The organism is Holophagales bacterium, assembly GCA_016699405.1.
Taxonomy (GTDB): domain Bacteria; phylum Acidobacteriota; class Thermoanaerobaculia; order Multivoradales; family JAGPDF01; genus JAAYLR01.
In genome coordinates this window covers 287062-516188 of sequence record CP064972.1, presented here as the reverse complement: position 1 = coordinate 516188, position 229127 = coordinate 287062, and the positions used below count along the sequence as shown (strand labels likewise).

Annotated in this window: 189 protein-coding genes, 6 tRNA genes, 2 pseudogenes and 1 riboswitch (2 of these 198 only partly in view); of the genes and pseudogenes, 115 read left to right on the top strand and 82 right to left on the bottom strand. The window is 70.9% G+C overall.

From position 1 onward, the window contains the following. From IPJ17_02225 to IPJ17_02140, 18 genes are all read left to right on the top strand, one after another. Positions 1–502 carry the end of a LacI family DNA-binding transcriptional regulator gene (locus tag IPJ17_02225; GenBank protein ID QQR74432.1) on the top strand. The gene continues 554 nt to the left of window position 1, outside the view, so 502 of the gene's 1056 nt are visible here — the last part of the coding sequence; its start codon lies off the left edge, out of view; its stop codon occupies positions 500–502. Beyond that, entirely contained in the window at positions 499–3471 is a 2973-nt protein-coding gene (locus tag IPJ17_02220) for a TonB-dependent receptor (protein ID QQR74431.1), read from the top strand. Before IPJ17_02225 ends, IPJ17_02220 begins: the two co-directional genes overlap by 4 nt. A gap of 4 nt (positions 3472–3475) precedes the next feature. Then, entirely contained in the window at positions 3476–5011 is a 1536-nt protein-coding gene (locus tag IPJ17_02215) for a Tat pathway signal protein (protein ID QQR74430.1), read from the top strand. After that, positions 4987–6291 (top strand): sugar ABC transporter substrate-binding protein, encoded by a 1305-nt coding sequence (locus IPJ17_02210; GenBank protein QQR74429.1) that lies wholly within the window; start codon positions 4987–4989, stop codon positions 6289–6291. Before IPJ17_02215 ends, IPJ17_02210 begins: the two co-directional genes overlap by 25 nt. Positions 6292–6293: 2 nt before the next feature. Beyond that, positions 6294–7205, top strand: a complete 912-nt coding sequence (locus tag IPJ17_02205; protein QQR76065.1) for a sugar ABC transporter permease — start codon at positions 6294–6296, stop codon at positions 7203–7205. After that, complete coding sequence (locus IPJ17_02200; GenBank protein QQR74428.1) at positions 7202–8023, top strand: carbohydrate ABC transporter permease; 822 nt, start codon at positions 7202–7204, stop codon at positions 8021–8023. The genes IPJ17_02205 and IPJ17_02200 overlap by 4 nt, the downstream gene beginning before the upstream one ends. Then, on the top strand, positions 8020–11175 hold the full coding sequence (locus tag IPJ17_02195; GenBank protein QQR74427.1) for a discoidin domain-containing protein: 3156 nt from the start codon (positions 8020–8022) through the stop codon (positions 11173–11175). Before IPJ17_02200 ends, IPJ17_02195 begins: the two co-directional genes overlap by 4 nt. A 24-nt stretch (positions 11176–11199) precedes the next feature. After that, a complete protein-coding gene (locus IPJ17_02190) occupies positions 11200–13614 on the top strand; it encodes a glycosyl transferase family 36 (protein QQR74426.1) in 2415 nt (804 codons plus the stop codon). 261 nt (positions 13615–13875) lie between these two features. Beyond that, positions 13876–15297 (top strand): cardiolipin synthase, encoded by a 1422-nt coding sequence (cls, locus tag IPJ17_02185; protein QQR74425.1) that lies wholly within the window; start codon positions 13876–13878, stop codon positions 15295–15297. Positions 15298–15427: 130 nt separating this feature from the next. Then, positions 15428–16150 (top strand): TetR/AcrR family transcriptional regulator, encoded by a 723-nt coding sequence (locus IPJ17_02180; GenBank protein QQR74424.1) that lies wholly within the window; start codon positions 15428–15430, stop codon positions 16148–16150. Further along, complete coding sequence (locus IPJ17_02175; protein QQR74423.1) at positions 16147–18447, top strand: TonB-dependent receptor; 2301 nt, start codon at positions 16147–16149, stop codon at positions 18445–18447. Before IPJ17_02180 ends, IPJ17_02175 begins: the two co-directional genes overlap by 4 nt. 4 nt (positions 18448–18451) lie before the next feature. Beyond that, positions 18452–19228 carry a glucose 1-dehydrogenase gene (locus IPJ17_02170; protein QQR74422.1) on the top strand — a complete coding sequence of 259 codons (777 nt, stop codon included), beginning with the start codon at positions 18452–18454 and terminating at the stop codon, positions 19226–19228. A gap of 67 nt (positions 19229–19295) precedes the next feature. After that, positions 19296–20300, top strand: a complete 1005-nt coding sequence (locus IPJ17_02165) for a ketoacyl-ACP synthase III (protein ID QQR74421.1) — start codon at positions 19296–19298, stop codon at positions 20298–20300. Beyond that, complete coding sequence (locus IPJ17_02160) at positions 20297–21247, top strand: alpha/beta fold hydrolase (GenBank protein QQR74420.1); 951 nt, start codon at positions 20297–20299, stop codon at positions 21245–21247. Before IPJ17_02165 ends, IPJ17_02160 begins: the two co-directional genes overlap by 4 nt. Continuing rightward, positions 21244–22779: a long-chain fatty acid--CoA ligase gene (locus tag IPJ17_02155; GenBank protein QQR74419.1), complete on the top strand. Its 1536-nt coding sequence runs from the start codon at positions 21244–21246 to the stop codon at positions 22777–22779. Before IPJ17_02160 ends, IPJ17_02155 begins: the two co-directional genes overlap by 4 nt. Then, positions 22776–23591 (top strand): alpha/beta fold hydrolase, encoded by an 816-nt coding sequence (locus IPJ17_02150; GenBank protein ID QQR74418.1) that lies wholly within the window; start codon positions 22776–22778, stop codon positions 23589–23591. Before IPJ17_02155 ends, IPJ17_02150 begins: the two co-directional genes overlap by 4 nt. Then, the gene (locus IPJ17_02145; GenBank protein QQR74417.1) at positions 23588–24799 is read left to right on the top strand and encodes a thiolase family protein; all 1212 of its coding nucleotides are present in this window, start codon (positions 23588–23590) and stop codon (positions 24797–24799) included. Before IPJ17_02150 ends, IPJ17_02145 begins: the two co-directional genes overlap by 4 nt. 10 nt (positions 24800–24809) lie before the next feature. Continuing rightward, on the top strand, positions 24810–25667 hold the full coding sequence (locus tag IPJ17_02140; GenBank protein QQR74416.1) for an alpha/beta hydrolase: 858 nt from the start codon (positions 24810–24812) through the stop codon (positions 25665–25667). 357 nt (positions 25668–26024) lie between these two features. On the opposite strand, the gene IPJ17_02135 is transcribed toward IPJ17_02140, so the two are convergent. Genes IPJ17_02135 through IPJ17_02125 form a run of 3 tightly spaced genes read right to left on the bottom strand, consistent with a single transcriptional unit; the run spans position 26025 to position 28529 of the window. Beyond that, a complete protein-coding gene (locus IPJ17_02135) occupies positions 26025–27407 on the bottom strand; it encodes a beta-glucosidase (GenBank protein QQR74415.1) in 1383 nt (460 codons plus the stop codon). 5 nt (positions 27408–27412) lie between these two features. Further along, entirely contained in the window at positions 27413–28339 is a 927-nt protein-coding gene (locus IPJ17_02130) for a universal stress protein (GenBank protein QQR74414.1), read from the bottom strand. Between the two features lie 19 nt (positions 28340–28358). Continuing rightward, complete coding sequence (locus IPJ17_02125) at positions 28359–28529, bottom strand: hypothetical protein (protein ID QQR74413.1); 171 nt, start codon at positions 28527–28529, stop codon at positions 28359–28361. Here IPJ17_02125 and gltX point away from each other — a divergent pair. From gltX to IPJ17_02105, 4 genes are all read left to right on the top strand, one after another. Further along, positions 28528–30141 carry a glutamate--tRNA ligase gene (gene gltX, locus IPJ17_02120; GenBank protein QQR74412.1) on the top strand — a complete coding sequence of 538 codons (1614 nt, stop codon included), beginning with the start codon at positions 28528–28530 and terminating at the stop codon, positions 30139–30141. The genes IPJ17_02125 and gltX overlap by 2 nt on opposite strands. Positions 30142–30311: 170 nt before the next feature. After that, positions 30312–31979: a glutamine--tRNA ligase/YqeY domain fusion protein gene (locus IPJ17_02115; GenBank protein QQR74411.1), complete on the top strand. Its 1668-nt coding sequence runs from the start codon at positions 30312–30314 to the stop codon at positions 31977–31979. 23 nt (positions 31980–32002) lie between these two features. Next, positions 32003–32422 carry an aminoacyl-tRNA hydrolase gene (gene arfB / locus IPJ17_02110; protein QQR74410.1) on the top strand — a complete coding sequence of 140 codons (420 nt, stop codon included), beginning with the start codon at positions 32003–32005 and terminating at the stop codon, positions 32420–32422. 11 nt (positions 32423–32433) lie between these two features. Continuing rightward, positions 32434–32793: a hypothetical protein gene (locus IPJ17_02105; protein QQR74409.1), complete on the top strand. Its 360-nt coding sequence runs from the start codon at positions 32434–32436 to the stop codon at positions 32791–32793. 64 nt (positions 32794–32857) lie between these two features. On the opposite strand, the gene IPJ17_02100 is transcribed toward IPJ17_02105, so the two are convergent. Next, positions 32858–33775, bottom strand: a complete 918-nt coding sequence (locus IPJ17_02100; protein QQR74408.1) for a hypothetical protein — start codon at positions 33773–33775, stop codon at positions 32858–32860. A 368-nt stretch (positions 33776–34143) separates the two neighbouring features. On the opposite strand from IPJ17_02100, the gene IPJ17_02095 reads away from it, so the two are divergent. Beyond that, positions 34144–34217, top strand: a tRNA-Gln gene (locus IPJ17_02095). Between the two features lie 87 nt (positions 34218–34304). On the opposite strand, the gene IPJ17_02090 is transcribed toward IPJ17_02095, so the two are convergent. After that, positions 34305–34766, bottom strand: a complete 462-nt coding sequence (locus tag IPJ17_02090) for a hypothetical protein (GenBank protein ID QQR74407.1) — start codon at positions 34764–34766, stop codon at positions 34305–34307. Positions 34767–35059: 293 nt separating this feature from the next. On the opposite strand from IPJ17_02090, the gene IPJ17_02085 reads away from it, so the two are divergent. Further along, a complete protein-coding gene (locus IPJ17_02085) occupies positions 35060–35701 on the top strand; it encodes a transporter substrate-binding domain-containing protein (protein ID QQR74406.1) in 642 nt (213 codons plus the stop codon). Positions 35702–35947: 246 nt separating this feature from the next. Here the strand turns inward: IPJ17_02085 and IPJ17_02080 are convergent, their stop codons facing one another. The 5 genes from IPJ17_02080 to IPJ17_02060 form a co-directional block, all read right to left on the bottom strand. After that, the gene (locus IPJ17_02080) at positions 35948–37366 is read right to left on the bottom strand and encodes a CSLREA domain-containing protein (protein ID QQR74405.1); all 1419 of its coding nucleotides are present in this window, start codon (positions 37364–37366) and stop codon (positions 35948–35950) included. 304 nt (positions 37367–37670) lie between these two features. Then, positions 37671–38162, bottom strand: a complete 492-nt coding sequence (locus IPJ17_02075; protein ID QQR74404.1) for a VOC family protein — start codon at positions 38160–38162, stop codon at positions 37671–37673. A 96-nt stretch (positions 38163–38258) separates the two neighbouring features. Beyond that, positions 38259–39098: a nucleotidyltransferase domain-containing protein gene (locus IPJ17_02070; protein ID QQR74403.1), complete on the bottom strand. Its 840-nt coding sequence runs from the start codon at positions 39096–39098 to the stop codon at positions 38259–38261. 10 nt (positions 39099–39108) lie between these two features. Further along, positions 39109–39798, bottom strand: a complete 690-nt coding sequence (locus IPJ17_02065) for an NAD(P)H-binding protein (protein QQR74402.1) — start codon at positions 39796–39798, stop codon at positions 39109–39111. Between the two features lie 41 nt (positions 39799–39839). Next, on the bottom strand, positions 39840–40259 hold the full coding sequence (locus IPJ17_02060) for an SRPBCC domain-containing protein (GenBank protein ID QQR74401.1): 420 nt from the start codon (positions 40257–40259) through the stop codon (positions 39840–39842). A 302-nt stretch (positions 40260–40561) separates the two neighbouring features. Here IPJ17_02060 and IPJ17_02055 point away from each other — a divergent pair, with 302 nt between their 5' ends. Further along, positions 40562–41473 (top strand): transposase, encoded by a 912-nt coding sequence (locus tag IPJ17_02055; GenBank protein QQR74400.1) that lies wholly within the window; start codon positions 40562–40564, stop codon positions 41471–41473. Between the two features lie 287 nt (positions 41474–41760). On the opposite strand, the gene IPJ17_02050 is transcribed toward IPJ17_02055, so the two are convergent. From IPJ17_02050 to IPJ17_02025, 6 genes are all read right to left on the bottom strand, one after another. Then, positions 41761–42288, bottom strand: a complete 528-nt coding sequence (locus tag IPJ17_02050; protein ID QQR74399.1) for a DUF4199 domain-containing protein — start codon at positions 42286–42288, stop codon at positions 41761–41763. Between the two features lie 149 nt (positions 42289–42437). Next, positions 42438–42926 carry a DNA-binding response regulator gene (locus IPJ17_02045; protein QQR74398.1) on the bottom strand — a complete coding sequence of 163 codons (489 nt, stop codon included), beginning with the start codon at positions 42924–42926 and terminating at the stop codon, positions 42438–42440. 157 nt (positions 42927–43083) lie between these two features. Then, positions 43084–43611 carry a hypothetical protein gene (locus tag IPJ17_02040; GenBank protein QQR74397.1) on the bottom strand — a complete coding sequence of 176 codons (528 nt, stop codon included), beginning with the start codon at positions 43609–43611 and terminating at the stop codon, positions 43084–43086. A gap of 105 nt (positions 43612–43716) precedes the next feature. Continuing rightward, positions 43717–44343 carry a hypothetical protein gene (locus tag IPJ17_02035; protein QQR74396.1) on the bottom strand — a complete coding sequence of 209 codons (627 nt, stop codon included), beginning with the start codon at positions 44341–44343 and terminating at the stop codon, positions 43717–43719. Positions 44344–44505: 162 nt separating this feature from the next. Continuing rightward, positions 44506–46959, bottom strand: coding sequence for a 2-oxoglutarate dehydrogenase E1 component (locus tag IPJ17_02030; GenBank protein QQR74395.1), 2454 nt, complete (start codon positions 46957–46959; stop codon positions 44506–44508). A gap of 32 nt (positions 46960–46991) precedes the next feature. After that, entirely contained in the window at positions 46992–48044 is a 1053-nt protein-coding gene (locus IPJ17_02025; protein ID QQR74394.1) for a hypothetical protein, read from the bottom strand. Between the two features lie 69 nt (positions 48045–48113). On the opposite strand from IPJ17_02025, the gene IPJ17_02020 reads away from it, so the two are divergent. From IPJ17_02020 to IPJ17_02005, 4 genes are all read left to right on the top strand, one after another. Next, on the top strand, positions 48114–51914 hold the full coding sequence (locus IPJ17_02020) for a membrane dipeptidase (protein QQR74393.1): 3801 nt from the start codon (positions 48114–48116) through the stop codon (positions 51912–51914). A 53-nt stretch (positions 51915–51967) separates the two neighbouring features. After that, positions 51968–52399: a hypothetical protein gene (locus IPJ17_02015; protein ID QQR74392.1), complete on the top strand. Its 432-nt coding sequence runs from the start codon at positions 51968–51970 to the stop codon at positions 52397–52399. Positions 52400–52535: 136 nt separating this feature from the next. After that, positions 52536–54875, top strand: coding sequence for a TonB-dependent receptor (locus IPJ17_02010; GenBank protein ID QQR74391.1), 2340 nt, complete (start codon positions 52536–52538; stop codon positions 54873–54875). 79 nt (positions 54876–54954) lie between these two features. Beyond that, entirely contained in the window at positions 54955–56127 is a 1173-nt protein-coding gene (locus IPJ17_02005) for a hypothetical protein (protein QQR74390.1), read from the top strand. Positions 56128–56284: 157 nt separating this feature from the next. Here the strand turns inward: IPJ17_02005 and IPJ17_02000 are convergent, their stop codons facing one another. Further along, entirely contained in the window at positions 56285–57109 is an 825-nt protein-coding gene (locus tag IPJ17_02000) for a hypothetical protein (GenBank protein ID QQR74389.1), read from the bottom strand. 341 nt (positions 57110–57450) lie between these two features. Further along, positions 57451–57816 (bottom strand): DUF4339 domain-containing protein, encoded by a 366-nt coding sequence (locus IPJ17_01995; GenBank protein ID QQR74388.1) that lies wholly within the window; start codon positions 57814–57816, stop codon positions 57451–57453. Between the two features lie 383 nt (positions 57817–58199). On the opposite strand from IPJ17_01995, the gene IPJ17_01990 reads away from it, so the two are divergent. From IPJ17_01990 to IPJ17_01970, 5 genes are all read left to right on the top strand, one after another. Then, complete coding sequence (locus IPJ17_01990; protein QQR74387.1) at positions 58200–59231, top strand: extracellular solute-binding protein; 1032 nt, start codon at positions 58200–58202, stop codon at positions 59229–59231. Next, positions 59228–60313: an ABC transporter ATP-binding protein gene (locus tag IPJ17_01985; protein QQR74386.1), complete on the top strand. Its 1086-nt coding sequence runs from the start codon at positions 59228–59230 to the stop codon at positions 60311–60313. Before IPJ17_01990 ends, IPJ17_01985 begins: the two co-directional genes overlap by 4 nt. Positions 60314–60439: 126 nt before the next feature. Next, positions 60440–61978, top strand: coding sequence for an iron ABC transporter permease (locus tag IPJ17_01980; protein QQR74385.1), 1539 nt, complete (start codon positions 60440–60442; stop codon positions 61976–61978). After that, a complete protein-coding gene (locus tag IPJ17_01975) occupies positions 61975–63237 on the top strand; it encodes an MFS transporter (GenBank protein QQR74384.1) in 1263 nt (420 codons plus the stop codon). The genes IPJ17_01980 and IPJ17_01975 overlap by 4 nt, the downstream gene beginning before the upstream one ends. Before the next feature lie 94 nt (positions 63238–63331). Next, positions 63332–65419, top strand: a complete 2088-nt coding sequence (locus IPJ17_01970; protein ID QQR74383.1) for a S46 family peptidase — start codon at positions 63332–63334, stop codon at positions 65417–65419. 108 nt (positions 65420–65527) lie between these two features. Here the strand turns inward: IPJ17_01970 and IPJ17_01965 are convergent, their stop codons facing one another. Next, positions 65528–67342: an SLC13 family permease gene (locus IPJ17_01965; GenBank protein QQR74382.1), complete on the bottom strand. Its 1815-nt coding sequence runs from the start codon at positions 67340–67342 to the stop codon at positions 65528–65530. Positions 67343–67407: 65 nt separating this feature from the next. Here IPJ17_01965 and clcA point away from each other — a divergent pair, with 65 nt between their 5' ends. Continuing rightward, positions 67408–69063, top strand: coding sequence for a H(+)/Cl(-) exchange transporter ClcA (gene clcA / locus IPJ17_01960; protein QQR74381.1), 1656 nt, complete (start codon positions 67408–67410; stop codon positions 69061–69063). 48 nt (positions 69064–69111) lie between these two features. On the opposite strand, the gene IPJ17_01955 is transcribed toward clcA, so the two are convergent. The 4 genes from IPJ17_01955 to IPJ17_01940 all read right to left on the bottom strand — a co-directional run bounded on the left by IPJ17_01955 (position 69112) and on the right by IPJ17_01940 (position 73432). Continuing rightward, on the bottom strand, positions 69112–70965 hold the full coding sequence (locus tag IPJ17_01955) for a sugar phosphorylase (GenBank protein QQR76064.1): 1854 nt from the start codon (positions 70963–70965) through the stop codon (positions 69112–69114). A 43-nt stretch (positions 70966–71008) separates the two neighbouring features. Continuing rightward, entirely contained in the window at positions 71009–72217 is a 1209-nt protein-coding gene (locus tag IPJ17_01950) for a glycosyl transferase (protein QQR74380.1), read from the bottom strand. Positions 72218–72230: 13 nt separating this feature from the next. Then, positions 72231–73049 carry an HAD-IIB family hydrolase gene (locus IPJ17_01945; GenBank protein ID QQR74379.1) on the bottom strand — a complete coding sequence of 273 codons (819 nt, stop codon included), beginning with the start codon at positions 73047–73049 and terminating at the stop codon, positions 72231–72233. Positions 73050–73273: 224 nt separating this feature from the next. Beyond that, positions 73274–73432, bottom strand: a complete 159-nt coding sequence (locus IPJ17_01940) for a hypothetical protein (GenBank protein QQR74378.1) — start codon at positions 73430–73432, stop codon at positions 73274–73276. Between the two features lie 420 nt (positions 73433–73852). On the opposite strand from IPJ17_01940, the gene IPJ17_01935 reads away from it, so the two are divergent. Genes IPJ17_01935 through IPJ17_01920 form a run of 4 tightly spaced genes read left to right on the top strand, consistent with a single transcriptional unit; the run spans position 73853 to position 77231 of the window. Continuing rightward, on the top strand, positions 73853–74479 hold the full coding sequence (locus tag IPJ17_01935) for a TetR/AcrR family transcriptional regulator (GenBank protein ID QQR74377.1): 627 nt from the start codon (positions 73853–73855) through the stop codon (positions 74477–74479). Between the two features lie 3 nt (positions 74480–74482). Further along, positions 74483–75610 carry an ABC transporter permease gene (locus IPJ17_01930; GenBank protein ID QQR74376.1) on the top strand — a complete coding sequence of 376 codons (1128 nt, stop codon included), beginning with the start codon at positions 74483–74485 and terminating at the stop codon, positions 75608–75610. 19 nt (positions 75611–75629) lie between these two features. Further along, the gene (locus tag IPJ17_01925) at positions 75630–76301 is read left to right on the top strand and encodes an ABC transporter ATP-binding protein (protein ID QQR74375.1); all 672 of its coding nucleotides are present in this window, start codon (positions 75630–75632) and stop codon (positions 76299–76301) included. Between the two features lie 30 nt (positions 76302–76331). Then, entirely contained in the window at positions 76332–77231 is a 900-nt protein-coding gene (locus IPJ17_01920; protein ID QQR74374.1) for an efflux RND transporter periplasmic adaptor subunit, read from the top strand. A 13-nt stretch (positions 77232–77244) separates the two neighbouring features. Here the strand turns inward: IPJ17_01920 and IPJ17_01915 are convergent, their stop codons facing one another. The 4 genes from IPJ17_01915 to IPJ17_01900 form a co-directional block, all read right to left on the bottom strand. Continuing rightward, complete coding sequence (locus IPJ17_01915; GenBank protein QQR74373.1) at positions 77245–79482, bottom strand: DUF1566 domain-containing protein; 2238 nt, start codon at positions 79480–79482, stop codon at positions 77245–77247. A 158-nt stretch (positions 79483–79640) separates the two neighbouring features. Then, positions 79641–80363, bottom strand: coding sequence for a response regulator transcription factor (locus tag IPJ17_01910; protein ID QQR74372.1), 723 nt, complete (start codon positions 80361–80363; stop codon positions 79641–79643). Continuing rightward, the gene (locus IPJ17_01905; protein ID QQR74371.1) at positions 80360–82153 is read right to left on the bottom strand and encodes a HAMP domain-containing histidine kinase; all 1794 of its coding nucleotides are present in this window, start codon (positions 82151–82153) and stop codon (positions 80360–80362) included. The genes IPJ17_01910 and IPJ17_01905 overlap by 4 nt, the downstream gene beginning before the upstream one ends. A 378-nt stretch (positions 82154–82531) precedes the next feature. Further along, positions 82532–82608: transfer RNA gene (locus IPJ17_01900), tRNA-Met, on the bottom strand. Between the two features lie 107 nt (positions 82609–82715). On the opposite strand from IPJ17_01900, the gene IPJ17_01895 reads away from it, so the two are divergent. The 4 genes from IPJ17_01895 to IPJ17_01880 all read left to right on the top strand — a co-directional run bounded on the left by IPJ17_01895 (position 82716) and on the right by IPJ17_01880 (position 88853). Then, a complete protein-coding gene (locus IPJ17_01895) occupies positions 82716–84176 on the top strand; it encodes a 1-acyl-sn-glycerol-3-phosphate acyltransferase (protein QQR74370.1) in 1461 nt (486 codons plus the stop codon). A gap of 136 nt (positions 84177–84312) precedes the next feature. Continuing rightward, the gene (locus IPJ17_01890) at positions 84313–86115 is read left to right on the top strand and encodes a PAS domain S-box protein (GenBank protein ID QQR74369.1); all 1803 of its coding nucleotides are present in this window, start codon (positions 84313–84315) and stop codon (positions 86113–86115) included. Then, positions 86108–86557, top strand: coding sequence for a response regulator (locus IPJ17_01885; protein QQR74368.1), 450 nt, complete (start codon positions 86108–86110; stop codon positions 86555–86557). Before IPJ17_01890 ends, IPJ17_01885 begins: the two co-directional genes overlap by 8 nt. A 52-nt stretch (positions 86558–86609) precedes the next feature. Beyond that, the gene (locus tag IPJ17_01880) at positions 86610–88853 is read left to right on the top strand and encodes a carbohydrate binding family 9 domain-containing protein (GenBank protein ID QQR74367.1); all 2244 of its coding nucleotides are present in this window, start codon (positions 86610–86612) and stop codon (positions 88851–88853) included. A 23-nt stretch (positions 88854–88876) separates the two neighbouring features. Here the strand turns inward: IPJ17_01880 and IPJ17_01875 are convergent, their stop codons facing one another. Then, positions 88877–89956 carry a PilT/PilU family type 4a pilus ATPase gene (locus IPJ17_01875; protein ID QQR76063.1) on the bottom strand — a complete coding sequence of 360 codons (1080 nt, stop codon included), beginning with the start codon at positions 89954–89956 and terminating at the stop codon, positions 88877–88879. Between the two features lie 361 nt (positions 89957–90317). Here IPJ17_01875 and eno point away from each other — a divergent pair, with 361 nt between their 5' ends. From eno to IPJ17_01855, 4 genes are all read left to right on the top strand, one after another. Next, complete coding sequence (gene eno / locus IPJ17_01870; protein QQR74366.1) at positions 90318–91619, top strand: phosphopyruvate hydratase; 1302 nt, start codon at positions 90318–90320, stop codon at positions 91617–91619. Then, positions 91616–91948, top strand: a complete 333-nt coding sequence (locus IPJ17_01865) for a septum formation initiator family protein (protein ID QQR74365.1) — start codon at positions 91616–91618, stop codon at positions 91946–91948. The genes eno and IPJ17_01865 overlap by 4 nt, the downstream gene beginning before the upstream one ends. Before the next feature lie 129 nt (positions 91949–92077). Then, a complete protein-coding gene (locus IPJ17_01860) occupies positions 92078–92953 on the top strand; it encodes a formylglycine-generating enzyme family protein (GenBank protein ID QQR74364.1) in 876 nt (291 codons plus the stop codon). 27 nt (positions 92954–92980) lie between these two features. Beyond that, positions 92981–93940: a transporter substrate-binding domain-containing protein gene (locus IPJ17_01855; GenBank protein QQR74363.1), complete on the top strand. Its 960-nt coding sequence runs from the start codon at positions 92981–92983 to the stop codon at positions 93938–93940. 67 nt (positions 93941–94007) lie between these two features. Here the strand turns inward: IPJ17_01855 and IPJ17_01850 are convergent, their stop codons facing one another. Beyond that, on the bottom strand, positions 94008–95096 hold the full coding sequence (locus IPJ17_01850; GenBank protein ID QQR74362.1) for a hypothetical protein: 1089 nt from the start codon (positions 95094–95096) through the stop codon (positions 94008–94010). A 220-nt stretch (positions 95097–95316) separates the two neighbouring features. On the opposite strand from IPJ17_01850, the gene IPJ17_01845 reads away from it, so the two are divergent. After that, positions 95317–96933 carry a hypothetical protein gene (locus tag IPJ17_01845; GenBank protein QQR74361.1) on the top strand — a complete coding sequence of 539 codons (1617 nt, stop codon included), beginning with the start codon at positions 95317–95319 and terminating at the stop codon, positions 96931–96933. A 244-nt stretch (positions 96934–97177) separates the two neighbouring features. After that, on the top strand, positions 97178–98482 hold the full coding sequence (locus IPJ17_01840) for a hypothetical protein (GenBank protein QQR74360.1): 1305 nt from the start codon (positions 97178–97180) through the stop codon (positions 98480–98482). A gap of 122 nt (positions 98483–98604) precedes the next feature. Here IPJ17_01840 and IPJ17_01835 read toward each other — a convergent pair whose 3' ends face one another. Beyond that, the gene (locus IPJ17_01835; protein ID QQR74359.1) at positions 98605–99771 is read right to left on the bottom strand and encodes a glycosyltransferase; all 1167 of its coding nucleotides are present in this window, start codon (positions 99769–99771) and stop codon (positions 98605–98607) included. Between the two features lie 57 nt (positions 99772–99828). Between IPJ17_01835 and IPJ17_01830 the strand changes: the two genes are divergently transcribed. Genes IPJ17_01830 through IPJ17_01815 form a run of 4 tightly spaced genes read left to right on the top strand, consistent with a single transcriptional unit; the run spans position 99829 to position 104690 of the window. Further along, positions 99829–100584 (top strand): hypothetical protein, encoded by a 756-nt coding sequence (locus IPJ17_01830; GenBank protein ID QQR74358.1) that lies wholly within the window; start codon positions 99829–99831, stop codon positions 100582–100584. Next, positions 100581–101339, top strand: a complete 759-nt coding sequence (locus tag IPJ17_01825) for a hypothetical protein (protein QQR74357.1) — start codon at positions 100581–100583, stop codon at positions 101337–101339. Before IPJ17_01830 ends, IPJ17_01825 begins: the two co-directional genes overlap by 4 nt. Continuing rightward, the gene (locus IPJ17_01820; GenBank protein ID QQR74356.1) at positions 101336–102217 is read left to right on the top strand and encodes a glycosyltransferase; all 882 of its coding nucleotides are present in this window, start codon (positions 101336–101338) and stop codon (positions 102215–102217) included. The genes IPJ17_01825 and IPJ17_01820 overlap by 4 nt, the downstream gene beginning before the upstream one ends. Before the next feature lie 10 nt (positions 102218–102227). Next, positions 102228–104690, top strand: a complete 2463-nt coding sequence (locus tag IPJ17_01815) for a CHAT domain-containing protein (protein QQR74355.1) — start codon at positions 102228–102230, stop codon at positions 104688–104690. Between the two features lie 18 nt (positions 104691–104708). Here IPJ17_01815 and IPJ17_01810 read toward each other — a convergent pair whose 3' ends face one another. Together IPJ17_01810 and IPJ17_01805 are read right to left on the bottom strand one after the other, a co-directional pair. Beyond that, positions 104709–105485 (bottom strand): zf-HC2 domain-containing protein, encoded by a 777-nt coding sequence (locus IPJ17_01810; protein QQR74354.1) that lies wholly within the window; start codon positions 105483–105485, stop codon positions 104709–104711. Continuing rightward, complete coding sequence (locus tag IPJ17_01805; GenBank protein ID QQR74353.1) at positions 105482–106063, bottom strand: sigma-70 family RNA polymerase sigma factor; 582 nt, start codon at positions 106061–106063, stop codon at positions 105482–105484. Before IPJ17_01805 ends, IPJ17_01810 begins: the two co-directional genes overlap by 4 nt. Before the next feature lie 372 nt (positions 106064–106435). Between IPJ17_01805 and cysK the strand changes: the two genes are divergently transcribed. Both cysK and IPJ17_01795 read left to right on the top strand, forming a co-directional pair. Beyond that, the gene (cysK, locus tag IPJ17_01800; GenBank protein QQR74352.1) at positions 106436–107431 is read left to right on the top strand and encodes a cysteine synthase A; all 996 of its coding nucleotides are present in this window, start codon (positions 106436–106438) and stop codon (positions 107429–107431) included. Positions 107432–107496: 65 nt separating this feature from the next. Continuing rightward, the gene (locus IPJ17_01795) at positions 107497–108387 is read left to right on the top strand and encodes a serine acetyltransferase (protein ID QQR76062.1); all 891 of its coding nucleotides are present in this window, start codon (positions 107497–107499) and stop codon (positions 108385–108387) included. A 24-nt stretch (positions 108388–108411) separates the two neighbouring features. Here IPJ17_01795 and IPJ17_01790 read toward each other — a convergent pair whose 3' ends face one another. The 3 genes from IPJ17_01790 to chrA all read right to left on the bottom strand — a co-directional run bounded on the left by IPJ17_01790 (position 108412) and on the right by chrA (position 111892). After that, positions 108412–108972: a porin family protein gene (locus IPJ17_01790; GenBank protein QQR74351.1), complete on the bottom strand. Its 561-nt coding sequence runs from the start codon at positions 108970–108972 to the stop codon at positions 108412–108414. Between the two features lie 192 nt (positions 108973–109164). Then, positions 109165–110673, bottom strand: coding sequence for a hypothetical protein (locus IPJ17_01785; protein QQR74350.1), 1509 nt, complete (start codon positions 110671–110673; stop codon positions 109165–109167). A gap of 67 nt (positions 110674–110740) precedes the next feature. Next, a complete protein-coding gene (gene chrA, locus IPJ17_01780) occupies positions 110741–111892 on the bottom strand; it encodes a chromate efflux transporter (GenBank protein QQR74349.1) in 1152 nt (383 codons plus the stop codon). Positions 111893–111975: 83 nt separating this feature from the next. Between chrA and IPJ17_01775 the strand changes: the two genes are divergently transcribed. Next, positions 111976–112755: a patatin-like phospholipase family protein gene (locus IPJ17_01775; protein ID QQR74348.1), complete on the top strand. Its 780-nt coding sequence runs from the start codon at positions 111976–111978 to the stop codon at positions 112753–112755. Between the two features lie 52 nt (positions 112756–112807). Here IPJ17_01775 and IPJ17_01770 read toward each other — a convergent pair whose 3' ends face one another. The 11 genes from IPJ17_01770 to IPJ17_01720 all read right to left on the bottom strand — a co-directional run bounded on the left by IPJ17_01770 (position 112808) and on the right by IPJ17_01720 (position 124158). Next, entirely contained in the window at positions 112808–113140 is a 333-nt protein-coding gene (locus tag IPJ17_01770) for a hypothetical protein (GenBank protein QQR74347.1), read from the bottom strand. Positions 113141–113488: 348 nt separating this feature from the next. After that, a complete protein-coding gene (locus tag IPJ17_01765; protein QQR74346.1) occupies positions 113489–115303 on the bottom strand; it encodes a hypothetical protein in 1815 nt (604 codons plus the stop codon). A 5-nt stretch (positions 115304–115308) separates the two neighbouring features. Continuing rightward, entirely contained in the window at positions 115309–115545 is a 237-nt protein-coding gene (locus tag IPJ17_01760; GenBank protein ID QQR74345.1) for a hypothetical protein, read from the bottom strand. 340 nt (positions 115546–115885) lie between these two features. Then, complete coding sequence (locus IPJ17_01755; GenBank protein QQR74344.1) at positions 115886–116353, bottom strand: sigma-70 family RNA polymerase sigma factor; 468 nt, start codon at positions 116351–116353, stop codon at positions 115886–115888. Between the two features lie 260 nt (positions 116354–116613). Continuing rightward, entirely contained in the window at positions 116614–117816 is a 1203-nt protein-coding gene (locus IPJ17_01750; protein QQR74343.1) for a hypothetical protein, read from the bottom strand. A 285-nt stretch (positions 117817–118101) separates the two neighbouring features. Beyond that, complete coding sequence (locus IPJ17_01745) at positions 118102–118932, bottom strand: caspase family protein (GenBank protein QQR74342.1); 831 nt, start codon at positions 118930–118932, stop codon at positions 118102–118104. 390 nt (positions 118933–119322) lie between these two features. Beyond that, positions 119323–119718: a hypothetical protein gene (locus IPJ17_01740; protein QQR74341.1), complete on the bottom strand. Its 396-nt coding sequence runs from the start codon at positions 119716–119718 to the stop codon at positions 119323–119325. A 222-nt stretch (positions 119719–119940) separates the two neighbouring features. Next, positions 119941–121695 (bottom strand): ATP-binding protein, encoded by a 1755-nt coding sequence (locus tag IPJ17_01735; protein QQR74340.1) that lies wholly within the window; start codon positions 121693–121695, stop codon positions 119941–119943. Beyond that, entirely contained in the window at positions 121688–122542 is an 855-nt protein-coding gene (locus IPJ17_01730; protein ID QQR74339.1) for a hypothetical protein, read from the bottom strand. Before IPJ17_01730 ends, IPJ17_01735 begins: the two co-directional genes overlap by 8 nt. Before the next feature lie 12 nt (positions 122543–122554). Next, the gene (locus tag IPJ17_01725) at positions 122555–123316 is read right to left on the bottom strand and encodes a PspA/IM30 family protein (GenBank protein QQR74338.1); all 762 of its coding nucleotides are present in this window, start codon (positions 123314–123316) and stop codon (positions 122555–122557) included. A gap of 92 nt (positions 123317–123408) precedes the next feature. Then, positions 123409–124158: a hypothetical protein gene (locus tag IPJ17_01720; GenBank protein QQR74337.1), complete on the bottom strand. Its 750-nt coding sequence runs from the start codon at positions 124156–124158 to the stop codon at positions 123409–123411. Positions 124159–124285: 127 nt separating this feature from the next. On the opposite strand from IPJ17_01720, the gene IPJ17_01715 reads away from it, so the two are divergent. Then, a complete protein-coding gene (locus IPJ17_01715) occupies positions 124286–124717 on the top strand; it encodes a hypothetical protein (GenBank protein QQR74336.1) in 432 nt (143 codons plus the stop codon). Positions 124718–124728: 11 nt separating this feature from the next. On the opposite strand, the gene IPJ17_01710 is transcribed toward IPJ17_01715, so the two are convergent. Genes IPJ17_01710 through IPJ17_01700 form a run of 3 tightly spaced genes read right to left on the bottom strand, consistent with a single transcriptional unit; the run spans position 124729 to position 129897 of the window. Then, entirely contained in the window at positions 124729–126465 is a 1737-nt protein-coding gene (locus IPJ17_01710) for a hypothetical protein (GenBank protein ID QQR74335.1), read from the bottom strand. Positions 126466–126516: 51 nt separating this feature from the next. Then, positions 126517–127779: a pyridoxal phosphate-dependent aminotransferase gene (locus tag IPJ17_01705; protein ID QQR74334.1), complete on the bottom strand. Its 1263-nt coding sequence runs from the start codon at positions 127777–127779 to the stop codon at positions 126517–126519. A 9-nt stretch (positions 127780–127788) separates the two neighbouring features. Further along, complete coding sequence (locus IPJ17_01700; GenBank protein ID QQR74333.1) at positions 127789–129897, bottom strand: glycosyltransferase family 39 protein; 2109 nt, start codon at positions 129895–129897, stop codon at positions 127789–127791. Between the two features lie 191 nt (positions 129898–130088). Between IPJ17_01700 and IPJ17_01695 the strand changes: the two genes are divergently transcribed. From IPJ17_01695 to IPJ17_01670, 6 genes are all read left to right on the top strand, one after another. Beyond that, positions 130089–130772 (top strand): acetyltransferase, encoded by a 684-nt coding sequence (locus IPJ17_01695; protein QQR74332.1) that lies wholly within the window; start codon positions 130089–130091, stop codon positions 130770–130772. Positions 130773–130841: 69 nt separating this feature from the next. Continuing rightward, positions 130842–132056: an aminotransferase class I/II-fold pyridoxal phosphate-dependent enzyme gene (locus IPJ17_01690; GenBank protein QQR74331.1), complete on the top strand. Its 1215-nt coding sequence runs from the start codon at positions 130842–130844 to the stop codon at positions 132054–132056. Then, positions 132053–133060: a glycosyltransferase family 2 protein gene (locus IPJ17_01685; GenBank protein QQR74330.1), complete on the top strand. Its 1008-nt coding sequence runs from the start codon at positions 132053–132055 to the stop codon at positions 133058–133060. Before IPJ17_01690 ends, IPJ17_01685 begins: the two co-directional genes overlap by 4 nt. A 9-nt stretch (positions 133061–133069) precedes the next feature. Then, entirely contained in the window at positions 133070–134368 is a 1299-nt protein-coding gene (locus IPJ17_01680) for an NAD(P)/FAD-dependent oxidoreductase (protein ID QQR74329.1), read from the top strand. A 173-nt stretch (positions 134369–134541) separates the two neighbouring features. Further along, positions 134542–136797, top strand: a complete 2256-nt coding sequence (locus tag IPJ17_01675) for a protein kinase (GenBank protein ID QQR74328.1) — start codon at positions 134542–134544, stop codon at positions 136795–136797. A gap of 76 nt (positions 136798–136873) precedes the next feature. Beyond that, positions 136874–138937 (top strand): dehydrogenase E1 component subunit alpha/beta, encoded by a 2064-nt coding sequence (locus IPJ17_01670; GenBank protein QQR74327.1) that lies wholly within the window; start codon positions 136874–136876, stop codon positions 138935–138937. 21 nt (positions 138938–138958) lie between these two features. Here IPJ17_01670 and waaF read toward each other — a convergent pair whose 3' ends face one another. From waaF to IPJ17_01650, 4 genes are read right to left on the bottom strand one after another with little or no spacing between them, the layout of a single operon-like run. Beyond that, a complete protein-coding gene (gene waaF, locus IPJ17_01665) occupies positions 138959–139963 on the bottom strand; it encodes a lipopolysaccharide heptosyltransferase II (GenBank protein ID QQR74326.1) in 1005 nt (334 codons plus the stop codon). Next, the gene (locus IPJ17_01660; GenBank protein QQR74325.1) at positions 139960–140847 is read right to left on the bottom strand and encodes a lysophospholipid acyltransferase family protein; all 888 of its coding nucleotides are present in this window, start codon (positions 140845–140847) and stop codon (positions 139960–139962) included. The genes waaF and IPJ17_01660 overlap by 4 nt, the downstream gene beginning before the upstream one ends. After that, positions 140844–141884 (bottom strand): tetraacyldisaccharide 4'-kinase, encoded by a 1041-nt coding sequence (gene lpxK, locus IPJ17_01655; protein QQR74324.1) that lies wholly within the window; start codon positions 141882–141884, stop codon positions 140844–140846. Before lpxK ends, IPJ17_01660 begins: the two co-directional genes overlap by 4 nt. Further along, positions 141881–143140: a 3-deoxy-D-manno-octulosonic acid transferase gene (locus IPJ17_01650; GenBank protein ID QQR74323.1), complete on the bottom strand. Its 1260-nt coding sequence runs from the start codon at positions 143138–143140 to the stop codon at positions 141881–141883. The genes lpxK and IPJ17_01650 overlap by 4 nt, the downstream gene beginning before the upstream one ends. 132 nt (positions 143141–143272) lie before the next feature. Here IPJ17_01650 and IPJ17_01645 point away from each other — a divergent pair, with 132 nt between their 5' ends. Genes IPJ17_01645 through IPJ17_01570 form a run of 16 tightly spaced genes read left to right on the top strand, consistent with a single transcriptional unit; the run spans position 143273 to position 157057 of the window. After that, complete coding sequence (locus tag IPJ17_01645; GenBank protein QQR74322.1) at positions 143273–143920, top strand: RNA polymerase sigma factor; 648 nt, start codon at positions 143273–143275, stop codon at positions 143918–143920. Continuing rightward, a complete protein-coding gene (locus tag IPJ17_01640; GenBank protein ID QQR74321.1) occupies positions 143917–144417 on the top strand; it encodes a hypothetical protein in 501 nt (166 codons plus the stop codon). Before IPJ17_01645 ends, IPJ17_01640 begins: the two co-directional genes overlap by 4 nt. A gap of 28 nt (positions 144418–144445) precedes the next feature. After that, positions 144446–145216: a hypothetical protein gene (locus IPJ17_01635; protein QQR74320.1), complete on the top strand. Its 771-nt coding sequence runs from the start codon at positions 144446–144448 to the stop codon at positions 145214–145216. 2 nt (positions 145217–145218) lie between these two features. Then, positions 145219–146430: a type II secretion system F family protein gene (locus IPJ17_01630; GenBank protein QQR74319.1), complete on the top strand. Its 1212-nt coding sequence runs from the start codon at positions 145219–145221 to the stop codon at positions 146428–146430. A gap of 28 nt (positions 146431–146458) precedes the next feature. Continuing rightward, positions 146459–148099 carry a type II/IV secretion system protein gene (locus IPJ17_01625; GenBank protein QQR74318.1) on the top strand — a complete coding sequence of 547 codons (1641 nt, stop codon included), beginning with the start codon at positions 146459–146461 and terminating at the stop codon, positions 148097–148099. After that, positions 148089–149054, top strand: a complete 966-nt coding sequence (locus IPJ17_01620; GenBank protein QQR74317.1) for a hypothetical protein — start codon at positions 148089–148091, stop codon at positions 149052–149054. Before IPJ17_01625 ends, IPJ17_01620 begins: the two co-directional genes overlap by 11 nt. Continuing rightward, positions 149051–150088 (top strand): hypothetical protein, encoded by a 1038-nt coding sequence (locus IPJ17_01615; protein ID QQR74316.1) that lies wholly within the window; start codon positions 149051–149053, stop codon positions 150086–150088. The genes IPJ17_01620 and IPJ17_01615 overlap by 4 nt, the downstream gene beginning before the upstream one ends. After that, complete coding sequence (locus tag IPJ17_01610) at positions 150085–150666, top strand: hypothetical protein (protein QQR74315.1); 582 nt, start codon at positions 150085–150087, stop codon at positions 150664–150666. Before IPJ17_01615 ends, IPJ17_01610 begins: the two co-directional genes overlap by 4 nt. Next, a complete protein-coding gene (locus IPJ17_01605; GenBank protein ID QQR74314.1) occupies positions 150663–151277 on the top strand; it encodes a hypothetical protein in 615 nt (204 codons plus the stop codon). The genes IPJ17_01610 and IPJ17_01605 overlap by 4 nt, the downstream gene beginning before the upstream one ends. A 31-nt stretch (positions 151278–151308) precedes the next feature. Continuing rightward, positions 151309–153330 (top strand): hypothetical protein, encoded by a 2022-nt coding sequence (locus tag IPJ17_01600; GenBank protein QQR74313.1) that lies wholly within the window; start codon positions 151309–151311, stop codon positions 153328–153330. Positions 153331–153337: 7 nt separating this feature from the next. Further along, positions 153338–153811 (top strand): prepilin-type N-terminal cleavage/methylation domain-containing protein, encoded by a 474-nt coding sequence (locus tag IPJ17_01595; protein ID QQR74312.1) that lies wholly within the window; start codon positions 153338–153340, stop codon positions 153809–153811. A 14-nt stretch (positions 153812–153825) separates the two neighbouring features. Next, positions 153826–154257 (top strand): type II secretion system protein, encoded by a 432-nt coding sequence (locus IPJ17_01590; GenBank protein ID QQR74311.1) that lies wholly within the window; start codon positions 153826–153828, stop codon positions 154255–154257. Between the two features lies 1 nt (position 154258). After that, entirely contained in the window at positions 154259–155080 is an 822-nt protein-coding gene (locus IPJ17_01585) for a hypothetical protein (protein QQR74310.1), read from the top strand. Next, complete coding sequence (gene dut, locus IPJ17_01580; protein ID QQR74309.1) at positions 155077–155532, top strand: dUTP diphosphatase; 456 nt, start codon at positions 155077–155079, stop codon at positions 155530–155532. Before IPJ17_01585 ends, dut begins: the two co-directional genes overlap by 4 nt. A gap of 13 nt (positions 155533–155545) precedes the next feature. Beyond that, positions 155546–156061, top strand: a complete 516-nt coding sequence (locus IPJ17_01575; protein QQR74308.1) for an asparaginase — start codon at positions 155546–155548, stop codon at positions 156059–156061. A gap of 33 nt (positions 156062–156094) precedes the next feature. Further along, positions 156095–157057 (top strand): RluA family pseudouridine synthase, encoded by a 963-nt coding sequence (locus IPJ17_01570; protein ID QQR74307.1) that lies wholly within the window; start codon positions 156095–156097, stop codon positions 157055–157057. Here IPJ17_01570 and tsaA read toward each other — a convergent pair. Continuing rightward, positions 157054–157536 carry a tRNA (N6-threonylcarbamoyladenosine(37)-N6)-methyltransferase TrmO gene (gene tsaA, locus IPJ17_01565; GenBank protein QQR74306.1) on the bottom strand — a complete coding sequence of 161 codons (483 nt, stop codon included), beginning with the start codon at positions 157534–157536 and terminating at the stop codon, positions 157054–157056. The genes IPJ17_01570 and tsaA overlap by 4 nt on opposite strands. After that, positions 157533–157889, bottom strand: a complete 357-nt coding sequence (locus IPJ17_01560) for a cupin domain-containing protein (protein ID QQR74305.1) — start codon at positions 157887–157889, stop codon at positions 157533–157535. Before IPJ17_01560 ends, tsaA begins: the two co-directional genes overlap by 4 nt. A 101-nt stretch (positions 157890–157990) precedes the next feature. Here IPJ17_01560 and IPJ17_01555 point away from each other — a divergent pair, with 101 nt between their 5' ends. The 4 genes from IPJ17_01555 (at position 157991) to IPJ17_01540 (ending at position 162015) form a co-directional block, all read left to right on the top strand. Next, positions 157991–158464 carry a c-type cytochrome gene (locus IPJ17_01555; GenBank protein QQR74304.1) on the top strand — a complete coding sequence of 158 codons (474 nt, stop codon included), beginning with the start codon at positions 157991–157993 and terminating at the stop codon, positions 158462–158464. 58 nt (positions 158465–158522) lie between these two features. Beyond that, positions 158523–160037 (top strand): glycosyltransferase family 39 protein, encoded by a 1515-nt coding sequence (locus tag IPJ17_01550; protein QQR74303.1) that lies wholly within the window; start codon positions 158523–158525, stop codon positions 160035–160037. A gap of 123 nt (positions 160038–160160) precedes the next feature. Next, positions 160161–161516, top strand: a complete 1356-nt coding sequence (locus IPJ17_01545) for a TonB family protein (protein QQR74302.1) — start codon at positions 160161–160163, stop codon at positions 161514–161516. Between the two features lies 1 nt (position 161517). Further along, a complete protein-coding gene (locus IPJ17_01540) occupies positions 161518–162015 on the top strand; it encodes a hypothetical protein (protein QQR74301.1) in 498 nt (165 codons plus the stop codon). A gap of 18 nt (positions 162016–162033) precedes the next feature. On the opposite strand, the gene IPJ17_01535 is transcribed toward IPJ17_01540, so the two are convergent. Continuing rightward, positions 162034–162447: a hypothetical protein gene (locus tag IPJ17_01535; protein ID QQR74300.1), complete on the bottom strand. Its 414-nt coding sequence runs from the start codon at positions 162445–162447 to the stop codon at positions 162034–162036. A gap of 100 nt (positions 162448–162547) precedes the next feature. Beyond that, on the bottom strand, positions 162548–164137 hold the full coding sequence (locus tag IPJ17_01530; GenBank protein ID QQR74299.1) for a peptide chain release factor 3: 1590 nt from the start codon (positions 164135–164137) through the stop codon (positions 162548–162550). A 208-nt stretch (positions 164138–164345) separates the two neighbouring features. Between IPJ17_01530 and IPJ17_01525 the strand changes: the two genes are divergently transcribed. Together IPJ17_01525 and IPJ17_01520 are read left to right on the top strand one after the other, a co-directional pair. Beyond that, positions 164346–164948: a hypothetical protein gene (locus IPJ17_01525; GenBank protein QQR74298.1), complete on the top strand. Its 603-nt coding sequence runs from the start codon at positions 164346–164348 to the stop codon at positions 164946–164948. A gap of 238 nt (positions 164949–165186) precedes the next feature. Continuing rightward, positions 165187–166389: a murein transglycosylase A gene (locus tag IPJ17_01520; GenBank protein QQR76061.1), complete on the top strand. Its 1203-nt coding sequence runs from the start codon at positions 165187–165189 to the stop codon at positions 166387–166389. 13 nt (positions 166390–166402) lie between these two features. On the opposite strand, the gene IPJ17_01515 is transcribed toward IPJ17_01520, so the two are convergent. Then, entirely contained in the window at positions 166403–167950 is a 1548-nt protein-coding gene (locus IPJ17_01515) for a 3,4-dehydroadipyl-CoA semialdehyde dehydrogenase (GenBank protein ID QQR74297.1), read from the bottom strand. A gap of 165 nt (positions 167951–168115) precedes the next feature. On the opposite strand from IPJ17_01515, the gene IPJ17_01510 reads away from it, so the two are divergent. Beyond that, on the top strand, positions 168116–172222 hold the full coding sequence (locus tag IPJ17_01510; protein ID QQR74296.1) for a carboxypeptidase regulatory-like domain-containing protein: 4107 nt from the start codon (positions 168116–168118) through the stop codon (positions 172220–172222). A gap of 120 nt (positions 172223–172342) precedes the next feature. On the opposite strand, the gene IPJ17_01505 is transcribed toward IPJ17_01510, so the two are convergent. Next, positions 172343–176044, bottom strand: coding sequence for a DUF11 domain-containing protein (locus IPJ17_01505; GenBank protein ID QQR74295.1), 3702 nt, complete (start codon positions 176042–176044; stop codon positions 172343–172345). 591 nt (positions 176045–176635) lie between these two features. Here IPJ17_01505 and IPJ17_01500 point away from each other — a divergent pair. The 11 genes from IPJ17_01500 (at position 176636) to IPJ17_01450 (ending at position 186237) form a co-directional block, all read left to right on the top strand. Continuing rightward, positions 176636–176709, top strand: a tRNA-Pro gene (locus IPJ17_01500). A gap of 52 nt (positions 176710–176761) precedes the next feature. Further along, positions 176762–176838: transfer RNA gene (locus tag IPJ17_01495), tRNA-Arg, on the top strand. A 20-nt stretch (positions 176839–176858) separates the two neighbouring features. Continuing rightward, positions 176859–176933, top strand: a tRNA-His gene (locus IPJ17_01490). Between the two features lie 11 nt (positions 176934–176944). After that, positions 176945–177021 (top strand) — tRNA-Arg (locus IPJ17_01485). 101 nt (positions 177022–177122) lie between these two features. After that, entirely contained in the window at positions 177123–177644 is a 522-nt protein-coding gene (locus IPJ17_01480; protein QQR74294.1) for a hypothetical protein, read from the top strand. A gap of 67 nt (positions 177645–177711) precedes the next feature. Then, positions 177712–177924: riboswitch (cobalamin riboswitch) on the top strand. Positions 177925–178032: 108 nt separating this feature from the next. After that, positions 178033–179856 (top strand): TonB-dependent receptor, encoded by a 1824-nt coding sequence (locus IPJ17_01475; GenBank protein ID QQR74293.1) that lies wholly within the window; start codon positions 178033–178035, stop codon positions 179854–179856. Further along, the gene (locus IPJ17_01470) at positions 179853–180794 is read left to right on the top strand and encodes an ABC transporter substrate-binding protein (protein QQR74292.1); all 942 of its coding nucleotides are present in this window, start codon (positions 179853–179855) and stop codon (positions 180792–180794) included. The genes IPJ17_01475 and IPJ17_01470 overlap by 4 nt, the downstream gene beginning before the upstream one ends. 71 nt (positions 180795–180865) lie before the next feature. After that, entirely contained in the window at positions 180866–181810 is a 945-nt protein-coding gene (locus IPJ17_01465) for an iron ABC transporter permease (GenBank protein QQR76060.1), read from the top strand. Next, entirely contained in the window at positions 181803–182651 is an 849-nt protein-coding gene (locus IPJ17_01460; protein QQR74291.1) for an ABC transporter ATP-binding protein, read from the top strand. Before IPJ17_01465 ends, IPJ17_01460 begins: the two co-directional genes overlap by 8 nt. A gap of 63 nt (positions 182652–182714) precedes the next feature. After that, a complete protein-coding gene (locus tag IPJ17_01455; GenBank protein ID QQR74290.1) occupies positions 182715–185453 on the top strand; it encodes a DUF2339 domain-containing protein in 2739 nt (912 codons plus the stop codon). A gap of 10 nt (positions 185454–185463) precedes the next feature. Next, complete coding sequence (locus IPJ17_01450) at positions 185464–186237, top strand: fumarylacetoacetate hydrolase family protein (GenBank protein QQR74289.1); 774 nt, start codon at positions 185464–185466, stop codon at positions 186235–186237. Between the two features lie 30 nt (positions 186238–186267). Here IPJ17_01450 and IPJ17_01445 read toward each other — a convergent pair whose 3' ends face one another. Together IPJ17_01445 and IPJ17_01440 are read right to left on the bottom strand one after the other, a co-directional pair. After that, a complete protein-coding gene (locus IPJ17_01445) occupies positions 186268–186480 on the bottom strand; it encodes a hypothetical protein (GenBank protein QQR74288.1) in 213 nt (70 codons plus the stop codon). Next, positions 186477–186695: a hypothetical protein gene (locus IPJ17_01440; protein ID QQR74287.1), complete on the bottom strand. Its 219-nt coding sequence runs from the start codon at positions 186693–186695 to the stop codon at positions 186477–186479. The genes IPJ17_01445 and IPJ17_01440 overlap by 4 nt, the downstream gene beginning before the upstream one ends. A gap of 102 nt (positions 186696–186797) precedes the next feature. Between IPJ17_01440 and IPJ17_01435 the strand changes: the two genes are divergently transcribed. The 8 genes from IPJ17_01435 (at position 186798) to IPJ17_01400 (ending at position 192488) form a co-directional block, all read left to right on the top strand. Further along, the gene (locus IPJ17_01435; protein QQR74286.1) at positions 186798–187334 is read left to right on the top strand and encodes an NUDIX hydrolase; all 537 of its coding nucleotides are present in this window, start codon (positions 186798–186800) and stop codon (positions 187332–187334) included. 4 nt (positions 187335–187338) lie between these two features. Beyond that, entirely contained in the window at positions 187339–188028 is a 690-nt protein-coding gene (locus IPJ17_01430) for an HAD-IA family hydrolase (GenBank protein ID QQR74285.1), read from the top strand. Further along, positions 188025–189926: a TonB-dependent receptor gene (locus IPJ17_01425; protein QQR74284.1), complete on the top strand. Its 1902-nt coding sequence runs from the start codon at positions 188025–188027 to the stop codon at positions 189924–189926. Before IPJ17_01430 ends, IPJ17_01425 begins: the two co-directional genes overlap by 4 nt. 9 nt (positions 189927–189935) lie before the next feature. Then, a complete protein-coding gene (crcB, locus tag IPJ17_01420) occupies positions 189936–190334 on the top strand; it encodes a fluoride efflux transporter CrcB (protein QQR74283.1) in 399 nt (132 codons plus the stop codon). Positions 190335–190342: 8 nt separating this feature from the next. Further along, positions 190343–190705, top strand: coding sequence for a DUF190 domain-containing protein (locus IPJ17_01415; GenBank protein ID QQR74282.1), 363 nt, complete (start codon positions 190343–190345; stop codon positions 190703–190705). Further along, positions 190702–191190: a hypothetical protein gene (locus IPJ17_01410; protein ID QQR74281.1), complete on the top strand. Its 489-nt coding sequence runs from the start codon at positions 190702–190704 to the stop codon at positions 191188–191190. The genes IPJ17_01415 and IPJ17_01410 overlap by 4 nt, the downstream gene beginning before the upstream one ends. A gap of 48 nt (positions 191191–191238) precedes the next feature. After that, positions 191239–191694: a hypothetical protein gene (locus IPJ17_01405; GenBank protein ID QQR74280.1), complete on the top strand. Its 456-nt coding sequence runs from the start codon at positions 191239–191241 to the stop codon at positions 191692–191694. Positions 191695–191756: 62 nt separating this feature from the next. Further along, positions 191757–192488, top strand: a complete 732-nt coding sequence (locus IPJ17_01400) for a cytidylate kinase-like family protein (protein QQR74279.1) — start codon at positions 191757–191759, stop codon at positions 192486–192488. Here the strand turns inward: IPJ17_01400 and IPJ17_01395 are convergent. Both IPJ17_01395 and IPJ17_01390 read right to left on the bottom strand, forming a co-directional pair. Further along, positions 192482–193474, bottom strand: a complete 993-nt coding sequence (locus IPJ17_01395) for a DUF362 domain-containing protein (GenBank protein QQR74278.1) — start codon at positions 193472–193474, stop codon at positions 192482–192484. The two genes, IPJ17_01400 and IPJ17_01395, sit on opposite strands and share 7 nt — an antisense overlap. Beyond that, positions 193471–194370: a hypothetical protein gene (locus tag IPJ17_01390; protein QQR74277.1), complete on the bottom strand. Its 900-nt coding sequence runs from the start codon at positions 194368–194370 to the stop codon at positions 193471–193473. The genes IPJ17_01395 and IPJ17_01390 overlap by 4 nt, the downstream gene beginning before the upstream one ends. A 63-nt stretch (positions 194371–194433) precedes the next feature. Here IPJ17_01390 and IPJ17_01385 point away from each other — a divergent pair, with 63 nt between their 5' ends. The 3 genes from IPJ17_01385 to ychF all read left to right on the top strand — a co-directional run bounded on the left by IPJ17_01385 (position 194434) and on the right by ychF (position 198235). Continuing rightward, on the top strand, positions 194434–195747 hold the full coding sequence (locus IPJ17_01385; GenBank protein QQR74276.1) for a hypothetical protein: 1314 nt from the start codon (positions 194434–194436) through the stop codon (positions 195745–195747). After that, positions 195744–197048, top strand: a complete 1305-nt coding sequence (locus IPJ17_01380; protein QQR74275.1) for a hypothetical protein — start codon at positions 195744–195746, stop codon at positions 197046–197048. The genes IPJ17_01385 and IPJ17_01380 overlap by 4 nt, the downstream gene beginning before the upstream one ends. 113 nt (positions 197049–197161) lie before the next feature. Next, positions 197162–198235, top strand: coding sequence for a redox-regulated ATPase YchF (gene ychF / locus IPJ17_01375; protein QQR74274.1), 1074 nt, complete (start codon positions 197162–197164; stop codon positions 198233–198235). A gap of 463 nt (positions 198236–198698) precedes the next feature. Here the strand turns inward: ychF and IPJ17_01370 are convergent, their stop codons facing one another. The 3 genes from IPJ17_01370 to IPJ17_01360 form a co-directional block, all read right to left on the bottom strand. Next, positions 198699–199769, bottom strand: a complete 1071-nt coding sequence (locus tag IPJ17_01370) for a hypothetical protein (protein ID QQR74273.1) — start codon at positions 199767–199769, stop codon at positions 198699–198701. Positions 199770–200043: 274 nt separating this feature from the next. Next, entirely contained in the window at positions 200044–200955 is a 912-nt protein-coding gene (locus IPJ17_01365) for a DUF1376 domain-containing protein (protein QQR74272.1), read from the bottom strand. A gap of 250 nt (positions 200956–201205) precedes the next feature. Beyond that, positions 201206–201388 (bottom strand): AlpA family phage regulatory protein, encoded by a 183-nt coding sequence (locus IPJ17_01360; GenBank protein QQR76059.1) that lies wholly within the window; start codon positions 201386–201388, stop codon positions 201206–201208. A gap of 581 nt (positions 201389–201969) precedes the next feature. Here IPJ17_01360 and IPJ17_01355 point away from each other — a divergent pair. After that, positions 201970–202467: a hypothetical protein gene (locus IPJ17_01355; protein QQR74271.1), complete on the top strand. Its 498-nt coding sequence runs from the start codon at positions 201970–201972 to the stop codon at positions 202465–202467. 44 nt (positions 202468–202511) lie between these two features. After that, complete coding sequence (locus tag IPJ17_01350) at positions 202512–202721, top strand: hypothetical protein (GenBank protein QQR74270.1); 210 nt, start codon at positions 202512–202514, stop codon at positions 202719–202721. 294 nt (positions 202722–203015) lie between these two features. On the opposite strand, the gene IPJ17_01345 is transcribed toward IPJ17_01350, so the two are convergent. The 4 genes from IPJ17_01345 to IPJ17_01330 form a co-directional block, all read right to left on the bottom strand. Further along, positions 203016–204377 carry a hypothetical protein gene (locus IPJ17_01345; GenBank protein ID QQR74269.1) on the bottom strand — a complete coding sequence of 454 codons (1362 nt, stop codon included), beginning with the start codon at positions 204375–204377 and terminating at the stop codon, positions 203016–203018. Continuing rightward, positions 204374–205822, bottom strand: coding sequence for an integrase family protein (locus IPJ17_01340; protein ID QQR74268.1), 1449 nt, complete (start codon positions 205820–205822; stop codon positions 204374–204376). Before IPJ17_01340 ends, IPJ17_01345 begins: the two co-directional genes overlap by 4 nt. A gap of 226 nt (positions 205823–206048) precedes the next feature. Continuing rightward, complete coding sequence (locus tag IPJ17_01335) at positions 206049–207092, bottom strand: tetratricopeptide repeat protein (GenBank protein QQR74267.1); 1044 nt, start codon at positions 207090–207092, stop codon at positions 206049–206051. Between the two features lie 34 nt (positions 207093–207126). Continuing rightward, entirely contained in the window at positions 207127–207741 is a 615-nt protein-coding gene (locus IPJ17_01330; protein ID QQR74266.1) for a hypothetical protein, read from the bottom strand. Between the two features lie 70 nt (positions 207742–207811). On the opposite strand from IPJ17_01330, the gene IPJ17_01325 reads away from it, so the two are divergent. Together IPJ17_01325 and IPJ17_01320 are read left to right on the top strand one after the other, a co-directional pair. Then, the gene (locus IPJ17_01325; GenBank protein QQR74265.1) at positions 207812–209173 is read left to right on the top strand and encodes an L-seryl-tRNA(Sec) selenium transferase; all 1362 of its coding nucleotides are present in this window, start codon (positions 207812–207814) and stop codon (positions 209171–209173) included. 5 nt (positions 209174–209178) lie between these two features. Continuing rightward, a complete protein-coding gene (locus IPJ17_01320) occupies positions 209179–210492 on the top strand; it encodes a sigma-54-dependent Fis family transcriptional regulator (GenBank protein ID QQR74264.1) in 1314 nt (437 codons plus the stop codon). A 229-nt stretch (positions 210493–210721) separates the two neighbouring features. Here IPJ17_01320 and IPJ17_01315 read toward each other — a convergent pair whose 3' ends face one another. The 12 genes and pseudogenes from IPJ17_01315 to IPJ17_01260 form a co-directional block, all read right to left on the bottom strand. Then, on the bottom strand, positions 210722–211459 hold the full coding sequence (locus IPJ17_01315; GenBank protein ID QQR74263.1) for a hypothetical protein: 738 nt from the start codon (positions 211457–211459) through the stop codon (positions 210722–210724). A 1-nt stretch (position 211460) separates the two neighbouring features. Beyond that, positions 211461–215945: a hypothetical protein gene (locus IPJ17_01310; GenBank protein ID QQR74262.1), complete on the bottom strand. Its 4485-nt coding sequence runs from the start codon at positions 215943–215945 to the stop codon at positions 211461–211463. Between the two features lie 22 nt (positions 215946–215967). Beyond that, positions 215968–216555 (bottom strand): hypothetical protein, encoded by a 588-nt coding sequence (locus tag IPJ17_01305; protein QQR74261.1) that lies wholly within the window; start codon positions 216553–216555, stop codon positions 215968–215970. Then, the gene (locus IPJ17_01300) at positions 216555–217946 is read right to left on the bottom strand and encodes a prepilin-type N-terminal cleavage/methylation domain-containing protein (protein QQR74260.1); all 1392 of its coding nucleotides are present in this window, start codon (positions 217944–217946) and stop codon (positions 216555–216557) included. The genes IPJ17_01305 and IPJ17_01300 overlap by 1 nt, the downstream gene beginning before the upstream one ends. 7 nt (positions 217947–217953) lie before the next feature. Then, on the bottom strand, positions 217954–218460 hold the full coding sequence (locus IPJ17_01295) for a prepilin-type N-terminal cleavage/methylation domain-containing protein (GenBank protein QQR74259.1): 507 nt from the start codon (positions 218458–218460) through the stop codon (positions 217954–217956). Continuing rightward, positions 218460–219131, bottom strand: a complete 672-nt coding sequence (locus tag IPJ17_01290; GenBank protein ID QQR74258.1) for a GspH/FimT family pseudopilin — start codon at positions 219129–219131, stop codon at positions 218460–218462. The genes IPJ17_01295 and IPJ17_01290 overlap by 1 nt, the downstream gene beginning before the upstream one ends. A gap of 110 nt (positions 219132–219241) precedes the next feature. Further along, a complete protein-coding gene (locus IPJ17_01285) occupies positions 219242–219859 on the bottom strand; it encodes a HAMP domain-containing histidine kinase (GenBank protein QQR74257.1) in 618 nt (205 codons plus the stop codon). A gap of 91 nt (positions 219860–219950) precedes the next feature. Further along, positions 219951–220916: pseudogene (locus tag IPJ17_01280) on the bottom strand (PAS domain-containing protein). Between the two features lie 92 nt (positions 220917–221008). Beyond that, a complete protein-coding gene (locus tag IPJ17_01275) occupies positions 221009–221779 on the bottom strand; it encodes a prepilin peptidase (GenBank protein QQR76058.1) in 771 nt (256 codons plus the stop codon). Positions 221780–221793: 14 nt separating this feature from the next. Then, positions 221794–223206 carry a M20/M25/M40 family metallo-hydrolase gene (locus IPJ17_01270; GenBank protein ID QQR74256.1) on the bottom strand — a complete coding sequence of 471 codons (1413 nt, stop codon included), beginning with the start codon at positions 223204–223206 and terminating at the stop codon, positions 221794–221796. A gap of 521 nt (positions 223207–223727) precedes the next feature. Next, positions 223728–223826, bottom strand: a pseudogene (locus IPJ17_01265) (prepilin-type N-terminal cleavage/methylation domain-containing protein). Between the two features lie 165 nt (positions 223827–223991). After that, the gene (locus IPJ17_01260; protein QQR74255.1) at positions 223992–225437 is read right to left on the bottom strand and encodes a M20/M25/M40 family metallo-hydrolase; all 1446 of its coding nucleotides are present in this window, start codon (positions 225435–225437) and stop codon (positions 223992–223994) included. 115 nt (positions 225438–225552) lie between these two features. Here IPJ17_01260 and IPJ17_01255 point away from each other — a divergent pair, with 115 nt between their 5' ends. The 3 genes in view from IPJ17_01255 to IPJ17_01245 are tightly spaced (at most 11 nt apart) and all read left to right on the top strand, a layout consistent with a single transcriptional unit that may run on beyond the window. After that, on the top strand, positions 225553–227178 hold the full coding sequence (locus tag IPJ17_01255) for a hypothetical protein (GenBank protein QQR74254.1): 1626 nt from the start codon (positions 225553–225555) through the stop codon (positions 227176–227178). A gap of 11 nt (positions 227179–227189) precedes the next feature. Continuing rightward, positions 227190–228293: a DegT/DnrJ/EryC1/StrS family aminotransferase gene (locus IPJ17_01250; protein QQR76057.1), complete on the top strand. Its 1104-nt coding sequence runs from the start codon at positions 227190–227192 to the stop codon at positions 228291–228293. A 7-nt stretch (positions 228294–228300) separates the two neighbouring features. Next, positions 228301–229127 carry the start of a glycosyltransferase family 39 protein gene (locus tag IPJ17_01245; GenBank protein ID QQR74253.1) on the top strand. Its footprint extends 1000 nt past the window's final position, so the window shows 827 of its 1827 coding nt (coding positions 1–827); the start codon lies at positions 228301–228303; the stop codon falls past the right edge of the window.

Below are 229127 nucleotides of genomic sequence, written 5' to 3'. Positions count from 1 at the left end.
CAACGAGGAGGCGGCCGAGCGCCTGCTCGGCTACCGCGAGGCCCTCGCCGCGCACCGCCTGCCGCTCGACCCGGCACTCGAGCTCGCCGGCGACTTCGACGAGGACTCCGGCTATCTCGCCGGCGTACGGCTCGCCACCTTCGCTCCTCGCCCCGACGCCATCTTCGCCGCCAACGACTCGATGGCCATCGGCTGCCTCTCGGCGCTGCGTGAGCGCGGGCTGCGCGTGCCGGAGGACGTGGCGCTGGCCGGTTTCGACGACATTCCCATCGCTCGCTACCTCACGCCGGCGCTCACCTCCGTGCGGGTATCGATCGCCGAGCTCGGCGGGCGGGCGATGGAACGACTTCTCAACGCCATCGAGCGCGGTGCCGAGGGCCCGCGCCGACACGAAGTGATGGCCACGCAGCTGGTGGTCCGCGCCTCCTGCGGAGCCGCCAGCGCCACCCGACGGGTTGGCGTCGGCCAGGATCCTCAAGACCCAGGGAGGGAGAAACCATGAAGAGAGGGCAGTACGGATTCGTGCTGGCCAACGTGGCGCTGCTGCTGGTCCTGGCGCTGACGTTCGCCGGAGCCGCCGGGGCGCAGAAGACGAACGCCTCGATCCGCGGCGTGATCAAGGACTCGACCGGGCCGATCCCGGCCGCCAAGGTGACCGCGGTGGATGCCCAGAGCGGCTTCCAGCACGCCGTAACGACCGGGCCCGACGGCAGCTTCATGCTCGCCGGACTGAAGCCGGGGACCTACGCCATCAAGGTCTCCTCCGAGGCCTACAACGAGCAGAGCCGCACGGTGACCCTGCTGCTCGGTCAGGACGTGCAAGCCGACTTCGTCCTCTCCCCGACCGAGGTCTACGTCGAGGGCGTCACGGTGGTCGGTGACGCGTCGCCGACGCTGCTCGAGACGCGCAGCTCGGAGATCTCGACGAACATCACGACGCAGCAGATCGAGAACCTGCCGCAGAACAACCGCAACTTCCTCGCCTTCGCCGGACTTGCACCGGGCGTGCAGTTCACCAGCGACACCGAGGCGACGGGGCAGACGTTCCGCAGCGGCGGGTCGAATCCGAAGCAGGTCAACGTCTTCATCGACGGCCTGTCGTACAAGAACGACATCATCCAGGGCGGCGCCTTCATGCAGGACTCCAGCCGCGGCAATCCGTTCCCGCAGAATGCCGTGCAGGAGTACAAGGTCCTCACCCAGAACTACAAGGCCGAGTACGAGAAGGCCGCTGCGGCGGTGATCAGCGCGGTGACCAAGTCGGGCGGCAACGAGCTCTCCGGCGACGCCTTCTACCTGTTCCAGGACAAGAGCATGGTCACGCAGGACGACTTCGCCAAGGAGCGTGGCGAGGCGAAGGCGCCCTACGAGCGCAACCAATACGGGCTGTCGATCGGCGGACCGATCATCCAGGACAAGCTGCAGTATTTCGTCTCGACGGAGCAGAACGAACGCGACGTCATCTCGTCGGTCTTCCGCGGCACGTCGTGGGACTCGGCGCCGGCCAACATCAAGTCGGCGCTCAGCGGGTACTCGACCGGCACGATTTCGGCGCCGCTCGACGAGGCGCTCTACTTCGCCAAGCTCTCCTGGCAGCCGGCCTCGGCGCAGACCGTCGACTTCAGCTATCACCGGCGTGACGAGGAAGAGATCCGCGGGTTCGGCGGCCAGCGCACCAAGGACGGCGCGTCGGACTTCCAGGTGATCACCGACGCGGCGGTGCTCCGTCACCAGATGGTGATCGGCAACGCCCTCAACGAGATGAGCCTGACGATGCAGAACCTGCAGTGGAAGGACAGCGCGGTGAACCCGGGCGTCCCCCACTTCAACTACATCGGCCTGCTCGACGTCGGCAGCAAGGACTACCAGCAGGATCTCGGCCAGGACAAGATCGGTCTGCGCGACGACTACTCGTTCATGGCCGACTGGCTGGGTGGCCACACCCTGAAGACCGGGCTCTCGGTCAACTGGATGAAGTACAAGTTCAGCAAGGCATCGTTCGAGACGCCCTACTACGAGTTCCGCAGCACGGAGCAGTGGCAGACGCCGTATCTCGCGCGCTACGGCTTCGGCAACCCGAACCTCGACTTCAAGAACACCCAGTACGGCATCTACTTCCAGGACGACTGGACGGTCGCGAAGAACCTGACGCTCAATCTCGGCGTGCGTTGGGACTACGAGACCAACATGCTGAACAACAACTGGAAGACGCCGGCCGCGGTGGTCGCCGGCCTCAACACCTCGTGCCGGAACTACGACACGGCGGTGGGCGGGCAGAACACCTGGTGCATCCGCGACCTGTTCAACGTCAACAACTACATTTCGACCGGCAGCAACCGCAAGTCCTACAAGGGCATGGTCCAGCCGCGCCTCGGCTTCACCTGGGACCCGAAGGGCAACGGCGAGACGGTGGTGTTCGGCGGCTGGGGTCTCTACTACGACCGCGTCACGCTGAACGACATCTACGACGAGCAGTTCCGCCACTCTTACAAGCAGTACACCTTCTGCTTCACCACCGACGGGACCCAGCCGGCCGGATGCAGCGTGCCGGCGATCCAGTGGAACCCCTCGTACTTGACGGCCGCCGGTCTCGACGGCCTGATCGCGCGCGGCGAGACGCCGGGGCCGGAGATCTTCCTGCTCGGCAACGACACGCGGCCGCCGAAGTCGACGCAGTGGACCTTCGGCCTGCGCCAGAAGCTCGGCTCCTGGCTGGCGGCTCTTTCCTATGCCAACTCGCGCGGCTCGAACGGCCTCGCGTGGAGCTTCGGCACGCTGCCGCCGGGAACGGCGTTCAACGACCGCTGGGGCAACTGGGTGTCGATCCCCGGCTACGGCTTCATCATGCGCGGCTATGACCTGCGCAAGACCGAGTACGACGGCTACTTCCTGACCCTCGACAAGCCGTACACGGCGAGCTCGGGCTGGGGCGCGTCGTTCGCCTACACCTACGGCAAGGGCTACCAGAATGCCTCGCTCGACGAGGGCGCCGCGTTCGCCTTCGACTTCCTGCCGGGCGAGTGGCCGATGTTCCCGGCCAACCAGGACGAGCGGCACCGCGTCGTGATGAGCGGCACCGTCGGTCTGCCGTTCAACTTCACCCTCTCGTCGGTCATCTCCCTCGGCTCGGGCACGCCCTACGGCATCCCGGACGCCTCGGCGGGCTGGGACAAGTTCGTGATGCGCTTCAACGCGGCGCGGCCCGAGAAGTACGACTTCATCATTCCGAACGCGTGGGCCTATCGCAGCGTCGACCTCCGCCTCGAGTGGGAGGCGCCGCCGATCGCCGATCGCTTCCGCATCGGCGTGACCGCCGAAGCGTTCAACGTGTTCGACTTCGACAACTACACCTACTCCGACTGGACCTCGGGCTTCAAGCCGCCGGCGGGCGAGACGAACGCCAACTTCGGCAAGCCCACGGGTGAGTACAACACGCGCCGCTTCCAGGTCGGCGCGCGGCTGAGCTTCTGACGTCATGGCCGGCGACGGTCAGAACCTTCGTCCGTCGCCGGCCGGGCGCGCCCGCCGGAGGAGCAACCTCCTCCTGCTCTTCCGGCGGGCGTGCGGTTTCTTCCTACTCGCGTTTCTCCTCCAGGGCCTCGGCTGCGGCACGGCGCGGCAGTCCGAGCCCCCGGCTGCCCGGCCGCCGGCGGTTGCCCCGGCGGTGCCGATGGCGCCGGCGGCCGTCGCGTCGCTGCTCGACGACCTCGAGCGGCGGACCTTCGACTTCTTCTGGGAGACGGCGAACCCGGAGACCCTGCTGGTGCCGGATCGCTGGCCGACCCGCTCCTTCTCGAGCGTCGCGGCGATCGGCTACGCCTTCAACGCCTACGGTATCGGTGCCGAACGCGGCTACGTGTCGCGGGAGGCGGCAGCCGAGCGCACGCGACGCACCCTGCGCTTCCTCGTCGAGCTGCCCCAGGGGCCCGAGCCGCGTGGCAATGCCGGCTATCGCGGCTTCTTCTACCACTTCCTCGACCCGGAGACCGGTCAGCGCTTCGAGAGGGTCGAGCTCTCCACCGTCGACACCTCGCTGCTCGTCGCCGGAGCGCTCTTCAGCCGGGGCTATTTCGACCGCGACAACCCAGTCGAGCGTGAGATCCGCGACCTAGCCGAACGGCTCTACCGGCGTGTCGAATGGGAGTGGGCGCGACCGAATCCTCCGGCGATCTCGCACGGCTGGCACCCGGAGACCGGCTTCATCCGTTCCGACTGGCGCGGCTACAACGAGGCGATGATCGTCTATCTGCTCGCCCTCGGCTCGCCGACCCATCCGATCGACCCCGATGCCTGGGAGGAGTGGACGCGACCGTACCGGCTCGTCCGTTTCCACGGCCAGGAGTACCTCGACTTCGCGCCGCTCTTCGGTCACCAGTTCAGCCACGTCTGGGTCGACTTCCGCGGCATCCGCGACGCGGTCGGTCGTCGCCTCGGCTTCGACTACTTCGAGAACTCGCGACGGGCCGCGCTGGCGCAGCGCGCCTGGGCCATCGCCAATCCGCGTGGATGGAAGGGACTCGGCGCCGAGAGCTGGGGCGTGTCGGCCTGCGACGGCCCTGCCGACGTCGAGCTCACCGTCAACGGCGAGACGCGTCGCTTCTGGACCTATGCGGGTCGCGGCGTCGGTCCCGACTTCGCGATCGACGACGGCACGCTGACGCCGATGGCCGTCGCCGGCTCGGTCGCTTTCGCCCCGGAGGTCGTGCTTCCGACCCTCGCGGCCCTGAGACAACAGCACGGAGAGGCGCTCTACGGCCGCTACGGCTTCCTCGACGCCTTCAACCCGACGTTCGATTTCGTGGACGTTCCGGTCCATCATGGGCGGGTGGTTCCCGGCCACGGCTGGTACGACACCGACTACCTCGGCCTCGACCAGGGGCCGATCCTCGCGATGGTGGAGAACTACCGCTCCGACCTCGTCTGGCGCGTGATGCGCCGCAACCCGCACTTGCGGCGCGGCCTCGAGCGCGCCGGCTTCACCGGCGGATGGCTCGACGCGCCCCAGCGCTAGGCCTCGCCCTCGCCGCCCTTCTCGGCAGCGTCCTGGTCCTCGGATGCGGCCAGGCGGCGGGTGACGCTCGCACGGTCGTCCGCTTCTGGGCCTTCGGGCGCGAGGGCGAGGTGGTGCGCGAGCTCGTCCCCGCCTTCGAGCGGCGCCATCCGCAGTGGCGTGTCGAGGTGCAGCAGGTGCCGTGGACGGCAGCGCACGAGAAGCTGCTCACCGCCTTCGTCGGCGGAACGATGCCGGACGCTGCGCAGCTCGGCAACAGCTGGATCCCCGAGTTCGTCGCCCTCGGCGCCCTCGCACCGCTCGACGCGCGACTCCCCGGGACGATCCCGGTCGACGACTTCTTCGCCGGCATCTGGGAGACGAACGTGCTCGACGGCCAGACCTGGGGAGTCCCCTGGTACGTCGACACGCGACTCCTTTTCTATCGTCGCGACCTCCTGGCCCAGGCCGGTTATCCCGAGCCGCCCCGCACCTGGGCGGAATGGCGTGCGGCGATGGTCGCGGTCAAAGCGCTGGGTCCGGACCGTTACGCGATCCTGCTGCCGATCGACGAGTGGGCCCAGCCGGTCATCCTGGCGATGCAGGCCGGATCCGAGCTGCTGCGGGAGGAGGGCACGCGCGGCGCCTTCGCCGATCCGCGCTTCCGCCGTGCGATGGCGTTCTATCTCGATCTGTACGCCTCCGGGCTGGCGCCGCCGCTGACGCTCTCGGGGCTGTCGAATCTCTATCAGCAGTTCGCCGAGGGCTACTTCGCGATGGTCATCACCGGGCCGTGGAACCTCGGCGAGTTCCGCCGTCGCCTGCCGGAGGCGATGCAGGATCGCTGGGCGACCGCGCCGCTGCCAGCACCCGACGAGGCGAGCGGCGGGCCCGGGGTCTCGTTGGCCGGCGGCTCGAGCCTGGTGCTCTTCCGCTCGGCGCGCGCCAGCGAGGCGGCCTGGAGCTGGCTCGCCTACCTCGCCGAGCCGGAGCAGCAGGCGCGCTTCCACGAGCTGACGGGGAACCTGCCGGCCCGCCGCTCCGTCTGGGAGGCGACCGGCCTCGCCAGCGAGCCGCGCACCGCCGCCTTCGCCGCGCAGCTCGCCGTCGTGCGGGCGACACCGAAGGTGCCGGAGTGGGAGCAGATCGCCACCAAGATCGCCGATCACGCCGAGGCGGTGATGCGCGGTGCACGGACCCTCGACGAGGGCCTGGCGGCGCTCGACCACGACGTCGACCGCATCCTCGAGAAGCGGCGGTGGCTGCGCGAGCGCGCCGCGACCGGCCGGCGGCGCGACTGACCATGGCCAAGGACGGTCGCACCCTCGGCAACGGCACGCCCTACGAAGCGCGGGCCGCCTGGATCCTCCTCGCACCGGCGCTCGCGGCGATCGCCCTCTTCTTCGCCCTGCCGGTGCTCGGCGGACTGGCCCTCTCGCTCACCGACTTCGATCTCTACGCGGTCGCCGACCCGACCAACGCGCGTTTCGTCGGCCTGGGCAACTACACCCGCCTGCTCGGCGACCCCGTCTTCTGGAAGGCGCTCGGCAACACGCTCCTCTTCGTCGGGCTCGGGGCGCCGCTGACCCTCCTCGCCTCGCTCGGCGGCGCGCTGCTCGTCCACTCGCGACTGGCGCGGCTGCGGGGGATCTGGCGCACCGTCTTCTTCGCCCCGGTGGTGACGACGCTCGTCGCCGCGGCGGTGGTCTTCCGCTACCTCTACCACCCGCGCTACGGGTTGCTCAATCGCGGGCTCGACCTGCTCGGACTGCCCGCCGTCGACTGGCTCGGCGATCCGCGCTGGGCGCTGCTGGCGATCGTCCTGATGTCGCTCTGGCGGAGCTTCGGCTACGGCCTGGTGATCCTCGTCGCCGGTCTGGCGGCGATCCCGGATTCGCTCTACGAGGCGGCGCGAATCGACGGCGCCGGCTGGTGGCGACAGCTCACCTCGATCACCCTGCCGATGCTCTCGCCGACGCTCCTCTTCGTCACCGTGCTGACGACGGTCGGCCTCTTCCAGGTCTTCGCCGAGCCGTATGTGATGACGCGTGGCGGTCCGCTCAACGGGACCCTGTCGGTGGCGCTCTTCATGTACCAGCAGGGCTTCCGCTGGTGGAACCTCGGGCAGGCGGCGGCGATCGCGTTCGTGCTCTTCGCTCTCATCCTCGCGGCGAGCGCGGTGCCGGCGGCGCTCGGGCGGCGGAGGAGCGGATGAGGCGGCCACTCGCCACCCTGGCGGTCAACGGCGCCCTGCTGGTGCTCGGCCTCGTGACCCTGGCGCCGCTCCTCTGGATGGTCTCGGCATCGCTGATGCCGACCGGCGAAGCCGCGTCCCTGCCGCCGCGCCTGCTGCCGAGCACGGCGACCCTCGAGCACTATCGCGACCTCTTCGGGCGCCTGGCGCTGGGGCGGAGCTTCCGCAACTCGCTGATCCTCGCCAGCGCGATCACCGCTGTCTCGCTGATCTGCAACTCGATGGCCGGCTACGCCTTCGCCAAGCTGCGCTTCCGCGGGCGGGGTCGTCTCTTCGCCATTCTGCTCGCGACGCTGGTGGTGCCGCCGCAGGTGGGGATGCTGCCGCTCTTCCTCGAGCTGCGCCTGCTCGGCCTGGTCAACTCGATGGGCGGTGTCCTGGTGGCCGGCATCGCGTCGGTCTTCGGCATCTTCCTGGTGCGTCAATTCGCCCTCGGCATTCCCGACGAGCTGCTCGACGCCGCGCGGGTCGACGGTGCCTCGGAGCTGCGCATCTTCTGGACGATCGTCCTGCCGGCGCTGCGACCGATCCTCGTCACCCTGGCGGTCTTCACCTTCCTCTCGGCGTGGAACGACTTCATGTGGCCGCTCGTCGTCCTGACCGAGGAGAGTCGCCAGACCCTCCCGGTGGCGCTGGCCAACCTGTCGGGCGAACACGTCCAGGACACCGAGCTGATGATGGCCGGTGCGGTGATCACCGTGGCGCCGGTGATCCTGCTCTTCCTGGCCGTGCAACGGCAATATCTCGAAGGGATCCTCATGGGAAGCGTCAAGGAATGAGCGCCCGGGGCGCGTGGCTCGCCATCCTCTCGCTCGGTGTCCTGGCAGCCGCCCCGGCGGCGGCGACGGGTGAGCGTCGCACCCTCGACGACTTCGCTCAGCCGTCGCGCTGGCTCGCCGTGCCGGCGCAGGGCGTGGACCTCACCCTCGCGGGCGACCGTGGTCCCGCGACGACGCCGACCGCCGCTCACGCCCTCCGTCTCGACTTCGATTTCCACGGGCGCGGCGGTTGGGCCGCGGCGCGCCGGCCGCTGCCGCTCGAGCTGCCGGAGAACTGGGAGCTGCGGCTGAAGCTGCGGGCCGAGGCGCCGGTCAACCACCTCGAAGTGAAGCTGGTCGATCCCTCGGGTGAGAACGTCTGGTGGTCGGTGCGGCGCGACTACGCCTTTCCGCGCGACTGGAGCGACCTGCGCATCAAGAAGCGGCAGGTGAGCTTCGCCTGGGGTCCCGCCGGGGGAGGGGAGGCCCGTCTCCTCGGGGCGATCGAGCTCGCCGTGACCGCGGGAAACGGTGGGCGAGGCACCGTGTGGATCGCCGATCTCGAACTGGTGCCCCTGCCGCCGTCCCATCCCTACGCGGGCACGCCGACGGCGACGGCGAGCGCGGCGCTCGACGGGTACCCGGCCGCGGCGGCGCTCGATGCCGACCCGGCGACTGCCTGGCGTGCCGCGCCGGGCGAGGCGACGCTCGCCGTGGACTTCGGCGAGCCGCGCGAGCTCGGCGGGCTGACGCTGCGATGGAACGCGGGCCGCTCGCCGCGCCGCTTCGCGCTCGATCTCTCGGACGACGGAGCGCAGTGGAGCGAGGTACGCCGGGTCGACCATGGGGGCGCCGGCCGAACCGACCTTCTCCTGCCGGAGACGGAGACCCGTTTTCTGCGACTGCGCATTCTCGAATCGGAAGCGGGCACCGGCCTCGCGACAATCCAAGTGCGTCCGCTCGACGTCGGCTCGACACGAAACGCCTTCGTCTCGACGATCGCCGCGGAGTCGCCGCGTGGCACCTACCCGCGCGCCTTCGGCGGCGAGCAGGTCTACTGGACGGTGGTCGGCGTCGACGGCGACGTCGAAGAATCGTTGATGCTCGAGGACGGAGCGATCGAGCTCGGCGACGGTCGTCCGAGCCTCGAGCCGTTCCTCTGGTCGGCCGGCAAGCTTCTGACCTGGGCCGACGTCAGGGCGAGCCAGCGGCTCGCCGACGGCGACCTGCCGATCCCGACCGTCGAGTGGGTCGCCGACGACCTGCGCCTCGAAGTCACCGCGCTCGCCACCGGCGAGGCGGGGAGCTCGGCGCTCGTCGTGCGCTATCGACTGACCAACCTTGCCGCCGCGCGCCGCGAGGCCCGGCTGCTGCTGGCGCTGCGACCGTTCCAGGCGAATCCGCCGCAGCAGTTCCTCGGCCGCGCCGGCGGTGTCGTCCCGATCGCCTCGCTCGCCTGCGACGCGGCCGGGGTGACGATCGACGGCCGTCCGTCGTTCACCACCGTGCCGCCGCCGGTGCGCTGCGGGGTCGGCGCCTTCGACGAAGGTCCGCTCGTCGTGCGGCTCGCCGGCGGCGAGGTCCCCGCGCTGCGCGCCGCGACCGACGAGACCGGTCTGCCCTCGGCGGCGCTCCTCTGGCCGTTCGTGCTCGCTCCCCGGGAGAGCCGGGACGTTCTCGTCGAGGTGCCCTACCATCCGTCCTCCACCCCGGTCGCCGATTCGTTCGACGAGCGCTTCGTGCGCGAGCGGGCGCGCTGGCGCGAGAAGCTCGACCGGGTGCGCCTCGACCTGCCGGCCGAGGCCGGGCCGCTCGCCGCGACGATGCGCTCGAGTCTCGGCTTCGTCCTCGTCCACCGGGACGGTCCGGCGATCCAGCCCGGCTCGCGGGCCTATGCGCGATCGTGGATCCGCGATGGCGCGCTCACCGGCGACGCCCTGCTGCGCCTCGGCCACGCCGCCGAGGTGCGCGAGTTCGCCGAGTGGTTCGCCGGCTTCCAGTACCCGGACGGCCGCGTGCCCTGCTGTGTCGATCGGCGGGGCGCCGACCCGGTGCCGGAGAACGACTCGCACGGCGAGCTCGTTCACCTGATCGCCGAGGTCTATCGCTACACCGGCGACCGGGCGTTCGCCGAACGGATGCTGCCCGCGGTCGAGCGCGCGGTGGCGGCGATCGACCGCCTGCGCGGCGAGCGGCGAACCGAGGCCTACCGCTCCCCGGAGAAGCTCCCCTTCTTCGGCCTGCTCCCCGAGTCGATCAGTCACGAGGGCTACTCGGCCAAGCCGATGCACTCGTACTGGGACGATGCCTTCGCCTACCGTGGCCTCGCCGACGCCGCCGCGCTCGCCGCGGCGCTCGGACGGCCGGAGCTCGCCGCCCGCTTCGCGGCGAGTCGCGACGAGATGCGCGCCGACCTGGTCGCCTCGCTTGCCCAGACGATGGAGCGGCACGGCCTCGCGACGCTCCCCGGTTGCGTGGAGCTCGGCGACTTCGACGCGACCTCGTCGACCTCGCTGCTCGAGCCCGGCGGTCTCGGCGAGGCGTTGCCGCGAGCCGCCGTCGAGGCGACCTTCGCGCGCTACGCCGACGAGTTCGCCGCGCGCCGCGACGGGCGGCGCGCCTGGGAGGTCTACACCCCCTACGAGCTCCGTTCGGTGGGCGCCTTCGCGCGGCTCGGCTGGCGCGAGCGCGCCGGAGAGCTGCTCGACTGGTTCCTGCGCGATCGCCGTCCCACTGGGTGGAACGCCTGGGCCGAGGTCGTCGCACGGGAGCCGCGGGCGGCGCGCTTCGTCGGGGATCTGCCGCACGGTTGGGTGGCGACCGACTTCGTCCGCTCGCTGCTCGATCTCTTCGCCTTCGAACGCCGCGACGAGGACGTGCTGGTCCTCGGGGCGGGGATTCCGGCGCGGTGGCTGGAGCGCCGGGACGGGGTCGCCATCCACCGTCTGCGGACGCCGTGGGGAAGTCTCGGCTACCGACTGACCCGACAGGGCGGGGGCGTCCGCTACGAGCTCGACGCCGATTCGGCGCTTCCGCCCGGCGGGCTGCGCCTGACCTGGCCGCTCGCCGGCCGGGCGGGGAGCGCGACGGTCGACGGTCGCGCCGCACCGCTCGGACCGGACGGCGAGCTCTCGCTGCGTCGTCTGCCGGCGGTCGTCGACCTAATGCCTTGATGTCTTTCGAGGGAGAGTCACGTGATGTTCCCCCATGCCCTTCAGGCCTCACCTGCCGCGCCGCGTGACGGCGAGAGCCTCGCCAACGCCTACGGCCGCTTCGACCCGGAGCGGCGTGAGTACGTGATCGTCGATCCGCGGACGCCTCGGCCCTGGATCAACCTCATCGCCAATCCGCGCGTCGGGCTCGCCGTGTCGCAGAACGGCTGCGGCTTCTCGTGGATCGACAACTCGCAGCTCGGTGCGATCGTTCGCTGGCAGCAGGAGCTCGCCGACGACCGGTCGGGGCGCTTCCTCTACCTGCGCGACGCCGACAGCGGAGAGGTCTGGTCGCTCGCTCCGGCGCCGTGCGGCGCCCGCTACGACCGCTTCGCCTGCCGCCACGGTCTCGGCTACACCACCTTCGAGAGCGAGCGTCACGGCGTCGTCGCGGAGTGGACCCTCTTCGTCGACGCCGAAGCCGCCGTCGAGCTCTGGCGGGTGCGCCTCTCCGACCGCTCCGGGCGGGCGCGTCGACTCGAGCTGGTGCCGTTCCTCGAGTGGAACTGCGGCACCTCGCCGGCACCGCGCCGCGAGTTCCAGAAGCTCTTTCTCGAGACGGGCTATCACGTGGTGCGGCGAGCGATCGTCGCCGGCAGTCACATGTGGGACGTCGGTTCCAAGCGGTGGGGGCACTGGAACACCAGCTTCCCCTACTGGAGCGCCTTCGCTGCCGCGCAACCGGTGGCTGCCGCGACCGGCGACAAGGCGGCCTTCCTCGGCCGTGCCGGCGACTGGGTGCGGCCGGCGGCGCTCACCGGCGTGTCGTGGGGGCAGCGCTTCGGGCGGCACCACGATCCGGTCGCCGCGTTCGCCTGCGAGCTCGCTCTCGCGCCGCACGGCAGCGTCGATGGCGGCTTCGTGCTTGCCACCGCCGGCGAACGCGAGGAGGCGCTGGCGCTCGCCGCCTCGTGGGCCGACCCGGCAGCGATGGACCGCTCTCTGGCGACGGTCCGGAGCGGGTGGAGCGATCGACTCGCCGCGCATCGCCTCGAGACGCCGGAGCCGACGCTCGACCTGCTCGCCAACGACTGGCTGCGCTACCAGGCGATCGGGGCGCGGCTCTGGGGGCGCGCCGGCTACTACCAGCAAAGCGGCGCCTACGGCTTCCGCGACCAGCTCCAGGATTCGCAGATCTGGCTCACCGTCGAGCCGGAGCGCTGTCGCGAGCAGATCCGTCTGCACGCGGCACACCAGTTCGGCGACGGCTCGGTCGTCCACTGGTGGCATCCGCTCACCGAGCAGGGGCACGTCACACGGATGACCGACGACCTGCTCTGGCTCGGCTTCGTGGTGGCCAACTACGTGAAGGAGACCGGCGACCTCTCGGTGCTCGACGACGTCGCGCCGTTCCTCGACGAAGGTCCGGCGCCGATCGTCGAACACGTTCGCCGAGCCTTCGCGCGGGTCTTCACGCGCACCTCGCCGCGCGGCATCCCGTACATCGGTGCCGGCGACTGGAACGACGGGCTCTCGGCGATGGGCCTCGAGGAGAAGGGCGAATCGATCTGGCTGGCGATCTTCCTCGCCGGCCTCTGCGCCGACTGGGCCGAGCTCTACCGCCGCCGCGGCGAGGGCGAGCGCGCCGCCGAGCTCGAGAGCCGGCGCGCCGCGCTCGCCACGGCGGTCAACGACCATGGTTGGGACGGCGGTTGGTATCGCCGTGGCACCTGCGACGACGGCGAATGGGTGGGCAGCGCGGAGAATCGCGTCGGCCGCATCTTCCTCAATCCGCAGATCTGGGCGATCCTCAACGATCTCGCCCCGGCCGAGCGTGCCACCGCGAGTCTCGCGGCGGTCAAACGCCATCTCGTGTCGCGCGCCGGCGCGCTGCTGCTCGCCCCGGCCTACGACACGCCCGACGAACGGATCGGTTACATCACGCGGTACGCCCCGGGATTGCGCGAGAACGGCGGCGTCTACACGCATGCGGCGACCTGGGCGATCGCCGCGGCGGCGAAGGCGAAGGACGCCGCGTTGGTCGACGCGCTGCTCGTCGCCATCAACCCGGCGCTCAAGGACCCGGAGAGCTACTGGGCCGAGCCGTACGTGCTGCCGGGCAACGTCGACGGCCCCGATTCGCCGTATCACGGCCGCGCCGGCTGGACCTGGTACACCGGGTCCGCCGCCTGGTTGCCGCGCATCGTCTCAGAGTGGGTGCTCGGCGTGCGACCGACCTGGGAGGGGCTGCGCTTCGATCCCTGCCTGCCACCGTCGTGGAGCCGGGCGCGGATGCGTCGTCCCTATCGCGGCGCGACGCTCGAGATCGAAATCGAGCGCCGTGCCGACCTCGCCCCGGGGGCGGTCGTCGCGACGATGGACGGCCGGCGGCTTCCCGAGGCGCTGCTCACCGCGGTCGAGCCGGGAGCCACCTATCGGATCGCCGTCGGTTTCGCCTGAAGGGTGACGCGAGCGCCGGTCGACAGGGGGGATCCGGTCCTTGCGGCGCCCCCCCGCCCAGGTCCCTTCTGTTGGTCGGGACGACGAGGAGTAGACGAACGGGTCGTTGGTCGGGACGACGAGGGGTGGAGGCGTGCCCCTCCTCGTCGCTCCGAGCGAGAGCGAGGGGCCCGGGTGGGTGGGCGGCACGGCAGGGGTTCTTCCCTTTCCTCGACGTCGCGCCGCGAGCCGTCGCTCGCGAGCGGCTAAGCTCAGTCCATCGTGCTCTGGACCTGGATCGCCGTCGTCGAGGCCGCCTGGGTGATCGCGCTCTCGGCGTGGATCGTCTCCGAGCGGCGGCCGCCGGCGTCGACCCTGGCCTGGATCTTCGGCCTCGCGCTGCTCCCGGCAGTGGGGGTGGCCGTCTACTTCTTTCTCGGTCCGCGGCGACTCGAGCGCAAACGCATGCGCTACCGCGGCGGTGCGGCGCGGCTCGAAGCATCATTGGCGGCGACCGCGCGTCTCGGCGACCTCCCGCCCGACGTCTCGCGGCAGGTGCGCCTGGCGCTGCGGCTCTCGGCGGCGCCGCTCGCCTCGGCGAGCTCGCTGGCGCTCTACCACGACGGCGTGAGCGCCTTCGCGGCGATGGAGCGGTCGATCGCCGACGCTGTCGGGCACGTTCACCTCGAGAGCTACATCTTCGAGCCCGACGAGACCGGAACGCGCATCCGCGACCTGCTGGCGGAGAAGGCGCGCCAGGGCGTCGCGGTGCGGCTGCTTCTCGACGCCGTGGGCGCGCCGCGTGCGCGGCGGCGGTTCCTCGCGCCGATCCTCGACGCCGGCGGCGAGGTGGCGCGATTCAACCCGATGGGGCTCGGGCTGGTGCGCTCACGCCTGGTGAACTTCCGCACGCATCGCAAGATCCTGGTCTGCGACGGCGCGGTCGGATTCACCGGCGGGATGAACGTGGCCGACTGCCACACCGTCGGCGAACGGCGCGGGGCGGCCGTCGCGCCGCCATGGCGCGACACGCAGATCCGCCTCGCCGGCCGGGCTGTCGCCGGCTTGCAGCGGACGTTCCTCGAAGACTGGCACTTCGCCACCGGCCTCGTGCCGGAGACCGACGCCTGCTTCCCCGACCTGCCCGACGAGGGGTCGTTTCGTGTCCAGGTGCTGCGCTCCGGTCCCGATCGCGACGTCTACCCGATCCACGAGTTTCTCTTCTCGGCGATCGCGAGCGCCGACGAACGCGTCTGGCTCGCCACGCCGTACCTCGTGCCCGACGAGTCGATCCTCACCGCGCTCCGCTCGGCCGCACACCGTGGCGTCGACGTCCGCGTCCTCGTGCCCCGTCGCGGCGACAGCCGTCTCGTGCAGGCGGCGATGCGCTCGTTCTACGCCGAGCTTCTGGCTGCGGGGGTGACGGTGCAGGAGTTCCGTCCGTCGATGCTGCACGCCAAGCTCCTGGTGGTCGATCGCGAGCTCACCGTCGTCGGCTCGGCCAACCTCGACAACCGCAGCTTCCGGTTGAACTTCGAAGCGGTGGTCGCCGTCTACGGTGCGTCGATCGCCGACGAGGTGGCCAACCAGTTGCTCCTCGACGCCCACCACGCCACCCGGGTCACCTCGCGCCGGCTCCGGGCCCTCTCCTTGCCGTCCCGCTTCGCCCAGAGCACCGCCCGCCTCTTCGCGGCCGTTCTCTGAGGGAGGGCGGCGGGCGCCCGCCGGGTCCCTGGGATCGACTCCGATTTTGCCGCACCGCGGCTTGCTGCGCTCCAAGAGTGGCCGCAAGATACCGAGCGAGCGTTCGGTTTGCTTTTGTCCGGAGGGGGCGGTGGCGCGGCGAAGTCAGCAGGAACGGTCCGATGCTTCGGTGGCGGCGATCCTCGCGGCCGGGCTCGAGCTGTTCTCGACCCAGGGGTTCCGCGCCACCTCGCTGCGTGAGATCGCCGAGCGGGCCGGGCTCTCCGTCGGCAACATCTACCACCACTTCTCGAGCAAGGACGAGATCTACCAGCGGCTGATCGACCGCTACTGGGAGCGCCTGGTCGATCCCGAGCTGAGGCTCAACAAGATCTTCCAGGCGGCGCGCTTCCCGGACGACCTCGAGCAGATGGCCGAGGCGATCGAAGAGCTGGTCGCCGACAACGCGGCGCACATCCTGCTGATCTACGTCGACGTCATCGAGTTCCGCGGCCAGCACATCCGCACCTTCTACGAAGGGATGGCCGACCGGTTCGCCCGCAGCTACGGGCCCGGCTTCGAACGCCGGGTCGCCGCCGGCGAGTTCGGCGACGTCGACCCGATGACCGCCGTGATGGTCGCCACCCGATGGTTCTTCTACTACTTCACCGTCGAGCGCTGTTTCGGTGTCGGGATGCATCTCGGGATGACGCCGCGCCAGGCGACCGAGGAGTTCATCCGCCTGCTGCGCAACGGCCTGCTTCCCCGCGGCGAGCTCGGCGGGGCACCGATCGGTTCGACGAAAGCCCTTGAGAGCGCGGCCGAAGCCGCGCTCGTTGCAACACCTTCGCCTGAGAGAGGAGAAGAGGCATGAGACACCCCGCCCCGATGCCGCCCGTCGGCACCCCCCGCAACCGCCGTGAGGCCTGGCCGATCTGGGTCGCCCTGCTGACCCTCGGCCTGGTCGTCCCGGTCTGGGCCCAGGACGCCGCCCCGGCGGCGACCCCTGCCGCCCAGCAAGAGGAGAAGAAGGACCAGAACGCCGACGAGAAGAAGCTCTCCGAGTACACCGAGGAGATCGTCGTCACCGCCCGCAAACGCGAAGAGAACGTCCAGGAGGTCCCGGTGGCGATCTCCGTGCTGCCGGTCGAAAAGCTCGAGGACGCCGCGGCGTCGGACATCTCGGAGATCCAGAGCTCGGTGCCGAACCTCTCGCTCTACTCCGGCCGCAACCAGTCGACGACGCTCACCGCCTTCCTGCGCGGTGTCGGCCAGGCCGACCCGCTCTGGGGCGTCGACCCCGGCGTCGGCCTCTACCTCGACGACGTCTACATCGCCCGCCCGCAGGGCGCCCTGCTCGACGTCTACGACGTCGGCCGCATCGAGGTGCTGCGTGGCCCGCAGGGGACGCTGTACGGCAAGAACACGATCGGCGGCGCGATCAAGTACGTGAGCAGCGACATCGGCGTCAGCCCGGCCGGGCAGATCTCTTTCACCGGGGGCAGCTTCGGCAACCAGGACATCAAGGCGATGTTCGGCAGCGGTTTTGCCGACGGCAAGCTGCGCGCCAAGTTCGCCTTCGCCTCGCTTCAGCACGACGGCTACGGCAAGAACCTCTACACCGGCAAGGAAGTCTCGGACAAGGACACGCAGGCGTACCGCTTCGGCCTCGACTGGCTGCCGAACGACAACGTCAAGCTGCGGCTGAGCTACGACCATACCAAGGACACCTCGGGTCCGAAGGGCCTCACCCGCCTGCAGGCCAACCCGTACTGCGTCCTCTTCCTCGGCGCGGCCTGCCCGCCGGAGAAGAACCACTTCGACACGCGCAGCGGTCTCGAGCCGCTCAACGGCACGACGAGCAGCGGCTACTCGGCGAACCTCTCGTGGAAGATCAACGACGGTTGGACCTTCAAGTCGATCACCGCCTACCGCGAGTCCGACTCGAAGAACAACATCGACTTCGACACCACGCCGGCCAAGATCGCCGACGCCGTGTCGACCTACTTCGACGAGCAGACCTCCGAAGAGCTGCAGATGGTCTACGACGGCGGCAACAAGTTCTCCGGCGTCTTCGGGGCCTACTACTTCCACGGCAAGGCCGGCGGTCTGGTGCGGACGATCTTCGTCAACTCGATCCTCTCGGTCACCGACGGCGACACGATCACCGACTCGATGGCGCTCTTCGGCGACGGCTCCTACAAGCTCACCGACCGCCTGACCTTCGACTTCGGGCTGCGTGCGACCCAGGAGAAGAAGCACACCAACGCCTTCAACACGGTCAACAACGCCGTCTACGCCGACTTCGACAAGAGCAAGACCTTCGACTCCGTGGCGCCGAAGTTCGGTCTCAACTACGCCTTCTCGAAGGACATGATGGGTTACGCCAGCGTGTCGCGCGGCTTCAAGAGCGGCGGCTACAACGTGCGCGCCCAGTCGAACCTCTTCCCGAAGTCGGGCGAGCCGTTCGACGACGAGATCCTCGACATGGGCGAGGTGGGCATGAAGTCGACCTTCGCCGACGGCAAGCTGGTGCTCAACACCGCCGTCTTCTACGGCAAGTACAAGGACGTCCAGGTCAGCACCTTCACCTCCTACGACTCGAACGGTGACGGCGTCAACGACGCCTTCTTCGGCAACTTCCTCAACGCCGGCAACGCGACCCTCAAGGGCGCCGAGCTCGAGTTCACCGTCAACACCGATTCCTGGTTCGGCATGGGCGGCAACCTCAGCTACCTCGATGCCAAGCCGGACAGCTTCCTCGACGAGAACCACGACGGCTTCGTCGACACGCAGGTGATCACCAACGCTCCGAAGGTCACCGGCGCGGTTCACCTCGACGGCCGCTTCCCGCTCTTCGGCGGGCTGCTCTCCGGCAGCGTCGCCTACGCCTATCGCGACGACTCGACGCTGACCAACGAGGGCGGGCAGTACCCGGGCCGTCCGGGCACGCCGCTGCTGCCGTTGATGCAGGAGGCGTACGGCACGGTCGAGGCGTGGATCGGCTGGCTCTCGCCCAACGGCAAGTGGCGCTTCGGCGTCGCGGGCAAGAACCTCACCGACGAGGAGTACCTGACCAACGGCTACAACCTGCCGAACTTCGGGATCGTCCAGGGCTCTTACGGCGCGCCGCGCACCGTGCTCGCCACGGTCGAGTACCGCTTCTTCTAAGACCATGATCGACACCGGACTCGCAGGGAAGATCGTCGTCGTCACCGGAGCGGCGGCCGGCATCGGCCGCGCCGTCGCCCGACGTTTCGCGAAGGAGGGTTGCCGGGTCTCGGCGTGGGACGTCAGTCCGGCGCCGGATCTCGCCGAGGAGCTCGAAGGCCTCGGCGGCCAGGCCGACGTGCGGCAGGTCGACGTCGCCCGGCGCGAGAGCGTCGAGGCGGCGACGGCGGCGGTCATCGACCGTTGGGGGCGCGTCGACGTGCTGGTCAACAACGCCGGCATCGTGCGGGACGCCCAGCTGGTGAAGTGGAAGGACGGCGAGGTGGCGTCGATGATGGAGGACGCCGCCTTCGACGCGGTCATCGCCGTGAACTTCAAGGGCGTCTTCCTCTGCGCCCGCACGGTGGTGCCGCACATGATCCGCGGCGGCGGCGGCGTGATCCTCAACGCCTCGTCGGTGGTCGGCCTGTACGGCAACTTCGGGCAGACGAACTACGCGGCCACCAAGAGCGCGGTCATCACGATGACGAAGACCTGGGCGCGCGAGCTCGGCAAGTTCGGCATCCGGGTCAACGCCGTCGCGCCGGGCTTCGTCGCCACCGAGATCCTGGCGGCGATGCCGCAGAAGGTCCTCGACGGGATGATCGCCCACACGCCGATCGGGCGGATCGGCAAGCCCGAGGAGCTCGCCGAGAGCTACCTCTGGCTCGCTTCCGACGCCGCCTCGTTCGTGCACGGTGCGGTGCTGTCGGTCGACGGCGGGCTCGTCACCGGCACCTGAGGGGTCGGCGGGAAGAACGGGGCGCGGTCCTCCTCCCGGGCCGCGCCCCCCGTTTCAAGGAGAGCCCATGAACCGTGTTGCGCAGATCGTCTCGACCGGGCGCTACCTGCCCGAGATCGAGGTCTCGAACGACGAGCTCCGCCGGCGCTTCGCCCATCTCGGAGACTTCGTCGACAAGATGGAGGCGTCGACCGGGATCCGGCGGCGCTGGCATGCACCGTCCGACTGGGCGGCTTCGGACCTCGCCGTCCGGGCCGGGCGCCACGCGCTCGAGCGCGCCGGGCGCAAGGCCGAGGAAATCGACCTGCTGCTGGTCGGCACGGATTCGCCCGACTACCTGACGCCGGCGACCTCGGTGGTGGTGCAGGAGAAGCTCGGCGCGAAGAACGCCGGCACCTTCGACATCGGCTGCGCCTGCGCCTCGTTTCCGACGGGGCTCGCCACCGCCGCGGGCTGGATCGCGATCAACCCCTCGATCCGCACGGTGATGGTGATCGGCGTCTATTCGATGCACAAGCTCGCCGATCCGAACGACCCGATGATCTTCTTCTACGGCGACGGGGCGGGCGCGGCGATTCTCGCGCCGGCCGCCGAGCCCGGCTTCGTCTCGGCGGCCACCCAGGCCGACGGCGCCTACGCCAAGCACTGGGGGATCTTCGCCGGCGGATCCGCCGAACCGGCCACCGAAGAGGCGGTCCGCGCGGGTCGCACCCAGGTCAAGATGCTGGAGCGCTATCCCCCCGAGATCAATCACGAGGGCTGGCCGCGTCTGGTTCGCAAGGTGGCGGCCAACGGCGGCTTCGCGCTCGACGAGATCGACCAGGTCATCTTCACCCAGGTGCGCAAGCCGTCGATCGACCTCGTGATGGGCGACCTCGGCCTGCCGATCGAGCGCGCCCACACGGTGATGGAGGAGTGGGGCTACACCGGCTCCGCCTGCATCGGCATGGCGTTCGACGATGCGGTCGAGCGCGGCAAGATCGCCCCCGGCAACCTCGTCGTCTTCGTCGGCTCCGGCGTCGGCTACAACCAGGCGGCGGCGGCCTTCCGCGTCGGAGAGCTGCCGCGGTGAGTCGCCGCGCCCGCTGGCTGCTCGGTGCGGGAGCGCTCGTCGTCGTCGGGCTCGTCGCGGCGGTCGTCAGCTTCACCCGTCATCCCCTGGCGAGCCTCGCGGCGTGGCAGCGGCGCGCCCTCGGCAAGAGTGGCTTCACCCGGCAAGAGCTGGGCAGCGGTGCCGAGCGCCTGGTGCTCTTCCGTGCCGGAAACGGCCCGGCGCTTCTCTTCCTGCATGGGCTCGGTGACCAGGCCGGGAGTTGGGGAAAGGTGGCCGCGGGCCTGACCGGTCGCTACCGCGTCGTTCTCGCCGACCTGCCGGGGCACGGCGAGAGCGAGCCGAAGGCGGGTCCGCTGACGATGGCGACGATCGTCGCCGGCGCCGAGCGGGTCTTCGCCGAGGTGGCGCGCGACGGTCCGGTGATCGTCGTCGGCAACTCGTTGGGCGCCTGGGTGGCGACGATCCTCGCCGAGCGCCATCCGCAGCAGGCGGCGCGGCTAGTGCTGGTCAACGGTGGCGCCTTGCGCGGCCAGGAAGAGGGGCTGTCGCTCCAGCCGCGCGATCGGCGCGAGGCCGGAGCGCTGGTCTCGCGGCTGCGCGATCCCTCGTCGCCCCCGGTTCCCGGGTTCGTTCTCGACGACATCGTCCGCCAGGCGGCGAGCGGTCCGATCGCCCGGCTCGCCGGCGACCTGCCGGGGCTCGAGGCGCACCTGCTCGACGATCGCCTCGCGGCGCTCACCCTGCCGGTCGACCTGCTCTGGGGCGCCTCGGATCGCGTCGTGCCGCTCGCCTACGCCGAGCGGCTGCAGAGTGCCCTTCCGGCGGCCCGTCTCACCCTGCTCGAACACTGCGGGCACGTGCCGCAGGTCGAGTGCCCCGAGCGGTTCGGCGAGAAGCTCGCGGCGCTCCTCGCCGAACCGCCGCCCGCGACGCTGTCACCGGTGACGCCGGAGAGCCCGCGGTGATCGCGGCCGACGTCCTCGGCGAACGTGCGCGGCTGACGCCCGACGCGCTGGCACTGGTGGTCGTCGAGCCGGCGCTGCGCCTGACCTATCGCGAGCTCGACCGTCGGGCGGTGCGCTGCGCCCTCGCCTGGCGGGCGCTCGGCCTCGCGGCGGGCGATCGCGTGGCGATCCTGGCGAGCAATCGGGTCGAGTACCTCGAGGCGTTTTTCGCTGCCGGCAAGTCGGGAACGATCCTCGTGCCGATCGGCACGCGGCTGACCGCCCACGAGATCGCGCCGATCCTCGCCGACTCGGGGGCGCGAGCGGTGCTCTACGGCGGGGACTTCGCGGCGATCGTCGAGAGCCTCCGGCCGCTCGCACCGCTCGTCGAGCGCTGGGTGGCGCTCGACGAGCCGCTCGCTGCCGCCGACGCGAGCTATCCGGCGCTCGTGGCGGCGAGCGACCCGGACGACTTCGTGCGCGCTCGCTGCGCCCCCGAGGACCTCTACTGCCTGCTCTACACCTCGGGCACCACCGGTCGTCCGAAGGGCGTGATGATCCCGCACCGCCAGATCGCCTGGAACGGCTACAACACCGTCTGCGGCTGGCAGCTGCGGGCCGACGACGTGTCGCCGATCTTCACGCCGCTCTACCACGCCGGCGGGCTGATGGCCTTCCTCGGGCCGATCTTCACCGTCGGCGGGACGATCGTCCTGCACCGCGGCTTCGACGCCGGCGAGATCTGGCGCACCGTCGCGGCCGAACGCGCGACGGTCATCCTCGGCGTGCCGACCATCTGGAAGCTCCTCATGGAGGCGCCGGAGTTCGCCACCACCGACCTGTCGTCGATCCGCGCGCTCTACAGCGGCGGCGCACCGCTGCCGACCTGGATCGCCGAGGCGTACCAGGCGCGCGGCGTCGTCTTCAAGCAGGGCTTCGGCATGACCGAGGTGGGCGTGAACTGCTTCGCCATGACGATCGAGGACTCGGTGCGCAAGCGCGGCTCGATCGGCACGCCGATGATGCACACCGAGGTGCGCCTGGTCGACGGCGAGGGGCGGGACGTGCCGGTCGGCGAGGTCGGTGAGCTCTGGTTCCGCGGCCCGCACGTCTCTCAGGGCTACTGGAACCGGCCGCAGGAGACCGCCGAGTCCTACGTCGACGGCGGCTGGTTCCGCTCGGGCGACCTGGCGCGGCGCGACGACGACGGCTACTTCTACATCGCCGGCCGCAAGAAGGAGATGTTCATCAGCGGCGGGGTGAACGTCTACCCGGCGGAGATCGAGGCCGTCCTCCTGCAGCACCCCGGAGTGCGCGACGCGACGGTCGTCGGCATCGAGCACCCGACCTGGGGCGAAGTGGGTGTGGCGTTCGTCGTGCCGCTCGCGCCCGGCAGCGCCAGCGCCGCGTCGGTTCTCGAGTTCCTCGGCGCGCGCCTGGCGCGCTACAAGCTGCCGCGCGAGCTCGTCGAGGTCGCCGAGTTGCCGCGCACCGCCTACGGCAAGGTGGTCAAGGGCGAGCTCGCCGCGCGCTACCTCGCGGAGCGCCGGTGAGCGAGCAGCGGCCGCTCGCCCGCCGTCTCGCCGGGCGCGGCGCGCCAGTCGCCTTCGCCAACGGCGGGATGATGACCTTCTCGTCGTGGGAGCCGGTGGCGGCGCCGCTGCGCGACGAGTTCGCCACCCTCCTCTTCGACTTCCGCGGTCAGATGCTCTCGCCCGGTGCGCCGCCGGAGTCGACGTCCGACCTCTTCGCCTGGCACGCCGACCAGCTCGCCTCCCTGCTCGACGAGGTCGGCTGGGAGTCGGCGCACCTCGTCGCCACCTCCTTCGGCGCCATGGTGGCGACGACGCTCGCGTCGCGTCATCCGAGGCGCGTCCGCTCGCTCCTCCTCGCGACGGTGATGGACCGGGCGACCGAAGCGCTCGACCGCCAGACGGCGGGCTCGCGCGAGCTCGTGGCCGGCATCCTCGCCGGCGGCGAGCGCACGCGCTTCTGGGACCTGCTCGTCGAGGGTGTCTACTCGCCGGCACACCGGGTGGCGCGGGCGGCAGAGTTCGCCGCCCGCCGTGCCCAGCTCGACCTGCTGCCGCTTTCCTGGTTCTCCGGCCTCGACCAGCTGCTTGCTGCCGTCGAGGGCTTCGATCTCACTGCCGCGCTGCCGGCGGTGCGCTGCCCGGTCTGTGTGGTGATCGCCGCTGGCGATCGCGTGATGGACGTCGAGCGGTCGCATGCGCTGGCGAGCGCGCTCCGGGCCGAGACGGTGGTCCACCCGACCGCCGGTCACGCCCTGGTGGCCGAGGACCCCGCGTGGCTCGCCGAGGTCTGCCGGGATTTCCTGACGCGAGCCGAGGAGCACTCCCGATGAGCTCGACCCAGCCGCTCTATCTCGCCGCCTTCCACCAGTCCCCGTTCGGCAAGCTCGGGACGCTCGGCGTCCCGGAGATCCTCTCGCGCGCGGTCGCCGGTGTCTGCGCTGAAGTCGGCGCCGACGCCGCGGCGATCGACGTCGCCTCGGTCGGCGCCGCTTGCAATCTGACGCTCAACCAGCAGGGGCTGCTCTCCGGCCTCCTCGCCGCGGTCCCGGGGCTCGCCGGCAAGCCGATCGAATCGGTGGAGAACGCCTGCGCCTCGGGCGGCCAGGCGGTGCTCGCGGTGGCGCACAAGCTCCTCGCCGGCCTCGGCGACGTGGGCCTCGCGGTGGGCTACGAGAAGATGAGGAGCGACGACGGCAAGGTCGACGGCGTGAAGGTGGGGGAGGTGCTCGGCTACTTCTCGCACCCCGAGGACCGGCCCGGCAAGGTCTACGTCTTCCCGCACCTCTTCGCCGAGGTGATGGCCGAGTACCTGGCGACCTGGGGCGCCACCGAAGAGGACCTCGCCCGGATCGCGGTGGCGGAGTACGCCAACGCGCGCCTCAACCCGGACGCGCAGATGCGCAACGTCGAGGTGACGCTCGAGAAGGCGCTCAAGATCGAGGGGGCGAATCGCTATCTCGTCGACGGGCTGCCGCTCAAGACCTACGACTGCTCGCAGATCACCGACGGCTACGCGGCGCTGCTCGTCGCCACGCGCGACGGGCTCGACCGGCTCGGCGTCAAGCCGGAGAGCGCGGTCCGTCTCGCCGGGTTCGCCCAGGCGACCGACCCGCTGGCGCGCCACGGGCGCGATGTGCTGCGCCCCGCGGCGGCTTATGCCGCGATGCGCCGCGCCTACGCGATGGCCGGCGTGGCGCCGCGGGACGTCGACGTCGCCGAAGTGCATGACTGCTTCTCGGTGATGGGGGCGATCGGCGTCGAGGTGCTCGGGCTCGCCGCGCCGGGCGAGGGGGCCCGCTTCTGGACCGACGGGCGCGCCGCGCTCGACGGCGACTGCGGCGTCAACCTCTCCGGCGGGTTGATCGCCAAGGGGCATCCGATCGGTGCGACCGGGGTGGCGATGCTCGGCTGGGGGTTCCGCCAGTTGCTCGGCCAGGCTCCGGCCGGGCTGCAGCGTCGCGATGCGAAGGTCGCCGCCACCTTCAACATCGGCGGGCCGATCTGCGCCACGGTCGCGACGGTGCTGACGCGGGAGTGAGGAGAGAGCCATGGCCGAGCGCATTCCGTTGAAGAGCGGGTTCCTGGCCGCCGGCGAGCACCAGATCTGGTGGGAGCTGCACGGCGAAGGCGGACGCGACGTCGTCTGCCTGCTCAACGGCCTGGCGATGCACACCAAGGCCTGGTTTCCGTTCCTCGACGATCTCGCCGGGTACGACGTCCTGCTCTACGACTATCTCGGCCAGGGCGCCTCGTCGGCGCCCGACGAGCCGCTCACCATTCCGCAGCTCGCCGGGTACCTGATCGAGATCCTCGACGGGCTCGGGCTCGAGCGGGTCCACGTCATGGGCGTCTCCTACGGCGGTTTCGTCGCCCTCGACTTCGCGCGCCTGGCGAGTCACCGCCTGCACACGCTCACACTCTCGGGGATCCTGGTCTCACGCGAGCGGACCTTCGACCTCTATCAGGCGATGTCGCTGCGCTTCTACGCCGGCGGTCCGGCGCTCTTCCCGCTCTACACGCACTACCTCTACGAGAAGATCTTCGGCGAGCGCTTCTTGCTCGCCACGCCGCCCGAGACGTTCGAGATGATGCGCGCCCGCTTCGAGGAGCGCTACATCGACCGCATTCACAGCCTGGTACGGCTCACCGAAGCGCAGAACCCGTTCTTCGACGGTCTCGACGAACGCCTTCCCGAATACCGCGCAGTGGCCACGCCGACCCTCATCCTCGCCGGCGAGCAGGACCGCGCCATTCCGCTCTGGGCGCAGGCCAAGCTCGCCGACGTCTTCCCCCACGCACGCTTCGAGCTGGTGCCGGAGTCCGGCCACGTCGTCTACCTCGAACGGCGCGATCTCTTCTTCCCGCGCCTGCGACGCTTCATGGAGAGCCGCGACCCGGACGCCTGAGGGGAGGGAACGATGGCCGTCGGGCTCCACCTGGTCGTCCTCGCCGCGCTCCTCGCCCTGCTGGGCGCGGCGACCGCCCAGGTCTTCAACGACTATCCGGTGGCCGACGGCCGGACGCCGAGCCTCGTCTACGAAGAGGCGCGCACCATCGCCGGCGACGAAGGGCTGCCGGAGACGCTGAGCTTCCTCGCCTTCACCAACCGCAGCGTCTACGGCGTCGCGCCGGAGGAGACCGGGTTCGTCAACGACCTCTCCACCTTCCGTTGGGATCCGCAGTCGATCCCCGACATGCCGGGCCGCGACGAAGTGCAGCTCGTCGGCAACAGCACCGCCGACGTCACGCCGGGCCCGCGGGCCTCAGCGCGTGAGCACCGCCCCGTTCGACGCGATGACGTCGGCGTAGAAGCGGGCACTCGACTTCGGCGTGCGCTGTTGCGTCGTGTAGTCGACGTGGAGGAGGCCGAAGCGCTTGGCGTAGCCGTGGGACCACTCGAAGTTGTCGAGCAGCGACCAGGCGCAGTAGGCGCGGACGTCGGCGCCTTCGCGGATCGCCTGGGCGACGGCGCGCAGGTGGTCGCGCAGGTAGGCGACGCGCAGCGGGTCGTCGACGCGACCGCCGACGGGTGAGGGCGGGTCGGCGAGCGCCGCGCCGTTCTCGGTGACGGCAAGCGGGATGCCGCCGTAGCGGCGGTGCGCCCAGACGAGGGTCTCGCGCAGGCCGTCGGGCCAGACCTCCCAGTCGGTCTCGGTGTAGAGGTGCGGCTCCTGCCGCACGCGGCCGGCGCCGTCGGGCTCGACGGACGGCTCGTGTCGCACGACGGCGCGCGTGTAGTAGTTGATCCCCAGCCAGTCGAGCGGCGCGCGGATCGTCTCGAGGTCGCCCGGGCGGACCTCCGCCCAGGTCGGCTGCCAGTCCGGAGCGTAGACCTCGGCGAGCTCCTCCGGGTAGACGCCGAGCAGTGCCGGGTCGGCGAACTGGCGGTTCATGTAGGCGTCGGCGCGCCGTGCGGTGGCGAGATCCTCCGGGCGCTCGCTCGCCGGGTGCTTCGGCTCGATGTTGACCACCAGGCCGAGCTCGCGCACGCCTTCGGCGCGCCCGGCGGCGATCGCCGTGCCGTGGGCGAGCAGCAGGTGGTGAGCGGCGCGCGCGGCCTCCTGGAGGCTTCGCCGCCCCGGGGCGAGGACCCCGGCGCGGTAGCCGCCGTCGGACACCACCCACGGCTCGTTGATCGTCGCCCACGAGCGCACACCCCCGCCGAGGGCGCGGTAGCAGACCGTCGCGTAGTCGGCGAACCAGCCGGCGACGTCGCGGTTGAGCCAGCCACCCCGGTCGTCGAGCGCCGCCGGGAGGTCCCAGTGGTAGAGCGTGGCGAAGGGCGCGATCCCCGCCTCGAGCAGCGCGTCGACCAGGCGGCGGTAGAAGTCGAGCCCGCGCTCGTTGACGCGGCCGGTGCCGTCGGGCAGCACGCGTCCCCAGGCGATCGAGAAGCGGTAGGCGGTGAGGCCGAGGTGGCGCATCGCCGCGACGTCGTCGCGGAAGCGCCGGTAGTGGTCGCAGGCGACGTCGGGCGTGTCGCCGCCGGCGATGGCGCCGGGCACGCGGGCGAAGCGGTGCCAGATGCTCGCTCCCGCGCCGTCGGCGAGCGGGGAGCCTTCGATCTGGGCCGCGGAGGTGGCCGCCCCCCAGAGGAACCCCTCCGGGAAGGCGGCGGTGCGGGATGGATCGAGCGTCTCGTTCAAGCGGTTCAACTGCCGCGCACGGTGAGCGCCGGACAGGGCGCCCGCTGGACCACCCGCTCGGCGGTCGAGCCGAGCAGCAGGTGCTCGAGCCCGGTGCGCCCGCGCGTGCCCATGGCGACCAGGTCGACGGCGAGGCGGGCTGCCTCGCCCAGAATGACCTCGGGAGGATAGCCCTCGCGCGCCAGCGTGTCGATGGCGAGCCCCGGCCGGGCGAGCGCCGCGGCGAGCGCTGCGAGACGCGTCTCGGCGGCGCCCGCGACGTCGTCGAGGTAGCGCGGCGAGGTCGGAATAGTGCCGTAGGCGGTGTACTCGATCGGCAGGTAGTAGGCGTGGAGCAGCGTCAGCCGCAGCGGCTCGCCGGGGTGCGGGCCGAGAGCCAGGGCGGCGGCGAGCGCGCGCTCGGCGTCGTGCGAGAAGTCGGTCGGCACCAGCAGGTGGCGCAGCCCGGTCGCCGGCGGCGTCTGGTCCGGGTGGACGGTCAGCACCGGGCACGGAGCGCGCTCGAGCACTCGCTCGGCGGTCGAGCCGAGCAGGAGATGCTCGAGCCCGGTGGCGCCGCGGGTGCCGACGACGAGCAGGTCGGCCCCGAGCTCCTGCGCCGCTTCGACGAGGGCGTGGTGCGGGTCGCCCATGCGAAAGGCCGGCGAGGCGGCGGTGCCGAGGCCCCGCTCGCCTTCGACCGTCTCGTCGAGTCGGGCGATGGCGCGGGCCTGGAGCTCCTCGGTGTAGTCGGGCGGCGAGACGAGGAAGTCGGTCGGCGGCCCGTAGACGCGCAGCGCGTGGACGAGGTGGAGCGTTGCGCCGTGGGCGCGGGCGAGGGCGCCGGCCCACGCTACGGCGGCGGCGGAGGCCGGCGAGAAATCGGTGCCGGCGACGATCGTGCGGATCGGCGGCGCGGGGGAGAGCGGTGTCGTGTGCGGAGTCTCGTTCATGGCGGCCTCCGGCGGTTGGTCACGCGGCGCGGGCCGGCTCGTCGCGGGCTGCGGCTCGTCGCGCTTTCAGTATAGACCCGCGATCGCGCGATGACGGGGTGGCGAGCGCCGGCAAAGCGTCGTCGCACCAGCCGTCGAGCGCGGGCCGTTCGACGAGATCGCCGTGCAGCCGATAGGATGAACGGATCATGGCCAGCGACCCAACCGCCCTGCCGGTGCGCGTCCGCTTCGCGCCCTCCCCGACGGGCTACCTGCACATCGGCGGCGTGCGCACCGCACTCTTCAACTGGCTCTTCGCGCGTCGCCACGGCGGGCGATTCATCCTGCGCGTCGACGACACCGACGCGCAGCGCAACGTCGCCGAGGCGCTGGCGCCGATCCTCGACGGTTTCCGCTGGCTCGGACTCGACTGGGACGAAGGGCCCGACGTCGGCGGCGACTTCGGCCCGTACTACCAGTCCGAGCGGCTGCCGATCTATCAGGAGGCGGTGCGCACCCTTGTCGCGCGCGGCTACGCCTACTACGACTACGCCCTTCCCGAGGAGCTCCAGGCCGAGCGCGCCGAGGCCGAGGCGGATCGGATGCACTACGTGCCGAGCCGGCGCTGGGCGGCGTTCGACGAAGTTGGGCGCGAAGCGTTCGCCAAGGAGGGACGGAGCGCCGTCGTGCGGCTCAAGATGCCGCGTACCGGCACCTGCCACATCCACGATCTGGTGCGCGGCGAGGTCGTCACCGAATGGTCGGCCGAGGCCGATCACGTCGTGCAACGCGCCGACGGCACCTGCCTCTACCACCTGGCGAGCGTCGTCGACGACGTGGCGATGCAGGTGAGCCACGTCATCCGCGCCGAGGAGCACCTCTCGAACACGTCGCGGCAGATCTTCATCTTCGAGGGGCTCGGCGCGAAGCTGCCGGAGTTCGCCCACCTGCCGGTGGTCGCCGAACCGGGGAGCCGCGTCAAGCTCTCCAAGCGCAAGCTCGAGAAGTACCTGAAGAACCCCGAGTTCGCCGAGCTCTACGAACGGGGGAGGAAGATCGCCGCGCGCCTCGGCCATGCCGTCTCGGCGGAGACCTTCAACCCGGTGATCGTCGACTTCTACCGCGAGTCCGGCTTCCTCCCGGAGGCGATCCTCAACTACCTGCTGCTGCTCGGCTGGTCGCTCGACGATCGCACCGAGATCCTCGATGCCGGTGAGCGCGTCGCGCACTTCACCCTCGAGCGGGTCAACAAGTCGGCGGCGAGCTTCGACCCGAAGAAGCTCCTCTCCTTCCAGGAGCGCTACATGCAGGCGCTTCCGGTCGACGAGCGCGTCGCGCTCGCCCTGCCGTTTCTCGAGCGCGCCGGCTGGATCGTCGCGCCGGCGGACACGGCGGCGCGCGACAAGACGAGGGCGATCGTCCTCGCCGCGGGCGAGCGGCTCAAGGTGGCCGGCGACGTGCTCGACTACGACGAGCTCTTCGTCGCCGACGAGGCGCTCGTCTACGACGAGAAGGCGTTCGACAAGCGGATCCGCCACGCGCACGAAGCGCCGCGTCTGCTCGCCGAGCTGCGCGCCGATCTGGCTGCGGCTCTCCCGGAGTCTCGGTTCGATGCCGCGTCGCTCGAGGAGCGCTGCAAGGCGTTCGTCGAGTCGCGCGGCCTCGGCCTCGGCGCGATCGTTCACGCCGTGCGCGTCGCCGTCTCGGGCAAGGCGGTCGGCTTCGGCCTCTTCGATCTCCTCGCCATCCTCGGCCGCGAGCGGGTGCTCGCGCGCCTGGACCGCGCACTGGAGCGCCTCGGTCCGACCCACTCCCTGAGCTGAGGCCGTGCGACCGGCGCTCTTCGGGGGCAGGATTCGCGGGTGCGCCGGCTCCGCGGAGCGACGGGCCCCGCGGAGCCGGCGCAGCCGCGAATCCGGGCGGGGGGCTGTTTCCTTCTCACGCGGGAAGGGCAGCGGCCGCAGAGTTTCGTTCTGAGAGGGTACGAGTCATCATGGGCAAGCACTTCATCGCCGACATCATCGACGCCGATCTCGCCAGCGGCAAGCACGCCAGCATCCAGACGCGCTTCCCGCCGGAGCCGAACGGCTACCTCCACATCGGCCACGCCAAGTCGATCTGCCTGAACTTCGGCCTCGCCAAGGAGTACGGCGGTCGCTGCAACCTGCGCTTCGACGACACCAATCCGACCAAGGAAGAGGACGAGTACGTCCAGTCGATCAAGCAGGACGTGCGCTGGCTCGGCTTCGACTGGGACGACCGCGAGTTCTACGCCTCGGACTATTTCGAGCAGCTCTATCTCTGGGCCGAGCAGCTCATCCTCGCCGGCAAGGCCTACGTCGACGACTCGACCCCCGAGGCGATCCGCGAGCTTCGCGGCTCGCTCGGCGTTCCCGGCACGGAGAGCCCGTTCCGCCATCGCTCGGTCGAAGAGAACCTCGACCTCTTCCGCCGCATGCGCGCCGGCGAGTTCCCCGACGGCGCCCGCGTGCTGCGTGCCAAGATCGACATGGGCTCGGGCAACATGAACCTGCGCGATCCCGTGATGTACCGGATCCTCCACGCCAGCCATCACCGCACCGGCGACGCCTGGTGCCTCTACCCGATGTACGACTGGGCGCACGGCCAGTCGGACTCGCTCGAACGGATCACCCACTCGATCTGCACCCTCGAGTTCGAAGACCACCGCCCGCTCTACGACTGGTTCGTCGCCGAGCTCGGCATCTTCCCTCCCCGCCAGATCGAGTTCGCGCGCCTGAACCTGACGAACACGGTGATGTCGAAGCGCAAGCTGCTGCGCCTCGTCGAGGAGGGCGTCGTCGCCGGCTGGGACGACCCACGCCTGCCGACGATCGCCGGCATCCGCCGCCGCGGCTATCCGCCGGCGGCGATCCGCGACTTCGCCGAGCGGATCGGCGTCACCAAGCAGGAGTCGGTCGTCGAGTTCGCCCTCCTCGAGCACTGCGTGCGCGAGGAGCTCAACCGGTCGTCGCTCCGCCGGATGGCAGTGCTCCGTCCGATCAAGGTGACGCTGGTCGACTGGCCGGAGGGGAAGCTCGAGCCGCTCGAGGCGGTCAACAACCCGGAAGACCCGGCCGCCGGCACGCGCGAGGTGCTCTTCGGCCGTGAGCTCTGGATCGACCGCGACGACTTCATGGAAGATCCGCCGAAGAAGTTCTTCCGCCTCGCGCCGGGACGCGAGGTACGGCTGCGCTGGGGCTACATCGTCAAGTGCGTCGAGGTGGTCAAGGACGCCGCCGGCGAGATCGTCGAGCTGCGCTGTACCCACGACCCGGCGACCCGCGGCGGCGGCACGCCGGACGGCCGCAAGGTGCAGGGGACGATCCACTGGGTCTCGGCGGCGCACGCGGTCGACGCCGAGGTGCGCCTCTACGACCACCTCTTCACCCAGGAGAACCCGAACGACGTGCCCGACGGAGTCGACTGGATCTCGATGGTCAGCCCGACCTCCCTCGAAGTCGTCGCCCACGCCAAGGTCGAGCCGGCGCTCGCCGCCGCCGCCCCGGGCGAGCGCGTGCAGTTCGAGCGCGTCGGCTACTTCTGCGCCGACGAGAAGGACCACACCGCCGACCGCCCGGTCTTCAACCGCACCGCCACCCTGCGCGACACCTGGGCGAAGATCCAGAAGCAGGGGGGGTAGGCGAGCGGCGGCACCGGGACCTCATGAGCGATCCGACGCCATCCCTGGCGATCCCCGCCGACGAGATCGCCTTCGAGTTCTACCGCTCTTCCGGGCCGGGCGGGCAGAACGTGAACAAGGTGGAGACCGCCGTGCGGTTGCGCTTCGCGCTGGCGGCGAGCCGGGTGCTCGACGAGGAGCAGAAGGCGCGGTTGGCGCGGCTCGCCGGGCGCCGGGTGACGGCCGACGGTGAGCTGATCATCGAGGCGAGCCGCCATCGCACGCGCGAGAAGAACCGCGAGGACGCTCTCGAGCGGCTCGCCCACTGGGTCGAGCGTGCCCTCGCGCCGCCGCGCCCGCGCAAGAAGACCAAGCCCTCCCGCGCTGCCGGTCGCCGTCGTCTCGAGGCCAAGCGTCGCACCGGCGAGCGCAAGCGCTCCCGCCGGGCGGGCGACGACGAGTAGAATCCGTCGCCATGTTCTGTCCCGAATGTGGCGGCGAGTACCGCCCCGGCTTCACCGTCTGCGCCGATTGTCACGTTCCGCTCGTCGACTCGCTCGACGAGGCCCCGCCGTCCGCCGAGAGCGGGCATCCGCTCGAGCCGTTGCACGCCACGCGCGATCCCGAGGAGCTCGGGACGCTCGTCGAGATGCTCGAAGAGGCGCGGATTCCCTACATCCTGCAGGCCGGCACGGCGATGTCACTGGTCGCCGGCGAGGACCTGCAGGGGGGTGAGCCCGACTTCTGGGAGGCGCGTGTGGCCGTGCACGGGCCGCGTCTTCCCGAAGGCCGCGAGCTCCTCGCCGCGCTCAAGGCGCAGCGCGCGCGCAGCTGATCGCGTTGACAACGGCGCCGGGGGCGCCGGGTCGACGCGGAGGCGTGCCGTTCCTCCCGGGTCGCTACGGACAGGTCGCGAAAGCGCTCGTGTCGAGCTTCGGCGGGTAATCCGTGTTGAGCGGGTTGTGGTAGACCTTGGTCGTCCCGTTCTTGGTGTCGACCACGGTGAGGTCAACCTGTACGTTGGTGAGCCCGGCCGAGAACGACCAGAAGTGCTGGAAGGGGACGACGCAGGCGTCGAGCACCTTGATGAGCAGCTCGACGTTCGAGGCGTTGAAGAACCAGAAGTAGCCGGTGTCGGGGGTCAGCTGCACCGCGCGGCCCGTTCCGCTCGCTGTGCCGGACTGCCAGGCGGCGGTGACGGCGAAACGGCCACCCTGCAGGCAGAGCGTGGTGTCCGATTCGAGCCCGTTGCAGCCGAGCTCGACCACCTCGACGTCGTCGAAGTAGGCCGAGAACGGCGCGCTGCCGCCCGTCTTGATCGGCATCAGCCAGAGTTGCCCCGCCACCGCGCCGGCCGGCGCCGGACCTTCGGCGTGCAACGTCACCGTCGTGTTGACCACCGAAGTGTTGGTCACCGAATAGGTCGGTGCCATGAGGGTGGCGCAGGCTGGATCGGTCGAGAAGCGGAACCCGGGTTGGACGACGCCGGCTCCCGACTGCGTTCCGGGGATGAACAGCTTGGTCGACCAGCGATAGAAGCGCCCGGCGACGACCGGGAAACAGCTCGAGCGCAGCGCGGTGATGATGAAGTTGTTCGGTGCAACGGCGCTGACGAGCGCCGAGCCGGAGTCCGCAGCGCCGTCCATGTCGGTGGCGCTGTAGATCGCGGTCGTGCTGTTGCCCGGGTCCCAGGCGGTCCATGCGGCGAGGTCCCGGTTGAAGTGTGGGTTGACGACGAGGTTCGACGAGGCGGCCGACGCGAGGTCGGCAACCGACACCGCGAGCATCGCGGCCCAGGCGAAGCGACTTGCTTTCATGACGGTTCCCCCTCGAAGCAGCATACGCCCCGCTGCGCCGAAAGCTCGCCAAAGGCCTGATTTCATTGGCGACTGCGCCGCTCGTGTTCTGTGCCTGCGCACGCTTCATCGGGGGCCCGCCGCGCCTCGCTGAGGGAGTCCCGAGAGGACGGTGCGTCGTCCTCCGCACCGGCGCGAGGTGCATCGTCGGGAGAGCCGTGCGACCGTTCGGCCGAGGTGCGCGGAATGGGGGCCCGTGCGGCGCGCCGCCGCCCTGCGACAACGGACGGTCGCCCTTGCCGGCGCCTCGGGTCGCCGGGTCCCGAGGTCCCGAATCACCCCGCGTCGCTTGACCGTTCCGGGTCGGCCCGGTACGATTCCCAGGCCATTGGGAGGTCGTTCAATGGTAGGACATGCGGCTCTGGACCGCAGAATCGGGGTTCGAGTCCCTGCCTCCCAGCCAATCCGCTCCAACGAGGGATTCCGCGAAAGAAACGTCACGGCCGGCGCTCCGCCGGCCGTTGTCGTTTTGGCGTCGCGCGCCTGGACGTCACCCTTCGGCGGGTCGGGCGGGACGGTCCGGCGACGGCGGTTCCGTCCGCGGCGGGAAGGCCAGTAGGTTCGCCAGCAACGCCACCGCCAGAGAGGGGGCGCCGAAGAGGTGCCCGAAGAGCACGAAGGCGAAGCCGCGGAGCACGAGACCGCCGAGCGATGCCGGGAGGTCGCCGATCGAGGTCACCTCCCCGAGGTGGTCGGCCACGTCGAAGAGGGTGAACGACCAGCAGAACAGGACGAAGGCAAGGTAGAGCACCGCGGCCTGCCGCCAGCGTGAGCGGGCCCGCCAGAATGAGCCTGCGACGCCAGGAACGACGACCGCAGCCGCGATCCAGGCACCGACGGGCGCCGCGCTGTCGCGCCCCAGCCAAAGCAGGGACGCACCCGCCAGCAGCAGGTTGAGGACGACGAACGAAAGCCGCGGTCGCGCGGCGACGAGCTCTCGCAAGCGGTTCATGGCCACCAGCCCCTCCGGAAATGGTGCGCGGCCGGCGGCCGGTCGGGGACACCGCGGCACGGGGCGCTGGTGCCGCCGCGGATCCGGCGACGAGCGGTCGACGAACGTCGGGCGCGGCTGGCACGATTTCGGGCTCCACCGCGACCGGGGGCACTCATCCGAACTGGAATCGTCATGAAGGTCGTCGCCGCGGTCCTCGGCGTGACGGTCTTCGCCACCACGACCGCCTTCGCGGAGTCCAGGGTGCGCTGCGAGCGCGATCGTGATCGCGAACGCTACCGCGAGCGCAGTGTGTGGTCCGACAACCGCGCTACCCTGGACGGTCAGCTCCCGCGAACGCGCTGCACCTTCGGCCAGATCTGGGGCTACAACCGCAATGGCGTCTGGGGTCGCAGATCATCCCCGACCTGCTCGACCGCCAGTTCGGCGTGATCGTCAGCGGCCTCTGGGTCACCACGGCGCGCGCCCTGGTGATCAGCGACTCGGCGCCGACCTCGCACGAGGGGATCGACCTCGTCGCCAGTCGCGCGGCGGCCGAGAAGCTCACGACGCGCGAGGATTTCGACCGGCCCGAGGTCAAGCTCGTCGTCTACGCCGGCACCGTCCAGGAAGGCACGGCGCGACGGCTCTTCCCGCGCGCCACGCTGGTGCTCGTCGAGGGCGACGCCGATCCGATGGCGGCCGTGCTCGAGGGCGAGGCACACGCCGTGCTGGTGCCGACCTTCGCGCCGCGCGCCGTCGTCCGGAGCGCGCCGGACAAGCTCTTCCTGCCGCTGCCCGAGCCGCTGCACTCGACCGTCTCGGCGATGGGCGTGCGCAAGGGCGACGCCGACTTCCTCAACTTCCTCGACAGCTGGCTCACCGTCTACCGCGACAACGCTTGGCTCGAGGAGGGCGCTCGCTTCCGGGCCGATCTGGGCAAGTGGCCGAAGTGACGACGGATCGGCCGGCGCTCTGCCGGCCGGTGGCCTCGATCCCGCCGGGGCGCACGGCCGTGCGCCCCGAGCCGACCTCGGACGCTCGCTCGTGTCGTCGTCGAGTTTCGCTCGGCCCCCGACTCGCCGCTCGGCAAGGTGACGGTCCATGGCGAACGCGGCAGGGATCCCGCGCGCTCGCATCGCCGCATCGCAGTGCGCCATCGAGGTGGCATCCGTCACTGCGTGATCGCGCTCTCGAACGGCCTAGGGTCGCTCCCCCCACCACGCGAGCGTCGTGCCGTTCTCGAAGCCGTCGTCGAAGAGGACGAGGGCGGTCGCGGCGTTGGCACCGCGCTCGACGGCGCCGAGGTCGCATCCGTCGCTGCCCGGGCCGTTCGGCAGGGCGCCGATGTCGACGATCCGCCCGCTCGCCGGAGCGAGCCCGGCGCCGCGCTGGTCGGCCTCGGCGCCGGGGCACTGCCCGCGGTCGAGAACCCAGCTCCCCGCCACGAGATCGGGGCGATGGGTCGGCGTCGGGCCGCCGTTGTTGCCGAGCGGCTCGAGCGCCGCCGGCAGCGGGGCCGCGGCGGTGCCGACGTAGTCGCCGTTCACGTTGGGGACGCCAGCAGGGAAGAAGGTGTCGGCGCCGGTCGGATCGCCGACGAGGCTGAGGGTGCTCGCGACCGAGTCGGTCGCGTCGATTCCCGCGATGTCCGGGTTGTTGGGGGCGGTCGTCGAAAGGTCCGAGTTGCCGGCAAGAACGGTGTTGGCGAGCGTGAGCAGACGGGCACCCGCGGTCCCGTCGAAGGAGATGCCGCCGCCAGCGCCGAAGGGGTCCGCATCCGCGCCGGCGACGTTCAGGGTGACGGTGGAGTCGACGAGCGTCAGGGCGAGCGGCGCGTTGAGGTCCGAGCCGCTGATCGCCCCGCCGAAGTCGTCGGCGGAATTGCCGGAGAGCGTCGACCGGGCGAGAGTCAGAGCCGAGTCGAAGAGGTTGATCGCCCCGCCGTTGCCTCCCGTCGTGTTGCTCGCGAAGGTCGTCGCGTCGATCGTCGCCGAGTGGTCGTAGATCCGCAGCGCCCCGCCGCCCAGGTTGCTTGCCTGGTTGTCGTGGAAGTACGCCTGGCGGATCTCGAGCCGGCTCGACGTCGGGACGGAGGGCGTGAAGCTGATCGCGCCGCCATAAAGGGTCGCGACGTTGCCGGCCAGTTCGAGCCGCTCGAGTCGCACCCAGGCATCCTGGCCGCCGAGCACGTGGAGGGCGCCGCCCTCGCTCGTCGTGAAGCCGTTGGCCAGCGTCAGGTCGGAGATCTCGATGAACAGATCGTCGGCGGCGGAGTTGACTCGCAGGATCCGGTTGAGCCCTGCGCCGTCGAGGGTGAGCGCGGAGCGGCCCGGTCCGCGCAGGGCAAGCGAACCATAGATCTCGGGCAGCGGGGCGGCGAGGGTGATCGTCGCCGGGAGCGAGGGCAGGTCGAAGAGGATGCGGTCGGCGCCGCTCCCCGCCGGGCACTCCTGGCGCGGCATGTCGGTGTTGGCGGCGGTGATCGCCTCGCGCAGCGAGCAGAAGCCGTCGGCGGCATCGGTGTCGACGGCGGTCTTGACGAGGAGGGTCGCCGCCGGCGCGGCGACCGAGGTGAGCAGCGACAGGGCCGCCACGAAGGCGGCGAGGAACGGGCGCATGGCAGGAGCCTCCTGCCAGGGATGGCGCCGTCCGGGTCCGGGGGCGGACATCCAGGCACGCCGCCACTGCGCCCGCCTGGTTGTCGCGGATCACGGCCGGTCTTGTCGTCGAGCCAAGGGTGACGAGAGGGGACCCGGTCTCGCCGTGGGCTCCACCTCCGTCCAGGGAGGCCGTGTTGCTTGCCACGCGGCTCGTCGGTTCGAACGAGACGACGCCAGGCCCGCTGCACGAGAGCCCCACGCCCGCTGTGCTGATCCGGTGAGGAGCCGAATGTCGCCACGGAACGGCAACGCGAGGGTGGGCTCACCCTCGTGGGTGGATGACCGCCTCCGCCGGCGGTATCTCTGCGATGTCGAGGAAGAGCACCTCGACCGCCGAGCCGATCTCCGGGAAGTCGAAGTAGGCGAACTCGAAGAGGTCGCCGGCGCCGGCTTCCTGGATCGCCACGCGCCCTTGCCGCTTGAGCTCGGCCGAGGCCTCGCGCAGCGCGCCGATCGTCGGGTAGACGAGGCAGGTGTGGTGGAAGCTCTCGCCGTGCGTCGCCAGGTGCTCGTCGTAGACGCTCGTGCCGGTGTGCGGGGTGACGAGCTCGAACGCCGCGCCCCCGACCATGCCGAGGGCCACGCGGAAGGTGAACGGACACTCCTTGCCGTGTACCCGGCTCCACGCCGGCACGATCGTCCGCACCTCGAACGCCGCGACCCCGAGCGAATCGGCGAGCCGCTGCGCCGTGGCTTCGAGATCGCGCACGAGGAAGCAGGTGTGGTGGAGGGCGGCAGGGGCAGGGATCGGCATCGGCTTCTCCTGGGAGTCGTCGTTGGAGGGGTGGCATCGTAGCGCGATCGGTGCGCCGCGCCGTGAGGCGTGGCGTGCGGGCACGCTGCGGAGCGTTCAGCGCTCCCCGATCAGGGCGGCGAGGTCGCCTTCGAGCGCATCGAGGTCGTCGATCGCCGTGCGGATCGCGTCGCCGTCGGCCGCCATGCGCGTGAAGGCCGCCTCGAGGCGGGCGCGCAGGCGGGGCGGGCGCCGCGGGAAGCTCTCGGCCATCGCCACCGCACCCTTCTCGTTGAGCCAGGGCTGCTCGTTGAGCGCGAAGAGGACCTGCAGGAGACAGATCGCCGCGCGGAAGGTGGCGCCGGCGGCGTAGACCACGTCGGCGCGGTCGATGCACTTGCGCGCCGTCTCCAGGGCGAAGCGGACCTCCCAGCCGAACTTGCCGATCAGTGCCGAGCGGAGCGCCGCTGGGTATGGCGAGGCCAGCCGCTGGAGCGCCGTGATCTCGCCGTCGGCCTCCCAGAGCGGGCGGCAGGTCGCGATCTCCGCCAGGTAGATCGAGGAGACGAAGCCGTGCGGGTGGCCCGGTTGGTAGACGATGCCGACCTCGCCGCGCCGGCAGGCGTCGATGACGCCAGCGACCTGCCGCAGATCGCGGTAGATGAAATCGACGGCGTGCGACTGCACGGTGAGCCAGCCGCCGCCGTTGACCCACGGCCCCCAGCCGCCGATCGGCGTCACGAGTCCGGATCGCCTGCGGTCGTCGAGCGCCGCGGCGACCTCGTCGAGTGCGGCGAGGTCGAGCGGCCGGTCGGGATCGTAGTAGAGGCCGAGATCGGTGTCGGAGGTCGCCGTGTGCGTGCCCCGGGCGCGCGATCCCCCGAGAACAATCGCCCGCACGCCGTCGACGGCGCGCACCCGTCGCACGATGTCGTCGATCGGCGCCTCGGAATTCATCGATGGTCCCTCATCGGGTGGCCCGGGCCGCGAGCGCCGACGCCGTCCGGCAGCCGACGATCGCCGGCGCCTCGTGGACGAGCTCGTCGTTCTCGAGGGCGGCGACCATGAAGAGCGCAAAGTCGACGCGGCGTGTCCGGTTGCTCGCCAGGACGGGGTCGCCAACGTGACGGCTCCACACGGGCAGGCCCTCGCTCTGTCCCTCCTCGAGGTCGCTTCCCCGCACGACGGTCCACCGGCTCTGGCTGGCGAAGATCCGCCGGCACGCCTCGACCTGGTCGTCGATCTCGGCGAGGTGGATCGCTCGCGCGAGCCAGGTGAACGTCACGAGGAAGAGCCTGAAGCCACGCGAGTAGGTGTCCTGACCGTCGCGGGTGATGTGCCAGCCGCAGGAGAAGATCAAACGCGCGTCGGGCCGCGCGAAGTCGAGCACCGCCTGCGCCGTCCCCGACGAGTACTGCCGAACTCCCCACGGCACCAGCACGGTGAGCACCCCGTCGCAGCCGTCGACCGCGCGCCGGATGACCTCGCGGTCGTTCGTCGCTCCGGGAACGAGGGTGATCCGCCCCTGGAAGGCGTCGAGCTTGCCGACGCTCTGTTCACGACAAACGCCGACCACCTCGTAGCCGCGGTCGAGCGCGTGTCGCACCATGTAGCGCCCGAGCTTCCCGGACGCGCCGACGATGCAGACCCTCTTCATGGTCTTGCTCTCCGGTGTTGTCGGCTCGCCAACCGCGCCGCTCAGGAGCCGACCTCGATCACCAGCCGATCGAGATTCTGCTCGTTGGCTCCCTCGAGGAAGGATCGCATCCGTTCGGCGAATTCGCGATTCTCGAATTCGGCGAACCACGACAGGTGCGTCCCCGCCGGGCTCGCCTCGAGGGAGATCGTCAGCTCGAAGTGCGGTGGGTTGAGATGCCGGATTCGCACCCGCGAATTCGCGACGACCTCGAGGAACTCCGACTCGTTGGGATAGTCGGTGCCGTCGGGTCCGTGCATGGTGAACCGCCACGCGCCACCTGGCCGGATCTCGCAGGTGTGAAAGGTGTTGGTGAAGCCCTCCGGACCCCACCACCGAGCCAGGCGCGCGGGATCCTGGATCGCAGCGAAGACGGCCTCCGGGGTGGCTCGAATCTCGCGGGACGTTCGAAAGATGGACATGAGGATCTCCTGGAGAAGGGTACCCCGTTGAAGCGGGCGAAGCCTCGAGTGACGGACCCTGGCGCGCAGCGACGGCTCGGGCGGGCGGAGCCGTCGGCAGGTCATTCGGGCAATTCTGGAGCGCTCCTCCAGAAATGCAAGGTTGGCGTCGGCTGCGAAGGTCTGCGAAGGTCTGCGAAGGTCCCTGGCACCTCTTCTTCCGGCATCTTCCGTCGGGCACTCCGGGGACGTCGCCGAGAAGAGTCGGCTGTTCCTCCGACTTGCTGCAAGTTCGGAGACGCCGTTCGCGTCTTTCCCTTTCGATGGCACGCCGCCTTCGCTACCTGCCTGAAGGGTCGATGGTCGAGGTCACCTGCCGCACGGTGCAGGGACGGCTACTGCTGCGCCCTTCGCCGCACTTCAATGAGATCGCTCTCGGGGTCCTTGGACGCGCCCAGGCTCGCTATCGGATGGTCATCCACGACTTCGTGATCCTCTCGAACCACCTTCATTTGCTACTTTCCCCCGAGAGCCCGCAGCAGCTTGCCCTCTTCATGGCCTTCGTCGAGGCGAACCTCGCCAAGGAGGCCGGTCGCCTACACGACTGGAGGGGGCCGTTCTGGGAACGCCGCTACGAGTTGATCGTCGTCTCGGGCGAGGAGGAAGCCCAGGTTGGTCGCCTCTTCTACATGCTGCGGCACGGGGTCAAGGAGCGACTCGTCGATCGACCCCAGGACTGGCCTGGGCCGCACGGTGTCACCGCGCTTCTCGAGGAGAGTCCACTCACTGGCGTCTGGATCGACCGCACGCTCGAGCACAGGCTCCGACGCAAGGGCGGAGAGCTCGAGTCCAGAGCCTGCCAGTCGACGGAGTCGCTCGTGCTCTCGCCGCTGCCTTGCTGGAAAGACCTGCCGAAGGAACGACGCCGGGCTCGCATCGCGGCGCTGGTCGCCGAGGTCGAGGCCGAAGCTCGACGCCTCCAGCGCGAGCACGGCGAGCCCCTGGGGCGCGATCGCGTCCAGCGTCAGCACCCCCACCAAAGGCCGGCGAGGTCCAAACGCTCGCCGGCGCCGTGGGTTCACGCCGCTAGCAGGGCCGTCCGCCTGGCTTTGATCGAGGCCTACCGCGTTTTCGCTGCGGCCTTTTGCGTTGCCGCCGACCGGCTGCGCAACGGTGATCGCTTGGTGCTGTTTCCTGAGCGTGCCTTCCCTCCGCCGCTTCCCGCTACCGGCTAGATCGGCCCCTCCCGCCCCACGCCAAGTACGCTCCAGGAAGCTCGCGGGCTGGAGCACTGCATCGGTCACCGCTGATCAGCGATCGGCCGCGAGCACGAAGCCGACGAGGGCCAGCCCTCCACCGGTTGAGGGCTGGCAAGGACCTTGCCCGTCGAAAGTGAGCCCAAGACGCCTCGTGCCGAGGCACCGGCGACGAGCTCGGGTCGTGCTCGGCTAGCCTCAACCCGGAGAAGATCGTTGGCACCTTCTTGGAAGATTGTCGGCACCTTCTTGGAGTGGGCGAGCCGTCACGCCGTTGCCGGTGCTTCCCGGCGCCGCAGGATGCCGGCCGAGATCAGCGCGGAGAGGAGTCCGAAGGGGAGAGGCTCGAGCAGGGTGAACGCGATGTTCACCAGGGGGTTCTTGTACATCTCCTGGAAATGGGCCATCTGTCGCGCCAACTCGGCGAGCTCCGCCTCGCTCTTGCCCTGGGATCTCGCCTTGTCGAGCGCGAAGGCGGCGTACTTCTCGGCGAAGTCCGGGATGAAGGCGTGGTAGACGATCTGCCAGGTGCAGACGTAGAGCACGCACGCGACGAGCGCGATCAGGAGGCCGACCTGGAGACCCTTCTTGAAGGACAGGCGGCCGCCGCCGACGTTCTCCCGGTAGGCGCGTACGCCGAAGAAGATGGTGAGCGACGAGAGCACCAGGCCGGTGTACCCGAAGATGGCGCCCTTCTCGAACCCGATGCGATCGGCGAACACCGTGGCCACGAGCATGAGGGCGCTGGGGATGCCGCCCGCGATCAGTCCCCAGGTCCAGACGGTCTTCTTCATCGACATTGGAGCCTCCTTGCGGCCTCGCCGCGGTTGGAAGGCCGGAAGCTAGCGGCAGGACGCTCCGCCTGTCGTCACCCGAAGGGGTGATTCTCGCGCCGTGAGGCCGGATTCGACGCGAATCACTCTTTCGGGGGAGGACGCTCTCCTCAAGGGAGGAGCCCGAGCTCCTTGCCCCGTTGCACCGCCTGGGTTCGCCGCCGCGCTCCGAGCTTCTCGAGCAGCCGGCCGGCGTGGGTCTTGACCGTGTTCTCCGAGACGAAGAGCTTCTCGCCGATCTCCCGCGTCGACAACCCGGCGGCGATGCACCCCAGAACCTCGAGCTCACGCTGCGTGATCCCGAGCTCCCGCTGACGGGCAACGTCGACCTCGAAGGCCGCGGGTCCCGCCACCGGGACGCGGACCTCGACCGGAACCTCGACCACGACACGCTCGGTCTTCCGGCGAACAAGTCGCGTGCCGAGCCAGATGCCGACCCCCGCGAAGAGGGCCGCGACCAAGCCCGCGTAGATCTCGTACGAGTGCTCGACCACCAGGAAGCGGTACTCGCTCCAGCGCAGCGCCGCGAGGAGAACCCCTCCCGCCGCGCCGTAGGCGAGGACGGCCAGCGGCCAACGAACGCCGAAGCGTGACGCCATGCGCGGATGATACTGAGAAGGAGAGCCCCTCTTCAGTGGATGGCCTCTTCGAGGCCGTGGCGCCGGATGTCGTTGCGGCGGCGCGAGAGGCGGCGATTGGACGAGAGCCGAGGCTCAACCGTCGGAGAGTAGCTCCTGTCGCACGACGACCCAGGACTCAGCTCAACCGGCGCCACGGGCCGAGCTCGTCGGCCGCAGGCGCTGGCACCGGAATGGCGACACGAAGTCCGCACGACCCGCCGCGGCGTTTGCAAGGGAGCAGGCTGAGCTGCGCTCCATCGGTAGAGAAGGTCAGTTCGCGGGCGATGTTCTCGGAGAGGTACGCGCCACCCTTGTCGACGAGATCGGTGGCGATGAGGCGTCGCGTCGCTAGGTCGTACACGTAGGCTGTGGCGTCCTGGACCAGGAAGGCCACGCGCGACCCGTCGGGTGCCCAGACCGCGGCGTTACACCAGTCCTGGTCGGGGGCGAGCCGCACCAGCCGAACGACCTCGCCAGAGTGCAACCGAATCTGGAGCGACTGATCAGGTGGGTCGAAGCTCGGGTGGTTCCGGACCTCGGCCCAGGCCGAAGAGTCCGGAGCCGCGACCGCTAGCTCCGTTCTCGGCAGACCGAGCTGCTTTGCCGTGCAGCCGGACGTCAGCAGAAAGGCAGTGAAGACCAGTGGGGTTCGAGTGATGAGCATCTCAGCCTCTTTGCCTGGGCCGGCCGACGGGAAGTTGGCTCGGCACCGAGGCCCGAAAGATCGAGCGAGAGGAGGCGGCAGAATCCGGGACGCAAGCGACCCCCTTCAGATGAGTCGTAAGACGTCCTCCACGACCTGATCCACGGTGGTCTGGATTCGGCCGAGAACCCAGAGCGCAGACCGCCGCATACCGACGAAACGAAACGCGATCCATCCATCCTCCGCAGGGTCCGCTCCGAAATCAGCTTTCCGGAAGACCTCTGGCCCAAAGGCTGCTGGGAGTCTCTGGCCGATAGGTACCTCCCGGCGCTCTTGACGCACGAGGGCTACGTGCTTCTTTCGATTGACCAACCAATTGAGATCGCGGAGTGAGTTCTCGCCGCGCTGCGGGTAGGGCTGCACGCTGTCGAGGTAGTTCCACAACTCGCGGTTCGATGTCTGAAGGCCTGGGAGCCACTTGTCGGCCTTCACCACGAATGTCTTGCGCTTACCAAAGATTGGAAAGTAGATCTTCTCTCTTGGCTTCGGAGGGGAGCAGCAAGAGACCCGGATGTGCATCGCTAGGTAGTCGAGAACGGATCGTTCGTTCTCGAGGAGATTCTTGATCGCGACGAACGCGGTCTCCGGCAGATCATCGCCCGCTAGTGCTGTCTGATAGGCGTCGCCGATGCTTCTGAGCTGCGCCTCGCAAGCTGCGAGAAGCGTCCGGATATCCCTAGGCACTGCGCGCATGGTGTGGGTGCAAGTGGCGTCTGCCGGTGTTGGCTCCGGGCCGCGACGGCAAGTGGTTCACCCGAAGCAAACAGCCAGCCGGTATTTGCATGCTGGCTGCCGGACTGCACCGAGGTGGGCACTGGACCGCACTTCGCGCTCTTGGACCTAGGTAGGCGTGCCCTACGCGAACGCCAGATTCAACAACGTCTTCTGCTCGAGCGCGTGCGCCTTCGGCGAGCCGGTGGCGGGGCTGGCGGAGGGGGAGCGCTTGACGGAGCGGACGGCGAGGTCGCGGGCGGTGTGTTCGAGGTGGGGCATGGCGTAGGCGAGGGCGCCCATGTTGCCGGGCTCTTCCTGGACCCAGACGAGCTCGCGGGCTTCGGGGTAGGCGGCGAGCGCGGCGGTCAGGTCAGCTTCGGGGAAGGGGTAGAGCTGTTCGAGGCCGAGGACGGCGACGTCGTCGGCCTTGCGCCTGGCGCGCTCGGCGCGGAGCTCGTGGACGACCTTGCCGGTGGCCAGCAGGACTCGCCGCACGCCGGGTCCGGAGGACCCCAGGGTGTCCTTCAGAACATTTCCGAATCGCGGCGCGGCGAGCTCGGCGAGCGGCGAGCAGGCGTCGGGGTTGCGCAGACCGCTCTTCGGCGTGAAGACGATCAACGGCTTCCGCCAGTGGCGCAGCGCCTGGCGGCGCAGCAGGTGGAAGTACTGCGCCGCGGTCGACGGCTGGGCGACGACCATGTTCTCCTCGCCAGCGAGCTGCAGATAGCGCTCGATGCGCGCCGACGAGTGCTCCGGCCCCTGTCCCTCGTAGCCGTGCGGCAGCAGCATGACGAGCCCCGAGAGCAGCCCCCACTTGTCCTCGCCGGCGGCGAGGAACTGGTCGATGAGGATCTGCGCCCCGTTGGCGAAGTCGCCGAACTGCGCCTCCCAGAGCACCAGCGCCTCCGGCGTGTCGCGCGAGAAGCCGTACTCGAAGCCGAGCACCGCGGCCTCCGAGAGCACCGAGTCGTAGACCTCGAACTTCGCCTGCCCGGGCGTCAGATGGGCGAGTGGCAAGTACTCCTTCTCGTCCTCGACGTCGATCAGCACGGCGTGCCGGTGGTTGAAGGTGCCGCGCCGCGAGTCCTGGCCGGAGAGGCGCACCGGGGTGCCGGCGACGACGAGCGAGGCGAAGGCGAGCGCCTCGGCCATGCCGAAGTCGACGGGCTTCTCCCCACGCGCCATCTTCGCCCGCTCCTCGAGCAGCTTCTCGACCTTCGGGTGGACGTGGAACCCCTCCGGTGCGCGGGTGAGCTTGGCGCCGAGCTCGGCGAGCTTGTCCGCGGCGACGCCGGTGGTGACGGCGAGCGACTCGTCCCAGCGGCCGCCGCGGTACGGCGCCCAGTAGCCGGGCAGCTCGCGCAGCAGCGGGATGCGCGAGAGCTGCGCCGCCTCCTTCTGCGCCGCGACGTACTCGTCGCGCACCGCCGCCGCCGCCGCGTCGGCCTCGCCGCGCGAGAGCCCGGCACGCGAGGCGTACGACTGCCAGAGCGGCGGCGTGGCGCGGATCTTCTTGTAGAGCAGAGGCTGGGTCACCGTCGGGTCGTCGACCTCGCTGTGGCCGTAGCGGCGGTAGCCGAGCAGGTCCACCACCACGTCGGAGGCGAAGGCGTTGCGGTACTCGACGGCGAGCCGCGCGACGCGCGCCACCGCGTCGGGGTCCTCGGCGTTGACGTGGAAGATCGGGATCGGCAGCCGCTTGGCGATGTCGGTGGCGTAGCGCGTCGAGGAGTAGGCGTGCGGCTCGGTGGTGAAGCCGATGTAGTTGTTCACCACGACGTGTACCGTGCCGCCGACGTCGAAGCCCTCGACCGCGGCGAGGTTCAGTGTCTCGGCGAGGATCCCCTGGCCGGCGAAGGCCGAGTCGCCGTGCATCAGCACCGGCAGCACGCGCCGGCCGGTGCGGTCGCCGAGCCGCTCCTGCTTGGCGCGAGCGCGTCCCAACGCCACCGGGCAGACCGCTTCGAGATGACTGGGGTTCGACGAGAGATGGATGCGCACCGTGCGACCGCTGGCAGCGCGGAAGTTGCCGGTGGCGCCGAGGTGGTACTTGACGTCGCCCGAGCCGAGGATGCTCTTCGGGTCGACGTCCTCGAAGCCGGCGAAGACCTCGTGCGGGCTGCGGCCGACCACCTGCACCATCACGTTCAAGCGGCCGCGATGGCTCATCGCCAGTACCGCCTGCTCCGCACCCGCCTCGGCGGCCACCTCGAGCCCCTCGTGAAGCAGCGGCACCAGCGCCACCGTGCCTTCGAGCGAGAAGCGCTTGTTGCCGGTGTAGCGTGCCTGGAGGACCTGCTCGAGCAGCTCGGCGCGCAGGAGGCCGTCGAAGACCCGGCGGCGGTCGATCGCCGGCGGCTCGGCCTCCAGCCGTGCGGCCACCCACTCGCGACGCGCGCCGTCGGGGAGGTGCATGAACTCGGCACCGATCGCGCCGCAGTAGATCCGTCGCGCCGTCTCCGCCGTCTCGCCGGAGAGCGCGAGCTCGGGCATGCGCAGCGGCTGCAGGCGGCCGAACGGGTCGAGCTCGGCCTCGAGGTAGCCCCAGCGGCGGAAGGCGTCGAAGATCGCGGAATCGGCAGAGGACATGCTCATGGCGCGCGAAGCCTATCGCACGGCCTCGCGCGTCACCGGGCGGCGACGCGGTCCTCCATCCCGGTGCGGAAGTCGCCGCGCGTCGCCGGCGGCGCCAACCACGGCCGGCGGCGTTCGCCCGGTTCGCCGAAGGAATCCGGATCGCGCAGGATCGGTCGCGGAGCGCTCGGGACCAGCGCCTGGGTGAGCGAATCGACGAAACCCCCGACCGCCGGCACGACGTCGCGCAGGAGAAAAGCCGCGGGCTCGCCCCAGAGCGGCACGGCGAGCCCGCCGGCGAGCGCGATCGCGAGGCCCAGCCGCCTGGCGCGCGGCGCGAGAAGGAGGAAACCGCCGGCACACCAGGCGACGAGCCCGGCGACGAAGGCGAGGACGGGGAAGATCCGTTCGATCGGCGAGTGCAGGAGCGGATCGCGGCGCCACGCGGCCGGGGCGGCGCGCCGCGGGTCGGCTGGGTCGTAGGCGACCTCGATCGCGGTGGATCTGCCGATGGCGGTGTCCGCCAGCTTCCGCTCGGCGTCGTCGATCACCCAGGCGAGCAGCTCGAGCTCGGAGTGCAGCGTCGGGACGACATCGAAGGCGACGTCCGGGTGCACCCAGAAGACCGCCGGGGGGTGCGCGGCGAGCCACGCCAGGGCGCGAGCGGAAAGACGAATGTCGATCACCGGCCTCCCGTTTGCGGCGGCGAAGCTCGCAGGCAGGTCGGGTGCGAGCTCCGGGGCCAGGAGCTGGCGCACGTCGCGCAGCTCGCTCCAGCGCCGGCAGGCGACGGCCTTCTGCTCCTCGCCGGTGCCGGCGGGCCGGAAGCGCAGCCGCGCGCAGAGCTCGGGCGCGGTCAGCGCGAGCCAGTTGGTGCCGTCGCGGCCGAGCGGGCGCGGGTCGAAGTCGAGATGCCACCAGAGCGCGTCGACCTCGCCGTGGGCCGTCGCGGAGAGTGTGGCCAGACGGCGCGCGGCGCGCCACTGCGGCGGCCCGGCGCGCCAGGCGGCGAGCATCAGCAGGAGGCCGAAGGCGCAGACGAGAAGCGCACCCGAGACGCGTCGGAGATCGAACGAGCCGGGCTCTGCGGGCGAATCGGTCGCCATGAGGCGAGGTTAGGCCGCGGCGTAGTGCGGCGCAACCGCGGCCCCGCGTCGGCCGTACAATCCCGCGCCATGACCTCACTCCAAGCCCGCCTCGCGGCGCCGGTCGCCGCCCTCGTGACGCTCGTCGGTTTCGTCCTGCTGGGAGACGGTGTCGCCGCTCCCGTTCGCGCCAGCGAGCCGACGGTCCTGCCGTCCGCGCTCGAGCCGGCGGGCACGGGCGGGGCTCCGGCGGTCGATCGCGCCCTCGCCAAGCTCTCGGGCAACCGGCGGCTCCTGGTCATCGCCGCCCATCCGGACGACGAAGACACGGCGCTCCTCGCCCGCGTCTCGCAGATGGGCGGCGAGGCGGCCTACCTCTCGCTCTCGCGCGGCGACGGCGGCCAGAACCTCGTCGGTCCGGAGCTCGGTGTCGGCCTCGGACTGCTGCGCACCGAGGAGCTCCTCGCCGCGCGGCGCGTCGACGGGGCGCGCCAGTACTTCAGCCGCGCCCTCGACTTCGGCTACACCCGCTCGCTCGACGAGACGCTGCAGCGCTGGGGGCGCGCCGAGCTCGCCGAGGACTTCGCGCGGGTCGTCTGGCGCTTCCGCCCGCAAGTCGTCGTGTCGATCTTCGGCAACGACGGCTCGGGGGGCCACGGCCAGCATCAGGCGGCCGGTTGGACGGCGCACGAGACGTTTGCGAAGCTCGGCGACGGCAACGCCTTCCCCTCCCTGGTGAAGGACGGGCTCGTCCCCTGGCAGCCGGCGGCGCTCTACCGCGGCGCCTGGTTCGCGCCGGAGCTCGCCACGGCGACCCTCTCGCTCGCCGCCGTCGACCCGTGGAGCGGGCGCTCGGTGGCGCAGCTCGCCGCGGCGTCGCGTTCGCAGCACCGTTCGCAGGACATGGGGCGGTTGCTCGAGCTCGGGCCGCGCGACACCAAGCTCGCCTGGGTCGCCGGGGCCGGCGGCAAGGAGGCGAAGGACCCGTTCGACGGCATCGACACCCGGCTCGCCGGCATCGTCGCCGGCCTGCCGGTCGACGGCGTGCTGGCGCCGCGGCTCGCCGCGGTCGAAGCGCGAGCCCGCGCCGCGCGCGAGCGGTTGCGGCCAGCCTCGCTCGGCGAGCTGGTCGGCGACTTCGCGGCGATCGTGCGCGAGCTGCGCGAGATCGCCGGCGTCGCCCACGGCTGTGCCGCGCTCGGCTGCGCGCACGCCGCGGCGATCCTCGACGAGAAGCTCGCGGTGGCCGAGGAGGGGATGCGCGCCGCTGCGGGAGTGGCCCTCGAAGCGTCGGCCGACCGCGAAACGCTCGTCCCCGGCGAGACGGCGAAGGTGACCGTCTCCTTGTGGAACAGCGGCGCCCGGTCGCTCGAGGTGCGCGGGGTGCGTCTTGCCACGGCCGACGGTTGGGCGACGCCCGCCGTGCCGCAGGCCGCCCGCTCGGTCGCCGCGGGCGAGCTGGCGCGCTGGACCGTCGACGTGCCGGTGCCGGCCGACGCGCCGCCGACCGTCCCTTACTTCCTGCGCCACACGCCGCAGGGCGATCGCTACGACTGGAGCAGCGCGCCGGCCGCCGTGCGCGGGGAGCCGGCCGCGGCACCGGCGCTCACCGCGACCCTCGAGCTGGCGATCGACGGCGCGACGCTCGCGGCGCCGCGCGAGGTGGTCTACCGCTACAGCGACCAGGCGAAGGGGGAGATCCGCCGCCCGTTGCGCGTCGTGCCGCCGATCGAGGTCGACCTCCTGCCCGACCTCGCGCTCCTCCCCCGCCCGGCGCTCGTCGAGCGAGCGGTCGAGGCGCACCTGCGCTCGAACGCGGCGACGCCGCTCGCCGGCACGCTCGTCGACCTGGCGACCTGTGGCGCGCCGAACGCGCCGCAGCCGTTCAGCCTGCCGCCGCACGGCGAGCTCGTCCTGCCGCTCGTCGCCCGCCCGTGCGGCGACGGCAGCGCGCCGCTCGCCGTCGCCGCGGAGCTCGGCGGTCGCCGCTACGCGCAGACGCTGCCGCTCGTCGACTACCCGCACATCCGTCCGGTCGCCTGGCCGCACCTGGCGACGGCGCGCCTCTCCGCCTTCGACCTGCGCCTGCCGAAGCTCAGCCGCGTCGGCTACGTCGTCGGCGCCGCCGACCGGATGCCCGAATACCTGCTCGAGGTGGGCGTGCCGGTGGTGCGCCTCACCGCTGCCGAGCTGGCGACCGGCGATCTCTCCGGCTACGACGCGATCGTCGTCGGCGCGCGCGCCTACGAGTCCGACCCCGGGCTCGCCGCGGCGAATGCGCACCTGCTCGACTACGTGCGCGCCGGCGGCCTGGCGATCGTCCAGTACCAGCAGTACCCGTTCGTCGAGGGGCGGTTCGCGCCGCTGCCGCTCGAGATCGCACGGCCGCACGACCGGATCACCGACGAGACGTCGCCGGTCGTCGTGCTCGATCCGGCCTCGCCGCTCTTCCACACGCCGAACGAGCTCGGTCCGGCGGACTGGAACGGCTGGGTGCAGGAGCGCGCGCTCTACATGGCCGGGAGCTGGGACCCCGGCTACAAGCCGCTCCTCGAGCTGCACGACCCCGGCGAGCCGGCAGCGCGCGGCGGGCTGCTCGTCGCCGCGGTGGGCAAGGGGACCTACGTCTACACCGGCCTCTCGTTCTTCCGGCAGCTCCCGGCCGGCGTGCCGGGGGCCTATCGACTCTTCGTCAACCTGCTCGGTCTGCGGGCGGGGGCGACGGCGGAGAGCGCTCGCGGCGCCGAGCTCGACCGGCGGACCGGCGACCTGCTGCGACGCGCCACGGTGGTCGACACCCACATCGACCTGCCTTATCGACTCACCGAGGAGAAGGCCGACGTCTCCCGGCGCACCGCCGGTGGGCACTTCGACTGGCCGCGCGCCCGTTCCGGCGGGCTCGATGCCGCCTTCATGTCGATCTACATCCCGGCCGAGGTGCCGATCGACGGCGCAGCGCGCAAGATGGCCGACGGCCTGATCGACTCGGTCGAGGCGCTGGTCACCAAAAACCCGGAGAAGTGGGCGGTCGCCCGCTCGCCGGAGGAGGTGAAGGCGGTCGCCGCGGCCGGGAAGATCGCGCTCGCCCTCGGCATCGAGAACGGCTCGGCGATCGAGCAGGACCTCGCCAACCTCCGCCACTTCGCCGAGCGCGGCGTGCGCTACGTCACGCTCACCCACGGCGCCGACAACGCGATCGGCGACTCCTCGTACTCGCCGAAAGAGACGCGCAAGTGGCACGGCCTCTCGCCGTTCGGCCGCGAGGTGGTCGAGGAGATGAACCGGCTCGGGGTGATGGTCGACATCTCGCACGTCTCCGACGAGACGTTCGATCAGGTCATCGGGCTCTCTCGCGCGCCGCTGATCGCCTCGCACTCCTCGTGCCGCTTCTTCACTCCGGGCTTCGAGCGCAACCTCGACGACGAGCGGATCCGCCAGCTCGCCGCCAAGGGGGGCGTGATCCAGATCAACTTCGGCAACTTCTTCCTCACCGCGGCGGCGAACCAGCACGGCGATCTGGCGTGGAGCGCGGTCGAGGCGTTCAAGAAGGAGAAGGGGCTCGCCGATCACGACCCGGAGATCGACCGCTTCCGCGAGCGCTACCTCGCCGAGCACCCGCAGCCGAAGGTGACGCTCGACGACGTCGTGGCGCACATCGACCATGTCGTCGCCCTCGTCGGCGTCGACCACGTCGGCATCGGCTCGGACTTCGACGGGGTCTCGGCGCTCCCCGAAGGGCTCGAGGACGTGTCGCGCCTGCCGGGCCTGGTCCGCCGGCTGCTCGAGAAGGGCTACAGCGACGCCGACGTCGAGAAGATCCTCGGCGGCAACCTGCTGCGCGTCTGGAGCGAAGTCGAGCGGATTGGACGCGAGCTCCGCCGCGGGAGCTGACCGCCCCGGCGGGTAGTTCCCGCGCTTGGCGCCTCTGCTACCTTCGAGGCGCCGTGCGACGAGCCCTCGGATTCCTGCTGGCACTCTGGTTCTCGGCCGGCTTCGCGCCGCAGCGCTCCGAGCCGTGCTCCTGCACGGCCGAGCGCAACTGCGGCTGCTCCTGCTGGAGGACGCGAGCCCGCGCGACGAACGCGATCGGGGCCTCCGGCGAGAAGGCCTGTTGTCGTCTGCTACGCGGCAGGCGGGGGGCCGCCTGCGGCACGATGAGCTCGGCGCACGAGCGCCGGCCCGCGGATGGCGGTGCCCCACTCGCGCCATCGCGCGATCACGACAGCCGCCAGTCAATGGAGTGGATTCTTGCTGCGCGCGCCGACCTCGAGCCGCCGCGCGTCGGCGAGCTCGCCGACCTTCCGGCCGCCGTCGCCGCTCGCGGTTGGCTCTCCCGTCCGATCTCTCCTCCTCCCCGCGCCGCCCGCGCGGCTTGACCCGTCCGAACGCGCCGGCGCGTCGTCGGCCCTCGTGTTGCAGGGCCGGGCGACGCCGTGCGCGGGAACCTGTCCACGGGATGTGCCGGCGGAGCGCCTTGCTCTGGGCGAGGCCCGCCGGGGGAGAGAGAACGTCATGACGAGGAGTCGACATCGGATCGGGTGCCTGCTGGTGCTGGCGCTCGGGGTTGGGACAGCGGTCGCGCCGGCGCAGGGTGAAGTGCCGGGCGGCCTGAGCGGGCGGGTGGTGGATCGCAGCGGTGGGCCGGTGCCGGGAGCGACGGTGACCGTCACCTGTGCGCCGCCGGCCACGCCGCTCGGGCTGCGCGCCGACGAGAGCGGTCGCTTCCAGGCGCCGGTCGCGCTCGGCGCCGACTGCGCGATCGCCGCAGCGTTGCCGGGCGTCGAGGCGGCGAGCCGAGAGGTGCGGAGGCTCGCCGACGGCGAGCGGGTGGAGGTCGAGCTCGCGCTCGACCTCGACGTGGTGCGCGAGCGCCTCGAGGTGACGGGCACGGCGGCGCGCGACAGCGTCGAGGCACGCGAGGTGCGTGAGAGCTTCGCGCGCGATGCCGGGGAGGCCCTCGCCCGGCTCGACGGCGTCCACGCGCTGCGCAAGGGAGCGATCGCCAGCGACGTCGTCGTGCGCGGCTTCAAGGGCGAGAACCTCAACGTGCTGATCGACGGACAGCGCCTCTACGGTGCCTGTCCCAACCACATGGACCCGCCGGCGTTCCACGTCGACTTCGCCGAGATCGAGCGGATCGAGGTGGTCAAGGGACCGCTCGACGTCACCTCCTCGGGGAGCCTCGGCGGCACGGTGAACCTGGTGACGCGGGATCCGGACGCCGGGGCAACGTTCATGGCACGCCTCTCGGCGGCCTCGGCGGCGTTCGTCGCGCCGGCGACCTCGGCCTCGTGGGCGGGGCCGCGCTGGAGCGTCCAGGGCGGCGCTTCGCTGCGGCAGGGCGACTCGTACGTCGACGGCGACGGTATGAAGCTGACGGAGCTCCTCCCGGCCAGCGCCTCGGCGGCCTATCGCGCGTCGTCGCGCGACCGTCGCGCCTTCGACATCGCAACCGGCTGGGCCGGCATCGAGCGGAGTCTCACGGCCGGCTCGCGGCTCGAGCTCTCGGTGGCTCGGCAGGAGGGCGAGGAGCAGCTCTACCCGTACCTGCAGATGGACGCCGAGTACGACCGGGCGACGCGCACGCTGCTGCGCTACCGCGCCGAGCGGCCGGGCAGCGCCCTGCGCTCGCTCGAGGCGAGCGCCTCGTACGCACGGGTCGATCACGCGATGGATGACCGCAACCGCGTCTCCTCGGTCGGTGCGCCGCGTCTCTACAGCATGCGGACGGTGGCGAGGTCAGAGGTCGCCGGAGCCCGAGTCGAAGCCACCGCGAAGGGTGGAGAGCGCAGCTCGCTGCGCTTCGGGCTCGAGGGGTACGACCGGAGGTGGGATGCGGCGACCAGCATGGCCGGGATGAGCTATCGCCCGCAGGCCTCGCTGCCCGACGTCGGCAGCACGGCGCTCGGCCTCTACGGCGAGCTCGAGCGAACGTTCGGCGAACGGCTCACCCTGCGCGCCGGGGCGCGCGTCGATCGCGCCGAGGTCGAGGCCGATCGGGCGCTCGCCGCGACCGATCTCTACTTCGCCTACCATGGGACCCGCGCCACCTCGATGGCACGAATGCTCCCCTCGGGGAACGTCGCGCTGGCCTGGGCGCCGCGCCCGGCGTGGGAGCTCACCGTGTCGCTCGGTCGGACGATGCGGCTGCCCGACGGCCAGGAGCTCTTTTTCGGTCTCAAGCGAATGGGCAGCGACTGGGTCGGCAATCCCCAGTTGCGACCGGCGGCCAACCTCGAGGCCGACGTCGCGATGCGCTATCGCGGCGAGCGGCTGTCGCTCCAGCTCGCCTCTTGGCGGGCGGCGGTCAACGACTTCATCACCGTGGTGGAACGGACGCGACAGAACGCCGTGTCGGGGGTGACGAACAGCCGCGCCCGCAGCTTCGCCAACGTCGACGCGCGACTGGTCGGCGGCGAGGCCTCGCTGCAGTGGACGCTCGGCCGCCATCTGCTGCTCGTCTCCGGGCTCTCGCTGGTACGTGGCACCCAGGAGCTCGCCCCGGCGCGCGGGGTGCGGGATACCGACCTGCCGGAGATGCCGCCGCCTACCGGGCGGCTTGCGCTGCGCTACGAACCGGGCCGCTGGTACGTCGAAGCCGAGGGGCGTGCCGCGGCGCGCCAGGACCGGGTCGACGCGGACCTCGGCGAGTCGCCGACACCCGCCTGGGAGACCCTCGATCTGCGCGCCGGCCTGGAGCTGGGCCGGGTGCGGCTCGTCGCCGGGGTCGACAACCTGTTCGACCGCGCCTACGTCCGCAGCCTCTCGTACCAGCGCGATCCCTTCCGCGTCGGCGTCGGCGTGCCCGAGCCGGGGCGCACGCTGCTCGCCTCGGTCGAGCTGCGGTACTGACGGCGGGTGCGCCGAGACCGGCCCGGGCCGCGTGCTACGCTGCCCGGGCAGCCGTTTCGACCTCGTCGGGAGCTCCACCATGCGTCCTCGCCGCCTGTCTGCCGTTCTCGTCTTGTCGCTGCTCCTCGCCGCCGTGCCGCTCGTCGCCAGCGCGCAGGAGCTGTCGCCGACTGCGACGCCCGAAGCCCCGGCTCCCGGCGAAGCGGTCGCTCCGCCCGAGGATTCGCTCCGCTCTACCGTCGCGCCCGAGCCCCCGGCTGCCGGAGCGGTAGCGCCCGAGGCCCCGGCCGCGACGACGCCGGTCGAGCCGTCCGCGGCACCGGCGGGCGATGCGCCCGCGGATGGGACGACCGAGGTGGCAGGTTCGATTCCGCCGCCGCGGGACACGATCTCGACGCGCTCGTTCGAAGAGCCGGCCGGCACGTCGCCGCCGACCGACGCACCGACCGCCGCCGGGTCGACCGCTGCCGCGGCGCCGGGCGCGGCACGCGGGCACTTCCGCAGCAAGGACCTGGAGTTCGAGTTGCTCGACGGCTACGCCTTCCGCAGCGAGGAGTTCCTGCTCGGCGGCAAGACGATTGCGCTCGCCATCTCCAACGCGGCGTTCAACGCCGAGTTCATCGACCAGTACCACGACCGCAAGGCGCTCATCGACCAGTTTTTCGTCGACGAGGAGACGGCCGTCGTCTACCTCCTCTTCGGCGCCGACGGGGCCTTCCGCGGCATCTCCTACCAGCTCGAGCCGGGCAACGGCTGTGGCTTCTGCGAGGACCCGACGGTGCAGTCGACGGTCAAGCTCGCCGACGGGCGTCTGGTCGGCACGCTGGCGCTCGATTCGCCGGAGCGCACCTTCGACATCGCCGTGGACGCGACGGTCGCCAGCGACGACTTCGGTGTCGAGCAAGGTGCCAACGGCGGCGCGAGCGGCGCCGGCTACCTGCGCATCCACAACGCGCTTTCGCGGCGCGATCAGGCGGCGCTCGTCGGGCTCCTCGCCACCGAGCGGCTCGCCGAGTGGAACGAGGCCAAGGCCCTCGGCGCCGCACAGGGCGAGATCTTCTTCGCCTCGCTCGCCGACGCCCACCCGACCTCGTTCCGCATCACCCGCGCCTTCGAGAAGGGCGACCGCGCCCTGCTGCTGCTCGTCGGCACCTCACCCGACGGCCCGGTGCGCGGCGAAGCCCTGCTGCGCAAAGAGAAAGGCGTCTGGCGCCTCCACGACGAAGTCTTCCGCCGCGTCGTGGGGGAGTGAGGGCGGGTAGAAGGATGGCGCCGAGTTGTCCCGCGTGGTCGCCAAGTCACCGTCGAACCGCCAGGTGAGAGCGATCGTCTCTCGAGCGAGCTGCTGATCGCTGCCAATCGCGGTCGTGGTCGCAGCCTGTCCGATGTTGCTGTGCGTTGTCGGACGGCTACGAGACTCTGGCGAGGTAGCGGGCTCGTTGCTCGCGAAGGTAGGCCTGGTACTCCTCGTGCCGCGGGTCGTCGGGTGAGTAGTAGTCTCCGTAAGCGTCGAAGAGCAAGAAGTCCAGAGTCGCAGCGGTGAGAGCCTCTTCATCCTCAATTGCTGCGGTCATCGGCGTTCCCATGAGGATGGTCACGAGCACGAGGGGAGCTCCGTACTCGGGGGTTTCGAGATTCAACTTGGGTTGATGGAAGTCCACCGGCAACTGGAATGAGCGGTATCCGAGGTCCTTTGCTGTTCGCTTGAAAAGAAAAGGGCGTGCCTCCCGCTCGCGCTGCTCTGCCGGGTCAAGGCCTGGAATCGGGCGATCGCATTCAAAGAGCAAGAGAGTACACGGCGGCGATTGGTCGGTAAGATGGCGGACCAGGCGTCGGACCAACGAATCGACGGCGCGCCCGCGAGCCTCTTTCGCGTCCTTGTCGCTGCCCATGTAACTGACGATCGCCTTGCGGCGATTCGGATAGTAGTGGCAGAACAAGAAGGACACGACATCGCCGTGGAGCTTTCCGGCTAGGACGAAATGGGTCTCGGGAACATGGCGGCGCTGTTCCTTGCCGAACTCGTCGACGAGGAGTGCTTCCATGTCCGCCATGGTGTAGTTGCCAAGATCTGGTGGAAACAGTCGACCGTAGAGCTCCAGTACCTTGGTCAGGTCGGGGTCCTTCTGAGTCGTGATCCGTTTCACCTGAATCCGTCGGGACCTGTCGATCCACCACAGCGCGAGCATCGCAATCAGGCCGAGTGCTCCGATCAGGATGTTGATGACTTCCATTCGATCCGCCCCCCTTGTTGTCGATCGATTCCCGTTCCCGCGAGCCGTCGTTCAACCCGGAGAGTATAGATGTGCCGTGATGCGTTTTTCATTTCTCGTGCGAGCGACCATGGGCCATGCGCGCGCGAAAGCCCAATCCAGGAACCGTGGTCCTTCGCTGATGTGCCGGGACCGCGGTCCTGGGTTCCTTCCGGATACCGATTCGATCCTGGCGGGGGGCCGTGGCGCCCAGATTGGGTAGACGCCGTCAGCTGAAAGATGGGACCGTCCGGCGAGTCCGAAAAGCGCTTGCTCCCTAGACCCCCGAGGCTTCGAGAGAGGGATTGCTTCTCAGAATTCCCTCAGCGCGAGCCGCCGAAGAGCGCGCGGAGGCGCTGCCAGAGGCTGGGCGGTGCGGCGGGCTTGGCCGGTTGGCGGGCGCGGCAGCGGGGGCAGAGCAGCTCGCCGTCGACCGGGATCGGGTCGTCGGGCGGCAGCGGGGTGGCGCAGCGGGAGCAGCGGGCGATCGGTCCCGCGTCGCCGGAGTGGATGCGCTCCGGCGCCAGGCCGAAGAGCGGCGCGGCCTCGCGGGCCGACATCCAGGTCGAACCGCCGTCGTTGCTCAGCAGGCTGATCGCGTCGATCCTTCCGGAGTCGGCGAGTCGGATCATCTCGGCGTCGTCGAACGGCCCGATCGCCTGTCCTTTGCGTTCGTAGTACCAGGGCACGGCAGCGTCACTCCTCGAAGTCGACCCGGCGATTCTGTACCTGAGGGGTCGGGTCGGCGCAAGTCCGACGCGGGGAGCCCGAAAGGGAGCCTCCGGATCGCAGTGCCTTCGGGCTAGCCCGCATTTCTCACCCCGCTCCTGCTGCGGCGTCGCATCTGGCCGCGTCTGCAGCGTTGCGCTCGGTCGGCCGGCTCGACGTACTGCCCAGTACGCCTGCGCCGGCCTCGGTCGCGGCGCCTTGCAGCCACAGCCATCTGCGCCGCCTCGCGATGGAACGGGGTGAGAAATCCGGGCTAGAGTCGGGCGCTCGCCGTGCGCATTCCACGGACCCGCCGGGCGGTTCGTGCCAGGATGGTCGGTCAATGCCGCGAGCTCCACACCCCATGACGACGCGCCACCGTTCCCTTCTCGTTCTCGCCCTGTCGCTCTCTGCCGCCTGCCACGACGCGCGGACCCCCGTCGTCGTCTACTCGCCGCACGGCCGCGATCTCCTCCAGCTCTTCGAGAGCACCTACGAGCAGGCGCACCCGGAGGTCGACGTGCGCTGGCTCGACATGGGTTCACAGGAGGTGGTCGACCGGCTGCGTTCCGAACGCGCCAATCCGCAGGCCGACGTCTGGTTCGGCGCGCCGGCGACGCTCTTTGCCCGCGCCGCCGCCGACGGCCTGCTGGCGCCGTATCGCCCGAGCTGGGCGGGAGCGATCCCGGCGACGTCACGCGGCGACGGCGATCTCTACTTCGGCGTCTTCCGTACCCTGCCGGTCCTCGTCTTCAATTCGGCCGCGGTCTCCGCGGCGGAGGCGCCGGCCGACTGGGACGCCCTGCTCGACCCGCAGTGGAAGGGGCGGCTGCTGATCCGCGACCCGATGGCCTCCGGCGTGCTGCGCACCGTCTTCGGCATGGTGCTCGCCCGCTCGCTTGCGGAAACCGGCTCGACCGATCGCGGCTTCGCCTGGCTCGCCCGGCTCGATGCGCAGACCAAGGAGTACGTCGCCAACCCCGCGCTGTTGCACGAGAAGCTCCTGCGCCAGGAGGGAGCGGTGACCATCTGGGAGCTCACCGACACGCTGCTCGAGCGGCGTCGCGGTGCGCCGTTCGGCTACCGCTTCGCCTCCTCCGGCACGCCGGTGATCGACGACGCGATCGCCCTCGTCGCCGGGGCGCCGCATGCCGAGGCGGCGCGCGGCTTCGTCGAATGGGTGGGTGGCCTCGAGGCCCAGCGGCTCGCCGCCGAACAGGTCTTCCGCATTCCGGCGCGCACCGACCTGCCGCCCGAGGCGCTGCCGGCCTGGGCGCGCGAGGCGCTCGCCGAGATGCGACCGGCCGAGGTCGACGGCAAGCTCGTGGCGCGCGAGATCCAGGGCTGGATGGCGACCTGGGACCGCACGGTCCGCGGCCACGGGGGCGACCGATGAGCGTCGCCGTCGAGATCTCCGGCCTCGAGAAGCGTTTCGGCGGCGTCGAGGTGCTGCGCGACATCTCGCTCTCGGTCGCCCGGGGCGAGATCCTCGCCCTCCTCGGTCCGTCGGGGAGCGGCAAGACGACGCTCCTGCGCCTGCTCGCCGGCTTCGATCGCGCCGACACCGGCACCATCGCCTTCGATGGCGACGACGTCTCCCGCCTGCCGCCGGCCAAGCGCAGCGTCGGCATGGTCTTCCAGCACTACGCCCTCTTTCCGCACCTGTCGGTCGCCGGCAACGTCTCCTTCGGGCTCGAGACGCGCGGCCTCTCGCGCGCCGACCTCGCCGAGCGGGTGCGCGAGGCGCTCGCGCTCGTCGGCCTCTCCGGCTACGAGGGGCGACGCATCGGCGAGCTCTCGGGCGGCCAGCAACAGCGGGTGGCGCTCGCCCGCGCCCTCGCCCCGGAGCCGCGCCTGCTGCTGCTCGACGAGCCGCTCTCGAACCTCGACCCGGCGCTGCGCGAGCGGACGCGGCGTCAGCTCAAGCGCACCATCCGCCAGGTGGGGATCACCACCGTGCTGGTCACCCACGAACAGGAAGAGGCGTTCGATCTCGGCGATCGCGTCGCGGTGCTGCACACCGGGCGCCTCGACCAGGTCGGCCGCCCCGAGGAGCTCTACCGCGAGCCGGCGACCCGCTTCGTCGCCACCTTCGTCGGGCGCTCGAGCCGCCTCACCGGCGAGGTCGTGGCGGTCGAGGGGAGCCACTGCTGGGTGCGGCTCGCCGGCCCGCTCGCCGGCGAGATCGAGATCGGCGGCGCGGCGCTCGAGCCGCTGCTGCCCGGCGCGACGGTCGACGTCGTGGTGCGGCCCGAAGGGCTGCAGCTCCGTCCGGAAGGCTCACCGTCGACCCTTCCCGGCCGGGTGATCGATCGCCGCTTCGCCGGCCTCGGGACCTTCTACACCGTCGCCCTCGACCAGGGTGGCGAGGTGGAAGCGCTGATGGGCGCCCGCGCCGCTGCCGAGGGCGACCGGGTCGGGGTCGCCTTCGCCGCCGAAGCGGCGGCGCCGCGCCTCTTCGCGCGAGACGAGCGATGAGCCGTCGCGCCCTGCTCGTCGGCGCCGGGCTCGCGGTTCTGCTCGCCTGGCTGGTCGGCTATCCGCTGGCGGTGACCTTTGCCGCGGCGCTCGCGGGGCCGTCGCCGGGAGGGGTGCTCGGCTTCCTTGGCCCGCCTCGGCGAGGTGCTGGCGCGCCCCGACGAGCTCGCCGCGCTCGGCCGCAGTCTCTGGATCTCGCTGGCCTCGGTGGCGCTCTCGGCGGCGCTCGGCGTGCCGCTCGCCTTCCTCTTCACGCGTCACGAGTTCCCCGGGCGGCGGGCGCTCGCCGCGCTCGTGGCGCTGCCGGTCGCGTTGCCGCCGCTCGTCGGGGTGATCGCCTTCCTCTACCTCTACGGCGAGAGCGGCCTCGCGGCGCGGGCGGTGCAGGGGCTCCTCGGGCTGGCGGGGGCGCCCTGGCGCCTCACCGGGCCGGGGGCGATCCTCCTCGTCCACGCCTACTCGATGTACGTCTACTTCTACCTGTTCACCCGCGCCGCCCTGCTGCGGGAGGATCCGTCGCTCGCCGAAGCGGCCGCCGTGCTCGGAGCCGGGAGGTTTCGCACGCTGGTGCGTATCACCCTTCCAGCGCTCGGTCCGGCCCTGGCCGGCGCCGCCGTCCTGGTCTTCATGACCTCGCTCGGCTCGTTTTCGGCGCCGTATCTGTTCGGGGGCTCGTTCCGCGTGATGACGACTCAGATCCTCTCCTCCAAGCAGAACGGCGACCTCGAGCACGCCGAGGGGGAGACCGCGCTGCTCGTCGCCGCGGCGCTCGGCGGGCTCTGGGTGGCTCGCCGTCTCGACCGGCGGCGCGACCGACCGGTCGGTCAGCACGGGACGCCGCCGGCTCCACGCCGTTCGCCGCGTCGTGCCGTGCGCGTGGCCGCGGCCGTCGGCGGCTGGGCGCTCGCCCTGCTGCTGCTCGCGCCGCATGCGACGCTGCTGTTGCTTTCCTTCGTGCCGCCGGGGAGCTGGACGACCGAGGCCTTTCCGCCGGTGTTCGCCATCGGCAACTACGCGGCGCTCGTCTCGTCAGCGGAGCGCCTGCGGCCGGTCGTCAACTCGCTCTGGATGGCTGCCGTGGCGACCGCCGGGGCGCTCGCTCTCGGGCTCGCCGTGGCGCAGGTGGCGGTGATGCGACGGGGGCGGCTCGGCTCCGTGCTCGAGTGGCTGATGGCGCTCCCCTGGGCGGTACCCGGAACGGCGTTCGCCTTCGCCCTGGCCACGACCTTCAGCGTCAACTCGCCCCTGACGCTTCGTTTCCTCCTCATCGGCACGCCGTGGATCCTGCCGCTCGCCTACCTCGTGCGGGCCCTGCCGGTCACCGGTGGTGCGGCGCTCACGGGGCTTCGGCGCCTCGATCCGTCGCTCGCCGAGGCGGCCTCCTCGCTCGGCGCCTCGCCGGCGAGGATCTTCCGCCGCGTCACCCTGCCGGCGATCGCTCCGGCGCTGGCCGCCGGAGCGAGCCTCGCCCTGCTCGCCGCGCTCGGCGACTTCGTCCTGTCGATCGTTCTCTACGGCTACGAGACACGACCGATCTCGATCGAGATCCTCTCGGCATTGCGCCTGCAGGAGACCGGTGTCGCGGCCGCTTACGGCGTGCTGCTCGCCGCCGCCTCGGCGGTGGCCTTCCTGCTCTTCGGGCAGGAGCAGGGGAGCGGCGGATGAATCAGGGTTCGGCGCTCGGGCGCCTGTCGTTCCTCATGGCCACCTGCTTCGTGGACATGCTCGGCTTCCTGATGGTCCTGCCGCTCCTGCCGTTCTACGCGACGCGGCTCGGTGCCGACGCGGTGGTCGTGGGGCTGATGGTCTCGGCGTTCGCCGTCGCGCAGCTCTCGACCGCACCGCTCTGGGGCCGCCTCTCGGACCGCATCGGGCGACGGCCGACGATCCTCGGTGGCCTCGCCGTCTCGACGCTCGCCTACCTGCTCTTCGCGCTCGCCTGCGCCGAGCGGGCGACCGACGCGTTGTCGCCGAGCGTCCTGCTCGCCGTGCTCTTCGTCTCGCGCCTGGTGCAGGGGGCCGGCACCGGGACGACGGGGGTGGTGCAGGCCTACGTCAGCGATTCGGTGGCGCCCGAGGAGCGTGCCAAGGCGCTCGGCTGGATCACCGCGGCGACGTCGGCCGGCGTGATGATCGGCCCGGCGATCGGCTCGCTCGCCGCGACGCTCGGCCCGGCGGCGCCGGGGCTGGTGGCGGCGGGGCTCTGTGTCGCCAACGTCACCTTCGGCTTCTTCTACCTGCCCGAGCCGGAGCGCTCGGTGGGCAAGGGAGAAGCGCCGGCGAAGCGCTCGATCCGCCGGATGATGAGCGCGGTGCTCGCCCATCCGGGGCGGCCGGCGCCCTCCCTCATCTGGATCTATGCCCTCGGCATGATGGCGTTCATGGCGATGAACGCCGTGCTGGCGCTCTACCTGCAGCACCGCTTCGGCGTCACCGAGAAGTCGATCGGCTACTTCTACACCTTCGTCGGCGCCGTCTCCCTGGTGATGCGGAGCCTCGTGCTCGGTCCGGCGGTGGCGCGCTTCGGCGAGCCGCGGGTCTTGCAGCTCGGGATCCTCTCGCTCGCCCTCGGCTTCGCGTTGATGCCGCTCGCACCGAGCATTCCGCTCTTCGGCGTGGTGGTGGTGTTGATCCCCGTCGGCACCGCGCTGCTCTTCCCGTCGACCACCTCGCTCGTCTCGCGGGTCGCCGACCGCGAGGAGGTCGGCCAGACGATGGGCGTGCAGCAGGCCTTCGGCGGGATCGCCCGGATGGTCGGCCCGATGTGGGCCGGCGCGGCGTTCGAGCATCTCGCGCCGTCGGCGCCGTTCTGGATCTCGGCGCTGCTTTCCGCGGGGCTCTGGGTGTTCGCCGTGCGGATCTCGCGCCAGCCGGAGCCGGTGGTCGTCCCGGTGCCCGAGGTGAGCCCTGAAGCTCCTTCCTGATCGCCCCCGGCGAGCGTTCGCCGGGCGGTTCCACGGTCCGGGCAGCCCGGTCGCGGGCTGTTCCCCTTCGCTTTCCTTCACGAGGAGATTCCCCATGCGGTCGACGCGCACGTTCACGCTCGCCGCCCTGCTCGTCTTGCCGGCCCTCGCGGGGCCGGTACGAGGCGACGAGGGCATGTGGACCTTCAACGGCTTCCCCTTCGAGCGTTTCGAGAAGGCGTACGGCTTTCGCCCGAGCCAGGAGCTGCTCGATCATCTCCGCCTCGCCTCGGTGCGGCACGGTGGCGGCGGCAGCGCTTCGTTCGTTTCGGCCGACGGCCTGGTGATCACCAACCACCACGTCGGCGCCGGCTGCATCGGCGACCTCTCGACGGCCGAGCGCAACATCATGCGCGACGGCTTCGTCGCCGCGACGCCGGAGCAGGAGATCACCTGTCCGGCGCTCGAAATCAACGTGCTCGAGGGGATCGAGCGGGTCACCGACAAGGTGCGCGCAGTCGAGAAGCCGGGACTCGATCCCGGGGCGGCGGCCGCGGCACGGCGCGCGGTGATGGCCGAGCTCGAGAAGGAGTGCTCGGAGCGCACCAAGCTGCGCTGCGACATGGTCACGCTCTACCAGGGCGGCGAGTACGACCTCTACCAATTCCGCAAGTTCACCGACGTGCGCCTGGCCTTCGCGCCGGAGGCGCAGCTTGCGCAGTTCGGCGGCGACAACGACAACTTCGAGTACCCGCGCTACTCGATGGACTTCAGCCTCTTCCGCGTCTACGTCGACGGCAAGCCGTACCACCCGCAGCACTTCCTCAAGTGGAGCGCGACCGGGGTGAAGGAGGGCGACGTCACCTTCCTGGTCGGCAACCCCGGCTCGACCGGGCGCTTGCAGACGATGGCGCAGCTCGAATACCTGCGCGACGTCGTCTACCCGCTGACGCTCTCCTGGCTCGACTACAGCCGGGCACGTCTCTACGAGTACGGCATGCGGGGCGTCGAACAGGACCGCCTGGCACGCGAGGCGCTCGACGGCGTGGAGAACTCGATCAAGGCGACCTCGGGCTTCCTCTCGGGCCTGCTCGACCCGGCGGTGATGGCCAAGAAGGCGGCCGAAGAGAAGTCGCTGCGCGACGCCGTCGCCAAGGATCCGGCGCTCGCCGCCCGCATCGGCGATCCGTGGAAGGAGATCGACGCGGCGCTCGCCAAGGACCGCAGCCAGTTCGCCCGCACGATGCTGCTCGACCGCGGCCTGTCGAGCGCGAGCGCGCTCGGCGGCTATGCACGGACCCTGATCCGCCTGGCGGAGGAGAAGGGCAAGCCGAGCGGCGAGCGGCTGCGCGAGTACCGCGACACGGCGCTGCCGCAGGTCTACCAGCGCCTCGCTTCGACGGCGCCGATCTACCCCGATTTCGAGGCCTATCGCCTCGGCTACGCGCTGCGCCTGCTGGCCACCCAACTCGGCCCGGTCCACCCGGTGATCCGCAAGGTGATCGGCGACTCGACGCCGGAGGAGGTCGCGCAGAAGGCGGTGGCCGGCACTCGGCTCGGCGACCTCGCGGTGCGCCAGAAGCTCGCCGAGGGCGGTGCCGCGGCGATCGCCGCCGCGCACGACCCGATGATCGAGCTGATGCAGCAGTTTGAGCCGCTCTGGCGCGAGGCGCGGGACCGCACCGACCGCGAGATCGACGGGGTGACGCGCCTGGCCGGCGCCAAGATCGCCGAGACCTTCTTCGCCGTCAACGGCCGCGACGTCTACCCGGACGCCACCTTCTCGCTCCGCATCTCGTACGCGCCGGTCAAGGGCTACGAGGACAACGGCGTGGCGCTGCCGTGGGCGACGAAGCTGGGCGGCTACTTCGAGCGCTCGGCCAAGTACGGCGGCAAGGAGCCGTTCGACCTGCCGCCGGCGCTGGTCAAGGCAAAGGACAAGATCGACCCGAACACTCCCGCCGACTTCGTCACCACCCACGACATCATCGGCGGCAACTCGGGGAGCCCGGTCGTCAACCGCAACGGCGAGTTCGTCGGCATCGTCTTCGACGGCAACCTGCAGAACATCCCGAACCGCTTCGTCTACACCGACAAGGAAGCGCGCGCCATCTGCGTCGACGCCCGCGCCATCCTCGAGACCCTGCGGAAGGTCTACCCCGCAGCCCACCTCGCCAAGGAGCTCGAGACCGGCAAGCGCTGAGGCGATACCCCTCCCAAGGCAATCGGCCGCCCGCCCCGAAGGTGCGAGCTCACGACCCGAGGGGCGTCGGCCGAGCGGCGTGCTCGCGGCACGAAGGCGCGGTCGACCTCAGAGACCGTAGCGGCGCGCGAGAAGAAGCGAGAGCGTCGCGAGCATGAGCACCACCAGGGGTGTTCCGACCCGCAGGAAATCCCGGAAGGTGTAGCGGGCGGCACTCATGACCAACAGGTTGGTCTGGTAGGCCATCGGCGTCGCATAGCTCAGGTTGGCGCCGAAGAGAATGGCGAGAACGAAGGGCTCGAGTGGGCTCCCGAGTTGAACCGCGGTCGCCACGGCGATCGGAGTTCCGACGGCCGCTGCCGCGCTGTTGGAAACGAAGTTCGTGAGCAGTGCAGCGAAAGCCATGAAGAGGGCAACCTGAGCGGCCGGCGGAACGTGCATCGCTAGCGCCGCGACCCCGCCTGCGACCCAGGCCGCAGCTCCCGTATGCACCAGGCTCTGACCGAGAGCCACGCTCGACGCCACGAGGAGGACCACCTCGAGGCTGATCGCCCGTCCGAGGCCTTCGAGCTTGACGCACCCGGTAAGCAGCATGGCGACCACGCCGAGGAAGGCTGCGACGTGAATCGGCAGCCACTTGCCCGCCGCGGCGAGGACGACCGCCGCCATGATCCCGAGAGCCCAGGGCGCCAACGGTGAGCGCGGCATCGGCGTGCTGCTGTCGAGAAGGAGCAGGCCGGGCGTGGAGCGCAGCTCGGCAAGCCGCTCCTTTCGTCCCTGGACGAGCAGCACATCGCCGGCGGCGAGTGTCTTGTCCGCGAGGCCCCGACCGTCGCGGAGCAGGCCTTCGACGCCGCCCCGAAAACCGATCGCCACGACGTGGTGGCTCTCCGCGAAACGCGCATGGCGCAGCGATCGACCGACCAGGGAGGATTCGCTATCGATGACGACCTCGGCGAGGAACGAATCGCCTTGTGCGGTGTCCGCCTCGACGAAGCGTCCCACCCCTTCACGGTCGAAGAGCTGAACCTGGAATGTGGAGGCGAGCTCGCGAAGCCCACCGGGTGTGTCGCGCAGGAGAAGGACGTCACCCGGCGAGAGCTTGCCCCCGGCGTCCACCGCCTGCACCTGCCCGCCGCGAAGAAACCCGGTGAGCGGGAGCGCTCGTCCCAGCATCTTCTCGAGCTCGGCGGGAGTGCGCCCGAGCAGCCGTGTGGAGCTCGCGTCGAGCACCAGTTGGGTGTCGAAGAGCCGACCCGAGCTCACGCTGGTCGTCGGATTGGCGGGAAGGAGACGCGGAGCGACGAGCCAGAGGTAGGGCAGAGCGACCGCGAAGGCCCCGAGCGCGGTCGAAGAGAAGTCGAAGATCCCCATCGGACGCATGCCGAGGTCGGCGGCGATCGACAGGACGAGGAGGTTCGTCGACGTGCCGACGCTGGTCAGCATGCCGCCGGCGAGGATGCCGAAGTTCACCGGCATCAGAGTCTTCGAGGCCGGGTACCCGACGCGCTCCGCCAGTCCGAGCAGCATCGGCAGCGCCAACACCAGCACCGGCGTGTCGTTGACGAAGGCGCTGGCGGCGCCAGTGAGCAGGAGCGTGACCAGCAGCCCGATGGGCCGGCTCCAGCCCCAGACTCGAGCGAGCCAGCGCATGGCCGGCTCCATGGCGCCCGTCATCGTGAGACCGCGCGCGAGAATCATCAGCGAGCAGATGGCGACCAATGCCGGGTGACCGAAAGCCTGGAGGACTTCGGTGTCGGTCATTCGGGATGCGGCGCCAGCGTGCGGGAAGAGATGAAAGATGACGATCAGCGCCAGCAGGAGCGCGAGCGAGACGAGCTCCGCGCGAAGCCGTGGCCGGGTGTAGAGATAGAACGCGGTGGCGGCCACGGCGAGAACGGCAAAGGCGTGCGGCTCGGGCATGTGGACACCGTTGGAAAAGGGCGTCTGCCATCCTACACGCCGCGCGCGCGAGGCAGCCGGCCCGCATGGCTCGAGCTAGCCCTGACCGAGCGCGGTACGATGGCCGTGTGGAGCCTAGCGAGACTCGCAGCAGGGAAGGATCTCGGCCAGCGCGTTCGGCTCGGCACCTTCTCGACCAGCTCCGGCGTAGACACGAACGCCGCCGCCGGCTCTTTCCCCGTGCCATCGCCGTCGGGGTCGTCGCCGGTCTCGTGGCCTCGCTCTTTCGGGCAGGGATCGAGCGCGCGGAAGATGGAAGGACACTGCTGCTCCATCGGCTCCACGCCTTCGGTCTTGCCGGGCTGATGGGGACGGTGTTGCTCGGGGCCTCGGGCGCCTGCTTCGCCGTGTGGCTGGTCCGGCGGTTCGAGCCGTCCGCCGCCGGAAGCGGGATTCCGCAGCTCAAGGCCGTCCTCCATCGCCTGCGTCCGATGTCGGGCGGACGCCTCCTCGTGGTCAAGTTCGTCGGCGGCGTCAGTGCCATCGCCTCCGGTCTCGCGCTCGGGCGCGAGGGGCCGACGATTCAGATGGGCGGCGCCATCGGAAGGCTCGTCGCGCGCTGGCTGCCGAGCTCGAGTCACGAGCGTGGCGTGCTCATCGCCTCGGGAGCCGGCGCCGGGTTGGCAGCAGCGTTCAATGCTCCGCTGGCCGGGATGATGTTCGTGCTCGAGGAGATTCAGAAGAACTTCGCTCCGGGTGTCTTCAGCAGCACCTTTGTCGCCTGTGTCGTGGCCGACGCGGTGAGCCGCCTCTTGTTCGGGCAGAGCGCCGTGTTCCACACTTCGCCGATCGCGGCTCCCCCCGTTGCTGCATTGCCGCTTTTTCTCGTGCTCGGAGCGCTCGTGGGGATTCTGGCAGTCCTCTTCAATCGTGGACTGCTCGCCACGCTCCACCTGGTCGATGGCGTCGCGCCGAAATGGCGGCTCGGCGTCGCGGCGGCAGTCGGTGGCGCGCTCGCCCTCGTGGCGTGGGACGCTCCGGGGTTGATCGGCGGTGGCGGCGCGATGGTCGAGCGCGCTTTGTCCGGCAAAGGTCTGGTCGGAGCGCTCTTGCTGACGCTCGCCGTGCGTTTCGTACTGACGCTGTCGAGCTACGGCACGGGAGCACCGGGGGGTATTTTCGCCCCTCTCCTGGTGCTCGGCTCCCAGGCGGGATTGGCGGCCGGTGTCGCCGCTGCCGGGCTCCTTCCCGCTCTCGTCGGTGAGCCGAGGGCGTGGGCGGTGGCGGGAATGGCGGCGCTTTTCGCGGGTACCGTGCGAGCACCTCTCACCGGGATCGTCCTGATGCTGGAGATGACCGACAGCTACAGCCTCATGCTGCCGTTGCTGGCCGCGAGCTTCGCGGCCCAATGGGTGACCGAGCGGCTCGGCGAAGCGCCGATCTACGATTCACTTCTGGATCGCGAGCTGCGCCGGACCGGGGAGACCGAGGTCCTCGAAGGCGCGCTCATGCTCGAGCTCGACGTGCTTCCCGATGCGCCGTTCGCCGGCAGGCGCGTGGCCGAGCTCGGACTTCCGGCCGGCTGTCTCATCGTCGCTCTCGAGCGACGTGGGCGGTCGGTCGTGGTGACAGGGGGGACCAAGCTCCTCACCGGCGACCGGCTGCAGGTGGTGGTGGCGCCGCAAGCGGAGAGCGCGGTCGGAGCCTTGCGAATCGGGGTTGGAGTGGAAGGCGGTCACTGACCCGCCGTCTGCCGGTCGAATCGCAACGACCGGCCGCGCCTTGGACCTTCATCCCTCGCGGGCGGCTCGGTTGGCGGGAGACAACCAGAGCACGGCATAGGGGGCGAGGGTGACTTCGATGCCGGCAGGTGTCGTCGTCACCTCGGCCTCCGAGAGCAGGTCCCTCCAGCGTGCGGCGAACCTGCCGAGTCGGGTCCGCGAGCAGCGGAAACGTTGTCTCCGTTCGGTCACGTTGGTCAGCGCGAGCACGCAGTCGCCCGCCGCCGGCACCCGCAGGATGGCGAAGACATGTCGGTGGCCGGTGAGGATCTGTTGCGAGGCCGCAGGATGGAAGGCCGCCGTGGCAATGCGGGTCCGGACCAGTTGCTCGAAGCGCCGCGCCACCTTCGCGACCCAGGTCCGCTCGTCGCCCAGCATCTGTTCGAGCATCGGCAGGTCGATCGTGTCGCGGTTGATCGCCCGGCTCCCCTCGCCCGAGCGGACCGCGTCGATGTCGTTCTTCGAACCGAAGAGGCTCGGCAGGTAGACGCCCGGCACCCCGGCGAGTGCCAGCGCGATGGAGCGCGAGGCGATGAAGCGGGAGATCTGGAGGGCTTCGTCCTCGCCGGCGTCCTCGCGGTTGAGCGCGCTGTACCAGGTGACATTCAGCTCGTAGGGCCTGCTGGCACCGGTGCCGTCGCTGCGATACGAGACCAGGCCGCCGGCCTCTTCGACACGGCGAATCATGGCGTCCGTCTCTTCCGCGCTCAGGATTCCCCTGGCTCCCTGCAGTCCGATCCCGTCGTGGGAGTCGAGGAAGTTGAAGAATGCGGTCGCCTTCGTCGGTGTTGCGAGCGTCTCAGCCCAGCGGCTGAGATGCGAAGCATCGCCGGTCAGGAACGTGTGCAAGGTCAATGGCGGGAGCGCGAAGTTGTAGAGCAGCTGCGACTCGTTCCACCCGTCGCCGAAGTACGCGAGGTTGGCTTCGTGCGGAGCGTTCGCCTCGGAGATGAGCGCCACTCGCGGGGCGACGACGTCCAGGATCGAGCGGAAGAGCTGGACGAGCGCGTGGGCCTGTGCGAGATGAGCGCAATCCGTGCCGAGTTGGCGCCAGATGTACGAGACCGCGTCGAGGCGAACGATGTCGGCGCCACGGCGGACGTAGAGCAGCAAGACCTCGACAACCCGCAGCAGAACCTCCGGATTGCGGAAATTGAGGTCCACCTGGTCGGGGCCGAACGTCGTCCACACCCACTTGACGCCCTCCATGGTGTGGAACGGTGTCAGCAGATCCGTCGTTCTCGGCCGTTGAATGAGGCGGAGATGGTCCGGCGAGATCGCCTCCTTCGTCGAGAAGGAGACGAAGTACTCCTCGTAGCCCGGTCGGCAGTTGAGGAAGCGCTGAAACCAGCGGCTCTTCGACGAAACGTGGTTGAAGACGCCGTCGAACATCAGCCGGAATCGCTCGCCAAGGCGTTCGATGTCCTCCCACGAGCCGAGTCGTGGATCGACCTCCTGAAAGTCCACGACGGCGAATCCGCGGTCGGACGAATAGGGAAAGAAGGGCAGCAGGTGGATCGTGTTGAAGGTCCCCGGGAACCTGCGCGAGAGCACCTCGTCGAGCGCCTCGAGGGGACGGCGGCCCGGGCTCGCGAGAAGGTCTCCATAGGTGATGAGGACGACGTCGCGCTCGTCGAACCGGGAACACGGATCGAACTCGCGCTCCGCAGCATTCATCTCCGGCGTCTTGTGTGCGTAGTAGGACCGCATGAGGCGAAGCAGCTCGGGAAAACACCGAGAAGCAACCTCGTCGCCGTAAAGCGACACGAGAACCGTCAACAGGCGGTCTCGTTGGGAGCTGGTCAGCTGAAGCAGAGGCCGCGTGTAGTCCGGTGCCGGGAGGTGGCGCCGCGCCTCAGACAGGAGTGTCGCGCTGGCCTTCGGGGACGGGCGGGCGTGCACGGCCTCAGTTGGGTCCCTTCGCGACGGCCGCCATCAGCATCGGTCCCGCCTGCTTCACTCCGGCCCAGACACGAGCCCAGTTCGGCACCAGCGGCGGGCCGGCAGGGTCGGCGAGAAACTCGGTCGTCGCGGTTCGCAACGCCTTGGCGAAGGTCTGAACCGCGATCTCCTCGCCGTGCCGGTCGTACTGCAGGCCGTTGATCATCGCCACCGCATAGCTGTCGGCCACGGCGTCCTCCGCCTCACGCTGGTACGCCGCGAGAAGGCTGTTGAGCAGGCCGCCGGCGAGCACCACGCCGGCGGCGGCGAGCGTCCGCATCAGGTGCGTGCCGATGTCCCGGGCCATCCGATTCAACCCCGCGTTGGCATCTTCCGGTGAGAGGTCCTGGTGCTTGTGGTCGTATCGCTCGGCGATCTCCACCTGGCACATGCGGACCGGTGCGCGGTGACGCAGCGCTTCGAAGAGGGACACGATTTCGAGGCCCCAATCGGAAGGCAGGCGAAGCCGGGAGGCCAGGTCGCGTTGAACAGCGAACTCGCCGGAAAGCGGGTAACGAAAGGACGCCATGTAGCGGATGAACGGGTCCGAGCCGATGAGGCGACGAAAGGCGGAGAGCAGAGGCGCCACGTAAAGTCTCGTCACACGGCCGTGGAGGCGATCGGAGAACCTTGCGTAGTAGGCCTTCACGAAGTCGTAGTCGACGATCGGGTCGAGCGCCGGCAGCACCAAGCGAGCGAGCATCTCGCGTCGGAAGTTCACGATGTCGGCATCGAAGAACGCGAAGTAGTCCGCCCGCTCTTCGGCCAGCAGAAAGCCCATGGCAAGCCAGCATGCCCGTCCCTTCCCAGGGCTGCCGACGCTCAGGCCCGCGGCCTCCATTCGGGCCAGGAACTCCTGCACGGAAGGCGACTCGCTCCAGAGAATGACCTGGCGCTTCGGGTAGCGTTCGAAGAATCGCACGGCGCGGTGGTAGTCCTCGACGGAAGCACGATTCAACGACACCAGGAGCGTATCGAGGTAGTCGACCGAACAGAGCTCGTCGAGGATTCCTGTCAGCGCGGGGCGGTCCATCTCGGAAGGGACCATCGGAATCACCAGGGCTACTGGGAACTTCGGGGTCAAGGCGCGAATCTCGCTCTCGAGCTCCTCGATCGCCCGCTCGCGAAGGCGAGGCAGCGCCGTGACGAGCCCTGGCTGGTGGAAGTCGCTCACTCGGAACCTCGAATCACGGGGTGCTCCTTGCGGGCCTGGTTTGCTTCGAGCTCGAAACGGATGGCAGCCGCCCTCCGGCGAGTACCGTCAGGATTGCCGCGTTCCAGCCCGCAGGGCCGGGAAGCGGCGCGCACTCGGCGGCCGGCAGGGTCGCGGCCAGAGTCGTGTCGATCTCGCCGTTCTTTCCGGGGAGGAGAATCGGCCGGTCCACGGCCTGCAAGAGCGACAGGTCGTTCCCGGCGTCCCCAAGTCCGACGGTGTCAGGAGTCGGGCAAGTTCCTGCCGATCGAGATAGCAGAGCGCGCAGTGCTGTTCCCTTGTCGGCGTTCCCGGTGAGATGGAAGAAGCGCCCGCCCCGCGTGATCCGCAGTCCCCGTTTCGTGGCGGAGACCTGGATGCGAGCCAGGAGGCGCTCGTCGTCGAGCAGGAACGGCTCGTCATAGTCCCGCCGCCTGGCGAGTGCGGCGGGGCCGATTCCGAGCCCGGTGAGGCGGGCGACCTGCGCCGTGGTCAGGGACGAGAATCCCGCGAGGGGTGAACCGACCTCCCGACTGATGGCGCGAAGCGCGATTGCGAGGACGGCAGCGTCGAGACCGAAGACCACCGATTCGTAGCCCTCGTCGCCGTTCGGCAGGAGCAGAGCTCCGCCATTCTCGACAATCATTGGCGCGCGAAACCCGAGGCGCCGGGAGAGAGGCTCCATTTCCGCGCGCGTCTTGCTGCTGGCAAGGACGACGGGAATTCCGCGTCGGCGGAGCTCCGCGAGCGCTGGTCGAGCCGCCTCGAACCCGTAGGTCGTCTCGTCGAGCAGGGTGCCGTCCAAGTCCGTCACGACGAGGAGCCCGGCCGGTTCCGGGGGGGCTCCCGGGCGTTCGGGGGCGCGGGGGGATTCCCTCGTCTTCGGCGCAACCTCCGGGCGCTCCGTCGCCGGCGGGCCTTCCCTCAAGCAAGCCCAAGGAGTGGGCAAGGAGCCTTCCCGCCATCCGGGCCGGTCCAGCTCCGCCTTGCGAGTGGGCCTCTTGTCGGCTTCGCGGCGAGACCCCGAGAAGCCCGGCATCAGGAGGCCATGGCAATCACCAGCGCTGCGACGGCCAGAAGCCCGACGAGCCAAAGCGCTGCCTTGATCTGCGTGCCTCGGTTCTTGGATTCGGAGTTGTTCAGGGTCGAGAACATCGGCGCCTCCCGGAAGTTGCCACGACCGAGAACGACGCTCAATCGCCCGCTCCGGTCGCGGCGGCGACTTCGGAACACCGAAGCCGCCTCGTCAACCAGGTGGCGGCCCGACCACCTGCTTTGCCTCCGGCAACCCGACGGTCGCCGAACCCTTGGCAGAGCGAGCGGACCATCTCTCGTCGCCCTGCCCCCCCAACCTACCCGGGCGGGCGGGATGTGTCAAACGCCGATCCCTTACGGCACCAGCGGTTCGACGGCGGCGCGCTGCCTCGGGGGGCGCGCCATGATGCATGGATCGTGTTGATTTCAATCAACTTTAGTGATGAGGGTCGAGACCCCGCCGATCCGCAAGGCGGTCCGGCCGGAGAGGTGGAAGGGGAGGGCTTGACGCGACTGATTGCTGAACTTATATTAAACAGCGTTCAGTAATCGAGGAGCGTTATGGGGCCAAAGGACAGGCGCATGCGGGAGAAGGAAGAGCTCAAGGGGCGGATTCTCGACGCCGCGCGGGAGCTCTTTGCGGAGCAGGGGTACGAGGCGGTGACGATGCGCAAGATCGCCGAGGCGATCGAGTACTCGCCGACGGCGCTCTATCTCCACTTCCCGGACAAGGAGTCGATCGTCCGCGAGCTCTGTCTCGCCGATTTCGACGCGCTCGCCGGGCACTTCCAGAAGCTCGCCCAGGTCGCCGACCCGATCGAGCGGTTGCGCGGGGTGGGTGCCGCCTACGCCGAGTTCGGGATGAGCCACCCGCACCACTACCGGCTGATGTTCATGACCCCGCACGCGCCGCTTCCAGACGAGAAGAAGGAGGAGCGCCGCGGCAACCCGGAGGCGGATGCCTACGCTTTCCTCCGCTGGACGCTCGCCGAGGCGATCGCCACGGGTCGGCTGCGACCGGAGTACACCGACCCCGATCTCCTGTCGCAGGCGGTGTGGGCGGGAGTCCACGGCCTCGTCTCGCTGCGCATCGCCAAGTGCAACGACGACTGGATCGACTGGCGGTCGCTCGAGGCGACGCTCGCCCTGGTGCTCGACCTGCAACTGCGCGGCCTGCTCGCCGCGCCCGAGACGGCCGGGGAGCGCTGAGCGATGCCCAACCTCGCGCTGCGCAACCTGCTGCACGACAAGCTGCGCTTCGTCATCACCGTCTCCGGCGTGGCGTTCGCCGTCACCCTCGTCTTCGTCCAAGTGGGGCTCTTCCTCGGCCTGCTCGACAACGCCTCAGTGACCATCCACCACCTCGACGCCGACCTCTGGGTGACCTCGCGCAACACGCCGAACGTCGACTTCGCTCACGCCTTCCCGGAGACCGCGGTGCAGCGCGTGCGCTCGATCCCCGGCGTCGCGCGGGCCGACAACCTCCTCGTCGCCTTCGTCAACGTGGCGCTCCCCTCGGGGGCCGAGGAGGGGATGCTCGCCTACGGGCTCGAGGACTTCTCGCGCTGGGGCCTGCCCTGGAAGCTCGAGTCGGGCGACCTCCACGACCTGCGACGCGGCGACTACCTCGTCCTCGACGCTTCGGCCGAGCGGCGCTACGGGCCGTTCGCGGTCGGCGACTACCGCGAGGTCCTCGGCCGGCGGCTGAAGATCATCGGCCGGAGTCGCGAGGCGCTTTCGTTCACCACGACGCCGATCGGGTTCCTCGACTTCCATCTCCTGCAGCAGATCGCCGGCGAGCGCTTCACGGAGCAGACGACCTACGTGCTCGTCAAGCTCGCGCCGGGAGCCGACGCCAAGGCGATCGGGGCCGAGATCGCCCGCCGCCTCCCGTACAACGACGTCCACACGCGCGATGCCTGGGCCGAGCGTTCGCGCAGCTACTGGGTCGCCTCGACCGGGATCGGCCTCAACATGATCCTCACCGTCTTTCTCGGTTGCCTCGTCGGTGTGGTGGTGGTGGCGCAGACGCTCTACACCTCGACGATGGAGCACCTCAAGGAGTTCGGCACCGTCAAGGCGATCGGCGGCTCGAATCGCGACATCTACTGGATCCTCGGCCAGCAGGCGGCGATTGCCGCGGTGGTCGGCTACCTGGCCGGCGGTGCGATGGGCCTGGCGCTGCGACCCGGGATGGCCAAGGTCGGCCTCAAGCTGATCGTGCCCGACCCGCTGGCGGTGGCCGTCTTCTTCGGCACGCTGCTGCTCTGCCTCGTCTCGGCGATGGTCTCGTTCCGCAAGGTCGCGGCGATCGACCCCGCCCTCGTCTTCCGCGCCTGACCTCTCCGGGAGCCCGCCGATGCCCGTTCTCGAAGCGCACGCCGTCACCAAGACCTTCGTCGAAGGCCGCGAGCAGGTCGCGGTCCTGCGAGGGGTCGATCTCACCCTCGAGCGCGGCGAAGTGGTCGCCCTCGAAGGCCCTTCCGGTTCGGGGAAGACGACCTTCTTGTCGATCCTCGGCTGCATCCTGACGCCGAGCTCGGGGCGGGTCGTCGTCGACGGCCACGCGGTCGACGCCGAACGCGCCGCCGACCTGCCGGCGATCCGCCGGCGGTCGATCGGTTTCGCCTTCCAGCAGTACAACCTCTTCCCGGCGCTCTCGGCGTGCGAGAACGTCGAGTACGCGCTGCAGATCAAGGGCTTCGGGCGCGGAGCCGCGCGCGCCGAGGCGACCCGCGTGCTCGAAGCGGTGGGCCTCGCCGACCGCCTGACCTTTCTTCCGCGCGACCTCTCGGGCGGCCAGAAGCAGCGCGTCGCCATCGCCCGGGCGCTCGCCGGCTCGCCGCCGGTGCTGCTCGCCGACGAGCCGACCGCCAACCTCGACAGCGAGGTCGGCGGTCAGGTGCTCGACCTCTTCCGCGATCTCGCCAAGCGCGAGAACCGGGGCCTGCTCATCGTCACCCACGATCCGAAAGTCCGAACCATCGCCGATCGCGTGGTGAAGATCCGCGACGGCAAGCTCGCCGCCTGAGCTCCCGATCCCCCGATCCGAGGTTTCGCCATGAACGAGTCCCCCGCCCGCGCCGCTCGCCTCGTCCGCCGTCTCGCCCTGCCCGCTCTCGGCCTCGTGCTCACCGCCGCCCTCGTCGTCCAGGGGCGCCGCCTTGCCGCGGATCCGTCGCCGGCAACGAACGTCGCCGCCGCCTCGACCGAGCCGGGGCACATCGTCGCCGAGGGGCGCCTGGTCGCCTACCCCGGCGCGGAAATCGAGGTGGGAACCGAGATCGCCGGCCTGCTTGAACGCGTGACCGTGAAGGAGAAGGAGACGGTGCGCCGCGGCCAGCTCCTCGCCGCGCTGCGCGCCGACGACGTGCGGGCGGAGATCGCGGAGACGCGCGCCCGCATCGCCGAGGCCGAGGCCGACATCCGACTCGGCGAGAGCGACATCCGCCGCCTCTCGCCGCTCATCGCGCAGGGCGTCGAGCCGCGCAACCGGCTGGAGCGCACCGAGCGCGACGTCGCCGCCGCGACGGCGCGCAAGGCCACCGCCGAAGCGGCGATCGTCCGCCTCGAGGCGACGCTCGCCAAGAGCCGCATCCTCGCTCCCCTCGACGGCGTCGTGCTCGCGCGCCGCGTCGACTCCGGGGAGACGGTCGACGCCGGGGCGTCGCTCTTCAGCCTCGGCGACCTGACCCGGACGCGCATCGAGGCCGAGATCGACGAATTCGATGCCGGCCGCGTCCGGCTCGATGCGCCGGTGACGATCACCGCCGAGGGGCTCGACGGTCAGAGCTGGCAGGGCCGGGTCGAGGAGATTCCCGATCAAGTGGTTCCGCGCCGCACGCGTCCGCAGGATCCCGGCCGTCCGTCCGACACCCGCGTGCTGCTGGTCAAGATCGCCCTTTCGGGTCCGACGCCGCTCAAGCTCGGGCAGCGGGTCGAGATCGCCATCGGCGGGTGACGGCCGGCCGCACTCAGGCGCCGCCGAAGGAAGACCAGCGACCGACCGAGCCGTTCTCGAAGGCGTCGGCGAAGAGCACCGGGGCGGTGCCGACGACGGTCACGGCATGCGTCACGACGAGGTGGAACCCGGCCGCGTCGGTCACCGTGAGCTCGATGCTGTGGGTGCCGACGCTCAGGGTGCGGGCCACGGAGGCGCCGCTCGCCGCCACGCCGCCGAGATCCCAGGCGTACGTGTACGGCGAGAGGGCGCCGGAGGCGGTGGCGTCGAAGGCGACCGGGGAGGAGGCGTCCGGCGTGGTCGGCGTGAAGACGAAGTCGGCGGCGAGGGGACCATTGCCGCCGCGCACCAGGCGCACGAAGTTGGCGATGCGCAGGATGTCGCCCTGCGGTCCGTGGCCGTAGGCCGAGCCGCCGGAGCAGGCGGTGCCGAGGTAGTAGCTCGAGACCGAGCCGGTCTTCGGATCGCTGCGCTGGGTCCCGGCGCCGTGCACGTCGACGAGCGTGTAGCAGCTCGCGCCGCCCACCTGCATCCAGCCGAGGCCGCGGCCGAACGCGACATAGGCCGCCGCCCCTCCCGAGCCGTCCCAGGTGGCGTGGGTGGTCGACGACCAGTAGTACGGAGCGTCGGCAACGCCGCCCTCGTTGGTGATCGCGGTGTAGGCGAAGCGCGGGTCGAGCGCCGCACCGCCGCTCGTGTCGGGCGAGCGGCCGGTGTCGAGGATGCTCTGCAGCTCCTTGACCTCGGGAAGGCGCCAGTCGCTGTGCCCGAGCCAGCTCTCGGCGTTGCGCGCGGCGACCCAGGCGAGCGCCGCCTCCCAGCTCATCGCGACGCCGCTGTCGGTCTGCGACCACATCCGGTCGGAGGCGCGGTCGGTGACGGTGCCGTCGCCGTTGACGACCAGGATGGAGGCGCCGTAGCCCGGATTCCCGCGCACGCAGAGCACGAAGAAGGTCTTCTGCGAGCCGTCGGGCATCGTCAGGTCGTAACCCTTGATGCGACCGTCGGCGAAGTTGACCCCGAAGAGTTTGTTGCCGTCCGCCACGTAGAGCGTCGAGGAGGCGTACTGCGAGTCGATGATCCGCTCACCGGCGGCGGTGTCGCCGTAGGCGAAGGAGAAGTAGTCGCGATCGATGAACGGGGTCAGCGCCGAGGTGTCGTTGCCGGAAAGGCCGCTCGGGTCGGTGCCGCGGAAGTCGATCAGCGAGTAGAGCTCGTGGAGGGTCGGCAGCCGCCAGTCGGAGAAGCCGCCGTGAAGCGCGGCGTTGAGCGCCGCCGGGCGGAGCTGCGCCTGGGCCCAGGTGAGCTTGTCGCTGGCGTCGAGGACGCCGTTACCATCGAGATCGGGGGTGCGTTGCCAGGTCAGGCCGGTGGTGGCGTCGGTCACCGTGACGCCGTCGGCGCTGACCGTGAAGGCGGGCGGGTAACCCGCATGCTGGGCGTCCTGGCCGTGAAAGGCCGCGCCTGGCGCCGGGCAGGCGACGCTGGCGGTGGCGTTGTAGCAGAGCTCCTGACGGGTGTCGGGGACGAGCGAGGAGTTGGCCGCCGTCGGCGGGCTGGTGTCGACGGTGAGCGTCGCTTCGTCGGAGGTCGCCGAGTCGAGCGCGTTCTCGGCGATGCAGCGATAGCTGCCCGCATCTTCCGCGGCGACGACGGAGATCGTGTAGGAGGCGCTCGTGGCTTGCGGGATGTCGACCTGGTCCTTCTGCCAGCGGTAGGTCGGTGCCGGGTACCCGGTGGCGACGACGGAGAAGGTCGTCGCGGCGCCGAGTCGTACGGTGCGCGAGAGCGGTTGCTGCACGATCTGCGGTGCGGCCGTCGCGGCGGTCGTCACGGTGAATCCGCCGGCGAGGGAGAAGGTGAGTGTTCCCATCGGCGAGGGAAAGACGACGGTGCAGTCCTTGGCGCCGGTCGTCGTGCCGGCGGGGATGCTGAAGACCGCCGTCACGGTTGCCTGGCTCGCATGGGTGATCGATCCGCCGGTGAGCGTGCCGATCGTCACGCTGGTGGGGAGGATCCCGGCAGGCGGCGGGGGTGGGGTGTCGGTGTCGAGCGTGAAGGTGACGAGGAGGTTCGACGTCCCGGCCGCGGCGTTCGCTGGCGAGACCGACTGGATCTGGTTGCTCGTCTGGGCGCCGGCGGTTCCGGCGCCGACGAGGCCGGCCAGGAGACAGGCGGCAAGGCGGGCTCGCGCGGCGCGGTGCGTGCGTCTCGCCTGGGTCGAGGCTCGTGGGGTCGTTCGCTCGCGCATCGAAGCTCTCCTGGATTCGGACGGGCTGGTCTCGGTCGTCGGCAGGCGACACGCCCGCTCTCGTGCCGGGAGGAGCTTAGGCAGGGCCGCAGGCGAAAGGATCATGACGGTGCAAGCTCGTTGTCAGACATGTAAACCGTCGCGGCATTCCGGCCGGATCAGCCGTCGAAGCGGTAGCCGACGCGGTGGACGGTGACGATGTGGACGGGATGCGACGGATTCGCTTCCACCTTGGCGCGCAACGAGGCGACGTGGACGTCGACGGTGCGCGAAACCGGCGTGGCGTCGTAGCCCCACACCTCGTCGAGCAGGCGATCGCGGGTGAGCACCTCGCCGCGGTGTTCGAGAAAGTAGCGCAGCAGGCGCATCTCGAGGCTGGAGAGGGCGAGGGGTCGCCCCTCGCGCGTCACCTCGGCACGCCGGAAGTCGGCGCGCACCTCGCCGAAGGCATGCACGTCGGCGGCGCGCGTGGCGGTGCCGCGCCGGCGCAGCAGCGCCTCGAGCCGGGCGAGCAGCTCGATCATCTCGAACGGCTTGGTCAGGTAGTCGTCGGCGCCGAGCTTCAGTCCGACGACGCGATCGACCACCTGGGCGCGCGCGGTGAGCATCAGCACCGGCAGCTCGTAGCCGCGGTGGCGCAGCTCGCGGCAGAGGGCGAAGCCGTCCATGCCGGGGAGCATGACGTCGAGGATGGCGAGGTCGAACGGCGAGGCGGCGAGCGCGGCGAGCGCCGATTCGGCATCGCCGCAGGCCTCGAGGCGATAGCCCTCGGCGCGCAGTCGGTCGCCGAGGGTGAGCACCAGGCTCTCTTCGTCTTCGACGAGCAGCAGGCGTGGGCCCTGCCGGCGGAGGTCGGGCGGAGACGAAGCCGGCCGGCTCACGCTCGGACCTCCGCAGCGGGGGCGGCGGGAAGATGCAGCGAGACGGTCGTTCCTTCCCCGGTTGCCGACTCGACGGTGACGCGCCCGCCGTGCGCTTCGACGATGCCGCGCACGACGGCCAGGCCGAGGCCACTGCCGCCGATCCCGGCCTTGGTGGCCTCGCCGCCGCGGAAGAACGGTTCGAAGACCCGCGGCAGGTCGGCCTTGCGGATGCCGAGGCCGCGGTCGGAGACCGCGAGCGTGATTTCGCTGCTGCTGCTGCCGCCGCCGCCGCCGCGGGCGCGCACGCCGATCCAGCGGCTCGCGCCGCCGTACTTGAGCGCGTTGTCGATGAGATTGGCCAGCGCCTGTCGCAACGCGGTCGGATCGCCGAGGAGGGGAGGGAGCGTGTCGGGAACGTCGACCTCGACGCGCCGGTCCTCGAGCACCCAACGGCAGTCGGCGAGGACGCCGTCGACCAGCTCGCGCGCGGCGAGCGGCTGAATGCGGTAGGCGAGCGAGCCGGAGCGGATGCCGGCGAAGGTGAGCACGCGGCCGACCATCTCGGTCAGGCGCCGCCCCTCCTTCTCGATCAGCGCCCCGTAGCGCCGCACCTTCTCCGGCTCGTCGACGATGCCGTCGGCGAGGTTCTGTCCGGCCGAGCGCATGGCGGTGAGCGGCGTCTTCAGCTCGTGGGAGACGGCGGCGACGAAGTCCATCTGCTGCTGCGCGAGGCGTTGCGCGTGTCGCGTCGAGGCGACGAGCAGGCCCGTCGTCGTCAGCAGAAGGAGGAGGACGAGCAGGCCGAGTCCGAGGTTGCGTCGCTGGGCATGCTTCACGGCGGCCTCGAGGGAGCCCTCGACATGGCGCACTTCGAGTCGCCAGCGGCCGACCTCCGGGCCCTCGCGGTCGTCTCGTCGCGCCCGGTCGGCGGTCCCATCGCGGTCGAAGCGAGCGGGCGGCGCCGGCTCGGTGCTCTCGCGCCCGGGCGGCCGTCTCCCACCTGGCGGTGCGGTGAGCTCGGGGAAGGGGCGCAGGGCGAAGAGGCGGCGTGCGGCGTCGGGCTTGCCGAAGCTGCGGTCGACGAGCGCGGGTCGGGCCCGAAAGATCTGCTCGGCAGGGTCGTCGGCGAGAGTGATCGTCACCGCGTAGGCCGGGCTGGAAGCGCCGCCGAGCCGGGCGGCGACGAGGCGTGGCAGCAGCTCCTCTGTCAGCCACTCGCGATCGAGCCGGACGAGGATGTGATGGCGTGGCGGGCGGCGCGGGGCCGGACCGCCGGGCTCGCGCTCTCCTCCCTCGGGCAGGTCCCGCACCGGCAGGATGAGGCCGGGCAGCCGTTCGTCGAGAATGGGGATGCGTCCGCGGGCGAGGAAGATGCGCCGGGCCGACTCGAGCTCGGGGCTCCAGTCCGTCGGCACGAGATGGCCGGTCGCTTCGTCGAGGTGCGAGAGGTGCTGCTCGCCGCGTCCGGCGTGGGAGACGACGACGAGCTCGCGCACCAGGCGCGGCTCCGGCGCGCTCGTGCGCCAGCGGGCAAGACGCTCGGCGAGGTCGCCGGCGAGATCGACGTCGTCGATCCCGGCCGCTGGCTGCAAAGCGGTCGAAGCGCGCACCAGCTCGCGGTCGAAATCGTCGGCGAGCAGGGCGGTACCCGTCTCGAGCGAGGTCCGCATCCGCTCGCGCTCGGCCGCGCTCAGCTGCGCAATCCAGCGGTACTGCAACACCGCGACCGCGACGAGCGCCCCGAGCAGTCCCACCCCGATCGCCAGGCTCCCGACGACCGGCCGGAAGGCTCCACCACGACGCCGCATGCCGAGAGTCTAGGCACGCCCGCGCCGTTCCGCGCGGATGGAAGTGAATTTCTTACATCTCTTACGTTGCGGAGCCGAGGGGGCGTGGAGCGCCGATGATCCAGCACTCCTGGAGGGGCGCGACCGACGGCGGCGGCGTGAGATGGAGCTCCCCGGCGCCGACCGCGGGAGCTCGTACGAGCGCGCGTTGGGGTTTCGGGTCGAACCCTTGCGCTCGCGCTCGCTCGCGAGGAGCTCGAGCGGGATCCTCGTCTTCGTCGCCCTCTCCAGCAAGGAACGTGCTTGCCTTCATCGGATCTGCGGGCCGCCGGAGGGTCGATCGTGGGCACGGGAACGAAAAGAGGCCGTCGGAATCCGACGGCCTCTTGGGACCGAAAATGGTTGCGGGGGCAGGATTTGAACCTGCGACCTTTGGGTTATGAGCCCAACGAGCTACCAGACTGCTCCACCCCGCGTCAAAGAACCGGCGAGAGGCTTGCTCCCGCGAACAGGTAGTATCCCACTCGAACACCGGGATGTCAAAGCGGTCGCCGGAACCTCTCCGGCGGGAACGGGGGGCTGGTTGCAGGAGCTCGTCTCGCTGCCGATCTGGGTCGTCGCCCTGTTGGGGCTGTTCGCCGGCTGGGCGTTGGCCGACCACCTCGTCCTGCCGCTCCTGCGCTGGCTGCTGCAGCGCCGCTCGAACCGGGTGATCCACGAGCTCAACACGCGCCTCCACCTGAAGATCCAGCCGTTCAAGCTGACGCGCCGTCAGTCGCTGATCGACCGGCTGCTCTTCGACGCCAAGGTGCTCGAAGCGGCCGAGGCGCATGCCCGCGACAACGGGCTGCGCCAGGAGGTCGTGATGGCGAAGGTCCGGCGGTATGCCGAGGAGATCGTTCCGGCCTTCTCGGCGTACGTCTACTTCCGACTCGGCTACGCCCTGGCGCGCACCGTCGTGCGGTCGCTCTATCGCGTTCGCCTGGGACATCGCGACGAGGAGGCGCTCGCCACCGTCGATCCGCAGGCCTCGGTGGTCTTCGTCATCAACCACCGCTCGAACGTCGACTATCTGCTCGTCTCCTACATGGTCGCCGAACGCACCGCCCTTTCCTATGCCGTCGGGGAGTGGGCGCGGGTCTGGCCGCTCGCCACCCTGATGCGCGCCATGGGAGCGTTCTTCGTGCGCCGGGACTCACGCGACCCGCTCTACCGCCGGGTGCTCGAGCGCTACGTGGCGACCGCCACCGCCGAGGGCGTGACCCAGGCGGTCTTTCCGGAGGGTGGGCTCACCCGCGACGGCAGCCTGCGTCCGGCCAAGCTCGGCCTGCTCGACTACATGGTGCGCGGCTTCGACGCCCGCGGCGAGCGCGATCTGGTCTTCGTCCCGGTGGCGGTCAACTACGATCGGGTGCTCGAGGACCGCACACTGCTGCTCGACGCCGTTCCGGATTTCGAGCGTCGCGGCTCGACGCTCGGCAACACCCTGCGCTTCCTCGGCAAGAACCTCGCGCTCCTGGCCCGCCAACGCTGGCGGCGCTTCGGCTACGCCTGCGTCAATTTCGGCCGGCCCCTCTCGCTCGGGGCCTGGTGCGCCGAGCGCGGGATCGACCTGCGCCCGCTCGACAAGGAGGCGCGCATCGCCCAGGTGGCGGTGCTCGCCGGCGAGTTGATGCAGCGGATCGGCGAGGTGGTCCCGGTGGTGCCGGTCGCCCTGGTCGCGACCGTCTTCACGCGGCGGCCCGAGGCCACGTTCTCCGAGCTCGAGCTCAAGGCCGAAGCGCTCGCCCTCTGGCGCGAGCTCGAGGAGCGTGGGGCCCGGATCTACATCCCCCGGCGCGACCAGGAGTACGCCATCGCCTTCGGCCTGCGCTCGCTCGCGGCTCGCCACCTCGTCGTCGAACGAGACGGCCTGTGGAGCCTCCTCGAGCGTGACCGGGCGGTCGTCCACTATTACGCACGCTCGGTCGAGCATCTCCTGAGGCGCCCGATGCCGGGCAGCGGGGCGCCGGCACCGGCGCCGATGTCCGGGGCGGCGAATTGATCGCCGTGAGTCGAGCGCGTATCCTCAGTTCGGGTCGCTCGGCGGCGGATCTCGCGCCGGACGCCGTTGTGCTGCTGAACGGATCAGCAGTCTTCCGCCAGCTGCGATCCGCCTCCCCCGGAGAGGGTTTCGCCCGATGAACCTCGACGTCCGTACGCTGGCCCTGGTCCTCGCCCTCGGCCACGTCGTCCAGGTCGTCGCGCTCGCCCTGCAGCTCGCCGTCGGCAATCGCGTCCGCGGCCTCGGCTGGTGGCTGGCGTGGAGCTCCTCGGTCGCGGTGGGTGGCGGCCTAATCCTCCTGCGGCAGGTGCCCGCACTCGAGGTCGCGGCGACGGCGCTGCAAAACCTGATGATCCTCGCCGGCGTCTCCTTCCTCTACGTCGGGTTGATGCGCTTTCACGGGCGGCGAGAGCGGACTCGGATGCTCCTCGGCATCGGCAGCTCGTTCCTCTTCGGGCACCTCTACTTCGCGCTGGTGCACGACGACATGGAAGTGCGCTCGATGCTGTTTGCCGTTGCCATCGGCGCCATCGGCCTGCTGACGGCATCGGACCTGTTCAAGGTGCGGGCGAGCTCGCCCGGCGCGTCGGCGGGGTTCCTCACCGTGCTGCTCAGCTTCCACGGGCTGTTCTTCCTCTGGCGCGGGGGGAGCATCGCCCTCGGGGTGCCGGTGCCTGGGCTCTTCGACCCGTCGCCGTTCAACACCGCGACCTTCCTCGAGGCGATCGTCGTCGGCAACCTCCTGACGATGGGGCTGATCATCCTGGTCAACCAGCGACTCCACCGGGAGGTGGTCGAGGCTCGCGATCACTTCGAGCGGCTCTTCGAGACCAGTCCGGACGCGGTGATCATCACCCGCGCGGCGGACGGTGTCTGTTGTCAGCTCAACCAGGGTCTGGAGAAGCTCTCCGGCTACGACCGGTCGGAGCTCCTCGGCCGGTCGACCGTGGATGCCGGGATCTACGCCGACCCGGTCGACCGCCAGCGCATCGTCGACGAGCTGATGCTGCGCGGCTCGGTCACCGGGATCGAAGTCGGCTTCGTGCGGCGGGACGGGTCCCGTTTCGCCGGCAACATGTCGGCGCGACTGATCGACCTGCAGGGGGTGCCGCACGTCATCAGCGTGACGCGCGACGTCAGCGAGCGCAAACGCGCCGAGGAGGAGCTGGCGCGGCAGGGGGCGGAGATCCGTGAGCTCAACGCCGGCCTCGAGCGGCGGGTCGCCGAACGCACCGCCGAGCTCGAGCGGACCAATCGCGAGCTCGAGGGGTTCGTCCACTCGATCGCCCACGACCTGCGTGCGCCGTTGCGGGCGATCGACGGCTTCTCCGGTGTCCTCGAGGAAGAGCACTCGGCCGCGCTCCCGGCGGAAGGCCGCCGCTACCTCGATCGCGTGCGGCGCGGTGCGCGGGCGATGGACCGCCTGATCACCGACCTGCTCGAATATGCGCGCACCGGGACGGCCGAGCTCACCCGTGGCAAGGTGGACATGGCGGCGCTCGCGCGCCGCGTCTTCGACGAGATCGCCACCGCCGAGGAGCGCGCCAGCGTGGAGTTTTCGGTCGGCGACCTGCCGCCGACCGAGGGCGATCCGCGACTCCTGCGGGCGGTCTTCCGTAACCTGCTCGACAACGCGATCAAGTACACGGCCGCGCAGCCGCGACGGCAGATCGAGGTGACGGCGGGGCGCGAGGCCGGGACCGTGGCCTACCGCGTGAGCGACAACGGAATCGGCTTCGACCCGATCCACTCCGGGAAGCTCTTCGGCGTCTTCCAGCGGCTGCACGTCACCGGTGAGTTCGACGGGACTGGCATCGGACTGGCGATCGTCAAGCGGATCGTCGAGCGACATGGCGGCAAGGTGCGGGCGGAAGGCGCGGTGAATCAAGGGGCAGCGGTGACCTTCACGCTGCCGGAGAGAGGGCCGGACGATGAATGAAGAGATCCGCGTCCTGCTCGTCGAGGACGACGACAACGACGCCGAGATGCTGCAACGGATCCTTGGCAAGGCCGGCGTGCCGGAGACGGTTCATCGGCTGAGCGACGGGCAGGCCGCGCTCGACTTTCTGCTCGGGCACGACGACGCCTCGCGCGCCGCCGCGGTCACGGTGGTCGCGGGGCTGCAGCTCATCCTGCTCGATCTCAAGCTGCCGCGAGTCGACGGGCTCGAGGTGCTCGCCCGGCTGCGCGCCGATCCGCTCACCGCCAGGATCCCGATCGTCGTGCTGACCTCCTCGATGCTGCCGGACGACGTGACCGCGAGCTACCGGGCCGGAGCGAACAGTTTCGTCGTCAAGCAGGTGCACTACGAGAGCCACGCGGCGACCCTGCGCGAGATCGGCAGCTACTGGTTGCGGCTCAACGTGACCCCGTCCCGCTGACCCCCCGCGACCGCGGCGCGAACCCTTTTCCTGCCCGTGCGTACACGCTGGCATGGGTCTGCTCCGTCGTCTCGCCATCGCCGTCGCGTTGGTCCTGGCGCTCGTCGGCGAGGCGGTGGCGGAGGCGCCGAGCGGCCCGATCGCCATCCGCCGCGCGAGCGCAGCGATCGTCGTCGACGGCGAGCTCGGGGACGCCGGCTGGGTCGGGGCGGCCGAGGTCGCCGACTGGGTGGAGACCAACCCGGGCGACAACATCGCCCCGAAGGTGGCCAGCCGCGCCTATCTCGCCTACGACGATCGCTTCCTCTACGCGGCGTTTCGTTTCGACGACCCGGATCCGCGCGCCATCCGCGCCCCGCTCGGCGACCGCGACAACGTCGCGAGCTACACCGACTACGGCGGGGTGATCGTCGACGGCACGCACGACGGGCGGACGGCGCAGATGTTCCTCGCCAATCCGCGCGGGATCCAGTACGACGCGCTGACCAGCGACGCGAGCGGCGAAGACTCGGCCCCCGACTGGTTCTGGGACAGCGCGGCGCGCATCACGGCGACCGGTTGGACGCTCGAGATGCGCATTCCCTTCTCCTCCCTGCGCTACCAAGGGAGCAATCCGGAGGCTTGGGGAATCCTGCTCTACCGCAACCGACCGCGCGAGTTTCGCTATCAGATGTTCAGCTCCATCCTGCCGCGCGACAGCAACTGCATGGTCTGCCACGCTCGGCCGCTCGTCGGACTCGTCGGCCTGCCGGCAGGGGGGCACTGGGTGGCGGCGCCCTATGCGACCGGGAGCCGGGTCGAAACACCGGAGGGTGAGCTCGGCTCGTCGCTCGGGGGCGGAGAGGCGGAGGTCGACGGCGGCCTCGACGTGAAGTGGGCGCCGAGCCCGAACACCGTCGTCGACGCGACGATCAACCCCGACTTCTCGCAGATCGAGGCCGATGCGCCGGAGATCACCGCCAACGAGCGGTTCGCGCTCTTCTTCCCGGAGAAGCGTCCCTTCTTCCTCGAAGGGGTGACGCTCTTCACCACACCGGTGCAGGCGGTCTACACGCGCACGCTCACCTCGTTGCGCTACGGCCTGCGGGCAACCGGCGGCGTGGGGGCGACGCACTACACGGTGCTCACCGGCGAGGACCGGGGCGGCGGCAGCGTCATTCTCCCGGGGCCGACCGGTTCGGAGCTCGCCCCGCAGGACTTCTCCTCGCGGGTGCTGCTCGGGCGGGTTCGTCGGGACCTCGGCGACTCGTTCGTCAGCCTTCTCTTCACCGCCCGTGAGATCGAGGGCGGTGGCTTCAACCGCGTCCTCGGACCGGACTTCGAGTGGCGGCCGACGCCGCAGGACACGGTGACCGGGCAGCTGCTCTTCTCGCGGTCGGACACCCCGGAGCGCCCCGACCTGGCGGCGGAGTGGGACGGGCGCCGGCTCGCCGGACACGCCGGCGAGCTCTGGTGGTATCGCCAGACCTCGACCTGGGACTACTTCACCCTCTACGAGGAGCGCTCCGACGGTTTCCGCGCCGACACCGGATTCGTACCGCAGGTGGGGCTGCGCGGCGCCTACGTCGAGGTCGGGAGGACCTGGCACCCGCTCGACCGGCCGGTCTCTCGGGTCCGCGTCTTCACCGTGGCGCGCCGCAAGGAGGACTTCCGCGGCGAGCTGATCGAGCAACTGGTCAATCCCGCCGTCGGTTTCGACGCGCGCTGGAACTCCTTCGTCCGTCTCGAGCTGCTCTGGCGCGAGGTGCGCAGCGGCGAGCGGACCTTCGAGACGGTCCAGTTCCGTCCGACGGTGCAGATCCGACCCGGCAAGGTGCTCTCGCAGGTCACCTTCAACGGTCTCTTCGGCGACGAGGTCGACTTCACCCACAGCCGGCCGGGGAGCGGTTGGACGGCCAAGCTTACCGCCGACCTTCAACCGACCGACCACTTGCAGGTCGCGCTGGCCACCTCGCGCCGTGTGCTCGACGTCGAGCGCACCGAGCTCGGTCGCGCCGGCCGGCTCTTCACCGCCGACGTCGCGCGTCTGCGCGCCGTCTACATGCTGAGCTCCCGCGCCTGGGTGCGCCTGATCGGCGAGTGGATCGAGACCCGGCGCGACCCGGCCCTGTGGAGCGAAGCGGTCGAGCCGCGGAGCGCCAGCTTTGCCGGCTCGGCGCTCGTCGCCTTCAAGCTCAACTGGCAAACGGTGCTCTTCGTCGGCTACGGCGACAACCGGACCCTCGACGACGCCGACGAGCTGCAGCCGGAGAGCCGCCAGCTCTTCTTCAAGCTCTCTTACGCCTTCCAGGGCTGACGGCGCCGGAGGGCGGGAGACCCTCACTCGGCGAGCAGGCTCGCCAGCTCCTCGGGGCGCGCGACGCGCAGCCGCGCCTCCTCGAGGTCGATCCGTCCCTCGCGCACCAGGCGGGCGAGCGAGGCCTCGAGGGAGACCATGCCGAGCCGTTTGCCGAGGGTGATCTCGTGCTGCAGCTTCTGCACCTGCTGCTGCCGCACGAGATGGCGGACCGCCGGGGTGGCGAGGAGGATCTCGAGCGCCGGGATCCGTCCGCGCCCGTCGCGTCGCGGGACGAGCTGCTGACAGACGATGGCGTGGAGGGCCAGGGCGAGCTGCTGGCGAACCTGCTCCTGCTGCCCGGCGGGGAAGACGTCGACCATTCGGTGAATCGCCTGGGCGGCGTCGTGGGTGTGCAGGGTGGAAAGGATCAGGTGGCCGGTTTCGGCGGCGGTGAGCGCGGTGGCGATCGTCTCGAGGTCGCGCATCTCGCCGAGCAGGATGACGTCGGGATCCTGGCGCAGGGCGGCCTTGAGCGCGGCGGCGAACGACGGCGCGTCGACCCCCACCTCGATCTGTTCGACGAGCGCGGCGCGGTGGCGGTGCTCGTACTCGATCGGGTCCTCGATCGTCACCACGTGGCAGGGGCGCGAACGGTTGATCTCGCCGAGCAGGGCGGCGAGCGTCGTCGACTTGCCGGCGCCCGTGGGGCCGCAGAAGAGCACCAGACCGCGGCGGGGAGCGACCAGCTCGTCGAGCGACGCCGGCAGGTTGAGCTCGGCGAGCGTCGGCACCCGCGAGGGCAGCGCACGGATCGCCGCGGCGAGATCGCCGCGCTGCCGGTGCAGGTTGACCCGGAAGCGCCCGGCCCCGCCGGGCAGGCGGAGCGAGAAGTCGACCGCCCCAGCGGAGGCGAGCAGCGCTCGTCGCCGGGCGTCGAGCAGCGGTGCGAAGAGCTCCTCGACCGCTTCGCGGGCGAGCGGCTCGGCGCCGGTCCGTTCGAGCCGGCCGTCGAGCCGCAACGCGGGCGGGGCACCGGCGACGAGCAGGAGGTCGCTCGCCCCGCTCGTCGCCAGTCGCTCGAGCGCGTCGGCGAGCGGCGACCCCGGGCGTAGGACCGCCACCTCGTCCACCGCTCCGGCGGGGGAGGGCTCGACCGGGGACGAGCGCAGCGGCGCGGGCGGCGCGGGCGGGTCGGAGGGTCCGACCTCCGCCTCCTCGTCGTCGCTCGCGACCGGCTCGAAACCGGGTCCGCCGGCGTCGTCGCCGGCCGGACGCTCGCGCCGGGCACGGTTCAAGTGATCGACCAACTGGTCGAGCTCGGGGTCGCGGTAGAGATCGGTCACGGGCTCCTCCGGTCCAGGCCTCAGCGCTTCCTACGCCATCCGGCGGCTCGCCGTCCAGCGCTTCCGCTTGTGCGGCGAGCGACGACCGTTTACCCTTAGCGCGGACCGATTCACGGTCGCAACGCGACCGGGAGGAAACATGTACACGATTGAGGAGATCGTCGCCCGGGAGATTCTCGACTCCCGAGGCAACCCCACGCTCGAAGTCGACTGCGTCCTCGAGAGCGGCGCCGTCGGGACCGCCGCCGTTCCCTCCGGCGCCTCGACCGGCAGCCGCGAGGCGCTCGAGCTGCGCGACCAGGACGCCCGCTACGGCGGCAAGGGGGTGCGCAAGGCGGTCGAGAACGTCGAGCGCGAGATCGCCCGCGAGCTCGAAGAGATGGATGCTCGCGACCAGGCGCTGATCGACCAGACGATGATCGAGCTCGACGGCACGCCGACCAAGTCCCGGCTTGGCGCCAACGCCATCCTCGGCTGTTCGCTCGCCGTGGCCAAGGCGGCGGCGGCGACCTCGGGGCTGCCGCTCTACTCCTATCTCGGCGGGCCCGGCGCGACGATGCTCCCGGTGCCGCTGCTCAACGTGCTCAACGGCGGCGCCCACGCCGACAACAGCGTCGACATCCAGGAGTTCATGCTGGTGCCGGCCGGCTTCCCGAGCTTCGCCGAGGGGCTGCGCGCCGGTGCCGAGATCTACCACCGCCTGCGTGCCGTGTTGAAGAAGCGCGGCCTGGTCACGGCGGTCGGCGACGAGGGCGGCTTCGCGCCGAACCTGGCGAGCAACCGCGAGGCGCTCGACCTGCTGGTCGAGGCGATCTCCGCGGCCGGCTACACGCCCGGCAAGCAGGTCTTCCTCGCGCTCGACGTCGCGGCGAGCGAGCTCGAGGAGAGCCGCGACGGCGACGTGGTGCGCTATGCCCTGGCCGGTGAGGGGCGCAGCGGGCTCGGCGCCGACGATCTGATCGCCCTCTACCGCGATTGGGCCGACGCCTATCCGCTGGTTTCGATCGAAGACGGGCTCGCCGAAGGCGACTGGGCCGGCTGGAAGCGTCTGACCGACGCACTCGGTGGCCGGGTGCAACTCGTGGGCGACGACATCTTCGTCACCAACCCGGAGATCATCCGCCGCGGCATCGCCGAAGGGGTGAGCAACGCGCTGCTGGTCAAGCTCAACCAGATCGGCTCCCTCTCCGAGACCCTCGCCGCCGTCGACCTCGCCAAGCGCAACGGCTGGGCGAACATCATCAGCCACCGCTCGGGCGAGACCGAGGACACCACCATCGCCGACCTGGCGGTGGCGACGCGCGCCGGCCAGATCAAGACCGGTGCCCCCTGCCGCAGCGATCGTGTGGCGAAGTACAACCGCCTGCTGCGCATCGAAGAGGAGCTCGACGGCGTGGGGACCTATCCGGGTCTCGCGGCGTTTCGTCAGATTTCCGCGTGAGTGAAGCGCCGGCCGTCCGCCCGCAGCGAGCCCTCTGGGCCGCCCTCGTCGCCCTGCTGCTGCTCCTGCTCGGCAGCGGGGCGGTGAAGGGCTGGCGCGACCTCGAGGCGGCGCGCGATCGCGAGCAGGAGCTCGCCTCGCGCGTCGCCGCGGCGGAGGAGCGCACGGCGCTGCTCAAAGGGCGGATCGCCCGGCTGCGCGACGACCCGGCGACGCTCGAGCGGATGGCGCGCGAGCAACTCGGTCTCGTTCGCCCCGGCGACGTCGTCGTCGTGCTGCCGCCGGAGAGCGAGGGCGAGCCGGCCACCACGCCGACCGGCACCCGCTGAAGCCCGGCCGTCGCGCGGTGCGTCGCGACGACGTTTGACCGCCGGCATCGCCTCCCGTACGATGCCGGCGGGTCTCCAATCGAATGGACGCCGGCGCCGGTTCGCGGTGCCGGAGCGTGCGAGCTCGCGATGCGACTGACACCCCTCGGCAAATTCCTGCTCTTCCTCATCGGACTCGGCCTGATCGTCACCGCGCTGCACCGCTTCGTGCCGCGCGAGCAGCAGATCTGGCGCCAGTGGATCGGCAGCGGGCGGGCGCCCGCGCCGGGTGCGCCGCCCTCGGCCCCGCCGCCGGCGAGTCCGAACGGGCCCGGCACGCTCGCCCAGCAACCGCTCGCCGCGGAATCCTGGGTCACCATTCCGGCCGGCACCCTGCTCGCCGGCGAGTCGGCGACGCCCACCGAGGTCCCGGTCTTCCGGATCCACCGCCACGAAGTGACGAACGGCGAGTTTGCGGCCTTTCTCGCCAACTGCCCGGTCGGCTCCTCGTGCGGTCCGCGGGAGCTGCCGTCCTACTGGGACGACGCCGGCTACGTCGCGAGCCACCGCGACTTCCCGGTCGTCTTCGTCTCGTCGGAGGACGCGGCGGCGTTCTGCCGCCAGGCGGGCGGGCGACTCCCCACCACCGTCGAGTGGGAACGGGCGGCGCGCGGCAACGACTCGCGGCTCTTCCCCTGGGGCGATTCGCTCGAGGCGACCTTCGCCAACATCCTCGGCGCCGACCACGCGGCGAAGGCGCAGGCCGCCAAGCAGATCCCCACCTGGGGGGTCACCGATGCCCGCCTGCGTCGTGACCAGAGCCCCTTCGGCGTCCTGGCGATGGCCGGCAACGTCAGCGAGTGGACCGCCAGCCGCAGCCCCGAGGAGCCCGACCTGGTGCTCGTCGCCGGCGGCTCGTGGGACTCGTGGGAGCTCGCCGACGCCCGCGTGACGCACCGTGTCCCCAAGCTCCCCACCGACCGCAGCTCGAGCGTCGGCTTCCGTTGCGCCGCCGCCGGGCGCTGACGCCGACGACCCGCTGGAGGATCTCCGATGATTCGCAAGCTCTTCGTGCTCTGTCTTCTCGCGCTGGCCCTTGGCGCCGTCGTGCCGGGCTCGGCTGCCGCCGACGATTCGCTGCAACGGGTGCTCGATGCCGGCGTGCTGCGCGTCGGTGCCGAGCCCAACACGCCGCCGATGCTCTTCAAGACCGGCGCGCGCTACGACGGGTTCGACTGGGCGGTGGCCAACGCGCTCGCCAAGCGGATCGGCGTCGACACGGTGGTGGTGGTGCCGGGCAAGTACAGCGAGCTGCCGGGCCGGCTGATCGCCGACAAGTTCGACGTCATCGTCAGCGGCTACACCGCCGATCCGTCGATCCCCGGCATCGACTGGTCCGAGAGCTACTACGACTACGGTCTCTGCCTCGTGGTGCGCAAGGGCAGCGGCATCCGTTCGGTCGACGATCTCGGCGGCAAGGTGGTGGGCCTGTTCAACGATCCCGCCGCCGAGCAGGACGTGCGCCGCCTGGTGCGCGGCGCCAAGGCCTACGAGAAGTACGAGGACGGCTACTTCGACCTGCTCGCCGCCGGCAAGATCGACGGATTCGTCTACGACTTCCCCTACGCCCAGGAGGAGCTCAAGGAGTACCGCGACCGACTGGAGATCGTCCAGTTCAACCTCACGCAGTCGAGTTACAACGTCGGCGTTCGGCGCGGCGCGACCTCGCTTCTGAAGATGGTCAACGCGGCGATCCGCGAGCTCAAGGGCTCGGAGGAGTACCGCCAGATCATCCGCAAGTACCTCGGCGGCACCGGACCGGCGCCGATCGCCAAGGTGACCGGCGGGCAGTCGGTCTACAAGGTGCGCCCCGGCGACACCTTGTCGAAGATCTCGCGCGATCAGCTTGGGCAGGTCAATCGCTGGTACGAGATCTGGGAGCTCAACAAGGGGCGCATCGCCGACCCGAACCTGATCGAGGTCGGCTGGGAGCTGCTGCTGCCGGCGCGCTGAACGGCTCGGCGCCGGCGTGCCTTGTCGCGGCCTCCGCGTGCCAGACGGCACCGGAGGCCGTGTCGCTTTAGGGGCTGTGACGGCTCCAGACCCAGAGCGAGCCGCTCTCGAAGCCGTCCCCCCAGATCGCCGGACTGGCGACGAACTCGATCCAGTCGCCGGGCAGGTTCACCGGCCGCGGATTGGGTCCCGGGGCGACGAGGAAGGTGCCGGCGCCGAACTGGACCCAGGACTGCGAGCCGACCGGATTCGTCGTCAGCGTGGGGATCTCGACGGTGAACAGAGCGCCGGGCACCTGAGCGTTGAGCCAGGGGCTCGACGAGGTGAAGTCGATCGTCACCTGACCGGGTGCCGGAGTCGACACCGTCGTCGCGACGGGACCGTGCCGCGGGTTCGCGGTCACCGTCGTCGGCCCGGAGGCGATCGCCGGGTCGTAGTAGATCTCGAGGTGCCCGCTCGCCAGGGCGAACGGCTCGGCAGTCTCGATCTCGAGGGCGGCGGCGGAGCCGGGGTGGACCTTCGGCGCCCCCAGCGAAAGGCTCGGATTGGTGCCGGCCGAGCGCACGCGGACGCGTCCCGAGCGCACGTCGATGGGGATCGGCTGGCCATTGGGATCCTGGAGGAACGACTCGCCCGGGTTGATCTGGAAATCGTAGGTCGTGCCCGGAGCGAGCGAGGGGTCGAGCGTGAAGGTGAAGACGGCGAGGACGCCGTCCTGCGCGTTGATCGACGACTCGAGCGAGCTGAAGTCGACGTCCAGCGATTGCGTCGAATCGGTCCAGGTCCAGAGCGCCGTCGGCGTACCGCTCTCCGCGAAGATCTGCGACGAGCCGGGAAGGAACGCGGCGAACGGCGAGCCCGGGCCGACGGCGAGCGCACGCTCGAGGAACGAACGGAGCGGCGCGGGCGCGCGAGGCCCGCCGCAGACGCGTCCCTGGCTCACCGGACGGGAGGCGTAGGTGCGGAGGATCACGGCAACCGTGCCTCCCGGAGGGGCCTCGGCGTCGGAGACACGAAGGGTGAGCGGCTCGACCTGAGCGCTGGCCGTCGTGCCGAGCCAGGTTGCGGCCAGCAGGGCGAGCCCCAGGATCGCCGGCGCGAGGCGAGCTTCCGGCCTGGAAGATCGACGGTGGAGGTGTGGTCTCGTTCGGATCATCGGGTCACCCGCTAGGGCGCCAGTCTACGGGAGATGGGAGAAGGCGCCCGATTCAATGGACAGCGCCGGCCTCGATCCGGAACAGACGGAGGCGACTTGTGCGGTGGCCGAGGTCGCGCGACCGGTCCGGCTGTTCCATTCGGCGACGAGCGCTGTCTCAACCTCGCGAGAGACGACCTCGGCATCCGCGGTCGGACCGACTTCGCAGAGGAGACCCGCCATGACCCAACCTCGCACCCTCGCCCTCCGCCTCGCCCTGGCAGCGAGCCTCACCGCGGCGACCGCGTTCGCCAGCGGACCCGGGACCTTCAAGTTCGACCAATCGAGTCTTTCCGTCGGCGAAGGAGCTGGCACCGCGACCGTCCTGGTGGAGCGCTCGCAGGGCGAATCGGGAGCCGTCTCGGTCGTCGTGTCGTCGGTGGGTGGCAGCGCCACGCCGGGCTCGGACTTCCTTCCGGTGGCGCAGCTGCTCTCCTGGGGCGACAACGATGGGGCCGCCAAGTCGGTGCAGGTCGCGATCCTCGACGACGCAGCGGCCGAGGGGAGCGAGACGATCCAGCTCTCGCTCTCCGGAGCGACCGGCGGCGCGGCGATCGACCCGACGCGCTCGAGCTTCACGATCTCGGTGAGCGACAACGACGGCGGGACGCCCCCTCCTCCCCCGCCGCCGGGTTGCGAGCCGGGCGACGACTCCTGCAACAGCGGGGGATCGGCCGGCACGTTCAAATTCGGCGAGCGCTCCTTCTTCGCCTACGAGAGCGGCGCGGTCGCCGTGGTGAGCGTCGAGCGCTCGCAGGGTGAGAGCGGTGCGGCGAGCGTGACCTACTCGACCGCCGATGGCTCGGCGAGCGCCGGCGCCGACTACACGGCGACGACCGGAACGCTCTCCTGGGCCGCCGGTGACGGATCGACGAAGACCTTCACCGTACCGGTTCTCGAGGACAACCTCGCCGAGGGACCGGAGACGATCCAACTCGCGCTCTCCAGCCCCACCGGCGGCGCGGCGATCGACAGCCTGCGCGGCAGCGCCGTGCTGACCATCGTCGACAGCGGCGACGACACGACGCCGCCGGGCTGCGAGCCGGGCGACGACAGCTGCAACGGCGGGGGGAGCGGTTCGGCGGGTCTCCTCGAGTTCGACGAGGCGAGCTTCCAGGTGATCGAGAGCCAGGGGCTGGCGACGATTCGCGTCGAGCGTTCGAACGGCCAGAGCGGCGCGGTGAGCGTGGCCTATCGGGCGACGGCCGGCAGCGCCACGGCCGGAACCGACTTCCAGACGGTGACCGGGACGCTCTCCTGGGCCGCCGGCGACGAGACCGCCAAGACCTTCACCGTGCCGATCCTCGCCGACACCGCGAGCGAAGGGACCGAGACCGTCCTCCTGGAGCTCAGCAACCCGACCGGTGGCGCCACGATCGACCTCGTCCACGGGACGGCGACGCTCTCGATCATCGACGACGACGGGCCGACGACGCCCTGCGAGCCGGGCGACGACCACCTCTGCCTGCTCGGTGGTCGCTTCCGCGCCGCGATCAACTTCCGCACGCCGAACTTCGGCAGCGGCGTCGGCGTCGGACGCAGCGTCAGCCTCTCGGACAAGTCGGGCTACTTCTGGTTCTTCGACGCCGGCAACGCCGAGATGCTGATCAAGGTCATCGACGGCTGCGGGATCGCCAGCGGGCCCTCCTACTGGGTCTTCTACGCCGCGACGACGAACGTCGACTTCACGCTGACGGTCACCGACACAGCGACCGGCATCTCGAAGCAGTTCTTCAACCCGCTCGGCAAGACCGCCGAGCCGATCCAGGACGTCGCCACCTTCAAGACCTGCCAGTAAGTCGCACGGTCTCCCGCCAGAAACTCCCCCTGCGAGGGTCTCGGGAACGTCCCCCGAGGCCCTCGTTTCCTTCGTGGGCGATGCGATTGCGCCCCGGCAGCGGATGGGTATACTCGGGCCGTTCCTAGTCCGGCTGGCCGGGTGACGACGAGCGCTCGGGAGCACCTCCCGAGATCGGCATGAACCGCCGGTCCGTGCCTCGCCTCTCGCCCCCCGCCCCGGCGTACCTTCAAGGAGGACCTGCATGCGACGCCCCTTCCTTTCCCTGGCTCTCGCCCTGGCGAGCTGCCTCGCGCTCGGCGGCCCCGCGGCCGCGGTGATCGGCACCGTCGACGACGTGCCGGCCGCGACGCTGCTGCTGCCGTACTTCGAAGTCGACCTGGCCGACACGAACGGCCTGACGACGCTGTTCTCGGTCAACAACTCGTCGGCGACGGCGGTTCTCGCCCACGTCGTGGTGTGGTCCGACCTGTCGGTGCCGGTGCTCGACTTCAACGTCTACCTGACCGGCTACGACGTCCAGACCGTCAACATGCGCGACATCCTCAACGGCACGCTGCCGCGCACCGCCTCCGACGGTCAGGACCCGACGGACACGATCAGCCCGCAGGGCGACTTCTCGCAGGACATCAACTTCGCGAGCTGCACCGGCCAGCTGCCGCTGGGCCCGCTGTCGGCGACCTACATCGACCACCTGAAGAAGTCGCTCACCGGCCAGGCCTCGCCGCTGCTCGGCGGCCGCTGCGCCGGCCAGGTGTTCGGTGACAACGTCGCTCGTGGCTATGTGACGATCGACACGGTCAACAACTGCACGCTGCGCTTCCCGGGCGATGCCGGCTACTTCGGTGCCGGCGGCTCGGGCGACGCGACGAACCAGAACGTGCTGTGGGGCGACTACTTCTTCGTCACCCCGAGTCAGAACTACGCCGCCGGCGAGACGATGATCCACATCGAGGCCTCGGCGACGAATCCGGAGACGTCGGTCCCGGGTCAGTACACCTTCTATGGCCGTTACGTGACGTGGACGGCGGCGGACAACCGCGAGCCGCTCGCCACCAACTTCGCGGTGCGCTACATCAACGGCGGGGCGTTCAGTGGTGGCACCGACCTCGTCGTCTGGCGCGATTCGAAGGTCAATCAGGTGCCCTTCACCTGCCCGGCGACGCTCAACCTGCGGCCGTCCTGGTACCCGCTCGGTCAGGAACAGATCGTGATCTTCGACGAGCAGGAGCATCCGGAAGTTCCGCAGACGACGCCGGTTTCGCCGCCGCTGCCGAACGAGGGCATCATCCCGTTCCCGGCCGAGGCGCAGCGCGCCGTGGTCGATAGCGAGGACTTCCCGGTCTCGTTCACCTTCGGTTGGCTGTTCCTCAACCTGAACACCACCGTGCCGGCGGCTGGGAACAACCCGCCGGAGGATCCGGCGGCGGCGCAGGCCTGGGTGGGCAACGGGATGTCGGCCGAGGGTCGCTATGCGGTCGGCTTCTCGGCCGTGGCGCTCGACAACGCGACCCAGGCGAGCCATCTGCGCATCGGCGGGCCGTTCTGATCTAGCGCGATGCCGGGCGGAGCGGAGCTGCTCCGCCGCACTTCCGACGGGCCCTGCGCTGCGGCGCGGGGCCCGTCGTCTTTCTGGGAGACCGGGTCGCGCGTGAAGCGAGCGCGCTGTCCCTATCCCGCCGTCGGGGTTGTCGGAGGGCGCTCGAAGAGGCGGCGGAGCGGCGAACGCAGCCACCGTTCGCGCATCCGGAAGGCGCGCGTCGACCGCAGGCTGGCGAGCTCGCGCTCCAGGGCCGTCAGGCGAGCGTCCCTCGCGTGATCGATCGTGCGGCTGAGGTCGGTCAGGAGTCGGGCGATCGCTCGCCCCTCCTCGGCCGCCGCGGCACCGGGCTCGCTGGCGCACGGCTCGTCGAGGAGATCGCGATAAAGCGCGAGCAGCCGCTCGACGGCCAGCTCGAGCGAACCGTGCTGGCGGACGAGTCGAGCGACCGCGGCTGCCTCCTCGGCGTCATAGCCGGCGATGGCCGCAGCGAGCCGGGCCCCGTCGTGCGGCAGGCGCAGAGCGCCGACACCGAAGTTCAGGTCGGCGAGCTCGGCGAAGTTCGCCGGCGTGACGCGCGGCCCGCTCCCCTCCACGTCGCAGAGGACGACCGTCGCCCCGGTCGCCATCGCTTCGAGCGCCGAGCGACCGCGCGCGAAGACCAGATCGTGCTCGGAAAAGAGCCGCCCGGGATCGTCGACCGCATTGCCCGCGGCAGCGCCGACGACAGCCGGCGCGGCGAGCCCGTTTCGCCGACAGGCTGCGCGAACGGCGGCGACCCACGACGCGTCGTCGGTGCGGTTCGAATAGAGCAGCGCACGGCGCGGTCGCGACGGCCGCAGAGAGGCCTCGGGGAGGCGGCGCAAGTCGACGAAGTTCGGCAAGATCGCGACGCGTTCGGGCGGGATGCCGTTCTCGGCCACCAGGCGTTCCCGCCGCAGGCGATCGACCGCGAGATAGCGGCGGATGCGCGGCAGCACGGGTGGCTGCTCCTGCCAGGGAAGCCAGCCATGGCAGACGAAGAGCGCCGGAACGCCCGGAAAGTGGGCGAGCACGGCGGCGGTCTCGAGCCGATGGTGGCCGTGGATCAGGTCGGGCGGTTCGGCGAGCTTCTGCAGATCGTCGATCACCGGCACGCCGAGCGCGCGGACGTCGTCGGCGCTCGCGCCGAGCTGCGGGCTCCAGACGACGGGGCGGTGCCCACGCGCGACGAGGGCGCCGGCGATGTCGCGAATCCACATCTGTGTGCCGCCGCGACCGGCCATCTGGTGATTGGTGAAGAGGACGCGGAGCGACATGGGGCGCGATCCTAGCAACGGCCCTCGCAACGCGCTGCGACCTAGAATGCAGTCCGCATGTGGCCCCGACTTCGATTTCGGCGTTCGCCGCCGCTCGTCGCACTGCTGCAGTTTCGCGACGCGCGACGGATGCTCGACGGTTGGCTCGCCAACGTGGCGCCGCAGGTCGACGGCTTCGTCGCTCTCGACGACGCATCGTGCGACGGCGCCGGCGATCTCGTGGCCGCCCACCCGAAGTGCCTGGAGCTGCTGCGCCGTGAGCGGCCGGCCGGCGACGGTTTCGACGAGGTCGGCAATCACGCTCGACTGCACGCCGTGGCCGCACGCCTCGCCGGGGCGTGGTTCGTCGCCGTGGACGCCGACGAGCGACTCGAACGCTCGTTCCGCCGTCGCGCCGAGCGCGAGATCGAGCGTCTCGAGCGACTCGGCGTCGGTGCGGCGTCGGTGCGCATCGTCGAGCTGTGGGATCGGCCGGATCGCATGCGCGTCGACGGCCGTTGGGGCGACAAGCGTCACGCCCGGCTCTTCGCCCATCGCGTCGATCCGGTGCTCGACCCGCGCCCGATGCACGGCCACTGGGCGCCGCTCGACAGCCGGCGGAACGGCGGCTTCGCCGAGGCGGACCTGATCGTCTATCACCTGGGGATGCTGCGCCGTGCCGATCGCGAAGCCCGTCGCCGACGCTGGGAGGAGCGCGACCCACAGCACCTCCATCAGTCGATCGGCTATGCGCACCTGACCGACGAGACCGGTCTCGAGCTCGCTCCGCTGCCGCGCTGGCGAGCCTATCGGCCGCGCGAGCGCCTCCGGTGAAACTCCTGCAACCATTCTGGACGCGCCGCCGGCGCTCCGTCCGCCTGCTCGCGCTCCTCGCCTTCCGCGACGAACGGCGCTATCTGCCGGGGTGGTTCGTCAACGTGCCGCCCGAAGTCGACGGCGTGGTGGGGCTCGACGACGGCTCCACCGACGGCTCAGCCGACTTCGTGGCGGCGCAGCCGGCGGTGATCGCCCTGTTGCGTGCGCCGCAGCGGGAGCCGCACGTCTGGGACGACGGCGCGAACCACCGCCGTCTCGCCGAGGCGGCGACCGCCCTCGGCGCCGACTGGGTCGTCGGGGTCGACGCCGACGAGCGCCTGGAGCGCGGCTTTGGCAAACGTGCGCGCGAGCTCGTCACCGCGCGCCGGGCGCCACGGGCGTTCCACCTGCACGTCCGCGAGCTGTGGGACCGTCCGGATCGGATGCGCGTCGACGGAATCTGGGGGCGGAAGCGCTCGCCCCGACTCTTCGCCGCGCGCCCCGGGGCGGTCTTCGACGAGCGCGCCCTGCACGGCTACTGGGCGCCGCTCGACGCGCGCGAGGGGGACGACTATCGGCAGGCCGACCTCTACCTCTACCACCGGCGGATGATCCGCGCCGAGGACCGGGAGGCGCGGCGCGACAAGTACCGGCGCCTCGATCCGGAGCGCCGTTTCCAGGCGATCGGCTACGACTATCTGACAGAGAGCGCCGGGATCGAGGTCGTCGAGCTCCCGGCAGGCCGCAGCTACGTGCCGCTGGAGGATCCATGAGCGGCCACGACGGGAACGAGCGCGCCTGGCCGGAGCTCGCGGTCGTGGTGCTCGCCCTCGGCGCCCCCCGCGAGCTCACCGAGGCGGTCGCCTCGGTCGTCGGGCAACGTCCGCGCCCCGAGGTCGTCGTCGTGAGCTCGGGCGGCGGCGACGCGACCGGTCTGCTCGCCAGCCACGGGCTCGCGGTGCCGGTGGTGACTGCACCGCGCCGGCTGCCCACCGGTGCAGCACGCAACGCGGGGGTGGAGGCGACCCGGGCGCCGTTCGTCGCCTTCCTCGCTGTCGACTGCCGCGCCGAGCGCGGGTGGGTCGCGGCGCGCCTGGCGGCGCATCGAGCCGGCGCGCCGGCGGTGGCCAGCGCCCTGGTCAACCCGTATCCCGCGAGCCTTGCGGCCTGCACGGCGTACCTCTCGCTCCACGTGCGGCGCTGGCCGAACGTGCCGGACGGCGAGGCACAGCGCTACGGCGTCTCCTACTCGCGCGAGCTGCTGGCGCGGCACGGCGGCTTCCGCCCGGCGCTGGCGCGCGGCGAGGACACGGAGCTGCACGCGCGCTTCACGCCGGCGGAGCGGCCACGCTGGGATCCAGCAGTGCGCACGGCGCATCTCTACCCGCGGACGCTGCCGGGGCTCGTCGCCGACCACTGGCGGCGCGGCGCGCGGACGGTGGCGGCCCATGCGGCGCTCGGCGGTGGGATGACGCGCGCGGCAATCGCCCGCCGGGTCCTGGCGCGATCCCGCGAGTCGTTCGCCCTGGCCTGGCGCGTCACGCCGGCGAGCGCGCGTCCCTGGCTTCTCGCCACGCTCGCCTATCTGCCCGCGGCGACGTTCGCCTACGCGGCCGGTGCGCTCGGCGCGCCGCAGCTTCCGGCGCAGTAGGATCGCCGCGATGACTCCCGCCGCGTTCGTGCTGTGCGCCGTCGCCGCGGCGACCGCCGCAGCGCCGACGACCCTCGACCAGGCGCTGGCGCTGCACCAGGAGGGGCGGCTGGAGCAGGCGCTCGCTGCGTATCGGGAGGTCGCTGCGGCGACCGCGTCGAGCGATCCGGCGAGCGCCGGGACGGCGCACAACAATGCATGCGTCCTCCTCACCGACCGCGGCGAGTTCGGGGCGGCGCTCGTCGAGTGCCGGGCTGCCGAGCAGATCCGTCGCGGGCTCGGCGAGGACCGGCGTTTCGCCCGCACCCTCAACAACCTGGCGCGGGCGCTGCAGTACACCGGTGACACCGCGGCGGCGGAGCGCGCCTTCGGCGAGGCGCTGGCGCTCGACCGCCGGCTCGGCGAAGCGGAGGAGGCGGTCGTCGTTTTGGGAAACCTCGCCGCGCTGGCGATCGGTGCCGGTCGCTACGGACCGGCGCTCGACCGCCTCGCGGAGGGAGACGCGGAGCTCGACGCCCACGCCGCGGAAGCATGGGTCGGAGAACAGCGCCGTTGGCTGGCCATCAATCGGGCGGTCGCCTACGAACGGCTCGGTGCCTTTCGCGAGGCGCTGGCCGTGCTCGAATCCCTGGGTGAGCCCGGGGCCGAGCCGCTGCGTGCCGCCGAGGTCGCCGTCAACCGGGGCGTGCTGTTGCGCAATCTCGGCGATGCCGCGGCAGCCGAGCGCGCCTTCGCCGCGGCGATCGTCGAGCTCGAGCGGCTCGGCGACGGGGCGGCACTTGCCAATGCGTGGGTCAACGCCGGGCTCGCCGCGCAACTCGATCTGCGCGACCCGGTCCGTGCCGAGAACGCCTTCCGCCGCGCCCTCGACCTGACGATCGCCGGCAAGGACCGTTTGGGCGAGATCCAGGCCCGTTACTACCTGGGCCGCCTGCTCGTCGAGCTCGGGCGGCCGGAGGCGGCCCGGCCCGTGCTGTCGCGGGCGCGCGAGCTGGCCGAAGCCAGTCAGGACGCCGAGGGGACTTGGATGTCGCTCGAAGGGCTGGCGCGCGTCGAGCAGTCCGCCGGTCGCCGCGAGACGGCGCTCGCACTGGTCGAGCGCGGCCTCGCCGCGGTGGAGAACGTGCGGGCCGGCATCCGCCCGCGGCCGCTGCGTGCCGGCTACCTCGGCGACAAGCGGTCGCTCTTCGCTCTGGCGGTCGATCTCGCCGCCGAGCGGGCGGTGGCGAGCCGCCGCCGCGAGGATGCGCTCGCGGCGTTGGCGCTGGTGGAGCGGGCCAAGGCGCGGGAGCTGCTCGATGCGCTTCCGGGAGGGCGCGCTCCGCTCGCCGCCGACGAGCTCGCCCGGCTCGCGGGGGGGAAGGCGACGATCCTCGAGTTCTACGCCGGCGAGCAGACGCTCTGGCGCTGGCGGCTCGGGCAGGGGCAGGTCGAGCTGCGCGCGATCGGCGCCGCGACGCGGATGCTCGATCGGGTGGGCGAGGCGCATGCGGCGCTCGCCCGGGGAGGAGAGCCGGCGCCGGCGGTGGTCGAGGAGCTCTCGCAGCGGTTGCTCGCCGGCCTCGACGGCCTGCGGGGGTCGGTGGCGATCGCAGCCGACGCCCGCCTGCGCTATCTGCCGTTCGAGATCCTCCGCCTGCCCGACGGCTACCTCGTCGTCGAGCGCGTGGCGGTGCGCTATCTGCCGAGCGCGAGCTGGCTCGCCGGCCCCGTCGAGCCCCGGGGCTCGCCGCGCTGGGAGCTGGCCGGGTTTGCCTCCGTGCCGGTCGAGCCGGCGACGCTACGCGGCGAAGCCGGACTGCTCGCCGCCCGCTTCGCGTTGCCGGCGCTCCCCGCGGGGGAGCGTGAGCTCGCCGACGCGGCGCGCGAGCTCGGCGGGCGCACCCGCCTGCTGCTCGGTGCCGACGCGAACGAAACGACCTGGCGATCGGTCGCCGCCGAGGGGGCGCACGTCCTGCATTTCGCCACTCATGCGGTGGTCGACGAGCGACTCGAACCCGGTGCGGCGCTCTTCCTTGCCCCCCACGCGCACGACGATGGCCTGCTGACGGCCCTGGAGGTCGCCGCGACGCCGCTCACCGCCGACCTCGTCGTGCTTTCCGGCTGCCGCACGGCTCTCGGCTCGACGGCGGACGGGCGGGCGCTCACCACGCTCACCGGCGCGTTCCTCGCCGCCGGGGCGCGGGGGGTCGTCGCCTCGCTCTGGGAGGTTGGCGACGCGGCGACCGCGACGTTCATGGAGCAGTTCTACTTCGAGCTCGGTGTCGGCCGCTCGCCTGCCGAGGCGTTGCGTCGGGCCAAGGACCGCCTGCGGCGCACGCCCGGCTGGGACGCGCCGCAGCTCTGGGCCGGTTTCGTCCTGGTAGGGGATCCGCCGCCGGTGGTCGTCCGGGCCCGAACCTGGCCTCTGCTCGCCGGCCTGGCGATCCTCGCTCTGGCGATCGCCGTGTTCCTCCGGCGGCGCCGCCGCTGAGCCGCTGCGGCGGGGCCGTCAGCGTTCGAGTCGCAAGGCGACGGGAGCGGAGAGAGCGAGCACGGCGCCGTCTGCCGACAGCGCCTCGACGCGCAGCTCGACCGTGACGAACGGCTCGATGCGGGCGGCGAGCGCCGGCGGGAAGGGCATCGCCGCCGTGGTGCTTTCCCCGGACCAGAGGGGGGCGCGGGTCGCGGCGTTGGCCGCGGTCAGCCGATAGCGCACCGCTCCCGGCGTCGCGCTCCAGCGCAGCGCCGAGGGCAGCGTTGCGAGCCGGCCGAGCGGCGTCTCCCAGGCGATCTCGGCGCTGCGCAGCACGTCGGTCGTCGGGGGCGGCGGCACGCTCGGCGGTGCGGCCGTGTGCGTCGTCAGATAGAGCCCTCCCACCGCGAGCAGCACCGAGGCCGCCGCGGCGAGCCAGCCACCGGGGTGGCCGCGCCGGGAGCGCGCGGGCATCGGCAGAACACGGGCGAGCTCGGGCGTCGTCGGGGCCGCCGCGGGTCCGGCCTCCTGGCCGCGCCGTCTCTCGAGCTCGCCGACGATCCAGCCGATGTCGGCTGCGGCGACCGCCCCGGACGTCGCGGCGTCGGCTGCGGCGGGCTCGGCGAAGGCGCGGGCGAGCGCGAGCTCGGCGCCGCAAGCGTCGCAGCGCGAGGCGTGGGCCAGCACGGTGTCGCGCTCCTCGGCTCCGAGCTCGCCGGCCACCGCCTCGTAGATCCGCTCCGGGCGCGGACAGTCACCCGATGCGAGCAAGGTGGCGAGCTGGGGGGGAGTGAGCGGACGCAGGGGGTTCATCGCGGGAGCTCCGAGAGGAGGCGGCGCAGCTTGCGCTTGGCGCTGACCAGGAAGGCCTTCGAGCCCGAACGGTTGGTCAGGCCGAGCAGCCGGTCGATGCCGGGAAGGGTCATCTCGTCGACGACGTGGAGGTAGAGGACACGCCGCTCGAGCTCGTCGAGCTCGGTGCGGATCGTCTCGCGGAGTCGCCCGCCGAGCCGCGCGAGATCGAGCGCGGCGACCGGGTCGGGGCTGTCGGCGATCGGCTCCGGCAGATCGTCGTCGTCGAGCGAAGCCATCGCCCGTCGCCGGCTGGCCATGCCGCGGTTGATCGCCACGCTGCGCGTCACGAGGTAGAGCCAGGTCGAGAAGCTGCTCTCGAAACGGAAGGTGCGCAGCCGCTCCTGCACCCGCAGGAAGACCTCCTGGGCGAGATCCGCCGCCTCCTCGCGACGTCCGCTGATCCGGTAGCACCACGAGGCGACCCGCTCCTGGTGGCGGCGGAACAGCAGGTCGAGCAGGGGTGCTGCGGCCTCGACGGACGCCTGGTGGATCCGGCGGACCAGGTCTTCGTCGGAGAGCGTGGCGGGAGCAGTCACGGCGTCGGCGCCTCGGCGCAGGCCGGCGACGGCGGCACGAGCCGCGTCGCGCAGGCCCTGCGGGAACGGGGCAAGCCTAGTCGAGAGATCAGGTTCTCCCCAACTGGCGCCCGTCCTCCAGTCCGCAGCGGCGATCGCGAGGGCGTTCATACCGGGTTCAGACAGTCCGGCCGGCCGAGTGGAACAGTTCACTCGCGCATCCGACCCGGGGCCGCGCTGCCCGGACGCGCCGCGTCGGGGTCCGGGTCCCGGCGTTCGGCCCGGAGCGACCCGGCTGGAATAGGCGGAACCCGCGCCGCGTTGGGGCTTGCACGGACTCGTCGCCGCGGATGGGAGAGGCCTGTCCCGGGCGAGACCGGCAAGGAGATCCCCATGGCCCGTATTTTCGAAGACAACTCGCGCTCGATCGGCCACACGCCGCTCGTCGAGATCCGCCGCCTGACCCAGGGCGCGCACGCCCGCGTGCTCGCCAAGATCGAGGGCCGGAATCCGGCCTACAGCGTGAAGTGTCGCATCGGCGCGGCGATGGTGTGGGATGCCGAGCAGCGCGGCGAGCTCAAGGCGGGCAAGGCGATTCTCGAGGCGACGAGCGGCAACACCGGCATCGCGCTCGCCTTCGCGGCGGCGGCCCGTGGCTACGAGTGCGTTCTGACCATGCCGGAGACGATGACGATGGAGCGGCGCAAGGTGCTCGTCGCGCTCGGCGCGCAGCTCGTGCTGACTCCCGGACCGCTCGGCATGCCGGGCGCCATCGCCAAGGCCGAGGAGCTCTACCGCGAGAGCCCGGAGCGCTTCGTGCCGATGCGCCAGTTCGAGAACCCGGCCAACCCGGCGATCCACGAGGCGACCACCGGCCCGGAGATCTGGGACGACACCGACGGCGCGGTCGACGTGCTGGTGAGCGGCATCGGCACCGGCGGGACGATCACCGGGGTCTCCCGCTTCCTCAAGAAGACGAAGGGCAAGGCGATCCTCTCCGTCGGCGTCGAGCCGACCGCCTCGCCGGTCATCACCCAGACGCTCGCCGGCGAGCCGCTCAAGCCGGCGCCGCACAAGATCCAGGGGCTCGGCGCCGGCTTCGTGCCGAAGAACCTCGACCTGTCGCTCCTCGACCGCATCGAGCAGGTCTCCAACGAAGAGGCGATCGCGATGGCACGCCGTCTGGCGCGCGAGGAGGGGATCCTCGTCGGCATCTCCTGCGGCGCGGCGATGGCGGCGGCGCTGCGTCTGGCGCACGACGCGGCGTTCGCCGGCAAGACGATCGTCGTCGTCCTGCCCGACTCCGGCGAGCGCTACCTCTCCGGCGCGCTCTTCGAGGGGATGTTCGCCGAGGTGGAGAAGGCCCAGGCCGTGCCGGTGGGGATCTGACGGTGAGCTCGGAGCAGGCGACGGAGAAGGCGGCGGGGGTCGACCTCTCCGCCCTGGTCGACGGGATGGTCGCGAGCTACCGGCGCGACCCCCGCGGCCAGCACCTCAACCGCCGCTACCTGCCGTCGCGCGAGGAGATCCACGAGGTCGTCGATCTCCTCTTCGAGCTCTTCTATCCGGGCTACTTCGGGCGTCAGGACCTGACCGACGAGAACCTGCCGTTCCACGTCGGCACGCTCCTCTCGACGCTGCGCGAGAAGCTCGAGCGGCAGATCGAGACCTGCATGTGCTTTGCCCGCGAGATGGAGGGGCGCGCCGCGGGGACCTGTGCCAAGGCGGCGAAGCGGGCGGCGGCGACGCTGCTCGGCAAGCTCCCGGCGATCCGCGACCGGCTGATCGGCGACGTGCAGGCGGCCTACGACGGCGACCCGGCGGCGCAGAGCCTCGACGAGATCATCCTCGCTTACCCGGGCCTGCTCGCCGTCACCGTGCACCGGGTGGCTCACGAGCTCTACCGGCTCGACGTGCCGCTGATGCCGCGCATCATGAGCGAGTGGGCGCACACGCAGAGCGGTGCCGACATCCACCCCGGGGCGACGATCGGCGACCGCTTCTTCATCGATCACGCCAGCGGCGTGGTGGTCGGCGAAACGACGACGATCGGCGACGGCGTGAAGCTCTACCAGGGCGTCACGCTCGGCGCGCTTTCGCACCCGCGCGACGCGAGCGGGCGCGTGGTGCGCCACACGAAGCGCCACCCGACGGTGCGTGACGAGGCGACGCTCTACGCCAACGCCACGGTGCTCGGCGGCGAGACCGAGGTCGGCCGCGAGGCGATCGTCGGCGGCTCGGTCTTCCTCACCCGCTCGGTGCCTGCCGGCGCACGCGTGGCGATGAAGCCGCCGGAGCTCAGCGTCCGCGGCGTCGAGCCGATGGGGCTGGAGTTCGAGATCTGAAGCGCTGCGGCACCGCCGCGTGGGCTAGAACCTCACGACGATTCCCGCGGTGAGGTCGGTGGCATCGGTCGAGTCGTCTCCGGCGTCGGAGTCGTAGACGGCAAAGCGTCCCTCGAGGCGAAGCGCCGTGCGGCGCGAGAACTGCCAGTCGGCGCCGCCACCGGCGAAGAGGCCGGTGACCGAGTCGCTCGACCGGTGCGGCGGGCAGGGCGCGCGGAAGCAGACGACCTCGTAATCCACCTCGCTGCGTCCGTAGTGGACCCCGCCGACGGCGAACGGGTGCCAGGACCCTCCGAGGTCGAAGGCATAACGGACGCCGAGCTGGTAGGTGTCGGTCGAGGCGATGTCGCCGTCATGGAAGAGGGCGCGCACCTCGCCGGTCCAGCGGGGAGCGAAGTGCCAGCCGAGGCCGAACCCCAGCCCGGTGTCGAGATCGAACCCCCGGTACTCCGAATAGGAGCCGGAGGGCTCGACGACCGCGGAGACCTCGAAGGACGGCTCCTCGGCGAGTGAGGGCACGGCGGCGAGAGTGGTGAGCAGCGCGGTGACGAGGACGAGGACGGGATGCGATGCCCGATCGTGCATGGCGGGAGTCTCCTTTCTTGACGAGCGAGAGATCGCAAGTTGCGTGCCCGCCGCACCGCCCCGTTCGCCGGAGCGAAAGCGGGTCAGCCCGCCCGCTGCCGCTGGCGGGGCCGGCTACTCTCGCGCCGCGGCGAGGCGATGGCCGCGCCGCTCGGGCGGGAAGGAGCGGCGTCCGCCCGAGAAGCCGGCGCGTCAGCGCGCCAGCCCGATCGCCTCCGCCTCCCCCTCCGCCTTCCAGGCGCCGGCTTCGCGGACGAGCTCGACCTCGTAGAGCATCGGCGGAGCGTCCTTCCGAGCGGACGGCCGGCCGAGCAGGCGGAGACGGGCGCGGTCGGCGAGGACGAAGCCGCCGGCGACGCTCGGGTCGCGCGGGAGCTTCTCGGCCCATTCGCCGAGCATCTTCTTCTGCGTGCGCTCGCTCGGCGTCTCGCGGATCGAACGCACCCGGCAGGAGAGGTCGAAGTCGCGCCGCTTCCCCTCGCTCATCATCGCGAGTGCGGCGGCGAGGTCGCGCCGTTCGAGGGCATGCGCCCAGGCGAGCCAGCGGGCCCCGGGCTCGCCACCGCCCTCGCCGAGCGCCTGCGCGCCGGGAGGGATCGCGAGCGGCAGGGCGGGGACGATCTCCGGTCGCCCGCGGCCGGTCGGCGAGGCGGGCTCGGGGTCGAGCGGGCCGCTCGGCTGCTCGTCGACCGACAGCGTGACGAGCCGCGAGCTGCCGTCGCTCTTCGGCTCCGCCCACGCCGAGACGATCGGGTCGAACGGCGTCTGGCGGAACGCCTCGTCGAGCGCGCCTTTCAAAGCGGTGGGCGAGCTGACCGACCCTGCCGGCAGGTCTCGTTCCTCGACGTCGTCGTCCCAGCCCGGCAGCTCCTGGAAGAAGAGCGCCCGGCGCTCGTTCCACTCGAGCGAAGCGACGAGTCGCCCCTGTCGGTTCACTTCACCCCGATCGGTCACCAGCAGGAAGGGTGCGCGTGCCGTCCGCCCGGAGCGTGGCCGCGAGATCAGTGCGTGGAGCTCGACGGTGAACGGGTTGCCGTTCGGGCGCCGGCTCCACATCGCGTCGAGCGCGAAGCCCTCGGCGGCAGCGCGGTCGAGGGCGCCGACCAGGGGTCCCGGGTGGTCGGAGAGATGGCGCACCTCGCGCGGCTCGCCGCGCTCGCCGGGCCGGCGCTCGAGCAGCAGGAGGACGACATCGCGTCGCACGCCACCGACCGCGGCAAGGCGGAAGCCGGCCTCCCGCGCCGCCGCGACCTCGTCGAGACCGCCAGCGGCCGCGCCGAGCTCTAGCCAGCGCATCTCGATCGGCTCGAGCCGGACGCGGGCGTCGCGCTCGAAGAGGAAAAGCGAGCGGTCGCCGAGGCGGGCGACGGCGCGGAAGCGATAGCCGTCGGCGAGCGCCGAGGAGAGATCCGCCGCCGAGCTCCCGTCGAGGGCGCGATAGCTGAAGCGGAACGTGTCGCGACAGGCCTGCTCCTCGCAGGAGACGAGCGCCGCGAGGAACGGCAGACCGTCGATCGTCACCTCGAGGCGGTAGCCGTCCGCGGCGAGACGGTCGAGCGCTAGCACCAGGCCGCGTGGCTCGGCGGCGACGGCAGCGCGGATGAAGCGGGCGTCGGCCGGGGTCGCCACGAGCGCGCCGACCAGGCTGGCAAGCGCGAAGCCGAGTGTGGAAGTGCGGGACATCCCGAGTCTGTGCGTCATCCGTCCTCCTCCGCCCTACACCACGACATCGGGGGGTGCGGCGGGCCACTTCGATGGCCGCGCCCGCTCAGGGCGTCATCGTGAGCCAGCCGAGGAGCGCGCCCGCCGGCAACAGCCATGCGGAGCGCACCCGCGTGCCGAGCAGCAGGGCAGCGCTCGCGAGGGTCAGCAGCAGCGCGAGCGGCGTGGCGAGAGCCGTCCGCGCCAGCTCGCCGGTGACTCGGGCCATCAGCGCGAGCGACGCGACGTTGACGCCGTCGAGCAGGGCACCCGCCGTCGGCGAGGCGCGCAGCCGTGGCACCAGCGGACCGCTCGCGGCGACGAAGACGAAGGCCGGGAGGAAGATCCCGGCGGTGGCCAGCACGGCGCCGACCCCACCGCCGACCAGGAAGCCGATGAAGGTCGCCGTGGTGAAGAGCGGTCCGGGAGTCACCTGGCCGACCGCCAGGGCGTCGAGCAGTTGCGCCTCGGTGATCCAGCCCAGTCGCTCGACGAGATCGGTCCGCAGGAAGGCCAGCAGGACGTAGCCGCTCCCGAAGAGGACCGAGCCGATCTTGGCGAAGGTCCAGAAGAGGGTTCCGAAAGCGAACGGCACCGGTGCGACGGCGGTGAGCAGCGCCGGTGCGCCGGCCGCCGGCAGCCAGATCGCCGCGGCGGACCGCGAAGGCCGGAACCCGCCCTCGAGCGCCACCGCGGCGACGCCGGTGGCGAGGAGCACCACGAGCTCGTGCAGGCCCGCTGCCGAGGCGACGAAGGCCGCGACGCCGAGCGCGGTGAGGCGAAGGTTCTTGAAGGCGCTGCGCGCGAGGCCGAAGAGCGCCTGGACGACGACCGCGAAGACCACCGGTTTGACTCCGGCGAGGACCCCGGAAAGCTCCGGCAAGCTGCCCCAGGTTCGGTAGCCCCAGGCGAAAGCGAGGACGATCAGGAACGCCGGCAGGATGAAGGCGGTGCCGGCGACGAGAAGACCACGCCAACCGGCTCGTTCGTGACCGATGTGGATCGCCATCTCGGTCGAATTGGGTCCCGGGATCAAGAACGTCGCTCCCCAGAGGTCGAGGAAGCGCTCTCGCGTCATCCAGCCGCGTCGGCGGACGACCTCCTCCTCCATCATCGCGACGTGCGCTGCCGGTCCGCCGAAGCCGACCGTTCCGAGCTTCAGGAAAAGCACCGCGAGCTCGCGGAGTCGGGCCGCGCGGGAGGAGGCTGACAGGCTCATCGGTGGAGGCTCGAGCGGATTCTACGGGGCTCGAGCGGCGCTATGCTGAGCCCGGCGGGCTGAAGCAGCCTGGAGACCTCACGATGCAGTACCGACTGGGAATCGTCCTCTCCGGCGGTGGCAGCCGCGGGCTGGTGCACATCGGCGTGCTCAAGGCGCTCGAGGAAAACGGGATCGTTCCCGAAGCGATCTCGGGCACCAGCGCCGGGGCGATCGTCGGTGCGCTCTACTCGGCGGGCTATCCGGCCGAGGCGATGTTCGATTTCTTCGTGCGCAAGAGCCCCTTCCGCCCGTCGCGCTTCGCCCTCGGCAAGCCGGGCTTCGTCGACACCGACAAGGTCGTCGCCGACTTTCGCGAGTACTTTCCCGCCGACGCCTTCGAGGCCCTGGGCAAGCGACTCTTCGTCACCGCCACCGACATCGTGCGCGGCAAGCTCGAGATCTTCTCCTCCGGGCAGTTGATCCGTCCGGTGGTCGCCTCCTCGTCGGTGCCGATGGTCTTCACGCCGACGGCGATCGACGGTCGCCTCTTCGCCGACGGCGGCATCCTCGACAACTTCCCGGTCGATCCGCTGCTCGGCCTCTGCGACGTCATCCTCGGCGTCTACGCGAGCCCCTTGCGCACGGTCGACGCCGGGGAGATGCGCACCTCGCTCGCCGTCTCCCAGCGCGCCTTCGAGATCGGCATGTTCCACAACTCGCGGCGTCGGTTCCACCACTGCGATCTCGTCCTCAGCCCGCCCGCCCTCTCCGGCTTCCCGTCGCTCGCTCTCAAGCAGCGCGAAGAGCTCGTCGACCTCGGCTACGCGGCCGCCGCCGAACGCATCGGCGAGATCCGCCGGCTGGTGGATCAGGGGAGCTGAGCGGAAGAGAGCGGACGGTGGGTGCCCGCCCGTCGTCGGGCGCGCCGGCGCCTCAGCGGACGTGTCTTCGCCGGGCGGGTCGCCCGCGCGCATCGAGCCGATGCTCGACGAGCGGCCAGGGGTCGACGGCGGGGACGAGCGCCGGGAGGGGTTCTTCGACCTGCCGCCGGGGGCGCAGAGCGAGGCCGCGGATCATCATGTAGAGCCAGGCGGTCGGCGAGGCGATCTCGCCGTCGTAGCGCAGTAGCCGCAGCAGCGCCTCCTGGGCCAGGTCCTCGACGTCCTGCTCGTGCCGCGAGAGTCGCCGCGCCAGCGCGAGGGCGACCTCGACGAGGGCACGATCGACCAGCGGCGGTCGAGGCGACGTTGCGGCCAGCGGCTCCATGAGGTCTCTCCCGCAGAATGACCGATGCGGCAGGGAGCGTCAATCGTGCGCGGTCGTATTGCGCTCGTCCATGCGACCGGCACGGCGTCGCCGGAGCGCGTCCGGCGTGGTGCGGTCGGACGTCGCCGTGGCCTCTCGCCGCGGCTGTCGAGAGACGGGGAACCGCCGACGGGAACGCTCCGGCGGTGGAGGAGGGGCCGCAGCGTCAACGCGAGATCGCCGGACAGCTTCGTGCGACGAGCGGGGTGCCGATCGCGGCCAGGAAGACCCGTGCCGCCGCAGGGAGCACCCACCAGGAACGGACCCGCTCGAGCACGCTCATTCGTCGATTCACGCCAACCCCTTTTCTCAGGTGAGCGGAGCCGCCGCCATGGCGGTCCGCCGATCGATCGGCGCACTCGGACCCGGGAGCTGGAACGCCGGGTCCGCCGTCGCGAGACGGCGGGACAGGACGCTCGGGGCGAGCGCACGGCTCAGGAGGAGTGCCAGGACGGCCTGAAGCCCGCGGATCTCCTGCCGCAGCGTCGCCTCGGCGGCGTGCTCGCCGGATGCGGTGACCCAGCCGAAGGGCAGCGATGCGGCGGACATCGACAACAGGAAGTCGATCGCCGCGGCGAGCGCCAGCCGGTCGGTGCGAAAGCTCGTCAGGCCGTAGCCGAGCAGCGCGGCGAACGTCCCCGCATCCCCGGCCGACATCGCTGCCGCGAGCGCGCGCCGGAGCGCCTGTCGCAGCCGATGCCCGCGGCGCGACCCCGGGGGCGCCGCGACAGGAGCGAGCAGGCAGGCGGAGAGGAGCGCGTCGAGCGCGGGAGCGGTGGTGCCGACGCGGGCGCGCTCGAGGGCGGCGTCGAAGAGCGCTTCCGCCTCGCCGCGCGGGAGGAGGGGCTCGGTGGCGAGCGCACGCCGGGCGAGGAGGTGCGATCGCAGTCTCCGGTCGTCGAGATCGGGCGCCTCGAGAGGACGCTCGGCCTCGTCGCGCCACGTGCCGGACGCCGGGCGACCGCCGGCGCGCGCGGTCCAGTAGGCGAGCTCGGCGGCGAGCGTCGGTCCGTCCGTGCCGCCGACCCCGTCGATACGCGTGAGCGCAGCGCGAAAAGTCCCGGCCCGCCCTTCCGCCACGGCGAGCACGAGGCGCGTGTACTCGCCGCGCAGACGGGCGAGCGGCGAGGCGGTCGGCGGAGGGAGGCGCGGCAGCCAGAAACGAGCGCGCGGTCGCGTCGCGGCGACCACCCGGGGGCGAGGCCGGCGCGAGCCGCCGGGCGAGCCGCCGAGCGCGCGCAGCAGGACTTCGCGCACCAGCAGGGTCGTATGGTAATTGGCGAAGAAGTCGTGCTCGGCCGCCGGCAGCCCTTCGCGCTCGAGGAGCGGTCCGAGGTCGGCCGGGCCGGGCCAGCAGCCACGCGCGTCGAACCCGGAGACGAGGAGCGTCAGCTCCTCGTCGAGCCGTTCGGAGTGTCGGGCGAGACAGAGACGGCAGAGAGCGTACTCGGCGAGCAGATCGAGATTCCGTTCGCGCTCCGCCTGCCAGGAGAGGCGGTCGAGTACCTCCTCGACGAGGCGCGGGTCGGCGATCCTCGGCGGCCAGAGACGTCGCCCGAAGTCGGTGGCATAGAGGACGGTGTGGGTCACCGCGTAGTCGTCGTGCGGATCGACGTCCTGAGCGAAGCGAAGCCGGCCGAGGCAGCCGGATCGCGCCGCCGCGGCGATCTGGCGGAAGTGGCGCTCGCGCCCGCTCACGCGAGCGAGCGCGTGCAGCAGGTCGAGCTGGCGGAAGGGCAGGCGCTCCTTCGAGTGGCGGGCGCAGAGCGGCAGCAGGCGGTCGAGGTCGAGGAGCTCGGCCGTGTCGAGCAGGCGGCTCGCCTTCATCGCCGCGAGGATCGGCAGCAGCAGATTGGCGTGCACCAGGTTGTGGCGCAGCAGGCTGAGCAGGTGCGGCGCCGGCACGGCGAGCAGCGCCGAGCGCAGGGCGGCGCGGAGTGCCGGACTCGGGCGGGCGCTGGCGCAGTGCTCGAGGAACGACGTCTCGCAGAGCGCCTTCAGTCGACGCGGATAAAGGCCCGCGGCCGGATCGCCGAGATCGCCGAGCGAGGCGCGGATGCCCGCGGCCAGCCAGCCTTCGGCGGCGACGACCTGCCCGACCGCGAGCCCGAGGTTCTCCTTCACGCGATCTAGCGCCGTTCGAAGCGGATGACCGGGCTCTCGAGATCGCGCGCCACGACCAGGACGTAGCGCTCCCAGGCGAGGACGTAGCCGGCGACTTCGTCGATGCCGCCGCCGATCTTGTTGACCAGCGATTCGATCGACTGCTTCGTGTCGATGGCGCCGCTGCGCAGCGTCGCCTCGACGATCTGCTTGGCGGTGAGGTTGGGCCGGTCGCCGCCGGCCGCGGAGTCGGACTTGGTCATCGGAGATCTCCTGTCGTAGGGCGTTGAGAGGCTGGACGACAGCGCGCCGCGTGCGCGGCGGACCCCGGGAGAACGGTCTCGCGACGGCAGGTCGAGGCGGAGTGGGAGGGGTGAGCATCGCCATCGCCGGTCGCGAAACCTCGCCGAGGAGCCCTCGGGTGAGCGACGGGCCAGCCGGCGCTCCGCGAGAGCGGGTGAATGGAGGGCGTCTACCGAGAGGGAGCTCGGCGGGGCGGATTTCCTACCCTCGAGCGCGAGGATCGCGATCCGCGCGAGCGAATCGCTTGCCGACTCCGCGAGTCGGAGCCCGGTGGCGGTCGGTGCGAGCGAGGGTGGCGGATCAGCCGGCGGCGAGCCGGCGCCGGGCTTCGCGGCGGGCGCGGTGGAGCGCTTTCTCGGTCGCCTTGACGGAGCATCCGAGGCGCGCCGCGCTCTCCACCTCCGAGTAGCCGGCGAGCGCGAGCCCGAGGGCATGGCGGGCACGCCGCGGCAGCGCGGCAAGCAGGCGGCGCGTGTCGAGCTCGAGCTCGACGATCGGCCAGGGGTCGCTCCCCGCCAGCCGCTCGGGGAGCATCTCTTCGGCTGGACGCTGCGGCGCGATCGCCAGCCGGCGGATCACCACGAAGAGCCAGGCCACGGGCGAGGCGATCTCGCCGTCGTACCGCAGCAACCGCAGCAGCGCCTCCTGCGCGATGTCCTCGGCGTCCTGCGCCCGCAGGGCGAACCGGCGCGCGAACGAGAGCGCCACGTCGACGAGATGGCGATCGACCGTAAGCGACGGCGGCGAAGCTGCAGCCTGGGGTTCCATGAGCGCGCCGGGAGAATGACCGAAGCGCCGACGACCGTCAATCGCCGACACCCGCCGCGCCGCGCGGCGAGCGGTTGTCTACTCGGATCGTCGAAGTCGGCGATCGCTCGACTCGACGCGCTGAAGCGTCCGCGAGAGAGAGGTCGGTTCACCGAAGGCTGATGCAAGAGAGAAGGGGACAGCCGTCAGGCCGTCCCCTTCTCGTACCGACGAGAGCTTCTCGAGCGCTGCGCCGTGTTCCTTCAGGCTGGTGTGAGTCACTATCCTCCGAAGTCCGTCAGGCACTTCAGGATGGCGGCATCGCCGTCGGCCCTCGCCTTGGCCTCGCATTTCTTCCTGGAGTCCGTCCCCGCGGTCGATGCGCAATCGGCCAGCGCCGCCTCCTGCTCGTGTGCCGCCTTGTCAAGGCACACCTTCTTCTTGGCTTCCATCGCAGCGTGCGCCGCCTCTGCTGCCCGCCTGGCGTTGTCGGCGCCTCGCCTCGCCTCGGCCCGATCGAGCGCCGCGGTGGCGCAACCGACCAGCGCCTCCGCAGAGTGGGCCTCGGCGCTGGCAGTGCAGGATGCCCGGACTGCGGCGTCCGGCTGGGTGCACTTGGCCACCTCCTCGACCCGCTTGGTTTCGACTGCCGACTTGCAGGCCGTGCGGAGCGTGGCCTCCGCCTCGGCTGCCTGCTTCTCGGCGGCGAGCGCCTTCTGGTTCGCACTGGCCGCCGCAGCTGCGGCTTCGGCCTGGGCCTTCGCGGCCTTGGCACGTTCTTCGTGGATGTTGGTCGAGAAACGAAACGCGACACCCACATAGGCGTTCGGCGCGAAGGTCGTCTCGACAAGCTGGTCGGCGGCTAGGTTCTCGGCTAGCGGATCGTCTTCGTGGTACTTGCCTGCCAAGCGCTTCTGCTCGTGAATCGCCACTCCCAGGGTGAGCGTGATGTTCTCTCGGTAGGTCCAGCCCCAACCCGCAAGGATCGCCGGGTGAGTCTCCTCGAAGCCGAGCCCGGCCACCAGCCCGTTCTGCCAATTCGCGCGCCGGCCGCCCCGCGCCCACTGGAAGAGGATCGAGGGCAAGAAGGTGCCGTCGCGCCGGTCCTTGTCGCGGGCGACGGTGAAGACTCCGGCCGTATCCGTTGCCTTCGCGCTGTAGCGGTCGTCGCGGTCAGGCACGAAGGTGAATCCGTAGAGCGTTCGCCACTCTCCCGCCGGGCCGGTGGTAAAGACGGTCGTCCAACGCTGGGAGGAGTCGTCCTGGCGCTCGACGATCACCTCGAGCTGCTCTCCGGCGAGGATCTCGTAGGAGTCGTCGACCAACCTGGAGGTGAGGCCCCTCTCCTCGCGCTCGAGTTCGTTGCGATCGCAGCCGGCAAGATCGGCCGTCGCCCAGAACAGGGCGCGAGCCTCACGAAGCGCCGCTTCGGATGTTGCGCCCTTGATGTTGTTTTCGAAGTCCGCCCTCGCCTTGCAGGCCATCGGTGGGCCTCCGCGCGAGCCGGCGAAGGGCGAAACGAGCGCGGGAATCGGGACCTCTTCGCGAACGACCGTGACGATGTAGTTCTTTTCGAAGAGTGTGTTCGTGAGCCGGAAGGCGTGCTCGCCAGCGCGCACAGGGCGGCTTGCGGTCGAGCCGGGTGGCTGCAAGCCGAGATCGATCTCGTGAACCTTGGGCGGCGGCTCTTGGGCGAGTAGCATCGCCGGCACCAGCGCTGCGGAGATCGCGAGGAAACTTCGAAGCGAAGCCATGAGCTGTTCTCCTGTCTAGACGGTGAAGGGCTGCTGCTTTTCGAAGCTCTTGTCGTCGGCGGGGACCCAGAAGTAATTGGGAGTCTGGTCCGGTGGCATGCGCTGGCGAATTGCTTTGTGGAACTCGCGATACGTTCCCTTGAACTTGCCGGAGTTCCACACGGACAGGAGAGTTCCGGTGAAGAGGCCGTTGAACGCGCCGTCCGACGAGAGCTGGTTGTCCTGGCAGCCGGACAGCAGGAGAACCGAGGCCTTGACGCTTGCCTGCGCCTTGGCGAGATCGTGGCTCTGGAGGATCGGCTCGTAGAAGGCGCGGTTCTGTTCGAAGGTGCGCCGGGCGATGAGCAGTGGCATGGCGCGGTATCGCGGCCCATCCTTGGCCGAGGCGGCGGCGATGCCCTTGCCGAGGTAATGATTCATCTTCACAACGCTTCCGCTATGGCAGGAGTCGGAGAGGACGACCACACGTATGCCGGCGGCGAAGAGCGAGAGCAGTTTGAAGATCTCGTCGTCGATGAGCTCGCCGTCGAAGAGACACCACGTTTCGTCCTGTCCGTCGTCTTCGTCGCTGTTGAGGTCAGGCACCTGCCCCCCATGGCCGGAGTAGGTAAGCAGGAAGAAGTCGCCGTGCGTGAGCGTCGTCGCCGCCTTTCGTACGGCTGCGGCGACGCGCTCGCGAGTCGCATCGGCGGTCAGAAGGCTCGACACGTTCATGCCCCTGTTCTTTGCCAACAGGGCCATGTCCCGTGCATCCGACTCGCAGGCGACGAGGTCGCCCGACCAGCCGGCGTAGTGCTGAGGATCGACAGAATTGAGGCCGATCGTGATCGCGATGCCCTTGGGCATGGTCTCCTCCTCGGGAAGGGTCGGTGAGTTCCCAATCAGGGAAGACGAACGAAGCGCAACAACTGGTCAGTCGATCCAGCGCCGGGTCAAGCTCTGCTATCCCGCGGAGGCCGCTTGCGCGACTCGCAGGTGTGAATCGCGCCCGCCGGAGCTCGGCAGCGGTCGTGCGAAGCAGGGAAGCCGCGTCGTCGGAGCGCTGGCGAGTCGACCGCGACTCGCCGGTGTCACGACGATGCCTCCCCGGGCGTCAGACCGTCTTCTTGAGGGTTCGCCGGTCCGAGGTCCCGTCGTGGGACGCTGAACGAAAAGAGGGGACAGGCATCAGTTCCTGTCCCCTCCGGAGCTGCCGCCGGGCGGTGCCCCGAGCGTCCGTCGCCGAGCGCCGGGAGCTCAGGCCTTCCGGCTCTTCCCCTTGCCCTTCGCCTCGCGTGCCGCGAGGACGCGCTCGAGCTCGATGACGAAGGACTTCAGCACGCCGGGCGTGCACCAATCGCGCTTCGATACCTCGAACACCAGCTCGAGGAGCTTGTCGCCGGAGTCGTAGCGCGCCAGCTCGTAGAGCGCCGGCTTGCGGTCCTGCTGGCGGTCCGGTCGGTAGATGGCGATCGCCTTCGCGTCGCCGACGATCTCCGCCTCGGCCTCCGACCCGCTGGCCACACCCAGCTTCGTCCGGATCCATTCCGAGAGCGACCAGTATCCCTCTCGCTCCGCGGCAACCCGCCACTGCGCGACCTGGGCTTCGCTCGCGCGGATCATCCGCGTCTCCGACAGCGGCTCTTTCGGCATCCCTCGCTCCTTTGATAAGCGACTGTATTGCGGTCGCCTGTTTCCTTTGCGACCGCAGCGTAATGCAACGGTACACCACCTTGGGGCGCGTGGCGACTCCCCGGCGAGAACAGGCAAGCCCTGCGCGCCAGGCGAGTCGCGTCGATCGCGTCGGCTCGGGTGTGGGGACGAGCCCAGGTCGCGCCTCGCGAGGCCGCGCCGGCCGAGAGGCCCGCCTCCGATCTACCGCAGCCGCAGGGCCAGCTTGATCTCCTCGACGCGGGCCTGGATGACGCCGCGGTCGAGGTCGCGGAAGCGCGGGGGCAGAAGCTCGCGGCTGGTCGACTCGAGGACGGAGACGAGGGTCTGGAGCTCGCGCTCGAGGCCGTTGGCGGGAGGGATGAAGTCGGCGATCGCCTGGGCGAGGTGGGCTGCGGTGACCTCGGTGGAGTCGGCGGCCTCGGCCTCGAGGGTGGCGCGGACGAGCACCGCTTCGAGGTCGGAGCCGGAAAGGCCGAGGAGCTTCTCCTCCGCTGCGACCTCGCTGATCTTGCCGACCTTGGTGGTCATCGCGAGCTTCTTGACCATCACCTGGAAGAGCTCGTCGTACTCGGCCGCGCTCTCCGGGTAGAAGAGCGGCACGTGCTCCTCGGCGCGCCCCTGACGCTTGAGGTCGATCGGCAGCAGGTCGGGGCGGCAGGTGATGAGGAACCAGAGAATTTTTCCGCGGTTCTTCGTGTCGCCCATGAAAGCGGCGATCTGCGCGAAGACGCGCGCCGAAACGCCCGAGTCGCCGCCGCCCTCGCGATTGCCGAGCGCGGCGTCGGCCTCGTCGATCACCACGCCGACGGGGGTGAGCGAGGAGAGGATCTTGAGAATGCGCTCGAGGTTCGCCTCGGTTTCGCCGACCCACATCGAGCGGAAGTTCTTGAGCTTGACGCAGGGGAAGCCGAGCTCGCGCACGAAGCACTCGACGAGGAAGGTCTTGGCGCTTCCCACCGGGCCGCAGATGAGGTAACCCATCGGCACCGCCGAGGCGTTGCCGCGAGCGATGGCGCGGGCGGCACGCGAGAGCCGAGTCTTGACCGCCGGCATGCCGGCGACCATGTCGAGGCCGAAGCGCGGCTCGACGTACTCGAGCAGTCCGAGCCCCTCGGTCTCGATGACCTCCTTCTTGATCGTGCGCACCATCTCGCGGGTGAGCTTGCCGCTGCTCGCCCCGCCGCCGTCGATGCCGTCGAGGATCTGGCCGAGCTGGACGCGCGTCATCCCGGCGGTCAGGCGCGCCAGCTCCGGAGCGCCGAGCTCGCTGCGCTCGGCGAACCACTCGGCGCCACGCACCGCCTCGAGGTACTCGCGCCGGTCGGTCTCGTCCGGGCGCTTGATCTCGAGCTCGCGGGTGGCGTGCGAGCGGACGAGCTTGGGGTCGAGCTCGGAGAGTCCTTCGGCAACGAGCACGAAGACGATGTTCTTGGCGAGGAGCGTCGGATCCTGCGACCACTTGCGCAGGTAGACGAGAACGGCGCGGTCCTCGCCAGTGCGGCTGCTGGCGTCCCCCGAGGGGCCGAGCGTCTCGGCAAAGGGCAGGAGCAGCGCGACCGGGCGGGCCGGCTGCGCCGCGGCGCAGGCCTTGAAGTAGCCGTCGAGCAGGGCGAAGCAGTTGGCCGCGTCGCGCGGCAGCGCCTCGCCGAAGCGCGTGCCGTGCACGAGATCGTAGGCCTTGAGCCGCTCGAAGAAGTGATTGCGGGCGTCGGGAGTCGAGAAGGCGAGCCCCTCGGCGCGGTTGTAGCTCACCACCGAAGGCCAGCCGCCGAAGAGATCCTCGGCGAGGAAGGCATCGAGCGGCCGGAAGCGCAGCCCCTGTGGCCCGCGCACCGGCACCAGGTCGGCCGGCACGCCGTGCAGGACGAACGCGTTGGCTTGCTTGGCACGGATCTCCGCGGCGAGCCGGGCGGCCCAGGAGGGGAGCGTGGCGAGGAACGTCGGCGTCTCAGCCACGGCGGAAGCCTCCTTGGCGGTTGCGGTTCGCCCCCGGCGTGGCGAGCTCGCCGAGGTTGGGCGGTTCGGTGAGCTCGGGGATGCCGCCGAGCATCCGTTCGAGCTCGACGACGCTCGCCGCATCCGCCTCGGCCTGCGAGACGACGTCGTCGATTTCGAGGGCGAAGGCGCCGGCGTCGGTGGCGGCGAGCGACTTCTGGAGCAGCAGCTGCAGCAGCGTCTCGAGCGAGTCGAGCTCGGCGGCGAGCGCCTGCATCTGCGACTGGTTGCGGTCGGCCGAGGCGAGCAGCTTCTCCTTGATCGAGAGGTTCTGCTGCCAGGCCTCACGCACGCGCGGGTCGAGCGTCGTCGACTCGAGCGCCATCTTGATCTTGCCGATCTCGTCCTTGACCTGCCGGGCGCTGAAGGTGCGGGCGAGCTCCTCGTACTTCTGCAGCAGCCAGAGCCGGCGCAGCGCGTTGGCGAGGATGGCGTTGAACTTCTCGGTCTGGTCGGCGAGCACGCCCTGCGAGGCGGGCGAGAGGCCGCGGTAGTTCTCCTGGACCTGACCGCAGAGCTGGCGCAGGCGGTCGTAGCGCTGGCGCATCGGGCCGGGCAGCTCGCCGTAACGCTGCTCGCCGCTCATCGTCTCGTACTGCCGCTGCGAGGCCTTCTGCTCGATCTCCATGCGGCGCTTCAGGCGATCGACGAGCAGCGGCATCACCATGAGCTGGGCGCCGGCGAAGACGATCAGCGGCAGCGGGTTGGCCAGCAGCAGCGAGAAGCCCACGGCGCCGACGGCGAGGATCGCCTGGTACTGATTGGCGATCGCCCGCTTGAGCGCCGGGTTGCGGTCGAGGAAGCCCATGGGAGAGGAGCGTCAGCTCCCCTGCTGCCCCTGCTTGGCGGGGGTCGCCTGACCCTGGGCGGTCTCGGGGAACGGCGCCGCCTCGGGCACGGCGTCGGCCTTCTTCAGGCCCATCTGCACCTCGAACTCGGAGAGCACGCCCTTGGCGCGGATTTCGCGCGCCTTGCGTTCCATCTTGATCCGCTCGACGTCGGTGCCGCCGGTGGCCACTTCGACCGCCGCCTTCGACTCGGCGACCTTCTGCTTGATCTCCTCGAGATATTTCTCGGCGGTCGAGGCGGTGCCGTAGGTGTCGAGCTCGGCGAGCGCGTTGGCCGCCGAGCGCATCACCTCGGCCTTCTTCGACTCCTGGATGGCGCGCCGGCACTGCTCGATCTTGGCGCGCAGCTTGTCCTTGATGTCGTCGACCGAGAGCTGGGCGTTGTCGAACGCCTTGCTCGCGGCCTCGTACTGCTCGCGCGTCGCGGTGAGGTCCTCGCGGACTTCCTGCAGCGCGAGCGCGTCGGCCTCGGCGATCTTGCGCGCCTCGGCGCTGCCCTCCTGCAGGGCGGCCTGGATCGAGGAGGTGAGCTGCTTTTCCCGCCGTTCGAGCTCGCCCTTCTCCTGTTCGAGCCGGATCACCGTGGCTCGGGTGGTGACGAGGATCTGGTTGAGCCGCGGCAGCGTGTTGCGCATCTCCTCGATCGACTCCTGGAGCATGACCTCCGGGTCCTCGGCGAAGGAGATGAAGAAGCCGAGCCACGACTTGATGACACGGGCGAGACGGTCGAACATGGCGTGAAGTTCCTTGTCGGAGCGACCGGTGGGCGGTTGGAATCGGTCGGTTCGGTTGAAATCGTGGCGCGGCAGGCGCGGAGCGACGGCGGCTAGGTGTTCTTCGCGGCGCCGGCGGCCGCCGGCGTGACGGAGATCGGGTTGCTCTCGACGAACGGCGAGACCGCCTCGGCGAGCGCGCGCTCCTCGATCCGCTTGCGCGCCTGCCACTCGCCGAAGCGGCTGAGCGTGGCGTCGAGCTTGGCGCGATTGGCCGCCATCGCCTCCTGGTTGCGACGGGTGAGGGCGTCGACCTCCGCCTGCAGGCGGGCGTTTTCGTGCGTCACCGCCTCCTCCTCGGCGCGGAGCTTGCCACGCAGGAACTCCTCGAACTTATCGAGCGCCTGGTCGCGCCGCACGGCGTCCTGGATGACGTCGGCGATCGGCACCGGGCCGCCGGGGACCATCTTGAGGAACCCGGCGAGTGCCGCGGCCTTCGCCTTGCCGTCGAGGCCGGCGAAGTCGGGCGAGGAGAGGATCTCGTGCACCTTCGCCGCGGTGAAGCCGTGGGCCGGCTCGGCAACGCCGGCGGCGCGATAGACCGCCGGGAAGTCGGGGATGTCGAGGCCGCCCTCGCCGCCGTGGCGCGGCAGGGTGCGTTCGTCGACCGCCGGAGCGGGGGGCAGTCGCCCGAGGATCGCCTCGAGATCGACCGGCTGCGTCGCTCGCGCCGCGGCTTGCGGACGCGGTGTCCCCGGACGAGCGGCGACAGGCGCAGCCGGAGGCGCGGGCACGGCCGGCGCCGCTTCCGCCGGGTCGAGCTCGACCAGCTTCATCTTCGCCAGCACGTCCTTCAGGCCCATCGCACACTCCCTATCGACCGGAAACAACTGATTTCGCAAGCCTAGGGTCGCCCCCCTGGGGTGTCAAGCGCGGCGCATTGCGAGTAGGCTGAAGGCGCGCGCCGAGCGTTCCGCGGCGACGACCCCGATGCCCGCGTCCCCTCCCTCTGCCGCGGCCCGCGACGAGCTCCGCCTGCTCGCGCTCTTTCACTATCTGATCGGTGCGCTCGCCGGCTTCGTCGCGCTGCTGCCGGTGGTCTACCTCGGCATGGCGCTCGCCGCGGACATCGACCCGTTCGCGGCGAACCTGCACCTGGCCACGGAGGGGCGACCGCCGAGCGCGACGCTGGTGCTCGCCGCCGTCCTGGCGCTCTTCCTCTTCGCCTGTGCCGCCGGCGTCGGCTACGCCGGCCGCTGCGTCGTTGCCGGGCGGCGCTACGGCTTCTGCCAGGCGATGGCCTTCGTCGCCATGCCGTTTCTGCCGTTCGGCACGATTCTCGGGATCTGGTCGCTCGTCGTGCTGGGCCGCGCCGAGGTGCGCGGCGAATTCGGTCTGCCGCCGCTCTCGCCCGTGCGTTGATCGCCCGCCGGTCAGCGGCGCGGGCGCTCGTCCTCGGCGTAGCCGTGCGCGGCGGCGAGCTCGAGCAGCGCCGGGCCGAAGCGCGGGTGGCTGCGGGCCACCTGCACGGCGGCGGACTCGCGGCGGCCGGCTTTGGCGCGGACGATCGCGCCGAGCCCGAGGCGCTCCTCCCGGCTCCAGGTCGAAATCCCCGGCAGCGTCGCGAGCAGCGGCGCCCAGCGTCCGAGCCAGAGGCGTTCCTCCGTGGTGAGCGCTGTCCCCGGTCCGAGACCGATCTCACCGGCGATCCGTGCCACCCACTCGCGCCCCGCCCGTTCGGAAGACTGGGAGCCGTGGACGCCGTCGAGCGCGGCGAGGGCGGTCGAGATCGCGTGGGACGCTGCCGCGTGCGGTGGCACGGTCGCCGTGCGTCCCTCGGGCTCCCAGTAGAGATAGCCGCGGGCGAGCTGGGCGAGGGTACGCCGCGACGAGCGCGCCGCCGGTCGCCGCCGTCGCCGTTCGGCCTCTCGCGCCGCGAGCGCCGCGATCGCGGCATCGCGCGGGGCGAAGCCGAGACGCGCGTAGAACCACCAGGCACCGGAGTCGAGCGCCTCGTCATTGAGGTGGCCGAGCTGGTACGGCTCGATGGCGAAGGCGTGCGAGCCGAAGAGCACGCGTGCGGTGGCGAGCGCACGGGCGAAGACCCAGGCGGCGTCGGCGCCGCGGAAGGTCTCGAAGGTGTTGAAGTGGACGAGCGTCGTGCCGAGGAAGCCGTCGAGCTGCACGTAACCGATCGGCACGCCGTTGCGCAGGGTGAGCAGGCCGTAGGCGGCGGCGAGCAGCAGCCGGCGTTCGGGCCGTGAGCCGATGGCCACCAGCTCGAGACCGTCCTCGTGCCGGAAGCGCCGGACATCGCGCGGGTCGCCGTAGCAGAAGCAGTCGAGGTCACGCTCGCGCGTCACCATGGCGCGCCGGGCGAGCTCGACGAGCTCGACCGCCTCGCGCCCCGCCACCTCGCGGACAGCGAGCGGCGGGCGGACGAGCTCGTCCGCGAGGTCGGGGCGCTCGCGTCGCGGCGTCGTCGAGCGCCCGACGAGGGGCGAGCGCGGCGCGCGGTCGAGCGTCCGGCTCGGGGTGTCGTCGTCCGGCCGCAGCAGGTAGGACGGCGAGATCGCGTCGTGTAGCGCCTCCCGGGTGAAGCCGTCGCCCGGCATCGCGTCGATCCGGGCGAGCAGGAAGCAGGCTGGGTCGCCGTCGCCAGCAAGGGTGCGCAACGCCTCGCGCACCGGAGGCTTCCGTTCGTGGAGCCAGAGGGCCTCCGGCGGCGCCAGGGCGGCGAGGAGCAGCGGGCGCAACGCCTCGCCGTCGCCGGTCTGCTCTTCGTCGAGCGTCAGCCGCCCAGGGAAGCGGCGCGCCAGCCAGAGCGCCGTCGGGTAGAAGAACGGGTAGGGAATCACCGTGCCGGCGAGGCCGCTTCCGGCGAGCGCGGCGCGGTGTCGCGCCAGATCGCGTCGCCGCGCGAAGCGCGCCAGCAGCTCGTCGGCCGCCGCGGCGACCTCGGCATCGTCAGGGTAGGCGCGCAGAAAGAGGAGCGCCTCGTGGAACGCGACGAGCGCCCGCGCGCTCGCCAGCGCGCCGCGCCCGAGCACGGCGAGCAGTCGCCGCTTCTCGTTCGCCGCCGCCGGGCCGTAGACCAGGCGCAAGGCGAGCAGCCGGCGCAGCGCTGCCGCCGGCGAGATCCTCCGCGCACGCGAGCCCGTTCGAGCCATCGGTCGCGCCGGATCCTCCCTCAGCGGCGGCGGATGGGCAACGTCGATCCGCTACACCGTCGGCGTGTGGAAGTCCGGCGCGTTGGCGTTGCTCGACGCGGTGGGGCGTTCGTCGAGGCCGCGGGCGTCGCGGTAGGCGGGGATGGCTTCGGCGAGGATGCGCACCGAGGCTTCGAGGTCGCCGCGCTTGAGCACGTAGGCGATCCGCACCTCGTCGAGCCCGAGCCCCGGGGTGGCGTAGAAGCCCTGGGCCGGGGCGACCATCACCGTGGCGCCGCCGAGCGAGTACTCGCCGAGCAGGAAGCGGGCGAAGTCTTCGCCGTCGAGGATCGGCAGACGGGCGACGAAGTAGAACGCCCCTTCGGGCTTGCGCAGGAAGACGCCGGGGATCTTCGACAGCCCTTCGAAGAGCACGTCGCGGCGGGCCTGGTACTCGGAGACGACGCCGGCGTAGTAGTCGGCCCCGAGCTCGGCGATGCCGAGCGCGGCGAGCTGGGCGAGGCCGGGCGGCGAGAGCCGCCCCTGCGCCATGCGCAGCGCCGCCTGGTAGACGTCGCGGTTGCGCGTCGCCAGGCAGCCGAGCCGCAGGCCGCAGGCCGAGAAGCGCTTCGACAGGCTGTCGACGAGGATCACGTGGTCTTCGACGCCGGCGAGCGTCAGCGCGCTCTCCGCCTTGCGTCCGTCGTAGACGAACTCGCGATAGACCTCGTCGGAGATGAGGAAGAGCCCGTGGGCACGACAGAAATCGGCCACCGCCTCGACCTCGGCGCGGCTGTAGACGGTGCCGGTCGGGTTGTTCGGATTGCAGAGGATCACCGCCCGCGTGCGCGGCGAGCGGGCGCTCTCGAACGCCTCGCGCGGCGGCAGGTGGAAGCCGTCCTCACCGCGCGCGGCGACCGGCACCAGACGCGCGCCGGCCATCGTCGTGAAGGCGAGGTAGTTGGTGTAGAACGGCTCGACCACCAGGATCTCGTCGCCCTCGTTGCAGACGGCGAGCACGGCGAAGAGCACGGCCTCCGAGCCGCCGGTCGTGGCGATCAGCTCGCCGAGCGAGAAGTCGAGCCCGAGCTGGGCGTAGTAGCGCTGCAGCGCGGCGAGAAACTCCGACGTGCCGCCGGAGGGGCTGTAGGCCACGACCTCCGGAACCTGGCCGAGCCGCGCGCGCATCGCCGCGGGAGTCGGCAGGTCGGGTTGGCCGATGTTGAGGTGGTAGACGTGGGTGCCGCGACGCCGCGCCTCGTCGGCCAACGGCATCAGTTTCCGGATGGGAGAGGCCGGCATCAGCCGGGCGCGCTGCGAGACCTGGGGACGCATGTCCCGATTCTAGACCGGACCCTTCTCCGTTCCACCTGGGGCGCTGTCGACCCAGAGGCCGTAGAGCAGGGCGCCGCCCGGTGACTCCCGGCGGACGACGAGCTCGAGCGACAGGGCGGTGGGTCGAGCGAGCGGCAGCGCGAGCTCGTGCACGGTCGGGTTCGTCCCGCTGTGGAGCGGCCAACGTGCCAGCTCGCGCGCGGGGTCCGGGCCGGCCTCGCGTGCGACGAGCTCGACCTCGGCGCCGGCCGCCTCGACGGCGGCGAGACGGAGCGAGACGAGCGCGCTCCCCTCGGGAAACGCCAGGGCGGGGCTCGTCGCCGAGGCTCCCGGGGCGAGGCCCAGGCTCTGGCGATTGAAGCCGCTCTCACCCTGCAGGCGGAGCGTCGAAAAGGGGATCCCGCCGCGCACGCAGGGGAGCGCCAACGCGCCCCGAAGCAGCGGCCGTCGCAGCTCGAGACCCGGATCGACGGCCGGTGAGTCGACGGTGAAGATCTGGTCGGCCGCCAGGCTTCCGGCGAGGGTGCCCGCCGCGCGCCGCAGCGCGTCGAGTCGCTCGGCCTCGGCTTTCGCCCCCGCGGAGGTCGCCCAGGGACGCGACGGCAGGAGCAGGGCCGCCTCCTCGCCCGGGGAGCAGACGAGGTCCTGCAGCGGGCGCACCGTGTAGGGAATCTCGAGGCGGTCGAGGTCGAGCCCGTGGACGTTGAGCTCGCGAGCGATCCCCACCGACCCGACGTGGGAACGGCCAAGCTCGTTGATCCGGTCGATCGCCTGGCTACGGGTGTCGCGGGCGCCACCGACACGGCGGGCGTCGGCGATGCCGCGCGCCGCCGGTGGGAGAGTGGCGAGGAGGAGAAGGACGACGATCGCCTGCCGTCGCCGCGACCTCGCCCCGCCGGAGAGCGCCCAGGCGACCGCCAGGCCGAACGCCATCGCCGCGATGGGATAGCAGACGATCAAATTGCGGTGGAACGGTGCCCGCGTGCCACTCGTCGCCCAGATCACCAGCGGGGCGATCGGCAGCACCACCCAGCTGCGCGCTCGGCGCAAGCCGAGGACGAGGCCGCCGAGTGCGCCGAGCGCCACGCCGAGACCGAGGTTCTCACCGAGCAGCGCGAGGTCGAGTCGGAGGTGGGGCCAGCCTGGGGTGATCGGCACCATCTGGTCGCGATTGCCGAGGTAGGAATAGAGCATCCGCCCGGTGTCGCGCAGGAAGGCCGGCAGATCGAGCACCGCGTACGGGGTGGCGAGGAGGAAGGCCGCGGCGGCGACGCCGGGCACGGCGAGCCAGAGCCAGGGTCGGTAGCCGCGAGCGCGGCGCCAGGCGGCGACGACAAGCGCCCCGGCGGGGATCGCCGCGAAGACCGCGGTGTTGTATTTGGTCGAAATGGCCAGACCGAGCGCTGCGCCGGCGAGCAGCAGGGCTCGCGGCCCGCCCCCGTCGACGAAGACGAGCGTCGCCAGCAGACCGGCGAGGGCCAGGGTGGTCGCCGGGACGTCGGTGGTGATCCAGGCGGAGTGTTCGACGTGGAACGTCGAGGTGGCGAGGACGAAGGCCGCCGCGAGCGCGCCGAAGGCCGCCGCCGATTCGTCGCCGCCGGCGACGCCGTTCCGGCGTGCCAGGCGCCGGGTGAGGGCGAAGGTGAGCGCCACGGCGAGGGTGCCGAAAAGCGCGGTCAGACGACGGTTCCAGAGGTAGAACGAGGGGTGGGAGACCCAGTACGGCTCGTGCTCCGGGTCGCCGGCGAGCCAGTCCTCGCGCGCCCCGTGGAAGCGAATCGCGGTGGGATCGCGCAGCGCCGAGGGATCGTCGTCCGGCAGCTTGGCGAGCGAGAGGTAGTGCAACGCGTCGACGCCGGCGTGGGCGTAGATGATCAGCGAGCCGTAAGAGAAGAAGTGCGGGTTGTAATCGCCGCTGCGCAGGATCTGCAGCGCCCGGTTGGCGATGAACGGCTCATCCCAGTGATGCAGATAGGGCAGACCGCGCTTTCCGGTCTCGGCGCGCAGCGAGAACGCCAGAAGGAGGATCGCGCCGAGGGCGAGGGCGACCCCGTGCGGGCGCCCGGCGGCGACGAGGCGACGGCCGGTCGCGGCGAGCTCGGATGCCCCCCGGCGCACGGCGTCGGAGATCCGGGTGCGCCGCGCCGTGGCGAGGGGAGAGGGTCCGGGTGGCACTGCCGACGAAGCTAGCACAGCGGCGGCGGGCGGCCGGAGCGCTGTCGTGCAGGCCGCTGAGCGACGGGTGCCGAACAGGTAGTCTCCGTTCACGGGACGAAGGAGGGCGAAGCGGGATGGCAGGAGGAGGTCGGATGAGCACCGGCGAGAAGATCGTCATCCTCGGCGCGGGCGGACATGCCCGGGAAATGGTCGATCTCGTCGAGGCGATCAACAGCGAGGGCGGGCGCCACGACGTGCTGGGCTATCTCGTCGACCCCGAGTACGAAGCCGCAGGAAGGGTGATCCGCGACCTTCCGGTGCTCGGCGGGCTCGACTGGCTCGATCGCCGCGCCGGCGAAGTGAGCGTCGTCTGCGGTATCGGCTACCCGCACCTGCGCTACGGGATGGTGCAGCGGGCGGCGGCGCGCGGGGCGCGGTTCGCCTCGCTCGTTCATCCGCGTGCCCAGCTCACGCGGAGGGTCGAGCTCGGCATCGGCGTGGTGATCGCGGCAGGGTGTATCCTGACCAACCAGATCCACCTGGGCGATCACGTTCAGCTCAACCTGAGCACGACGATCTCGCACGACTGCGTGCTCGGCGCATTCGCGAGCACGGCGCCGGGCGTTCATGTGGCGGGCAGTGTGGTTCTGGAGGAGGGGGCGTACCTGAGCACGGGAGTGAGCGTGATTCCGGGAGTCCGCATCGGTCGCTGGTCGGTCGTCGGCGCGGGCGCGGCCGTGGTGCGTGACGTCCCCGCCAACGCCGTCGCGGTCGGCGTTCCCGCAGAGGTCAAGCGGGTACGACCCGAGGGCTGGCATCGCGGAGCGACGCCATGACGGGGCCGGAGCCGGCGGTGTCGCGACGGCAGCCAGCCGAACCGTTCGGCGGGACCTCGGGAGGTCCGGGTGAATAGCGTACGAAGCTCCAGGACGCTCGCTGTGCTCGGCGGAAGCCCGGCATTCGCCGAGCCGCTGCACGTCGGGCGACCCAACATCGGCTCGCGCGAGCGTTACCTGGCGCGCGTCGAGGCGATCCTCGACCGCCGCTGGCTGACCAACAACGGCCCGATGGTCCTCGACTTCGAGGCGGCGATCCGCCAGCGCCTCGGCGTGCGCCACTGCGTCTGCACGAGCAACGCCACGGTGGCGCTCGAGATCGGTGCCCGGGTGCTCGGCCTCGAGGGCGAGGTGATCTGCCCCTCCTTCACCTTCGTGGCCACTGCCCACGCCTTGCAGTGGCTGGGGATCGAGCCGGTTTTCTGCGACGTCGACCTGGACTCGCACGGCATCGACCCGTCGGCGGTCGAGGAACGAATCACCCCGCGCACCACCGGCGTGGTGGGCGTTCACCTCTGGGGGCGGAGCTGTGCGATCGAGCAGCTCGAGGAGATCTGCCGGCGCCGCGGCCTGCGGCTGATGTTCGACGCGGCCCACGCCTTCGCCTGCGATCACGGCGGCCGCTGGATCGGCAACTTCGGCGATCTCGAGGTGCTGAGCTTCCACGCCACGAAGTGCCTCAACAGCTTCGAAGGCGGAGCGATCGTCACCAACGACGACGAGCTCGCCGAGCGCGCCCGACTGCTTCGCAACTTCGGCTTCGCCGGCTTCGACCGCGTCGTCGAGCTGGGAGTCAACGGCAAGATGCCGGAGGTCTGCGCGGCGATGGGCCTGACCAACCTCGAGTCGCTCGACGAGGTGATCGACGTCAACCGGCGGCACTACTCGTCGTACGCAGCCGGACTCGCCGCGCTTCCCGGCTTGCGCGTGCTGCCCTTCGATCCGCTGGCGCGCAACAACTACCACTACGTCGTCGTGGTCGTCGATCCGGTGGCGGCCGGGCTGACGCGCGACGAGATCGTCGCCTTGCTGCATGCCGAGAACGTCCTGGCGCGCCGCTACTTCGCCCCGGGCTGTCACGGCATGGAGCCGTATCGCACCCGTGACCCGGAGGCCGGGCGCCGGCTGCCGAACACCGAGGCGCTCTCGGCGACGGTCTTCTGCCTGCCGTCGGGTACCGCGGTCGGCGAGCGGGACGTCGCCACGGTCGTCGAGCTCCTGGCGGCGGGGCTCGAGGCCTCGGGAGCGGTGCGCGCGGCGCTCGCCGGAAGGAGCGCGAGGTGAGCGCGACGGCGACGAACCGGTCGCCCCTGCCGACGGTGAGCGTGGTCATTCCGGTCTACCAGAACGCCGGCTCGCTGCGGCCGACGAGCGACGCCCTGCGAGCGCTCGCGGCGCGAAACGCGGGCGCCTGGCGGCTCGAGGTGATCTTCGTCGACGACGGCTCGACCGACGGCTCGGCCCGCGAGCTCGCCGAGCTCGCCGCCGAGCGCGACGAGGTGCGGGTCGTCTCGCTGTCGCGCAACTTCGGCCAGGTCCCGGCGCTGGTCGCCGGGCTGGAGCGCGCGAGCGGCGTGGCGACGGTCGTGCTGTCGGCCGACCTGCAGGAGCCGGTGGCACTCGTCGAGCGGATGGTCGAGGAGTGGTCGCAGGGCAGCGAGATCGTCGTCTGCTATCGCGTCGCGCGCTCCGACAGCCTGGTCGCCACCGGCGGGTCGCGGCTCTTCTACAGCCTCATCGCGCTCTCCCACCCGCAGATGCCGCGCGGCGGGTTCGACTTCTTCCTGCTCGGGCAACGGGCGCGGCGGGCGTTTCTCGCGCTGCCGGAGCGGAACCGCTTTCTGCAGGGCGACATCCTCTGGCTCGGCTTCGCGGTCAAGATGCTGCCCTACGAGCGCCAGCCGCGGCCCGTCGGCCGGTCGCAGTGGACGCTCGGCAAGAAGACGAAGTACTTCATCGACGGGCTGCTCAAGACCGCCTACTGGCCGATCCGGGCGATGTCGCTCGTCGGCCTGACGGTCGCGCTCGGGGGCTTCCTGTGGGCGGCGATCATCGTCGTGCGGAAGCTGCTCGGCGGCATCCCGGCGGTCGGCTGGGCGCCGATCATGATCGCCATCCTGGTGGTCGGCGGCGTCATCATGACGATGCTCGGCGTCATCGGCGAGTACGTCTGGCGGATCTTCGACGAAGTGCGCGGGCGCCCGTTGTATCTGGTGGCGCGCGACTCGGCGGAGGACGGAAGCGCGACGCCGGCCGCGAGCCGGCACGACGTCGCGCCCCGGGACTGAGGTCTCCGCGTGGCCGAGCTGTCGTCGCGAGATCCGTCCGGAAGCACGAACCGCCGCCCGCGGGTCGTGATCGTCGGAGCCGGTTTCGGTGGCCTGGCGGTCGCGCGGACGCTGCGCCGCGCGCCCGTGGAGGTCGTCCTGATCGACCGGGCCAACCACCATCTCTTCACCCCGTTGCTCTACCAGGTGGCGACGGCTGACCTCGGTCCGGGCGACATCGCCTCGCCGATTCGCCAGATCCTGCGCCGCCAGCGCAATGCGCAGGTGCTGCTCGCCGAGGCCGAGGGCGTCGACCTCGACGGCCGACAGGTGCAGCTGCGACTTCCGGACGGCGGCCTCCGCCAGGAGCCGTTCGACTTCCTGATTCTCGCCACCGGGGTGCGAGCGAGCTACTTCGGCCATGACGACTGGGAGCGCCACGCCCCCTCGCTCAAGACCCTGCAGGACGCGACGGCGCTGCGCGATCGAGTCCTGGCCGCGTTCGAGCGCGCCGAGCTCGAGCCGGAGGAGGGAGAGCGGCGCGACGAGCTGCTCACCTTCGTGCTGGTCGGCGCCGGGCCGACGGGCGTCGAGATGGCTGGCGCGCTCGCCGAGCTGGCGCGCGAGACCCTGGTGCGGGATTTTCGCCGCATCGACCCGCGCCGGGCGCGCGTCGTGCTGCTCGAGGCGGGGCCGCGGATCCTCCCGGGGTTCGACGAGCGCCTGGCGCGCCGGGCGGCGGCACGACTCGCCGGGATGGGGGTCGAGGTGCGCTGCGGCCGCCCGGTCGAGGCGATCGACGCGGACGGGGTCGTCGTCGGTGGCACGCGGCTCGCGGCGGCGACCGTCGCCTGGACGGCGGGCGTCGCGCCGACGCCGGCGGCGGCCTGGTTGGGTGCGTCGGTCGACCGTTCCGGGAGGGTGCGGGTCGCGTCCGATCTCTCCGTGCCGGGTCGCGGCGAGCTCTTCGCCATCGGCGATGTCGCCTTCGTCGAGCAGGACGGCCGCGCCTTGCCCGGGGTGGCGCAGGTTGCCCTGCAGCAGGGTCGCTACGTCGCGCGGTTGATCGCGGCGCGGCTCGCCGGCGGGCCCGTGCCGCCGCCGTTCCGCTATCGCGATCTCGGCAACATGGCGGTGGTCGGGCGCAACTTCGCCCTGCTCGAGCGCCGCAGCCTGCGGCTCGGGGGCTACCTCGCCTGGCTCGCCTGGGCGCTCGTCCACCTCGAATCGCTGGCGCTCTTCTCCAACCGGCTCGCGGTTTTCACCCGTTGGGCCTGGCAGTACTTCACCCGACAGCGCGGCTCGCGGCTCATTCTCGGCAAGCCCTGACACGGAACGGGCAGCCTCCGGTCGGTCACCAGTCGGAGTGACCGGACCTCCTTCGGCCGGGGCGGGGCTCGATCCTCGCCCCGCTGCCGCGCCCTGCCGGGGCGGCGAACGTCCGCCCCCGGCTCGGGCTAGAATGCAGGCTTCGTGGCTTCACCCGGTAAGAGAGGAGCGGTTTGAGCGCGCGCGAGATCGGTTCGGTCCTGGACGGCAAGTACGAGATCGTCGAACGTCTCGCTGCTGGCGGCATGGGCGAGGTCTTTCGCGTCCGCCACGTCCACCTGCACGAGATGCGGGTCATCAAGATCCTGCGGCAAGACCGTGCGGCCGACCCGTCGGCGATCCAGCGGTTCTCCCAGGAGGCGCGGATCGCCACCCAGATCAAGCACGCCAACGTGGCGATCCTCTACGACTTCTCGCGCCTGCCCGACGGCAGCTTCTACATGGTGTGGGAGCACATCCAGGGCGAGGACGTCAGCTCGTGGCTGCGCGAGAAGGGACCGTTTCCCCTGCAGCTCGCCGTCGAGCTCGGCATCCAGGGACTCCGCGGTCTCGAGGCGATCCACAGCGCCGGGGTGATCCACCGCGACCTTTCTCCCGACAACCTGATGATCACGCGCGACCTCAAGGGTCGCCATCAGGTGAAGATCATCGACCTCGGTCTGGCGAAGAACCTGGCGACGCCGGCTTCCAACCTCGAGATCACCCAGGCCGGCATGTTCATGGGCAAACTGATGTACTGCTCGCCCGAGCAGGCCGGCGGCCTCAAGGAAGGGACGGCGATCGACCACCGGAGCGATCTCTACTCCTTCGGAGCCGTGCTCTACGAGATGATCGCCGGCCTGCCGCCGTTCGATTCGGAGAATCAGCATGGCTTCGTCTTCAAGCGCCTCACCGAGGAGGCGCTGCCGCTGACCACCCGCAATCCGCGGGTGCGCGTGCCGGAAGAGCTCGACCGGGCGGTGCGCAAGGCGCTCGAGCGCGATCGCGACAGCCGCTACCCGGATGCCGTCGCCTTCCTGCAGGCTCTGGTGCGGGTCGCCGACCAGCTTCGCCAGGTGGCGACGCAGGAGTTGCCGGTCCCCGCCGAGGCCGGCGGCGGCCAGCGCGGCGCGACCTCCCGGGCGTCGTCGGCGCCGGTGCCGCTCGCCGCCGCGGCCGGACCGGTGGTGACGGCCCCCGTCCGGCGGCAGTCGACCACCGACCTGACGCGGGAGGAGCGGCTCGAGCTTCTGGCGCAGATCGACCGCGCCGCCAACTCGGCCCGCCTGCTCGAGCGCGCCGAGCACGCGCTCGCCGCCGGCAAGCTCGACGAGGCGAAGGCGCTCGCCAAGCGGCTCGAGGCGGTCAACGCGAAGAACCAGGGGCTCGCCGACCTGCGGCGGCGCATCGCCGAGATCGACCAGGGCGCGCAGCGCGGTGCACGCGAACGCGAGATGGCCGAGCGGCTCGCGGCGATCGACGCGGCGCTCGCCGACGGGCGGGTCGACGAGGCCGATGACCTGCTCGGCGCGGCGGTCGGCGCGTTCGGCGAGTTGCCGGGGCTGGTGGCGGCGCGGGAGCGACTGACGGTCGCACGCGAGGCGAGCGAACGGCAGGAGCGCCTGCGCGAAGCCGAAGCCCTGGTCGAGAAGTACATCAAGGACCGCAAGCAGGCGCTCGCGGAGTTGGCGCTGGACACGCTGCTCGAGATCGCCCCGGATCACCCGAAGCGCCAGGACTACCAGACCTGGGTGCGGATGATCGGCGGTGAGGTCGAGAAGCTCAAGCAGGCCGAGCGGATCCTTGCCACCGGGCGCGAGCAGATCGGCGCCGGCGACTTCCGGGCGGCGCGCCGCCAGCTCGAGGCGATTGAGAAGAGCGACCCGAGCGGCGAGCTCGCCGGGTTGCTGGCGCGGGAGATCGAGGAGGCGGAGGCTCGCGTCCGCCAGGAGTCCGACCTCGCGCGGCGCCGCGAGCGGATGGAGAGCCTGCTCGCCGCGCGCCAGCTCGAGGCCGCCGAACAGGAGCTCGGCGAGCTCGCCGGGCTCGGGCTCCCGCGAGTCGCCGCCGCGACCTATCGCGCGCGGCTCGACGAGATCCGCCTGCAGCAGGCCGGCGAGCAGCAGGCGACTGCGCTCGAAGAGCGTTTCCGCGAGGCGCTCGGCCGCCAGGACTGGTTTGCCGCCCGCGAGATCGTCGAGGAGTACGCCCGCACGGTGCCGGTCTCGCAGCGTCCCGGGGCGATGCTCTCCGAGATCGGCCGTCTCGAGGACCTGCAACGCCGCCGGCAAGGGGTCGAGCAGGGAGCCCGACAGCTCGACAACCTCCTCGACTCGCGCCGCCTCGGCGAAGCCGAGCTGACCCTCAAGGTGCTCCTCGGCCTCGACCCTCACCTGCCGCGCCGCGCCGAGTTCGAAGCGCGCATCGCGCAGTTGCGCCGCGGCGGCTGAGGGCGCCGGCCGGACCCCGCCGGGCAGTCGGGCGGCGGATGATCGTTCCCCCGCCCGCTGCTAGACTCCCGCCCCCGTGAACCTCGTCCCGCGCGACCGCGTCCTCCGTTACGCCTTCATGAAGCTGGCGCGCGACCTCGACGCGCGCTTCGAATCGCTCCTGCTCACCGGGCGGATCTCGAAGTGGTATTCGGAGATCGGCAACGAAGGGGTCACCGTGCCGGCGGGTCTCTCGCTCGAGTCGGGCGACGTGCTCTGTTCGCTGCACCGCGATCTCGGGGCGATCCTCGCCTGCTACCTCGATCCGCCGCGGGCCTTCCCCGAGCTGGGCTTCGGCGAGCCGGACAGCCGGCGGCCCGATCCCGACCGCGTGCTCTACCGCCTCGCCTGTCAGCTGCTCGGCAAGGCGGACGGCTTCTCGCAGGGCGTCGAGCGTTCGTTCCACTACGGCTGGCTCGCCCCCGAGCACGGCATCTACCACGTCGGGATGATCAGCCACCTCGGGGCGATGATCCCGGTGGCCGCCGGGTGCGCCCTGGCCCGCCGGCTCGCCGGCAGCGACCGCGTGGCGATCACCTTCATCGGCGAGGGCGGCACCTCCACCGGCGACTTCCACGAAGGTCTCAACATGGCGGCGGTCTGGAAGCTGCCGCTCGTCCTGGTGGTCGAGAACAACCGCTACGCCTTCTCCACGCCGGCCTACATGCAGTTCGCCGCCGAGAAGCTGTCCGACCGCGGACCCGGCTACGGCGTCGCCGCGGTGACCGTCGACGGCAACGACCCGGACGCGATGGCCGCCGCCTACGCTCGCGCTTTCGCCCGGGCGCGCGAAGGCTGGGGGCCGACGCTCATCGAAGCGCTGGTCGGCCGGATGCGCGGCCACTCGGAGGGTGACGACTCGCTCAAGGTGGTGCCGAAGGAAGAGCATCGCCGCTACGTCGCCGAGGATCCGGTCCCCGGCTACGCGCGCGCGCTCGAGGCTGCCGGGCTGATGCCGGAGGCGCGCCGCGAGGGGATCGACCGGCGTATCGCCACGCTGATCGACCGCGCGCTCGACGCGGCGCTCGGCGCCGGCGAACCGGAGCGCGAGACGGCTCATCGGGCGGTCTTCGCGCCGCTCCTGACCGCGACGGAGCCCGAGCCGGCCCGCGAGCCCGGGAGGCGCAGCGACAGCAAGACGACCTACGTCGACGCGATCCACGAGGCCCTGCGCGAAGAGATGGAGCGCGATCCGACCGTGGTCCTCCTCGGGCAGGACATCGGCCGTTTCGAAGGCGCCTTCCGCGTCACCCGCGGACTCTGGCAACGCTGGCCCGAGCGCGTGCTCGACACGCCGATCGCCGAGAGCGGCACGCTGGGGATCGCCGCCGGGGCGGCGATGCTCGGCTTCCGCCCGGTGGTCGAGATGCAGTTCGCCGACTTCGTCACCTGCGGCTTCAACCAGATCGTCAACGTGCTCGCCAAGCTCTACTACCGCTGGCAGGTGCCCTGTCCAGTCGTGGTGCGCCTGCCCTCCGGGGGCGGCGTCGGCGCCGGGCCGTTCCACTCGCAGAACCCCGAGGCCTGGTTCGCCCACGTTGCCGGACTGAAGGTCGTCTGTCCGGCCACCGCGCGCGACGCCAAGGCGCTGCTCAAGGCGGCGATCCGCGACCCGAACCCGGTGATCTTCTGCGAGCACAAGTTCCTCTACCGGCGGGTGCGCGAGGAGATGCCGGACGGCGAGACGATCGAACCGCTCGGCACGGCGCGCGTCGTGCGCGAAGGGCGCGATCTGACGCTCGTCGGCTACGGCGCGTCGACGTGGACCTGCATCGCCGCCGAGGAGGAGCTGGCCAGGTCGGGAGTGCGCGCCGAGGTCGTCGACCTGCGCACCCTGGTGCCGTTCGACGAGGCGACGGTGCTCGCCTCGGTGCGCAAGACCGGTCGCGTGCTGGTCGTCCACGAGGCCCAGCTCACCGGCGGCTTCGGCGGCGAGGTCGCGGCGCGCATCGCCGACGCGGCGTTCGCCTTCCTCGATGCCCCGGTGCGGCGCGTCGCCTACCCCGACCGCCCGGTGCCCTACGCCCGCCGACTCGAGATCGAGCTCCTGCCCGATGCCCACCGCGTCGTCGCGGCGGCGCGCGAGCTGCTCTCCTACTGATCGCTTCGCCGGTCCGTCTGGCTATCCGGCGAGGATCGCCTCGCACGCCGCCGCCACCTGGTCGACGCCGAGGTCGCGCAGGCAGCGGTGGTGCAGCAGCGGGCAGCGCCGGCGGAAGCAGGGGGAACACCAGCGGTCGGTCGAGAGCACACGATGACCCTCGCCGGCGGGCGCCGTGCGGCGCGGGTCGGTCGGCCCGAAGAGCGCGACGCACGGCACGCCGAGGGCGGCCGCGAGGTGCATCGGTCCCGAGTCGTTCGTCACCAGCAGATCGAGGTGCGAGAGCAGGCCGGCCAACTGGCCGAGATCGAGATCGGGCCCGATCACCGGATGCAGATGACCGCTCTCCTCGTGCACGCGCACCGCCGTCCAGACCTCCTTCGGCCCGGCGACGACGAGCTGCTGGATCCCGGGTCGGCGCCGCCGCAGCTCGGTGGCGAGCGCGGCGAAGCGCTCCCACGGCCAGCGCTTGCTGGCGCCGAACTCGGCCCCGGGGAAGAGTCCGACGAGCGGCCCGGCCTGCGGCGCGAGGTGAGCTCGCTCGAGCCGTTCGCGTCCGCGCTCGGCGAGCGCGGCGCTCGGGGTGAGCCGCGGGATCCAGGTCGCTGGCGCGTCGACGCCCATGGCGGCGAGCAGCTCGGCGTAGTCGGCGATCTGCGGGCGCACCGGGCGCTTCGCCGGCCGCCGGGTGGCCGGGGCGAGGAGCGCGCCGCGGAAGTCGCCGCGGTAGCCGTGCCGACGCGGGATGCCGGCGCGCCAGGGCAGATACGCCGAGCGGAAGGAGTTGGGCAGCACCACCGCCTCGTCGCAGCCGGCAGCGCGGATCGCCGAGAGCGTGGCCTCGTCGTCGGCGACCCGTTCGAGCGTCCCGGAGAGATCCGGGAAGACCGAGAAGAGCGGCACGAGCCCGCGCTTGGCGAGCACGACGACCGGGCGACCGCTCGCCGCGAGCGCCGACAGCACCGGCTGGGCCATGACGCAGTCGCCGACCCAGTTCGGCACGACGACCAGGGTGCGGCCGCTCACGCGAACCCCTTCCAGCGTTCGTGGAGCCAGAACCAGCTCTCCGGCCGGAGGCGGATGGCCTCGGCGACGACCTCGAGGCAGCGTTCGGTCAGGGCGAGGACCGTCTCGTCGTTCTCGCTTCCTTCCGGGACGAGCGGCGTCAGGAACCGCATCGCGTAGCGGCCGTCCGGCAGGTGATCGCCGAATGCCGGCACGATCGGTGCGCCGGTGCGCAGCGCGAGGCGGGCGAGCAGCGGGCTCGTCCAGCAGGGGGTGCCGAAGAACGGCACGGCGATCCCCTCGTGTGGCTTCACCCGCTGGTCGATGAGCATGCCGACACGGCCCTCCTCCTTGAGCACGCGCAGCATCCGGCGCACCGAGCCGTGCTTGGCCAGCGAGACGTTGCCGAAGCGCGTCCGCAGGCGTTGCAGCTCGCGGTCCATCCACGGATTGTCGGCCGGGCGGCCGACCGCCTGGAGCGGGCCGTGCAAGGCGCCGACGGTCAGCGCGACGACCTCCCAGTTGCCGAGGTGGGCGCCCATCACCAGGACGCCGCGCCCCATCGCCTCGGCGTCGCGCAACACCTCCCATCCACTGACGTCGACCCGCCGGCAGAGCTCGGCCCGGTCGAAGCGCTGAATCGAGATGGCGTCGGCAAAGGTCGCGCCGGTGTGGCGGAAGGCACGCCGGGCGAGCGCGGCGCGGTCGTCGTCGTCGAGCGCCGGAAAGGCGAGCCGCAGGTTGTGCTCGACGACACGCCGGTGGCGAGCGTCGAGCCGATGGAGGATCCCCCCCAGGGACGCTCCGCAGGCCCGGCTGCCGGCGTGCGGCAGCCCGCGCAGCAGCGCCTTGACGGCGAGATAGCCGCCGAGCTCGAGGCGATGGCGAACCGGCGCGTTCTTCATCCGGCGATCCGTCGCAACGCACCGTCGAGCCAGGCCCAGAAGGCCGCCTCGGGGGCGGCCGAGACCGGTAGAACGGCGATCGGCAAGCCGAGGCGATCGCCGAGCTTGACCTGGTCCTTGGCGGTGGTGAGCACCATCGTCGCGCCGGAGCGACCGAAAGCGAGCCGGATGGCGCGGAGGCTCGGCTCGGGGTAGGCATGGTGGTCGGCGAAGAGCTGCGTTCCGGCGACGCGCATGCCGCTGGCGGTCGCCGCGGCGAGGAACCGCTCCGGACGGGCGATGCCGGCGACGAGGAGGACCGGGCTCCCCGCGGCGAGGGGCTCTCCGTGCTCGGCTCGGTGCGGCTGGCCGATCGCCGTCGGACAGGCGAATCCGGGCCCGACGAAGCCGAACGGCGCAAGCGCCGCGGCGACCGCGCGGGCCCCCTCGGGGGAGGCCGTCGCTCCGGTGAGCAGGAGCGCGTGGGCGTGCCGTGCGCTGGCGAGCGGCTCGCGCAGCCGTCCGGACGGCGGAAGACGGCCGCCGCCGAACGGGTCGCTTTCGGGAACCGCCAGCAGATCGAGGTCGCGCGCGAGCTGCACATGGGAGAAGCCGTCGTCGAGCAGGAAGAGGTCGGGCGGCGGTTCGAGCGTGGCGAGCGCCAAATGGCCGGCAGCGGCCCGGTCGCGCCCGACGGCCACGGCGACGCCGGGAAGCGCCAGGGCGAGCGCCACCGGCTCGTCGCCGGCCAGCTCCGCGGTGACGAGCGGACCGTCTCCCCGGGAGACCAGCAGCGGCTTGCGCGTCGAGCCGCGGTAGCCGCGCGAGAGCACGGCGACGGCGCGCCCCTGGTCGCGCAGGTGCGCTGCCAGCGCCGCGGTGAGCGGCGTCTTGCCGGTGCCGCCCCAATGAAGGTTGCCGACGCTCACCACCGGACGGGGCAACCGGCGGGCCCGCGTCGCGGCGCGTCGCCGTCGCCAGGCGTGGGCGGCGGTGTAGAGGCGCTGCCAGGGAGAGCGCGGCGCCCGCGGCGCGGCGGCGAGGGGTGGGGCGCTCATGGCGTGGGCGCCGGAGCGGCGAGCGGGAGGTGCCGGGCGAGCAGCGCGAGCGTCCGGTCGAGTGCCCCGCGGTTTTCGTCGACGAGGCGACGGCCCCGTTCGCCGACGGCGCGGCCGAAAGCTGGATCGGCGCCGAGAGCGCGCCAGAGCTCGCCGAGCTCGCGCCCGTCGCCGACGCGCCACCAGGCCTCGGCGCGATCGAACGCCTCGGCGATCTCGCGGAAGTTCTCCATCGACGCGCCGACGGCGACCGGGACGCCGAAGCGGGCCGCTTCGAGCGGATTGTGCCCGCCGCGCGGCACCAGCGTGCCGCCGATGAAGGCGGCGCCGGCGAGCCGATAGAGACCGGCGAGCTCGCCGAGGCTGTCGAGGACGACGATCGGGGGCCGACCCGTGTCGGGAAGGGCGCTCCGCCGTACCGTCGCCGGGAAGCGCGAGGCGGCGACTGCGGCGACGACCTCCCAGCGCTCGGGGTGGCGTGCGGCGAGCACCAGCATCACCGCATCCGGGTCCGCCATGGCGAGCGCATCGAGCACCGCCTCCTCCTCGCCGGGCATCGTCGAGCCGGCGACGACGATCGTCCGGCCGGCCGCCAGGGCGAGCAGCCGCGCCTCGAGCTCGGGGTGACTCGGCGGCTCGGGCGTCTCGTACTTGAGGTTGCCGGTCACCTCGACCCGGGTGGCGGGCACGCCGAGCGCCAATAGCCGGTCGCAGTCGGCGGCGGTCTGCATGCCGAAGGCGTCGACCGGGTCGAGCAGCGGACCGAGCAGCGGGCGGAGACGGCGGAGGCGGGCGAAGCTCCGGTCGCTCACCCGGCCGTTGACCACGACGATCGGCAACGCCCGCCGGCGGGCTTCGCGCAGAACGAGCGGCCAGAGGTCGCCTTCGGTGAGCACCAGGGCCGTCGGGGCGAGTCGGGAGAAGAAGCGCCGGACGGGTCCCCCGAGCTCGAACGGCAGGTACCCGATACCGGCGCGACGGCCGAGCTGGGCCTGGGCGCGCTCCTGGCCGGTCGAGGTCACCGTCGTGACGAGCAGTGGGAGCTCCGGCGGCAGGGCGCGAATCAGGGTGGCAGCCACGCCGACCTCGCCGACCGACACCGCGTGGATCCAGATCGCGCCCCGCGGGCCTTCCGGCAGGCGCCGGGCGAACCGCGCCCGCACCGCCGGCAGGTAGTGGCGCCCCCGTCGCGCCAGCAGGACCGGACCGACGAGGAGGAGGAGGACGAGGACCAGCGCCTGGTAGAGAAGCCACATGGCGGGAGCGGCGAGTATAATCGCCCACCCCCGGGGCAGCAGGGAGGCAGCGGGGCTTCTCCAGGCCGGACGACCCCGACGAGCGGTCATGGACGCCGCCCGCCGGTCGCGCGTATAAGCTCCGAGAGACGCATGAGGCCCCAACTCGCCTTTTCCGCCAGCCAGCACCGCGTTCGCCTCGCCGAGGCGACCGACCGGGATCTGCTCGCCTCGTTGGCGAAGGACGACGAGCGGGCGCTCGAGGAGTTGATCGCTCGCAAGACGCGGCCGCTCGTCGCCCTGGTCGCCCGGCTGCTCGGCGACGAGGAGGAGGCCCGCGACGTCGTCCAGGTCACCTTCCTCAAGCTGTGGGAGAACCGCCGCCGCTTCGACGAGCGCTGGAGCCCCAACACCTGGATCTACCGCATCGCCACCAACCTGGCGATCGACCATTGGCGCTCGCGCAAGAGCCGCGAACGCGGCAACGAGCCGTTCCGCCTGCACCTCATGCGGCGGGCCGAGACGCGCGCCCTGCACGACCTGGCGAGCCTCGAAGAGAACGAGGTCGACGCGATCTTCCGCGAGCTCGCCGCCGAGCTTCCCGAAAAGCAGCGCACCGTCTTCCTGCTGCGCGAGGTCGACGGACTCTCGTCGCAGGAGGTGGCGGAGATCGCCGGCTGCGAGGAGTCGACGGTGCGCAACCACCTGTTCAATGCGCGCAAGGTCCTGCGCCGTGAGCTCGTCAAACGGTACCCGGAGTACGCCGAAGGCCGGCAACCGACCTCCGGAGGTGGCGCGTGAGCTGTCCCGACTGGCGAGCGGCGGTGGCGGCGCGGGGGCGCGATCCGTTCGATGATCCGCCGGGATGGAGCGAGGTGCGCTCGCATCTGAACAGCTGCGCCTCCTGCCGCCGCGCCGCGCTCGCCGTCGATCCGTTGCTGCTCTTCCAGCGGCTGACCACGCCGGCGGTGAGCGACGCCGAGGTCGCTTCGATGCAGCAGGGCGTGGCGGCGCTGATCCGCGCCGGCCGCGTGGGTCGGCAGAGCGGCGGGCGCCGGGCCCTCGCCGTCCGCGTGGCGGCGGCTGCGGCGCTCGTCGCCGCGGTGCTGACGGTCCAGCCGACGCGTGTGCCGGAGGGGGCTGTCTCGGCGGACCGCGAAGCGTGGGCGGCCGTGTCGGCCAGCCTGCCGGTGCAGCCGCTGATCGACGAGGTCGACTCGGAGCAGGCGCGGGTCTACGAGCTGAGCTCCGACGGGGTGGCGGTGGTCATGGTGGTCGACGCCAACCTCAACGTGTGACGCCTCCGTCCCCTCGGCGAACCTGACGATGCACGGCACCGGTCTGACCTCGCGCGGTCTCGGCTCCCTCCTGGGCTCCTGCGGTCTGCTGCTGGCGCTCGGCGCCACCGCGCTCGGCGCGCAGAACGGACGGACCGCCCCGGGGCGCGCGGCGGTGGTCTCGTCCTACAGCTTCGCGCTCCGCCATCAGTCGGCGGAGGACGCGATGGCCCTGGTCCGACCGCTGCTGTCGCCGAGCGGCCGGATGGAGCTCGAGAGCGACGGGCGGACGCTGGTGATTCACGACAGTCTCCCGGTGCTCTCGCGCATCGTCCCGCTCCTGCGCAGCTTCGATCACCCGGCGGCGCCGGTTCGCCTGCGGCTGCAACTGGTCCTGGCCGGGCGACGCTCGATGGGCGTCGGCGTGCCGGGAGTTCCCAGCGGGCCGGCGTTGGTGAGCCCCGTGCTGCAGGAGCTCGAAGGCGACCTCGCCGAGCGCCTGCGCCGGTTGCTGAGCTTCGACTCCTACAGCCTGCTGTCGGAGACCCGGCTCGAGGCTCGCGAGGGCGACCAGGTCGGGTACGAATTCCGCAACGGCTACCGGGTGGAGTTCCGGCTCGGCACCGTGGTGCCCGGGCAGCGTCTCAAGCTCCACGGCTTCCGGGTCTTGCGCGAGGGCACGGCAGAGCCGCGCGAGCTGATCCACACCTCCGTCAATCTGCCGCTCGCCCAGCCATTCATCCTCGGCCTGACGCGCGACGAAGGGAGCCAGTCCGCGCTGCTCGTCGTGATGTCCTACGAGCCGGCCGAGGGGAGCTAAGGGTGCAGTTCGTCTGCCGGGTGGGCACCGCCGACGGCCGGGTGGTGCGCGAGACCCATGAGGCACGCGACGAAGCGCTCCTGCGCCACGAGCTCGAGCGGCGCGGGCTGCAGGTCTTCTCGGTCGAGAAGCGTCTCGGCCTGAGGCTGCCCTGGCGCGGCGGTGCGCCGCGCCGCCGCCGCATCTCCTCCCAGTCGTTGATGGTCTTCAACCAGGAGCTGGCGGCGCTGCTGCGGGCCGGGCTGCCGCTGATGCAGGCGCTCGACCTGATGCTCGAGCGGCTCAAGGACGCGGAGTTCCGCGGCGTCCTCACCGAGGTGCGCGACAAGGTCAAGTCCGGCGTCGAGCTCTCGGACGCCTTCGCCTCGTTCGGCGACGTCTTCCCGCCGCTCTACGCCTCGACGCTCAAGGCCGGTGAGCGCACCGGCGAGCTCGAGCAGGTCCTGCGGCGCTTCGTGCGCTACTTGCAGCTCGTGCTCGCGGCGCGCAAGCGCGTCGTCTCGGCCCTGGTCTACCCGGCGGTGCTGGTCGGGCTCTCGGTGGCGCTGATCTTCGTCATGGCCATCTTCGTCCTGCCGCGATTCACCATCTTCTACGAGTCGATGGACGTTCGGCTGCCGCTGCTCACCCGGATGACCATCGGCTTCTCGGTCTTCCTGCGCCAGAACCTCCTCTGGCTCGCTCTCGGCGTCGCCGCGGCCGTCGTCGCCGCGCGGCGCTGGCTGCGCACCCCCGAGGGCCGGGTCACGGCGGACCGCATTCGACTGCGGCTGCCGTTCCTCGGTCCGGTCTTCCATCGTTTCGCCCTGGCGGAGTTCTGTCGTTCGCTCGCCACGCTGCTCGCCGGCGGCATGCCGCTCGTCCCGTCGCTCGAGATCGCCAACGCGGCGATCGGCAACCTCTGGGTGCGGGCCAAGGTCAAGCCGGCGGTGCAGCAGGTGCGGGAGGGGCGGCCGTTCTACGCGGCGCTCGAGGACACCACGATCTTCACCGACATGTCGATCGACATGGTCAAGGTGGGCGAGGCGACCGGGGCTCTCGATGCCATGCTCAGCAACGTGGCAGACTTCCTCGACGACGAGGTCGAGACGCGGATGCAGCGCATCCTCTCGCTGATCGAGCCGCTGATGCTCGTCTTCATGGGAGTGATCGTGGCGTTGCTGCTGGTCTCGGTCTATCTTCCGATGTTCGAGATCCTGGGGCAGATCAAGTGAGAGCATCGACCGGGTGGAGGGGGCGAGCATGAGCGTGGACAGTGCGCGTCAGGCGCCGGAGTCGGCGCGCGAGGCCCAGCGCGCCCTGCTGGCCAACGAGCGCCAGCGGGCCGAGGACCTGGCGAACCGGCTGCGGCTGCCGTTCGTCGACCTGGCGCGCGTCCGCATCGACAGCGCCCTCTTCCATTCGCTGCCGTTCGACCTGATGCTGCGTTACGGCTTCGTGCCGCTCGAGCAGCTCGCCGGCCGGCTGCGGGTGGCGATGAAGGACCCGTCGGACGTCACCCGCCTCGACGAGCTCGAGCTGCTGGTCGGCCAGCCGGTCGAAGCGGAGGTGGCGGCGGCACCGGCGATCGACGACGTGCTGCAGAAGGCGGAGAGCTCGCAGCGGGTGCTCGAGGAGGCCACCGAGGATTTCCGCATCCAGCTCGTCCAGGAGGACGAGGAGGGCGGCGAGGTCCTGTCGATCGACCGCATCACCGCCGACGCCTCGCCGATCATCAAGCTGATCGACTCGACGCTCTTCAACGCCATCCAGCGCCGCGCCTCGGACATCCATATCGAGAGCGGCGACCACGAGGTGGTGATCAAGTACCGCATCGACGGCGTCCTCTACCAGGCGATGGACCCGATCGACAAGCGGCACCACCAGACGATCATCAGCCGCATCAAGGTGATGTCCGAGCTCGACATCGCCGAGAAGCGGGTGCCGCAGGACGGACGGTTCAAGCTGCGTCTGAAGGGTCGCACCATCGACTTCCGCGTCTCGATCATGCCGTCGGTGCACGGCGAGGACTGCGTCATCCGCATCCTCGACAAGGAGTCGATGAACAAGGAGTTCAAGAACCTGCGCCTCGACATCCTCGGTTTCGACGAGGAGACGATGAAGAAGGTGCGCAAGTTCATCCGCGAGCCCTACGGCATGGTGCTGGTCACCGGCCCGACCGGCTCGGGCAAGACGACCACGCTCTACGCCTGCCTCGCCGAGATCCAGTCGCCCGAGGACAAGATCATCACCATCGAGGATCCGGTCGAGTACCAGCTCAGGGGGATCACCCAGATCCCGGTCAACGAGAAGAAGGGGCTGACCTTCGCCCGCGGCCTGCGCTCGATCCTGCGGCACGACCCGGACAAGATCATGGTGGGCGAGATTCGTGACGAGGAAACGGCGCAGATCGCCATCCAGTCGGCCCTGACCGGCCACCTGGTGTTCACCACCGTCCACGCCAACAACGTGGTGGACGTGCTGGGGCGCTTCCTCAACATGAAGGTGGACCTCTACAATTTCGTGTCGGCGCTCAACTGCGTGCTCGCCCAGCGCCTGGTGCGCCGGATCTGCCCGCACTGCCGGCGGCCGGCGCGGGTCTCGAAACAGACGCTCGAGGAGTCCGGTCTCTCGCCGACGCTCTATGCCGATCAGGTGTTCTACGAAGGGGCCGGATGCCTCGAGTGCAACGGCACCGGGTTCCTCGGCCGCCTGGCGGTCTCCGAGCTGCTCGACCTGTCGGATCGCATCCGCGAGCTGATTCTCGAGCGCCGGCCGGCCTCGGAGATCAAGCGCGCCGCCAAGGAGGAGGGGATGCGGTTCCTCCGCGAGTCGGCGCTGGAGAAGGCACTGCAAGGGGTCACGACGCTCCGTGAGATCAACAAGGTCACCTTTGTGGATTGAGAGACTGCTCGGCCTCGAGCCGCGCCCGGCGCCGCCCCACGTCTTCGGGGTCGAGCCCGGGCGGCTGCGCTATGCCGGCTTCGGGCGCGAGGGGCGTGTCCACCAGTTGCGGGAGGAGCACGCCGTGGCGCTCGACGGGAGCCTCTGGGCGCCGGTCCACCCGGGCTTCGCCCCGCGCGAGGTGGCGCAGATGGCCGAGCGTGTCGGCGAGTTGCTCGAGCGCGTGTCGGGCGGCGTCAAACAGGCCTCGCTGGTGTTGCCCGACGACTGGCTGCGGCTCGCGTTTCTCGAGCTCGGCGAGCTGCCGCGCGATCCCGGCGAGCGCGACGAGGTCCTGCGCTTCAAGCTCAAGCGCTTGGTGCCGTTTCGTGTCGACGAGCTCCGGATCACGGCGGTCGAAGTCCCCCCCCTCGCCTCGCCGCAAGAGCCGGTGCGGGCCCTGGTAGGCTTCGCGGCCGAGGCGGGCCTGGCCCGTTTCGAGGAGGCTTTCGAGCGGCACGGCGTGCATCTGGGGCGGATCACCAACCGCAGTCTCGCCGCCAGCGCGGCGCTCCTTGCCGGGATGGCGGACGGGGAGCGCGATCTGCTGCTGCTCTCGGCCCAAGCGGAGGGTTTCTCGTTGGTGGGATGGCAGGGCGGCTCGCCGGTGCTCTTCCGGCAGAAAGCGGTGCCGGTCGACTGGGACGAGGCGACCCGGGCGGAGATGCTCGTCCGTGAGCTTCGCCTCACCCGTGCGTTCGTCGAGGAGCGGCTCGGCGACCTGCCGCTCGGTCGCGTCGTCGTGGCGGCGGACCGATCCCAGGAAACGGCCTGGTGCGACGCGGTGACGGAAGGGCTCGATGCCGAGCCGGTTCCCCTGCGCGCCGGGCTGCTGCCGATCGCCGGGCTGCGCGAAGGGTCGAACTGGGTCGAGCTCGCGCCGCTGCTCGGGGCCGCCTGCGAGGAGGTGGAGTGAGCCTGAACCTCGCGCGCCGCCCGTTCGTCAACAGCCGTCCGATCACCCGGTTGGCGGTCGTCCTCTGGCTCGCCGGGGGAGCGCTCGCGCTGTGGAACGGGGCGGAGATCTGGCGCCTCTCGAACACCCTCGGCGAGCGCCGGCACGCGCTGGCCGAGATGGAGGCTCGCGCCGTCGCCGGGCAGCAGAGAATCGCCGCGCTGCAGACCGAGCTGCGAGGCATCGACCTCGTCGCCGAGAACGAACGCAGCGGCTTCCTCAACCGCGAGATCGACCGGCGGACCCTCTCCTGGACCGCGCTCTTCCAGCGCCTCGGCGAAGTCCTGCCGCGCCAGGTCCGATTGGTCCAGATCGTCCCGACGCTCGCCTCGCCGGCGCAGCGCCGGGGGCCGGTGCGCGGGGCGGCGGCCAGCGGCTGGATCTCCCTGGGGCTCACCGGCTACGCCGAGAGTGACGAGGCGCTGCTCGACTTCGTCGACGCGCTCTTCGCGCATCCGGCCTTCGCCTCGCCTGACCTGCAGCGCGAATCGGTGCCGGCCGGCCAGCCGATCCAGTTCGAGCTCCGGGTCGACTATCGGCCACTCGCGGCTCCCGCCGGCGAGAAGGTTTCCTCACGGCCCACCACGGCAGGCGCTGCGGCGGCAAGGTCCGACATCGCCACGCTGCCGGCGGCGGGGCGCGAGCCCGAGCCCGCACGCCCCGGCGGGTCGATCGCGCCGCCGGCCGGTGGAGCGCGGGCCGTGCCGCTCGCTCCGGTGGGCGGGGCGGGCGCCGCGCCCGCGACGATCGGCGAGGTTGCGGTGCCGGAGAATGCTCCGGTCCCGGGACAGGCCTCCGGCGCCGAGCCCGAGCCGTCGAGCGCCCGCTGGGCGCCGCGGGTCTCGACCGCGGTCGAGAGCGGCGCCGTCGGCGGGTGGGGTGAGGCACCGGCCGCCAACCTCCCGGTCGCCGGGGGTGCGCCGAGCGCGCCCCGGCGCGGCCAGGTGCCGCTGCCGCTCGGTCCGGCGGCGTCGGCGACGCGGAGGCTGCGATGAGGACCCGGGGCGAGATCTGGCTGTCGCGGGCCTCCCTCTGGGTCCCCGCGTTGGTCTTCCTGGCGGCGAACGCCGCGCTCTTCGCCTTCCATCGAGGGCTGTTGGCCACGCGGGTGGAAGGATTCGAGGCCCGCTACCGGGAGACGGCACAGCAGGCCGAGCGGCTCGAGCGGCAGGCCGGCGAGCTCTCGACGCGCCTCGGCGAGGTGCGAGGCAACGACGAGCGCCGCGAGCAGCTCTACCGCGACTGGTTCGCCACGCCGGATCAGCGTCTGACCGCGAGCATCGCCGAGGTCAAGCAGTTGGCGTCGCGATCGGGCCTCGAGATCCGCGCGATCAGCTATCCCCAGGAGATGATCGCCGACTACGGTCTCTCCCGTCGCTCGTTCCGCTTCTCCGTCGAAGGGAGCTATCCGGCCCTGCGGCAGCTCGTCTACCTGATCGAGATGACACCTTCCTTCCTGGTGCTCGAGCGGATCCAGGTCGGCGAGGTGCGACTCGGGGGCGACCTGCGGGCCGAGCTCGAGCTGTCCACCCTGTTCTCCGCCCAGGAGGCGGCCGGGAGGCCGTCGTCGTGACCCCGGCCCGACGGCAACAACTGCTCTTCGTGCTGCTGGCGGTGGCGTTGTCGCTGGCGCTCTACCGGTGGCTGCCCGCCCTGGTTCCCGAAGCGCCGCCGGCGCCGCTGCTCGAAACGCGTCCGCCCGCGCAGGGACGGGGCGGTCGCCAGCCGGTGGTGGCCGGCAAGAGCGGCCTCGAGGTCGCCGAGGTGGTCGAGCTGCGCCTGAAGGATCTCGATGTCGAGCCGAGCGAGTTCCGGGTCGGTCGGGATCCGTTCCGCTTCGGCGCGGCGCCGACCCCGCCGCCACCCCCTCCGCCGACGGCCGCCGAGCTCGCGGCGATGGAGGAGGCGCGACAGGTCGCCGAGCAGCGGCAGCGGCAGCGTGCGATCGAGGAGGCCAAGCCTCGCCCGCCTGCCTTCGACCTGACCTACCTCGGCAGTTTCGGGCCGCCGGGCCGGCGGGTCGCTGTGTTCAGCGACAAAACCAAGCAGGAGATCCTCAACGCCCGTCGCGGCGAGGTCCTGCGAGGCAAGTTCATCCTCGACGAGATCGGTCTCGAGTCGGTCTCGCTCAAGTTCGTCGGCTTCCCCCAGGTGCCCGCGCAGCGCGTCGGCATCGGCGGTTAGGGCCGGAGGGGAAGGAGAGGGGGCGTCGCGCATGAAGATCCAACGGACGGGAGTGGCCCTGCTGCTGCTGGCGGTGTTGTCGCTCGGGACGGCCTGCAGCGGTTTCCAGACCCTGCGTCGGGCCGAACAGGCCGAGCAGCGGGAGGACTGGGACGCGGCCGTGCTGCGCTACCTCGAGCTGGTCAACCAGGAGCCCGACAACGCGCGCTACAAGGCCGCGCTGCTGCGCGCCAAGATCAAGGCCTCGCAGATGCACTTCGAGCGCGGCAAGCGCTTCCACGAGGCTCAGGTGCTCGACCGTGCGCTGGTGGAGTACCAGCAGGCCGCACAGCTCGACCCGACGAACCAGTACGCGGCGGTGGAGCTGGAGAAGGTCCGCAATCGCCTTGCCTCGGCGCGGCGCGACAGCCCGCTGCCCCTGACGCTCGACGAGATGAAGACGAAGACACGCGGCGCTCAGGCCCAGCCGCCGGTCCTCAACCCGCGCTCCAAGGAGCCGATCTCGCTCGACTTCCCCAAGCCGGTGTCGCTCTTCGACATCTACAAGGCGCTCGGCAAGGCGTTCGGCATCAACATCCTCTTCGACCCGAACCTGCGCGACCAGAACCTCGCCATCGAGCTCAAGGACGTCACGGCGGTGGACGCCCTGGAGATCCTGATGCGCGCTTCGGGCCAGTTCTACAAGGTGGTCGACGAGCACTCGATCATCATCGCCGCCGACAACCCGCAGAACCGGCGCAACTACGAAGACCAGGTGATCCAGACCTTCTTCCTCTCCAACGCCGAGGTGAAGGACGTCGTCAACCTGCTGCGCAGCCTGATCGGTTCGAAGAACGTCTCGCCGATCGAGGCGCTCAACGCCTTCACCATCCGCGACACCGCCGACAAGGTGAAGGTCGCCCAGCGCATCGTCGAGGGGGTCGACAAGTCGAAGGCGGAGGTGGTGGTCGACGTCGAGCTGCTGCAGGTCAACACCAGCCGGCTGCTCGAGCTGGGTGCGTCGCTGTCGAGCTACCAGATCGGCCAGTCGCTCGACCTCGGCGGCGAGGACACGCCGATCCGTTTCTCCGACCTGCAGAACCTGACCCAGAACAGCTGGTCGCTGACGATTCCGTCGATCATCTACGACTTCGTCAAGACGAACAGCGACGGCCAGCTGCTCGCCAAGCCGCAGGTGCGCATCTCGGAGGGGGAGAAGGCCAGCCTGCACATCGGCGACAAGGTGCCGATTCCGGTGACCTCGTTCAACACCTCGCAGACCGTGGGCGGCGGCACCATCGTGCCGATCACCTCGTTCCAGTACCAGGACGTCGGCATCCGCATCGAGATCGAGCCGCGCGTGCATCACAACAAGGAAGTGACCCTCAAGCTGAAGATCGAGGTGTCGCAGATCACCAGCTACGTCGCCGGGTCGGGGGGGCAGCGCCAGCCGGTCATCGGCACGCGCAACATCGAGTCGACCATCCGTCTGAAGGATGGCGAGACGAACTTCCTCGCCGGTCTGATCCGTACCGACGAGTCGCACTCCGACAGCGGCCTGCCGGGCCTCTCCGACATTCCGATCATCGGTCGCCTCTTCGGGAAGACCTCGACCGACACGACGCGAACCGACGTGCTGCTGACGCTGACGCCGCACATCATCCGCACGCCGAACATCAGCGAGGACGATCTGCTGCCGGTCTGGGTCGGCACCGAGCAGAACATCACCTTCCGCGGCGGCAGCCCGCGCATCGAGTCGGAGGTGGAGAGCGGTCCGTTCGAGGAGGAGTCGGGCGCGACGCCGGAGGAGATCCAGGAGAAGATCCGCGAGCGCCTGCAGCGGCTCCCCCGCGGGCTGCAGCAGGGCGAGACCCCCGCACAGCCGCAGACGCCCCCCGGCGGACTCGAGCTGGCTCCCGGAGCGGCGCCGAGCGACGCCTTCCGCCCGGCGGCGAAGCCGACCCCGCCGCCACCCCAGGACACGCCGCAACCGGGGGTCGGCGTTCCTAACGTCGAGGAGCCGCCAGGGATGGCGGCGCTGGCGCCGCCGGCCCCGGCCGTCGTCGCGGCCTGAGGCGAGGATGGCCGACCGCCGCCGTCCGCGGCGTACCCGCGGCTACACCCTCGTCGAGCTGGTGGTGGTCTGTGCCACGCTGGCGGTGCTCGCCGGCATCACGATGCCGGTGGTCAAGTTCACCGTCAAGCGGAGCAAGGAGATGGAGCTGCGGGCCGACCTGCGCGAGATGCGTGCCGCGATCGACGAGTTCAAGCGCTACAGCGACGCCGGGCTGATTCCCATCGAGCTCGGCACCGACGGCTACCCGAAGGACCTCGACGTGCTGGTCGAGGGCGTGGACGTGGTCGGCCAGGTCGATCGTCGCGTGCGCTTCCTGCGACGCCTCCCCATCGACCCGATGACCGGCGACACGGAGTGGGGGCTGCGCAGCTACCAGGACGATTGGGATTCGACGAGCTGGGGCGGCGAGAACGTCTACGACGTCTATTCGCTCTCCGGCGGGATGGGGCTCAACGGCGTCCCCTACACGAAGTGGTGAACGGAGCCAGCGTCATGCGCATCCCCCGCAGCCGCCGCGCCAGGCGCGGCTTCACCCTGCTCGAGCTGATCATCGTCGTGGCGATCATCGGCATCCTCGCCTCGATCGCCATGCCGGCGCTCAAGGACATGCCGCGGCGGGCTTCCGAGTCGGTTCTGAAGACCAACCTGCGGACGCTGCGCGAGGTGATCGACCAGTACTACGGCGACAAGGGGCACTACCCGGAGACGCTGGAGGCTCTCGTCGAGGAGCGCTATCTGCGCGCGGTGCCGATCGATCCGATCACCAAGAGCGCCGACACCTGGCAGCTGGTGTACGAGGAGCTCGATCCGGAGAGCGCCCCGGCGGAGACCGACGTGCCGGAGGGCGGGGGGCCGGGGATCATCGACGTGAAGTCGGGCTCCGCCGCCCTGTCGCTGTCCGGTACCCCCTATGCGGAGTGGTGAGTTGAGACGCCGCCGTCGGAGCCGTGGCTACAACCTGGTCGCGGTGGTCATGCTGGTCACCGTGCTCAACGTGCTGGTGGCCGCTGCGCTGCCGCTCTGGAGCACGGCCATCCGCCGCGACAAGGAGGAGGAGCTGATCTCGCGCGGCCTCCAGTACGCCGAAGCGATCCGCATCTTCCAGAAGCGCTTCGGCCGGTTGCCCAACCGTCTCCCCGAGCTGCTCGAGGTCAAGCCACGCTCGATTCGTCAGCTCTGGGAGGACCCGATCGCCGGCGGCAAGAAGTGGCGCCTGATCGTCGACGGCATGGGCACGCCCGTTCAACCGGGAGGTCTGCCGATCGTCCAGGGGCAGGGGCCCGGAGGTCCGTCGGGAGGGGTGGGCGATCCCGCGACGGCGCCGCCCGAACCGATCGGCAGCATCGAGAGCGACCTCGACGCGGCCTCCTCTTTCGGGAACGTCGCCCTCCCGACCGGGCCGATCCGCGGCGTCAAGAGCATGAGCGACGAAAGCTCGCTGAAGCTCTTCTTCGGCAAGAGCCGCTATCGCGAGTGGGAGTTCAAGGTCGACCTGCTGGCCGCCGCGCCCGTCGGAGCGCCGGGGATGCCCTCGCCGCGCATCAACGCCACCGTCCTCGGGCGCCCGTACCGCTTCCCGCCGCCCGGGGGGATCCCCGGAGCCACGATGCCGACGGGGCTGCCGGGTCCGCCGGGCGGGCTGCAATCCGGAGGGATGCCTTCCGGCTCTCCCCCCCAGGGGCCGGGGGTCGGCATCCCGAACTTCCCTCCGGAGCCCGACACGACGAAGGGGAACGGCGACTCGTGAGCGCTGCGCCGATCGTTCGCGTGCGCCGGCTGGAGCACGCCGCGGGGCTGCCGCTTCCCGAACCGGCGTCGGCGGGGAGCGCGGGAGCCGATCTGCGCGCGGCGATCGCCGCGGAGTTGGTCCTTGCGCCCGGTTGCCGGGTGCTCGTGCCGACCGGGCTGATCCTCGAGATCCCGCCGGGCCATGAAGGGCAGGTCCGGCCACGCAGCGGGCTGGCGCTGCGTCACGGCGTCACCCTGGTCAACACGCCGGGCACGATCGACAGCGACTATCGAGGCGAAGTCGCCGTCTTGATGATCAACCTCGGCCAGGAACCGTTCACCCTGCGGCGAGGCGAGCGCATCGCCCAGCTCGTCGTCGCGCCGGTGTCGATGCCGGTCTTCGTGGCTGCCGAGGAGCTCGGCGAGACGGCGCGCGGCGGCGGCGGATTCGGTTCCACCGGGCTCGGCTGAACGGAGAGGTTCGATGGCTATCCGCATCCTCGTGACCGGTGGCACGTTCGACAAGGAGTACGACGAGCTCACCGGGCGCCTCTACTTTCGCGACACCCACCTGCACGAGATGTTGCGGCTCGGCCGGTGTCGGGTGAAGGTCGAGGTGCGGACGGTCATGATGGTCGACAGCCTGGAGATGACCGACCAGGACCGCGAGCTGCTCCTCGCCACCTGCCGACAGGTCCCCGAGGACCGGATCCTCATCACCCACGGCACCGACACGATGGTCGAGACGGCGGGGGTCCTGGCGAGCGCCGCTCTCGGCAAGACGATCGTGCTCACCGGGGCGATGGTGCCCTGGGCGTTCGGCTCCTCCGACGGCCTCTTCAACCTCGGCAGCGCGCTCTCCTTCGTCCAAGTGCTTCCGGCCGGTGTCTACCTCGCGATGAACGGCTCCTGCTTCGCCTGGGACAACGTGCGGAAGAACCGGCAGCTCGGGGTCTTCGAGACGCTGGCCGATCGCGACATGCCGCCGGCGCGCGGCTGAGACACGCGCCCTGCCTTCCCGCCTCCGCAACTGATGGTGAAGCCGCGAGCCCGTCCGACCCGCCCGGTCCGTGGCGCCTCGCCCGCCGGCGCGGACGCCGAGCGGCTGGCGCGCCGGGTGCAGCGCGAGCACCCCGAGCTCTCCTTCTCGCGTGCGAAGAGCTTCATCGAGGAGGGCAAGGTCCGCGTCGGCGGCGAGGTCGAGCGCGACCCCGGCGCCTGGATTCCGCCGGCCACCGCGATCGACCTCGACCCGGGGCTGCCACGCCACGGCGGCGAGGGGCGGGTCGACCTGGTCCACCTCGACGCCGACCTCGTCGTGGTGGCGAAGCCCGCCGGACTCCTCTCGGTGCCGACCACCCTCGGTGAGGAGCGCGAGACGCTGGTCTCGCGCCTGCAGAAGGAACTGCGACGCCGCGGCGGTGCGAGCTTCGTCGCCGTCGTTCACCGTCTCGACCGCGACACCTCGGGGCTGCTCGCCTTCGCGCGGAATCTCGCGGCGCAACACGCGCTCCAGGAGCAACTCCTCGATCACAGCCTGGGGCGCGTCTACGACGCCGTCGTGGAGGGCGATCTCGCCGCGGAGGCCGGCACCTTCGACTGGCCGCTCGTCGGCGACGGCGTGCGGCGGCGGCGCTGGGTCGCGGGCGCCGGGGAAGAGGGCAAGTGGGCGGTGACGCACTACCGGGTGCTCGAACGCTTCGGCATCGCCACTCTCGTCGAGGTCCGTCTCGAAACCGGACGCACCCACCAGATCCGCATCCACTTTTCCGCCGCCGGTCATCCGGTGCTCGGCGACGCGGTCTACCGGCCGCGCGAGGCCGAGCCCTTTCCCGTGCCGGTCGAGCGCCTGGCGCTGCACGCCGGGGCCTTGCAGCTCCGCCACCCGCGGGACGGCCGCGAGCTGAGGTTCACCGCACCCCGGCCCGACGACTTCGCCGCGCTCGTCACGCGACTGCGGGCGCGGACCGGCAGGTCGATCGACCGCTCCGCCTAGGCCGCCGGCGGATCGGCCTTCCGGCCCTCGTCGTCGAACCAGCCCCGCCGGAGCCGCTCCGCCGGGACGCTCGACATCACCGGCTTGAGGTCGAGCACCGGCGTTCCGTCGAGCATGTCGAGACCGCGCACCCGCACCGTCGACCCCTCGCGCCCGAGGATCTCGACGACGGTGAGGCCGAGCGGGTTGGGGCGGCGCGGCGAGCGAGTGGAGAAGACCCCGTGCGGCCGGCTGGCTGTCGGGGGCTGGGAGTGCAGGTCGAATCCGACCGAGCGATCGAAGACCCAGATCACGAAGAGGTGCGAGAAGCCCTCGATGTCGTCGAGCCCGGCGGCGAGCTCGGGCCGCAGCTCGATCGTTCCTTCGGCGAGATGCTCGGCGCCGCGTCCACGCGGGACCTCGGCCGTTTCTCGATACGGGCTGCGGACTCGCCCGATCGGGCGCATGGCGATCTCCGCTGCGGCCACGTCGTCGGTCATCGTTCCTCCGGGGTGGGATCGAGATGCAGCGCGAGCCAGCGGGTCGGCTGGTCGGGATCGGTCCAATCGACGCGATGACGGCAATGGGCAGGCAGCAGGACCCAGTCGCCGGGGTGCAGCTCGCGCGAGCGGTCCTCGCCGTCGATCCGCAGGCGCGCCGCGCCGCTCAGCAGCACGACCCACTCGTCGCGTGGGGCGTCGTACCAGAAGTCCGGTGGCGACGCCTGGCCGGTCGAGACGATGCGCTCGAGCAGCACGCCGGGCCGTTCGAGCAGGCAGTCGAACCGCTCGCCCGTCGCCGCGCCGGCGGGCGCGACGAGAGGCGGTGTGAACAGGTTGCCATGCGCGATCATGATCGGGATTCCACCACAGCGACGCCGGTTCGCGGGAAACCTGCTAACCTTTTCTCGTCTCCAGCGAGAGGACTGCACCGATCTCAGAAAGGGGGGTCGTGATGAGTCGAAACGAACGGGAGCGGGCGGCACGAGCGCTCTCGATCGCCATCGGTCTGCTCGTCGTGACGGCGGTGCTCGGCGCCGTGACCGGCATGGCTGTCGCGCAGAAGGGTGGCTCGGCGGGAGAGAGCTACTCGGCGTTCAACGGCAAGATCTCCTACAAGACCTACTGCATGAACTGTCACGGTGTGGGCGGCAAGGGTGACGGCTACATCGCCGACAGCCTCAAGCAGGCCCCGACCGACCTGACCGTGCTGGCCAAGAAGAACAGCGGCGCCTACCCGGCCGAGCGCGTCTGGGCCAGCATCGACGGCACCGAAGCGATCAAGGAGCACGGCACCCGCGAGATGCCGATCTGGGGCGAGGCCTTCCTCTGGCCCGATTCGACCCCGGAGCGCCAGGCCGAGGCCAAGCGCAAGATCGGCGAGCTGGTCGAGTACCTGCGCTCGATCCAGGATCCGCCGGCCAAGTGACGGCCCATCGCGGCGAGCCAGCCATCTGAGCACCGCTCCATCGGTCGTCGCGCCGATCGTGCCGACCCCTTCGCTACCGGCCGAGAACCCGGCGGGCTCTCGGCCGGCGGGTCGGCTTTTCGCCGCCGTTCTCGTCCTCTACGCCCTCACCGCCTACGGCGGCATCCGCTCGCCCGACGGCGAGGCGGTCTATCGGGTTGCCGAGTCGCTGGCCCTGCACGGCTCGTTCGCCGTCGAGGAGGAGCTCGACTGGCGGGGGTTCGGGCTCGCGCGCGGCCGGGACGGTCGGCTCTACTCCGTCTTCGGACCGCTGCAGTCGCTCGCCGAGGCCCCGTTCGTCGCCGGGGCGAATGCCATCCTGGGCGAGCGCTCGGACGCCGGTGGGAGAGTCCCCTTCGGCCCCAGCTTTCACGTCGGAGACGGACTGCCCGCCGCCGTGCGCGGCGAGCGGCCGACGGTGCCGCGGCCCCACGCCCTGCGCTTCGCGGCGAGTTGGGCCACCGTGCTGGCGGCGGCCGCCAGCGTGCTCGTCTTCTTTCGACTGGCCCGGCGTTGCGGCCGCAGCGACCGGAGTGCGCTCGTCGCGGCGTTGCTCTACGGCCTCGGCTCGCTTGCCTGGTGGTACGCGGGGAGCGACTTCTCCGAGCCGCTCGCCACGTTGCTCGCCCTGCTGTCGCTCGACCTGCTCACCCGCTCCGACCGGCGACTCGTCGGGCCGCCGCGCCCGGACGCATCGGCGGTCGCCGGCCTGGCGCTCGGACTCTCGATCCTCGCGCACGTGACCTCGGTGCTCTTCGTACCGCTTTTCGCCCTCTATGCCGGGGCGCGGTCGCGCACGACGGGTCCGACCCTTCGCGGCGGGGTCGCTCGGCTCCTCCGCTTCGCCGGCGGTCTCGCCGTGCCCCTCGCGGCGCTGGCGCTCTACAACGCCGCGCGATTCGGCTCTCCGTTCGAGACCGGTCGGGCTGTCGACCCGGCCGCCGCCGCGGCGCTCGGCTACGGCCGGTTCGTCGCGCCCTGGGCGGGGCTGCACGGCCTGCTGCTGTCGAGCGGCAAGGGGGTCCTGCTCTACTGTCCCGCCGTTCTGCTCGGCGTGGTGGCGTGGCCGGCGTTGCGGCGCCGGCATCGGATCCTCGCGGACGTCCTCGCCGGCTCGGTGCTCACGCGACTGTTCTTCGTCGCCGCGCGTAGCGATTGGCACGGCGGGTTCGCCCTCGGGCCGCGGCTGCTCGTGCCGACGATCCCCTTCTTGCTCCTGCCGGTGGCGGCGTGGCTCGCCGAGGGCGGTGGAGAACGGTTCCGCCTCGTCGCCGGGGTGACGCTCGCCTGTGTCGTCCAGCAGCTCTACTTCGCCCTGGCGGAGGTCTTCGGCTTTCTCCACCTGACGAACACCGCCAACGCCGACTTCGACTGGCGTGTCTCGCCGCTGCTCCACCTCTGGCAGGCCAGGCCCGCACCGTGGTGGCTCTCCGGCCACTTCGTCCCGCTCGTCTGGCTCTGGCTGGGAGCTGCCGTGATCCTCCTGCCGGGGCTCGCCTGGCTCCTCGGCCGGCTGCGCGGCGAAGCCGGCTGAGGCCGGACCAGCCGAGGCGATCCCGATCGCGTTGCGGGACAGCGTCGAGAGATTGCGTAAGATTCCAGGTTCGGTCCCTGTCGAGCGCCCTGCCACCGCCCCTCTCTGGTCCTCCAGCCACCCATGCCGATGGTCTCCGACTCCCCTGCTGAGCGCCGCGCCGGCCCCGCGAGCGGAGTCGACCTCGCCGCGGTGCTGCCGCCGACGGGAGAGGGACAGGAGCTGGTCTATCGCGACGATCTGACGGGGCTCTACAACCGGCGAGCCCTCAGCCGGCTCTTCGCCGAGCGCTGGCCGGCGCTGCTCGCCGCGCATCGCGAAGTCGCTCTGCTCATTCTCGATCTCGATCTCTTCAAAGAGGTCAACGACACGCACGGGCACCTGGTCGGGGACGAGGTCCTGCGCGCGGTCGCCGACCTTCTGCGCGAAGGGTTCCGTGCCACCGACTTGCGGGTGCGCTACGGCGGAGACGAGTTCGTCGTCGTGCTGCCCGGGGTCGGAGCGGAGGAGGCACGCGGCCTCGCCGAGCGCATCCGCCAGGCGCTCGAGGGCCGGCGCTTCGGCTCCACCGCTCCGCAGGCTCCGGCCGGTCTGGCGGTGAGCTTCAGCCTCGGCGTCGCCGCCTCACCGGTCGATGGCGCAACCGGAGAGGCGGCGCTGCAGGCGGCGGATCGACGGCTCTACGAGGAGAAGCGCCATCGCTCCGCGGGGACTTCCACGCGATGGCGGGTCGCGCTCTTCGCCCTGGTGGTCGCGCTCGCCGCCGCCGGGTCGGCGTTCTACTGGGTAGCCCGGCGCTCCGAGCCGTCCTCCCCGGTGCCGCCGGCAGTCGCGACCGCGGTGGCACTCCCCGCCGGGGCGATCGACGACTCGAGCGAGCGGGCGCGGATCGCCGAGCTCCAGGCCGAGGTCGAGCGCCTGCGTCAGGAGCTCGCCGAGGCGCGCCTGCGGGGCGAGAGCGGTGCTGCGGCCGAGCGGCGCCGGGGCGAGCTCGAGTCGCTCTTGCGCCGCCTCGTCGAGCGGCGCGACCTCGAGGGTCGTGGCGTCGAGAGCCGGCCGACCGCGGGCGGAGGCGGCGTCGAAGCGGTGGCACCCAGCCTCGCCGTGCCCGTCGTGCCGGCTTCGCCGGGCGAGCCGAGCGCCGCTGCGACGCACCTGCCGGACGAGCCGAACGCCGCGCCCGCCCCGGGAGCTCCGGCGTTCACCCCGCCGGAGCTGCTCTCGGTCGTTCGCCCCGACTACCCGGTCGCAGCTCGGCGGATGCGGCGCACTGCAACGGTCGAGCTGCACGTGCGGATCGACGCCGAGGGTCATGTGACGGCCGCCGAGCCGTTGGGTCCGCCGGCCGGCCTGGGGTTCGACCAGGCGGCCTATGCCGCCGCCATGCAGGCGCGCTACCGCCCGGCATTGCGGGAGGGACGGCCGGTCGCCAGCGAAGCGAAGCTCTCCATCGTCTTCGACCTGCGGGGAAGGGACTGACGTGGCCGCCGAGGGTCTCGGTGCGGTCGGGTGGGCCGGCGCGCATCCGCTGCTCGTTCACCTTCCGATCGCCTGGGTGGTCGCGGCGGTCGCCGCTCTGGCCGTCGCCGTCCTGACGCGCGAGGCTCGGTCGCTCGCCTCGCTCCGGACCGCTCTGGCGCTGCTCGCCGCGAGCGCCGTGAGTGCGGTCCTCGCGGTGCTCTCGGGACAGGCTTCGGCGGCGGCCGTCGCCCTGCCGGTCGGCGCCGAGCTCCTGCTCGCCCGCCATCAGCAGCTCGGGCTGTTCCTCGCCGGTGGGGTCGGTCTGCTTGCGCTCGCCGTGGGGGGGGTGGCGCTCCACCCCGCGGCTCGCCGTCGACGGCTCGTCCTCGTGCTGCTCCTGGTGGCTGGCACCGGCATCGTGGCCTTGACCGCGGCCACGGCGCATCTCGGTGGGAGCCTGGTGCACGAGCTCGGCGTCCGGGCGTGGAGCCTCCCGGCAGCGCAGCCGCGACCCTAAGCGGTCCCTCGTCCTTCGCTAGATTCCCAGGGCTTGCAGGGCGGCGGGGAACTGGTCGTGGCGCAGGTGGACGATCACGGCGTAGCCGCCGCGGTTGTCCGCCACGCCGATCGAGGCATAGGGGTTCGCCCCGGCCTCGAGCAGCTTGCGGTGGATCTCGGCAAGCGCCCCGAGCTCGTCGTCGCCCTGCACGAGTAGCGCGCGATGCGGGCCGGTGGCGGAGAGCCCGAGCGATTCCACCACCCGCCGCAGCAACTCCCCGTCTTCCGGGAACAACACCAGCTGCATCGCGTGCATCCCCACCGGGATCGCGTTGAACGCGAGCAGATTGACTCCGGCGTCGGCGAGGCGCGCCAGCAGGTGGTAGGCGGCCGCCGGCTCCTCGTGAACCGTGGTCTGGTAGTACTCGACGGTCCGGATCGTGTCGCCCATCGCCCCTCCTCCGCCGGCCGGGTCCGGCCGTCCTGTCGGCCGCGTCGGTCGCGTCGTGTCCTGGTCGCGATGCTACTCCCCTCGCGGGGCGGGGGAGAGGCTACTGCAGGTGTTCCTTGGTCTTGCGGAAACGCAGCTTCGGCCAGTCCTCTTCTGCCGCCTTCATCCGCCAGGCCGACGGAGCGAGATAGACCGGGTCGCCGTGGACGTCGTCGGCGATGTGGTGTTCGTGCGCGGCGAGGAAGCGCTTGATCTCCGCCTCGTCGTCGGCCTCGATCCAGCGCGCGGTGTGAAGGGACGTCGGCTCGAAGCGCGCCTCGACGTCGTACTCGGTGCGCACGCGGTCGGCGAGCACGTCGAACTGCAGCGGGCCGGCGACGCCCACCACCCACTCCGATCCCTGCCGGGTGCGGAAGATCTGCGCCGCACCCTCCTCGGCCAGCTGCGCGAGCGCCCGTGAGAGGTGCTTGGCGCGCAGCGGGTCGACCGGCCGGACCTTCTGCAGCAGCTCGGGGGCGAACGACGGGATGCCGGTGAAGCGCAGCACTTCGCCCTCGGTCAGCGTGTCGCCGATGCGCAGCAGGCCGTGGTTCGGCACGCCGATGATGTCGCCGGCGAACGCCTCCTCGGCGAGCTCGCGTTCGCGAGCGAGGAAGAGGACCGGGCTGTGCACGGCGAAGTCGCGTCCGGCACGCACGTGGAAGAGCTTCATGCCGCGCGTGAAGCGCCCCGAGCAGAGCCGCACGAAGGCGATGCGGTCGCGATGCTTGGGGTCCATGTTCGCCTGGATCTTGAAGACGAAGCCGGAGACGTTCTCCTCGAGCGGCTCGACGACGCGCTCGCGCGCCGGCGACGGGCGCGGCGACGGGGCGAGCTCGACGAGCGCGTCGAGCAGCTCCCGCACGCCGAAGTTGTGGATCGCCGAGCCGAAGAAGACCGGCGTCATGTGGCCGCTGCGGTAGGCCTCGCGGTCGAACGCCGGGCAGAGCGCCGAGGTCATCGCCACTTCCTCGCGCAGCTGCTCGACGACCGACGGGGCGAGCAGCCGCGCGAGCTTCGGGTCGTTCATCCCGTCGACCCGCTCGCGCTCGGCGATGTGGTGGCCGTGACCGCGATCGAGCAGGATCAGGCGGTCGCCGAGCAGGTCGTAACAGCCCTGGAACTGCCGCCCCATGCCGATCGGCCAGTTGGCCGGCGTCACGTCGAGCTGCAGGTCGCGCTCGATCTCGTCCATCAGCTCGAACGGCTCGCGCCCCTCGCGATCGAGCTTGTTCATGAAGGTGACGATCGGCACGTCGCGCAGGCGGCAGACCTCGAAGAGCTTGCGCGTCTGGGTCTCGATCCCCTTGGCGGAGTCGATGACCATCACCGCGGAGTCCACGGCCGTCAGGGTGCGATAAGTGTCCTCGGAGAAATCCTGGTGACCCGGCGTGTCGAGCAGGTTGAAGGTGCAGTCCCCGTACTCGAAGGTCATCACCGAGGCGGTGACCGAGATGCCGCGCTCCTGCTCGACCTTCATCCAGTCGGAGCGCGCGCGCCGCGCGTCGCCGCGCGCCTTGACCGCTCCGGCGAGCTGGATCGCCCCGCCGAAGAGCAGCAGCTTCTCGGTCAGCGTCGTCTTGCCCGCGTCCGGGTGGCTGATGATGGCGAACGTTCGGCGGCGGGCGACCGCCTGAGAAAGGGTGGACATGGTCGGACGGATCTCCGGAGGACGCGCTCGAAAGCGCCGGGGCCGGCGATTCTCTCACCGATGGCCGGCTCGGCGCCATGGCGGAACCCGGCGGATCGGCGGGAGCTCGAGTCGCTCCTCGCTTCGGCCGCGTGGCCCCCGAGGGAGGCGACCTGCGCTCCATCTCGGGGAGGCGGGACTGCTGACCGACCCGCTCGTGGAGCTGCTCATGGATCCGATCACCCTGGACGTCGACGCCGAAGGGCGGCCGTTGCTCGGCGCGATGCTGGCGCGACTCGGGCTACTGCCGAAGGAGGACCTCCTTCGGGCGCTCGATCGCCAGGAGCGCGAGGGGGGGCGGATCGGCACGTGCCTCGTCGAGATGGGGTTGGTGAGCGAGACGGTGCTGCTCGCCGCCCTGGGTGCCCAGCTCGGGGTGCCGACCGTGGACGGAAGCACCCTGGAAGGGGTGGCGGGCCCGGAGATACCACGACTACCGGAGCGTGCGGCGCGCCTGCTGCGTGCCGTCCCCTTCGCCAGATCGCCGAAGGGGCTGCTCGTCGCCATGGAGTCGCCGCGGTCGATCTCGCTCGTCGACCAGGTGCGCGCCGTGTGCGGCGGTCCGGTCGTTCCACACCTCGCCCTCGAGCTGCGGATCGCCACCGCCCTCGCCCAGCACTACCGGATCGAGCTGCCCGGGCGCATCGGGCAGGTCCTGCAGCGCCTCGAGCGACGTGCCGCGGCCGCCAAGCTCTACGAGACTCTCCCGACAGCCGGAGCGCGGATTCCGGGGAGCGGGGAGCGCCGGCCCGGCGGGGCGAACCGCGCCTAGCCTCGCCGGACCGGGAAACCCCGCAGGCCGCCGTCGAGCTCGCGAGGGTCGGCCGCGGCGCGCGGAGCGTGCGCCGCTCGCCAAGAGGTGAGACGATCGAGGCCCGATTCGGCGCCGGCGAATTCTGGCGTCGCGCCGGAGCGACGTCATGCGCGAACCGACTCGATCTGCTGCCCCGCCCATCCGCTCCCGCTCGTCGGAATGGGCCCTTGCCGTCCTCGCGATCGGCTTTGCCGTGATGGCGCTCGTTGCCTACTGGTCGCTCACCGAGCTGCGCTCGTCGCCGCTCGCCATCGTCGTGCCGGGTTCGCTTCCGGCCGGTCGAGCGGTGCCCACGAGCGACAAACGGACACTCGTGCGCGTCGACTTCGCGGCGCTCGCCGGTTGGGAGGCCGATCGACTCGAGGAGGCGCTCGCACCGTTCGTCGCCACGTGCGACGGGGCGCGCGGCAGCTCCGATCTCGGCCGCCGGCTCGCCGCCGCGGGGCGCGACCTCGCGCCGCTCTGTGCGGCGGCACGGGCGCTTCCGGGGCGCGACCCGGCCGCCGTGCGCGCCTTCTTCGAACGCGAGTTTGCCGTCTATTCGGTGCGCAACGGGGTACGCGACGAGGGGCTCATCACCGGCTACTACGAACCGGAGCTCGCCGGAGATCGCAAGCGGCGCGGCCCGTTCGTCCACCCGCTCTATCTGCATCCGGGCGACATGCAGGTCGTCGACCTCGGCGAGTTCAAGCGCGACCTCGCCGGTCGCAAACTGACGGGGATGATCCGTCAGGGGCGCTTCCGCCCCTACTGGGATCGCGCCGAGATCGAAGGCGGGGCGCTCGCCGGGCGCGGGCTCGAGCTGCTCTGGGTGAGCGACCCGGTGGCGCTCTTCTTCCTGCAGATCCAGGGGTCGGGGCGGATCCGCCTGCCCGACGGCGCGCTCGTGCGCGTCGGCTACGCGGGGCAGAACGGACACGACTACACGGCGATCGGCAAGGTACTGGTCGAGCGCGGCGAGATGACGCTCGAGGAGGTGTCGCTGCAGTCGATCCGCGCCTGGCTGCGCGCGCATCCGCGCGAGGCGAAGGGCGTGCTCGACGCCAACCGCTCCTTCGTCTTCTTCCACACGCTTCCGGGACGCGGTGCCGTCGGCGCCGCCGGGGTCGAGCTCACCGCCGGCCGCTCGCTCGCCGTCGACGACGACCTCCTGCCGTACGGTCTGCCGCTCTTCCTCTCGACGACGCTGCCGGCGGCCCCGGAGGTCGGTCGGGTCGCCGAGACGCCGTTCGCGCGCCTGCTCGTCGCCCAGGACACCGGCGGCGCGATCCGCGGCCCGGTGCGCGGCGACCTCTTCCTCGGCGCCGGAGCCGAGGCCGAGGCGATCGCCGGCCGGATGAAGCAGCGCGGTCGCCTCTGGTTGCTCTGGCCGCAGCGACTGGGTGAGCCCGCTCCTTGAGCGGTGAGTCGCCTCAGCCGAGAGCGTCGAGGCGACGCTTGGTGCCCTGGACGGCGACGCGCTGCAGGTAGAGCCGGAGTCCGACGAGACCGCCGAGCTCTTCGCCGCCGCCGGCGCGTCCGGGGCCGCCGTGCTGTGAGCCGGGGAGGGCCGCTCCGGAGCCGAGGCCCTCGGCGTCGGAGGAGCCCCAGTAGATTCGCCCGGTCACCGCGCCGCCCGCGGCGAGGTAGCTCGCCACCCAGGCGTCGTCGTCGGAGTAGAGCGAGGTGACGAGCGTGCCCTCACCGAGCGCGACGATCCCTGCGGCCTCCTCGGCACCACCCGTGTACGGCAAGAGCGTCGAGACCGGGGCGAAGACCTCGAGCGAATGCACGGCACCGGCGGACGTGGGGTCCGCGACCTCGAGCAGCGTCGGCGCGAGGAAGTAGCCTCGGCCTGCCGGTGAGCCGACGCCGTCGATGCGCTCTGCCGAGCCGAGGACGAGTCGCGCGCCGCCGGCGCGGAGCGTTGCGATGCCGTCGATCGCCGCGGCGAGTTGACCCGCCGTGGCGAGCGGACCCATGCGCACGCTCTCGTCGACGGGGTTGCCGACGACGGTGCGAGCGAGCCGCGCGGCGAGCGCGTCGCGCAGTGCCGCGAGGTGCTCGCGCGGCGCGAGGACGCGACGGATCGCCGTGCACTTCTGCCCGGCCTTCTGCGTGATCTCCTGCGCCACGTCGCGCACCAGCTTGTCGAAGGCCGGCGTGCCGGCAACGGCGTCGGGCCCGAGCACGGCGGCGTTGAGCGAGTCGGCTTCGACGTTGACCCGCGTGCCGGCGGCGAGCAGCCGTTCGCGGCGACGCAGCGCGAGCGCCGTGTCGGCGGAGCCGGTGAAGGCCAGCACATCCTGGCCGCCGAGTTGATCGAGCAGGTCGCCGGTGCCGCCGACGACGAGTTGCAGCGCGCCTTCGGGGAGCAGCTTCGCTGCGACGAGGATCTCCACCGCACGCGCGGTGACGAGCGCCGTCGCGGTGGCCGGCTTGACGATCATCGGCATGCCGGCGAGAAGCGCCTGCGCCGCCTTCTCGGCGAAGCCCCAGAGCGGGAAGTTGAAGGCGTTGATCGCCACCGCGACCCCGCGGCGCGGAACGAGCAGATGCCGGCCCCAGAAGCTCTCGCTCTTGCCGAGCTGGAGCCCGGTGTCCTCGCCGAGCGTGTGGCGCTCGCCGAGCGAGCGGCCGAGCGCGGCGTAGAAGGCGAGCGTGCCGCCGCCGCCGTCGATGTCGAACGACCCGTCCATCGCCGTGGTGCCGTTGTTGTCGCGCGAGAGGGTGAGGAGCTCGTCGCGGTGCTCGCGCAGGGTCCGCGACATCGCCTTGAGCAGCTCGCCACGCGCGGCGAAGGTGAGCTCGCGCAACGCCGGGCCGCCGCGCTCGAGCGCGAAGCGGTAGGCCGCACCGAAGTCGGCGCCCCGCGACGACGCGCGCGCGAGCGGCTCTTCGGTCGACGGGTTGACCAGGGTCTGGAACTCGCCATCGGCCTCGTGCCAGTGGCCGTCGAGATAGCTGCGCAGGGTCTGCATCGGACCGTCCTTCCTTCGCGTGAGTCGGGAGCGAGAGCGGCGATGCTATCAACCCGGGCTCGCGTTGACCGCTTCCCGCGGCATCGACCTTGGACGGACCGGCGGCGCTTGACGTATTTACCGAAGAGCCGCATTCTGCTGGCACGATCGAGGAGGAGGCCTGCCATGGCGACGCAACGTCGAGTTGCTCCGAGCGAGACGCAGTGGATCGCGGTTCTGTTCCTCGCCGGCGCCCTGCTCCTCGGGGCGGTCGCGGCGCGAGGAGAGCCGATCGCGTTGCACGGGGTCGCCAAGGCCGGGGAGCGACCGCTCGTCGGTGGGACGGTCGAGCTGCTGCCGCTGCTCGGTGAGCAGGCGGCAGCGGAGCTGTGGCTCTCCGGGAAGACGTCTCCGGAGGCGCTGGCGCGGACGGCGAGCGATGCCCGCGGCGCGTTCGTCGTCCCGGTCCGGGAGGCGGGCAACTACCGGATTCGCCTGACGGCGCCCGGACGCGTGCCGCTGCAGATCGAGCTCTCCGGAGTCGTCGAGAGCTTCGATCTGCCGGCCGCCGCGCCGGCTCTGGAGCAGATGCTGACCGTGGCGGTGCGCGACGAGGCGGGCCGGCCGGTCCGCGATGCCTGGGTCCGTCTGGTCGAAGATCGGCCGTGGCTGGTTCCCTGGGCCGAAATCCCCTGGACGTCGGCCGAACGGCGCGGGATGACGGGAGCGGACGGGACGGTGCGGTTGCCGAGAGCCGCGGGCGAGTCGACCATGGTCGCCGTCTTCAAGGCGGGGTACCTTCCGGTCGAGCGCGAGGTGAGCGCTTCGGGGCGGCTCGAGATGATGCTCGAATCGGCACCCCAGGTACCGACGGTGGTCGTCGGACCCGACCGAACCCCGCGCTCCGGAGCGCTGGCGCTCGTCGGGAAGGCCAAGTGGCCCCTCGGTCCGGCCGACGATGCGGGCCGGTTGTCGTTGCCCGCGGCCGGGAAGCGATCGGTGCCGCTCATCGTGCGGACGCCGGGAGGAGAGCGACGAGAGACGGTTCTCCCCGCGGCGGCCGCGCCCGACGGCGCGGCGCAGCGCCTGGTGCTCGCGGCGCGGCGCTCGCTCACCGGGCAAGTGTTGAGCGGCAAGGAGCGCGCGCCGCTCGCCGGCGCGCTCGTCTGGGGCTTCGATCCGGGGAGCTTCGTGCGCTCCGATGGCGCCGGGGTCTATCGCCTGACCGAGCTGGCTCAGGACTTCCTCCTGGTGAGCGCTGCGGCGGCCGGGCACCGTCCGGAGCGAGCTCTGGCGAGCCAACTGCTGAACGATGCCGAGGTCGGTCCGACCCTGAGGCTCCAGCCCGCGGTGGCGCTCGTCGGCCGGGTGATCGATGGCTCAGGGAGCCCGCTGGCCGACGTCGATCTCGTCGCTTCGCCGGTGCCGCTTCGCCAGGGCGGCGGCACCACCGTCAGTCTGGTGGTGCGCGGGCGAACCTCCCCCGACGGGGGCTTCCGGCTGCCCGGCGTGGCGGGGGAGGCGGGGATCGAGCTCCGCGCGATCCACCGTGCTTTTGTCCCCTGGCGTGAAGACCTCCCTCCGATGCCGGCCGGTCCGACGTCGCTGAAGACGATCGTGCTCGACACCGGACGCGTCGTCTGGGGTCGCGTGCAGGACGTCGAAAAGCGGCCGGTCGCGGGAGCGACGGTGCGCCTCTTCGACGTGGCGGAGGTCCGTAGCAAGCTGCCGTGGGACCGAGAGGAGCCGTTGGCGACTGGCACGAGCGACGGCGACGGGAGGTTCACGCTGTCTCATGTCGCCGCGGGTCGCTACGACCTGGGGCTGACGGCTCGCGGCTTCGCGCCGCTGCGCGTCCCCGGCCTGACGATCGACGCCGCGGATCCGAACCGAGAGCTCGGGACCGTCACGCTCGCTCCCGGAGCCCTCCTCGAGGGTCGTGTGGTCGACGCGAGCGGCAAGGCGATCGACGGGGCGGAGCTCTACTTCGAGCCGGCCGACTCGTCGCGCGCCTTCGGGCGTTCGTTCGGCGATACGGACGAGCCGCCGACGACGACCTCGGCGGCGGATGGCTGGTTCCGCCTCGACGACCTCGAGCCGGGCCGGCCGATGACGATCACCGTCGAGCACGAGGGCTTCGGAACGACCATCCTCAATCGGGTCGCCGTGCCACGCGCCGAGCCGCTGGTGGTCGTGCTCTCGGCCTCGGGGGGGATCGCCGGTCGTGTCGCGACGGCGGAGGGCAAGCCGATCGCTGGTGCGATGGTGGCACTCTCGGTGCGCCGAACGATCGGCGAAGGGGAGGCAAGGTCCACCGTCGGCAAACCGTTCGAACCGATCCGGACCGGCGAGGACGGTCGGTTTCGCGCCGAGGGAGTCGAAGCGGGAGATGTCTCGATCTGGGCAGGAGCGGGAGGCTACGCGAACGCTCTGACCCGCCTCGAGCTCGCTCCGGGGCAGGTGATCGAAGACTTCGAGATCGTCCTCCTGCCGGGGGCCCGACTGTCCGGCCGAGTGCTCGGTCCGGACGGCGAGCCGCGCGAGGGGGTTCAGGTGGTGGTTCGCCAGGGCCGCGGCGTGAACGCTGGGGCGAGATCGGATGGCGGAGGGGGCTTCACGATGGATGGTGTCCCCCTCGGCCGGTGTCGCGTCTCCGCGCTGGATCGAGAGCTCGGGCAGGTCGCCTCCGAGGTCGAGATCGTGGCTGGAGAAAACCGGGCGGAGCTGCGCTTCGCGGCCCGTGGCGAGGTGAGCGGGCGAGTGCTGTCGCTCGCGGGAGCGCCGCTTGCCGGCGCGTCGGTCGAGCTGCGTCGGGTCGGTGGGGTGTCTCTGGGGTACCAGCGGCAGGCCACCGGGCCGGACGGCGACTTCCGCTTCACCGCGCTCAGCGGGGGTCTCTACGAGCTTTCGGCGAGTGCCGACGGGTACGCCGCTGCGGGCCTGCCGGAGCCCCTGCGAGTCGCCGACGCCCCGGTTTCGGGGATCGACCTTCGCCTGGGCGACGGCGGAGCGGTTCGGGGGCGGGTGGTCGGCCTCGAGCTCTCGGAGATGACCACGGTCCGCGTGCAGGCTCGTCTGGGTGACGCGGGGATCTCCCGCTCCACGACGCTCGACTTCGCCGGGCAGTTCCGCTTCGACCACCTTGCCGTCGGCGAGTGGATCGTCGCGGCTCGCCACGACGAGGACGGACGGATCGCGCAACGTACCGTGTCGGTCGCGGGAGACGGATCCGAGGCCGAGGTCGAGCTCGAGCTCCCGAAAGGGATCCGGCTCTCGGGGCGGGTCGAACGGGATGGCGCGCCGGTCCGCGAGGCGACGATCCTCCTCGCAGCCCGTGAGCGGCAGCGTTTCCTCTCGACCTCGACCGACCTCGACGGTCGCTTTGCCTTCGCGGGTCTGGTCCGTGGGACCTACGACCTCGTCGTGCGCGGGAGGAGCGCGCGCCTTCACGACGAAGAGCTCGCCCTGGAGGCCGACCGGGAGGTGGCGATCGATCTCACGGCGTCGGTGACGCTGCGGGGACAGCTCGTCGACGCGAACGACCAGCGGCCGGTAGCCGACGCGACGCTCCTTCTCGCCCCCGCGGGCGAGAGCCCGTCGCGACGGGAGCTCCGCCAGTCCTACGCGCAGTCCGACAGCGGCGGCAGCTTCCGTTTCGATGGCGTCTCACCCGGCAGCTACCGCATCCGCGTCGAACGCGATGGGTACGAGACGGCCGAGCGACCCGTGGAGGTCGGCGAAGGTGAGGGCGAGGCGCTTCGCTTCGAGCTCACGTCGACCGAGGGGTTGACACTCGAGCTGCGCTCGGCCACCGGCGCGGTGCCAAGCGCCGTCCGCGTCGCGCTGCGCGGAGCCGACGGCCGCCTGCTCTCCGCCGATCTGGTGAACCCGGACGAGCGCGGGCGGGTGCGCATGGGGACGGCCCCACGCGGGAGCTGGGAGCTTCTCGCGCAGTCGGACGACAGCGCGCTCGCCCGCGTTCCGGTCGTCGCCCCCGGCGGCCCCTTCCTCGTGCTGCTGGCAACGGGCGCCGCCCTCGATGTCGTGGTCCCGGCCCTGGCGGGGGACGACACCTGGGTGCCGCTTCGTGTCGTCGACGCCGAGGGTCGTCCGTTCGAGGCGCTGTCGGGGACCCAACTGCGCGGGGAGTGGCGGCTCTCGCGCGGCCGCGCGCGCCTGGTCGGTCTTTCGCCCGGCCAGTGGAAGGTCTCGGCGACGCTCCCGACCGGGGGTGAGCTGACGGCGAGCGTGAACGCCGTCGCGGGCGCGCTCACCACGGTGACCCTCGAGTAGAAGCTCGCGCGCCGGGTTGGGAAGTCGCGCGGCGCCCTCGCTCGACCCGGGCGAAAAGAGAACGGCCCCGGCACCCTTGCGGGGCCGGGGCCGTGGAAGGGCTCGCGTGAGTCCGTGCGGCTACGCCGAGCGCCGGCGCAGGGCGACGAGGGCGAGGGCGGCGAGCACGAAGGCGAGCGCCGCGAGGCCGAGGCCGGAGAGCGTCGGAATCTCGAGCACGCTGCCGCCGACGACGAAGACCGTCGGGTCGGCGCCGCCGGCGACGGCCGGGTCGTCGGTCGAGGCGCTGGCATCGTTGCTACCGTTGCCGTCGCTGTCGTAGCTGATCGTCCCCTGGTTGCTGATCGTCTGCCCGAGCGTGCCGGTGTTGACGGTGGCGGTGATGGTGATCGTCACGCTGCCCGCGGCCGGAATCGCACCGTTCCAGGTGACGGTGTTGGTGCCGATGTTGGCGAGGGCGGTGCCGCTCGTGGCGCTGGCGGAGACGAGCGTGAGCGTCGCCGGAAGGACGTCGGTGAGCTCGTCGCCGGGGTTGTCGTTCTGCGATCCGGCGCCGGCATTGGTGAGGACGATCGTGTAGGTGACCGTCGTGGCCTGGCCGAAGGTGCCCGAGGCCGACTTGGTCCCGGTCACTGCGGCGCCGCCGGCGACGGTCGTGGTGTCCGTCGCCGAGTTGTTGCCGGGCGTCGGATCGGTGACCCCACCGGCGGCGGCGACCGTCGCCGTGTTGCTCAGGGTGCCCGGCGATCCGGCGATGGTGCCGCTCGCGGTGTAGGTCACCGAGCCGCCGGCCGGGAGATTGACGGTGTCGTTGATGTTGCCGACGCCGTTGGCGGTGCAGGTGCCGCCGCCGGCACCGACACAGGTCCAGGTCGGCGAGGCGAATCCTGCCGGGAAGGTGTCGCTGACCAGCGTGCCCGGAGCGTTGCTCGGGCCGGCGTTGCTGACGACGATCGCATAGGCCGAGCTTTGACCGAGGTTGGCGTTGGTCAGCCCGTCCGTCTTGGTGATCGAGAGATCGGCCTGCGGCGAGAGGGTGTCGCTGTCGGTCGCCGAGTTGTTGCCCGGGGTGGGGTCCGGGGTGGCGCTCGTCACCGTGGCGGTGTTGGACAACGAACCCGTCGCCGATGCGCTGATCGCGCAGGCCGCCGTGTACGTCACCGAGGCGCCCGCAGGGAGGTTGACCGAATCGTTGATGTTGCCGGAGCCCGCCGCGGTGCAGGTGCCGCCAGCACCCGTGCAGGTCCAGTTGCAGGTGAGGGTCGCCGGGAAGGTGTCGGCCACCGTCGAGCTGACGGCGTTCGAGGGACCGGCGTTCGTCGCGACGATGGTGTAGGTCACCGAGCCGCCCGGTGTGGCGGTCGTCACGCCGTCGGTCTTCGTGATCGTGAGGTCGGCCTGCGGCGTGAGGGTGTCGGTGTCGGTCGCCGAGTTGTTGGCCGGGTTCGGATCGGTGACCGAGCTGGAGACCGTCGCGGTGTTGACCAGGGAGCCGGTGGCGCCGTAGGTGATGCCACAGGTCGCCGCGTAAGTCACCGAGCCCCCGACGGGGAGGTTGACCGTGTCGCTGATGTTGCCCGAGCCCGCCGCGGTGCAGGTGCCGCCCCCGGCGCCGGCGCAGGTCCAGGTGCAACCGGCGTGGAAGGCCGAGAAGGTGTCGGTGACCGTGGCGCCGGTGACCGGGTCGGTGCCCGCGTTCGAGGCGGTGATCGTGTAGGTCACGTTGGTGCCGGGTATCGCGGTCGTGACGCCGTCCGTCTTGGTGATCGAGAGGTCCGCCGAAAGCGCGCGGCAGGCGGTGACGGTCACGTCGTCGATCGCCAGGCCGGCAAGCTGCACGGTGTTGTCGGCGGTCAGGTTGAAGTGCAGCTCGGTGTTGAGGCCGGCCAGCGAGTCAGCGCGGGCGCTCATCGCGCTCCAGCCGGAGGATTCCTGGATGGTCGTCGTTGGGTTGCCCACCGCACTGGTCATCGTGGCGTCGAGCCATTCCCACAGGCGGACCGGGGTCGCACCGCCGACCTGCTGAAAGTCGATGAACGCGCGATCGAAGCTGGCGCTCTCGATCTGGAAACGTTGAGACCAACGGACGGTCACTGGCGCCGAGAGGCCGGCGAGGTTGATGGCGGGCGAAAGCAGATCCGCCGGGGAGCCGGCGGCGACTCCCGTGTTGTAGGTGTTGTCGAGGTCAGTCTTCCAGCAGTTGCTGCCGCTTGCACAGCTGGTGATCGGCGCAAAGGCCGGAAGCCCGCGCTCCCACTCGTCGATCGCGCCCGAGTGGGTGAAGCCGCCGTCGTTGGTCTCGAAGTCGGAGCTGTAGACCGTCGTCGGCGTAAAGCCCGGCGCGCAGGCAGGTGGGGGTGGCGGCTCGCAGATCGTCAGGCTCCAGGCATTGAGAGTGCCGCCATCGCCCGTCGCGTCGTCGCGGAGCGTCAACGTCCAGGTCCCGCCGGCATCCTCGCCATCGAACCAGGCCAGTCGGTAGGCGAGCTCGGGTTGGAGCACCATGCCCGCCGAGAGTGCGAAGGCCGGAGGGAGAGCCGCTTCGTCGTCGAAACGCAGGTCCATGAGCGTCTGTGTGCCGCCGGTCGTCGCGCTGCCGATGTCGGTGAAGAGGCCGTTGTCGTTGCCGGCCGGCGACACGAGGTGAGCGTCGAGGTCCTGCATGAAGGTGTGGTTCAAGTTGATGGAGACGTCGAGGTCGGCAATCCGTAGATTGCCCGGCACGGTGATCGTCGAGCTGACGCTTCCGGGTCCGGTCGGGATGGTCTGCGGCACGTTCGTCGAGGTGTAGGTCGTGCAGCTCGCGGTGGCGTCGACGTGAGGCCGCACCGACACGCTCAGGTGGTACGTGGCGCTGGCGCCGAGTCCTGCCGCAACGGTCGAGTCGACGTAGATGTAGTAGGTGCCGGCATCCTTGACGGTAAGGAAGAGAGCTTCCGAGTTCGGGTCGGTGCTCGTTGCTCCGGCGTTGGCGTCGTTGGCCACCAGGATCTGGTTGGCGGGAGGGTTGCCGAACAGCCCGAATCCGAGGCGGCCGTTCCAAACGGACGCGTCCCGCTCGGGGTTCATGTCGAGGCTCAGGTACACGCTGTCGCCGGCGGCCAGGGTCAGGCTGAAGAAGTCGGCCTCGCCGGGGGACACGGCGGTAACCGTTCCGCTTGCCCAGCCGGACGCAGGCAGCGGGGTTGCCGTCGCTGTCGTGTTGTTCGGCTCGACCTCGGCGGCGGGGGCGCCGCTCTGCAAACGGAACTGAAGTTGATAGGGACGGATCGTGCCGGTCGCGAGGTTGTGTCTTACCCGCAAGAAGTATGTGCCCGCGGCAGGGATCGGGGTGCCGGCGATCGACGACGAGCTGCCGTTGAAGGTGCCGTCGTTGGGGTCATTCTCGAGCACGGTCGAGCCGTCGGTGGCGATTAGGTCGAGTACGCTGTCCCCGCTTGCCGAGGCATCGAAGAGGGTCTGCACTGCTGCGTAGACTCGGTCATTGGCCGCTGCGGTGAACGAGAAGAAATCGACATCGGCGGCTGGGTAGACAGTGCCGAGAACGACCGCGCTCGCGCCGGCGACCGCGGTCGCCGTGGCGCTCGTCCCGTTGGGCTCGATCTCGGAGCCGAAGCTCTGCCCAAGCACGGCATGGGGGAGCGTGGCACCGGTCGCGGTGATGGGCTTGCCCGTGCCGTCCGCGGAGCTTGGCGTCAGGCCCTCGGGGCCGACCTCGAGGATTTGGAAGGTCGCCGGCGGTGTGGCGAAGGCCGCGAGCGGCGCGAGCGCGAGACCGGCCAGAAGCAACACGATCGATAGACGACGACTCGAGGTACCCATCGACGACTCCTCCCCGCGCAGGGCGCGGCACAAGGTCCAGAAACAGGGGTGATCGGCGAATCTTAAGCCGTGCGAGCCTTCTGAACAAGCGGCAAAATAAGGACTTAACGAGTCGGCTTGTGGGCGCTGCGGAGTGCCGAGCGAGTGGTGAGACGAACCTCCGGAGTGCCCTCGACGGAGGCGGTCCGCTGCAGTCGACTCGGGAAAAACAAAGGCCCCGGCCCGCTTGCGCGGAACCGGGGCCTCGGGTTGGTGTCGGCGGCGTTGGGTTGCCCTGCTCCAGGGCCTGCCCGCGGCGCGACGTCCGCCCCAGGAGGTACCCTAGAAGGACGCCACCTCCACCAAGCCAGGTTTACGACTGTCCACTGGACCACCTCCTTCCTGGGCGTATCCGTCGATGGCGGGTCCCACCCCGCCCGGTCCCTTGGGCCGCCCAAGCCTCGTCAGGACCGCCGCGTCACCGCACGGAAGCGATGCGCGGAGGCTCGGGAGAAGACTCGCGTGTCGCCGCGCCGCTGTCAAGCGGGAGCGCGGCGTGGCCCGGCGGCGATTGACACCTCGCCGTCACGCTCCTAGACTCGCAGGCTCGGTCGGGGCGTAGCGCAGCCTGGTAGCGCACCTGCCTTGGGCGCAGGGGGTCCCCAGTTCAAATCTGGGCGCCCCGAATTCCCGAGCTGATATCCCCGGACCGCTTGACCTGGCTGGGGTTCGATACGGCTGCCTGTAGCTCAGCTGGACAGAGCGGCGGCCTTCTAAGCCGCGGGTCGGGGGTTCGAGTCCCTCCAGGCAGGCCAGACCTTTGACAACGACTTCGGTGAGTGTAGCTCAATGGTAGAGCACCGGACTGTGGCTCCGGACGTTGGGGGTTCGAGTCCCCTCACTCACCCCACACCACCTCGCGCGCCCGTAGCTCAGCTGGATAGAGCGACAGCCTCCGGAGCTGTAGGTCAGAGGTTCGAATCCTCTCGGGCGCACCACTCCGATTCGTTGACGTCGCGGGCGTTTCGTGCAGCCGCCGCTTGACGGTTCCGCGTGAGGCGCTATGCTCAACGAAACACACGTTTGCAGGAGCGCCGCCATGCGTAAACAGAGCCTCGCCGTCCTCGTCGCGCTCGTCGTCGCCAGCCTGGCTGGCGCCGCCGCCTCTTCGGCGGAGAGCTACACCGTGACGATGAAGAGCGGAAACGCCTTCCTGTCGCGGTATCGCCCGCGCATGGCGAGCTGGGACGCCGGCAAGATCGTGCTGCTCACCGAGTTCGGCAACGAGATCGCCTTGCGCAAGGACGAGATCGCCAGCGTCACCGCCGACAGCGAAAACCGCGGCTTCGGGCGGGTCATCGACAACACCACGCTCGAGCTCGGGATGGCAGCCAACGACGCGCCGGATCCGGCGGCCCCCACCGACCCGGCGAGTGCCCTTGCCGCTGCACTCGGCCAGCAGCCGGCGGCGCCGGTGTACGACCAGAAGCAGTTCGTCGAGCCCAGCCAGACGGGCGGTGGCCTGCCGGTGAGCTGGGGGCAGCAGTCGTCTGGCCCCTCGCAGGCGCCCGCGCCGGTCATCGTGAATACCGGCAGCGCTCCGGCGACGCCGCCGCAGTAACCGCGCCCGCGTCGCACGGGTTCGGCGTTCGAGGTTTCCCCGCCGCGGATCGTGTCCGCGGCGCTCTTTGAAAAACCAGCGGAGCGGTGGCCCGGCCTCGTGCCGGGCTGAAAACGGGAAGCCGGTGCAATGCCGGCGCGGCCCCCGCCACTGTAACCGGGGACGAAACCGGGACACGCCACTGCGTGGGAGCGATCGCCTGAGCGGTCGCCCACGTGGGAAGGTCCGGGAGTAGGACGATCCGGGAGCCAGGAGACCTGCCGCTTCGCCCGAGGCTACGAGCCCACGGGGTGTGGGAGCTCACGTTCACCGAACCCATCCGTCGGCGCGTCCGCTCCTTTCCCTGCCGGTCCGTTCCTCGGCAATCGAGGCGAAAGGACGGCAGTCGATGCGCAGTCTCGCGATCGTCCTGGCCGGGTGGCTCGGTGGGAGCCTCTCGCTCGCAGCCCAGGATCCACTCCCCTCCAGTCACCCGTTCGAAGAGACGGTGCAGGTGACCGCCTCGCTCGCCGAGGAGCCGGTCGCCGACGTCTCGGCGGCAGTCTCGGTGGTCTCTGCCGAGGAGGCCGAGGCTCGCCAGGCGACGACGGTGCTCGAGCTGCTGGCGACATTGCCGGGCCTGGCCCTCACCCAGAGCGGCTCGGCAGGCAAGACCGCGTCCCTCTTCTCGCGCGGCACGGGCTCCAACCACACCCTGGTCTTGTGGGACGGCGTGCGCCTCAACGAACCGTTCCTCGGCGGCTTCGACTGGGCGTTTGCCGGGCCGGAAGGGCTGGAGCGAGTCGAGAGCGTGCGGGGACCGTTCAGCGCGCTTTACGGCAGCGGAGCGGTCGGCGGCGTCGTGCAGCTCGTCTCGAGCCGGGAGCCGGGACTCAGCGGGCGGCTCGAGGGCGGCTCGCGCGAATACGGACGCGCCTCGCTGGCCGCTGGCGGCGCCTTGGGCCCCCTCTTCGCCTCGGGGCACGGGAGCCTGCGGCGCGGGCAGGGGACGGTCGACAACGACTTCTTCGACGGCGAAGAGGCCGCCCTCCGCTTCGACCGCGACGAGCGCAGGGACGCCGCCGGAGCGCCGTCGCCCTGGCGGATCGGCCTGGCCGCGCGCTGGCAGCACGCCCTGCTGGGGCTGCCCTTCGACTACCTCGGGACCCCGAGTCCGCGTCAGCGCCAGCGCAGCGAGACGCGACAGCTCGCCGTGCCGTTCGGCTGGCAGGGTCATCGGCTCGCCCTCGATGGCAGCGTGGCGCGCGTCGAGCAGGATCTCACCGTCGTCGACGCCGACAACCCCTTCGCCGCGAGCACCAGCGAAGCATCGAGCGACCAGGCGCGGGCCGTCTTGCGCGCGCCGGTCGGTCCACGCCTTTCGTTCGTCGTCGGCGGCGATTGGGAACGGCAGCGGGCGACGAGCGGCAGCGCCTTCGGCGCCGGGCTCTCCGGCGCGACCCAGCGAGCCGATGCGCTCTTCGCCCAGGTTTCCTGGCGCGGCGAGCGCGCCCGTTGGGAGGCTGGCGTGCGGCGCGACGACAACGACGCCTTCGGTGGCGCGACGAGCTACCGGGGTGGTGGCACCTTGCGCCTCGCCCAGGATCTGCTGATCCGCGCGAGCTACGGCGAGGCCTTTCGCGCGCCGTCGCTCGCCGACCTCTACTATCCGGGGTTCGGCAACCCGGATCTCGCCCCGGAGCGCAGTCGTGGCGCCGAGGTCGGCCTCGAAGCGACGCACGGTGGCTGGCACGTCGTGCTCACGGCGTTCGAAACTCGCCTGAAGGATCTCGTCCAGTACGACTTCCTTCTCGGTCGGCCGTTCAACACCGGCCGGGCGCGGACGCGCGGGGTGGAGGGCGAAGTGCGAGCGCAGCGCGAACGGATCTGGCTCCGCGCCAGCGCGACGTACCTCGAGGCGAACGACAGCGACACAGGGGCCCGTCTGTTCCGACGGCCACGGCTGACGGCGGCGCTCGCGCTCGGTGCACGGGCAGGTGCCTGCGATCTCGACGGAGTCGTGAGATTCGTCGGCGACCGGGTGGACGTGGGCGACGTCCCGCTGGCGTCCTACCGCGTGGTCGATGTCGGGCTCACCTGGCGACGCGCGGCGATCGTGAGGCCGTACGCCCGAGTGGAGAACCTCTTCGCGAGCCGCTACGAGGAGGCGGCTGGATTCCCCGCACCCGGGCGCACGTTCGTGGCCGGGCTGACCTTCACCGGAGGCCGATGAGCGTCCCCCGACCGCCGCGCCTGGCCCTCGTCGCCCTGGCGCTTTCGGCCCTGGCGTGCCGCGAAAGCGCGACGCCGACGCGCGTGTCGCCTGGCGCGTTTCGCGAGACGAAGATCGTCGTGATGGCGCCGAGCGCGGCCGAGACGCTCGTCGTGCTCGGACTCGCCGACCAGGTCGTCGGCGTCGGGGACTTCGTCACCGGACTCCCGGCCCTCGCCGGTCGACCGCGCGTCGGTGGGTACGACGCCCCGGACGTCGAGCGTCTGCTCGCGCTGGGGACGACGCTCTACGTCACGGCGCGTGCGGAGGCGGGCGCGGCAGCGCGGGCCCGCCTCGGTGCCCTCGGCGTGGACGTGCTCGCGCTCGATACCTCGACCTATGCCGGGACGCTGGCGGGGATCGAAACGCTCGGCGGGCGGGTCGGGAGGCTCGCCGAGGCGCGAGCGCTGAGCGCAGCGATCCGCCAGCGGGTCGAGACGGTCCGCGAGCGGGCGCAGGGTGCACCGCGTCGGCGCGTGCTCTGCGTCGTCGGGCGTGATCCCCTCTACGCGGCGGGGCCCGGCTCCCATCTCGACGAGCTGATCCGCGTCGCCGGAGGAGAGAACGTCCTCGGCGATGGCGGCGCGCCTTACGTGCTCGCCTCGCTCGAATCCGTGCTGGCGCGGCGTCCGCAGGTCATCGTGGATCTCGCCGACAACTCCCCCGGAGCGCTCCGCGGCGCGCGGGTCGGTCCCTGGTCGCGCTGGCCGCTGGTGCCGGCGGTGCGGGAGCGCCGGGTCTATCTCGTCGATCCGACACGCCTCGCGATCCCCGGGCCGCGACTCGGCGAGATGGCCGAGCTGCTCGCGCGCCTCGTCCAACCCGAGCGTTTCGGCGTGGCGAGCGAGGAGGAGATGTGCTCGGCCGAGGCGAGCCCTGCGCCCGGGGGCGGTTCGTGAGTCGCGGGCCGCTCACCGCCCGGCGTGCCGCGCTCTGGTGCCTCTCGCTCGCGACGGCGCTCGCCCTGGCGATGGCGCTCGCCATGGTGCTCGGTTCGAGCGGGATCACCCCCCTCGCCCTGCTCGAATCCGGCGATGCCGCGGAGGCACGGACGATCCTCGTCGAGGTGCGACTGCCGCGAGTTCTCCTCGCCGCGCTCCTCGGGGGCGCTCTGGCGCTCGCCGGAGCGGCGCTTCAAGGGCTCTTTCGCAATCCGTTGGCGGACCCCTACGTGCTCGGCATCTCCGGTGGCGCGAGCGTCGGCGGCGTTCTCGCGCTGGCGCTGGCGGCGCGCAGCGGGCTCGCCAGCGCTGGCCTGGTGCCGGTCTTCGCCTTCGCCGGCGCGCTCGCCGCCCTGGTCGCGGTCGAGCGGCTCGCCACGACGCGCGGGCGACTCGACCTCTACGCGCTGCTCCTCACCGGGGCGATCTGCAACGCCTTCGCCGCCGCCTTGATCTTCTTCGTGCAGAGCGTCGCCTCGGCCGAGCAGTTGCACGCCATCGTCTTCTACCTCATGGGACGGATCCCGAGTGTCGGCCCGCCCACCCTGGCCGCCGTGGCGGGCGTCACGATGGTCGCCGGAGCGGCCCTGCTGTGGCGGGCACGCGACTACAACGCGCTCGCCCTTGGCGAGGAGACGGCGCGGCAGCTCGGCGTCGACGTCGAGGGGCTGAAGCGCTGGACCTTCTTCTGGACGTCGCTGCTCACCGCCGTGGCGGTGGCCTCGGCGGGTCTCGTCGGTTTCGTCGGGCTGGTTCTGCCGCACCTCCTGCGGCTTGCCGCCGGTCCGGACCACCGCCTGCTGCTCCCAGCGGCGTGGATCGGCGGCGGTGCGTTCCTCGTGCTCGCCGACCTGCTCGCCCGGACGGCGATCGCTCCGGTCGAGCTGCCCGTCGGCGTGATCACCGCGCTGCTCGGCGGGCCGTTCTTCGTCGCCCTGCTGCGCCGGCGCTCGTCGGAGGGTTCGCTTGGCTGAAGCGATGCTCGCCCTTCGCGACCTCGTGGTGCGCTACCGGGATCGTGGTGCGCTCGACGGGGTGACGCTTTCGGTGGCCGCCGGCGAGGTCGTCGGCCTGCTCGGCCCGAACGGGTCGGGCAAGTCGACGCTGTTGCGGGCGGCGAGCGGGGTGCTGCCGTACCAGGGCGGCTCGCTGCGGGTCGGCGGACGAGAGGTGTCGGCGATGCCCCGGCGTGAGCTGGCCCAGTCGGTCGCCGTAGTCGGGCAGGAGGGGGCCGTGGGTTTCTCCTGGACGGCGCTCGACGTCGTGCTGCTCGGCCGACATCCGCACCTCTCCGGGCTGGCCTTCGAATCCACCGCGGATCTCGAGTTGGCGCGAGCCGCGCTCGAACGCTGCGGCGCCAGCGCGCTCGCCGATCGACCGCTCGCCGAGCTCTCGGCGGGCGAGCGCCAGCGAGTGCTCTTCGCGCGCGCACTGACCCAGAGGCCACGCCTGCTGCTGCTCGACGAGGCGCTCTCCTCGCTCGACCTGCGCTATCAGGTCGAGCTCTGCGACCGGGTGCGTGAGCTGGCCGCCGAGGGGGTGGCGGTGGTGACCGTCTTCCACGACCTGAGCCTCGCCGCCGAGTACTGCGATCGCGTGGCGCTGCTCGACCAGGGGCGGCTCGCGGCCTTCGGCGCGACCGCCGAGGTGCTGACCTACGCCCGGCTGACGCGGGTCTTCGCGACCGAAATCTACGTCGACGTCAACGACCTGACCGGTGGCCTGGTGGTCACGCCGCTCTCGTCGCGTGCGCGGCGAGCCCTCGCCGAGCGAAGCTCCGGGACGGCCGGCAATCCGGGCCCGACGGTGACGTAGCATCGTCTCGCCGACGCCCGAGCCTCTTCCTTTCGCGCGCCGGGGACTCCGGAGAGCCACGCGATGAACGCCTCCTTCGTCACGCTCGGTCTGCTCCTTCTCGGCGGGGCCCTGCTCGCCCCGTGGATCGCGCTGGCTCTCGCGATCGCCGCCCGTCGCGAGGCCCGAGAGGCGCGGGAGCAGGTCGCGAGCCTGCGGGCAGAGCTCGTCCGCTGGCGAGCCGAAGCCGCCGTTGCGCCATCTGTTCGCGCCGCGCCCCGGGAGGCGGGTCCGTCCAGCGCGGCGACGGACGAATCGCTGGACGACACCGCCGAGCTCTCGCCTGTGACCGGTTCCCGGATCGCCGGAATCGCTGGCACGTCGGAGGAGCTGGCCCCGTCGCCTCCGATCGTTTCCCCGCTGGCCTCTCCTCCGCCGGCTCCAGTGTCGACCCCGGCGGCGGCGCCTCCGCCTTCCTCGATTCCGACCCCGCGCCCCGCGGGGATGGGAGCCCTCGAAGAGCGGCTGGGCTCGCGCCTGCCGGTCTGGCTCGGCGGCATCGCGCTCGCGCTCTCCGGGGTCTACCTCGTCCAGTATTCGATCGAACGCGGCTGGCTCTCGCCGGTCGTCCGGGTCTCGCTCGGCATCGCCTTCGGCCTTTCGCTCCTCGCCCTCGGGGAGCTCCTGCACCGCCGCGCGGCGCGGATCGCCCAGGCGCTCTCGGCGGCGGGGATCGCCGATCTCTACGCCTGCTTCCTCGCGGCCTCGAGTCTGTACGGCCTGCTGCCGCGACCGGCGGCCTTCACGCTGATGGCGCTCAACACCGCCCTCGCGGTGGGCCTGTCGTTGCGCCAGGGACCGATCGTCGCCACGCTCGGACTGGCCGGCGGTTTCCTCACGCCGGCGCTGCTGCGCTCGGAGACGCCGTCGGTGCCGGGCCTCCTGGGCTATCTCCTCCTGCTCCAGGCCGGCTCGTTCGCGGTGACCCGTCGTCGCGGCTGGACCCCGCTCGCTGCGCTGTCGATCGCCGGAGTGACGCTCTGGGTGCTTGCCCTCGCCGTCGGGGAGCGGCGCCCCCACGACGCCCTGGCCGTCGGCCTTTTCCTGCTGGCCTCCGGCGCGGTGGCCTCGTGGGCGGGACTGCGCCCCGCAGCGGCGGGGAACCTCGAAGGATTCGGCGAGTCCGGCGCCTGGCTGGCGGCGGGTGCGACCGGATCCGGGCTGCTCGCCTACGCGGCGTTGACCGGTGCGGCCGGCAACGGCCCCGTCGAGTGGACGCTGCTCGCGCTGCTCGCCGTCGGCTGCTTGCTGCTCGCTCGACGGTCGGCCGAGTTGGAAGGGCTCGCCTGGTTCGCGTCGGCTGCGCTCGTGCTCACGCTCGCCGGCTGGGCGACACGGCTCGAGGCGGGCGAGGCGGAACGCTTCGCGCTCACCGGGCTCCTGCTCGGGCTCTTGCTCGCCGTTCAGGCGTACGCGTCGCAGTGGGGTGCGGCACGGCCGGCACGGTGGGCCGGGTTGGCCGCGGCGGCACCGCTCGCGGTCGCGCTCGTCGTCTTCGTCGGAGCACGGGAGGATCTACCGGATGCTCCCTGGGGTGCGTCGGCGCTCGCCCTCGCGGCGGTCTTCACGGCGGCCGCGGCGCCGCTCGCCCGTCGCCGCGCGACGCTGCCCGAGGGCGAGGAGCGCCTCGCCGCCCTCGCGGTCGCGGCCACGTCGTTTGCCACGGCGAGCGGGCCAATCGAGCTCGGCACGGCCGGGTTGACCGTGGCCTGGGCGCTCGAAGTGCCGGCGCTCCTCGCCCTCGCGCTGCGCCTGCGGGTTCCCGTGCTGGCGCGCCTGGCGGCAGGGCTCGCCGGCGCCGTCGCCCTTCGTCTCCTGCTCAATCCGTGGGTGCTCGACTACCCGGTCGGCACGACACCGATCCTCAACGGACTGCTCGGGCTCTACGGGGTTCCCGCGCTGGCCTTTCTCGCCGCCGCCATCCTGGCCTCGCGGCTCGAGCGACCGCGCTTCGCCGAAGGGTTGGGTTGGGGTGCCGCGGCCTTCGTCGCCATGCTCACTGGGCTCTCGATCCGCCATGCCTTCGGAGCGGGGGCGCTGCGCGGCACCTCCTCTTCGTGGCTGCGCGAGGCCGCTGCCTTGGGTTTGGCCTGGGCCGTCCTCGGCCTGGCGATGCTGGCGTCCGGGGAAGGCCGGCGATGGCGACCGGCGTTCGCCTGGCTCGACCGTCCGCTGCGTTGGGGTGGGCGCGGGCTCCTCTCGACGGGGCTCGTCGTCACCCTCGTCGGCCCCGGCGTGTTCTTGAGTCCGCTCTTCCGGGCCGAGGAGGTCGGCGCCGCACCGCTGGCGAACGCGTTGGCCTGGATCTTCGGCGGCCCACTCGTCGTCGCGCTCGCCGGCCTTGCCGTCGTCAAGCGAACGACCGTGCCGGCAAGCCCGTCCCTGCTCGCGCGCGCCTGGAGCGTCGCGTCGCTGGTTCTCGTCTGGGGGCTCGTCAGCCTCGAGGTCCGCCAGTTCTTCCACGGGTCGCGCCTCGATCTCGGTGCGACGAGCGGCGCCGAGAAGCTCGCCTACTCGGTGAGCTGGATCGCTCTCGGGTTGGCGCTCCTCTGGCTCGGGATCTCGCGCCGGGGTGGCGGGAGCAGCCATCGGGCGCTGCGGCAGGCGGGTCTCGCCGTCATGTTGCTCGCCGTGCTCAAGGTCTTCCTGCTCGACCTCGGCCAGCTCGCCGGGCTCGACCGCGTGCTCTCTCTGCTCGGCCTGGGGGCGAGCCTGCTCGCGCTCGCCGCGCTCTACCAGCGCGTCCTCGGGCGGGCGGATTAGACTCCGCACCATGTTGCTCTTCCGCTACGGTCCCGAAGGGTTTCACGCCGCGGGGACGAGCCTCGCCGAGGCCCGCATCCTCTACTCCGATCCGCTGAAGACGCCGGCCTCGCAGTGGGAGCTCGGCCGTCCGGTGGACCTCTCGCGCGAGGCGCTGCGTGCGCCGATCGAGCCGGGCAAGGTCGTGGGCATCGGACGCAACTACCGCGAGCACGCCGCCGAGCTGGGCAATCCCATGCCGCCCGAACCGGTCATCTTCCTCAAGGCCCCGTCTTCGGTGATCGGCCCCGGGGCGGCGATCGTCCTGCCTCCGGAAAGTGACCGCGTCGAGCACGAAGGCGAGGTCGCGGTGGTCGTCGGCTCGCGCCTGACGCGGGCGAGCCGGGAGGAGGCACGCCGTGCGGTGCTCGGCGTCACCTGCGCCTGTGACGTGACGGCGCGCGATCTGCAGAAGCGCGACGTGACGTTCGCTCGCGCCAAGTCGTTCGACACCTTTTGCCCGCTCGGGCCGGCGCTCGCCGTCGGCTACTCCGACGAGCCGCTCGAGGTGATCACTCGGGTGAGTGGCGTCGAACGGCAGCGCGGCTCGACCGCCGACATGGAATGGGGGCTTCTCGAGCTGCTGGTCTACGTTTCCCGGATGATGACCCTCGAACCGGGGGACGTGGTGCTCACCGGAACGCCCTCCGGTGTCGGTCCGCTCGTCGACGGCGACCGGGTCGAGGTCGAGATTCCCGGGATCGGCATCCTCGCCAACACGGTGGAAGCCTGGCGGCGCGGCTGAGCGCGGCGCGCGTCGCGCGCTCGTCCCGACTCAGCGCTTGAGCAGCAGGAGGGCCACGCCCCCGCCGACGAGCGTCACGCCGACCCAGGTCGGCACGGTGACGCGCTCGCTCTTCTGGAGCGAGAGCTTGAGCGGTCCGATCTCCGCCTGTCGCTTCGCGCCCGGGACCTCGAAGGTGCGCAGAGCGAGCGCCAACACGCCGGCGGCGATCAGCAACAGGGCGGCGAGACGTCGTGGGGTCACGGGAGCTCCTCTCCGGGGCGGTCATCGACGTCCCGCTCGACCGGAGCGAGCGTCTCCGCGTCGACCGGTCGCAGCTCACGCCAGGGAAAGGCCACGAGACCGCCGACGAGCAGCAGGTGGATCGCGCCGCCGAGCGTCACGCCCAAGAAGAGCAGCACCATCCAGATCGAGATGGCGAAGCCGACGCCGGTCAGGCGAAGGGTCGAGGCGGGCACCCCGCCATCCTAGACGATCCCGCGCCCGCCGTCCGGGCCGGGCCATCTCGAGGTGGCTCGTGCCACGGCGGACCGATTGCCGGGCAAGCTAGACTGCGCGCCGTGCGCGCCTGGACCCTCACTCGCCGCGACGAGCTCTTCGCCCATCGGCTCTTCGCCCTCGAACGTCATCGGCTGTCGGCAGACGGCGCGACGCGCGAGGCGATGGTCCTGCGGGCGCCGGACTGGGTCAACGTCATCCCGCTGCTCGCCGACGGGAGCGTGCTGTTCGTTCGCCAGTGGCGCTTCGGCATTGCTGCGCCGACGCTGGAGATCCCCGGGGGCATGGTCGAGCAGGAGAGCGAGCGCGCGGCGGCCGAGCGCGAGCTGCTCGAGGAGACCGGCTACCGCGCCACCGGTTGGGAGCGCCTCGGCGAGGTGCATCCGAATCCAGCCTTCCTCACGAACCGGTGCGGCACCTGGCTGGCGACCGGCCTCGAGTGGGTGGGCGAGCCCCGGGGTGACGGCGAGGAGGAGATCGAGGTCACCACGCGGCCGTTGACCGCTGTCGCCGGCCTGATCGCCAGCGGCGAGATCACTCACGCCCTGGTGGTGTCGGCCTTCGCGTTGCACTCGCTGCGCTCGCGCGGAGCCGACTGACTCCATGGCGGTGCGCGCGGTCACGCTCGACGTCACTCACACGCTGCTCGAATGTCCGCGGCTGGGTGAGATCTACGCCGAGGTGCTGGCGCGGCACGGGGTGAGCGTCGACGCCGACGGGGTGCGGCGGACGATTCCGCTCGTCTGGAAAGAGCTCTCCTGCTCGGCGCCGGTTCCGTTCGACCGTTTCGAAGCTCATCCGGACGGGGCTCGTGGGTGGTGGCGCCGCTTCATCGAGCGGACCTGTGAGCTGCTCGAGGCGGAGCGCCCGAGTCGCTTTGCCGCCGCCGAGCTCTTCGACCGCTTCGCGCAGGCGGAGAGCTGGCGCGTCTTCCCCGAAGTGCCGGACACGCTGACAGCCCTTCGATCGCGCGGCTATCGGCTCGCCGTGGTGAGCAACTGGGATCGTCGTCTTCCCGACCTGCTGGACCGGCTCGGCCTCGCCGGGCACTTCGCGACGATCGTCGTGTCGGCAGCCGTCGGCCGCGAGAAGCCCGATCCGGCGATCTTCCACGCGGCGCTTGGCGCGCTGGGCGTGGAGCCGGCAGCGGCCGTGCACGTCGGCGACCATCGGCGCGAGGACGTCGAAGGCGCTCTGGCCGTCGGCATGCAGGCACTGCATCTCGACCGCAGCGGCGCCGGCGGCGACCTGGCCGATCTCGCGCAGCTCCTTCCCTGGCTGGCGAGCGCGTGATCGCGAAGCGCTCGCGTCGTCGCGCCGCCGCGCTGGCGCTCGTCGTCCTGTCGTCGGCCGCGCTCGGTGCCGAGTCCCCGGCAACCGACCCTGCCGCGGCGTACGACGAGGAGCTCACCGTGACCGCGACGCGCCTGCCGGTGCCGCTCGGTGCGACCGGCCGAGCGGTCGAGGTGCTCACCGCCGCGGAGATCGCTCGTCAGGCGGTGCGTTCGCTCCCCGAGCTGCTGCGGCTCTTCGCCGCACTCGACGTGGCGCGACGCGGCGCGTTCGGGGTGCAGGCGGATCTCGCCGCGCGCGGCTCGTCGTTCGAGGACGTCCTGGTGCTCGTCGACGGGGTGCCCTGGAACGACCCGCAGACGGGGCACCACAACCTGGATCTGCCCGTGCCGGTGGCGGCGATCGAGCGCGTGGAGCTGCTCACCGGCCCCGGCTCGGCGCTCTACGGCGGCAACGCCTCGGGCGCGGTCGTCCACATCGTGACGCGGCGCGAACCGGTCACCGGGACGAGCGGCGAAGCGACCGTCTTGGCCGGACAGCATTCGCTCTCCGGCGGGAGCGCCGAGGTGGCGCACGGAGCGCACCGGCTGAACGTCGAACGGAGCGAGTCGCGCGGCTACCGACGCGGCACCGAGTTCGACCAGGGAAGCATCTCGTACCAGGGGCGGATTCCTCTGCCGGGCGACGGCGCCACGCTCGGTCTCGCGGCCGGCGCCTCGTCGCGCGACTTCGGCGCCTGGCGGTTCTACTCGGATCGCTTTCCGAACGAGCGCGAGGAGACCGATTCCCGCTTCGTGGCGCTCGACGGCGCGGGTCGCCTCGGGAAGGGCGAGTGGCGCGCCCGCGCGGCGCTGCGCGAGCACGAGGATCGGTTCGTGCTCGATCGCGAGCGGACCGATCTGGTGGCGAATCGGCACCGGACGCGGGTCGGGGATGGAGAGATCGCCTGGCGACGGCGCCTGACCTCCTTCGGCGACCTCGAGCTCGGCCTCGGCTTCCGCGACGAGCGACTGCACTCGAGCAACCTCGGCGAGCGCGCCCGAGATCGGCTGAATGCCTTCGCCGCCTGGACGCGGGAGGGGAAGCGGGTCGACCTGTGGGGGGCGCTCTTCGTCGACCGGGTGGACGGCGAGGTCGAGACCCATCCCAGCCTGGCGCTCTCGGTGCGGCTCGGTCCGGGGCATCTGCGCGCCGCCGCGGCGAGCGCCTACCGCCTGCCGAGCTTCACCGAGCTCTACTACCGCGATCCGGCGACCGTCGGCAATGCCGAGCTCGCCCCCGAGCGCTCGGTGACCGTCGAGTGCGGGTACGACCTCGTCGGCGATCGCTGGCGGCTCGGCGCAACGCTGTTCGAACGGCGCGGTCGTGACCTCGTCGACTTCGTCCGGGCGCCAGGGGAGTCGCTCTTCCGCGCTGTCAACGTGCGCCGTGTCGACACGCGCGGGCTCGAGTTGAGCGGCCGGCTCGAGCTCGCGCACGGCGTCGACCTCGTCCTCGGCTACAGCCATCTCGACGCTTCCGGCGCTGCGCCGGAGGGCACGTCACGCTACGTCTTCGACTACCTCGTCGATCGTGTCACCGCGCGCTGGTCGGGGAGCGGCCCCTTCGCCCTCTCCTGGGGCGTCAGCACGAGCTACGGTCGCCGTCGCGGCCAGCGGTCCTACGCGACGGGCGACCTCCGCCTCGCGCGTCCGCTGCCGTGGCTGGGGGTGGAGCTCTTCGTCGAGGGGACCAACCTCGGCGACGCGACGTTCCGCGAGCGAGGGGGCGTCGAGATGCCCGGCCGGTGGGTCTGGGCCGGCATCTCCTGGAAGAGCACCGGGCGCGGAACCGGCGGCCGTCACGACTCGCGTCGACGTGAGCCGACGGAGCAGAAGCGAGTCGAGGTTTCCGGCTAAGCTCTCCGCATGCCAAGGCCGCTCTGGGTCGCGTTCGGCGGGGCGCTGGGGGCGACCCTGCGCTACCTCGTGGGGGGCTGGGTGCAGCGCAGCGGCTGGGTCGAGGGGCTGCGCGGCGGCGCCGCGCTCTTCCCGTGGGGGACGTTCGTCGTGAACGTCACCGGTTGCGCGGCGATCGGACTGCTGGCCGGACTGCTCGAGGAGCGTTCGACCGCGTCGCCCGAGCTGCGGCTCTTCCTGCTCGCCGGCGTGCTCGGGGGTTACACGACCTTCTCGAGCTTCGGTCTGGAGACGCAGCGCCTGCTGGCGGAAGGCAGTGCGCTCGTGGCGTGCGCCAACGTGGCGGCGAGCGTCGTCGCCGGGCTGGCAGCGGTGCTCGGCGGGGTCGCCCTCGCCCGTCTGGTGTAGGAGGAGCGATGAAGCTCGAAGGGGAGTGTCTGCTCGCGCGGGTCTTCCTCGGCGAGTCGAACCGCGCCGAGGGGATGCCGCTCTACGAGGCGATCGTTCGCCGCGCGCGCGAGCGCGGTCTTGCCGGCGCCACCGTCTTGCGCGGCATCGAGGGTTTCGGCGCCCACAGCAGGATCCACACGGCGCGCCTCCTGAGGCTCTCCGAGGACCTGCCGATCGTCGTCGAGCTGGTCGATCGCGAGGATCGGCTGCGGGCCTTCCTGCCCGAGCTCGACGGTCTGATCGACGACGGCTTGGTGACGCTCGAAAAGGTCCAGGTCATTCTGTATCGACCCGGCGACCAACCGCCTGCGGGCGAGGTGGGATCATGAGCCCGGGACGAGTGTCGTGTCGCCGCCTGGCGATCGGCCTGATCGTGTCGGCCCTGCTCGCGGTCGGCTGCGCGAAGCGCGAGGCGCCGCGAGAGCCGGCGCCGCTCGAGACGGTCGACGTCGCCCCGGCGCGAGACGCCACGGCCTCGCTCGCCGCCGAACCGGTGGAGCGGCGCGCCGAGCGACCGGGCGGCTTCTCCGGCGTGCTGCCGGAGGGTTTCCCGGCGGACGTCCCGCTCCTCCGTCCGTCGAGCCTGATCGACTCGTCCTGGCGCCCCGACGGGGCGCTCGAGATCGTCCTGGCGAGCTCCGCCTCCCCCGCCGACGCCGGAGCGAGCTACGCGGGCATGCTCGCTGCCGCCGGCTGGAAGGGGCACGGTCCGGGCGCCGCCGGGCGTTGGAAGAAGGGGGCGAGGACGGTAGAAGTCGAGCTCGTCGATACCCGGCCGGGCACGCGACTGCGGATCGTTGTGCTCGCCCCGTGAGGGCGAGCTAGACTCGCCTCCCTCGACCATCGTTCCTGGAGGTTGTCGATGATCCGTGCCGCCGCCTGTGTGGTTGCCGCTGCCCTCGCCCTCGCCCCTGCGCCGCTCGCCGCGGGCGAAGTCCGCAAGGACGTGAAGCTCGAATTCGACCGCTGGGTCGACCTCAAGGTGAGCGACGGGCCGGTGACGCTGCATCGTTTCCGCCTGATCCGCGACGCCAAGGGCTCGATCAAGTCGCGCATCGCGCGGCCCTCCAACTCGCGCTATCTCGAGGACGTCCGGCTGGAGATCGAGTACAGCAACGACGCGAGCCGGGACTGGGAGCTGACCGTGCGCGGCGAGTGGACCGACGCGCGCGGCGAAGCGATCGACGGCGTCGACCAGACCGAAAGCCTCGACGACGGCAAGCGCTTCGAGTCGGTCACCATCACCTTCCCGACCCTACGCTACGGGCTCGACCACGGCACCAAGCTGAAGCTCGAGCTCTTCTTCACTCCCGACTGAACGGGCGCCACCCTCCCGCTTCCCGGGGCGTACAATCGAATCGCCGGGAAAGGAGGCTCGTCATGGCAGGGAGAAAGGGGCTCTCGGGAGGTCCGGGGGCGGCTCGTGCCGTGGAGCGTCAACTGAGCAACTGGGAGCTCGCCCGGGCCCAGCGGCTCACGGGGCCGGTCGAGCGGGGGGCGGACGAGCTCGACTTCATCTGCCTCTCGCGGATGGTCGGAATCGACGGGCGAGAGGTGGCCGTGCCGCTCGCGCGCCGGCTCGGTTGGCCGCTCTTCGACCGCGAGGTGCTCGACCGCATGGCGGGTGACGACGAGGTGCGCCGCCAGATCTACCGGGCGATGGACGAGCACGACTTCAAGTGGTGGGAGGCGGCGATGAGCCCCTGGGTCGTCGGCCGGTTCGTCCTGGACGACTACTTCCGCCGTCTCGGGGAAGCGGTGCTGGGTCTGGCGCAGCAGAGCCGCTGCATCTTCCTCGGCCGCGGGGCGGACCTGATCCTGCCTCAGGGGCGGGGCTTGCGGGTGCGGATGGTCGCCAGCCTGTCGACGCGCATCCAGTCGATGGCGGCGTCACGGGCGCGGACCGAGGCCGAGGCGCGGGTGGCGATCGAAGCCGAGGAGCATGCACGGCTCGAGTACTTCCGCCGCCACTTCCACGCCTCGCCCGACGATCTGCTGCGCCACGACCTGGTGGTGAATCTTGACCGGCTGAGCGCCGCCGAAGTCGTCGACCTCGTCGTCGCGGCGCATCGACACCGCGCCGCGCCGCTCGCTGCCGGGGCCGCTCAGTAGTCGAGGCCCGGCCCGGCGAGGCCGCGCATGCCCGGAATCGCCGCGACGAGGCGGAAGGGGGTGACCAAGCCGGCGAGTCGCTCCCCGACCTGGTCGATCGCCGCGGCGTCGATCGGTCCCAGCCAGCCGTTGGCCGCGGCGAGATAGCGCACGCGGAGCGGGTCGACGCCCATGAGTCGCGCCGCGGTGGCGTCGACCGCCGTCGCGTTACGGCCGACGACGAGCACGCCGGCCGGGCGTGGGTCGCCCATGATCGGCCCGTCTCCTTCCATGCCGACGATGCCGTCGACGATCGCCAACTGCGGTCGCACGGTGGCGGTAATGTCGAGGATCGTCTCCTCCAGCCCGGCGTAGTGCAGCACGTTCTTCGGCCAGCCGTAGTAGGAGCCGGGCATCACGCCGAAGAGGTTCTTCATCGACAGCGTGACACCGGCCCAGTGGTGCGTCTTCATCTTGGCGAGAGAGACGACGAGGTCGCTCTCGACGAGCGCCTGCGGTAGCGTCAGGCGGGTCAGTCCGGAGCGCCCGCCGGCGTTCGGGGTGACGAAACCCGGTTGCCGGTTGAGATCGACGAACGTCAGCTTGTCGTGACGCAGCACCTCGGCGAGCCCCGAGGCCTCGAGCACCCGCCGCGTGTCCCGGCAGTGCCCCGGTCCCTCGCCGACGCGCACCTCGGCGGCGCCGAGCCGGCGAAACGCCTCGGCCGCGGCTCGCACCACCTGCGGGTGGGTGTTGATCGGCGCGGCCGGACGTGCCTCGACGAGGTTCGGCTTGAGGAGCACGCGCCGGCCGGCGACCTCGGTGCGGTCGACGCCGAGCTCGGCGAGCGCGTCGAGGAGCAGTGGCGTGAGATCGCGTGCGTAGTCGGTCGCCTTGCCAACGAAGACGCGGGTCTCGGCACGCGGTCGGCAGGCGCTGAGCGACAGGGTTCCGAGCGCCAGTCCGGCGCCGACGAGCTCACGGCGGGTCAGCCCCCGGACGCTCATCCGGGGGGCACCTGCTCGTGGGTCGCGAGCACGGCCAGCAGACCGTTCGGTGCCTTCCGGGCGAGGGCGAGGAGAGCGATCTCGATCGTGTCGTACGGCTCGGCGGGTGCCGGATCGCGAGCGAGACAGGCGTCGATCCGGTCCTCGGCCGCCGAGGGGCGCTCGCCCCAGGCCGCGAGGCCGAGGACGGTCCAGCCGAGCGCGAGCGGGGTCGCGAGGTGCGGCAGCTCGGCTTCGAGATAGCGAAGTGACGGGCCGACCGAGGAGCGTGGTGCCGTGCCGGCCAGCGCGGCGAGCGCGAGGCCGCTACTCTCCGGAGTCGGCAGGAGCTCGCGTCCGAAGGCGGAGGGGTTGCCGTAGTTCCAGCCGCCGCCGGGGATCTGCCGGTCGAGCAGGAGCCGCCGGCCTTCGAGCGCCCGCGCCCCGTGGCCGCGCCCTCCGGCGGTGAGCGCGAGCAGGGCGAAGGCGGTCGGCTCGACCCAGGAGCTCGTCCCTTCGACCCAGGGCCAGCCGACCAGCGAGGGATCGTGACCGAGCGGCCAGTCGGCCGGCCGCGTCCAATGGTCGCCCTGCTGCCCCTCGAGGAAGTCGAGAGCCTTCTCCACTGGAGGTGACGGGTTGCGCAGCGCGCGCCAGGCGAGCACCGCGATGGCGGTAGGCCAGCAGTTGCCTGGATGCGGCGGCGCGATGCTGAGGCGACCGTCGGCGCGTTGCAGCCGTTCGAGCACCGAGCCGGCGCGCTTGGCGGCGGCCGGGTCGGCTGCCGGAGCCAGCGCGAGGGCCAACGCGCCCCAGGCGGTGGACTCGATCTCGCCGTCGCCGCCGGCGAACCGCGGGAAGGCGCCATCGGATCGCTGCCGCGCCCGCAACCTCGCCTCTGGAGACTCGAAGGGCACGCGTCGATTATAGGAGGCAGGCGATGCCACAGGCGGTTGCGAGCGCTGTGCCAGAATCGCCGCGTGCCCTTCGAAGCGATCGATGCCGGTGCGCTCGCCCGCTGGCTCGCACAGCTCGCCGAGCAGCCCGACGACTGGGTGGATCTCTTTCTCGAGCGGCGCGAGGAGGCCGAGCTCCCGGGAGAAGAGCGCCGTCCCGGGGTCTCGGTCGTTCGTGACCAGGGGCTGGCGGTGCGGCTGGTGCGGGGGGGCCGCTCGTTTCTCGGCAGCGCCGACGCGATCGACGGTCGGACCTTCGCCGATGCGGTGCGCCGTGTCTCGCGCGCCCTGCCGCGTACCGCGCTGCCCGAGCCCGAGCTCGCCGAGCCGACCTGGGACGAGCCGATCCACCTGCCCGAGCTGGCGTCGTTCGCCGAGCTGCTGCGAGAGGCGCTGCGGGCGCGCCTCGTCGCCTTTCCGCTGCGCCTGCGCGTGCGGCGCCATCGCCGCTGGGTTCAGGTGATCGGGCCGCGCCTCGCCTCGGCGCCGACGGCCGAGGCGTTCTACAGCGTGGTCGGTGACACGCCGTGGGGGCGGCGCGGACGACTGCTCGCCGAGCTCTCGCCGGCCAACGCGGCGGAGCTGGCCGATGCCCTCGCCGAGCTCTTCCGGGCGCGTGAGGCGCCTTCCCCGCCTCGTGCGCGGCTCCCCGTGGTGCTGTCGCCCCACGCCTCGGCGGTCTTCGTCCACGAGGCGGTTGCGCACGCGCTGGAGGCCGATCTGCTGGCCCTCGGCGGACGCCCCGAAGCCGCGCTCGGATTCGACCTCGCCGGTTCCGGCCTGGGTCTGCTCGACGACCCCGCCTCGGCGCCGGAGGCGGTGCGCCGGGTGACCGACGACGAAGGGCTTCCGGTGGCCCGCCGCTGGCTGCTGCGCGGAGGGCGGGTGGAGCAGCCGCTCGCCGACTCGCTCTGGGCGCGGGCCTGCCCGCGGCTGCTTCCTGGCGCCGGATGGCGGGGGAGCCGCCACGAGCTGCCCGGGCCGCGCTGTCGCCATCTCGAGATGGTGCCGGGCGAGGTTCCGCCGGTCTCCCTGTGGCGTCGTGCGGAGGGCGGACTGGTGATCTCCGATGTCGACCGCGGGTCGCTCGACCCGCATACCGGCTGGCTGACCCTCGACGTGCCGACCGCCCGGCGACTGCGGGAAGGCGCGCCGGCCGAACCGGTCGGGCGCTGTCGCCTGCGCGGACGCGTCTCGCAACTCCTCGCCGCCGTTGCCGGAGTCGGGCACGACCTGGAGAGTGGGGGTGCGGGTTGGTGTGCCAAGGGCGGGCAGCGGCTCCCGGTGTGGGCTCGCTCCTGCTCCTTGCTTCTCGGCGAAGTGGAGGTCGTGACGTGAGCCTCCCGGCGGCCGAGGCGCTGCTCGCCGAGCTAGCGCGGCGCGGGCTCAAGGAGGCCGAGGTCTACGTCAAGCGCGGACGCTCGCGGCGCGTCGTGGCCGGGGTCGCCGGCATCGAGATCGGGACCAGTCTCGAAGAGGGCTGGGCGGTGCGGGCGAGCGATCGGCGTCGTTCCTGGTTCGTTGCCGGGACGGGTCCGCTCCCCTCGCAGACGGCGTGGCCGCTCGGCGACGCGCCGCCGTTTCGCCTCGCCGATCCGGTTCCCGAGGTCCCCTGGGTGCCACCCGCCGAGCTGGATTCGCCGCTACTTGGCGAGGGCGAGGGCGTGGCACTGCTCGAGACGATCGGCCGCGAGATCGCCCGCGAGGTCACGGGAGCGCGCCTCGTGGCGGCGCGGCTCGAGGACGGGGCGGCCGAATCGGAGCTCGCGAGCAGTCGCGGCATTCGCGCCGCCAGCCGACATCGACTCGCTTCGCTGCGCCTCGAAGCCGTGCTCTCCGGCGGACGCGGCGGCGTCGTCGCCGAGCTCGGCGAGCGGGACGCCCGCCGTTTCCGTCCGCAAGCCCTGTCTCGCCGACTCTGCGATCGTCTCCACGTTGCCGCCGAGGGGCGCCCTCCGGCGCAGGAGGGGGGAGAAATCGTCCTGGCGCCTGGGCTGGCGGCACGACTCCTCGCCGCGACGGCGCCTTGGCTCTGCGGCGCGGAAGGGGAGAAGGCGCTGGCGGCGTGGCGGGACGGTGCGGGGTGTGTCGCCTCCGGGTGCGTCACGGTGACGGACGACGGTCGTCGCAGCGACGGGATCCTCGCCGCCGCCGTGGATGGGGAGGGGCTCGCGACCGGGCGAATCGCACTCATCGAAGGCGGCTTCTTCCGCCAGCCGCTGCTCGCCTGGTGGGAAGCGCGAGCGACCCAGCGGGCCACCGGCTGCGTCCGCCGCGCGAGCTTCCGCGACCTGCCGCGGCGGGCGCCGACCCATCTGGTCCTCGAGCCGAATCCGCGCCTCACGCCGGCCGAGCTGGTGGCCGGCGTGGAGCGCGGCTACTACCTGCTCGACCTGGAGGGTGCGCCGCTCGTCGACCCGGTGAACGACCGGTTGGTCGCGCCGGTTTGCGGCTTCGCCCTTGCCGGTGGAAGGGCGGCGGCACCCGTGCGCGGCGCGGTGCTGACCGGCTCGGCAAGGCAGCTCTGGGCCGGGGTGGTGGCGGTGGGGCGCGATCTCGAATGGGCTCTCGGGGACGGAGCGTTCGCGGCGCCGACCGTCCTGGTGTCCGGCCTCGAGGTGCGCCGGGTCCACCCCTGAGCGGGCTCGTCGACCGGCCGCGGATTGACCGGGCCGGCGGCCAGCGAATACCCTGAGGCCTCTCGCCGGCAATCGCCTGCGCCCTCTCGTAACGGACGGAGGATCTCTCGACCATGCAGTTCGGCATCCTCGGCCTGCCCAAGGCCGGCAAGACGACACTCTTCAACACCCTGACCGCGTCGCGCGAGGAGACCGGCAAGTTCGCGGCCTCCGATCGCACCCACATGGCGATGGCGAAGGTCCCCGACGACCGCCTGGCGCGGTTGCGCGACCTCTTCAACCCCAAGCGCTATGTCCCGGCGACCGTCGAGTACGTCGACATCCCGGGGATCGCCAAGGGCGAGGCGGCCGAAAGCCTCGATCTCGCCAAGCTCAAGACGGTCGACGCCCTGATGCACGTCGTGCGCGCGTTCGACGACCCGGAAATCGAGCACCCGGACGGCTCGGTGGATGCCCGGCGCGACATCGCGACGCTCGACCTCGAGCTCATCCTCGCCGACCACTCGCTCGTCGAACGGCGGATCGACCGCCTCGACAAGGCGATCAAGCGAGGGCTCTCGCCGCAGGAGGAGCGCGAGAAGAAGCTCCTCGTCGAGACCATCCTGCCGGCGCTCGAGGCCGAGACCCCGCTGCGTCGCCTCGGTCTTTCCGGGGACGACGAGCGGATGCTGCGCGGCTTTCAACTGCTCTCGGCCAAGCCGATGCTCGTCGTGGTCAACGTCGGCGAAGGCGACGTGGCGAGCGCCAAGCCCGAGGATTTCGGGCTGGGGGGCGGCGACGACACCGTCCACGGGGTGGTGGTCAGCGCACCGATCGAGCTCGAGATCTCGCGACTCACAGCGGAGGAGCAGCGCGAGTTCCTCGCCGACCTCGGACTTGCCGAGCCCAGCCTCGACCGGGTGATCCGCGCGAGCTACGGCCTGCTCGGCGTCATCTCGTTCTTCACCGTCGGCGAAGACGAAGTGCGTGCCTGGACGATTCGCCGCGGCACCGTCGCCAAGGAGGCGGCCGGCACGATCCACTCCGACATCGAGCGCGGCTTCATCCGCGCCGAAGTGGTGCGCTGGGACGACCTGCTCGCCCACCGCACCCTCGCCGCCTGTCGCGACAAGGCGCTGTTGCGGCTCGAGGGGAAGGAGTACCTCGTGCACGACGGCGACGTCGTGCACTTCCGGTTCAACGTGTAGTCTGATTAAAAATGACTTAGCGCGCCTTACTGGGCTTGGCCCGCATCTTGGCCCGCATAAAACGCGAAGGCTCTCGTCGGTAGCCGCTAGTCGCGGGGGGTTGCGGCTCTTCCTTCGGTCGCCGTCTCTCCGGCTCGCCGCCTTTGCCTCCGCTGCCCGTCTGGGACCTCGAGGAGATCCGCCAGCGATTCCGAGTCGGCATGAATCGCCGCGCGACACGGAGGGAAAAGGGCCAACGCTCCACGGACTCGGGAGACGGTCGCCAGTAGGCCGCAGTTGGCTCGCCGCATCGGGCGCAGGGGCCGGGGACGGTCGGCACGCTCAGGAGCCTAGCAAGGACAAAGCGGAAACGTCCGCGGGTTCTCCCGCAAGAAGGGCACGCGGTGACGGTTCCCGTCACACAGTGTCGCCTGTCGTCGGCGCCTCTTCCGACGAGGCCATCCGATGGCCGCCTGTGCTTGTCTCAGACGCTGAACCCCATCGTCCGGAGGGTTCGTTTGAGGCTCTCTAGGGCGGTGCCCGCCCCTGTTCCGGCTCCGACTAGGCGAGAAGAAGCTACACAAGCCCTCGCCATCAAGTCCGCGGCGGCGAGGATCTTCGCGACGTCATCGTCTACCTTCGCAGATCCGCTCCTGCCTATCCCTGCAAGCCTTGCCTCATCAATCGCGCTGAGTACGCCACCACAGGCAGCCTTCGGGTAGCTCTCTGGTGGCGTCCCCGTTAGTTGTCGCGCAACCTGGTCGGTCATGGTTGCGAAGTTGGCAAGTCGTCCGTAGTGTTTGGAGAACCAAGGCTCAACCGCGGGCTTCATCGCCCTAAGCCGTTCGATTTCTACTCGGCGCTCTTCCTCTCGGGCGACTTGGATCTTCTCGTTAGCGGCAGAGGCACTGGCAGACTCAAGCTGGCGGCGCTCCACTCCGGAAGCCTGCGCGGCCCGTTCGTCCGCCTCTCGCCGAGCGCGACCTTCTCTTGCCTTCGCCTCAATCGCGGCGATCCTGTCGGCGATGCGCTTGCTGAAGTCGGTCTGAGCATTCTGCGCCTTCTCTTCGATCGGGGCCATGGCGGATTTCCTCGTCTCTTCGGACAAGTCGCCAAGGAGTCGGAGCCGCGAGCGAAGGCCGTCCGTCTTCTTCCGCAATTCCGCCAGCTCGCTAATCACCGTAAGCTTGTTTAGGCCATACGGATTGGCCCCCAGGCCACACATAGCCTCCGCACTCGCATACAGCTCGACTAGGAGGTCGCGTGGCTCACCGGAGCGACGAGAGGCGCGAGCCACAGCGTCCTTGGCGGGTGCCTCAAGAACGGCAGCTCTGGTAACTTGACGCGACGTCGCCGCCAAGTACTCGAGCGTCACAATGCTCTCGGTGTCCTCGCGCGGGAGGTCGGGCCAGTTGTCAAGAACCCACCGCACGTATTCATCGCAGGCTTCAAGGCGAGCCTCCACCAGCGCTGTCGCGATCTGCCGGTCTCTCTTGCCGGCGTCACATCCCGAGAAGAGGGAAGCGGCGAGGATGACACACAGTAGCCGTCGCATGACGGGCAGTGTATAGGATTGCGGCGCAGGCGGTTCGCGATCGCTGCGAGAGTGACGGCATGGGTGCCCCGCAGGCTGAGCCAGCGTGTTGTCACGCGTGCTCTTACGGCACGGTGTCGCTGTACTTGGCGGATCACGTGGGGGCTCCTGTCGGTTCTGACGATGCCGCGAGAGGCGGTCGCGGAGCATAGGGGGATCGGCGACGCCATGAGAGGCGGCCGCTGGTTCGCCGGTGTCAATTGAGACAGCCGGCGAGGCGGGCGGACTCCGCCGCTTACGCAGCATCGGCGATATCCGGCTGGCAATACGGCATCCCTATGCGCATGACCTCAGGGGCCGTGGTTGCCTTGTTCACCTCTTCCAGGCCGGCGTCAAATCGCGCCTGGTCAATCCGTCCGTCATTTAGGGCTTCACCCATCGTGTGCAGGATCTCCAGTCGTGCGTCCGCTGCGGTGCGCTCTCGCGGCTTTCGCATTTGAGACGGCGCGCGGTCACGCCAGCGTCCGTTAGCGATCCATTTCGCCGGGGAAGGACAGAACTTCGCGTTCTGCTCGCGCCATCCGTCGCCGGCCTGCCGTACCGCATCAGCCACGATTCGGCGGAACTCGGCGAGCGGCGGGAGGAGCGATTGCAGCTTGAAGAGTTCTCGCTCTAGGGCGAGTTCGTCCTGCCACCTCGGCCAGCTTTCGCGCATCGCGCTCACGTATAGGGCAAGATCAGCCGACGGCGAAGCCGGTGCGCTTTGATCAGACTGCGCTGCGTTGGCGTTGTGCTGAAATGTGGTGCGTTGTGGGTTGAAGCGTACTTCAGGTGCACTTGAGGTCAACGCTGAGGGGGCTTCGAGTGCACTGCCCCTTAGCTCGGCGGACCTCTTGCCCCCGCGCCTGGATGCTTCAATGCGGGCGCTGTCGTCATCTAGCTGCTGGACGAGGTTGGATGCGATGAGCTCATGACCAGCAAGCTTGAAGTGGTCGGCCAGCACGGTTTCCGAGATCTCATTCCACCGGCCGCCGTTCACTCCGGCCCATGCGGCCAGCCGTTTCGGATCGTTCGGGAGCTTCCCCTCGTTCATCCACGCGCGAAAGAGCAAGCGCATCCGCGCGCCAAACTCCTGGGCCGTGAGTCCCTGGCCGAGAACCAGCTCGTCCGAGACGAAGATGCGCAGGTACGGAAGTCGGCGGCTCATGCGCGTAGCTTCCGATGCGATCCCGGGTTGCATCCTCACGACCGATCGGTGACCCGGCTGGCGATGACCGGTTGACCGACTAGCTCTCTGGTGGTGCAGGGGGCCATCTTTGCCCGCGCGAGTCTTGCTACCGCGGCGAGAATTGCGCGGTCGAGTGGGTCGGAGAGAGGCCCAGCAATGACAGAAGCAGACAGTCCATTTCGTGACGATCGCCGGGTTTCCTCGCGGTGCGCTTCATTCTTCGCCGGTCTCATGCGGCATCCTTCGCGACAAAACGGTCGCGGAAGGCCACAAGCTCACTGTGGAGCCAGCCAGAGGCGCGAGCGCCGAGTTTCCGGGGTCGAGGAAGCTCACCGCGACCTACTGCGCGATAGAGACTCACCCGCGCAAGGCCCGTTATCTCTCTTGCGCGCGGGTCGGACGGTCGGATGATCGGATCGGGAACGGTTGTGGGCTTCAATTGGTCGCGCTCCTTTCGGCGAGTTCGCGCTTAATCGCGAGGTGACGAGTGTCGCGCCTTGCGGTGTAGACAGTGTAGACGCGGGACGAATCCCGCTGGCCGCTGGCGTCTCTCGCACTCCCCGAATGGAGATTGGCGTAGCGTAGTGTGTACAGTGTGGACAGGCGAGTCGGTGGACGACGCATTTTGCGCGGTGCACTCCTCGCGCGGTCTCGCGCTTGTCGGTCCTGGGCGGGGTACTTGGAAGGCAGGACGTCTCCGGCAGCAGGGGGGGGCGCTCTCTTCCTGCCTCGGCGCGTGTTGCGGCGCCTGCCGGGTGGGGTCGCAGCCGGGCACCTCGCCCAGCCGTATTCCTGGGTGCCAGTAGCCTTGTCGCCGCCCCGCAGGCTAGGGTCGGCGTAACTGGCCTAGGACTCTATGAGATAGCTTCCTTCGAAGCGTCGGGTTGTTGTGCGTACAGATACGGGGTAGCATAGGCGGTCCGGGGTGCTGGCCAACCCGCATCCCGACAGGCTCCTGAGAAGCGGAACGGAGTTCTGCGAAAGGGGTTCGCTATGTCCAAGCTGCCGCTGTTCTTCAATCATCGAGGCTACATCGCCGGGAACGGTTTCTTGGCTCATGTGGCCATTTCTGGGAAGTGCCTCCGGATCGTCGAGGAAGACGGAGAAGTGTCCTTCTGCGGCGTGAAGCCGGGTGGTGTCGTCGGTGTGGGCCAGACGGTGGCCGAGGCGCGAAGCGAGTTCCTCGAGTCGATCAAGCTGGCTGTATTCGATCTTGCAGCTGAGGCCGTCGACTTCGAAGACTTCAAGCGGCGCGTCGAGGAATTCGTTGGCTACGCCAGCGAGGCGTTTCGGCCGGACTGGGACGCGGCAGTCGCCGATGTGCGGGCCGGGCGATCGGATGACGGCGAAGGCATGCGCAGGATCCGGGCGGAGACCGACGCGGAGGTCGAGGTTCGCTTCGTTCAGGGCGATGCCTCGCGGAGCGCTGGCGTGCCGCTGGTGCTGACGCCAGAGCTGAACGTCCCATACGAGATCTCCCAGGCGGCCTGACTTTGGGGACACGGGGTCTTTTCTCCCTCGGAGCCATTATCCGAATGCTTGACGACTGTGCCCCCAAGCACACGAGAGAAGAGAAGACCCACAAGCTCTGGATCTATTTCGACGGGAAGCGGTTCCTCTTGCCCCGTGGCAGGAAGGGAGATGGCTTTGAGGCCGAGATCCAGCGGGGGCAGCTAAAGGGGCTCATCAAAGAGCTTGGCCTTCAGGCGACGTGCGTCGGAAAGCACTTCCCCGGCATCGTCTAACCCGTCGCTCGGCAGCGAGCTAGGCTTGGCCGCTCGGTGAAACATCACCGCCCTCTCTGAAAACACAGCTGTGCGAAGACCTCCCCGGCCCGCAACCACCCACGCGCCCTAGAGCCGTTGGCCGCGGAGCGGCCGGTTGCGACGCTTCAGTGGGTGCGTCGGAAGGTGGGCTCCCCCCTTGTCAGAGGGGGAGACGCACAGCGCTGACTGCTGGCCGTCTCGCCACGAACGCACGATGGATTGAGGCTTCCAGGTCTACGATTAGACCAGCCGTCGAGCGCGCATCTGGCAGAGCTACGACTGAAAATGCGAGATGGCACTCCGAAGCAGCACGAGCATTGCACGAAGGTCCTTTGTGGTCTCTTCGTCGATCACTTTCGCCGGCAATTCCTCCAGGTGCTTTCCGGCGTGTAGGAGATTGCGCTTGTTCTTGACCAGCCTTGCCCAGCATTCAGGCGGTAGGGCGTCGGTGGTGTCGCCAGAACCGAGCCAGCCGGCAGCTCCGGCGACGCAAATCAGGTTGTCTAGTGTCCAGCGCGTCAGTCTTTGCTTGGTCCACTTTTCGTCAAGGAAATACTCGAGGGCAAGGTGCACCCCTTCGGGGTCTTGAAAGCACCGAAGGAGCAGGAGCGCCTCAAGGGCGGCCCCCATCATCGCCGCCGCGGCATAGTACGCGCCCGCTTTCTCGGCGAGTGTGGCGTCGAGAAGGTAGCGCGTGGCCAGTTCCTCAAGACGTTGCTCGCAGTTCTTGGGTCCCGACGGATTTGTTGACAGGCGGACCGCTGCTCTCCGAGCGAGCCGACCTATCCCAGCAGGATCGCTCTCTCGCTTCGTGGCGATGTCGTCGAGTGCGAGGTCGCGAAGAACGGAGATCTCGGTCGCCTTGAACGCGGTTTCCCATCTTCGTTCGAGGGCCTGCAACTCAGGCGGCCCCTCTCCACGTTGCCAAGTCTCGCCGGATGCCAGACCATGCTCGGCCTCGAATTCGGCGATCTCCTGCGAAATCGGTTCGAGTGTCGCGTCATAGTCACCCGCCATGAAACGGTTGTGGTGAATGACGGTGAGAGCCCAGAAGCTCGCCTTGTGAACGTATTCGGCTTGACTGAGCACGTTGGCGTCGCGCAGGGCGCGAGCGATCCAAATATTGAGTGTGGCCCTCTGTTCGCGCTCCTCCCTCGGGGCCTCGCTGAAGGAGCGCGGCTCGGCCTCGATCTCGCGCAGAAGCTGTCTCGCGAGATCGAAGGCTGCCGACCTCGATTCCAAGTGTCGAACCGCCTCGATCTCATCGGTGGTGGGCCCGCCCCGCGCGGCTAGATCCTTCGGTTCTTCTGCTTGGTCACTCCGATCCTCGGATTCCTTTGCTCGCCCATCCTGAACGGGTTCTCTTGTCTTGTAGCGTTGGAGCGCTTCGCCGACAGCTCTCTCCGCTTCGCGCTCTGCGATTTCGGTTGACTCGGCGGGGATGAAGATCGACCCGACCGGATCGCCTTGTTGGCTCGGACTCAGCGGCCGCTCGCGGAGCACGAAGGCCACCCCGAGTCCGGGCACCTCAACGCGTTGTGACTCGCTCGCGCCCGGCAGGCCGGCGACGAAGGCTGCGACGCAGGACGCGCCCCGGGCCGATGCGACACGCAACGTCGGAAGTCGTTCACTCATGCGCGGCGGGTGAAGGGCAGAACCTCACCGACAGCGGGCGCGGCGATCTCCTCCTCGACGGCCTGCGCGACGCGCTCGGCGAGCAACTCGGCGACCGCTTGCAGCTCGGCGCGGTAGCGGTGGCGGTTGTAGGCGCCGGCCACGCCTCGCAGCGCGGGCGGGACGTGGGCGAGCAGAAGCTCGGCGGGCACTTCGTCGGCGCCGGCAGCGGCGAGGATCGTTCGCGCAGTGCGCCTAAGGTCGTGCCATGTCCACGGGCGAGGGTCCGGCGATGGAACGTCGAGCAGGTCGGCGACGCGAACTGCGAGCCGCTTGCGGTAGTAGAACGCCTCGCGCATTGGCGCGTCACCTCCACTGCGACCGGGAAAGAGAACCTCGCCTTCGCGAAACTGAGAGAGCAGTGCCAGCTCGGAGAGTGCGAGGCGCGAGAGCGGTGCCGCGTGTGGCTTGCCGCCCTTCATGCGCAAGCCGGGGATAGCGAGCCACGTTCCCGCCTCATCGCGCACGATCTCATCCCACCGGGCGCCGAGTAGCTCATCCCGCCGGAGGCCGGTCAAGAGCAGAAGTCGCGCGAAGGCGCGAAGAGCAGGCGGTTGCTCGCCAGTGGCTCGCCAGAACGCGCGCAGTTCCCCCGGAGACAGCACTCGATCGCGTCGGGCTGCGGAGCCGTGGCGCCTCGCGAGCCGCGCAGCGGGGTCCCCGGCGACGCCTGGGAAGTCGATGTCGAGACCGTAGGCATAGATGCGCGAGAGCAGCTTTACCGTGTTGCGTGCGGCGACCGGAGCGGGCTGGCCCGGGCGCTTGCGTCGAGCCCCGCGACCTTCGGCGATGCCTTCGGCGATCTTCGCCAGCTCGGCGCGCGTTACCTCGCCGGCTTGGCGGTTGCGCAGGTGCGGCAACACGTCGCGCTCAAGCGCTAGTTCGGCAGCGCGGATCGCCGCGGTCGAGCGGCCTTCGCGTCGCTGATAGTCGAGCCACCGCTGTGCGAGGTCCCCAAGCGAGCCGGCCGGCGAAATCCCGTCGGCGTCGCGCTGGGCAGCGACCCTCTCGGCTACCTCCGCCGCTCGCGCCGCCTGCCGTTCTTCGACTGGATCGCCGCCGGCACGAACGAAAGCGCGAATGCGTTCCGCTCTGGCTCGCGCTTCGGCGAGCGTGATACCAAAAGGGGCTACCTCCCACGGCTTTAGCGCGAGCAGGGCAGCGGATCGGGCGCCGAGATCGGCGCGGCTTCGCGGTGGGGCCGGGTCGTAGTCGCCGATGGCGAGATCGGAGATTCGCTTGCCGGCCCGGGTTACGTCGAGAACGAAAGCGCGAGAGCCGGCCGGGCGGACCCGGAGCGAGAGGCCTGGGCAGGAGCCATCCCGTAGGCGGATGTCGCCTCCGGCCTTCGGCCTAGCACTCCGACAGGCTGTGTCCGTGAGGATTGCGGCGGCTCGCTTGGGCATGGGTGCCTTCCCGAGCGCCGCAGGTCTGGCCCGCATCCTGGCCCGCTAAAACCGCTGCGCTCTCATGAGAAGTGTAGAGACGTTCAGAGACGAGCGCAAGCCGATACCCCATGTCGGACGGGCATTTTCTCCTAGCCCTGCGAGCCACGTTGAAACCGTGTGACACCTCGCGCGTTGGAGACTTCCGGTTCAACGTGTAGAGAAGCCGAGCGCCGAAGCCTGCCGCTCAGCGGCCGAGCGGCACGACCTCGGTGGTCATCCGCCCGGTGCTCGTCGGCGTCGGGTCGAAGCCGGCTCCCGGGCGCGTGGTTCCGGGAGCGAACGGCGTCGGGGTCGGCCGGGCGGTCGGGACCGGGACCGGTGTCGGCGGGAGGGTCGGCGTCTCGATCGTCGCCGACGGCTCTTCTTCCGTTCCGCGCCCCTCGCCGGGCGTGAGCACGCCGAGTGCGGGAACGCCGGCGGACGGCAACCGCTCGCCGCCCACCTCCTTGACCTCGAGGTAGCCGCCGCCTTCGGCGTTCTCGTCGCTGCCCTCGACGGGCGGAACCGGCTTCTCTTCCCCCGAGGCGACCGGCAGCGAGGCCGGAGTCACGCTCCGCGCGCCGGCCGCACTCCGGCCGGTCACTTGAGCGACCGGAGGCGCCGGAGCGGTCGGTGCGGGCTTCGTGGTGCTCCCCTCGGCCTTCGGCGGATTGTCGAAAATGAGCATCCGGGCGACCCCCGAAGCGTCGTCGAAGACGGTCGGGGCCTGCGCCTGCGGCAGGTCGCGGCGGTAGGCCCGCAGCATCGACTGCGTGGCCAGCGGATTGGCGATCAGGTGCGGGTTGTAGCGAGGGTCGCCGAGTCGCGGGTCGAGCGCGATCGCCTGCGAATAGGCACGGACGGCCAGGGCCTTCAGGTGCCAGTGTGCGTAGGTCACACCCATCTGGTAGCGGGCCCAGGCGTGGTCGGGAGCCAGATCGATCGTCTTGCGGAACTGCAGCATCGCCGTCGCGTGGTCGCCGCGCTCTTGCAACAGCAGGCCGAGGTTGAAGTGGGTGGCGGCGCGCTTGGGCTCGATGGCGATCGCCTCGCGATAGGCCGCCTCGGCCCCGGCGAAATCGCCGACCAGCACCAGCAGATTGCCGAGGTCGTTGCGAGCGCCGGCGTTGGTGGGTTCGGCGGTGACACGGGCGCGCTGTCGCTCGATCGCCGCGCCGTAGTTGACTGGCGCGCCGACGGCCACGGCCGCGGTGAGCAGGAGAGCGAAGAGCGGGGCGGGCTTGAGCAACGGAGGTCTCCGGTTGGATCGAAAGGGCTCGCCGTCAGCGATCGGTGCTCGACAACGGCCGGGCCTTGAGCTTGACCTTGCCGTCTTCTTCGGCGAGTCGGAACTGCACCGCGTCGCACCCGGTGCGGTCGCGGATCGAGCTGGCCTGCTGTTCGAGATAGGAGGCGAAGCGATCGAGATCGAGCCCAGCCCCACCGCCGCGGCGTCGCAGCTCGTCGAGCAGAGCGCCGACCTGGGCGCGGTCGGTCGCGCCCGCCAGCACGACGCCGTCGGCCGGAGCGGAGCGTGGCGCGGACGCCGGCGGCGGTGCCGGTCTCGCGGCGCCGTTCCGCCCCTCTTCGACGGCCCGCACGCGGCGGGTGAACATCTCGTTGAAACTGTTGAAGCGCGCCTCGAGCGCGCCGAGACGAAACTGCTCGGCGGTGCTGCGCAGATTCTTGCCGCGCAGCAGCCGCAGGTCGCGCTGCAGCGCCAGTCGCGCCGGCTCGGGCGGGAGCTTGGCCGTGCCGCTGAAGAACTTCTCGTATTCGATGCGCAGGTCGTCGAGCGCGCGGTCGAGATGGTCCATGAGCTTCTCGACCTGATGGTGCGTCGGACGATTCTCGTCGGGCGCTTCCTTCGGACGACCGACGTGCAGGCTCCCGCTCACCGGCGTTGGCCGGGTCGCAGGGACGGCCTTCACCGGGCCGGTCGGGGATCTCCTAGAATCCATGACGAGAATGTCCGCATCCCGACACGAGGACCCGCGACGCCGCCTGCCGGCGATCGAACGCCTGCTGACGACGCCGGGTCTCGAGCCGGTCGTCGGATTATACGGACGGGAGCGTGTCGCCATCCACCTTCGCCCGCGACTGGAGGCATTGCGGGTGCGCCTGGCGGAGGGCGAGCTCGCCGCCGAAGGCGAGCTCGAGGCGGCCCTGGCCGACCTTCCCGCCCAGCTCGTGGCCAGCCTGGAAGGCGAGCTCGGCGCACCGCTTCGCCGGGTGATCAACGCCACCGGGGTGCTGCTCCACACGAATCTGGGCCGGGCGCCCCTGCCGCGGGAGGTCGCCCAGGCGCTCCCGTCGCTCCTCGACGCCTCGTGTGATCTGGAGATCGACCTCGCCACCGGCACGCGAGGCGACCGCAATTCCCGCGTCGGGCTGCTCCTCGCGGCGCTGACCGGCGGCGAGGCCGGCCTCGTGGTGAACAACAACGCCGCGGCGCTCGTCCTGGCGCTCGCCACCTTCGCCTCCGGGCGCGAGGTGCTCGTCTCGCGAGGGGAGCTGGTCGAGATCGGCGGGTCGTTCCGCATTCCCGACATCCTGGCTGCCGCAGGTGCCCGGCTGGTCGAAGTCGGGACGACCAATCGGACCCACCTGCGTGACTTCGAACAGGCGATCGGCCCGGCGACGGCGATGCTGCTCAAGGTGCACACGAGCAACTACCGCATCACCGGCTTCGTCGCCGAGGTCGAGACCGCGGCGCTCGCGGCGCTGGCCGGAAGAACCGGCCTGCCGCTGCTGGTCGACGAAGGGAGCGGTCTCCTGCGGCCGCACGCTGCCCCCCAGCTCGCCGGGCATCCGAGCGTTGCCGAGCTGCTCGCGGCTGGAGCCGACCTGGTCTGCGGCAGCGGCGACAAGCTCCTCGGCGGGCCACAAGCCGGACTGATCTGCGGTCGACGGGAGCGGATCGAGCGTTGCCACCGTCATCCGCTTTACCGTGCCTTGCGTCCCGACCGCACCACGCTGGCGGCGCTCGAAGGGGTGCTGCGGCGCCATCTCGCGGGGCGCCCTCTGCCGCTCGACCGGCTCTGGCCCGAGCCGGCGGCCCATCGACGGCGACTCGCCCACTGGGCGGGACGACTCGGCGCGGAGATCGTCGCCGGCGAGGCCTTCCTCGGGGGAGGCGCGGCGCCCGAGCGGCCGATCCCCGGCGAGGTGCTGTCGCTGTCGGGCGGCGAGGCGCGGCTGGCGGCGCTGCGTTGTGGCGAGCCGGCGGTGGTGGGTTACGCGCGCGGCGGACGCTGCCTGCTCGACCTGCGCACGGTCGATCCAGCCGACGACGAGGCGCTCGCCCTCGCCGTCGAACGGACCGGGTGACGGCGATGGCGGCGCGTCTGCTGGTGGTCGAGGACCACGACCCGCTGCGGCGCTTGCTCGAGCGCGCGCTCGGTCGCGCCGGTCATGTCGTCGTCTCGGCCGCCGACTGCGCTGCCGCGCGATCGGCGCTGGAAGGTGCCGTGAGCGCGCCGTTCGACCTCGTCCTCACCGACCTGCGGCTGCCCGATGGCTCGGGGCTCGAGGTGCTGCAGGAAGCGCGTGCCGCCTTCCCGGCAATGCCGGTCGTCGTCATCACCGCCTTCGGCAGCGTGTCGACGGCGGTCGAAGCGATGAAGCTCGGCGCCGTCGATTTCCTCGAGAAGCCCGTGGCGCTCGACGAGCTCTATCGCCGCATCGACACCCTGCTCGCCGGTCGCGGCGAAAGCGACGGCTACGACCCGCCCGGCGGTGCGCCGCGCATCGTCGGCTCTCATCCGCGTCTGCGCGCCGCCCTCCGCCTCCTGGAGCGGGTCGCCCCGACGGAGAGCACCGTCCTGCTCACCGGCGAGAGCGGCACCGGCAAGGAGCTCTTCGCGCGCGCGCTCCACGCCCTGTCGCCGCGGTCGGCGGGGCCGTTCGTGGCGATCAACTGCGCGGCGATCCCCGAGACACTCCTCGAGAACGAGCTCTTCGGTCACGAACGCGGTGCCTTCACCGGCGCGGTGCGCCGCCAGCCCGGCCGCTTCGAGCTCGCCGCCGGGGGCACGCTGCTGCTCGACGAGATCGGCGAGCTGCCGCTCGCCATGCAGGGCAAAGTGCTGCGGGTCCTCGAGGAGCGCACCTTCGAGCGGGTCGGCGGCGGTGCGACCTTGCGCGCCGACGTGCGGCTGGTGGCGGCCACCAACCGGAAGCTGCGCGAGATGGTCGATCGCGGTGAGCTGCGCGCCGACCTCTACTTCCGGCTCGAGGTCTTCCCGGTCGAGCTGCCGCCGCTGCGCGAGCGGGCGAGCGACCTGCCGGCGCTCACCCGCCATCTGCTGCACCTCTCCGCCGAGCGGCACCGCCTTCCCGAGCCCGAGCTCGCGCCGGATGCCCTGGCCGTGCTCGCCGCGCAGGCCTGGCCAGGCAATGTGCGCGAGCTGGCCAATCTGCTCGAGCGGCTGGTGATTCTCCACCCCGGCGAGCGGGTCGGCGAGCGGGGGGTCGCGGACCTTCTCGGCGGCAAGAGCGAGACGGAGGTCGAGCGGCTGCGGCGCGTGCTGCGGGAAACCGACGGCGATCGACATCTCGCCGCCGGGCGGCTCGGCTGGAGCCTCCGCACCCTGCAGCGCCGGATTCGCGAGCTCGACCTCGGGGGGTTCCCGCAGTATCGAGATTGAGCCGGGAGACCTCCGCTCGGTTCGTCGCGAGACGGTGCAGATGGCTGTTCTGACGGGCCCCCGCAGCGGGTCGACGGCGAGGCGTCTCCGGACGATACGCCGCAGCCGGCGAACCGCGAGGAGACCTGTCGGGGCGGCCAGGTGCGCCGTCGCAGCAGAAGCGAGCTGAGGTTCCCCGGCTGAGCCGGGGGGTGAGCCCGGCTCTCGACACGAGAATGCAGGGAGCGCGCTACTGACGGCTGTCGCCCGGCGGCGGCGCGCTCCCGTCGCTCGCCGGCGGCTGGGTCTGACCCTCGCGTGGCGCGGTCGTCATCGTCCGGTAGCCTTGGGAAGCCACCGCGAACTTCGCTTCGGCGAACGAGAGCAACCCGGGGAACTGGACCCGGAAGGTGGCGGCGCCTCCCGGGGGAAGCGCCGGCGTGCTGAGCTGAGCCGACTCGGTGACCAGGATGCCGCCGTCGGCGTCGTAGAGCGACACGGCGACGGTCCCTGCCGTGACCAGAGCCTTTCCGCGGTTGGTGACGGTGCCGAAGATCTCGACGCCGGCTCCCTGGGGCAAGGTGACGCTGTCCCAGGTCGTCACGGCCAGGGGCTCCTCGTTCGGTTTGGCATCCCCGGCGGGGCTCTCCTTCTCCGCCTTTTCCTCCTGCGGCTCGACCGAAGGGAAGTCCTTTTCGGTCAGTCGGAGGACCGGCTCGCGAGGGGGCGTCGGCGTCGGGTTGGGCTTCGCGGCCGCCTCCTTGGCCTTGGCGGTCGCCACGGCCGAGGCATCGAGGTCAACGTCGGCGAGCTTGAGCGCCGACAGGGTGCCGTTCGTCTGCCGGAAGAGGACCTGAGCTCCCTTGACCGTCCACGACCCCTTCGTCTCGACGCGCGATCCGTCGCGGGTCACCAGCCAGTCGGCCCCCGCCGGGGAGCCGAGTACGGCGGCAAGCGCGAGGATGAGGCCCGTCCTTGACTTCGCCATGTCAGTACTCCTTCCAGTGGCGTTCCGCGACGCACTCCGGCACCGGTGCGATGCAGGCCATTCCGGTGTCCGAACGAATGGTCTTGACGTCGAGTGTCATGTTATTGAACTTGCAGTCTCCCGGATAGAGCTTCTTGAGCTCCTCGCGCATCGTCACCATCGCCGCCGCCGTGCAGAGCTGGTCGGAGGTCTGCCGGAAGTCGCTGCCGGTGGCCGGGTTCTTCGTGGCGCTCTGTTCGACGAAGGGCTGGGTGGTGAAGTCGCCGATCTCCCAGTACCGGCGCCGCACGCTGGCGTTGGCCGGATTCGGGAAGACGTAGGGATCGGCGTTGGTGGTTTTGACGACGAAGACGCGGCTCGTCCCGGTCCGGATGCAGGTCCCGGTGTCCGTCGGTTGCGTCTCCGGGTCGTAGGAGGTGAACGAGAGCACGCCGGCGAAGGCGAACGGATCGGTGATCACCTTCTCGTTGGCGCGCAGCGTGAGGTACCAGCCGGCCTGGTAGCCGGAGGGCGCTTGCAGCAGGTACTCCGGCGTATTTGCGGCGTAGGCGGCGTCCGGGTCGATCGCCAGGTAGTCGGCCGCGGTTCGATAGCCCGTCGTCGCGCAGGACCCGGAAGCGCAGGGATCGGCCACGCCGTTGCCGGCTCCGGAGCTTTCGGCGATGTCGACGAATCCGGTGTCGAGGATGGTGAAGAACTGGGCCACCTGGCCGGAGTCGTCCCACAGGTCCCAGCGATTGCCGGTGCCGAACGCCAGGGCGTACTGGCCGAGCTTCGCCACGTAGATGACGGTGGTTTCCATGTAGATGGGCCGGCCGCCGGTCGAGAAGATGACGAAGGGCTTGGCCCTCGTCGTGGCGATCCGCGTGACGGTTCGGTCGGTGTAGGCCGTCCCGGCCGCGGCATTCGGGGTCGAGTAGTCCCGCACGGTCTGGCTGGTGAGCGGGAGGGGGTTCGACGGCAGACCGAGGTCGACCTTGTAGAGCAGACCGGCGGTGGTGCCGAGATAGACCGTGTCGAGGTAGCCGTCCTGGTTCGTGTCGACGGCAGCGGCGGGAGCCGGCGCAGCGCCCTGCAACTGCCGCTTGTAGAGCGTGACGCCGGTCTCGATGTCGATCATGTAGATCCAGTTCCCGGCCACCTCGGTCGGGTCCTCTCCGAGCCCGCCGCCGACGACCATCACCCAGCGATCCTCCGAGCGCGCCGCGGCCGTGCCGCAACCGCTGGTGCAGACGCGAATTCGTCCGATCGTCGCCGGCGACCAGGTGTTGCCGAGGTCGGCGCCGTGGGTCGTGGCGGGTCCGGCATTGTCCTCGTTCCAGGTGTCGGCAAACTCCCAGAGCACCGCGGGGAACGGCATGTTCCCGCAGGCTGCCCCACCGTCGAGGCAGGTCGGGACGTAGTTGTCGACCCCGTTGTCCGGCTTGTAGGAGCTGCCGTTCACCGTGTAGGTGTCGGGTTGCGTCAGGTCCAGGGCGAAGTACGAGCGGCCGCCCTCGCGCATCGAACCGACGGCGACGGTGCGCCACTCCCGCTCGAGGCAGGTCGGCGTCCCGGTATGGCGCGGGTCGATGAAGACGTCGGCGACGCGCGTGCGCCCGTCGACTGTCCAGCGTTGTTCCTTGTTCACCGCGGGGGTGACCGAGGTATCGGGCTTGAAGTCGTAGACATCGGGGAGGGCGGCGCGCGGGATGAAAGCGAAGATCTCGCGCCCGGTGCCGTCGCTGAACCCCACCGATTCGCTGTTGAAGTCGCAGAGGGTCGGCTGCCAGGTGCCGACGTCGAAGGCGTGGAACTCGCCGTCGTTGGCGCCGACGAGCAGCATCTTCCGGCGGCAGGCGTGCCGGGTCACGAAGGAGCGATAGCTCGGCGAAACCGTGCGGGCGGGGTCGACCGCCGGCGCCACGGAGCAGAGGCTCGGGGCGTTGGTCGTCGAGTAGGGGTCCTCGCGATAGAGGCGGCTGTCGCGCGGGCTGTCGACGACCACCGGGTCGGAGTGGAAGATGTCGCCGAGGACATAGGTCAGCGTGTGCGTCACGTGCGTCGACGGATCGGTCACGTCGCCGGTCTTCTCCACCAGTGCGTAGCGCACCGCGGTGTTGGCCTCGGCGCGCTTGGCGACCGCGGTCGGGAACTTGACCGGGTCGATCCCCATTCCGGTCCAGAAGTCGAGCTCGTCGGCGGCGTCGGGATAACGGAACCAGCGGCGGCTCGCCGACGCATCGAGGGTGAAGGTGTTGACCGGTCCGTAGCGGTAGAAGACCCGTCGCTGGTCGGCGGCACTGCCGATGCGGAGGTTCCCCCCCGCGACCTCGGTGGCGTCCGGAGTCTGCAGGAGTAGCCCGGCCGGGGAGTAGGTCGGGGCGACCTGGACGTCGCCGGCGTCGAACAGGAAGCACTTGCTGCGGATCGACGCCGAGCAGTGCACGGTGATCTCCGGCGAGCCCGTCGGGCCGAGCGGGAGCGGCTTGAGGAAGGCGTAGAGGCTGCCGGCCCAGATCGGCGCCTCCTTGACCGGCGTGAAGTTCGAGACGAAGACCTTGTCGGCGACGGTCGCCTGCACCGTCGGCACCGCGGCCGAGGCGAAAGTCGACGTGCGCTCGAGGATCTCGTTGAAGATGTCCTGCAGCGCGCGGATCAGCTCCTGCTTGTTGCGTGGGTTGTAGGGGTCGGTGGTGCCGCCGTTCCGCGCGATGCAGCTCAGCGAGTTGCCGGTGGCCGAAGGGACGCCGAAGCCGATGACGTAGGTGCGGATGCCGGCGATCGACTGGAGTCTCGCCGCCATCGTGCAAGGGTTGCCGGAGCCCGAACAGGTGTCGTCGCCGTCGGTCAGCATGATGATGAACTTCGAGCGGCAGCCCCAGAAGTCGTCGCCCTGGGAGGCCTTGATCGACCACCCCTCGGTGGTCGAGCAGTTGGCGCTCTGCAGGTCGGCGCCGCAGTACCACTGGCTGAAGCCGCGGAGGATTCCGCCCAGGGGCGTCGAGCCGTTGGCGATCAACGGGCGCGCACCGAAGGAGGCATCGAGCGGGCGGCCGGCGATGTTCGGGTTCTTCACCCGCAAGAGGTTCTCGGGCGAAACCGGCAGGTCGGTGAGGTAGCGGGCCTGGCCGAAGCCGTTGTTGAGCGTCGGATCGGCCTCGCCGAGCGAAAGGCTCGGCGCCAGGCGTCGCAGGATCTCCTGCTTGAGCGTGAGGCTACGGGTCTCGTCCCAGTCGGCCGGGATCCGGTCGCCGATGTCGAAGTACTTCGTCGTCGTCGTGTCGCGCCCGGCCGGGTCCTGGATCGTCGGGTGCTTGATGTTGCAAGGGTAGTACTGGGATCCGGTCGCCGGAGTCGTCAGGCTGCAATTGGTGTCGCGATCGGAGTCCCGATCGGTGTTCAGCTCGAGCCCGTCGCAAGTGTTGTCGGCCGAGCTCGACTGGTTGTAGTTCGTGCTGGCCGGGAAGTAGTCGGAGGAGGTGCTGTTGACGTCGTTCCAGTTCCGGTAGAGACCGTACGTCCACATGATGAAGTCGCCAACCCGTTCGAAGCGAACCGTCTTGGTCGTCACTTCGCCACGTTCAAGGGCGTCGTCGCAATTGTTGGAGATGTTGGTGCACTTCGCGATGCTCACCACGACGTCGACCGTCGGGTTGCCGATCGTCTGGCTGGCAGCGGGAGCGTACTGAATCCAGTAGACGTCGCTGTCGCTCTTGTTGGCGCGAACGTAGAAGAACACCGTCTGGGTGTTGGTTGCGCCCAGCTTCGGGAAGCGCAGCACGCGCTGGAGCTCCCAGTAGGGGTCCGCGACTGCGGCGGTCGGGCTGGTGATGAGGATGTCGGCGGGGTTGCGGGCGTAACAGCCCACCTCATTGTCGCCGGCGTTCCCGGTGTCGCAGTTCGAGTTCTTCGTGCCGCCGAAGCTGCTCGTAGGGTTCAGCCCCCCCTCAAAGAAGGTTCGTCCGAAGGTGTCGCCGAAGAGGCGCTTCGACGGGTCGGCAGGCGGCGGCCAGACAAATGCTGCGGCACCCGAGCCGACGGCGATCGGGCCTCGCGCGGAGGTCGGGTCGGGATTCTGCACCTTGTAGAGCCAGTGCTTCCATCGGATGTCGAGGTTGTCCTGGTCGAACGAGCCGAAGCCGAAATCGGCCTTCTCGTCGTCGATCGACTGCATCACTTCGTAGAGCGACTCCTTGGCCTGGCGGAATTTCGACGCGGGATCGTCGGCGTAACGCGGCGGGGCGCAGTCGCCGGCCGGGCAGACGTAGTCGCAGGTACGCAGGCCGGTTTCGGGATTGATCGTGTCGTACTCGGCCTGGGTGCAGGACGGCGTCCAGTTCATCGAACCCGAGGTGTCGAGGAGGACGAAGACGTACGGCTTGATGGTCGAGGCCGAGATCAGGCCGCGGTCGTCGGCGCGGCCGGCGCTGGCAGAGGCCAAGGCCAGGAGCAGGGCCGCGCGGAGCAGGGAGGTCGAGGTCGCGGTGGGGCGGCGCGGGTTCATGGGTTCTCCTTGTCGCGGGCCATCAATACCGGATGCCCTTGCGGATCGTGTCGCTGCTGCTGATCTCCATCAGCGCGCCGATCGACGAGGTCGCCGGCTGGCGGGCGACGATCACGCTGATCTGCTTGAGGGCGAGTGTGGTGTCCGTCGAGGCGTCCGTGCCCTGGCGCCCCCGGCGCTCAGCGGTGGCGTTGAGCACGTACTCGATCTGCTTGAACTCGTCACCCTGGCGGTCGTTGATCGAGCAGAGATTGCACGGCGCCTCGGAGAGCGTGGCGAGCGGCGAGATCGAGATCCGGTCGGCGACGTTGACGCCCGAGGCCGACGAATGGGTGTCGACGTTGTCGAAGACACGACTGATCTCGAGATTCGTCACCTGCTTGCGGGCCACCGAGTAGGCGATGCCGGAGTCGGCGGTGAAGAAATTCCGGTCGGCGATGCGCTCGGAAGCGCCGATCTGCGACTCGGTCTGGGTGATGACGGAGAGCGAGAGGCCGAAGACCGTGATCAGGACGAGAAGAAAGAGCACGATCAGGTAGGCGCTGCCGCGTTGAGCGCGCCGGGCGAGCGGCCGTGGGAGGCGAGGCTGCGGATTGCTGGCTCGGGTCATCAGAGGTTCCTCGGGTCGATCACGGTCTGCAGCAAGCGCCGGCGGAACATCCGGGCGTTTTCGGAATTCGCGGCGTTGAGCGGAGCCGAGGTGAAGTCGGCGTCCTCGATGCGCACCAGATTGCGGGCGCGGAACTTGGGGTCGGGCCGCGCGGCGCGGCCGAGCAGCGAGACGCGGACGTACTCCAGGCGGACGGGGGTTCGCACCGGCGGTCCGGTGTGGAAGCGCCAGGCGTTCGAGGTGACGACGTCGCCGGTGGAGTTGAACAGCCAGTCGTCGGTGTTGCGGCTCGCCGTGTCGGTGCCCTCGACGATCTGGTCGTCGTTGCCGCTGAAATTGATGTCGTCCTCGAAGGCGCCCTGGTTGTCGGAGTCGAAGGCGAGCGCAACTTGCAGATTGACGATGTCGTCGGCCACGTCCAGGCGAAGGTTGGCGGCCTGCTCGGCGGCGTTGGCACCGAGAGGGCGCTCGCGACCCGGGTCGAGCGCGGCGCGGGTGAGCCGCGGACGGAGCTCCGAGGTGGCGACGCCCGGGATCGCGTACTCCTCGCGGACGTAGTAGCGGTTCTCCTCGAGCAGGCACACCCAGGCGGCGTTGGTCAGTCGCGTCGGATAGACGTTGGCGTTGAACGGCCGGAGATAGGGGTCGGTCAGCGGGTTGAAGTCGAGGCTCACGGTGATCTGCTCCGGAGTCGCCGTGGCGCAGGCGTTGGTGAATCCGGTCGCCGGATTGACCGCGGTAATCCGCGCGACCGCGAAGCTGCGGTCCGCCGGTGCGGTCCGGTCGACGATCGGCTCGTAGAGCGGGCTGACGACGAGCAGGGCTCGTCCCACCGCCTGGGTGAGCATCGTCAGGTCCTGGCAGAGATCCGAAGGACCGGGATTGCGGACGAAGACGCGACCGTCGGAGCGGTTGCCGTCACCGTTGAGATCGGGTGTGAAGTCCCCGGCGCGAATCTGGAAGAGCGGGCTCTCGAAGCAGCCGCGCACGGTGAGGATGTCCGTGCCGGTCGCGGCGAGGGGCGTCCCGGCGAAGCCGATCGCCGCGTCGCGCGACGCGGGCGCGGCGCCGACCCCGACATTGTCCCGGACATGCACCGCGAAGGCGTTCAGCTCGAGCGACCCGAGCGGCGGATTGAGGTCGATGCCGTGCGGCAGGCCGCCCCGGCCGGCAATGCGGACGAAGCGCTCGATGTCGCCCTGGCCGACCCGGAGGGCCTGCTGCAGGTCGGCGACCTGGGTCTGGATGCGGGTCGTCCGCTCGTTGACGTCGAGCAGGATGCCCACGGCGAGGAAGATCTCGCCGAGGATGACCATGACGACCAGCAGCTCGATCAGGCTGAATCCCCGGGCTCGCGTCCGGCGGCGCGCGAAAGTGGATCGAAGGGACATGTCGGCCTCAGAACGCCTTGCGCAGGTTGAGTGTGTAGGCGACCCGGTCGATCGGACGCCCGCGCCGGGCATTGCCGACTTGCATCTCGATCTCCTTGATGTGGATCCGCCCCGGATCGGCGTTGCCGGGCACCAGGTTCACCGCGCCGTCGATCTGGATCTGGTACTGGCGCAGGACGGTGCGGCGGCTGATCTGTGCCGTCTCGCCGGCGGGAATGGTGTCGACCCAGTCGCTTCCCTCGAGGAGCTGGTACGTCCAGGCTCCGGTGTCGGAGGTCGCCGCGGTGGCGAACGTGACCGGCTCCGCATTGAAGCGACTCGCGCTCAGGTCCTCGGCGCCGTCCGTCGCGGCGTTCGACTCGCGGAGTGCGTCATTGCCCAGGAGGTTGTTCTCGATCGAGCGGGTGAACAGCGGCAGGACGCCGACGGCGATCAGCAGAAGGAGCGCCGCGGCGATGAGGACCTCGAGGAGCGAGAATCCGGACGATCGACGGTGCTTGCGGCGGGTACGCATCAGTCCCACTCCCAGGTGTTGGGTCCCGAGCCCGTGGCGGCCCCGGACGAGAATCCGGCTTCGTACCAGTAGATTGTGGCTGTGGCGGATGGGGGCGTCGAGTCGAACTTGCGGACGACGACGTGGCCGGTGAACCGCGGGGCCAGACGGATCTCGAAGAAGTTCCTCTCCGTGCCGTCGGCGACCCGGAATGCGCCTTCGGCGAGCGCCGAGCCGTCCGGCATGAAGACGGCTCCGACGATCGGCAGGTTCGGCGCGAACGGCGGCGTCGGCGCGGTTCCGCTGAAGGTGTTCACCGTGCTGTCGAGGGCTGGGGCGGCCACGTGGACGCGACGCGGCAGGCTCAGGCGGCCGATCTCCCGTTCCGTGGGGGGGTCGAATGTCAGGTTGCTGAACCGCCCCTGGCCGTCGCGGGCGTCGTTCACGAAGGCGGTGAAGCCGTCGGCGGTCCGGATCACCACGGTCGGTACGCCGCGACGGACCGCCTCGATCCTGGCGGAGCGCATCAGGGCGGCGAGCTCGCGGGTCGTGCCGAGAAGCTGGCTGCGGTTGATCATCCCGAGGAATGCCGGCAGGCCGAGCGTCGCCAGGATGCCGATCAAGGCGATGACGACCATGGCCTCGATCAGAGAGAAGCCCGCGCTGCGGGCGCGTCGCCCATTCTTCGTCATGGTGATCCTCTTGAAGGCAATTCGGATGCCGTCGCTCCGGCCGGTCGGCCGCGGAGCGGAACCCCTTTGATTGGAGAGATTCGCCCTTGGAGTTGGGTTGGGTGGCGCTGTCATTCTGTCGGCCGCGCGTTACCATGCGTAACAAAAGCGTCTCGCGGGAACTCCACCACGGCGCAGGTTCCACCCCCTTCACGATCGTCGAGCCGGAGGCTGCCACGGTGCATGGCGACCACACGCCGAGCGAGTGCGAGTCCCAGCCCGGTGCCTCCCGGTCGACTCGACACGAACGGCTGGAAGAGTCGGGAACGGATCGCCTCGGGAACGCCGGGTCCACGGTCCTCGATCCGGACCTCCCAGCCTCCGCTCGTCGGGCCGAGCGACACCCGGACGACCTCGCGGGAGCCGCTCTCGCTGTTGGCCGACCCGGCGTTGCGCAGGAGGTTGCGGAAGGCGCGCTCGAGCAGCACGGCGTCGCCGTGCATCCGTGGAGGTGGGGTGATGAACAGTGCCGCGGGCTGCGCACCGGGCGCGACATCGCGCGCCACCCGCGCCAGCACCTCGGCAAGGTCCATCGGGTCGAGACGGATCGCGCCGGGTCGCGCGAAGGCGAGGAAGTCGTCGACGACCTGCTGAAGCCGGGTCGTCTCCGCCTCGATCTCCTGGCGGTAGGAGAGCAGCGCTCGCGGATCCGTCTCGTCGGCCGAGAGCTCGACATATCCGCGAAGCACGCCGAGACTGTTGCGCAGCTCGTGGGCGACGCCGGCAGCGAGCGTCCCCGAGCTGGGCGAGCCCTTCGTTGAGCCGCTGTTCGGCGGCGAGTCGCTCGAAACGGGTCAGATCGCTGAACAGCACGAGGTAGCCGCGCGGGCTGCCTTCGCCGCGGCGAAGGGCGTGGATCGCCACGCCGAGAGTCTGCCGGTCGGTGACTCCGCCGATCGCGACTTCGGCGCGGTCGATCGGCTCGCCGTTGCCGACCGCCTGGCGAACGAGAGCGGCGAGCTGCGGCAGCTCGGCGAGCACCTCCTCGACCGGCTGGCCGATCTGGGGATGTCGCACGCCGAGAATCCGGGAGCCGGTCGCGTTCAGGGCGAGGACTTCACCCTGTGGCCCGGCGAGCATCAGGCCAGCCTGCAACTCTTCGGTGAGCGATTGCTCGGCCGCGGCGAGCGCGCTCGCCGGTCGGTGATGCGAGCTGACGGCACCTTCGAACCCGGCGATCAGCGCCGCGATCTCGTCCGATTCGGCGGAGGAGAGGAGGCCGGCTTGGCGGGCGGTGTGGAGCAAGGCGTCGTAAGGCGCCAGCAGCGGGCGGACGAACAGCGTGACGAGGATCGTCAAGGCGGCGGTGACGCCGAGCAGCAAGGGCGTCAGCACGACGAGCGTTCGCCGGGCGGCGCCGACGGTCGAGGCGCCGAGCTCGACCCGCACCCAGCGCCGATCGGCGCCTTCCCTGGCCGGAGCGATGGCGACGACCGTGGAGGGCAGCTCGGCGGACGGGCCGAACGCCGTCGCCTCGGCCCAGCCTTGCGGAATCGACTCGGGAGCGGCGGCGCTCTCTACGAGATCCGACCGGCGGCGCAGGTCGCTCCCGTAGATGGCGAGCGAACGGAGGCCCGGCGCCAGTTCGCGGAGCGTGGCAAGCGGCTCGGGCGAGTCCGTGCTGCTCATCTCGGCGACGCGACGGGCAAGTTGCAGTGCCTCGTCCCGCCGTTCTTCGCCGGTGCGCTCGATCGCATCGCGGAAGCCGAAGAGCGAGAAGACGGCGAGCAGGGCGAGCAACAGCATGGAGACCGGGATGAGGATGAGAACTTCGGCGCGCAGACCGACGTTGACGATGCGCCGTCCGCGGCGACGCTTCTCGTGGCCGCCGTCCCGATTCAAAGCAGCGCCTCGTAGCGGGCCACGAGGCCGGGACCGAGGAACAGTGCGGCGAGCCCACCGAGCGCGAGGAAGAGGCCGAATGGCAGGCGGGCCTGGAGGTCGATGCGGCGGCCGGCGAGCAGGGCGACTCCTGCTGCTGCGCCGGTAGCCGAGGCGACGACGAGCGTGACGGCGACGCCGGGCCAGCCGAGGAAGGCGCCGATCATCGCCAGCATCTTGGCGTCGCCGAGGCCCATCCCCTCGCGGCCGGTGGCGAGCAGCCAAGCACCGGCGACGACGAGCAGGACCCCGCCGCCGACGAGCGCGCCCTGCAAGGCGCGGGCGAGCGACCCGCTGTTGCTGGCAACCTGCAGGGCGACACCGGCGGCGATGCCGCCGAGCGTCAGACGATCGGGAAGGTAGAGGTGGTCGATGTCGATGGCCGCGAGGGTCAACAGGAGACAGCTCAGCGCGATCGCCGACAACGTCTCGAGGTGCAGGCCGAAGCGCGCGAAGCTCGCCACGAAGAGCGTGGAGGCGGTCGCCTCGACGGCGGGATAGCGCCAGGAGATCGGCGCCCGACAGTCGCGACAGCGGCCCCGCAGGAGAAGCCAGCTCAGCACCGGGAGGTTGTCGGTCGCCCGGATGGCGGCCCCGCAGTGCGGACAGCGCGAGCGCGGTCGGACCGTGGACAGCCCGAGCGGCAGCCGATGGATGACGACGTTGAGGTAGCTGCCGACGATCAGGCCGACCGCGGCGACGTAGCCGACCACGGCCGCGGCCGGCAATTCGTGGAGAAGGCTCACCGAGTGCTCCCACCTGCCGGGCTCGCGGCCGCAGGTCCACGGGTTGTTTCCGCCAGGAGCGCCCGGACGACCCGGCGCATCCGTTCGATGCCGCGGCTGAGCTCGTGCTCGGGCATTCGCTCGTTCGGTCCGTGGATCGCGGCGAGCACCGATCCGTCCAGGGCGAAGGGCGAAAAGCCGTAGGCGGCGATTCCCCGTTCGCGGAAGTAGCGCGAGTCGGTGACTCCCGGGATGAACGCAGGCAAAACGCGCGCTTCCCCGGACAGGGTCGCCTGGAGGATCCGAAACTCCGGGCTCTCGGTCGGCGACGGCTGACTGCGTGGCGCGGCGAGGAGCACCCGGATCTCGACGTCGCGGCCGGCCAGAGCGCGCAGCTCGGCGAGCAGCGCGATGTCGTCGGTGGCGGGCAACAGGCGCCCGTCCACCGTCGCGCGCGCTTCGGGGGCGATGACGTTGATCGACGGAGCGCCGGTGAGCATCGTCACCTGCAGCGTGTCGTCCAGTGCGCCGAGCAGTCCCGGAGGCAGGCTGCTCTCGGGTGTGCCGGTGGAGAGTGTGGCGGGGAGCCGGGCGAGCGCCGCGGCGAGGCTCGGGTCGACCTTGGCCTGAGCGGCGAGCGCGGTGGCGGCCGGCTCCTCGAGGCGCCAGTGGCGCGGGCGATCGACGAAGCGTGCGAGCGCTCGGACGAGTTGATGCGTGGCACTCTCTGGCGCCAGGCTGGAGGCATGGCCGCCCCGCCCGCGGGCGACGAGCTCGAGCCAGAAGGGCCGCTTCTGAGACGTCTCGATGCCGAACCAGAGCGGCCGGTCGTTGGCGGTCCGGTTCATTCCCCCCTCGTTGAGGACCACGGCGACGTCGGCGAAGAGCTCCGGGTGGGCGCTCATCAGCCATCCGACCCCGGCCGAGCCGCCGGACTCTTCGCCGGCCGTGGCGAGAAGGACGAGGTCGCGGTGGCGCGGCAGGTCGCTCTGCGCCGCATCGAGGAACGCGGCGAGGTGGGCGATGCCGAGCCCTTTGGCATCGACGGCTCCACGTCCCCAGATCGCGCCGTCGCGGGTGACTCCGCCGAATGCCGGCACGCTCCAGCCCTCTCCGGCCGGCACGACATCGAGGTGGTGGAGCAGGACCACGGTGCCGCCGGTGCGCGCGGCGTTCGCAGCGAGTCGACAGGAGAGACTGGTGCGGCCGTCGGGGCCGAGGTGGCGGGTGGCGGGGAGGCCGGCACGCTGCAGCTCTCCGGCGAGCCACTCGGCAGCCCGGGCCTCGCCGGGAGCGCCCGTCGCGGTGTCGATCCGAAGGTAGGCCGCGAGCAGCGCGGCCGGGCTCGTCGGCGGGGGAGGAGCGCCTCCACGTGCCGCGACGGCGGTCAGCAGGACCAGGGCGAGCGAAGCGAAAGCGGCGCGGCGCACGAAGTCGAAACTACCGCATCAAAAGAAAAAGCGCCGCGGCGAGTTGCCGCGGCGCTCTTCCGAGACGGAGGTCGGTTCGCTTACGAACCGGCTCCCGAGCCGCCCGGCCAACGAACGAAGTAGCCGTCCGACCAGACCATGTCCTGGTTGTAGTCGGTGGCGACGAACGGGCCGACCGTGTAGTCGGTGCCGCCGAACGACTGGTCCTTGCCGGCGCTCCGGATGGCCAGCACGCGGCTGGCGAGGAGGTTGGAGTTCGAGAAGTACTGGATGTCGGTCTTCCATCCGTCCTTCTGCGGGATCTCCTGCATGTAGAAGAACGTGGTCGTCGGACGGAGCGTCGAGACCATGTTGGCGTACGACTTGGCGGTGCCGAACGGGGTGAGCGAGAAGGTGTTGCTCGAGCCCGCGGCGGTCGAGCCGACCTGGTCGGTCAGCCAGGACATCCAGGCGGTGCCGGTGTTGCGGATGTCCGACATGGTGCGCTTCTGCTTGGCCTTCTGCAGGGCGTCGATCAAGTTCGGGATCAGGATCGCGGCGATGATGCCGATGATCGCGACCACGATCAGGAGCTCGATCAGGGTGAAGCCCCGCTGCCGATTGCGAAGTCTCTGCAGCATCTGGTCTCCTCTTCCCTTGGTGGGATCGGTTTCCCGGGTGATTCCGGGATTCGAGGGGAAAGAAAAGCACGCGCCGTGCCAGCGGAATGCCCCCGAATCGAGGGTCGAAGCGGCGCAACAGCGGCGGAACAGCCAAGGAGTGCCACTCGGGAGTGACGTTGGGTGTCAGTTGGCGAGGCGGCGCAGGACCTTCGAGTAGAGCCTCACGCCCTTCACATAGCCGGCGAGGCTGATCCGTTCGTTCGGTCCCCCGACATAGTAGGTGTCGGAGGAGACGATCAAGAACGGCGAGAACCCGAAAGCCGGTCGGCCGAGGTCGCGGACGAAGCGGGCATCCGAGGCCGTCCAACTCGAGAACAGCGGGCCGACGACCGCGTGTGGATAGGCGGTGCGGACGGCGTCCTCGAGAACCTGGTAGGCCGGGTGGGAGAGCGAGGTGACGGCGTGCGCGCCGCCAGGATCGCGCATGGTCATCGAGACGCCCGAGGCGATCCCGGACGGCAAGGCGGCCGCCAGCCCCTCCGCGACCGGTTGGCCGGGGAAGAGGTGGAGCTTGGCGAGGAGCTCCCAGCCGCCGCCCGGCGCGGCGGTCACGACCGAGGCGTGAATCTCGTTGCGGAACAGCGCTTTGAGGATCGGGGTCAATTGGGCGAACCGGTCCGCCTCGAGGAGGAGCTCGTCGGGACGGAGGAGGAGCTGGCGGTAGAGACCCAGGTCGCGGCTGGCCCCGTAGCGCAGCGCGAACTCGCGCGCCTCGGGGGACAGGTGGAGCGGCCAGTCCGGCTTGCCGTAGGCGAGGAGGTCGCTGCGCAGGTCCTCCAGGCGTTCGCGGCTCGACGAGCAGAAGTGCAGGTCGACGAAGTGCTTCTGGCCGAACTCGATGCCCCAGTACTTGATCTGGGTCGGCGTCGTGGCGTCGACCGCTCCTCCCTCGGTCAGCATGAGGTCGAACCGGCGCACCAACTCCGGGTGCTGCCGGACGAGCCACCGCATGCCGAGGTCGCTTCCCGTCTCCTCGCCGCCGGTTGCCAGATAGATGACGCTCTTGCGGGGTCGCGGGGTGTCGGCCTGCAGGTCGAAGAGCGCGACCATCTGGGCGATCGCCAGGCTCTTCATGTCGTAGACCCCTCGTCCGTACATCCAGGGCCCGTCGATCGTGCCGGAGAAGGGAGCATAGGCCCAGTCGGCCGATTCGTGCGCCTCCTCCACGTCGATGTGGTGGTGCAGCACCACCGCCCCCGGCTCGCTCCCCTCGAGGATCGCCCAGAAGTTGGCCCGCCCCCGCCCGAGGTACTCGACCTGGCCGTGGATCCCGCGTCGGGCGAGCTCGGTCTCGAGAAAGCGGGCCCCGGCGAGCTCGTCGCCATCGGGATAGCTGGTGTTGATCGCGACGTAGCGCTGCAACAGGCTGACTTCCGGAAGCGCGGCAAAGTCGATGCCGAGCCACTCGGCCGAGTCGTCGTCGACTTCGGGAGCCCGTCGCACGACTTCGGAGGCGACTCGTCCGAGGCCGACGCCGACGAGTGCGCTGGTCGCGAGCGAGAGATACAGGGCGAGACGGGCGGCATGGCGACGTCGGGCCCCGAGCGGGGTGAGTGGGCGTCTCGCCATCGGCCGTGGCGAGCCTATCAAGGTCGCCGCGCCGTTCGCCTCGGCGCCCCGGAGCCCTCATGTATGCTCCGGAGGGCCCGCTCGGGCCGGAACCGCCGTGACGGATCACCTCCCAGTGCCGACGGCCCCCTCATCCCTGCGGCGGCTTCGCCTCGCGACCGCCGACCTGCTGCCGGCGACCGTGGCCCTCGTCGCCGCGCTGGCCTATCTTCTCTTCGAGCGAGCGACGACCGGGGCGTCGTCCGGCCTGCCACTCGACGACAGCTGGATCCATCTGGTCTTCGCCCGCAGCCTCGCCGCAGGGGCCGGGCTCGCCTTCCCTGCCGGGGAGATCGTGCCCGCGTCGACCGCCCCGCTGTGGACGGCGCTCCTTTCCCTTCTGGGCGCCCTGCCGTTCGATCGGGTGCTGGCCGTCAAGTTCCTCGGGGTCGCGCTCGCCGTCCTTGGTGTGGTCGAAAGCGGCCGACTCGCCCGCGCGCTGAACCTCCCTCCGCTCCTCGCCTTCTTGTCGGCTCTCGCCGTCGCGAGCACCGACTGGCTGGCGTGGGCGGCGCTTTCCGCGATGGAGATCCCGCTTTTCGTGCTGCTTTCGGTCGCCGGGATGCGGCTGCATGCCGAAGAGATCGCCGAACGCCGGCAGGGCCGTCTGAGCCTCTTGGTGCTGGCGCTCGCCGCGCTGGCACGGCCAGAAGGGCTGCTACTCCTCCTGCTGGCGTTCGGCGAACGCGTCGTCAGCAGTGCGTCGCCCGCCGTCGAGCGCAGGCGGGCGCTTGCCGCGGACATCGCGGTGGCGGTCGGCGTCCTGGCACCGGTGGCGGTGTTCAACCTGACCGTCTCGGGCTCGCCCTTGCCGACGACCTTCGCCGCCAAGGCCGACGGCGTGGCGCGGCTCCTCCCCGACCTGCACACGCTCTACCTCGCGTTGGGCCTGTTCTTCCGCAGCCATCCGCTCTTCCTGCTCCTCGCTGCCGGAGGTGGCTGCGCACTCCTCGCCCGTCGTCTGACCGGTCGCCGCCTCTCGCTCCTCCCGGCACTCTGGCTGTTCGCCTTGCCTTGTGCGCTCTCCCTCTTCGGGGCGCGCGGTGGCACGGTGCTGGGGAACTTCGGCCGCTACCTCTTCCCGCTCTTCCCGCCGCTCGTCATCGTCGGCTGCATGGCTTTCGCGACGCCACTCGACGCCCTGCGGCGAGGGCCGGCGTCGCGTCTGGCGAAGGTCGCCGGATGGGGGCTGGCGTTCGCGCTCGTGCTCGGCCCCGCGCTCGCCGCCACGGCGCGAGGTGCGGGACGCTATGTCCAGGGAGTGACGAACGTCGAATCGAGCGACCTTCGCCTCGCTCGCTGGCTCGCTCCCCGCCTGGCCCCCGAAGCGCTGATCGCGGTGGCGGACGTTGGCGCGATGGGCTTCGTGCTGCCGAACCGGCTCGTCGACCTCGGAGCGCTGATCACGCCGGAGCTGCGCGACGAGCTGCGGCGCGAAGGAAAGCTCGATCCGCAGGAGGCCCTGGCGCGATATCTCGAGCGCCGCGGGGTCGACTTCGTCGCGGCCTATCCACGTTTTCTTCCCGCCTTCGAGGCCGACCCGGTGCGTTTCGTGCCGGTCGTCCGACTGGCGATTCCGAACAACATCACGATGGCCGGCGACGAGCTCGTGCTCTATCGCACCGGGTGGTGCCGCTACCCGTTGCGGGAGATGGCCGAGCCCGCCGCCGCGCCCGATCCGACCAGGAGACCACCGCCGTGAATCCGGTTCCCATGCTCGATCTCACCCGCGCCCATCGCCGCATCGCCACCGAGCTCGACGGCCGCTGGCAGGCAATTCTCGCCCGGACCTCGTTCGTCCTCGGTCCGGAGGTCAAGGAGTTCGAAGAGGCCTTCGCCCGCTATCTCGGGGCGCCGCGCGCGATCGGCGTCGGCAACGGGACGGACGCGCTCGTCATTGCCCTGCGTGCGCTCGGTCTCGAGCCGGGAGACGAGGTCCTCGTCCCCGGCTTCACCTTCTTCGCCACCGCGGAAGCGGTCGCCCTGCTCGGCGGAACTCCGGTGCTCTGCGACATCGACCCGGCGACGTACAACCTCGACCCGCGGGATGCGGCGGCGCGGGTGACCGACAAGACGGTGGGGATCCTCGGCGTGCACCTCTACGGCCGCCCGTTCGATTTCGCGGCGATCCGGGCGCTGGCCGACCGGCACGGGCTCTGGGTGCTCGAGGACGCGGCCCAGGCGCACGGCGCACGCTACCAGGGTGCCCGCGTCGGCTCGCTCGGCGAGCTCGCGGCCTGGAGCTTCTACCCGACGAAGAACCTCGGTTGCTTCGGGGACGGCGGCGGCATCAGCGGACGCGATGCCAAGCTCGTCGAGCATGCCTTCCTGCTCGCCAATCACGGCCAGACGGCGCGCTACCACCACACCCTGGTGGGGACCAACAGCCGCCTCGACAGCTTCCAGGCCGCGGTGCTCAACTGCCGCCTGCCGCTGCTCGACGGCGACAACGCGCATCGGCGCGCCTGCGCGGCGCGCTACCGCGACGGGCTCGCGGGAGTCGGCGACCTCGTCTGGCCCGCCGAGCGCGAGGGCGACGAGCCGGTCTTTCATCAGGTCGCGGTGCGCAGCTCCCGGCGCGACGCGCTGCAGCAGGCGCTCACCGCGGCGGGGATCGGCTGCGCGACGCACTACCCCTCGCCGCTCCACCATCAGCCGGCGCTCGCCGCCACCGTTCCCGCCGACACCTCGCTGCCCGAGGCCGAGCGCGCGGCGCGCGAGGTGCTCTGCCTGCCGATCTTCGGCGAGTTGACCTTCGAGGAGGTCGATCGCGTCGTCGACGCGATCCGCTCGTTCTTCGCCGCAGGAGGCGCCTGAGGGCGAGTTGAGCGAACGGCTGGCGAACGGTCCGGTCGGCGGGGCGGCGGCTCCGCCGCGCTGGGTGCTGCCGGCGATCCTCGCGGCCGCGGCAGCGCTGCGTCTCGGCCACTGGCTCGCCGTCCGGCGCCTGCCGTTCGTCGACACCCTCGTCGTCGACAGCGCCGAGTACGACCGGTGGGCGCGTGCCATCGCGGCCGGCAGCGGGCCGGGAGATTTCCCGTTCTTCCAGCCGCCGCTCTACCCCTATCTGCTCGCCACCGTCTACCGGCTCGTCGCCTCGCCGCACGCCGTCTACCTGTTGCAGATCGCCGCGGCGCTCGGCGGGATCTACTGTCTGGCCCGGGCCGGTCGCGAGATGGCGGGAGCGAGCGCTGGGCTTGCCGCGGCGGCGCTCGCCGCCGTCTACGGGCCGTTCGTCTTTCATGACGTGCAACTGCTCAAGGAGTCGCTGGCCGTCGATCTCGTCGCGGCGCTCCTCTGGGCGGAGGCGGTGGCGCGACGCGACCACCGCGGCGCGAGCTGGCTACTCGCCGGCGTGCTCTTCGGATTTCTGGCGCTGCTGCGCGAGAACGCGCTCCTCGTGGCGCCGCTCGCCGTCCTGCTGGCGTGGCGCCGTGAGGATGTCCGGCGCTCCCTGACGAACGGTGTGCTCGTCGTCTGTGGGCTGGTCCTGCCGCTCCTGCCGGTGGCGCTCTTCAACGCCTCGCGCGGCGGAGGGCTGTTGCCGACCACCTGGCAGGGCGGGGTGAACTTCTACATCGGCAATCACGCGGGGGCGGACGGCACCTACCAGCCGCTGACCTCGGGGCGCCAGATCCCGGAGCTCGAACG

Bases quoted from the DNA above. Each gene is read 5' to 3' on its own strand.
- lpxK (QQR74324.1), bottom strand. From the start codon at position 141,884: ATGAGCGCCCCACCCCTCGCCGCCGCGCCGCGGGCGCCGCGCTCTCCC.
- IPJ17_01250 (QQR76057.1), top strand. From the start codon at position 227,190: ATGCTCGATCTCACCCGCGCCCATCGCCGCATCGCCACCGAGCTCGAC.
- IPJ17_02125 (QQR74413.1), bottom strand. From the start codon at position 28,529: ATGATCCGTTCATCCTATCGGCTGCACGGCGATCTCGTCGAACGGCCC.
- IPJ17_02215 (QQR74430.1), top strand. From the start codon at position 3,476: ATGGCCGGCGACGGTCAGAACCTTCGTCCGTCGCCGGCCGGGCGCGCC.
- IPJ17_02090 (QQR74407.1), bottom strand. From the start codon at position 34,766: ATGAACCGCTTGCGAGAGCTCGTCGCCGCGCGACCGCGGCTTTCGTTC.
- IPJ17_01415 (QQR74282.1), top strand. From the start codon at position 190,343: ATGAAGCTCGAAGGGGAGTGTCTGCTCGCGCGGGTCTTCCTCGGCGAG.
- IPJ17_01505 (QQR74295.1), bottom strand. From the start codon at position 176,044: ATGGGTACCTCGAGTCGTCGTCTATCGATCGTGTTGCTTCTGGCCGGT.
- clcA (QQR74381.1), top strand. From the start codon at position 67,408: ATGGCTCGAGCTAGCCCTGACCGAGCGCGGTACGATGGCCGTGTGGAG.
- cysK (QQR74352.1), top strand. From the start codon at position 106,436: ATGGCCCGTATTTTCGAAGACAACTCGCGCTCGATCGGCCACACGCCG.
- arfB (QQR74410.1), top strand. From the start codon at position 32,003: ATGAGCGATCCGACGCCATCCCTGGCGATCCCCGCCGACGAGATCGCC.
- IPJ17_01400 (QQR74279.1), top strand. From the start codon at position 191,757: ATGGCAGGGAGAAAGGGGCTCTCGGGAGGTCCGGGGGCGGCTCGTGCC.
- IPJ17_01745 (QQR74342.1), bottom strand. From the start codon at position 118,932: ATGCCCAAGGGCATCGCGATCACGATCGGCCTCAATTCTGTCGATCCT.
- IPJ17_02080 (QQR74405.1), bottom strand. From the start codon at position 37,366: ATGCGCCCGTTCCTCGCCGCCTTCGTGGCGGCCCTGTCGCTGCTCACC.
- IPJ17_01555 (QQR74304.1), top strand. From the start codon at position 157,991: ATGAGTCGAAACGAACGGGAGCGGGCGGCACGAGCGCTCTCGATCGCC.
- IPJ17_01790 (QQR74351.1), bottom strand. From the start codon at position 108,972: ATGCACGATCGGGCATCGCATCCCGTCCTCGTCCTCGTCACCGCGCTG.
- IPJ17_01570 (QQR74307.1), top strand. From the start codon at position 156,095: ATGGTGAAGCCGCGAGCCCGTCCGACCCGCCCGGTCCGTGGCGCCTCG.
- IPJ17_01770 (QQR74347.1), bottom strand. From the start codon at position 113,140: ATGGAGCCGCTGGCCGCAACGTCGCCTCGACCGCCGCTGGTCGATCGT.
- IPJ17_01430 (QQR74285.1), top strand. From the start codon at position 187,339: ATGGCGGTGCGCGCGGTCACGCTCGACGTCACTCACACGCTGCTCGAA.
- tsaA (QQR74306.1), bottom strand. From the start codon at position 157,536: ATGACCGACGACGTGGCCGCAGCGGAGATCGCCATGCGCCCGATCGGG.
- IPJ17_01775 (QQR74348.1), top strand. From the start codon at position 111,976: ATGCAGTACCGACTGGGAATCGTCCTCTCCGGCGGTGGCAGCCGCGGG.
- IPJ17_01350 (QQR74270.1), top strand. From the start codon at position 202,512: ATGCTTGACGACTGTGCCCCCAAGCACACGAGAGAAGAGAAGACCCAC.
- IPJ17_02170 (QQR74422.1), top strand. From the start codon at position 18,452: ATGATCGACACCGGACTCGCAGGGAAGATCGTCGTCGTCACCGGAGCG.
- IPJ17_02000 (QQR74389.1), bottom strand. From the start codon at position 57,109: ATGGAAGTCATCAACATCCTGATCGGAGCACTCGGCCTGATTGCGATG.
- IPJ17_02070 (QQR74403.1), bottom strand. From the start codon at position 39,098: ATGAATTCCGAGGCGCCGATCGACGACATCGTGCGACGGGTGCGCGCC.
- IPJ17_02010 (QQR74391.1), top strand. From the start codon at position 52,536: ATGACGAGGAGTCGACATCGGATCGGGTGCCTGCTGGTGCTGGCGCTC.
- IPJ17_01595 (QQR74312.1), top strand. From the start codon at position 153,338: ATGGCCGACCGCCGCCGTCCGCGGCGTACCCGCGGCTACACCCTCGTC.
- IPJ17_01880 (QQR74367.1), top strand. From the start codon at position 86,610: ATGGGTCTGCTCCGTCGTCTCGCCATCGCCGTCGCGTTGGTCCTGGCG.
- IPJ17_01310 (QQR74262.1), bottom strand. From the start codon at position 215,945: ATGAACCCGCGCCGCCCCACCGCGACCTCGACCTCCCTGCTCCGCGCG.
- IPJ17_01785 (QQR74350.1), bottom strand. From the start codon at position 110,673: ATGACGCACAGACTCGGGATGTCCCGCACTTCCACACTCGGCTTCGCG.
- IPJ17_02030 (QQR74395.1), bottom strand. From the start codon at position 46,959: ATGAGCATGTCCTCTGCCGATTCCGCGATCTTCGACGCCTTCCGCCGC.
- IPJ17_01885 (QQR74368.1), top strand. From the start codon at position 86,108: ATGAATGAAGAGATCCGCGTCCTGCTCGTCGAGGACGACGACAACGAC.
- IPJ17_01730 (QQR74339.1), bottom strand. From the start codon at position 122,542: ATGGGCTTCCTCGACCGCAACCCGGCGCTCAAGCGGGCGATCGCCAAT.
- IPJ17_01985 (QQR74386.1), top strand. From the start codon at position 59,228: ATGAGCGTCGCCGTCGAGATCTCCGGCCTCGAGAAGCGTTTCGGCGGC.
- IPJ17_02190 (QQR74426.1), top strand. From the start codon at position 11,200: ATGTTCCCCCATGCCCTTCAGGCCTCACCTGCCGCGCCGCGTGACGGC.
- IPJ17_01820 (QQR74356.1), top strand. From the start codon at position 101,336: ATGAGCGGCCACGACGGGAACGAGCGCGCCTGGCCGGAGCTCGCGGTC.
- IPJ17_01695 (QQR74332.1), top strand. From the start codon at position 130,089: ATGAGCACCGGCGAGAAGATCGTCATCCTCGGCGCGGGCGGACATGCC.
- IPJ17_01850 (QQR74362.1), bottom strand. From the start codon at position 95,096: ATGATCCGAACGAGACCACACCTCCACCGTCGATCTTCCAGGCCGGAA.
- IPJ17_02100 (QQR74408.1), bottom strand. From the start codon at position 33,775: ATGAAAGCAAGTCGCTTCGCCTGGGCCGCGATGCTCGCGGTGTCGGTT.
- IPJ17_01710 (QQR74335.1), bottom strand. From the start codon at position 126,465: ATGGCTCGAACGGGCTCGCGTGCGCGGAGGATCTCGCCGGCGGCAGCG.
- IPJ17_02035 (QQR74396.1), bottom strand. From the start codon at position 44,343: ATGCGCGCAGTGCCTAGGGATATCCGGACGCTTCTCGCAGCTTGCGAG.
- IPJ17_02130 (QQR74414.1), bottom strand. From the start codon at position 28,339: ATGAACGAGACTCCGCACACGACACCGCTCTCCCCCGCGCCGCCGATC.
- IPJ17_01465 (QQR76060.1), top strand. From the start codon at position 180,866: ATGGCGCTCGCCATGGTGCTCGGTTCGAGCGGGATCACCCCCCTCGCC.
- IPJ17_01295 (QQR74259.1), bottom strand. From the start codon at position 218,460: ATGCGTACCCGCCGCAAGCACCGTCGATCGTCCGGATTCTCGCTCCTC.
- IPJ17_01320 (QQR74264.1), top strand. From the start codon at position 209,179: ATGGCGGCGCGTCTGCTGGTGGTCGAGGACCACGACCCGCTGCGGCGC.
- IPJ17_01750 (QQR74343.1), bottom strand. From the start codon at position 117,816: ATGGCCTGCAAGGCGAGGGCGGACTTCGAAAACAACATCAAGGGCGCA.
- IPJ17_01905 (QQR74371.1), bottom strand. From the start codon at position 82,153: ATGCGGCGTCGTGGTGGAGCCTTCCGGCCGGTCGTCGGGAGCCTGGCG.
- IPJ17_02115 (QQR74411.1), top strand. From the start codon at position 30,312: ATGGGCAAGCACTTCATCGCCGACATCATCGACGCCGATCTCGCCAGC.
- IPJ17_02040 (QQR74397.1), bottom strand. From the start codon at position 43,611: ATGCTCATCACTCGAACCCCACTGGTCTTCACTGCCTTTCTGCTGACG.
- IPJ17_02195 (QQR74427.1), top strand. From the start codon at position 8,020: ATGAGCGCCCGGGGCGCGTGGCTCGCCATCCTCTCGCTCGGTGTCCTG.
- IPJ17_01510 (QQR74296.1), top strand. From the start codon at position 168,116: ATGGCGACGCAACGTCGAGTTGCTCCGAGCGAGACGCAGTGGATCGCG.
- IPJ17_01395 (QQR74278.1), bottom strand. From the start codon at position 193,474: ATGAGCGTCCGGGGGCTGACCCGCCGTGAGCTCGTCGGCGCCGGACTG.
- IPJ17_02045 (QQR74398.1), bottom strand. From the start codon at position 42,926: ATGGCGTCACGCTTCGGCGTTCGTTGGCCGCTGGCCGTCCTCGCCTAC.
- IPJ17_01855 (QQR74363.1), top strand. From the start codon at position 92,981: ATGATTCGCAAGCTCTTCGTGCTCTGTCTTCTCGCGCTGGCCCTTGGC.
- IPJ17_01625 (QQR74318.1), top strand. From the start codon at position 146,459: ATGAGCGTGGACAGTGCGCGTCAGGCGCCGGAGTCGGCGCGCGAGGCC.
- IPJ17_01715 (QQR74336.1), top strand. From the start codon at position 124,286: ATGCCCGCGTCCCCTCCCTCTGCCGCGGCCCGCGACGAGCTCCGCCTG.
- IPJ17_01660 (QQR74325.1), bottom strand. From the start codon at position 140,847: ATGAAGAACGCGCCGGTTCGCCATCGCCTCGAGCTCGGCGGCTATCTC.
- IPJ17_01450 (QQR74289.1), top strand. From the start codon at position 185,464: ATGTTGCTCTTCCGCTACGGTCCCGAAGGGTTTCACGCCGCGGGGACG.
- IPJ17_01725 (QQR74338.1), bottom strand. From the start codon at position 123,316: ATGTTCGACCGTCTCGCCCGTGTCATCAAGTCGTGGCTCGGCTTCTTC.
- IPJ17_01830 (QQR74358.1), top strand. From the start codon at position 99,829: ATGTGGCCCCGACTTCGATTTCGGCGTTCGCCGCCGCTCGTCGCACTG.
- IPJ17_01545 (QQR74302.1), top strand. From the start codon at position 160,161: ATGCCGATGGTCTCCGACTCCCCTGCTGAGCGCCGCGCCGGCCCCGCG.
- IPJ17_01705 (QQR74334.1), bottom strand. From the start codon at position 127,779: ATGCGTCCCCAGGTCTCGCAGCGCGCCCGGCTGATGCCGGCCTCTCCC.
- IPJ17_02050 (QQR74399.1), bottom strand. From the start codon at position 42,288: ATGAAGAAGACCGTCTGGACCTGGGGACTGATCGCGGGCGGCATCCCC.
- IPJ17_01810 (QQR74354.1), bottom strand. From the start codon at position 105,485: ATGAACCCCCTGCGTCCGCTCACTCCCCCCCAGCTCGCCACCTTGCTC.
- IPJ17_01975 (QQR74384.1), top strand. From the start codon at position 61,975: ATGAATCAGGGTTCGGCGCTCGGGCGCCTGTCGTTCCTCATGGCCACC.
- IPJ17_01300 (QQR74260.1), bottom strand. From the start codon at position 217,946: ATGTCCCTTCGATCCACTTTCGCGCGCCGCCGGACGCGAGCCCGGGGA.
- IPJ17_01925 (QQR74375.1), top strand. From the start codon at position 75,630: ATGCCCGTTCTCGAAGCGCACGCCGTCACCAAGACCTTCGTCGAAGGC.
- IPJ17_01815 (QQR74355.1), top strand. From the start codon at position 102,228: ATGACTCCCGCCGCGTTCGTGCTGTGCGCCGTCGCCGCGGCGACCGCC.
- IPJ17_01260 (QQR74255.1), bottom strand. From the start codon at position 225,437: ATGGCGAGACGCCCACTCACCCCGCTCGGGGCCCGACGTCGCCATGCC.
- IPJ17_01355 (QQR74271.1), top strand. From the start codon at position 201,970: ATGTCCAAGCTGCCGCTGTTCTTCAATCATCGAGGCTACATCGCCGGG.
- IPJ17_01325 (QQR74265.1), top strand. From the start codon at position 207,812: ATGTCCGCATCCCGACACGAGGACCCGCGACGCCGCCTGCCGGCGATC.
- IPJ17_01755 (QQR74344.1), bottom strand. From the start codon at position 116,353: ATGGAACCCCAGGCTGCAGCTTCGCCGCCGTCGCTTACGGTCGATCGC.
- IPJ17_01535 (QQR74300.1), bottom strand. From the start codon at position 162,447: ATGGGCGACACGATCCGGACCGTCGAGTACTACCAGACCACGGTTCAC.
- IPJ17_02020 (QQR74393.1), top strand. From the start codon at position 48,114: ATGACCTCACTCCAAGCCCGCCTCGCGGCGCCGGTCGCCGCCCTCGTG.
- IPJ17_02075 (QQR74404.1), bottom strand. From the start codon at position 38,162: ATGCCGATCCCTGCCCCTGCCGCCCTCCACCACACCTGCTTCCTCGTG.
- IPJ17_02205 (QQR76065.1), top strand. From the start codon at position 6,294: ATGGCCAAGGACGGTCGCACCCTCGGCAACGGCACGCCCTACGAAGCG.
- IPJ17_01600 (QQR74313.1), top strand. From the start codon at position 151,309: ATGAAGATCCAACGGACGGGAGTGGCCCTGCTGCTGCTGGCGGTGTTG.
- IPJ17_01305 (QQR74261.1), bottom strand. From the start codon at position 216,555: ATGACCCGAGCCAGCAATCCGCAGCCTCGCCTCCCACGGCCGCTCGCC.
- IPJ17_01525 (QQR74298.1), top strand. From the start codon at position 164,346: ATGGATCCGATCACCCTGGACGTCGACGCCGAAGGGCGGCCGTTGCTC.
- IPJ17_01890 (QQR74369.1), top strand. From the start codon at position 84,313: ATGAACCTCGACGTCCGTACGCTGGCCCTGGTCCTCGCCCTCGGCCAC.
- IPJ17_02005 (QQR74390.1), top strand. From the start codon at position 54,955: ATGCGTCCTCGCCGCCTGTCTGCCGTTCTCGTCTTGTCGCTGCTCCTC.
- IPJ17_01920 (QQR74374.1), top strand. From the start codon at position 76,332: ATGAACGAGTCCCCCGCCCGCGCCGCTCGCCTCGTCCGCCGTCTCGCC.
- IPJ17_01935 (QQR74377.1), top strand. From the start codon at position 73,853: ATGCGGGAGAAGGAAGAGCTCAAGGGGCGGATTCTCGACGCCGCGCGG.
- IPJ17_01290 (QQR74258.1), bottom strand. From the start codon at position 219,131: ATGACGAAGAATGGGCGACGCGCCCGCAGCGCGGGCTTCTCTCTGATC.
- IPJ17_01590 (QQR74311.1), top strand. From the start codon at position 153,826: ATGCGCATCCCCCGCAGCCGCCGCGCCAGGCGCGGCTTCACCCTGCTC.
- IPJ17_01470 (QQR74292.1), top strand. From the start codon at position 179,853: ATGAGCGTCCCCCGACCGCCGCGCCTGGCCCTCGTCGCCCTGGCGCTT.
- IPJ17_01345 (QQR74269.1), bottom strand. From the start codon at position 204,377: ATGAGTGAACGACTTCCGACGTTGCGTGTCGCATCGGCCCGGGGCGCG.
- IPJ17_01970 (QQR74383.1), top strand. From the start codon at position 63,332: ATGCGGTCGACGCGCACGTTCACGCTCGCCGCCCTGCTCGTCTTGCCG.
- eno (QQR74366.1), top strand. From the start codon at position 90,318: ATGTACACGATTGAGGAGATCGTCGCCCGGGAGATTCTCGACTCCCGA.
- IPJ17_01405 (QQR74280.1), top strand. From the start codon at position 191,239: ATGATCCGTGCCGCCGCCTGTGTGGTTGCCGCTGCCCTCGCCCTCGCC.
- ychF (QQR74274.1), top strand. From the start codon at position 197,162: ATGCAGTTCGGCATCCTCGGCCTGCCCAAGGCCGGCAAGACGACACTC.
- crcB (QQR74283.1), top strand. From the start codon at position 189,936: ATGCCAAGGCCGCTCTGGGTCGCGTTCGGCGGGGCGCTGGGGGCGACC.
- IPJ17_01315 (QQR74263.1), bottom strand. From the start codon at position 211,459: ATGGCGAAGTCAAGGACGGGCCTCATCCTCGCGCTTGCCGCCGTACTC.
- IPJ17_02065 (QQR74402.1), bottom strand. From the start codon at position 39,798: ATGAAGAGGGTCTGCATCGTCGGCGCGTCCGGGAAGCTCGGGCGCTAC.
- IPJ17_01795 (QQR76062.1), top strand. From the start codon at position 107,497: ATGGTCGCGAGCTACCGGCGCGACCCCCGCGGCCAGCACCTCAACCGC.
- IPJ17_01990 (QQR74387.1), top strand. From the start codon at position 58,200: ATGACGACGCGCCACCGTTCCCTTCTCGTTCTCGCCCTGTCGCTCTCT.
- IPJ17_01635 (QQR74320.1), top strand. From the start codon at position 144,446: ATGCACGGCACCGGTCTGACCTCGCGCGGTCTCGGCTCCCTCCTGGGC.
- IPJ17_02145 (QQR74417.1), top strand. From the start codon at position 23,588: ATGAGCTCGACCCAGCCGCTCTATCTCGCCGCCTTCCACCAGTCCCCG.
- IPJ17_02165 (QQR74421.1), top strand. From the start codon at position 19,296: ATGAACCGTGTTGCGCAGATCGTCTCGACCGGGCGCTACCTGCCCGAG.
- IPJ17_01560 (QQR74305.1), bottom strand. From the start codon at position 157,889: ATGATCGCGCATGGCAACCTGTTCACACCGCCTCTCGTCGCGCCCGCC.
- IPJ17_01760 (QQR74345.1), bottom strand. From the start codon at position 115,545: ATGACCAAGTCCGACTCCGCGGCCGGCGGCGACCGGCCCAACCTCACC.
- IPJ17_01610 (QQR74315.1), top strand. From the start codon at position 150,085: ATGAGGACCCGGGGCGAGATCTGGCTGTCGCGGGCCTCCCTCTGGGTC.
- IPJ17_01740 (QQR74341.1), bottom strand. From the start codon at position 119,718: ATGCCGAAAGAGCCGCTGTCGGAGACGCGGATGATCCGCGCGAGCGAA.
- IPJ17_02025 (QQR74394.1), bottom strand. From the start codon at position 48,044: ATGGCGACCGATTCGCCCGCAGAGCCCGGCTCGTTCGATCTCCGACGC.
- IPJ17_02055 (QQR74400.1), top strand. From the start codon at position 40,562: ATGGCACGCCGCCTTCGCTACCTGCCTGAAGGGTCGATGGTCGAGGTC.
- IPJ17_02175 (QQR74423.1), top strand. From the start codon at position 16,147: ATGAGACACCCCGCCCCGATGCCGCCCGTCGGCACCCCCCGCAACCGC.
- IPJ17_01575 (QQR74308.1), top strand. From the start codon at position 155,546: ATGGCTATCCGCATCCTCGTGACCGGTGGCACGTTCGACAAGGAGTAC.
- IPJ17_01530 (QQR74299.1), bottom strand. From the start codon at position 164,137: ATGTCCACCCTTTCTCAGGCGGTCGCCCGCCGCCGAACGTTCGCCATC.
- IPJ17_01915 (QQR74373.1), bottom strand. From the start codon at position 79,482: ATGCGCGAGCGAACGACCCCACGAGCCTCGACCCAGGCGAGACGCACG.
- IPJ17_02140 (QQR74416.1), top strand. From the start codon at position 24,810: ATGGCCGAGCGCATTCCGTTGAAGAGCGGGTTCCTGGCCGCCGGCGAG.
- IPJ17_01645 (QQR74322.1), top strand. From the start codon at position 143,273: ATGAGGCCCCAACTCGCCTTTTCCGCCAGCCAGCACCGCGTTCGCCTC.
- IPJ17_01720 (QQR74337.1), bottom strand. From the start codon at position 124,158: ATGGGCCTGAAGGACGTGCTGGCGAAGATGAAGCTGGTCGAGCTCGAC.
- IPJ17_01860 (QQR74364.1), top strand. From the start codon at position 92,078: ATGCGACTGACACCCCTCGGCAAATTCCTGCTCTTCCTCATCGGACTC.
- IPJ17_01965 (QQR74382.1), bottom strand. From the start codon at position 67,342: ATGCCCGAGCCGCACGCCTTTGCCGTTCTCGCCGTGGCCGCCACCGCG.
- IPJ17_02105 (QQR74409.1), top strand. From the start codon at position 32,434: ATGTTCTGTCCCGAATGTGGCGGCGAGTACCGCCCCGGCTTCACCGTC.
- IPJ17_02060 (QQR74401.1), bottom strand. From the start codon at position 40,259: ATGTCCATCTTTCGAACGTCCCGCGAGATTCGAGCCACCCCGGAGGCC.
- IPJ17_01365 (QQR74272.1), bottom strand. From the start codon at position 200,955: ATGAGCCGCCGACTTCCGTACCTGCGCATCTTCGTCTCGGACGAGCTG.
- IPJ17_01840 (QQR74360.1), top strand. From the start codon at position 97,178: ATGCGACGCCCCTTCCTTTCCCTGGCTCTCGCCCTGGCGAGCTGCCTC.
- IPJ17_01370 (QQR74273.1), bottom strand. From the start codon at position 199,769: ATGCGACGGCTACTGTGTGTCATCCTCGCCGCTTCCCTCTTCTCGGGA.
- IPJ17_01930 (QQR74376.1), top strand. From the start codon at position 74,483: ATGCCCAACCTCGCGCTGCGCAACCTGCTGCACGACAAGCTGCGCTTC.
- IPJ17_01480 (QQR74294.1), top strand. From the start codon at position 177,123: ATGCGTAAACAGAGCCTCGCCGTCCTCGTCGCGCTCGTCGTCGCCAGC.
- IPJ17_01515 (QQR74297.1), bottom strand. From the start codon at position 167,950: ATGCAGACCCTGCGCAGCTATCTCGACGGCCACTGGCACGAGGCCGAT.
- IPJ17_01340 (QQR74268.1), bottom strand. From the start codon at position 205,822: ATGCCCAAGCGAGCCGCCGCAATCCTCACGGACACAGCCTGTCGGAGT.
- IPJ17_01455 (QQR74290.1), top strand. From the start codon at position 182,715: ATGAACGCCTCCTTCGTCACGCTCGGTCTGCTCCTTCTCGGCGGGGCC.
- IPJ17_02210 (QQR74429.1), top strand. From the start codon at position 4,987: ATGGCTCGACGCGCCCCAGCGCTAGGCCTCGCCCTCGCCGCCCTTCTC.
- IPJ17_02200 (QQR74428.1), top strand. From the start codon at position 7,202: ATGAGGCGGCCACTCGCCACCCTGGCGGTCAACGGCGCCCTGCTGGTG.
- IPJ17_01650 (QQR74323.1), bottom strand. From the start codon at position 143,140: ATGTGGCTTCTCTACCAGGCGCTGGTCCTCGTCCTCCTCCTCCTCGTC.
- gltX (QQR74412.1), top strand. From the start codon at position 28,528: ATGGCCAGCGACCCAACCGCCCTGCCGGTGCGCGTCCGCTTCGCGCCC.
- IPJ17_01475 (QQR74293.1), top strand. From the start codon at position 178,033: ATGCGCAGTCTCGCGATCGTCCTGGCCGGGTGGCTCGGTGGGAGCCTC.
- IPJ17_02220 (QQR74431.1), top strand. From the start codon at position 499: ATGAAGAGAGGGCAGTACGGATTCGTGCTGGCCAACGTGGCGCTGCTG.
- IPJ17_01410 (QQR74281.1), top strand. From the start codon at position 190,702: ATGAGCCCGGGACGAGTGTCGTGTCGCCGCCTGGCGATCGGCCTGATC.
- chrA (QQR74349.1), bottom strand. From the start codon at position 111,892: ATGAGCCTGTCAGCCTCCTCCCGCGCGGCCCGACTCCGCGAGCTCGCG.
- IPJ17_01520 (QQR76061.1), top strand. From the start codon at position 165,187: ATGGCGCTCGTTGCCTACTGGTCGCTCACCGAGCTGCGCTCGTCGCCG.
- IPJ17_01835 (QQR74359.1), bottom strand. From the start codon at position 99,771: ATGTCGCTCCGCGTCCTCTTCACCAATCACCAGATGGCCGGTCGCGGC.
- IPJ17_01845 (QQR74361.1), top strand. From the start codon at position 95,317: ATGACCCAACCTCGCACCCTCGCCCTCCGCCTCGCCCTGGCAGCGAGC.